Genomic DNA, 225,025 nt, shown 5'->3' on the forward strand with positions numbered 1-225,025 from the left:
GGGGGCGGCGCAGCCGTTTGGTCTCCAGCCAGGCCAGGCCGATGGCGAGTGCCAGGGCGACCACCAGGCCGATGCCCAGCGACCTGACGCCGGCGTCGAGGAACGCCTGCTCCACATGTCCCATCTCGGCGGTGCCGTCAGAGTGCCCGAGTTGCTGCAGATGTTCGTGGAACAGGGAGGGGCCGACCACCATGGCGACAAGGGCGGCGGTGATGACGCCGACCGCGACCACCAGCGCCTGGGTGAGGAAGGTGCGGGTGCCCCACCGCATCCGGCCGACGTAGCCTCTGAGCCGCATCATCCTCCTGCTCCCATCCGGTATCCGACGCCGCGGACTGTGAGTATGTAGCGCGGTTCCGCGGGGGGATCGTCGAGCTTCTTGCGCAGGTTCGCCACATGGACATCGACGACATGATCGTCGCCGACCCAGCCTGGGCCCCACACCTCGTCGATGATCTGGCGACGACTCAACGCCACGTTGGATCGAGCTGACAGTGCGTCGAGGATGTCGAACTCGGTGCGGGTCAGCCCCACCTGCTGGTCGTCGACCCACACGTCGCGGCCCTCCGCGTCCACCCGCAACCGCCCGAACTCCCTCGGGGGGAGGGCCACCTGCGGCCGGCCTGCTGGCCGGCGGGGCCGGCGCAGCACGGTGTTGACGCGGGCGACCAGTTCGCGGGGGCTGAACGGCTTGGTCAGGTAGTCGTCGGCGCCCACCGACAAACCGATCAGCTTGTCGACCTCGTCGGCCCGGGCGGTCAACATCAGGATGTAGCAGTCTGAGAACAACCGGATCTGGCGGCACACCTCGATCCCGTCAATGCCAGGCAGACCAAGATCAAGAATGATCACGTCGGGATCCAGCTCCTGCGCCGAACGGACCCCGTCCGGGCCGGTGTAGGCCAATGCGGTCTCGAAGCCTGCCTTGTTCAGGTAGGACGCGACGATCCCCGCCAGCGGGCGCTCGTCATCGACCACCAACACACTCGACCTGCCGGGCTCAGCCATACAGCCATTATTGCCACACGCCCACCCGCCAACCCGCCTCGATCGACCTCTCCGGGAGTGTTCTTGGCCGAACCTTGACCCCGCCTGAACCGTTCCCTGATCTACAGGGTTGAGGCTGGAAGGGTGAACGAGATCCCGGCACCTGCCTTGGCGGCCGCCCCCACCGATGTGGTGGACGTCACCCTGGTCACCACCCCGGCCTGCCACTTCTGCGACGACGCCCACCAGCGCCTCCACTCCCTGGACCGCGCAGGACTGCTGCGGCTCACGACGGTGGAGGCGGAGTCCCCGCGAGGTCAGGCACTGATCGCCGAGCACCGGCCTGGGAGCTTCCCGCTGACGCTGGTGGCGGGCAGCTATTTCCACGCCGGCCGCATTCCGCGCGGCAAACTCGCTCGGCTCGTCGACCACCTGGGTGCCCGCTGATGGGCGCCGACCTGCTCAGCGCCGGCGGGATCCTGGCGGCATTCCTCGCCGGCGGCGTCGCGCTGTTCGCCCCGTGCTGCATCGTCTTCCTCGCCCCCAGCTACCTGGCCGCGGCCGCGAAGAACCGCCGCTGGAGACTGATCCCGCTGACCTTCGTGTTCGCCGCCGGCCTCGCGCTCGTTCTGGTCCCCATCACGATGGGCGTCAGCCTGATCGCCGGCGCCATCGCCAAGTACCACGTCGTTCTCTACTGGACCGGCGGCCTGTTGATGATCGGACTCGGCCTGCTCGCGTTGTCGGGGGCGATGTGGTCCATGCCGTCGTTCCTCCGCGCCCCCGATACCGCCCGCGGTGACACCGCCACCTTCTTCAGCCTCGGCGTGTTCTCCGGCATCGCCTCCAGCTGCTGCGCACCCGTCCTCGCCGGGGTGATGACCCTGTCGGCGCTGTCGGGCTCGCCCGTGGGTGGGCTGGTGCTCGGTCTGGCCTACGTGTTCGGGATGGTGATCCCGCTGTTCGTGATGGCGCTGCTGTGGGACAAACGGCCCGAAAGGATGCGCCGCCTCCGCGCCAAGCCCATCCGGATCAGCCTGGGGCGCTTCACGCTGGCCACCAACACCGTCAACCTGCTGGTCGCCGTCGGGTTCGTGATCATGGGCATCCTCGTGATCGGCCAAGCCGGCGCCACCGAGATGACCGGCGCCGACGCCCCTCTCGTGGGCATGGGCGCCTGGCTCTCCGACGTCTTCGCCTGGCTGATCGCGATCACCGCCCCCATCCCCGAAACCGTCCTCGGCCTCGCGCTGCTCGCCCTGGTGGCCGTGTTCGTCGTAGCCACCCTCCGCGACCGCCGACACGCCCAACCAGTGGCCTCGGCCCACGAATGCTGCGACACCGAAACCTCACAGACCCCTGCGCCTGAGGAGACCGGCGCACCGACCATCCCCTCCCAGGAGCCCCGATGACCCCCACCACCACACCGGCACCCTCCCGCCGCGAGCAACTCAAAGCCCGCCAACAGGCCGAGACTCAGCGCGACAAGAGGCGCCGCACCTGGACCCGGATCATCGGCGCACTGGTCACTGTGATCGTCGTGGCCGTCGTCGGCTACGGACTGTGGACCGCCATCCCCGAGCAGGGCGACACCCAGCGCCTCGCACCCGACTTCACCCTCACCACCACAGCCGGCACCTCAGTGACCCTCAGCGACCAGCGCCCCAACCCGGTGCTGATCTACTTCAACGAAGGCGCCGGGTGCGCCTCCTGCACCATGCAGATGGCCGAGATCGAGAAGAACCCCGGATTCGCCGAGGCGGGCATCGAGGTGCTGCCCATCGTCATGAACAGCGCCGACCAGATCCTGCCCGACCTGCAGCAGTTCGGCGTCACCACCCCCTATCTCCTCGACGACGGGACCGTGTCGAAGGCGTACGACGTCCTCGACAAGGGCATGCACCCCGGGATGCCCGGTCACGGCTTCGTCCTCATCGACGGCGACGGCGTCCAACGCTGGAATGGCAACTACCCCTCCATGTGGCTCGACCCCCAAGAGCTCCTCGACGAGGTCACCACCCGCCTCCAGTGATGCCTTGGGGGTCCACCGGATCAGCCCTGCGGGCGTGGTGCGCTCCAGTTTTCGCGAGCACCACTACGTGAGTTCGCCCGCTGGCTGATCGAGAGGCAGCCGTTGGTGTCCCGGTCAGGGCTCTATGCCAGGCCGGCATCAGCCTGGCAGTCCCAGCCCTGTGTGGCGGCGCAAGTGCCTGTAGGTGTCATAGCTGGGTTGACGGGCAAGTCGGTCCCCTTCCTGCCGTCAGGGCTGCGAGTTCCTAGTAGCAGGGCCCAGCGGTCGTCGGACGCGTCAGCGCACTGGTAGCACTTGAGGAACTCTTTCATTTGGGCGATTCCTTTTCCAGCGCTTCGATGAGGTCCGTGCAGACGCGATGTTCACCTCCTCCTGGCGGAGCTACGCGGGGTAACATCGATCCCTGGGCCGAGGCAGCAAGCTGGAACATCGCTGGATTCGCGGTCTTCGGTGTGGTGGCCTGGTGGCTGGGGCGCCGTCTTCGCATCGCCACGGTCGCCCCCTGACCACGGTGAGCACCGTCCTGGCCATGTGGGTTGGGGTATCACCAACCCGTGGCTCCGGAGGTGAGCCGGCGCCCGAAGCATGGGATCGGAGGTGCTGGCCAACGTGATGAGGGTTTCCTTCGGGTGCCCCATGTTCACAGGATGGTCCCGAATGTTGAGGCCCACTGTCGCAGGTAGGCAACGAGGATGGCCCACAGGCCGGTGACCATGGATATCCCAACCACAATGAGCAGCCCACCACCGGCACGCTGCAGGGCGCGTTGGTGGCGCTTGAGCCACTCGAAATGGGGAACGAATGTGGTGAACGAAGCCGCGAAGGCGAGGAAGGGCAGGCCAAGGCCGATTGCGTAGCAGAAGGCCAGCAGCCCGCCACGGGCGGCCGAGCCCTCGTTGAGGGCGAGGGTGAGAACCACAGACAGGGTGGGGCCGATGCAAGGGGTCCAGCCGAGGCCGAAGGCTATCCCGAGTAGGGGGGAGGCGAGGGCTCCGGCGCGGGCGGTTTGCGGGCGTCGCTGCGCGGGCAGGGGGATCCAGCCGAGGAAGCCCAGCCCCATCAGGATGATCAGGATTCCGGCAGTGATCGTGATGATGCGCTCGTAGGTGAGTAGGACGGCTCCGAGGCCACCCAGGAGGGCCCCTGTGAGGACGAAAACGACGGCGAACCCGAGCACGAATCCCAGGGTTCCCAGGAGCAGGAGTCGTCGGTTGCCGGTTCCTTGAGTGATCTCGTGGGCCCCAAGACCAGAGGCAAACGACAGGTAGCCCGGGAGCAGGGGCAAGACGCAGGGCGAGGCGAAAGAGATGACACCGGCGAGCATGGCGACAGGGATCCCCAGGAGCAGTGACGATGACATCGCTTGGCTTACCCAGGACTCGAGAGGGATCATTCCGCCGCCGTGACGTCTTCGATGATGCCGACCAACGTCGAGGCGGTGGTCTCACCGAGTATCCGTGCAGCGACCCGCCCTTCAGAATCGATGACCAAAGTACTGGGGATAGCCTTGGGTGGAAGCTGCCCGAACTCGAGCAGGAGCGCACCGTCGGGGTCGTAGATGTTGGGGTAGGGGATGTCGAAGGCCCGAACGAACGCCTGCGCCGGGGCCGGGTTGAGGTCGCGGGTGTTTATGCCGATGAACTGCACCCCCGGCAGTTGGGCGGCCGCTTCGACGAGGGCGGGTGCTTCAGACCGGCAGGGGGCGCACCATGATCCCCAAACGTTGAGCACCAGGAGTTGGCCCGGGAAGTCTGCAGTGGTCAGCGGTGCACCGTCCAAGGTTTCCCCGGCCAGCTCTGGGGCCGATCGCCGCTGCTCGGCAGGGACAATGGTCACTGAACCGTCACCTCCTTGAAAACCTGCTGAGTCAAACACTCCCGCCTGGCCCGATCCACTTGAGCAACCGGTCAGGATCATCACGGTGAGGACCAAGGCGAGGTGACTCACCCACCGGGCTGAGGGGTGGCGCCCTGACTGTCTCATGTCTGACCTTCCTTGATTCTCGGCGGTGGATGGGCGCCCTCGGGGAGGTGTGCGATGCCCGATCCTACGTCCTTCCGCCGTGTTCACGGCGTCGACTGCCAGCCTTCGTCGGGGCCAACCGGATTCCCATGAGCGTTGTTTCAGTGGTGTGAGTGGCGTTCCAGTGCGCTATGGGAGGGGGCTTCGATCTGGAAGGTGGAGTGTTCGACGCTGACGTCGAAGTGTTCGGCGACGCAGGTTTGGAGGTCCCGAAGCTTCTGGGAGACGTGCCCCTGCGTGAAGCAGGATTCGTCGACGACGACATGGGCGGTGAGGACCGGTAGCCCGGTGGCGATGGTGGAGGCGTGCAGGTCGTGCACCCCGATCACGTGCGGGACCTGAAGGATGTGCCGGCGGACGTCGTCGAGCTTCAGGCCTCTGGGGGTGGATTCGAGCAGGATCCCCCCGGCTTCCTTGAGGATCGTGATCGCGCGGGGGACGATCAGGGCGGCGATCAGCATCCCGGCGATGGCGTCGATCCGGGTCCATCCGGTGAGCGAGATGACGATCGCGCTGATAATGACCGCCACGGATCCGAGGGCGTCGTTGACCACTTCGAGGAACGCGGCACGCATGTTGAGATTCGCGGCGCGGCCCGCGCCCAGGACGAGCATGGCGACGATGTTGCCGACGAGTCCGACGATCCCGAACACGAGCAACCCGCCAGCGGTGACCTCTGCCGGGTCGAAGAGCCGACGGACGCCCTCGATGAATGCGTAGATCCCGACGGCGAGGAGGATCGCGGACTGGGCGCCGGCAGCAAGCACCTCTGCTCGTCGGTAACCCCAGGTCCGCTCTGGTGTGGGTGGCCGCAGGGCCAGGGAGGCGGCGATCAGTGCCATCAGCAGGCCGGAGGCGTCGGTGAGCATATGCCCGGCGTCGACGAGGAGGGCGAGGCTGTTGGTCCACCATGCGCCGATGACCTCGGCGATCAGGATGGTGGCGGTGATCCCGAACGCGATCGCCAGCCTGGTCCGGTTGGTCCCCGGATTCGCGTGGGTGTGGTCGTGGGTGTCGCTCATGCTGGGACCATCGCGGGTTCTGACCGACGGATAGGTGCGGTGATCGGGGGCAGGGCGGTGCTGCGTCCTGCCCGGATGCCGTTGCCGATCACGAATACCTCCGCGACTTCGTGGACGAGGACGACGGCTGCCAACCCGAGTACTCCGAAGAGCCCGACTGGGATGAGGATCGTGATGAGTGCGATCGAGAGGATCACGTTCTGGAGCATGATGCGACGGGTACGTCGGGCGTGGTCCAGCGCGTGGGGGAGCAGCCGTAGGTCGTCGCCCATCAGCGCCACGTCGGCGGTCTCGATGGCCACGTCGGTGCCCATCGCCCCCATCGCGATGCCGAGGTCGGCGGTGGCGAGCGCGGGGGCGTCGTTGACGCCGTCGCCGACCATCGCTGTCGAGTGGCCTTCCCGGCGGAGCCGCTCGATGATCGCGGACTTGTCCTCGGGGCGCAGGTCGGCGTACACCTCGCTGATCCCGGCCTCCCGTGCGATGGCGCGCGCGGTTGCGCCGTTGTCGCCGGTGAGCATGACGATGGTGTAGCCGTCCGCGCGGAGTTGCGCGATGACTTCGGGGGCTTCGGGGCGTAGTTCGTCGCGGACGGCGATCGCTCCTACGGGGATGCCGTCGACTTCCACGATGACTGCGGTGGCGCCGGCGTCCTGCATGCGGGTCACGTGCGCGGTCAGTGGGCCGGGGTCGATCCAACCGGGGCGTCCCAGCCGGAGGCTGCGCCCGTCCATGCGGCCGGTGAGCCCGGATCCGACCTCGGCGGTCACCTCATCGGCTGCGCGCACGTCGTCGGCGGCTGCCAGGATTGCGCGGGCGAGCGGGTGTTCGCTTCGCGCCTCGAGCGCGGCGGCCAGGCCGAGTACTTCGGCTGGGCAGTAGCCGTCGGCGGGTGCGACGTCGGCGACGGCCGGCTGGTTGCGGGTCAGGGTGCCGGTCTTGTCCAGGGCGATGGTGCGGACCTTGCCGAGGCTCTCCAGTGCGGCGCCCCCCTTGATCAGGATCCCGCGACGGCTGGCCGCGCCGATGGACGCCACCGCGGTCACGGGAACGGAGATCGCCAGCGCACACGGGGAGGCGGCCACCACCATCACCAGGGCCCGCTGCAGCCACACCGCCGGTTCCCCGAGCAGGAAGCCCGCCATGACGGTCAGGGTGGCGGCGATCAGGATGCCCGGCACCAGGGGCGTGGCGATCCGGTCGGCCAGCCGCTGCGTGTCGCCCTTCCGGGACTGCTCGGCCTCCACGATGTGCACGATCCGGGCAAGAGAGTTGTCCCTGGCCGCGGCCGTGACCTCGACCTCGAGGACGCCGGAGCCGTTGACGGAACCGGCGAACACGGGGTCCCCTGGGCCCACCTCGACGGGCATCGATTCGCCGGTGATGGCGGAGGTGTCCACCGCCGTCCTGCCGGCCCGGATGTCACCGTCGGTGGCCACCCGCTCGCCCGGCTTCACGATCATCAGATCCCCGACCACCAGATCGTCGGGGCTCAGCACCACATCCCGACCGTTGCGCCTGATCGTCGCCTCACGCGGAACCAGACCCAGCAGCGCCCGCAACCCGCGTCTGGTCTTGGCCAGCGAGTAGTCCTCCAAACCTTCGGCCAGGGAGAACAGGAAGGCCAGCATCGCGGCCTCCTCGACCTGGCCCAGGGCGGTGGCGCCGACGGCGCCGATCGTCATCAGCAGCCCAACCCCGAGCTTGCCGCGGGCCAGCCTCCTCAGGGCTCCCGGCACGAACGTCGACGCCCCCACCAGCAGCGCCGCGACGCTCAGCACGAGCTCCGCGACCTCCCAGCCAAGCAGGCCGGAGATGAATCCCGCCAGCAGCAAAACGCCGGAGACCAGACCGAACTGGATGTCACGGACCTGCCACAGATGCTCCACCGCGTCGTCATCATCTCTGATGGCGCCTGCGGGTGCCTCGCACCCGCAGGCGCTCTCGCTGTTTGCGGTGTTCCCGTGTTCGCGTCCGCTGATCGCTGGCCTGTTCATCGCTGGGCCTCCGCCCCGTGGGCCTTCAACAGATCGGGGGAGGGGTTCGTGGTGGTGCCGACCCCATAGTTCGGACACAGCGCCACAGCCTGCCCGCTCGACTCAAGCAGGCGCTCCGCGGCCGACAACATGGCCAGCAGTTCCGGGGCCGCCACCAGCGAGAAGACCGACGCGCGTCCCTCCGGCCGCGACGACACGAGGCCGCACTCTCGCAGACACGCCAGGTGGGCGCTCACCGTCGACTGCGCCAACCCGAGATGGGCAGTCAGATCCCGCACCCGATGCTCGCCCAACGTCAGGTGTTGAAGAATCGCCAGCCGCGAAGGATCGGACAAGCCGTGGAAGAAGGCAGCCGCCACCGACAGATCCCCGACTTCAGACACATCCTCGATCGTCGTTGTTATCGTCATGTGACGATGCTAACAGACGAGGATCGTGTCACTTTCGCCCCGCCACCTCGGGATCTTCTTGATCTAATCTTGACTAAGCGTGTGACTAGCGCACTCAGCGTTGCGGCATTCTGGTTGGACGACAAGTCCGAAACGGTGCCGCGGTACATCGCGGAACCACGACTTCCTTGAAGACACATAGCTCCTGGAGACCCATGCGCCGCCATCATCTGACCATTCGTATCGCTGTGCCGCTCGCCGCCGTCTTGGCGCTGTCGGCTTGCTCAACCCCGGAGGTTGCCGAGACCCCGCGAGATTCCGTGTCGACGGCGGCGCCGAGCGTCGCGGCGGGGGACGCGGGGGCGTTGCTTGCGGCGCACGGGTTGGTGGGGAAGAGCGGCGCCGAGGTCGTGGAGGCGCTCGACCGGCTCGACGCTCAGCGCCCGCTGCCGCTGGCCGCGTCGGTGCGCTACGACGAGGTACTGCTCAGCGACGGCACCATCGAGGCCTCGATGCCCCTCGACGGTGATGAGTTCTACCTGTCGATCGCGCCGTACGAGACCACCACTCATGAGTGCTACTTCCACAACCTCGGCACCTGCCGAGGGGAATTGGCTGAGGCGGACGTGAAGGTGACGATCACCACCGATTCAGGTGAGGTGCTCGTCGACGAGGACGCGACCACCTACGCCAACGGCTTCGTCGGTTTCTGGATCCCCAAGGACCTCGCGGGCGTCGTCGTCGTCACCAAGGACGGGAAGCGCGCCGAGAGCCGCTTCTCCTCCGACGCTGAGGGCCCCACCTGCCTGACCACCTTGCAGCTTCTATAGTCCTGGGGGTGAGCCCGCCGTGGACGCGCCTGGGGCCATCCCTGACCGTTGGTGAGGTGGTGACAGTGAGGGTTGGTTTCATCGCTCGTCGCGTCCTGATGCGGCGTTGCGGGCCTCGAGTCAGCGGGATCCCCGCCCGGGCTGGGTGCCTGGCGGGGATCGCGTGACGAGCCGACCGATCTGGTCAGGAGGAGTGGTGAGCCTCCATGCCGGAGAATCCCTGATGCATGCCGGGGTTGCGCGTGCCGTCGAAGCCCATGTCTGACTGGGCCATCATGCGGACGTGGCTGGCGAACTCGCGTCCGGTGGTGGGCTCGGCCGCTCCGGCGGTGGCGGCGGTCATCGCGACCACCGCCGCGGCGGCGGTAACGAGGGCAGCGATCTTGCGCGTGGTGATCATGTGGTCTCCTTCATGTCGGTGCCGGTCGATCCGGCCGATAAGACCACTGTCCCGCGACAATGTATAGATCCGTTCAACTATCCCCTCCGCTTTTGATCAAGAAGTCTGAGGGCCTGAGTCCCACGATTCAGAGTGGGGCTTGGGCAGGCGATCGGCGGCGACATCCTGGTGCTTGGCTCAACGCTCGTCGGTGTCTTGTTGCATCTGGGTGAGGAAGTGCTCGCCGCGTGCGGGGTAGGTGCGTGGACTCGGGTGAGCCTACTCTTCGCCAGGGCCAACTCCCGGACGGGCCTGGCCTGAGCTTTCTGGTCGTAGCCACCTGTATCCCAAGCCAGAAGCAGGCGCCTCCTGTCCCTCCACCATGCTGAGCCACTCCACGGGTGGATCAAGGCTCAGGGAGTTGGTGTTGCTAGTTCCGCCTGCCTTCAGTGGCGGGTTCGCCGGGAACCGCTGGCAGGGAGGGTGATCGTGAATCGGGCGCCGGTGCCGGGGCCGGCACTGTCCGCGGTGAGGGTCCCGTGGTGGGCCTCGACGATGGCGCGGGCGATGGTCAGCCCAAGGCCGGAGCCAGGGCTGTCCGCAGCCTTCGCGAAGCGGCGAAAGATCTGCCCCGCTTCGGCCGGGGTGAGGCCGATGCCGGTGTCGGTCACTGTGATGACCGCCGCGTCCCCGGACGGGCTGGGCCGACCGGCCATGGTGACGGTGCCGCCGGCCGGGGTGCAGCGGAGCGCGTTGTCGAGCAGGCTGCCGAGGACTTCCTGGATTCGTTCGGGGTCGACCAGCACGCGAGGAGTGCTGTCAGCGACGGAGGCGTCAAGCCGGACGCCGGCGGACCGGTAGCACTCCGAATGCGCCCCAACGGCCGCGTCGATCAAGCTGGGGACAGGAACGGGTTCGGCGCTGAGGAGCAGTTGACGTTCCTCGGCGCGGGAGACGACCTCGAGGTCGGCGACGAGGCGGCGGAGCCGGGTGCTCTGGGCGGCGAGGGTGTCCCAGGTTTGGTGGTCGGCGGGCAGCACGTCGTCGCGGACGGCCTCGATGGTGGCTTCGATGGAGGCGATGGGCGTGCGGAGCTGGTGGGCCAGGTCGGCGGTGAGTGCGCGGCGGGTGTCCTCGGTGGCCTGGAGTCGCTCGGCCAGCTCGTTGACCGACGCGGCCAGGGTGGCGAACTCGGGGCCCATACCGGGATCGAGCACGCGGGCGTCCAGGTCTCCGTCCGCCAGTCGACGGCTGGTGTCAGCCGCGTCCCACACAGGAGCGGCGAGCCGGCGGGCCACCACCCAGCTGATTGTTGCGGCCGTGAACGCCGCGGCAGCGATGCCGATCCCCACGGCCACGAGGACGGCGTCCTGAACCGCCATGAGAATGTGTTGGAGGGCGTCTGAGTCGGTCGCGACGCCCGCCCTGTCCAGGTGGAGCTGGAACACCGACGGGGTGACCAGGAGCACCACTACGAGCACTGTGCCGGCGCCGGCCAGGATGACGAGCACGTTGTTGAGGAGGAGTCGGGGGGCCAGGGCGAGTCGTGCCAGTCGCGGCTCCTTTCGGTGGGCGGTCATCCCGGGCCCATCCGATAGCCGACCCCACGGACGGTGAGCACGTAGCGGGCGTCGCGGGGGTCGTCACCGAGCTTGCGACGCAGGTGGCCGACGTGGATGTCGACAAGGTGCTCGTCGCTCGCGGCCGAGCCCGTCGTGTCCTTCCAGACGCGGTCGAGCAACTGTTGGCGGGTGAACACGATGCGGGGACTCCCGCTCAACGCCTCCAGCAGGTCGTACTCGGTGCGCGTCAACGCCACCAGTGAGCCGGCAACCCGCACTTCGCGCGCCGGAACGTCCACCGTCAGGTCCCCGAAGACGCGTGCCTCCGGGGCTTCCTGTGCCGTGGCGCCGGCTGGGGTCCGCGGTCGCCGTAGCAGCGTCCTGACCCGCGCGACCAGTGCTCGGGCGGAGAAGGGTTTGGTGACGTAGTCGTCGGCTCCCACCGCGAGCCCGATGAGCATGTCCACCTCGTCGGCGCGCGCGGTCAACATCAGGACGTAGCAGCTGCTGAACGTCCGCAGCTGCCGGCACACCTCGACGCCGTCCATGCCGGGCAGCCCCAGGTCGAGCACAACCACGTCAGGCTCTGATTCCCGCGCGAGGGTGAGCGCCGTCTCGCCGTCGCCGGCGGTGCGCACGGTGAACCCATCCGTGGTCAGGTAGCCCTCCACCACCCTGACCAGGCTGGGTTCGTCGTCGACCACCAGGACGCTCGGCTGCTTGTCAGAACCCACGCTCAAGAGTCCTCCTCCGCGACGAACTCGCCGTGCCACGTGTGGTACCAGACTGCCCCGGTGGTGGCGTTGACCGACAGCATGCCCACTGTCTTACCGCCCGAGGCGGAGTCGAGGGTGTAGTACCCCGGATACTCCATGGCCATCCCCGCCGCCGTCTCGCCGGCGGCATTGGCCTGCAGCCATCGGTCGGCGATCGCGACGGCCTCATCCGCGGACAGGGCCGCGGTCCGGCTGCCGGTGTTCCACATCATGGCCGGCCCGTACTCGGTGGACACCGCGCCGGTGGCCGGGTCCACGAGCACCTCGGTGGTGGCCTCACCGGAGGCGTTCCTCAACTCGACGTAGAAGTTGTTGGTGAACTGCATCACCTCGCCCGGTATGAGCCCACTGACCGCCGCGGCCTGCGTGGCACGAGCCCTGGCCTGGGTCATGGTGTCGACCCGGACCCCGTCGCCGGCCAGCCACACCCCGCCGCCCATCATGGAGCCGCTCATCATGGAGCCGCCCCCAGCGCCCATCATTCCGCCCGACGGTCCGCCCCACCCGCGACCGTTGGCTCGCATCATCGGACCATGCCCGTCCCAGTTCGGCGTGATACCGGCAGCGCCAGGGTAAGGGCGAGCACCTCCCCAAGCGGCAAAGACGACCGAGGCTACGAACAGCACGCTCGCGACCACCAACACCAGCCACGCCAGCCAGCGTGGGCCGGCCTGAGTCAGGCCCCGCCCAGTCATCGGCGTTCACCCCGGGCCGAGGCCAGCGCAGCCCGCTGCACCTGATACGTCTCGACGTCAATCTCGCCGCGGGCGAACCGACGGTCCAGGATCTCCTCCGGCGTCTCCGGCCCGGGCTGCATGCCGCCACCGTAGGGGCGCGTCGGCAAGAGCCTAGTCACCGCCCACACCACCAGACCAATCAGCACCGCCCACAGCAGCACCATGCCGAGCATGCCGCCCCACCCCATCCCGCCAAAACCGCCGTAACCCATCATGTCTATCCTCCAGGACCGAGTGGGTGGTCCCGTGACCACCCGATGGAACCAGCTTGACGGTCACATGTAAGGATCATCGCGCCGGTGAAGTAAAGATTTCCTCAACACCCATGCCCTAGTCGTTGTGCTCATCAGGAGTTCCTCCGGGAAGGTCGGGTAGGGGAGATGGTGTCAGGCGTGGGTGCGGGTCCAGACGGCGGCCCCTTACATGCGGTGCGCCATGGGCAGCAGGAAGAGGCCGATGTTGACCGCACCGAGGAACGCGATCAGTACGCCCATCGGCACGAAGGTGCTTGTCCGGCGCTTCTGCGTCTGGTAGCGGCGGCGGGTGATGCGCCGCGCGGTGTAGAGGGATCCGGCGATGCCCAACGCCAGCAGGGCGAACTGCAGGATCTGGATGGTGAAGGTGCTGGCCAGCGCCGGCGACCCGGCGCCGTAGCTGATGCCGAACAGCGCAGCGACGGTGGCGATCACCGATCCGCCCTCGGCCAGCAGGTGGAACAGGTTGTGGGCGATGTGGCCGGCGACGTCGAGTGGGATGAGGGCGTAGCCGAATCGGGCGAAGTTCCTCATCGTTGTCTCGAGGTTGCGGCCCGCCGCCAGACGCGACGCGCCGGCGAGGAGACCGACCGGGAGGCTGACCGCGACGGCGAACGCGACGGTGAAGATCAGGGCGTAGTTCGTGATGCCGGTGGTGGCCTCCAGCCACGCCAGCGCCACGTTCCACACCTCCAGCATGGTGACGTTCTGCACGATCACGATGCCCATGATCGCCATCGCGAGGAACGACTCCTCCATTGATGGCTTGTTGACGAACCACAGCTCGCTGGTCGGCTTCCGCAGGCGAACCTGGATCGCATCATTGGGGCAGGCCTTGATGCAGTTGGCGCACAGGTTGCAGTTGGCGTTGGTGTCCATGGTGCGGGGGAACGTGAACAGTGGGCAGCCCGCGACCTTCTCGTTGCCGTTGTAGCACGCGGCCCGCGCCTTGCAGGTGCGGCAGATGCCCTCGTCGGCGCGAAGCTCGACCATGCCGGTCCGGGCGTAGTTGCCCGACAGGCCGCCCAGGAAGCACAGGTAGCGGCAGAACGTGCGCCGTTGGAACAGGGCACCGGAGACGATCACGGCACTGGTGAGCAGGAGGAGCAGCACACCCGAGCCCCACGGCGACTCCACGATGCCCCACACATGATCAGCCCAGGTGATCAGCAGGAAGGAGGCGTCGATGATCCAGATGCCATACCTCTTCAGGAATGCCGGGACGGGCTGGTTCACGCCCACCAGCTTCTGGACCTGGTCGGACAGCCATCCGAACGGGCACACCGCGCACCAGAACCTGCCGAGCAGGACGAACACGATCGGGATCAGCGGCCACCACAGCACCCACATCAACGCGGTGCCGGCGTTGTCGTGGGCGGAGTCCGGACCCACCAGCAACTGGTAGGCCACCAGCCCGAACACCATTGCCACCGGGACCTGAATGATGCCGGGGTAGAGCCTGCTCCGCAGCACCCGCGCCACCCACGGGATACTCATCAGGTTCCGACCCACAGGCGGGGGAGTGAGGTCCGGCTTCTCGTCCAGGTCGATGAACACCGGACCAGGCCCGTCCCCGGGTTTCTCGCCAGGGCCGTCGAGTTTCGGCAAAGTGGGGGCGCTCATCAGGATTCCTTCGCGGCGGTGCGGGTGTTGGTGGTCAGTGCGGCGGCGCACGCGTCACGGCGGCGCTTGTGGTCGGGGGCCTTCTTCCGGCGCAACAGGGCCGCGTACAGCATGACCGCGCCGTTGAACACGGCGAACCCGCCCAACACCAGAGCCCGAGGCCGCTCCACCGGAGGAGCCTCGCTGTGCTCCTCGGCGGCGCCGCCGCCATGCTCCTCAGCCGCGGCCTCATCGCCGGCCGCCGACGTCTGCTCCCCGGACGCAGCATTGTGGCCCTCGCCATGCTCAGAGTGCTCATCGGGAGCCGGGACGGGCAGCGCTGAGGACGTCACGGGTGCCGGGGTCGAGCCGGGTGCGCTCCCCTCCACTGCCGCCTCGTGTCCATGCCCAGAGGGCTGGTCACCGACCACGCCGGGTTGGCTGCTGGTCGTCGGGGTCGCGGTGGGAGGTTCGGTCGCCTCGTTCGCCACAGCCTGCGGGGAGAGACTGATCATCGCCCACACGACCACGGCGACGGCTGCGGCGGTGCTCAACAACCGGCGCATTCAGAAACTCCTCGGGATGGATGACCGCCCCATCCTCACCGACCGCCACCGACCCGATTCGCCAGAATCCCGGTTCTGAAGAGCATCTTGAGAAGACCTTGACCAAGACTGTACCTAGCCGTCGACAAGCCCCGCAGAAGTAACCAGATCCGTCGGCTCTCGGAGGGTCTCCTCGGCAATCACGGCGTACCGATGACACTGCCGCGGCGCTGGGTTCATTCCCGAGCTGCGGAAGGCAGGCAGCGCAGCCGACCAGGCTCAGAGGTATCGGCAGATCGTTTCGGGTGCGCAGGCCTCCGAAGTTGTCTGTGCCGCATGCGCTCGAAGCCCGGAGATGGTGGCACGCAGAAGATTGAGCCGCGCGAGCTGCTTTTCGATGTCGACCAGCTGGCGGTCAAGCAAGTCCCGAACATGCGCGCAGGGCGAGCCCCCCGCATCTCGAACATCGAGGATCTTCGCGATTTGCGCGAGGGTCAGACCCGCCGCGCGGGCCCGGTCGATGAACTGGAGCCGTTGCACCGCGCCATCGTCGTAGCTGCGGTACCCAGAGGCCGTCCTCACGGCGGGCGGCAACAGCCCACGCTCCTCGTAATATCGCAGCGTCGACGGCCTCGTCCCCGCCTTCTCTGCCAGCTCGCCGATCAGCATCCCGCACCTCCACGCCGGCTTGACCTTCAAGCATGCTTGAAGGTCCATTCTGACCGAATGTGGCCGCAGGGGCGGCCGACCCGGAGGAGACATTCATGACGCTGCACAACGAGTTCGATCTTGCGGTGATCGGCACAGGCGGGGCGGCGATGTCAGCCGCCATCCATGCTCGACTTGAAGGGGCCAGCGTGGTCGCGATCGAGTCGGGAACACTCGGCGGGACCTGCGTGAACGTGGGCTGTGTACCCTCGAAAACCCTCCTTGCGGCCGCGCACACCCGCCACGCGGCCCTCTCGAACCCGTTCCCCGCCGTCCCCACGTCCTCCGGCACTGTCGACCTCGTCGCGCTCATGCGGCAGAAGGAAGACCTGGTCGGCATGCTCCGCCAGACCAAATACGCAGACGTCGCCGCCGCGTACGGGTTCGACATCCTCGCCGGGATCGCGTCGTTCACCGACCCGGCAACCCTCCTCGTCGGCAGGCGACCGGTCCACGCCGGGGCGTATCTCGTGGCCACCGGCGCCGAACCTCACGTGCCGGCGATCCCCGGCCTCGAGCACGTCGACTACCTCACGTCGACCACCGCAATGGCACTCACCGCACTGCCCGCCTCGCTGGTGGTGATCGGCGGCGGCTTCGTCGGGCTCGAACAAGCCCAACTCTTCTCCCGCCTCGGTGTCCAGGTCACCATCGTCGGCCGGCTCGCCCCGCATGCCGAGCCTGAATCGTCCTCCGCGCTCCGCAAAGCCTTTGAGGCCGAGGGGATCACCGTCATCGACGACCGCGCCGTCGCGGTCACCCAAGACCAAGCCCGGGTGCGGGTGCGCACCCGCACAGCGAGAGAGGCCGCCGGTGAACGCGTCCTCATCGCCACGGGCCGCACCCCGCGTACCCACGGACTCAACCTCGCAAGCGCGGGCATCGCAACCGACGACCGCGGCTTCGTCAGCGTCGACGAACACCAGCGGACCACAAACCCGGCCGTGTTCGCCGCCGGTGACGTCACCGACGCGCCCCAGTACGTGTACGTCGCCGCCATGGCCGGGAAGAGCGCAGCACGCAACGCTCTGGGCCACCATGAGCACCTCGATTACGCCGGGATGCCCACCGTACTGTTCACCTCACCACAGCTCGCCTCCGCCGGGATGACCGAAGCCGACGCCATCGCCACCGGCTACCGGTGCGCCTGCCGCTACCTGCCACTGTCCGACGTTCCCCGGGCCATCACCAACCACAACACCCGCGGCGGCATCAAGATCGTCGCCGACGCCGACACCGACAAAGTCCTCGGCATCCACGCCCTCGCCGACACCGCCGGCGAAATGATGCTCGCCGCCACCTACGCCATCAAAGCCGGATTCACCGTCACCCAACTCGCCGACACCTGGGCCCCTTACCTCACCATGGCCGAAGGCATCCGCCTCACAGCGAACCTCTTCCGCAACGAACTCCCCACTTCGTGCTGCGCCTGAAACACGCGACAGTCCAGCCCAGCAAACCGCGGACATTTGGGCCCATCGCCGGTCCCCGCCACCTCCAAGCAGTAGTGACTCGGCCCTCTTCGTCCAGCTGATACCGGGCGACCCTCCGGGAACGGATCCGCTCGAAAGTCGTGCGGGGACATGGACACCGGTCGAGCGCTCGCCGATCAGCGTAGATGTCGGGGGATTGCACGGCTGATCAGCACTTCCTGGGGTGAGGACGCACCGCCGATCAGGATGGGGCCCAACAGCTGGGGTGGTCAGTGCTCCGCGTGGTTGCCCTCGGCACCGGTGGCGTAGTCGGGGACGCTGACGCTGATAGTGGCGGGTCCGGGCGTCGGCGGTTGCGGGCTGTAGCTGATGCCATTTGGCTTGTCGCCCACAGCCACAGTCGAGACGGTCTGGTTGGTCGACAGGTCGATCACGGACACGGTGTCGTCATAGAGGTTGGTCACCCAGGCCCGCTGCCCGGTCGGTTCGATAACCACCCCGTGCGGGCCAGCCCCGGCAGGGATGGTGGCCTCGATGGTCATGGAGGCCGGGTCGATCACGGACACGGTACTGCCAGGGGCGCCCTCGGTTCCCTGGTCGGCCGACAGCAGGCGGGTCCCGTCCGCGGTCAGGTACAGCTGGACCGGTGGCGACGGAACCGACACCGATCCCGTGACCTTCCGCTCCACCAGGTCGACCTTCACCACGGAACTGGACCCGACCAGGCTCACGTAGGCGTACCGCCCGTCCGGTGCGACAGCGACCTGCGGAGGGGAGTCCCCGACCGGAATCGTCGCGGTGACTTCATAGGTGTCAGTGTCGATCACGTCGACAGTGCCGGCCGTGGTGTTGGCCACGACCACCGCCGCACCGTCCGGGGTGGGACGCAGGCCGTGCGGCCCGGCACTGAGGTCAACGGTGGCCCGGAGCTCCAGCGACTCGGCGTCGTAGACGCTCAGCGTGTCATCCCCCGAGTTCGTGACAAGGACCTGCTCACCATCAGGACTGACGACCACATGCGCAGGGCTCACACCGGTCGGAGCGGTGCCCAGAAGCTCGTAGGTCGCGGCATCCAGCGCCACCACAGCGTTGGCATGACCACTGACAGCCCAGACCGTGCCCCCATCAGGGCTCACCTGAACATTGTGAGGACTCTCGATCCCGCTCACCGTGGTCACCACGACACCTGTGTCCGCGTCGATAGCCGACAAGGAATCACCGTCCTCGTTGGCAACCCACACCGTGCCCCGGATCGCCATCGGTTCTTGGGATCCGGCGCCTCCCTCACCGGCAGCGCCCTCATCGCTCTGCGTAGCGGCGGCACTGCTCAACGGCGCAGCCGAACCAGCAGCCGGTGCATCCTGCCCACAGGCAGTCAGCGTCAAGGCGGCCATCACAAGAACGGTGAGGAACAGGGGGCGGCGCAGACCGCCATGGCGAACGAACACGGATTTCTCCTAAGAACATGTAGAAATGTAGGACCACTATGACGCCCCAGTCGTCTGCCTTCGATGCTCATCCGGTCAAGGTTCCGTCAAGGACACATCGCCTACCCGGGGAAGTCGGGGAAGTCCCGCGAAGCATTGGTTCTCGCGCTGGGCGGTGGCAAGCCGCTCTACCTCTGACGCCGCAGATCGACCCGCGTATTACATCGGATCACCCAGAGAATCCGGTGAGCGTCGGCTGCCGACGGCGACAGCAGCTCGTCTCCTGCGACGACGTGCCGCTGCCGCCGCGCGAGTGGAGTCACGACCGCCGCGGCCTGAGTTCCGCGCGTGGTGTGAACCTGCCGACCTCTGAAACCACGATCTGCAGCTGATGGCCCAGTGTGGCCACGCAGGTCGCTGGACCCCAGGACGGTCACAGTCACACCCAGGCCGGTTGGCGCGTCGGGGTTCGCGCCCCACTCCCTGCGGGCGGCATTCGTCACGTAGGCCGGGAAACGTGACGCCACCTCACCGCAAGATCGCCGCCAGACCCGCCTGGGTTCCATCGGCATCAACACCCGAGGACGCCTGGGAGGAACACACCGCCACCCAACTCCCTGATGTGCAAGGTCGTGCCCTGCGGTGCTCAAGCCGTCGAATGTCAACCCGGGTCGGGCTCCGAGGCTCGGCCACGGACACTCGCCGACCTCACTCTCATGCTTGATATGTGGGTGATCTTCTGATTGACCGGCGCCTCTGTGGTGGGGGTGTCAGGATCGGGTGGAGGTGCCCTCAATGTCGCTGTTGCCGTGTTTGCTCCCTGCTGCTGATCGGGTGACGGGGGCGCCGCCGGGCAGCTTCGGTGACCCGTTGCTGGATGCCTATCTGGAGTTCCTGGTGGCTCGGGTGCGCCCGAACTCTGTGCTTGCTGCCTGGTATGACCTGAAGGTCTTCTTCGGCGTCGTGGGGAAGCCGGTGGTTGCGGTGACCCCGGCGGACGTGTTCGGGAGAGGAGAGTTGCTGGCCGATCCGATCCCCGACACCGTCGCCGCCTTACTCGCCGCCGCCGGCGGCACCATCAGAATGGCGACCATCGCACCGGAACTCCCGGGCGCCATGGATGCGATTCAGGTGATGCTCGCCAACGGCTGCCTTCCGGCCATCGGTCATACCGCCGCCAGCTACAACATCACCAAGGCCGCCATCGAGGTGGGCGCTACAGGGGTCACCCACATCTTCAACGCGATGTCACCGCTGGGCCACCGCGACCCTGGGCCGATCCTGGCGTTCCTGGACGACTCGCGGACCACGGTCGAGTTGATCTTCGATGGCATCCACGTGAGTCCCGCACTGGCGGCCTACATGATGCGCCTGCTGCCGAACCGGGTCGTCCTGATCACCGATGCCATGGCGGCCGCCGGGGCCCCGGACGGCGATTACCAGCTGGGCGCTCTGCCGGTCGAGGTCAGCGATCGGGTGGCTCGACTGACCGGACTCGACACCATCGCCGGCAGCACCCTCACCCTCGACAGGGCGGTACGCAACGCCGTCGCCTACGGAATCCCGCTTGCCCAAGCGGTCCGCAGCGCCACCATCCTTCCCGCCGAGTACCCTCAACCTCCACAACGTCGGAAGAGTCGCAGCAGGAGCCAGAGCCGACCTGGTCGCCCTCGACGACGACGCGAACGTCACCAGGGTCATGTACGGCGGAACCTGGCAGTAGCGCCCACCGGCATGGCACCCCCGCCAGATTGACTTCCATCGATTCGACTAGGCTAGAGTTCACATCGACGGTCTTCGATGTGTCTTCGAGAGGAAATCATGGTCAATATCCGAGTTTTCGAGCCAGCGTTGTGCTGCAACACCGGGGTGTGTGGTGAGGACGTGGACCAGGCGTTGGTGAACTTCTCCGCCGACCTGGACTACGTGAAGCAACAGGGCGTCGACATCACCCGGCACAACCTGGCCAACGACCCGACGGCGTTCGTGGAGAGCCCAGCGGTGATGAGCTTCCTTCAGGCGGCCGGATCGGAGGGGCTTCCCCTGGTCCTGGTTGACGACGTGACCGTGCTGACCGGCAGTTACCCCACGCGTGAGATGCTCGCCCGCTACGCGGGCCTTGGCACACCCACTCTTCGTCCGCGTTTCAGCTTGGCCACCGTGGGTGGCGGCTCCTGCTGCGGCGGCGGCGGTTGCTGAGGCTGTGGACATGAAATTCCTCAGCAGTCCCACGCGCTTCCTCTTCTTCACCGGCAAGGGCGGCGTGGGCAAGACCTCGATCGCGTGCGCCTCGGCGGTGCAGCTCGCCGAAGCCGGACGTCGCGTGCTTCTGGTGAGCACCGACCCGGCGTCCAACGTCGGTCAGGTTTTCGGCCAGACGATCGGCAACACCATCACGGCAGTGACGTCGGTCCCCGGCCTGGACGCCCTGGAGATCGACCCCGAACAGGCCGCCGCCGACTACCGTGAGCGAATCATCGGCCCCGTTCGAGCCTTCCTGCCCGCACGTGAGATCGCCGAGATGACCGAACAGCTGTCCGGATCATGCACCACCGAGATCGCATCGTTCAACGAGTTCACCGGACTGCTGTCCGACCCGACGCTGGTCGCCGACTACGACCACGTCCTGTTCGACACCGCCCCCACCGGTCACACCATCCGGCTCCTGAAGCTGCCCGGCGACTGGACCGGCTTCCTCGACACAGGCAAGGGTGACGCCTCCTGCCTGGGCCCCCTGTCCGGACTGGAGAAGCAACGCACCCTCTACGGCGGAGCGGTGACGGCACTGGCCGATCCTTCGGTCACCCGCCTGGTGCTGGTCGCCAGGGCGCAGGCCTCCAGCCTTGCCGAGCTCGCCCGGACCGCCGAGGAACTGAGCGAGACCGGCATCAAGCCCAGCAACGTGGTGATCAACGGGGTGCTCCCCGATACCGCTGGAGCCGACGACAGCCTGGTCGTCGCCATCCGGGAACGGGAGCAGGCCGCCGTCGCCGACATGCCGGCCTCGTTGGCGGGGGTCCCTCGCGATGTCATCGAACTCAAGCCCGACAACATGGTCGGCCTCGCCGCGCTCCGGTCATTGTTCGACGGCTCAACGACGCTTCCGATGGACTCAGTCAGCTACTTGCGTGAGGACATCGCCCCCTCGTTGAACGACATGGTCGACGACCTTGCCGCCCCCGGGCATGGGCTCATCATGTGCATGGGCAAGGGCGGCGTCGGGAAGACCACCATCGCCGCGGCGGTCGCCACCCGCCTCGCCGAGTTGGGCCACGAGGTCCACCTCACCACCACCGATCCTGCCGGGCACCTGGCACACACCATGGGGGAAGGTGACGCGCTACCCACCCTCACCATGTCGCAGGTCAATCCCGCTCAGGCAGTCCAGGAGTACCGCGATCACGTCATGGCCACCAAGGGCAAAGACCTTGATGAGGCTGGCCGGGCCCTCTTGGCCGAGGACCTGCTGTCCCCCTGCACCGAGGAGGTCGCGGTCTTCAAGCAGTTCTCCCGACTGGTCAACCAAGCGCGTCGCACGTTCGTCGTGATGGACACCGCGCCCACCGGCCACACCCTGCTGCTCATGGACGCCGCCGGCTCCTATCACCGCGAGATCGCCCGCAACATGCCCGAAGGCGCCCACTACGCCACCCCCATGATGCGACTCCAGGACCCCGACTACACCAGGATCCTGCTCGTCACGCTGCCGGAGACCACGCCCGTCCTCGAGGCGGGCATCCTCGAGGACGACCTGAAGCGGGCCGGCATCCAGCCCTGGGCCTGGGTGATCAACCAGTCGCTTGCCGCCGCCACCACCACATCACCCCTGCTCCGTCACCGGGCAATCCAGGAACAAGGACCTGTCGACTCCGTACGGGCCCGCGCCAAGCGGCTCGCCATCGTCCCCCTGCTGCACGAGGAACCCATCGGACCCAAGCGGCTCGCCCGCCTGGCCTCCTAGGAAACCACGGCGCACGGCCCAGTCTTCGACCGCATCACACCTACCCACCACGAGGAGCCCTGACCACATGCTGAATCCAACCCTCCAGGCGCCGGCTGACGCCGAAGCCGAGGTGCACGCCGCCGCTAGAGCGTTCGGTGCGGCGCTGAAGTCCAGCAACGAGTTCACCGCCCTGCTGGCCGCCGACGAGGCCGTCTCCACCGACGCCGAGGCGAACGCCGCAATTGCCGCGTTCGAACAACTCCAGCAGGAGTTTCGGGCGGAGATCACGGTGGGAGTCCTGACCGACGCCCACCGCGCGGACCTGGAGCGCAGCCAGGAAGCGATGCTCAGCGTCCCGACGGTTGCCGCCTACGCGGCGGCCATGTCAGCGTTCCAGGATGTGTGTCGCGACACGGCATCCGTCGTGACCGCTGAGGTCGGCATCGACTTTGCCGCCAACAGCCGCTCCGGCGGCTGCTGCGGCTGACAGGAGAAGACAATCATGCTGACCCCCGGTCTCCACGACGCTGCCCTGACGTTCGGCCGCGCACTCCGCCAAGCCCCCGCCGTAGCCGCCTACCGGGCCGCAACCGACGCCTTGGCCGACGACCTTGAGGCGCAACAGACCATGATGGCCCTCCGTGGCCCGCAGGCCAGTCTCGTACGGACGCAACAGGCCGGACTGCCACCGAGCCAGGAACAGGTCAACCAGCTGCGCCGCAGCCAGGAGAAGGTCCGGGCCAACGAGGTCATCATGAACCACCTGCGGGCCACCAACGCCGTCAAGGCCTACCTGCCCACGGTGGCTCGTGAGGTGAGTGGTGCACTCGGCGCGGACTACCCGAGCCTGATCGCACCAGCCTCCGGCTGCTGAACTCGCCAACCGCTGCCCTCGTGGTTCACGAACGGCCATGTCGTCGAGGGCGAGGAGCGGCGCCGCAAGGGTGTCCACGCCAACGCGGCGATGTGGACGGACCCGACCCTGAAGAACACCTGCCTGATCGGCCCCTGTGGGGGGAAGCGTCAGCTTCTACGACACCAGCGTGACACTGAAGCCGGCCTAGAAGGCTGTCCCAGGGCTGCGGGCATTCTTTGGTCGGTTGCGAATGGGGGTATGGTTCGTATCGATAGCCGTCGATGTGCAAGGGGAGGACCTGATGGATCTCGCGGCCGCTGACACCTCGGTGAAGCCTTCCCCCATTGAGCGGGCTAGGCCTACCGTCCTCTTCGTGTGCGTCCACAACGCCGGCAAATCGCAGATCGCCGCCGCAATCATGCGGCAGGGCGCAGGTGAGCGCGTCAACGTCAGATCAGCAGGAACTGCACCGGACGCGCAGGTGCACGACCTGTCCGCGTCTGCGGTCGCGGAACTCGGCGCGGACATGTCCGACCAGGTTCCGACCCGGCTCGAACCAGAGATGCTGACCGACGCAGACCGCATCATCGTGCTTGGAAGCGAGGCCCGTGTGGAGGCCGTCGAGGGCATGCGCGCAACGATCGACACCTGGGTCATCCCGGACCCCGCAGATCAGGGTATCGAGGGGCTAGATCGCGTCCGGCTGATGCGAGACGACATCGCGGAGCGGGTCCACGACCTCCTTGATGAGATGGGCATGACCGGAGGGAACCCGCTCCAGGGCCAGGTGGCGAACTCCTCCAGCCGCAACGAACCAGCACGCAGTACGAGAAAGCTCTCGACATGATCCGTACCCTGCCCCTCCTCGAGTGCGCTCCCGCCAGCAATGACGCACTCATGTCGGCTACCGACGCGGAGCGGCTGGCCGCCGTGCTCAAAGTGCTCGCAGATCCAGTCAGGCTCAGGTTGCTCCGATTGGTTGCAGACTCCCCAGATACCACGGCCTGCGCCTGCCACCTGCCCGACGCACTCGGCATCTCTCAGCCAACCCTGTCCCACCACCTCAAGAAGCTGGTCGAATCCGGACTTCTCGAACGAGACCAGCGTGGCCGCTGGGTGCACTACCAACTCCGCGCAGGAGCGCTCGGGCCTGTAGCGGAGTTCGTGTCGAGCTGCGAGCAATGAGCAAGCCCGCCGTCTCCAGTCACCTTCTTGGCCCGAATGGGAGCCGACGGGTGGCTTGATCGATCAGGAAGGGCTGATCAGCGGCAGGGAAGCTGACGCAAACCATCGGCCCGGCAATTTCGGGAGGCGTCCCTCCTGATGGGCGAGGACTCGGCGGCGGCTCGGGCCGGCCAGCCGGTCGGGTCCGGATACTGCCGACCTGTTCGCATGCTCGGGCACGGGGAGTTAGATGTTTCATGAGCCCCACGGCTGCTGATCCTCTGCGCGGACTCCCCGCGCGGCCTCATCCTGTCCGTCGCGAGCGTGTTCATGGCATCCGCACATCTGATGACTGTCGCCCCCGCAGCGACGCGAGAGCCCCCGCCTGCGGCAGCCAGGGTTCATGCCTCGGCAGCCGGGGCAGGATCACTGGTCCTGCTTCTCCTGAAGCAGGCTGAGCCTCTCGAGATACCCCTCGCGCGGGATGTAGCCATCGGCGAGACTGTCAGCCAGCACCGATTCGGTCGGTTGTTGGCGCTTGAGCGTCCCCGTGCCTGGGCCCGACAGAGGAACGGGCGACACGGCCCCGACTCCTGAGGACGAACAGGAAGACGGTGATGGCTATCAGGATGCGCGGGTCAGACCCTCGCAGTTGTCGGCGGGCTCTCAGGATGCGTGGGCCCTGACGAGGGCATCTCCGACGGGGATGGGCCGGAACAAGCGATCGAGGTCTTCAACACGCACCCTGATCAGCCGCACTCCAAACCGGGCTGCTGGCAGACGGCCAGCGGAGATACGACGACGTAGAGTGTCAACACACTCCGTAGTAGAGAGCAGCCTGTTGAAGGGATAGCCACTCGGCGCTGGGATACTTGCTGGCTTCGGGATGCGTAGCGACGGCCATTACGACAACTCCTTTGATGGCAGGGCGCGAGATTCGGTGGTGCCCCCCTCGCCGTGTTCTCTTGCTAGTAAGAACCCGGCCCGGAGCTGGACACAGCGTGAGCAACGGCGCCCTACTCCGGGCCTTGGTGCCCACTCGGTGCCCAAGCAGGCCACCGAGGCGCGAGGCGGAGGACCATCACCAGGCACCAACCGGACATGTGTCGACAGCTGACCCCGCCTCCCGTGGGAGCTGCCTGACCGGAGACGTCCGTCCACGCAAGCACCATCCTGACCACCGACCTGTCAACGATGCCCGGCGCGCCCAGGCATGTAGCGCTGTGCGGCCGCAGGGTCCTGGCGCCTGAATGCGGGACTCCCCTGTCCATCGCACCCAGGAAAATGATACGAGTGCCCCCACGAAGCGCACGCACTCCCAAAAAACTCGGGGCACATTCGGGGCACGAATCGCGTCTGGCACCCCGCTGTGCCCCAGAAATAGCGATTCCCGCCCTAGTCAGAGCGGGAATCGTGGTGGCGGAGGATACGAGATTCGAACTCGTGAGGGCGTTAACCCAACCCGCTTTCCAAGCGAGCGCCATAGGCCTCTAGGCGAATCCTCCACGCGAGACCCTACCGGAGGCGACGACGGCGACTCAAGTCGGACCGGGTGAAGGGTCAGAGCACCATCGCCGCGACCCACCCAGCGGCCAGCAGCGGCAGGTTGAAGTGCAGGAAAGTGGGGATGACGGTGTCTCGGATGTGGTCGTGCTGCCCGTCGGCATTCAGGCCCGCCGTGGGTCCGAGCGTCGAGTCCGAGGCGGGCGAACCGGCGTCGCCCAGGGCGCCTGCGGTGCCGATGATGGCCACGGTCGCCACGGGCGAGAATCCGAGCGAGACACACAGCGGCACGTAGATCGCCGCGATGATCGGCAGCGTCGAGAACGAGCTGCCGATGCCCATCGTCACGAGCAGGCCCACCAGCAGCATGACGAAGGCTGCCATGCCCCGGTTGTCCCCGAAGATCGCTGCTGACCCCTCGACCAGCGGGGCGATCTGCTCGGTCGCGCGCATCACGGACGCGAATCCCTGGGCCGCGATCATGATGAGCCCGATGAGCGCCATCATGCGCATGCCGCCGGTGAAGACCTCGTCGGCGTCCTGCCACTTCACAGCGCCGGTGATGATGAACAGGCACAGGCCGAGCAGCGCGCCCACCAGCAGCGGATCGGCAGCGGATCCCGCGAGCGTCAGCCAGGTCTGGATCCCGAATGAGACCACGATGGCAGCCAGGGCGATGACGATGCGGAACGGCTTGATCTCGGTGGGCGCGTCGTGGTCGACGACGGCGTCCCGGTCGTAGTCGCGGGGGCGCCGGTAGGTGACGAACACGGCCACCAGGAGGCCGATCACCATGCCGAGGGCGGGGATGCCCATCGCGGACATGACGTTGACGTCGCTCACGTCCAGTCCGGAGGAGATGATGTTGCCGTAGAGGATGTCGCTCAGGAAGATCTTCCCGAAGCCGATCGGCAGGAACATGTAGGTGGTGACGAGGCCGAACGTCAGCACGCTCGCCACGGCGCGGCGGTCCAGTTGCAGGCGGTTCATCACGATCAGCAGCGGCGGGATGAGCAGCGGGATGAACGCGATGTGGACCGGGATGAGGTTCTGGCTCATGATCGCCATGGCCAGGGTTCCGGTCAGAAGGCCCGCGGTGGTCCAGCGGGTGACCTTCTGGGACGTCGTGAGGTCGTCCGAATCGAGCTTGCGGATCAGCCAGTTGGCGAGCAGTTGCGGCAGCCCCGAGTGGGCCACCGCCATCGCGAAAGCACCGAGCAGCGCGTAGCTCAGCGCGATCTTCGCGCCGCCGGCCAGGCCGTCCTGGAACGCCACCATGGTTGCCTCCAGGCCGAGGCCTGCGGCGAGGCCGCCGATCAGGGCGCCGAGAAACAGCGCCAGGACCACGTGCACGCGTGCCACCGACAGCACCAGCATCACGACAACGGACAGCACAACGGCGTTCATACAGACCTCTGGGGGAGACGGCGGGGCGGGCGCAGACTATCGGACCGCCCCGCGACATTCGACGGCGGGACCCGTCAGCCGAGACCGGCGCGCAACGCGGCGTCGAGGCCCGGATCGACGGTTATCCGGCCCACGGGCCGGCCGTGGCCGAGCACGGGCTCCGGCTGCAGCTCCCGCAGCGTTGCCGTGTCGTGGCCCAGCGCTGCCAGCACGGCCACGAGTGCTGCGACGGCTGCCCTGTGGTGCCCGTCGCCCGCCTTCACCGCGACACCCGTGCCGTCCGCCAGACCCGCCGCGAAGCAGCCCTCCGCGCCCACTTTCGTCACCAGGCCCGGCACCTCGCGGTGGAGGACCAGCTCGTCGCGCCGCGTCCCCGACGCGTACTCGGGGTGGGCGCGGAAGGCCTCGGCCACCCGCAGCTCAGGCCCTGAGCGCGCACTCGCGAGTCGCCCGAACGCCCGCGACAGTCCAGCCAGGCTGAGGGGGAACGCCGGCGTGCCGCAGCCGTCGACCACCGGAACCCCGACGGGCTCGTCGGCCAGCTCGGAGATGGTGTCGCGGCAGGCGTGCTGCAGAGGATGGTCGGCCTCAAGGTAGGACTCGATGCTCCAGCCGGCCCGCGTGCAGGTCCGCAGCATGCCGGCGTGCTTCCCAGAGCAGTTGTGCGCCAGCGGCTCCCTCCTGTTCCCGCCCGCCAGCCAGTCGGCCTGCGTGACGGCGTCCGACGGCAGCCCGGGTGTGGTCTGCAGGTCCGCCGGCGAGAGGCCCGCGCCGTCGAGGATGCGGCGGACTCCGTCGAGGTGGAACGGCTCGCCCGAGTGCGAGGCGCCGACGAGGGCGAGCTCCGCGCCTTCGACGTCGAGCCCGTGGCGGAGCATCGCGACGGCCTGGAGCGGCTTGAGGGACGAGCGGGGCAGGAGGGGGATTGACGCGTCGCCGGCCGCGAAGCGGAGCGCCCCGCCTGGAGCGGTGACGACGACCGATCCGTGATGCAGGCACTCGACGTACCCACCCCTCCACACCTGCGCGATCACCGGATCCTGACTGCTCACCATGGCCGCCAGACTAGGGCAGCACCCCGCCTCCAGCGTGAGGCCTCATCGGCTCCCGGGAGCCTCAGGGGATGGGGTAGAGTTGACGGAGGTTCCTCGCGCGGCGGTATCTCGCCCAACCCCCCCAGGGTCGGAAGGCAGCAAGGGTAAGTGAGCTCTGCTGGGTGCGCGAGGGACCCCTTTCTTTGCCGCTGGAATTGTCGGGCCTCTGGAATAGGGTGGGTCGCGTGGACGACTACGACGAGGACGAGTACGCCCCCATCGCCGACGAGGGGGTCGCGGCAGCTGATCTGCCCGGCTTCGAGCCGATGGACGGCCCCGGCCTGTTCGATGACCTGGAGCCTGAGGCCACCGTCGATGCGCCCGCGCTGCACGTGCCGCCGTCGAAGCTGAGCGCCGGCCCCCGCCGCGAGTCTCCCGCGTCACCCCTGGCCCTCTACCGTCGCTACCGGCCGGACGCCTTCTCGGAGGTGATCGGTCAGGACCACGTGACCGTGCCCCTGCAGCGGGCGCTGGCCAGCAACCGGGTCAACCACGCCTACCTGTTCTCCGGGCCGCGCGGCTGCGGCAAGACCACCTCGGCCCGCATCCTGGCGCGCTGCCTCAACTGTGAGCAGGGCCCCACGGACACGCCGTGCGGCACGTGTGACTCCTGCAAGGACCTGGCGCGAGGCGGGCCGGGCTCCATCGACGTGATCGAGATCGACGCCGCCTCCCACGGTGGCGTGGACGACGCCAGAGACCTGAGGGAGCGCGCCTACTTCGCCCCCGTCGCCAGCCGCTACAAGATCTACATCATCGACGAGGCCCACATGGTCACCACGCAGGGCTTCAACGCCCTGCTCAAGCTCGTCGAGGAGCCGCCCCCGCACACCAAGTTCATCTTCGCCACCACGGAGCCCGAGAAGGTCATCGGCACCATCCGTTCGCGCACGCACCACTACCCCTTCCGGCTGGTGCCTCCGCGGATGCTGGTGGACTACCTGGCGGACATCTGCCAGAGCGAGGGTGTCGCGGTGGATCAGGCCGCCATCCCGCTGGTGGTGCGCGCCGGAGGCGGATCGGTGCGCGATTCCCTCTCTGTGCTGGATCAGCTGCTCGGCGGCTCGGGCGAGGAGGGCGTCAGCTACACGCAGGCCGCCGCCCTCCTCGGCTACACCCCGGACGCGCTGCTGGACGAGATCATGGACGCCTTCGCGGCGGGGGATTCGGCCGGCGTGTTCCGGACGGTGGACAAGGTGATCGAGGTGGGGCAGGATCCGCGCCGGTTCGCCGAAGACCTGTTGCGCCGCCTTCGTGACCTGATCATCCTCGCCGCCGTGCCGGAGGCCGCCACCAACGGACTGCTGGATGTGGCCGCGGATCAGGCGCAGCGCCTCCAGACCCAGGTGGCGGGCCTGGGGGCCGGCGAGCTCACCAGGGCCGCCGAGGTGATCGCCACCGGCCTCACGGACATGCGAGGCACCACCGCGCCGCGGCTCCACCTGGAGCTGATGTGCGCCCGGGTGCTGCTGCCCGGCGCGGACGCGGACGAGCGCGGGCTGCACGCGCGGATGGACCGGCTCGAGAGGCGGGTCGGCATGATGGGCGACGGCGAGTCGGCCGCGAAGGTCGCGGATTGGGAGGACGTCGGGGAACCCACCCAACGCATCGAGACGCCCCGCGCCGCGGCCAGGTCGCCTCGGCCCACCCCTAGCCCCACTCCCGAGGCCGCGCCCGAACCTGCGCCGCCGTCGGCGCCGGCTGAGCGCAGGCCCGCAGGCGAGCCGCCGCGTCAGCGTTCCGCCGGGTCGCCGCCCGCCCAGGCCTCGGCAGCCAACCCCGGAGAGGCCCCTGCGCGGACGCCAGAGCCCACCCGGCCGCAGGCGCCGTCGGCCACCCCGGCCCAGCGGGCCGGCCTGAACGCTGCTGAGCTGCGCCGGGTCTGGCCCAACGTGCTGGAGGAGGTCAAGCGTCGCCGCCGCTTCACGTTCATGCTGCTCAGCCAGCACGCCCAGGTGCTGGACGTGACCGACGGCGTGTTGCACCTCGGGTTCACCCAGAGCGGACCCAAGGACAACTTCGGCAGTGGCGGAAGCCAGGACGTGCTGGCGGACGCGCTCATCCAGGTGATCGGCGTGGAGCTGCGGATCCAGGCCGTCATGGTCTCCGGCGAGGACGCCCCGTCGCAGCCCGTCCAGCGCCCCTCCGGTGCGCCGGTGGCGCCGTCCGCCCCGCCCGAGCCGGCGGCCGTCGTCGCCCCTCCGGATCCGAGCCCGGAGCCGGAGGTCTCCACCGACGACGAGGTGCTGGACTCGGCCCACAACGCGGAGGAGCTGCTGAGCAACGCCTTCGGCGCCGAGGTCATCTCGGTGCGCGATCTCAACGAGCCGTGACGCCCACCTAAGCTTTCCCCAACCCACCCAGGAGTAGACGAACCATGTTTGGTGACTTCGACATCAATGCCCTGATGCAGCAGGCCCAGCAGCTGCAGGAAGACCTTGCGCGCGCCCAGGCCGAGCTCGCCGAGAAGACCTTCACCGCTTCGGCTGGCGGGGGCGTGGTGACCGTCGCCCTCACCGGCGCCGGAGACATCGAGAGGCTCGACATCACGCCCGAGGCGTGGGACCCGGAGGACCCGGAGACGCTGTCAGCCCTCATCATCGCGGCGTTCCGTGCAGCCAAGTCCGAAGCGGACGCAGCCACCGCGGCGGCCATGCCGGACCTGCCGTCGATGCCGCCCATGCCCGGCCTCGGGGGCTGACCGCCGCCGTGTACGAAGGGCCCATTCAGGACCTCATCGACGAGCTGAGCCGGCTGCCGGGCATCGGCCCGCGGGGGGCGCAGCGCATCGCCTTCTATCTCCTCGACGCCCCGGAGGAGGAGGTCTACCTGCTCGCGGACACCCTGCGGCGCGTGAAGGAGTCCTCCCGATTCTGCGAGGTCTGCTTCAACATCTCGCAGGAGGAGCGCTGCCGCGTCTGCCGGGATCCCCGCCGCGACCGCAGCCAGCTGTGCGTCGTCGAGGAGTCCAAGGACGTCGTGGCCATCGAACGCACCAACGAGTTCCGCGGCCTCTACCACGTCCTCGGCGGCTCGATCTCGCCCATCGACGGTCGCGGCCCGGCGGACCTGCACACACGCGAGCTGTTCCAGCGCCTCGCCGACGGTGTGGTCAGCGAGGTGATCATCGCCACGGACCCGGACACGCAGGGGGAGGCCACCGCGTCCTACCTGAGCCGCATGCTCCGAGACTTCGGTGTGCGCGTCACCAGGCCGGCCAGCGGTCTGCCGGTCGGCGGTGACCTCGAGTACGCGGACCAGGTGACGCTCGGGCGGGCCTTCGAGGGTCGGCGCTCGATGTTCGGACCGGAGGATTATCCGGCGCAGCCCGCCGTCGTGACGGCGTCGGGTGAGGCTCCCGCTTAGGTTCGCCGGCTACCCCTGTCGCTTGGCCACGATGGCCGGTGACCAGGGGGTGCGGTTCCAGATCATCCAGACGTGAGGTCTGCGCCCGGCGCGCCCACCGCGTCGGCCAGGACGGCCACGGCCCGGCGGACGTCGCCCGGCTCGTGGCCCCCGTAGCTGAGCAGGAGCCCGGTGAGCCCTGGGTTCCCGGCCCACCCGTCGGCGAGGTCCGCGATGAGGAGCCCGCGCCGGCTGCAGTCCACGCGCACCGCGGTGGCTGCCTCGGCGGACATGTGAAGGACCAGTAGGTGTCCGGTGTCGGTCACGGAATCGACGACGGGGCCGAGACGGAGGTCGTCGACGCGCCGCGTCACCTCAGCCTGGGCGGCGTCCGCCCGGCGACGGGCCCTTGCCAGGCGCCTGCGCAGGCCGCCGGTCTGCAGGTAGCGCGCCAAGGCCCGCTGCACGATGGGCGCCACTCCGCCACCGAGTGCGGCCCGCGCCTCCAGAAGCTCGTCCTGCCACGACGGCGGGGCCACCAGGTATCCCGTCCCGACGTCGCGGCCGAGTACTGCGGCGAAGGTGCCCAGGTGGGCCACCACGTCGGGCGCCAGGCTCCAGAGCGGGGGTAGGGGCGGCCCGAGGTGGCGGTACTCGGAGTCGTAGTCGTCCTCCACCAGCAGGACCCCCGTGCGCATCGACCAGCCGATGAGCGCCTGCCTGCCGGTGGCGTGCAGCGCCGTGCCGGCGGGGAACTGATGGTTGGGCGTGACCAGGACCAGGTCCAGGGGCAGCGCGCGGTCCAGCGCACCCACATCCACGCCGTCGCTCCCGACGGGTACCGGGATCACCTCCACACCCAACACCTCCAGCACCCGACGCAGGCCGGGGAAGCCGGGACTTTCCACGGCCACACGTGGCCGCACGCCCGTGCGCCTGGCCACCGCCCCGAGGAGGAGCGCCAGTCCGGAGCGGGCGCCTGCGGTCACGATCACGGCCGAGGGGTCCACCGCCATGGCACGCATGAGGCGCAGGTGCTGAGCGATGGCGTCGGTCAGCTGTGGTCCGCCCGGCGAGACCGCGGCCCGCAGGGCGGAGCGCCAGAGGGCGTCATCCAGGGGGCGGGAGGATTCGTGCCCGGACGATAAGTCGAGCGGGGGGCGGTGCGGCGACGAGGGGGTGCGCCGGGCTGGAGCCGGGGTGCGAGGGGCGGCCGAGGACAGGTTGGGGGCCACACGCACTCCTGAGCGGTCCCTCGTGACCAGGTATCCCTCGGCTGCCAGCTGGTCGTAGGCTGCGCTCACCGTTCCCCTGGCCACTCCGAGGGTCTCGGCTGCGGACCGGCTGGAGGCCAACACATCGCCGCTCGCGAGAGCTCCTGAGGCGATGAGTCCGCGGACACCCGCTGCGATCTGCGCCGGGAGCGGGGCGGCGCCCGGAGTGCGATCCAGCGCAAGCGTGGAGAGCGCGTCCGACTCCATGACCCTCACCCTACAACTGGCCCAACAAACTGGGAAGGGTCTGGCCCTTGTCTGGTCCAGAAACGGCGGCGAAGATCGTCTCCATGACTGCTACCGATACACCCGTGTCCCCACGCGCCCTCGTCAACACCGGTCTCGCCGAGATGCTGAAGGGCGGAGTGATCATGGACGTCGTCACCCCCGAGCAGGCCCGGATCGCGGAGGAGGCGGGCGCCGTCGCGGTGATGGCGCTGGAACGGGTGCCGGCCGACATCCGCGCGCAGGGGGGCGTGGCCCGGATGAGCGACCCGGATCTCATCGACCGCATCATCGAGACGGTGTCGATCCCGGTGATGGCCAAGGCCCGCATCGGCCACTTCGTCGAGGCTCAGGTCCTGCAGGCGCTGGGGGTGGACTACATCGACGAGTCCGAGGTGCTCTCGCCCGCGGACTTCGTCAACCACATCGACAAGACCCGCTTCGACGTTCCGTTCGTGTGCGGCGCCACCAACCTGGGTGAGGCGCTGCGGCGGATCACCGAGGGCGCGTCGATGATCCGCAGCAAGGGCGAGGCCGGCACCGGCGACGTCTCCGAGGCGATGAAGCACCTGCGCACCATCAAGGGCGAGATCCGCGCGCTCGGCGCCAAGTCCGAGGACGAGCTGTTCGTGGCCGCCAAGGAGCTGGCCGCCCCTTACGAGCTGGTGCGGCGCGTGGCGCGCGACGGCGCGCTCCCCGTCGTGCTGTTCGTGGCCGGCGGCATCGCCACCCCGGCAGACGCTGCCATGATGATGCAGCTCGGCGCCGACGGCGTGTTCGTGGGCTCCGGCATCTTCAAGTCCGGCAACCCCGAGCGGCGCGCCAAGGCCATCGTGGCCGCGACCGCCCACTTCGCCGATCCGTCGGCGATCGCGGAGGCGTCGCGGGGTCTGGGCGAGGCCATGGTGGGCATCAACGTGGCCGACGTGCCTGCCCCGCACCGGCTGTCCGAGCGCGGCTGGTGATTGTCGGCATCCTGGCGCTCCAGGGCGCTGTCCGGGAGCACGCGGCCGTGCTGCGGCTGCTGGGTCACAACGTGAGCCTGGTTCGAATCCCCGCCGATCTCGCCGGGGTGGACGGCCTCGTGCTGCCAGGGGGAGAGTCGACGGCGATCGCGAGGCTGGCCCGCCCGTCGGGGCTGCTCACGGACATCCGGAACCGGATCGACGGTGGGCTGCCCGTGTTCGGCACCTGCGCGGGGCTGATCCTGCTCGCCGACGATGTCGCGGACCCGGCCGCGCTCGCGGGGCTGCCCACCATCGGCGGGTTGAATGTGACGGTGCGGCGCAACGCGTTCGGGGCCCAGCTCGCGTCGGGCGAGGCCGACGTTGAGCTGACCCCGGCAGCTGCGCGAGCACGGTCGAGCGTCGCGATGGGGCATGCCCGGCCCGACCCGCCGTCGGGCCTGCCCGCAGGCGCAGGAGCGCCCCACCGGATGAGGGGCGTGTTCATCCGGGCACCCAGGATCGAGCGGGTGGGTGCAGGCGTCGAGGTGATGGCCACCAGGGGGGACGAGCCGGTCGCGGTCCGTCAGGGCGCCGTCGTGGCCTGTACCTTCCACCCCGAACTGGTCCCCGACCCCACTCTGCATCGCCTGTGGCTGGGTGGAGTTTGAGCAAATGGAACGGGTCGCGGTGAATGTGATCGATCAAATGGGCCGCTTCGGGGTTTGACCCGTTCCATTTGCTCAAACCCCCAGCGCGGCAGGGGCGGGGTCACCGAGTGTTCACCGAACGGTCACCTGAGGGTGGGGGAAGTCGTCGCCACTGTCGCGTTGGATGGTCGGGACCCCCCGACCACCAAGAGGAGACCCTCCATGAAGCGCCTGCTTCCCATGCTCGGCCACACCCGCGGTAACCGCTCGCCCGTCACCTGCGAGCTCAAGTGCGGCAGCGCCTGCGCGCACCCCGCCCCGAACACCTCAGCCAACGAGTCCTTCCGCGACATCGTCAGCGGTGTGTTCTCCCGCCGCGCCGCGCTCGGCGCGGGCGCCGGAGTGACCGGCGCACTGGTGGTGGGCGGGTGGGCCCAGCCCGCTGCGGCCGACTTCGGCAACCCGCCCAAGGGCGGCGGCAAGCTCCCCTTCACCGCGATCGAGCCGACGGCGCGCACCGTCGACACCATCACCGTGCCTGAGGGCTACCGGTGGGATCCGATCATCCGGTGGGGCGACCCGCTGTTCGTTGACTCGCCCGACTTCGACATCGCCAACCAGACCGGAGACTCCCAGGCGAAGCAGTTCGGCTACAACTGCGACTACCTCAACATCGTCTCCGACGGCCGTAACGACCGCTCCGGCTACCTCGTGACCAGCCACGAGTACACCAACGAGAACATCATGTTCCCGCCCGGGACCGACAAGCGCGACATCGTCGACGCCGCCCTGGCCGCCCACGGTCTGTCGGTCGTCGAGCTGACCCGAGCCAAGCAGGGCGACGTGTGGACCTACGTGCGCGGCGGCCGCCGCAACCGCCGCATCACGGGGTTCACCGAGTTCTCGGTGAGCGGCCCGGCCGCGGGCTCGAAGCTCTTGAAGACCGACGACGACCCCTCCGGCACGAAGGTGATCGGCACCCTCAACAACTGCGCCGGCGGCACCACGCCCTGGGGCACCGTGCTCTCCGGCGAGGAGAACTTCAACCAGTACTTCGTCGGCACCGGCTCCATCGAAGAGCGCCGCTACGGCATCGGTACGGGGCGCACCTTCCGCCGTTGGGAGGATCACTACGACCGGTTCAACCTCACCAAGCCCGGCTACGCCAACGAGGCCAACAGATTCGGCTGGATCGTCGAGGTGGACCCCGAGGACCCGACGTCGACGCCCGTCAAGCACACGGCGCTGGGACGCTTCAAGCATGAGGCCGGCACCGTCGCGATCTCGAAGTCCGGGCACGCGGTGGTCTACATGGGCGATGACGAGGTCAACGACTACGTCTACAAGTTCGTCTCCTCGGCCATGTACCGCAAGGGCGACAAGGCGCACAACATGCGCCTCCTCGAGGACGGCACCCTGTACGTGGCCAGGTACTCGGGCAATTCCCCGCAGTCCGAGATCAACGGGACCGGCGCGCTGCCCTCCGACGGTGCCTTCGACGGGACCGGGGAATGGATCGCGCTGGTCCGAGGCACGCAGTCGCTGGTGCCGGGCATGAGCGTCGACGAGGTGCTGGTGTGGACCCGCCTGGCGGCGGACAAGATGGGCGCCACCAGGATGGACCGCCCCGAGGACATGGAGCCCAACCCTCTCACGGGCAAGGTGTACCTGGCGCTCACCAACAACAGCCGACGTGGCTCCGTCAGCGCCCTCGACGAGGCCAACCCCGTCACTGGCAACCGCGACGGCCACGTCATCGAGATGACCGAGGCAGGGAATGACGCCGCCGCGGAGTCCTTCGCCTGGAACATCCTTCTCCTGTGCGGCGATCCGGCCGCCTCGACGTCGGCCTACTTCTCCGGCTTCCCGAAGAACAAGGTCTCCCCAATCAGCTGCCCGGACAACCTGGCGTTCGACTCCGAGGGCAACCTCTGGATCTCGACCGACGGCGCCCCCGGCAAGATCGGCCTCAGCGATGCGCTGCACAAGGTCACGCTCACCGGCCCGGAGCGCGGACGCGTGCAGCAGTTCCTGGCAGTGCCTCGCGACGCTGAGACCTGCGGCCCAGTCATCCACGACAAGGACCAGTCCGTGTTCGTCGCCGTGCAGCACCCGGGGGAGGACGGCAGCTGGGGCGCCCACACGTCGTACTTCCCGGACCAGCTGCCCGCCAGCGGCCCGGTCCAGGTGGGCGACAAGGTCGCGGTGCCCCGCCCGACCATCGTCCAGGTGACCCGCACGTCGGGCAACCGCTCGCGCAAGTGACACCTCGGCAGGGGTGAGGTGCCGACCCCTGCTGGCTGAGGTATGAGGAGCGAAGCGACGAGCCTCGAGGCCTGAGGAGAGTGACCTTGTCAACTCGCGTTTCCTAGGCTTCGAGGCCGCTTCGCGGCTCCTCAGCCAGCGGGATGGCCGCGGCTCAGTCGGCGGGCGTCGCCCTGCGTCGTGTCGAAGCCTGGTGGGCCCTGCGCAGCGGCCGTGTGAATCGTCGGTGGGGTGTCGTAGTGTGTCGCGGGTGACTGAGCCAGTGATCACCGCCCGCGCGCTGACCAAGCGCTACGGCACCCTCACCGCCGTCGACGGGATCGACTTCGAGATCGCGCCGGGGGAGTCGTTCGGCTTCCTCGGGCCCAACGGCGCGGGCAAGTCCACCACCATGCGGATGATCGCCGCCACCTCCACCCGCACCGACGGCGAACTCACCGTGCTCGGCCTCGACACCAACCACCACGGACCGCAGATCCGGGCCCAGCTCGGCATCGTCCCCCAAGGAGACCTCCTCGACGAGGAGTTGCGCGTCATCGACAACCTCACCGTCTACGGCCGATACTTCGGCCTTCCCCGCGCCTACGTCAAGCAGCGGGCCGAGGAGCTGCTGGACTTCGCCCAGCTGAAAGACAAGCGCCTGGCCCGCGTCGACGGCCTCTCGGGCGGCATGAAGCGCCGCCTCACCATCGCGCGCGGCCTGATCAACAACCCGAAGATCATGCTGCTCGACGAGCCCACCACCGGCCTCGATCCCCAAGCCCGCCACGTCCTGTGGGACCGGCTGTTCCGCCTCAAAGAGGAGGGAGTGACGCTGGTGGTCACCACCCACTTCATGGACGAGGCCGAGCAGCTCTGCGACAGGCTCGTGGTGATCGACAAGGGCCGGATCGTCGCGGAGGGGAGCCCGCCGTCGCTGATCCGCCAGTACTCCACCCGCGAGGTGCTGGAGGTGCGCTTCGGGTCCGCGCGCAACGAGGAGGCCGCCCGCGTGCTGGCCGGCATCGGCGAGCGGCAGGAGGTGCTCCCGGACCGCGTCCTCATCTATGCGGACAACGGCGAACACGCCCTTCAGGCGGTGATCGAGCGCGGGATGGAGCCGGTCACGTCTCTGGTGCGGCGATCCTCCCTGGAGGACGTGTTCCTCCGCCTCACGGGGCGGAGCCTCATCGAATGAGCGCAGACGTCACCCCCCGCGCCCCCGTCATCGACCGCGGCATGGCCGCGGACCACCGCGTCGTCGCCCAATGGGGGTGGTGGGCCGTCGTCGAGCACCACCTCCACCGGATGCGCCGCTACCTGGGCACGCTGCTGGTCACCGGCATCGGCTCGCCGATCGTCTACCTGCTCGGGCTCGGCGCCGGCCTCGGCGCGCTCGTCGACGCAGGCGCGGGCATCGAGGGCGTGCCGTACCTCACCTTCATCGCCCCCGCCCTGGTGATGTCGACGGCGATGCTGACGTCAGCACAGGAGAACACCTACGGGGTGTTCGGCGGGTTCAAGTGGTTCAACACCTTCCCCGCCATGCGGCTGACACCGATCAGTCCGGCCCAGATGGCGGTGGGCGTGCAGGTGGCGGCGCTGCTGCGGGTGCTTCCGGTGCTGGGGTTCTACCTCGCCGCGCTGGTGCTGTTCGGGATCGCAGGGCCGCTGCGGGCCCTGGCGCTGCTCCCCGTCGGACTGCTCCTGTCGGTGGCCGTGGGGTTCGCGGTCATGGCATGGGTGGCCACGCAGAAGGACGACCGCGGCCAACTGTCCTTCATCGAGCGGTTCGTCGTCGTGCCGCTCACGCTCTTCTCCGGCACCTACTTCCCTCTCGAGACGCTGCCCGGATACCTCCAGCCCATCGGGTGGGTCTCCCCGCTGTGGCACGCGGCCGAGCTGGGCCGCTGGGCCATGTACGGGCAGCCGCTGACCGTCCTCATGGTGTCCGTGCACATCGGATTCCTCGCCCTGCTCGCGGTGGTCTGCGGATGGCTGTCCATCCGGACGTTCAGGCGGAGGCTCGACGAATGACGTCCCCCGTTCAGGCTCCCGCTCCCCGTGTGCCGGCGTTCCTCGCCGGCCTCTACGGCGGCAACACCCGCTCGGTCGTCGCCCGCGGGATGAGGGTGGTCGCCCGCAACAACTGGCTGATCATCCTGACCGGCTTCTTCGAGCCCGTGTTCTACCTGCTCTCGATGGGGCTCGGCCTCGGCGCGCTGATCGGCTCGGTGGAGTTCTACGGGCGCGACGTGCCCTACGCCGCCTACATCGCGCCCGCGCTCATGGCGGTCTCGGCCATGAACGGTGCCATCTACGACTCGACGATGAACGTCTTCTTCCGGATGCGCTACGGCAAGATCTACGACCAGATGCTCTCCACGTCGCTCGGCCCCATGGATGTGGCGCTGGGCGAGATCATCATGGCGCTGTTCCGCGGGCTGCTCTACGCGTGCGGGTTCATGGTGGTGACCACCGCGCTCGGGCTGAACCTGTCCTGGACGGCTGTGCTCGCCATCCCCGCCGCCCTGATGGTGGCGTTCGGGTTCGCGGCCATCGGGCTCGCGGCCACCAGCTTCATGAAGTCGTTCCAGCACCTGGACATCGTCTACTTCGTCATGTTGCCGATGTTCCTGCTGTCGGCCACCTTCTTCCCCATCGACGTGTACCCGCAGTCCGTGCAGTGGGTGATCATGGCGATGCCGTTGTGGCACGCCGTGGACATGGTGCGCCAGCTCACCACCGGCCTGATCCAGCCGTCGATCTGGGGGCACCTGGCGTACTTCGCGGTGATGATCGTCCTGGGCACGACGGCGGCCACGCTGCGGCTGAAGGCGCTCTTCCTGCGCTGAGCCGGGGGCGGCGCCTGACCCCGATGAGCGGCGCCTCGTGGATCGGGCGTACCCTGACCTCTCGGAGAGGGTGAGCGTGGGCAACAGGGATTTCAGGATCGAAGCGAAACGGCTGACACCCCGGGAGAAGCTCGAACGCTACCGAACCCTCGCCGGCAGCCACCTGGTGAGCTTCGCCGGGCTATGGCCCACCCCGAAGGACTACGCCGGGCTCGGCTCCTCATGGGGTAAGGATCTGATCGCGGGCGTGACCGTCGGCGTCGTCGCCCTCCCGTTGGCACTCGGGTTCGGCGTCGCCTCGGGGGTGGGAGCGGCAGCGGGGCTCGTCACCGCGATCATCGCGGGCGTCGTCGCAGCCATCTTCGGAGGCAGCCACCTCCAGGTGTCCGGCCCCACCGGGGCCATGACGGTGGTGCTGCTTCCCGTCATCGCGAAACACGGGGTCGAGACCGTGCCCCTGCTCGCCATCCTGGCGGGCATCCTCGTCGTGGCCATGGCCTTGACGGCGGTGGGGCGCGCAGTGGACTTCATCCCGCTGTCCGTGGTGGAGGGGTTCACCATCGGCATCGGGGTCATCATTGCCCTTCAGCAGATACCGCTGGTGTTGGGGACCGAGCGCGGGGAGGCGGAGTCGACGCTGGTGTCGTCGTGGCTCACCCTGTCCGCCACCGACTGGTCACGGGCATGGCAGCCGATCCTGGTCGCGGTGGGCGTGATCGCGGTGCACCTCATCGGGCACCGCTTCTTCCGGCACCTCCCCCTCTCCCTGATCGCCATCGTCGTGGCCACGCTGGCCGTGGAGCTGACCGGGGCGGACGTGGACCGGATCGGAGCGCTGCCCACCGGGCTACCGATGCCGGCCATGCCTCAGTTCAGCCTCGCCCTGCTGCAGGATCTGGCGATGCCGGCTCTGGCCGTGGCGGCGTTGGCCGCGCTCGAGTCGCTCCTGTCCGCCCGGGTGGCCGACGGTATGCGACCAGACGTCACCCCGACCACCCCGGACCGCGAGCTCATGGGCCAAGGGCTCGCCAACGTCGCGTCAGGCTTCTTCGGCGGGCTTCCCGCCACCGGCGCCATCGCCCGCACCGCGGTGAGCGTGCGCTCCGGCGCGAAGACCCGGCTGGCGTCCGTCTCCCATGCGGTGGTCCTTCTGCTGGTCATGCTGCTCCTGGCGCCGCTCGTGTCGCTGATCCCCATGGCGGCGCTGGGTGGCGTGCTGCTTGTCACCGCCGGCCGCATGATCAACCTGGGCCTTGTGCGGACCCTCAGCAGCGTCACGCGGGCGGACCGCAACACGTTCTGGCTGACGCTGGGCGCCACCATCCTCCTGGACCTCGTGGCAGCCGTGCTGCTGGGCATCGGAATGGCGGCGCTGATGAGCCTGCGGCACATGGCGTCCTACTCCGTTGTCGCCCGCCAGCGACTGCCCACCAACACCCGCGAGGGCGACGTGGACCTGAGCCCCGAGCACGAGCACCTGCGCCCGAAGGTCGCGGTGTTCCGCGTGGACGGGGCCCTGTTCTACGGCAACGCGCGCCGTTTCGTCGACGAGGTCACGGCCGTCGAGGACGAGGTCAGCGCCGTGATCCTGCGATGCCACCGGATGACCATCCTCGATGCCTCCGGCGCCGACGCGATCAAGGCCGTGGGGCGGCAGTTCAAGGGACGCGGGGTGTCTTTCGTGGTGCAGGGGATGACCGAGTCCCAGCAACGGACGTGTCGCCTGATGAACGTGTTCGACGACGATCAGCACGTGCGCGAGCTGTCGGAGGCCGTGGAGTGGGCCGTACGGAGCCTGGCCGGGACCGGCCGCTGATCCCTGCGACCTACGGCGGGCTGCCCGCTCGCGGTAGGTTTGGAGGCGTGCCTGAACAACGTCGTTACGAGGTCCTCCCCGGCAACCACGGCTCACGAGTCAAGGTGAATGTCCGAGGCAGAGCCATCCTGAGAACGCCCCGCCTCAACCGGGGCACCGCGTTCACCCCGGAGGAGCGCCGGAACCTCGGCCTGGTCGGCCTCCTGCCGACCGGTGTCACACCCATCGATGCACAGGTCCACCGCGCTTACGAGCAGTTCCTGGAGGCGCGGCTGCCGATGGCGAAATTCCGTCGCCTCGCCGCGCTCAAGGACCGCAACACCGTGCTGTTCTACCGCCTGCTCAGCGAACACCTCGACGAGATGATGCCCATCGTCTACACCCCTACCATCGGCGACGCCATCGAGCAGTTCAGCCGGCAGTTCACCCGCCTCGACGGGGTGTTTCTGTCCATCGACTCACCGGAGGACATCGAGGAGTCGCTGCGCGCCAGCGGCCGCACCGCCGACGACATCGACATCGTGGTGGTGACCGACTCGGAGGGGATCCTGGGCATCGGCGACCAGGGCGTGGGTGGCATCCTCATCTGCCACGGCAAGATGAGCCTCTACACGGCGGCGGCCGGCGTGGACCCGGACCGGATGATCGCCGTCGGGCTGGATGTGGGCACCGACAACCTGGGCCTGCTCAACGACGACCTGTATCCGGGGCTGCGGCACGCCCGGGTGCGCGGGGAGCGCTACGACGAGTTCGTGGAGGCCTTCGTCGCCGCAGCCCAGCGCGTGTTCCCGCGGGCGATGATCCATTGGGAGGACTTCGGCGCGGCCAACGCCCACCGCATCCTCACCCGGTACCGCGGCGAGGTGTGCACCTTCAACGACGACGTGCAGGGCACCGCCGCCGTCGTGGGGGCCGCCGCGCTGGCGGCCGTCCGGGCCAAGGGGGAGCGGCTGAGCGATCAGCGCATCGTCATCCACGGGGCGGGCACCGCCGGCGTGGGGATCGCGGACCTCATGCGCGACATGATGGCGGGTGAAGGCCTCGACGACGAGGACGCACACCAGCGCTTCTGGTGCCTCAACAGTCGAGGCCTCATCACGGACTCGTCGTCGGGTGTACGCGACTTCCAGCGCCCCTACGCCCGCGCGGCGGCGGAAGTGGCGGACTGGGATGTGGACCGGAGGGGCGCGATGTCGCTGACCGATGTGGTGCGCAACGTGCACCCCACCCTCCTCATCGGCACCTCCGGCCAGCCGGGATCGTTCACCGAGCACATGGTGCGCGACATGGCCGCCCACGTGCACCAGCCCATCATCATGCCGTTGTCCAACCCCACGGCGCTGGCGGAGGCCACCCCGGCCGATCTGCTCGAGTGGACCGACGGCAGGGCCCTCCTCGCCACGGGTTCCCCGTTCGACCCGGTGCTGCGCGACGACGTCGAGTACAGCATCGCCCAGGCCAACAACGCCCTGGTCTTCCCGGGGTTGGGCCTGGGGGTGGCCGTCTGCGGCGCCACCCGGGTCACCGACCGGATGATCGCGGCGGCAGCCCAGGCCGTCGCCTCGATGGTGGGGATCCGGGGCGCGGGGGCCCCGCTGCTGCCGAGGATCAGCGACCTTCGCCGCGTGTCGGCCACCGTCGCGATCGCCGTCGCGAAGGCGGCCGCGGACGACGGCGTGGCCGCGATCGAGCTGGAGAATCCGGTCCAGGACGTGTTCGACCGCATGTGGCAGCCGAACTACCCGGACCTCATCCTCGCCTGACCACAGGCTCGGTGAGCCAGCGGGCGCGGCGGGGTGGCCCGTGCTTTCGCGACCCTCCCCGCTGGCTGAGGTGCCGCGCAGCGGCCTCGAAGCCTATGAAACGCGAGCTGACAACGTCACCTTTCTTAGGCTTCGAGGCTCGTCGCTGCGCTCCTCGCACCTCAGCCAACGGTCGTGGGGTCGTCGGTGCGCTCCTCGCAGCTCAGCCAACGGTTGTGGGGTCGTCGCTGCGCTCCTCGCACCTCCGCCGACGTCATTGGGCGAGGCGCTGCGCGACAGGCAGGTTGACGGCGTCTCAACCAGGAGCGGGTCGTCACGGCCTGACTGACTCGCGCGGACGATCAGGAGGGCAGGAGGTGGTCGATCCGGTTCACGATGTAGGTGGGGCGGTGGTCCTCCGGCAGCGCCGCGACATCCTCGAGCGTCGATTCCCCAGTCAGAACCAGCGCGGATGCCATCCCCGTGTCAACGGCCATCTGGATGTCGGTGTGCAGCCGGTCGCCCACCATCAGACACCGCGACACTTCCAGCCCGAGTCCCCCCAGCGCAGCCTCCAGCATCACCGGCGACGGCTTGCCCAGGCTGACGCTGCATGTCACGCCCGTGCACGCCTCGATCGCGGCGGTGATCGCGGCGCAGTCGGGTTCACCGCGACCGCCGGGGAACGGGCAGAACCGGTCCGGGTTGGTCTGGATGAGGATCGCCCGCTTGTGGAACCACAGCGCGTCGAAGGCGATCTGCAGCTTGCGGTAGTCGAAGGTGCGGTCGTAGGACGCGACGACGACGTCGATCTCGGCCGGATCCTCCGTCAGGCGGAACCCGGCCTCGGTCAGGGCACGCTTCAGCGGCTCCTCGCCCACGACGAACAGCGCCGCCTCGGGGTGGTGGTCGAGCAGCCAGCGGGTGGTGGTGACGACTGTGTTGGCGATGTCCTCCAGCGGCGTCGGCAGCCCCAGCGCCTCCAGCTTGTCCTGGTACTGCTGGGGGTCCTTGGTGGGGTTGTTCGACAGGAACTTCACCACCTTGCCCTCCGCGCGCAGCCCCTCGATCAGCCGCTTGGCGCCCGGCAGCAGCTCGTTGCCGAGGTAGATGGTGCCGTCGAGGTCGAAGACGTAGGCGTCGTACCACTGGCTGGGGCTGTTGATCATTGGCTTCTCCTGGGGTCAGCGTCGACGGTGCGCGCGGATGAGTCAAGCGTGCCCCAGCCGTCGTCCCCGCCGGTCGCGGATTAGGTCGCGGCTCTGCATCGACGGAGGAAATGCTCCGCACCGTTGGCTATCGCGCCGGCATGCCGCTGCGGCGTAGCGTCAGTCCTACCGAACAAGAGGTCGGCGACACACTCAACGCAGAGGTAGGAAGACACACAATGGCGATCATCGCAGTCCTGGGAGCCGGCATCATGGCCAGCGCGCTGGCCACGCCCCTGGCCGACAACGGACATCAGGTGCGTCTGGTCGGCACCCACCTCGACCGCGACATCGTCGACGCGATCCAGACCACGGGGGTCCACCCCAACCTCGGGCTCCAGCTGCCGTCGGGCACCACCGCCTACCAGCTCGAGGACGCCGCCGAGGCCTTCGACGGGGTCGACCTCGTCATGAGCGGAGTCAACTCCTTCGGCGTGCGCTGGGCCGGCCGCCAGCTGGCCTCTCTGCTGAGGCCGGGCATGCACGTGATCGCACTGGCCAAGGGGATGGAGGCCGACGCCGAGGGCAACCTCACCATCCTTCCGCGCGTCCTGGCCGACGAGATCCCCGCCGATCTGCGCGGCCGGCTCACGTTCTCGGCCATCGCCGGCCCGTCCATCGCCGGCGAGGTGGCCATCCGCCGCCACACCTCCGTGGTGTTCACCGGCGACGACGAGGCGGCCGTCGCCATGTGGCGGGACCTGTTCGCCACAGACCACTACCACGTGTGGACCAGCACGGACTTCGTCGGCGTCGAGGTCTGCGCCGCTACCAAGAACTGCTACGCCTTCGGCGCGGGGTTCATGTCCGGCATCCTCGACGCGATGGGGGAGGAGGCGAGCAGCCGCTACGTCAACTTCAACTACGGCGCCGCGATCTTCGGCCAGGCCTCGATCGAGATGGTCGACTTCATGGACCTGCTCGGAGGACGCCCGAGCACCCCACTGGGCCTCGCCGGCATCGGCGACTGCTTCGTCACCTCGATGGGGGGACGCAACGTCAAGTGCGGCCGGCTCGTCGGTGCCGGGCTCACGTTCAGCGAGGCCCGCGCCCAGATGCCCGGGGTGACGCTTGAGGGGGCCGCGGCCATCGTCGTCATCGGCTCGGCGCTCGTCCTCCTCACGCAACGCGGGCTGGTCTCGCCCGAGCGCTTTCCGCTGCTTCGGCATCTGCACGACGTGGTCGCCTTGGACCGGCCAGTGGACGTGCCCTGGGACTCGTTCTTCGGCGCCGACGGCGCCGGCGGCTCCTGACCATCCCCCAGTCCCAACCGACACAACGAAGTGAGGTGACCACCATGAGCCGAGCCGCACGCATCCTCGCGGAGCTGGAGTCCGAGCGCTCCGTCTCCGCCGACGACCTGGCCGACAGCATCGTCGTCAGCCGCCGCACGATCGCCAACGAGATCGCCACGCTGCAGTACCTGATGGGCACCGCCGCATCGATTACCCTCACCGACGGGCGCTACCGGCTGCTGATCGCCGACCCGCCGCGCTACCGGGCGGTGCGGGCGAGCGTCGCGGGGGAGCCGTCGTTCAACGACCCGGTGGTCCGGGCGTCCTACATCGTGGCCAAGCTCTTCCACGCGCTGGTGCCGGTCCGCATCGACGACCTGGCCGCCGGCATGTCGGTCAGCCGCACCACCGTCGTGGGCGACATCGCCAGGGTCCGGGACCTGGTGGCCGAATCCGAGCTCACCATCGACGGACGCCCTAACGCGGGCCTGACCCTGAGCGGCCCCGAGCTCCAGCAGCGCCTCCACGTCCTGCGGTGGCACTTCCCGATGGCCTACCCGGCCGACTCCGCGTCGGCGCGGGTCGAGTTGATCGTCCACCAGCTGGCCTCCGAGGTCCGCCTGGACAGCTCGGTGGTGCCGGAGCTGTCACGCTGGGCCATCGTGGCCGTGGACCGCGCCCGCACCGAACGCCGCATCGACGACCTCTCCGATCGTTACGCCGGCCTCGCCGCGACACCCGCGCACGAGCTAGCCACAACCCTCTCCGAGCGCATCTCCGCAAGCCTCAACGTCCGCCTCGACGGCGGCGACCGCGTGTTCCTCGCCCTCCCTGTGGCGGGGATGCGAGCTCCGGAGAACCATGAGGCCGCGGAGCGGTTCGCGGTCAGCGACACGGCGGTCCTCGTCAATGACGTCCTGGCGGCGGTGCAGGCCGAGATGGAGATCGACCTGACCGACAGCGGCTTCCTCTCCGAGTTCGGCCGACACCTCGCCTACATGGTCAACCGGATGCGCTACCGGATCTGGGTCGACGACGCGGGCGTGAAGAACATCCGCCACGAGTTCCCGGTGGCGTATCGCATGGCGACCGTGGCCGCCGATGTGGTGGCCGAACAGGTGGGCATGCCCGTCGACGAGGCGGAGGTCAGCTTCCTGGCCGCCTACTTCCAGGTGTTCCTCGAGAGCCGCAAGCGCTCCGGTGCATCGCCGCTGAGCATCGTGATCGTGGCCAGCACCGGACGCGTGACCGCAGAGCTCGTCCGCCTCCAGCTGAGCAAGCTGCTGCCTACCTCGGCGCACTTCGTCATCGTGGCACTGGCCGACGCCACGCCCGACCGGTTCGAGGGCGCGGACCTCGTCGTCGTCACGGGAGACGACGAACTCGCCTGCACGGCACCCGTCCTTCATATCACGCGGGTCCTGGACAGCTCGGCCCTTGAGCGCCAGCTCGAGCGGCTGAAGCTGCGGCTCCCCGTTGCCGCCACGGGCAGGCCCAGCTCGGTGATCGCCGCCTCGCTCGACGACCAGCACTTCTTCGCGTTGCCCAGCGGCACCGATTACGCCGACGCCGTCGACTTCATGACCGGCCACCTGGAGGCCCGCGGCAACGTCGAGCCCGGCTTCGGCGACCGGATCAGGGCCCGCGAGGAGGTGGCGCGGATGCAGCTGGACCCGTGGCTCGGCTTCCCCCACGCCACCCTCGAGACGCAGACCGACGTCATGCTCGCCGTCGGCGTCGTGGCCAGGGAACCCGGCGAGGAGGGGGTCCGTCTAGTCGTCCTGCTGGGCGTCCCCGCCGACGCCGGCCAGAGCCACGGGATCCTCGTCCAGGTCTACGACGAGGTGCTCCGCCTCGGCGCCCGCCGCGACCTGCTCACCGAGCTCTCGCAGGCCACCACCTTCGAAGACTTCTACTACTCCATGCACACCCACACCCTCGGGGAAAGGCTCCACTGATGTTCTGGATCTTCATCATCGCCATCGGATTGTCGTGGGTGGCCCAGTCCGCCCTCTCGTTCAAGCAGGCCAAGGCGTTCTCCACGCTGTTCGTGGACATGCGCCGCCGCGGCCGCGTGGCCATGGGCAAGTTCCGCGGCGGCATCGTTCAGGGCGCCATCGTGATGTTCGGCCTGGACGACGACGGCGTCATCCTCGAAGGCCAGCGCCTGCACGGCGTGAGCGTGGTCGCCCGGTTCCGCCCCTTCGAGGACTTCACCGGTCAGCACATCTCCGATGTGGACCCGGCCGTCGCGGCCCGCTTCGGGAAGTCGGTGGTCAAGGCCGTCGCCAACGCGAAGGACAACTACCGCATCATCCTGAGCGGCGAGAAGGCCCCTGAGCCCCCCACCGCTCTCGCCCGCACGATCGACGCCGTCTCGGGCGTTGTCCGACGAAGGCGCCCAGCCCCCATTGCCGGCTGACCCGGCCCGCTCGCCACCCACCCCTTCTCCATCCGCAGGCCCACCCGTGGGTCAGCGCGCCCTCGAGGCGGCGCCCGCCGCCTCGTCCACACCCCCCTGAAAGGAGTTGAGAATGAACATTCTCGACTATCTCGTCGCGGGAGCTGAATGGTTCATCGGACTCTTCCAGACAGGCGCAGATGTGTTCCTGTCCTGGATGTCCGGGATCGTTCCGCTCGTCCTGGTGCTCCTCATCGCGATGAACGCCCTCATCGCACTCATCGGCGAGGACCGCATCAACAAGGTCGCGGCCAAGGCCGGCAACAACCCGCTCAGCCGCTACCTCTTCCTCCCGTTCATCGGCTCGTTCTTCCTGACGAACCCGGCCGGGTTCACGCTGGGCCGCTTCCTCCCGGAGCGCTACAAGCCCAGCTACTACGCGAGCTTCGCGCAGTTCTGCCACACCAGCAACGGCGTGTTCCCGCACATCAACCCCGCTGAGCTCTTCATCTGGCTCGGCATCGCCCAGGGCATCACCGCCCTCGGACTCGGCACCGGCGAACTCGCCATCCGCTACCTCCTGGTCGGCATGGTCATGAACTTCGTCGGCGGATGGGTCACCGACTACACCACCAAGTACGTCAGCAAGCAACAGGGCATCGTCCTGTCCGATCAGGTAAAGGCTCTCCATGTCTGAGTACCGCACCATCACCGTCAGCAAGGGCCCGGGCGGCTACGGCGGCCCCCTCACTCTCACGCCCACCGAGCAGAAGAACAAGATCGTCTACATCGTCGGCGGCGGCATGAAGCCCGACGTGGTGGACCGGATCGCTGAGCTCAGCGGCGCCGAGCCCGTCAACGGCTTCACCGGCTCCGTCCCCGACGACGAGACCTTCCTCGTTGTCATCGACTGCGGCGGATCGCTGCGGTGCGGGCTCTACCCGAAGAAGCAGATCCCCACCGTCAACATCGTGCCCACCGGCAAGACCGGCCCGCTGGCGCAGTTCATCAACGAGGGCATCTACGTCTCTGCCGTCAGCTCCTCCCAGGTGAAGCTCGCCGACGACGAAGAGGCCGCACTGGTGGGTGCCGGAGTTGCCGCCGCCGGCGCCTCCGCCTCGGGCACCCCGAAGGTGGCCGCGCCGCCGAAGCGCGAGGACGGCCGCAACATGAAGCTCACCGAGCAGATGGCCGCCAAGCAGAAGAAGAGCCTGCTGGAGAGCATCGGTCTCGGCGCCGGCCGCGTCATCTCGGTCTTCTACCAGGCGGCCCGCGAGGCCGTACAGACCATGCTCACCACGATCATCCCGTTCATGGGCTTCGTGGCCATGCTCATCGGCATCATCCAGGCCTCCGGGCTCGGGGCGTGGCTGTCGCAGCTGATGACCCCGCTCGCCGGCTCCGGCTGGGGGCTGCTGGTCCTCGGCTTCATCTGCTCCGTGCCGTTCCTGTCCCCGCTGCTCGGCCCCGGCGCCGTCATCGGCCAGCTCATCGGCACCCTCATCGGCGTGGAGATCGGCAAGGGCAACGTCCCGCCGCACCTCGCGCTACCGGCCCTCTTCGCCATCAACACCCAGAACGCCGCCGACTTCATCCCCGTCGGCCTGGGCCTCGAAGAGGCCGAGCCCGAGACCATCTCCGTCGGCGTACCGTCGGTGCTGTACTCGCGCTTCATCAACGGCGTCCCCCGCGTCGCCGTCGCCTGGCTGGCCAGCATCGGCCTCTACTCGGCCTCCTGACAAGAAAAGGATCAGACCCATGTCGTACACCACCACCGTCGTCGAAGTCGGCCCGGACGCACCCGAGTTCCTGGCCGAGAAGATGGCCATCACCTTCGCGGGCGACGCCCCCGAGTCGCTGCGCTCCTACTGCTTCATCATCGAGAAGGCCGAGCTCACCGGGACGCTGGCCGTCGGACAGACGGTGCGCATCGGCCCCCAGGTCTGGACCATCACCGCGCTGGGCGAGGTCGCTGAGAAGAATCTCGCCAACCTCGGGCACGTCACCCTCGTCTTCGACGGGGAGGCCGAGCCCCGCATGCCGGGCGCCGTCCACCTCACCGGCGTCGACGAGGTGCCCGCCCTGGTGCAGGGCGCGCCGCTGGTGTTCGAATGACCAGCCAGACGCTCACCGACGCCCTCGCACGGGCCGTCGACACCCGTGGCGCCGCAGTGGGGCGAGGGGTGTTGGCCGAGTCCGGCCGGCACCTCGCCGCCCACCTGGGCACCGGCCCCTACATCGTGGTGGCTGACGAGAACACCTGGGCGGCCGCCGGGGAGCAGCTCACCTCCTCGCTGGAGGAGGCCGGCTGCGCCACCGTGGCGCCGCTGATCTTCCCCGGCACGCCCACCCTGTATGCCTCGTACGAGAACTGCGAGACCATCAAGGCCGGCATGGGGGAGGCCCTTCCCGTCGCGCTCGGGTCTGGCACCCTCAACGACCTGGTCAAGCTGGCCGCGTTCGAGATGGGCCGCGACTACGCCGTCGTCGGCACCGCAGCATCGATGGACGGCTACACCGGCGCCGGCGCGCCGATGAGCGAGAACGGCGTCAAGGTCACCCGCAACTGCAAGGCCCCGGTCGTGGTCATCATGGACCTCGACGTGGTGGCCGCGGCCCCCGGCTTCCTCACCGCCTCCGGGTACGGCGACCTCGCCGCGAAGATCCCCGGCGGCGCTGACTGGATCCTCGCAGATGTCACCGGCATCGAGCCGATCGACGAGGACGTCTGGGCGATGGTGCAGTCCGGCGTTGCGACGGCACTGTCGCGGCCGGCCGCCCTGGCCGCCGGCGACGCCGACGCCTTCGAGGGCCTGGTCGAGGGCCTGTGCCTCTCCGGTCTGGCCATGCAGGCCTACGGCGGCACCCGCCCGGCCTCCGGCGCCGAGCACTACTTCTCCCACCTGTGGGAGCTGGCCCACCTGGGCGCGGACCTGGACCCTCCGCTGTCGCACGGCGACAAGGTGGCCATCGGGTCGCTGGCCATGTGCGCCTTCTACGAGGCCCTGTTGGCCCGCGACCTCACCAATCTCGACCTGCGCGCCGCCGTCGACGCGCGGCAGCCGTGGGACGAGATCGAGGCCGACATCCGGTCCACCTTCGACGGCGCGCTGGCGGACCACGCGGTCCGCGAGACGAAGGCCAAGTACGCCTCGGGCGACGACCTGTACGACCGGCTGAAGCCGCTCGTCGACCGGTGGCCCGCCGTCGCGGACCGCCTGCGCGCGCAACTGGTCACCACCGCCCAGCTGAGCGACCAGCTCCGCCAGGCCGGGGCGCCCTCGCGCCCGCAGGACATCGGCCTCACGCCGGAGGACGTGCGTGCCGCGTTCCCGCGCGCCATGTATTACCGCTCCCGCTACACCGCGCTCGACGTCGCGTGGGAGCTCGGCATCTTCGATGATCTCGTCGCCGAGGTCTTCGACCACATCTGGATCCCGAAGGAGAACACCCATGCCCAGCCGTGACGTCGCCATCGCCTCGGCGGTAGGCCTGCACGCCCGCCCAGCCAACCTGTTCGTCACCGAGGTCTCCTCCCTCGGTATCCCGGTCACCATCGCCAAGCAGGGCGGCCGCGCCGTCGACGCCCGCAGCATGCTCGGCGTGATGACGATGGGCGTCAAGCACGGCGAGGTGGTCACCCTCACCGCCGACGGCGACGGGGCGGAGGCGGCGCTGGACCGTCTCGTCGCGTTCCTCGAAGTCGACCACGACGCGCCGGCATGAGGATCCACGGCATCGGGGTGAGCCCCGGATCGGTCAGCGGCCCGGCCGTCGTCGTCTCCACCGTCCTCATCACGCCCCCGGGTGAGCGCACCGACGATCCGGCCGCGGCCGAGGCAGCCGTCGCGGAGGCGCTCGAGGCGGTCGCGGCGGACATGGAAGCCCGTGCCCAACGCGCCGACGACCACGCCCGGCCGGTCCTCGAGGCCACGGCGATGATGGCCCGCGACCCGGGTCTCCAGTTCGCGGTGGCCTCGTTCACCGGCGAGGGCCACGGCCCCGTCGACGCGCTGTACCTGGCCGTCGAGCAGTACTGCGAGCTCCTTGCGGGGCTCGACGCCTACATGGCCGAGAGGCAGAGCGACCTCCGCGACGTCTTCCAGCGTGCGGCCGCCCGGCTGCTGGGCCGCCCGGCCCCGGGGGTGCCGGAGTTCGACGAGCCGAGCATCATCGTGGCGCTGGACCTGGCGCCCGCGGACACCGCGACCCTCGATCCCGCCCGCGTGCTCGGCATCGTGACCGAGGCCGGAGGCGTCACCTCCCACACCGCGATCCTGGCGGCGCAGCTCGGCATCCCCGCCGTCGTCCAGGCCGCCGGCGTGTTGACGGCCTCCCCGGACACGCTGGGTCTTGACGGGGCCACAGGCGAGGTCATCGTCAACCCCGACGCGGGGATGGCCGAGGTTCTCGTCGCGCGCAACGAGCACCGACTCGCGCTGCAGGCCTTGTCACAGGGGCCGGGCGCCACGCGCGACGGGCACCGCGTGCAGATCCTGGCCAACATCGGCACCGCCGACGATGCGCAGCGCGCGGCGAAGGCCGACGTGGAGGGCTCCGGGCTGTTCCGCACCGAGTTCCTGTTCCTCGACCGCTCCGACGCGCCGACTGTCGACGAGCAGACGGCCACCTATACGGCCGTGTTCGAGGCGTTCACCGGTCGCAAGGTGGTGGTCCGTACCCTCGACGCGGGCGCCGACAAGCCACTGGCCTTCGCTGACCTGGGGGCCGAGGAGAACCCGGCGCTCGGAGTCCGCGGGCTCCGCCTGCAGCGTGAGCGCGACGACCTGCTCACGGACCAGCTGACCGCCCTCGCGAGGGCGCGGGAGGCCACCGGCGCCGAGGTCTGGGTGATGGCTCCGATGGTGGCCACGGCTGAGGAGGCCGGCTGGTTCGCGGCCCGCTGTCGTGACGCCGGACTCCCGACGGCGGGCACCATGGTGGAGGTCCCGGCCGCCGCCATCAGGTCCGCGCAGGTCCTGGACGCGTGCGACTTCGCCTCCATCGGCACCAACGACCTGTCCCAGTACCTGTTCGCCGCCGACCGCATGAACGGGGCCCTGGCGCACCTGCTCAGCGGCTGGCAGCCGGCTTTGTGGGACCTCATCGTCGCCACCGTCCGCGGCGCCGACGGCAAGCCGGTTGGCATCTGCGGCGAGGTGGGCGGAGACCCGCTGCTCGCCCTGGTGGCGGCCGGCGCAGGAATCTCGTCGCTGTCCATGGCCGTCGGCAAGGTGGGTTCGGTGAAGGCCTCGCTGGCCCGCCACGACCTGGACACCTGCCGGGCGATGCTCGACGCGGTGCTCGCCAGCGCCAGCCCGGAGGCGGCCCGCGCCGCCGTCGTCGAGCTGCTCGATCCGGAGGTGGCCGACGTCCTGGCCGGTCTGCGGTAGGTGATCCGCTCCACGGCGATGGCGAAGCTCAGTCTGAGCAGGCGACCGCGGTGGCAAGGGCGGCGCAAATCTCGCGCATGCGGGCATCGGAGACGCGGCCGAGACGTTGGACGAGGATCGCTAGCGAGGCGCTCTCGATAGAGTCCAGGTTGACCGCCGAGCGCAGCGGCACCGGGTCTCTCCCGGCTCGAGGAGGACTTCGCTCGGTAGATTCCTGATGGTGGTGGTGCATGGCGCGATGAGTGCCCGGCGATGGCGTGGGATCACGGCGTCGCGAGACAGGATGACGACCGGCCTGCGCCCGATCTCCGGCATCTCACACCACCACACGTCCCCGCGTGCGGGGAACTGCGTCATGAGGCCGCAACCGCCCGTCGAAAGGAGGCCAGGTCCCCCCACTCGTCTGGTTCATCGAGCGGGTGCGCGTCGTAGGCGGCATAGCTGGCGTCCACCTCTGCAGTGCGACGGCTGGCCAGCAACGCAGCGAGGGCCTCGTCGACCAGCGCCGAGTCCGGCTTTCCTGATGCCCTGCGGGCGCGCTCGAGAAGGCCGGCGTCCACGGTCGTGCTCAGTCGTGTGCGACTCATGCCACCATCATGCCACGCAGGGCAGAGAGATCACTCACGATTCGCCGGGCAGGCTGACGCCCACCTGGCGGCGCAGCTCGTCCATGGTCGCCATCACGGCGAGCGTCTCCTCCAGCGGCAGCAGGTGAGACTCGGGCCGGCCCTCAGCGATCACCGTGGCGAGGTGCGCGGCCTGGTAACTCAGCCCCGCGTGCTCATGGATCGCCGGCTCCTCGGAGGCGGCGATCCCGCCGTCACGCCGGCGGACGGTGACCACCTGCGGGCCGTAGAAGGGGCCGGGGATCTCGAGGCGCGCGTCGTCGCCGGCGATGAACGCGCTCGTGGGGGTCAGCGCCGCGAGTGTCGTGGTGATGATCCCGTGGGCCATCGGATGCCCGGCGAAGCCGGTCAGCACCGCGGAGATCTGGCGGTCCACCCCGGTGAAGGCCTTGGTGCCGGTCGCCAGAGCGGCGCCGGGGGTGCCCAGGGCGAAGTGGGTGAAGCTGACGGGGTACACGCCGAGGTCCAGCATGGCACCGCCGGCCTTGTTCGGGTCGAAGAGGCGGAAGTCCGGGTCTCGTGGGAACCACTGCCCGTGATCGGCGAACGCCGTCTCGATCTCTCCCAGGACCCCGTCGGCCAGCACCTGGCGCACCACGTCCATGTGGGGGAGGAAGCGCGTCCACATGGCCTCCATCGCGACGACGCCGGCCGCGCGGGCCGCGTCGACCACCTCGGTGGCCTCGGCGAGGTTACGGGTGAAGGCCTTCTCGACGAGCACGTGCTTGCCGGCTGCGATCGCCAGGAGTGCGTTGTCGCGGTGCTCGCTGTGGGGTGTGGCCACGTAGACGATGTCCACCTGCCCGTCGGCCACCACCGCCTCGTAGCCCACCAGGCTCCGCTCGATGCCGTGCCTGGAGGCGAAATCCGCGCCCTTCCCGGCGGTGCGGGAGCCCACCACCACCACCCGCTGCCGGGTGTGGGCGTGCAGCGCCTCGACGAAACGCTCGGCGATCCAGCCGGTGCCGAGCACTCCCCACCGCATCGGCGGCGCGTCCATCGGATCTGGTGTGCGGGGGGAGGGCAGCGTGAAGGTCATGCGCCCCAGTCAACCACCTTCAGAGGACGGTGGGGCGCGCGTCCCGGGGCGGGGTGAGGGCCGGGGTGAGCAGCAGCGCCAGCAGCGCGGCGATGGGCACCACGATCAGGGCCCAGCGGAGGCTGACGGTGTCGCCGACGATGCCGATCAACGGTGGGCCGGCGAAAAAGCCGAGCCGCATCAGCCAGGTGACGAAGGTGAGCCCGGAGCCGTGCGCCATGCCCGGGAGCTCGTCGGCGGCGTGCATCGCCGAGGGGATCGCGGTGGCGATGCCCCAGCCCGCGCAGGCGAAGCCCAGGATGGTGGTGACCGGGTGCGGGAACGCCACCGCGACACCCATGCCGACGGCGGCGATGCTCACCCCGAGCGTCACGGCCGGGCGGGCGCCGATGCGGTTGACCAGTGCGTCGCCCGTGAACCGGCCGATCATCTGCGCGCCCTGCAGGGCCACGAAGGCGAGGCCGGCCACGAAGGGGATCACCGAGAACATGCCGTCCATGTAGATGGCGCCCCACGACGCTGCGCTCTCCTCCACCAGCCCCACGGATGCCCCCAGCAGGCCGAGCGCGATGAGGCGCACCCACAGGCTCGCCGGGAGGCGGCGCTGGGGACGCACCTCGGCGGCGGCCTCCTCGTCGACGGGGGCCTGATCCTTGCCGGGCAGCAGCAGCGTGCGGGCGAAGACCGCCATCGCGCCGAAGACCACCGTCGCGATGAGGGCCTGCAGCCACAACGCCATCCCGATCTGGGCTGCGATGGAGCCCAGGATGCCGCCGCACACGGCGCCGATCGACCACCAGCCGTGGAACGAGTTGAGGATGGTGCGGCCGTACAACTTCTGCACACGCAGACCGTGCCCATTCATCGAGATGTCGGTGATGGCGTCCATCGCCGCCATGGTGGCGAGCGCTACGGAGAACAGCAGCAGTGTCGGCGCGTTGGCCACCGCGTTGAGCATGGCGATGCCGGCGATCAGCGTCACCCCGGCCACTGAGGCCGACGAGAATCGGCGGACCAGCCGGGCGGTGAACAGCCCCGCGATCAGGCCGCCCACGGGCCCCAGGCCGACGGCGACACCGAACGCCGTGTTCGACGCCTCCAGCGCCACTTTGATCTCCGGGTACCTCGGCAGGATGGAGGACCACGCCACCCCGTTGAGCCAGAACAGCAGGATGACGCCCCAACGGGCGCGCAGGACTTCCTTGGACATGGTGACTTCCGGGGAACAGGAGGGACCCGTCTCGCGCTGGACGCGCGGGGGAGGGGTGGGAGCGCTTCGATCCTGCCAGATCCCCGGCCCGTGCACCAAAGTCCGGTCCGGGCCCGGCCCAGGGTAGCTGCCGGCTACGAGGGGCGGTCCCGACGGCGTGTCGTGCACGGCGTCGATAGCCTGAGCCCATGATCATGGACGTCGTTGACCTCATCCGCACCAAGCGCGACGGCGGCACGCTCACCCCGGACGAGATCGACTGGGTGATCGACGCCTACACCACGGGCGCCGTCGCCGATTACCAGATGTCGGCGCTGGCGATGGCCATCCTCATCCGCGGCATGGACCGCGACGAGATCGCCCGCTGGACCGCCGCCATGATCGCGTCCGGGGAGCGGATGGACTTCTCCACGCTCAGCCGGCCCACCGCGGACAAGCACTCGACGGGGGGCGTGGGGGACAAGATCACCCTGCCGCTCGCGCCGTTGGTCGCGGTGTTCGACGTGGCGGTCCCGCAGCTCTCGGGTCGCGGGCTGGGCCACACCGGCGGCACGCTGGACAAGCTCGAGGCCATCCCCGGGTGGCGCGCCCAGCTGACCAACGACGAGATCTTCGCCCAACTGGAGAGCGTGGGCGCGGTGATCAGCGCGGCCGGCTCCGGCCTGGCGCCTGCGGACAAGAAGCTCTACGCCCTCCGCGACACCACGGGCACCGTCGAGGCCATCCCGCTGATCGCGAGCTCCATCATGAGCAAGAAGATCGCCGAGGGCACCGGCGCGCTGGTGCTTGACGTGAAGGTGGGCTCCGGCGCGTTCATGAAGTCGTTGGACCAGGCCCAGGAGTTGGCCCGCACCATGGTGGACCTCGGCAAGGACGCCGGAGTCAACACCGTCGCACTGCTCACCGGCATGGACACGCCATTGGGACTCACCGCGGGCAACGCGCTCGAGGTGCGCGAATCGGTCGAGGTCCTGGCCGGCGGCGGGCCCGCGGACGTCGTCGAGCTGACGCTCGCCCTGGCCCGCGAGATGCTCGCGGCCGCGGGCAAACCCGACGTCGACCCGGCGCCCGCGCTCCGCGACGGCAGGGCGATGGACGTGTGGCGCCGCATGATCGCGGCCCAGGGGGGCGACCCCGACGCCCCGCTGCCCGTGGCCGAACACCAGCACACGGTGACCGCCGGGCGCGGCGGCTACCTCACCAGGATGGACGCCCATGCTGTCGGCGTCGCTGCGTGGCGCCTCGGCGCGGGTCGCGCACGGAAGGAGGACGACGTCCAGGCCGTGGCCGGCATCGAGATGCACGCCAAGCCCGGAGACACCGTCGCCGCAGGTCAGCCGCTGTTCACCCTGCACACCGCAACCCCGGAGCGCTTCGACCGGGCGCTCGAGGCCCTCGACGGCGCCGTCGGCTATGCGGAAGCCGCGCCCGAGCTGCCTGCCCTCATCCTCGGGCGGCTGGACTGATCCCAGACAGTGAGAATCCGGGGAGATGGCGCCCATAGCGGGCCATCTCCCCGGATTCTCACCGTTTGAGCCAGGTCAGACCTCCGTCGGCGTCCTCCCGAACGCCGTCTCCAACGTCCGCAGCTCGTCGACGAGCTCGCGCGGCAGCCGCCAGCCGAAGGTATCGAACCAGCGCCCGATGCGCGGCACCTCGTCGCGCCACTCGTTCTCCTTGTAGGACACCACCTCACGCAGGTCGGCCTCGTCGATCGTCAGGCCCTCGACGTCGAGGCTGCCTGCCGCGGGGAGGAAGCCGATCGGCGTCTCCACCGCCTCGGTCAGGCCGTCGACGCGCTGCGCGATCCACTTCAGCACCCGGGAGTTCTCCCCGAAGCCCGGCCACATGAAGCGGCCGTCGGTGTCGCGGCGGAACCAGTTGACGTAGAAGACCTTGGGCAGCTTGTCCGCGTCGGCGTGGCGTCCGATGCTGATCCAGTGCTGCACGTAGTCGGCGACGTGGTAGCCGATGAAGGGCAGCATCGCCATCGGGTCGCGGCGGAGCACCCCCACCGCTCCCGAGGCCGCGGCGGTGGTCTCCGAGGAGCAGGTGGCCCCCATGAAGACGCCGTGCTGCCAGGTCCGTGACTGCATCACCAGCGGGATGGTGTTCTCGCGCCGGCCACCGAAGACGATCGCATCCAGCGGAACCCCCTGGGGGGAGTGGTAGTCCTCCGACAGGATCGGGCACTGGTCGATCGGTGTGCAGAAGCGGCTGTTGGGGTGGGCCGCCTTCTCGTTGGGTCGCCCGCCGACGGGGCCCGTGCCGGCGCGCCACTCGCGGCCCTTCCAGTCCGTCAACACCGCGGGCGGCTCCTTCGTCATGCCCTCCCACCACACGTCGCCCTCGGGCGTCAGCGCCACGTTGGTGAAGATGGTGTTGCCGCCCTCCAGGGAGAGCATCGCGTTGGGGTTGGTGTCATGGCTGGTGCCCGGCGCCACCCCGAAGAAGCCCGTCTCGGGGTTGGTGGCGTAGAGGCGGCCGTCTGCCCCGAAGCGCAGCCACGCGATGTCGTCGCCGAGGGTCTCGACGGTCCAGCCGGGGATGGTGGGGTCCAGCATCGCGAGGTTGGTCTTCCCGCACGCCGACGGGAAGGCCGCCGCGATGTGATAGGCCCGGCCCTCCGGCGAGATCAGCTTGAGGATCAGCATGTGCTCGGCGAGCCAGCCCTCGTCGCGCGCCATCGCCGAGGCGATCCGCAACGCGTAGCACTTCTTGCCCAGCAGGGAGTTGCCGCCGTAGCCGGAGCCGTAGGACCAGATGACGCGTTCGTCGGTGAAGTGGACGATGTACTTGATCTCGTTGCACGGCCACGGCACGTCCTCCTGCCCGTCCACCAGCGGCATCCCGACCGAATGCAGGGCGGGCACGAAGTCCGCGTTCGTCTCCTCCATGCGAGCGAGCGTCTCGGCGCCCATCCGCGTCATGATCTTCATCGAGATGGCCACATAGGCCGAATCCGAGATCTCCACGCCGTACTTCGGGTCCTCGGCGTCCAAGGAGCCCATGCAGAACGGCATCACGTACATGGTGCGCCCGGCCATGCAGCCGTCGAACAGAGGCGTCATGATCCGCTTCATCTGGTCAGGGTCCATCCAGTTGTTGGTGGGGCCGGCGTTGCGCTCGTCCTTCGAGCAGATGAACGTCTGATCTTCCACGCGGGCGACGTCGTCGGGGTCCGTGCGCGCCAGGACGGAGTTGGGCTTCAGCGTCGCGTTGAGCCGAACGACGGTGCCCTTGGCTTCCAGTTCGCGTACCAGGGCGTCGTACTCGGCGTCCGAGCCGTCGCAGTAGTGGATCGCCTCCGGCTTGCAGAGCCGAACGACCTCGTCGAGCCAGGCCAGGAGCTTGGGGTGGGTGGGTGCCACGCCGGTGGCGGGAAGATCGGTCCGGGTCCTCTGGCGGGTTTCGGTGGGGGTTGACATGGGTCTCCTCGTTGCGGCACTGCGTCGGAAGCGCTCGTCGTTGAGCGCTTCCAACCCAACCGTAGCCCTGGGACCGTGCGGACGTGCTGTCAGAGGGCCATCCCGATGTACTTGATCTCCAGGAACTCCTCAATGCCTTCAGGGCCGCCTTCGCGCCCCAGTCCCGAGCTCTTGACGCCGCCGAAGGGGGCCGCCGGGTTCGAGACGAGGCCGGAGTTCAGCCCCACCATGCCGGACTCGAGGCGCTCGGCCGTCGTGATCGCCTCCGTGAGGTCCTCGGCGAAGACGTAGCTCATCAGGCCGAAGTCGGTGTCGTTGGCCAGGGCAACCGCCTCGTCGACGGAGTCCACCGCGACGATCGGCGCCACCGGGCCGAAGATCTCCTCCCGGAAGCACCGCGACGAGGGGGCCACGTCGGCCAGCACCGTCGGCTGCATGAAGTGGCCCGGCCCGTCGACGCGCGCCCCGCCCACGACCACCCGGGCGCCGTCCTCGACGGCCTCCCGGACCATCGCCTCCACGTCGTCCAACGCAGACGCGGAGACCAGCGGCCCCACCTCGACCCCGTCGGCCAATCCGTCACCCACGCGCATGGCGCCCACCCGGGCGGCGAGCTTGACCGTGAACTCCTCCACCAGGCCGCGGTGCACGATCATCCGGTTGGCCGCCGTGCAGGCCTGGCCGATGTTGCGCATCTTCGCCACCAGCGCACCCTCGACGGCGCGGTCCACGTCCGCGCTCGGCAGCACCAGGAACGGCGCGTTGCCTCCGAGCTCCATGGACGTCTTCAGGACGTTCGCCGACGCCTGCTCCAGCAGCTTCACGCCCACGCTGGTGGACCCGGTGAAGGTCAGCTTCCGCAGCCGGCGGTCGGCGATCAGGGGGCCGGTGGTGGCCGAGGCCGACGACGACACGAAGCAGTTCACCACCCCGGCCGGCACTCCCACCTCGTCGAACACGTCCATGAGCAGCAGCGACGTCAGGGGTGTCAGCTGGGCGGGCTTCAGCACCGCGGTGCAGCCGGCCGCCAGCGCCGGCCCGAGCTTGCGGGTGGCCATCGCCAGCGGGAAGTTCCAGGGCGTGATCGCCAGGACCGGGCCCACCGGCTGCTTGGTGGTCAGCAGGCGCTGCCCGCCGACGGGGGCGACGGTGTAGCGCCCGTGGATGCGCGGGGTCTCCTCGGCGAACCACCGGAGGAACTCGGCCCCGTAGGTCACCTCGCCGCGCGCCTCAGCCAGAGGCTTGCCCATCTCCCGCGTCATCGTCTCGGCGAACTCGTCTGCCCGCTCCATGATCCGTGCCCAGGCGGCCCGCAGCAGCTCGCCCCGGAACCGGGGCTCGGTGGCCGCCCACCCGGCGGCGGCGTCGGCGGCGGCGTCCAGGCATGCCATCGCGGTCGCGGCATCCGCGTCGGCCACCTTGGTGAGCTCCTCGCCGGTGGCGGGGTTCTCGACGCTCAGCGTGGCCTCGTCGTCGGTGAACCGGCCGTTGATGTAGTGGGTGGTGCGTAGCGCTGTCCAGGTCATCTCCGAGTCCCTCCGTAGCCCGTCACCCAGCTTAGAGCGGGGTGACGGGCCACGGGTGAGCGGGGGTACCAGGCGGCCGAGGCGGTTCAGCTGACGATCGTGTTCCTCGTCGCGGTGGTGGCGGCGCTGAACAGGGCTGCGGTCTTGTCGTTGAACATCGGCCCGTGCATCGCCTCGATCCCCGAGTAGCCGTAGGAGTTCACCGACATCGTGATTCCACTGCCTCGGCCCTCGTTGAAGGGGGCGTACCAGGGGCCGCCGGAGGAGCCGCCGGTCATGTCACTGACCACCCGGTAGGTCCGATCGTTGTTGAGCGGATCGGTGTCCAACGGGCCCTGCGAGTAGATGAGTTCCTTGCCGGCGTAGGGTGTTCCGGCGGGGTGGCCGAACAGGAACGTATCCGCGCCAACGGAAACCTCGTCGAAGGCGATCTCCTGGGCCCCGACGGTCTTGTCCAGTTGCGCCAAGGTCTTTCCGTTGCCGCCGAGGCCGACGACGGCGAACGCGAAGTCGTGCAGGGTGGCCTGGGTGTTGAACTTGCGCTGCGAGGTGAAGCCCTCGTGAGCCACGAGGGCCGTGGCCGTCCAGCAGCCGTAGGTGGTCTCGGCGCAGAACGACCCGCTGGTGGTGAGCGCGACGGCGTTCGAGTCGTAGTCCGGGATGAACACCCAGTTCGTCGCGAACTTGGACTTCTGGTTGTCGAAGACGCAGTGGGCCGCGGTCACGATGATCGACCTGGTGCTGTCGCCGTCCTCGATCACGGAAGCGGAGCACACGTAGTAGGACCTGCCCATCGCGAACAGCACCTTGCCGGTGGTCTTCTGGACGAGACCACCACCAGGCCAGGGTTCGCCGAGCGTGGCGGTGGCGGCCAGCGCAGCCTCCGAGAAGGTGCCGGTGGCCGGATCGCGCACGAAGTCGCGGGGCTTGGCCTGGGCAACCTTGTCCTTGGTCCAGAAGTCGACGATGCGCTGATGCTCAGCGCGGGCGCCACTGTCGGCCGAGGCCTGCGCGGCGGGGATCAGACCGAAGGCGAGCAGCAGGCTCGCCATCAGCGCGACCGGTCGGAGGATTTTCGCGATCATCGTGCTCGCTCCTTGTGTCCTGAGTGCGTCGACAGGTTCACCCCGGCCGACGATGCGACCGATCGCATGCCCGCGCCCGGTCCACGCGAGGGCATTGGATCAGGATTCGGGGCGGACCTTCGCGTCCTGTCGCGGGATGTAGATCTCCTTGATGATCATCAGCAGCGACGCCGTGACGGGCACCGCAACCAGGGCGCCGAGCAGTCCGAGCAGGGTGGCGCCCACCATGGCGCCGATCAGCACCAGCGATCCCGGAATATCGACGGCCTTGGTCATCACGCGCGGGGTGAGCACGTAGGCCTCGATCTGCATGTAGGCGAACATCACGACGGCGAAGATCAGCGCCGTCACGGGGGAGGCGAAGAGCGTGACGGTGGTGATCAGGATCCAGGACAGGACCGGGCCGATCATCGGAATGAAGGTGATGAACAGGGCCAGGAAGGACAGCAGGGCCGCGAAGGGGGCGCCGAGGATGGTCATGAGGACGAAGGTGAAGGCGGCGTTGGCGGCGGCCAGGATGGCCATGCCTGACACGTAACCGCCCACCGATTCGACGATCCGGTCGGTCATCGTGCCCAACCGGGGGCGGGCGTGCGCCGGTGCGAGCTGCTGGAGGGCCCTCTTCATGGGGTCAAGCGAGGCCAGGAAATAGAGGGTGAGGACCAGCACGATCAGGCTCGTGGAGACGAAGTCCACCAACCCCGTGCTCACGGCCAGCGCGCCTCCACCGATCGCGAGGAGGTTCTCCGGGTTCGACAGCCAGGCCTGCGCCCGGGCGAACAGCGCCTCGTAGAGGTCGCTCTGCCCGGTCGCGGCGGTCAGCGCCTTGAACCAGTCGGTGTTCTGGACGTTGGAAAGGTACCCGGGCACCGCTGCCGCCAGCTGCGTCACCTGCCCCACCGCTGCCGGCGCGATGAGGGCGATCACCCCGCCGAGGATGAGTGCGAATCCGGCGAACACGACGGCGATGGCCAGCCCACGCGACATTCGATGGTTGCCCAGCCACAGCACGACGGGTTCCAGCGCCATGGCGATGAACAGCGCCGCTCCGATGGAGACGAGCACCGTCGACAGGGCGGACAACGACCCTCCCAGCGAGATCGCCACGAGGGCGCCCGCGGTCGCGGTGAAGCCCCACATGAAGGGGTGGCCCAGGTCGACGGCGAACCGGGACCGGCGACGCGTGTCTCGCCTCGCTACCGGCGGCGTCGGCTCCAGCTCGGATACAGCTGTGGCGGCAGGTGGTGTAGCGGGTGGCGTGGCGGGGACACTGGGTTCCGTCTCGGACATGCGAGCAGCGTACGGTCCCGCCCGGGTCCCGCGCGACACGCGGCGCGTCGGGTTGGTGTTCCGGGACTGCGTCCCTCCAACCCCTTCCTCGTCCTCGGAAGTGAACAAGCTCCGAGTCCCAGAAACGCAACGAGTCCGAGGAAGGGAGCTTGCTCACTTCTCTCGGACTTCGTCGGGGTGTTCCGGGACTACGTCCCTCCAACCCCTTCCTCGTCCTCGGAAGTGAACAAGCTCCGAGTCCCAGAAACGCAACGGGTCCGAGGAAGGGAGCTTGCTCACTTCTCTCGGACTTCGTCGGGGTGTTCCGGGACTACGTCCCTCCCAACCCCTTCCTTGGCCTCGGAAATGGACAAGCGCCAAGTCCCTGAAAAGCAATAAAGTCGAGAGGTATGGGCGCTAGCCCATTTCTCTCGACCTGCGTCGGGGTGTTCCGGGACTACGTCCCTCCAACCCCTTCCTCGTCCTCGGAAGTGAACAAGCTCCGAGTCCCAGAAACGCAACGGGTCCGAGGAAGGGAGCTTGCTCACTTCTCTCGGACTTCGTCGGGGTGACAGGATTTGAACCTGCGGCCTCGTCGTCCCGAACGACGCGCGCTACCAAGCTGCGCCACACCCCGATTGGCCCAAGGACCAACCGAGATACTAGCCCATCGGCCCCGTCAGCGCGAAACCGGACGAAGGGTCAGCAGTGTGACCTCGGGACGGCAGGCGAACCGGTACGGGGCGAAGGGGGAGGTGCCCACGCCCGCCGAGACGTGCAGGTGGGCGGTGTGTCCGCCAGCGGTGTGTGTGGAGAGGCCCTTGACCCGGGCGGGGTCCAGATCGCAGTTGGTGATGAGTGCGCCGTAGCCAGGGACGCAGACCTGCCCGCCATGGGTGTGGCCGGCGAAGATCAGGTCCATCCCATCCGCGGTCATGGCATCCAGCAGCCGCAGATAGGGGGCGTGGGTCACGCCGATGTTGAGGTCCGCGGAGGCATCGGCCGGGCCCTCCACCATCGCGTAGCGGTCGCGGCCCAGGTGCGCGTCGTCGACTCCGCGGAACGCCAAGCGGTACCCGTTGACCTCCAGAGCAGCCCGACGGTGGGTCAGGTCTACCCAGCCGTGCTTGGACATGCCGTCGCGGAGCTTCTCCCAGGGAAGGTCGGGGGCCGAAGGTCCCTTCGCCTCCGACTTGCCGTGCGCGAGGTACAGCAGCGGATTGCGGAAGTGCGGCTTGAAGTAGTCGTTGGAGCCGAACACGAACACCCCGGGCACGAACCGCAGCTTGTTCCACGCCGCCAGCAGCGGGAAGACGGCCTCGGCCTGCGCGATGTTGTCACCCGTATTGATCACCAGATCGGGCTCCAAGGCCGCCATCGAGCGGATGAAGTCCAGCTTGAAGTGCTGGCTGGTGGTGAGGTGGATGTCGGACATGTGGAGAATCCGGATCGACCGCCCGCCGGCAGGGAGAATCGGCAGCTCCACCCGCCGGACAGTGAACTGCGCCGCCTCTATCAGCCCCCAGCCGAAGCAGGCCGCGCCGACGGCTGCAGTGGCGCCGACGGCGCGGAGAACCGGCCGCGTCATTCGTTGGGGTTGCCCGGCTCGGCGTTGCCGGGCGCCTCCTCGGCGGGAGGAGCCGGCTCGGCGGGAGCAGCGGGCGCGGGCGCAACAGGCTCAGGCCTGGGGGCGGGCTTCGGGCCCTGAGAGACCTTCAGCGACACCGTCGAGAACTTGACGGCCGAGCCCGTCGGCGAGATGCCCAGGAAGGTGCCCGCCGAGCGGTTGCTGTAGACGCTCCATCGCTGGGTCTGGAAGCCGGCGGCCTCGAGGGTGCGCTTGGCCTCGTTGTAGCCCATACCTGACACGTCGGGAAGCGGCACCTTGACGCCCTCCAGCACCTCCGTGGTGGGGGCGTTGAAGGCAGTCTTAGGCTTGTCCGCCAGCGCGGAGGCCATGGCGGCCTTCCAGATCAGGCCGGCGTCCCCACCGCCGGAGCCGCGCAGATACGTGCCGCTGGGGAGCCTCACGTTCTTGAGCGTCTTCCGCTTGGATTCGTACCAGGGGTTGGTCTTGTCGATGGCGATCCAGGCGGCCCCGGCCATCTCCGGGGTGTAGCCCGCGAACCAGACGGCCTGGTTCTCGCTGATCGTGCCGGTCTTGCCGGCCTGGGGGCGGCCGTCGCTCAGGCGGGCAGGACGCCCGGTGCCGTTGTCGATGACGCTCTTGAGGATGAAGTTGACGCCGTCGGCGATCTCGGGCCGGATCACCTGCTTGCAGTCGGCCGGCGGAACAGCCAGGGAGCTGCCGTCCTTGGTGGTGACCGTCTCCAGGATGATCGGGGTGCAGTGGATGCCGCGGTTGGCGAAGGTTGCGTAGGCCTCGGCCATGGACAGCGGCGTGACCTCTGAGGTGCCCAGCACGAAGGTGGGGTAGTTCTGGTTGACGCGCAGGTCCTGCCCTGTGGACATCTTGACGCCGGCGGCCTTGGCCATGTCGATCGAGGCGCAGATGCCGGCGTCCGCCTCCAACTGCATGAAGTACGTGTTCACCGAGTCCTCGGCGCCCCGGATCATGTTGATCAGCCCGTAGCCGCGGTTGTAGTTGCGGACGGTGTGGTCCTGCTTGAACACGAAGGGCCCGGTGCAGTTCTTGAACGTCATGCCCTCAAGCGGCAGCGCCTCGGGGGCGTTGTACTGGCGCTGCGGCGTCATGCCTAGATCCAGTGCCGCGGCGATCGTGAACGTCTTGAAGGTGGACCCGGCCTGGTAGCCCTCCGCACCGCCCATCGACTCTTCGACGTTGTAGTTGTAGTAGGTCTCGCCCGCGTCGGTGCCCATGTCCGGCCGCGACTGCGCCATGGCCACGATGAGCCCGGTGCTCGGCTGGATCAGCGCCGCACCGGCCAGCACCGGATCAGTGGGGGCGATCAGGTCTGCGACGGCGGCCTCGGCAGCGGCCTGGGCGGTGGGGTTGATCAGGGTCTGGATGGTGAGCCCGCCCCGGTTGAGCAGGTTCTCGCGCTCCTCGGTGGTCTCGCCCATGGAGGGCATCTGATCGCTGAGCAGGGTTCGCCGCACGTAGTCGCACAGGAAGGGGTAGGGCGAGGCGGTGCAGCCGTTGGGGGTGCGCCTGACGGTGGCGGGATCGAACGCGACGGCCTTGGCCTCGGTGGCGCGCTCCTCGCTGATGATGCCCAGCTCGGCCATCCGGCTGAGCACGAAGTTACGGCGCTCGATGGCCTTCACCGGGTTCTTCACCGGGTTCAGCGCCACCGGGTTCTGCACGAGCCCGGCCAGCATCGCCGCCTGCTCCAGTGTCAGATCCTTGGCGGTGGTGCCCCAGTAGTGCTGGGCGGCCGCTTCGACGCCGTAGGCGCCCTCGCCGTAGTAGGCGATGTTGAGGTAGCGCTCCAGGATCTCGTCCTTGGTGAGCCGCTCCTCCAAGGCCATCGCGTAGCGGGCCTCGATGATCTTCCGGTCGATGGTCACCTCGGTGGCCTTGCGTGCGGCATCCTTGTCGCCTGCGGCCACGGCCGATTCAACCCGCACGAGCTTGACGTACTGCTGCGTCAGCGTCGAGGCGCCCTGCGTGTCTCCCGTCATCGTCTTGACGAACGCGCGGCCGAAGCCCTGGAAGTCGATGGCGCCGTGCTCGTAGAAGCGGTGGTCCTCAATCGCGATCTGAGCGTCCTGCATGGCCGGGGCGATCTCGGAGAGGGGGACGTAGATGCGGTTCTCGTTGAAGAAGGTGGCCAGCACCTGCCCGTCGGCCATCAGGATCCGCGAGCGCTCGGACTGGGGAGGCGTCTCGAGGTCCGCAGGGAGGTACTCCAGTGACTCGGCGGCCAGCTTGGCGCTTCCTCCGGCGAGCGCTGCGAAGGGCACCGCGAGGCCCGACAGGAGCAGGCCGGCGAGCACGCTCACCGCGAGAAACATGAGGACGGAGTACGCCTTCTGGCTGAGGGAGGCAGACTTCATTGCCTCAGTTTACGTGACGGGCCCCAGTAGGCCGTGCTCCGCCGCTTGGCTTGCGTTTTTACTGGTCGGATACCCCTGTTGCGGAGTGCCGCCGATGCGCTAGCGTGCATGTCATCTGACAGTGACTGCGCAAGGGAGGGCAGCTGATGTCCCTGGCTGAAGTGAGCGAATGGACGCTCCATGCCAAGTGCCGCGAAATGGCTGACGCACTATTTCCGGAAGGCAAGGACCAGAAGCGCGCGAGATCGGTATGCGTCGGGTGTCCGGTCCGATCCGAGTGCCTGGCCGAGGCGCTGGACAACCGCATCGAGTGGGGCGTGTGGGGCGGGATGACGGAGCGGGAGCGACGCGCTCTCCTCCGCTCGCGCCCTGACATCGACTCGTGGCACGACGTGCTCGTCGAGCACCATGACACCCCGGGGGCACACATCTCAGTGTTACCCACCCGCCAGATCTGAAGTTCTGGCGACGGCGCACGGCCCTGCCGTGCGCCGTCGGCGTCTCTCAATCGCGCATGTAGCGGGCCGGGATGTCGGCGACCCGGCCACGGTTCCAGGGTTTGGCCCAGCCGCCCAACTCAAGCACCCAGTCCACCAGGTGCGCGGTCAGGCCCCAGATGAACTGATCGCCGAGCACGAACGCCGGCCCCTCGAAGCCGCTCGGGTGATGACCCGTCAACCGGACCTCCGCCGATGACAGGGCGGAGACGCCGAAGGCGTGCACGGCGCCGGTCTCGGCCGGGTCGCGGGGCGCCAACCGGTGCCCGCCGGGCCATACCGCCACCACCGTCGTCACGTCATAGCCGGAGGCAGGGACCCACAGCGGTGGCAATTCGCCCAGCACGGTGACGTGTTCTGCGGCCAGGCCGATCTCCTCGTTGGCCTCCCTCAACGCCGTGTGGCGCCGGTCCCGGTCCGTCGCGTCGACGGCGCCCCCTGGCAGGGCGATCTGGCCGGCGTGACGGCGCATCGTCTCGGCCCGGGTCACGAAGGTGAGCGACGGGTCCTGCTCATCGGTGAACAGCATCAGCACCGCGGCAGCGCGCTCGCCTCGTGGGGTGCGGTGCACGTCTATCTCACGCGCAGCAGGCCCCCGGACCAGGGCGTGGCAGAGGGCCTCGAACGTCTCTGGATGCCTCACCGCACCCCCAGGTAGTCGTCGGCCATCGTGAGAAGTTGCTCGGTGGATTCGAAGGGCCCCGCGTGGACGCCGACGATCCTGCCGTCGGCGTCGACAAAGTACGTGGTGGGCAGGCCCGGCACCCGCAGGGGCACCTGAAGGGACTTGTCGGCGTCGATCACATGCGGATATCTCCACCCGACAAGCCCAGCGAACTCGATGGCCCACTCCGGCCTGGGGTCGTTGTAGTTGACGCCGACGAAGGCCACCCCGTCGAGCTCGGCGAGGCCCGCCCTCAGGTAGGGCGATTCCTCGCGGCAGGGCCCGCACCACTGGGCCCACAGGTTCACGACGGTGGGCTTCCGCTCAAGTCCGGCCAGATTGACGACGGCGTCGCTGCCCAGGCAGGTCAGCTGGGTCTGCGGTAGTCCGTCGGCCACCTGGAGTGTCGCGGGGTCGGTCACCGGGCAGTCCGGGAGGCCGTACTCCACCCTGAGCGACGCGAGGTCCGCCGGTGCCGAGGTGGGCGGCTGCGAGGGCTCGGCCGTCGGGGAGCACGCAGCCAGCGCGAGCGTCGCGGCGACGAGGGCGAGAAGGCGTGCGATCACGATGCTGAGATTACCCGCGCGGCTCGCGGATCAGCTGGGCGGCGACGGCGGGATCCTGCTCGCCGATCCCGTTGCTGGGGCATAGCCCGCGAACGGGGCACGCGCCGCACGCGGGCCGCCGGGCGTGGCAGCAGCGCCGCCCGTGCCAGATCACCCGGTGGCACAGCATCACCCAGTCCTCCGGCGCGAAGAGGGCGGCGACATCACGCTCCACCGCGTCCGGCTTGGTGCTCCCGGTCCACCCCAGGCGCCCCGAGACGCGGATCAGGTGGGTGTCCGGAGTGACCCCGGGGATCCCGAAGGCGTTGCCCAGCACCACGTTCGCGGTCTTCCTGCCGACGCCGGGCAGCGTGATCAGCTCGGCAAGAGTGTTCGGGACGCGGCCGTCGAACTCGTCGACGATGCGGCGCGCCAGAGCGATGATGGCCGCGCTCTTGGCGCGGAAGAAGCCCACGCTGAGGATGATCTCCTCGACATCAGCGGCGTCCGCCTCGGCCAGGGCGAGCGGGGTGGGGAAGCGTGCGAAGAGGCGCGGGGTCACGGTGTTGACGCGTCTGTCCGTGGACTGCGCGGAGAGCACGGTGGCGACGAGGAGCTCGAACGGTGTGGCGTAGTCCAGCTCGCACCGGGCATCCGGATAGGCCTGCGCCAACGCGCTGTGGACGGCCGAGGCCAGGTCCATCAGACCTCGACGATCAGCTCGACCTCGACGGGGGCGTCCAACGGCAGCACGGAGACACCGACCGCCGATCGGACGTGTGCGCCCGCCTCGCCGAACACCTCACCGAACAGGGCCGAGGCGCCGTTGGCCACCGCCGGTTGGGCGGTGAAGCCCGGCTCGCTGGAGACGAACACCACCACCTTGAGCACGCGGCGGATGTGGTCCACCCCGCCGGCCACCTCGGCTGCCGCTGCCAGGGCGTTGAGCGCGGCCAGCCGGGCGGCCTGCACGCCTGTCTCCTGGTCCACCTCGCCTCCGAGCTTGCCGGTGGCGATCAGCCGCCCGTCGACGCTGGGCAGCTGGCCAGAGGTCCACACCTGGTTGCCCACCAGCGTGGCAGGCACGTAGGCGGCCACGGGTGCTGCAACCGGCGGGAGGTCGATGCCCAGCTCGGTCAGCCGCTGCGTCGCAGAGGTCCCGCTCACTGCTGGGGGCGCTTGAAGTATCCGACGAGCGTGTCCGGGTTGGGCCCGGGGGCGAGCTGGATGAGCTCCCAGCCGTCCGCCCCGAAGTTGTTGAGCAGCTGCTGCGCCACGTGCGAGAGGATTGGCGCCACGAAGTATTCCCACTTGGTCATGAGGCCCAGCCTGCCATGTCTGCAGGCTGGGCGACACTCGGCGCTAGGCGTCCATATCCAGATGGAGGGGTGCCGGATCGCCCGATCCGGTGCGCCGCAGCCGAGCCACGATTGTTCAGCAGGCTCCTAGGGACGCCCGAACGTGCTGTCGAGATCCGCGTCGCGGAAGCGAGGGAGATCGTCGGGCTTGATCACCACGTCAGCGCTCTTCGTGCGCGACGCGATGGTCGCAACCACCGCGTCGAGTGTGGCCTTGGCCTCGGCGATGGTGGCGTCAGGCTTCTTCACCTGGCGGAACTTGTTGCGGCCGAGGATCACCAGCACCAGGGCGACGACCAGCGAGAAGAGCACGCTGGCCAGGAACCCCAGGGTGAAGGACGACCACGGTCCCAGCGGCGTCACCGCGTGCAGCAGGAGGCCGAGCGCGAGCGCGATCAGGATCACCAGCATCCAGACGGCGTGGAACGCGAATACAGCGGCCCCGGCGAAGAGCCCGGCGCCGATCCCGGCAGCCTTGGCGGCGGGCTTGAGCTCGGCTGCCGCCAACTCGGATTCACGGGCGACGAAGTCTGAGACGGCATCCTTGATGTCCACCAGGGGGTGGCTGGGCTCAATAGGCATGTTGCTCCTTCCGGCAGTGGCCAGCCTAGTGGTTGTCACCGTCGGTGCGTCGGGGGGAGGGCCGGTTCAGGCGCGTCGTCGGGTCACAGCTGAATGGCCAGGGCGTGGTCGGGAAGCACAACAGGGGCGGTCAGCTCCTCGTGATCCACCCAGGCGCGCCAGCACAGAAGCTGGAAGGGCAGCCGCAGGCTCTCGCCCGGGCGAACCGCACCGTCGTAGAGCTCAGAGACCTGGTCGAGAAGGTGGCCGAGCTGCGCGGCATCCAGGTTGGCCGCGAGGGGTTGGGCCCTCACCAGGCCCACGAGGTCGTCGCGGCTGACGCTCTGCCAGACCCGGAATGCCCGCTGCTCAACCTCGGGGAAGTACTTGCTGGAGCTCAGGAAGTCGAGGCTGTGGTGGCCATAGTCGCCCTTCATCGCCATGGGGTCGAATCGTCGCAGGAGTGCGGCGAGGCGGCGGACCCAGGGCACCGAGTCGTCGCGCACCAGGTACGAGGCGCTCAGACACCCACCCGGGCGGAGCACCCGGGCGAGCTGCGGGAGCGCCTGCGTGAGGTCGTAGCGGTGGAGCCCCTGGTGGATCAGCACCACCTCGAACGTGAACGGGTCCGTCGGGATCGCTTCGGGCCGAGCCATGATGGGCGTGACCGAACGCACCCGGCGCAGCCCCTCGATGCGCTGCGCGTCCTCCGACGTGGCGAACAGCGAATGCCCCGCGTCGGTCAGCCGCCTGGCCAGGTGTGGCTCGGGGTCCACAGCCAGGGCCCGCACACCGTGCCACACCGCCAGCCAGTCGAGGGCTTCGGTGGGAAGGGTGGCGCGGGTCATGGGTTCCTCTCGTACAGCGATCGCACCAAGGGTAACGGGAGGGAGATGGAGACCGCGCCGCACCAGTTGTCCACAGCCCCGGGATGGGGCGGGACGCGGGGGCCGGAGTTTGCGAACAAGGGGCTATGGACACCACTGCGTCGACGTTGCTGTGCTCCCGGGACCCTGCCGTCATCGAGGCGGTTGAAGTGGCCGCCGCGGCCATGGATGTCGGGCTCCGCGTGGCGCGGGACGCCCAGGAGGCCAGAGCGCTGTGGCCGGCCGCCAGGCTCCGGTTCCTCTCCACCGAGGTGGCGGCCCGCTGGACGTCGGCGCCGCCGGGGCGGGCGTTCCTGGTGGGCACCTCTCCTGCTGAGCTGACCCGCTGCTCCGCCCAGCTGGAACTGCCGGTGATCCCCCTGCCAGACGTCGGGGGTCGCCTCGTGGATGCATTGAAGCGCAACTCGGGCGAGGCGCTCCACCGCGGTACGACGGTGGCGCTGGTGGGCGCCGCGGGGGGCCTGGGGGTCAGCACCCTGGCGGTGTCGCTGGCCATCACAGCGGGGCGCCGTGGCACGCCGTCGGCCGTGGTGGATCTGGCCTCCTGCAGCGGGGGGCTGGATCTGGCCGCTGGAGGCGAGACGGTGGAAGGGATGAGGTGGTCGGACCTGGGCCATGCCCGCGGCGAGTTGGGTGACCTCGCGGGCAGCCTGCCCTCGCTGGGCGGAGTGGTGCTGCTGGCGCACTCGAGGGAGGCGCCGTCCGTCCCGTCGGGAGAGACGGTCGCAGCGGTGATGGGCGCCCTGGCGCGGTCCCACCGGATGGTCGTGGTGGACTGCGGGCGCGACCCGTCGCCAACTCCGGCAGATCACACGGTGTTGGTGGTGGGGGCGGATGTCAGGTCGGTGGCAGCAGCGCGCATGCTGGCGGAGGTGAAGGCGCTTCGCCCCACGTCTATCGTCGTGCGCCGTGGCCCCGGGCGCTCCCTCCCCGAGCAGGTGGTGGCGCGGGCGCTCGGCGCGCCCAGCCTGGGCCGGATGGACCACCACCGAGCGCTGCCTCGGCTGGCTGAACTCGGACTGCTGCCCGTGTCCGGGCCGGCCCGGCGGTACGCCCGGCAGGTGGGCGCCATCCTCGAGGGCCTCCCCGATGCCTGACATCGAACTGGACCGCCTTCAGGCGTCGTTGGCGTCGCTGGGGCGGCCCTTCACGCCGCTGGATGTGGTGGTGTCGCTCCGAGCCATGGGGGTGGCTGTGACGGACGCGGGGGTCCATGACGTCCTCGCAGACCTCAGACGCCACAGCGTGGGGGCGGGCCCGCTGGAGGATCTCCTGGGCAGGCCGGGGGTCTCGGACGTGGTGGTCAACGGCCCCCGGGACGTGTTCGTGGATACGGGTCAAGGGCTGGAACGCGCCCCGGTCACGTTCGTCGACGACGAGCAGGTGCGCCGCCTCGCCATCCGGCTTGCGGCCGCGGCCGGCCGTCGGCTGGACGACGCCACCCCCTTCGTGGACGGACGCCTCCCCAGCGGGGTGCGGCTGCACGCCGTGCTGGCGCCCGTGGCAGCTCCCGGCACCTGCATCTCGTTGCGTGTCCCGGCAGCCCGCAGCTTCTCGCTCCAGGATCTGGTGCAGGCGGGATCGCTCCCGGATGCCGGGGCCACGCTGCTCCGGGCTGTGGTGGATCGACGCGTCCCGTTTCTGGTCTCAGGAGGAACAGGTTCCGGCAAGACCACGCTGCTGGCCGCCATGGTGGGGCTGATCCCACACACCGAGCGCGTGGTCCTGGTGGAGGACGCGCGCGAGCTCGTCCCAGACCACCCCCACTGCGTGCGCCTGGAGGCCAGGCCCGCCAACGCTGAGGGGACCGGCGCCATCACATTGACCACGTTGGTCCGGCAGGCGTTGCGCATGAGGCCGGACAGGGTGGTGCTCGGCGAGGTGCGCGGGGCTGAGCTGACGGACCTGCTCACGGCTCTCAACACGGGGCACGAGGGCGGCTGTGGCACTATCCACGCGAACTCGATCCAGGATGTCCCGGCGCGGCTTGAGGCCTTGGCGGCCCTCGGTGGCATGGGGCGGGAGGCCTGCCACGCTCAGGTGGCGGCGGCGTTGAAGTTGGTCATCCACGTCGTCAGGGACCCGGGCGGGCGGCGACGGGTGGCGCAGATCGGGGTCTTCCGGCGCAGGGAGGACGGGCGGGTGGACGTGCTGCCCGCCGCCACCCTGTCCTCCTCCGGTGTGAGCCACGGCGAGGGTGCCCATCTCCTGCGGTTGGCGGTGGGTCCGTGCTGACAGCGGCCCTCATGGCCGGGCTGGCGGCCGCCCTTGTTGTCGGACCGCCGCCCACCGCGGTGGCCGGCAGGCTCCGGCCGCCCAGGGTGGCGCGCGGCAACGGACATCTCGCCGTCGGTGCACTGGGGGGTGCGGCGGCTCTGGGAGCCGGATGGCTGGTGCTCGGCACCAGACCTGTGGTGTGGATGGTGGCCGTGGCTGTGGCGGTATCCACGCTCGGGTGGCTGGAGTACGGTCGCCAGGCACGGCGCGAGGAGGTCAGGGCTGCCGATGAGTGTGCCCAGGCGGCTCGGGCCCTGTCGTCGATGATGCGTTCGGGCAACATTCCCCGCGTTGCCCTGGCGGAAGCCGCCAGAGACTTCTCCGTCCTGGCTTCGGCCGCTGCCGCAGCCCGCCTGGGCTCAGATGTGGGGCGCGAGCTGGATCGGGCGGCCGATGGTCCTGGGCGGGCCGGATTACGTGCCGTGGCCGCAGCCTGGCAGCTGAGCGAGCGCACGGGAGCCCCCATCGCGGAGGTGTTGGGGCGGGTCGCGGAGACCTTGCGGCGGCAGCGTCAGCTCGACGCGGTGGTGGCGACGGAGTTGTCCGCCGCACGCACCAGTGGCCACATCATGGCCACGCTGCCGTTCCTGGCGATGGGCTTGGGGCTGGTCTCAGGCGTCAACACGCTGGACTACCTGTTGACCGAGCCACTCGGGCAGTGGCTGGTCCTGGCAGGTGTGGCGCTCACTTCCGCCGGCGTGATCTGGGTGGAGAGCCTGGCCAGGACGGGCGCCCGGCATGGGCGGGGGCGTCGGTGAGCAGCATCGCGCTGGCCGCAGCCATGGCCGCAATCGCCGCGTGGGTGGTGGTGCCCTTCCCTGCGGGCCGCCTGATCAGCCTGCGGGGCGGCCGTGCCGAGCGGCTCCTCGTTCTCCCGGGGCGGGTTGGGGCGCCACCCGGGGGGCAGCGTGTCGCCGTCGGGGCGGCGGCGGGGCTCCTGGCTGCGGTGGTGGTGGAGGGATGGGGTGGGGTGGTCCTCGGTGGCGGCGTGGCTCTTGTGGCAACGCTTGGCCTTGGGTTCGCCGCGCCGCGGCCGGACTGGTCCATGCTCGCCCGTGAGATGCCGGACGCGCTCGACTTCCTGGCGGTGTGCATGGACGCCGGTCTCCCCACCGCTCACGCGGTCGGCGAGGTGGCCAGGGTGTCGCCGTCGGCCACCCAACACCTGCTGCAGGAGGTCGCCGCTCAGCTCGCCCTGGGACGAGCCGGCCCCGCCGCGTGGGAGAGCCTGAGATCTCACCCGGTGTGGGGACGCGTGGCTGTGGACGTGATCAGGGCAGAGCACGCCGGCACCGCACTGGCAGGAGTCCTCCGAGACCATGCGGAGGACGCCCGACAAGAGCACAGGGACGCCGCTGCACGGCGCGCCCGGACCGTCGGCGTGAGGTCGGTGGTGCCGCTCATGGCCTGCTTCCTCCCGGCGTTCATGGCTGTGGGTGTGGTGCCGATCATCGCCAGCCTGATGCAGAGCTTCTTCGGGTGAGTTCAGCGGCCGTCGTCCAACAGGTCCGGCACCGTGGTGAAGCTGTAGCCACGGGCCCGGAGGTCGTCGATGATCCCGGGCAGCGCGTCCGCGTCCAGGGTCGAGCTGTCGGACGGGTTTGCCCCCACGTGCATCAGAACGATCTGCCCGGGGCGCAGGCGATCCAGGATCCGCTGGCGGATGATGGCCGTGGTGATCCCTTCGCTGGTTCCCTTCCAGCCGAGGGTGTCCACCGTCCAGCGAATCGGGATGTAGCCCGCCTCGTTGACCACACGGATGTCGAGGGGCGCCACGTCGCCGAACGGGAACCGGAACAGGGGCTTCGTCGTGGTGCCGGTCAGCGCGGAGATGTCCCGCTCCGCGGCTGCCAACTCCGCCCGGATGGCCTCGTTGGTGATCTGCGTGAAGTAGGGGTGGGTGTTGCTGTGGTTTCCCACAGGATGCCCGGCACGGTCCATCGCGGTCACCTGCTGCGGGTAGGCGCGGGCGAAGGCGCCGGTGACGAAGAACGTGGCGGCCACGTCGCGGGTGGCGAGCGTGTCCAGGATGGACGCGACCCCCTGGGCCGAGGCGCCCCCGTCGAAGGTCAGTGCCACCACCTTCCGCTCAGTGGGGAACGCCTCGATGTCCATCCCTGCCCACAGCTGGACGAGCCCAGCGGCGGGTGCGGTGGTGCTACTGGTCGTTGTCGGTGGCGGCGCCGTGGCCGGAGCGGGGGTGGAGGTCCTCGGCGCTGGGGGGATCGTGGACGCCGCCGGTGTCGGTGTCGAGGTGCTCACAGGCGCGCTGGTGTCCGGTGGGTCGGGCGTCGTCGGCAGGCTCTCGGCCGGGGGTGCGGTCGGAGACTCAACCGGCGCTGACGGCTTCATGGTTGGGGTGCGTGACGCGGGTGAGGCCGTGCTGATCCGGCTGGAGGGGGTGGGGGTTGGATCGGCAGGGGTGCCAGGCGGGACCCCGCAGCCGACGAGCGCAAGGGCGACAATCAGCAGCCCGGCCGCCCCGGGCCGTGCCCGGTGGTGGACGGGCCCGCACAGGTCCAGTGACCGGCGCATCGTCCCCGCCTCCTTGCTGTTTCCACTGTACTCCCGCCCGGTGGGCAGGAGCCATGATCCGGCCTTGCGGAAATGAGGGATTGTCGGGGGGCGCTGGCACAGTGGGGGTGTGAAGTACGACTGGGTGCTCGGCAGGGACGAGGCGGTGGCGGTCCGGCACCGAGACCCCATGCCCGGCTGCACGGCGCCCTGGCCCGAGTGGATCTCAGCGTCGGCCGTCTCCCGGATCGAGGAGGCCGGCATTCCGGCTCCATGGCGCCACCAGAGCCAGTTCGCCGAGGCGCTGTTCGCCGGCAGGCACGCCATCGTGTGCACCCCGACAGGGTCAGGCAAGACGCTCGGGTACCTGCTGCCCATCGTCGCCGCCACCGCGGAAGGCAGGCTCGGCGTCGCGGTGGACTCCACCCGGGCGCGGCTCACCGGATCGCGCCACACGGCCCTGTATCTGGCCCCCACCAAGGCGCTGGCACACGATCAAGCCCGGGCGGCAACCGCGCTGGGGCCGGCCCGCTGGCGAATCAGCACCCTGGACGGGGACTCTGACGTGGCCGAGCGCCGGTTCGCCCGTGACCACGCTGATTTCGTCCTGACCAACCCTGACATGCTGCACTTCTCCGTGCTGCCCAACCATCAGCGGTGGGCCTCGTTCCTCGGGTCGCTGCGCTACATCGTCGTGGACGAGGCGCACCGTTATCAGGGTGTCTTCGGTGCCCACGTCGCGCAGGTGATCAGGCGGCTCCGGCGGTTGGCGGCCCAGTACGGCGCTGACCCGGTGGTGGCGCTGTCCTCAGCCACCGCCCCCAGCGCGGGCGTGTTCGCGGAGACTCTCATCGGCGCCGAATGCGTTGAGGTCATCGGGCAGGACTCCTCCCCGAGCGGCCGCAGGACCGCGGTGTTGTGGCGTCCAGGGTCGTCGCTGCGAGCGGACACCGCGGAGCTCCTGGCCCAGCTCACGGACCACGAAGCGCAGACCATCGCGTTCGTCGCCTCCCGGCAGGGAGCGGAGCTGGTGTCGCTGGCCGCCCAGGAGCTATCGCGGGAGCCCGCCAGGATCGCGTCCTACCGGGGCGGCTACCTCGCCGCGGATCGCCGCACCTTGGAGGCGGACCTTCAATCGGGCGAGCTGCGAGGCCTCGCCAGCACCAACGCCCTGGAGCTCGGGGTCGATGTCGCGGGCATGGACGCGGTGCTGGTGTCGGGCTACCCAGGGAAACTGTCGTCGTTCTGGCAACAGGCGGGTCGGGCGGGCAGGCGCGGTCAGGATGCCCTCGTCGTGCTTCTGGCCCGCGAGGATCCGCTCGACGCCTACCTCGTGGAGCACCCGGAGCTCGTGTTCGACGCCCCGGTGGAGCGGGCTGTGCTTCACCCGGAGAACCCTCGGGTGCTGGGACCCCACCTGGCGGCGGCAGCACAGGAGCTCCCCCTCTCGGACGCAGACGAGCAGTGGTTCGGGCCCACCGTCCCGGCGCTTGCCCGCGCCCTCGCGGACCAGGGCGTGCTGCGGCACAGGAGGGACCGCTTCTACTGGACTCGCCCCGACAGGGCCGTGGATTTCATCAACCTGCGCGCCACGGCACAGCGTCCAGTGGACATCATCGAACGTCACACCGGCCGGGTACTGGGCGTCATCGACGTGGCGGCCGCCGATCGCACGGTGCATCCGGGGGCCGTGTACCTGCACCAGGGTGAGGCGTTCACCGTCGAGGAACTGGACCTGGAGGAGCATCAGGCGCTGGTCGTCCAGGCCAGACCCACCTATTACACCCAGGCCCAGGCGTCGTTCGACATCCAGATCGTCGCCGAAGTGGAGCGCCGCGCCCTGGGCGCCACCCAGGTGTCCCGCGGAGACGTGCGGTTGGATTCCCAGGTGATCGGCTACCTTCGGCGCGACGAGATCACCCACGAGGTGTGGGACTCGACACCGCTGGACCTTCCCCGGCACAGAATGACCACCCAGGCCGTGTGGTGGACCGTGCCGCAGTCCCTGGCCAGACGGCTCGGCTGGGCGGAGCTGCAGACGGGCGCCGCCGTGCATGCCATGGAACACACGGCCATCGGGCTCCTGCCCGCCTTCGCGCCCTGCGACCGGTGGGACATCGGAGGGGTCAGCACGGCCCTCCACCCGGACACGGGCCTGGCCACGGTGTTCGTGCACGACGGGATGGCCGGTGGGGCCGGTTTCGCGCATCGGGGGTTCGACGTCGCGGAGGACTGGCTGCGCGCCACCCTGGACCGGCTGGAGCGGTGCACCTGCGAGTCCGGCTGCCCCGCCTGCGTCGTTTCCCCCAAGTGCGGAAACGCCAACCAGGTCCTCAACAAGTCCGACGCCGCCGAGCTCCTTCGTCTCATCCTCGACTGAGGCCCGCCTTCCGTTGTGCACAGGCATTGGTGTTGTCCGTTGCCGTCGTCCACACCCCTTGCCCGTGCCCGGGAAACGCCGGAGGCTGCTTCCGAACAAGGGGGTGACCGGCTGACAGGCAGCCGGCGCACCGAAAGGACGCCTCCCATGGCTCACCTCGTTCCCACGCGCTCGGCCCGGGCCCGAACCCTGGCCCAGCGCGGACTCACCACCGTCGAGTACGCGCTCGGGCTGCTGGCCGCGGCCACCGTCGCCCTGGTGCTGCTGCGCATCTTCGGCGACAACCAGTTCTACAAGACGCTCTTCGACTGGGTGGTCAACGTCTTCACCCACATGGCCAAGGGCTGAGCCCGGCTCCCATGACCAGCATGCGAAGATCCCGGCGGGGTGAGCGCGCCATGGTCACAGTCGAGCTCGCCATCGGCCTTCTCACGGTGGCCGTCCTGGCCACCTGCCTCGCGGGGCTCTCGCTGCTGGGCGTGGCGCAGGCCACGGTCTCCGAGTCCAGCGCGCAGCTCGCCCGCCAAGCGGCGAGGTCCGATGAGGCGGCCCTCCGCGAAGCGCGCACGCGGGCACCCGAGGGAGCGGTGATCGACGTGCGGCGGGGAAGCGACGGCGTGACCGCCACCGTCACGATGGCCGTGGCGGTGCCCGGTATCGGGCCTGTCGAGGTCGCTGCCACCTCCTGGGCGGCCTACGAACCCGGGTCGGGTCCGTGATGCGCCGCCGCGACGATCGGGGGGCTGCCGGGTCGGTGCTGGTGGCCGGCCTCTGCCTCGTCCTGGTCAGCGCCTTCATGGCCGCGGCGGTCCTCATCCAGTGGTTCTTCATCGCACGGAGAGCGGAGCAGTCGGCTGAGCTGGCTGCGCTCGCGGCCGTCAGCGCGGCGGTCTCAGGCCGGCTGCCGTGCCCTGCGGCGGAGGAGGCGGCCGCGCGCAACGAGGCGGACCTCGCCGAGTGCCACGTGCGAGGCGGGGGCCGCTCCATCGTGGTGGAAGTGGGGATCCGGGCCCGCCTGGAGCCGCCGCTGCCGGGGCTTCCCGGCGAGCTTGTGAGGTCCGCCACCGCGGGCACCTGAGGGCGGTGGGTGCGGCTGAGGCGAGGCGTAGCAGGAGCAGATCCGCGACACCCTCGGGCCCACCCGCGCGGCGATACAGTGCGAGGCATGACCTACATCGCCGCGGATGACCGCTACACGTCCATGCCGTACCGCCGCCTCGGGACTTCGGGGCTCAAGCTCCCGGCCATTTCGTTGGGGCTCTGGCACAACTTCGGCGACGACAAACCGGTCCAGACTCAACGCGACATTCTGCGCCGGGCCTTCGACCGCGGGGTGACGCACTTCGATCTCGCCAACAACTACGGTCCTCCCTACGGCGCTTCAGAGACCAACTTCGGTCGGATCATGACGGAGGACTTCACCCCGTACCGGCACGAGCTCGTGATCTCGTCCAAGGCCGGATGGGACATGTGGCCCGGCCCCTACGGCTTCGGGGGGTCCCGGAAGTACCTGCTGAGCTCGCTGGACGACTCGCTGCGGCGCATGCGCCTGGAGTACGTGGACATCTTCTATCACCACCGCCCGGATCCGGAGACGCCGCTGGAGGAGACGATGGCCGCGCTGGACCAGGCCGTGCGCTCCGGCAAGGCGCTGTACGCGGGGATCTCGTCCTACTCGGCGGCGCTCACTGCGAAGGCCCAGGAGATCGCCCGCGCCCTCGGCACGCCGCTGGTGATCCATCAGCCGTCGTACTCCGTGCTCAACCGGTGGGTCGAGGAGGGAGAGCCTTCCCTGTTGGAGGCCTGTCGCGACGCGGGCATGGGCGTCATCGCCTTCTCGCCGCTGGCGCAGGGCATGCTGACCGACCGCTACCTCGACGGCATCCCCGCAGACTCGCGGGCCGCGCAAGGCAAGTCGCTTGGCTCAGACCTGCTCACCGAGGACAACATCGCCCATCTCCGGTCGCTCAATCACATTGCTCAGGGCCGCGGGCAGAGCCTGGCGCAGATGGCCATCGCCTGGGCGCTGCGAGACCAGGGTGACGCGTCGGTCACCTCCGTAGTCCTCGGCGCATCGTCGGTACGGCAACTGGACGACAATCTCTCGGCCCTGGCGAAGATGGACTTCACCGCCGAGGAGCTCGCGGCCATCGACCGGCACGCAGGCGTCGAGGGCGTCAACCTCTGGCAGGGGGCCACCGACTCGGTCTCGTGACCTTCCGGGCCTCCGGGTCCAGGTCAACTGGACGGTCGGAGGGCTGGAACTGGCCGACGGGGTGGCCGCGGCTGACCGTACGGGTGGCTGGTCGGCCGGGTGAGAGTGGCGCCCCGACGTCGTTGGCCAGACTTTGGAGGGCTGTGGGGAGTACGGGTAGGCGGGGATCCTGCGTTGGGGTGAATCGACCCCCGCTGGCCCCTACCCCCCACGGAGGTCAACATTGGCTGCCCAACCCGATTCGCCGCGCCCGGATGCACGCGGCGAGGTCCTCCTCACCGTGGCCATGATGGTCCTCACCGCGGTGGCCGCGGTCATGCTCAGCCTCGACCTGCTCGTGGTCGCGCGCGCCGACGATTGGCGGGTACTCACGGTTCTGAGGCTCGGCGCACTGGTGGTGGTCCTGACCGTGCTGGTGTCCGGCAATGTGGTCTACCAGGTCTCACGACTCGGCTACCTGCTGCGGACGCAGGCACACGAGGCCCCGTCGTTCGGTGCGCTCATCGAGGAGAGCTGGGAGGACGCGGAGCCCATCGTCGTGCTGGTCCCCTCGTTCAAGGAGGATCAGCGGACCATCCGTCAGACCCTCACCTCGGCCGTGTTCCAGCATCACCCCAAACTCCGGGTGGCGCTGCTCCTCGATGACCCGCCCCAGCCGGCCGACGACGAGAGCAGAGAGCTGCTCGCCGCCGGGCTGCGCGTCCCGGAGGAGGTCACTGCCACTCTGGCAGAGGCGAGAGGGATAGTTGAGGTCGGGTACACCGGCTTCCTCGCCTCGGAGGGGGAGGAGCCGCACGGGCCCGGGGCCCTGCTGCGCACCCTGGACTCGCTCGCCAGCTGGGCGCGCCACCGGGCCGCGCTCGAGGTGATCGCGGACCACACCGACGCCCACTTCGTGGAGGTGACCTGGCGGCGGCAGGCCCAGCTCCTGGAGGAGCGCCTGAGGATGCTGGCCGACCGGGATCCCCGCGGCTGGTCCAGGGCCGGGATCCTGCGCGAGTTCGGCCGGCTTCTGGCGGCCTACACGTGCGAGGTGTCCGCCTTCCAGCGAAAGCGCTACGCCAACCTCACCCACGAGCCCAACAAGGCGGCCAACCTCAACGCCTACATCGACCTCCTCGGCTCCAACGTCAGGGAGGTCGAGGGGGCACAGGGCCTGTGGCTGGAACGCGTCGAGGCAGGTCGTGGCCTGCCGGTCCCGGACGCTTCCTTCGTCCTCACGCTGGACGCGGACAGTCTGCTCGACCCGGAGTATGCGCTGCGCCTATCGGCCACGTTCGCCGCGCCCGGCAACGAGCGTCTGGCCGTGGTCCAGACCCCCTACACCGCCATCCCCGGGGCAACCGGACTGCTGGAGCGGATCGCCGGCGCCACCACCGACATCCAATACATCGTGCACCAGGGATTCACGTGGTGCGGGGCGACGTTCTGGGTGGGGGCCAACGCGCTGCTGCGCAAGGAGGCGCTGATGGACATCCGGGCCGAGGACACCGAGCGCGGCCATACCATCGCGCGCTACATCCAGGACCGGACCGTGATCGAGGACACGGAGTCCACCTTGGACCTCGCCGAGCGTGGATGGGACCTGCACAACGTCCCCCAGAGGCTCGCCTGGAGCGCCACCCCACCGGACTTCGGCTCATTGGCCATCCAGCGCAGCCGATGGGCGAACGGGGGGCTGCTCATCGCCCCCAAGGCGCTCCGGCGGCTGCTCGCGAGACCCCTCGACCGGCTGGCGGTGCCCGCGTTCCTGATCAGGATGCACTACCTCACCTCCATCGCCACGGGAAGCCTTGGGCTCCTGGCCCTCCTGTTCCTCCCGCTGGGCGGCGACGAGCTGCGCAGCCTCTGGCTTCCGCTGATCTCTGCACCGTACTTCGTCCTCTACGCACGCGACCTCGTGCTGAGCGGGTACCGGACCACCGACATGGGACGGGTGTTCGCGCTGAACCTGATGCTGGTCCCGGTGCACCTGGCCGGGGTGTTCAAGTCCATCCACCAGGGTCTCACCGGCAAACGGATCCCCTTCGGCCGAACCCCCAAGGTGAGCGGCCGCACGGCGGCCCCGGCCTGGGCGGTCCTCTCCATCTGGGTGATGACGCTCTGGTGCGTCGTCTCGGTCGGGGTGGCTGTGGCCACTGGCCGGTGGATCAACGCCACCGGGGCGGCTGTCACCGGGGCGGCACTCGCGTACGCGGCGGTGGCCTTCATCGGCCTCCGGGAGGGGGTTGAGGACATCAGCCGGATGAGGCCGGGGCTGCGGCCCCGGGCCAGCGGGCCTCGACGCCGGCTCCAGCCGATGGCGTAAGCGGTTCCCTAGGATGGCGGCATGCCTCTCGACGCCACCGCGCTCCGTTCCAGCCTGCGGGCGGCCCGATTCACCGTCGACGCCGTCCTGGACAGGATCGGCGAGGAGGGGCAGGCCGGCCTCGGCCGCAACTGCACGGTTCCGGCCGACGTGGCCCTGGGCGAGGCCACGGATCCGCTGGCGACGCTGATCAGACTGTTCATCCTCCAGCAGGTGCTCCCGGAGCCGCAGGTGCGCGCCGCGTTGGACCTGACACCGCTCCTCGACGCCGGGTACCTGGCGCGCGATGCGGACGGCATCAGGGCCGGGGTCGACATCCGGCCCTACGGTTCTCCCGACGACGGTGCGACGGGGTGGATCGTGGCCGATCCGACGCCCGGAATGGACGGGCGGACCGAGCCCACCCGGCCGGACTATGTGCTCGGCGTCTCGCCGGCGTCGACCACGCTGGCCCAGCTCACGATGCGCCGCACCGTCGGCTCCGTCCTTGACCTGGGGACGGGGTGCGCGGTCCAGTCCCTCCATCTCGCCCGGCACGCCCCGCGCGTGGTGGCCACCGACGTGAACCCCCGGGCCCTTGAGCTGGCCCGCCTCACCGCCGCTCTCAACGAGGTTGTGGTGGACATCCGTGAGGGGTCGCTGTACGAGCCGGTGTCCGGCGAGCGCTTCGACCTGATCGTGTCCAATCCGCCGTTCGTGATGAGCCCACCCAGCGAGGAGGCCAGCACCCTGGCCTACCGGGAGACCAACTTCGAGGGTGACTCGCTGGTGGAGCAGCTGGTCCGTGGGGCTGCTGCGCACCTCAACCCCGGAGGGAGCCTCCAGCTGCTGACCAACTGGGCCATCCTCGAGGATCCCTGGGAGGAACGGCTGGCCGGGTGGGTGCCGGAAGGGTGCGACGCCTGGGTGATCGAGCGCGAGCGCCTCGACATCTTCTCCTACATCGAGATGTGGCTGACCGACGCAGGGCTGTCCGGCTCGCCCCGGTGGCGCGCGGCCTACAACGAGTGGCTGGACTACTTCGAGAGGCTCGGCATCAGGGCCGTCGGCATGGGCTGGATCCTGGTGACCCGCGCGGAGCGTGCCGAGCCGCACGTCCGGTGCGAGAGCTGGCCCCACGCCGTCGCCCAGCCGGTCGGGGACGTGTTCGCCCGGCACGCCGAGGCGGTCACCGCCGCGACACTCCCGCTCGGCGAGCTCCTCGAGACCTCTCCCCGGCTGGTGGGCGTCGACGAGGAGACCATCGGTTCCCCGGGGGCGGAGCACCCCGAGCACATCGTCTTCCGGCAGCGTGGGGGGCTCCGCAGGGCGATCAAGACGGACACGGCTCTGTCCGCCGTCCTGGGATCCCTCGACGGCGACCTGACGCTGGGTCAGGTGATCAGCGCCGTGGCGCAGGTGCTGGATCTGGACGCCGCCGAACTGGCCGCGGCCGTCGTGCCCGAGGTGCGCGTCGCGCTGCTGGACCAGCTGCTGCGTCCCGACGGCGGGCAGGCCCCGCGCGGCTGACGGGCCCCCGCCGCGACACCCGAGGCTCGGGCCACGTTGACAGCACAGGCTATTGTTCGGAGAGTTTCCCGACCGGAGGGCTGAATCACCCATGGCTGCCAAGCGTCTCGTGATCGTCGAGTCGCCGACGAAGGCGACAAAGATCGCCGGTTTCCTCGGCTCCGACTACATCGTCGAGTCCAGCCGAGGCCACGTCCGCGACCTCCCCACGTCGGCCGCCGAGGTGCCCGCCAAGTACAAGGGCGAGAAGTGGGCGCGCACCGGCGTGGACGTGGACAACGACTTCCGTGCCATCTACGTGGTCTCGCCGGACAAACGCTCCACCATGAAGGACCTGAAGGCCAAGCTCGCCGGAGTCGATGAACTCCTGCTGGCTACCGACGGTGACCGCGAGGGCGAGGCCATCGCGTGGCACCTCATGGACGAGCTGAAGCCGAAGGTGCCGGTCAAGCGGATGGTGTTCCACGAGATCACCAGGTCCGCCATCGAGGAGGCGGTCACCAATCCCCGGGAGCTCGACGTCGACCTGGTCGACGCGCAGGAAACCCGACGCATCCTGGACCGGCTCTACGGCTACGAGGTCTCTCCCGTGCTGTGGAAGAAGGTCATGCCGAGGCTCTCGGCGGGCCGCGTGCAGTCTGTGGCCACGAGGCTCGTCGTCGATCGGGAGCGTGAGCGCATCGCCTTTGTTCCCGCGTCCTACTGGGATCTCGACACCCACCTCGACGCCGGACCGGACGCGGACCCCCGCAACTTTCCGGCCCGGCTCGCCACCGTCGGGGGAGTGCGGGTGGCACAGGGCCGCGACTTCGACGCGGAGGGCCGGCTGACGGCCCAGGACGTCCTCGTCCTCGACGAGGCGTCCGCCCGGGCCCTCGCGGACGCTCTCCGCGCCTCATCCGTCACGGTGGGGGCGGTCGAGGCGAAGCCCTACACGCGCAAGCCGTACGAGCCGTTCCGTACCACCACGCTGCAGCAGGAGGCCGGCCGCAAGCTCGGGTTCACGGCCCAGCGCGCCATGTCGGTGGCCCAGGAGCTCTACGAGAAGGGCTTTATCACCTACATGCGAACGGACTCCGTGACGCTGGCAGGGCAGGCCATCGCGGCCGCGCGCGCCCAGGTCAAGGAGCTCTTCGGCGAGAGGTACCTCCCCGCGCAGCCCCGGGTCTACACCTCGAAGGTCAAGAACGCCCAGGAGGCCCACGAGGCTATCCGTCCCGCGGGCGACACATTCCGCCACCCGGACCAGACCGGCCTCGTCGGGGACACCTTCCGCCTCTATCAGCTCATCTGGCGCCGCACCCTGGCCTCCCAGATGGCCGATGCCAAGGGCGAGTCGCTCACCATCCGCATTGACGCGTCCTTCGCCCCCACCGTCGTGGGGGGCTCGGAGGTGACCACCGGTGGTCTGGTCGCGTCGGGGCGCACCATCACCTTCCCGGGCTTCCTCAAGGCCTACGTGCAGGGGGTCGACGACGAGTCCGCCTCTGATGATCAGCAGACGCGCCTCCCCATCCTGACGCAGGGCCAGGGGCTGGAGGTCGCCAGGGTGGAGGCGGCGGGCCACGAGACCCGTCCGCCCGCGCGCTACACCGAGCCGTCGCTGGTGGCGAAGCTGGAGGAGCTGGAGATCGGCCGCCCCTCCACTTACGCCTCCATCATCCGCACCATCACGGCCCGCGATTACGTCTTCAAGAAGGGCTCCGCCCTGGTGCCGACGTGGCTGGCGTTCGCCGTCACCAGGCTTCTGGAGGAGCATTTCTCCGAGCTGGTGGACTACGCCTTCACCGCGCAGCTGGAGGATCAGCTCGACGAGATCGCCTCTGGGAAGGCCAAGCGGCTCACGGTGCTCTCGGAGTTCTACCGCGGGCCTGAGGGCAGCGCGCACCACGGCCTGGAGACGCTGGTGACCGAGCTGGGGGAGATCGACGCCCGTGCGCTCTCCACGTTCCCGTTGCGTGACTCGGGTATCGACGTGCGGGTGGGCCGCTACGGGACCTACGTTGAGTCGTCGGACGGCCGCCGGGCCAACGTCCCCGACGACCTGGCCCCGGACGGTCTGACCGTCGAGGTGGCGGAGGAACTGCTGAGTAAGCCACTCGACGAGGAGCGCGAGCTGGGCGTGGACGAGGCCTCCGGAAACCTGATCGTGGCCAAGAACGGGCGCTACGGCCCGTACGTCACCGAGGTCCTCCCGGAGGACGCCCCCAAGTCCGCCAAGCCCCGCACTGGCTCGCTGTTCCAGTCCATGTCGCTGGACTCCATGGACCTCCCCACGGCCTTGAAGCTGATGAGCCTGCCCCGCGTGGTGGGTGCGGACGCCGACGGGGTGGAGATCACCGCCCAGAACGGCCGCTACGGCCCCTACCTGAAGCGCGGCACGGACTCCCGCTCGCTGGCCAGCGAGGATCAGATCTTCGGCATCACGCTGGAGGAGGCCCTCGCCATCTACGCGCAGCCCAAGACCCGCGGACGTGCCGCGGCGGCGGCGCCCCTGAAGGAGTTCGGGGCGGATCCGGTCTCCGGCAAGCCCGTGGTGCTCAAGTCGGGCCGGTTCGGCCCCTACGTCACCGACGGGGAGACCAACGCCACCCTGCGCCGCGACGACGACCCGGAGGCGATCACGCCCGAGCGCGCGTTCGAGATGATCGCCGAGAAGCGTGCGAAGGGACCCGCGAAGAAGCCTGCCCCGAAGCGGGCCCCGGCGGCCAGGAAGCCCGCCGCGAAGACCGCGGCCAGGAAGCCCGCCGCCCGCACCGCGAAGAAGGCGTGACCGCTTCGCCGCCACTAGTGTCCTGCGCCAGAAGTTCGTTGATGGGTGGCGGTGTCCCAGGGGATGGATCGCAAGGCCGACGAGCGAAGTAGCACTTGGTTGTTCGTCGAGCGAGGAGAACGCGGCGAGGCGCCGCTGGGGCGCCGTCAATCGCAGCGAGTTTCTGGCGCAGGACACTAGGGTTGGCGCATGGCTAAGAAGCGTCGCTCCGTGCTCAGGCTGGAGGCCCCCTTCAGTTCGGATCCGCCGCGGCTAACCTCAGAGGCGGTGGGCATGCCGAGGATCCTGCGCCGGCCGGCCGCGTCCTACACCATGGACGTCACCATCCTCGACGTCGACGACGCCCGTCTGCTGCGGGCGGGGGTGATCGTGGCGCACCGGGTGATCGAGGGCACCGGGGAGTGGTACCTCGCGGCTCAGGGCTGGGCGCCACACCTCCCCGCTGAACAGGTGGAGCCGCTGGGCGCCTCCGGGGACCTGCCGGAGCACTACGCGCGCCTGATCCGGCCCCTCACGCGGAGGGGGGTCCTGGGCCCTTTGGCCGCGTTGCACTGCGAGCGCGACGAATGGGCGCTGCGCACCAGCGAGGGCCAGGTCGCCGCCGTCGTCCGGGACGAGCGGGTGAGGATCCGTCGCAGCGGCATCACCACCGCCCGCTACCGCGAGATCACCATCACCCCGACTGAGCATCTGACCGGTCAGCAGCGCGAGTTCCTCGTCAGTGCGGCGATGGCGGTCAACGCCACCGTCGTGGACCAGTACCCCACCGTCGCGCAGCGGCTGGGTGCGCCCGCAACGGGACTGACGAGCTTCCCGCGGCCGCGGGAGACGCGCCCGGACCCGTCCCTGGAGGAGTACGTCAGCTCGCTCTTCGCCGAGCATCTTCAGGGCATCGTGCGGGCGGATCTGGCGCGCAGAGCCACCTCGTTGGAAGACCTGGGCGATGTCAACGCCCGCCTCTGGGCGTTCGGACGCGACCTCCGCGGGCTGGCACCGGTGCTCGAGCCCTCGTGGCGCGAGGCCACGGAGCGCTCGCTCGCCGGACTGCCGTACTCATCGCCGGCAGAGGCGGAGAGCCCGCTGCTGGATGTCATCGACGCCCTGGTGGGGGCCGCCCGGGCACCCAGGCTGGGAGACCTGGCGCACAAGCAGGCGGGTGAGCAGCTGTACCACCGCGCTGAGCAGGCCACCCTCATCCTGGCCGACCGGTGCCGCTCCCTCACAGCGGACTCTCCGGATGACCAGTGGCAGGGAGCGCTGCGCGCCGCCGAGCAGCTCGAGGTGGTGGTGGGGGTGGCTGCCCCCCTGTTCCCGAAGGTGGTGACCCGCATTCTGCGCCGGCTCGCGGACGTGACGCAGGAGCTGCGCGGGTGCGCGCTGGGCACGTTCGCTGGAGATCCCGCCCTCGACGGGTTGAGCGCGGCTCAGGCGTTCGCCCTCGGCCGGGACGCCGAACGCAAACGCGCCCTGGTCAAGGCGCGACGCGAGGCGTTCATCGAGCGCTGGCCGGCGCGCGTCTTAGAGGCCCGGAAGCTGATGCTGCGAGCCAAGAAGAAGCAGGCGAAGAAGCGGTGACGGGCGCGTTCATCGTCTTCGAGGGCGGCGACGCGGTGGGCAAGACCACCCAGGTGGAACGCCTGTCGGCCTGGCTGACACAGCGGGAGGCGCCGCACCTGACGACCCGCCAACCCGGCGGGACCCAGGTGGGCAACGAGCTCCGCCGACTGGTGCTGGACCCGGCGATGGGCCATGTGGACGCCCGCGCGGAGGCACTGATCTACGCGGCGGACAAGGCCCAACACGTGCACGAGCTGATCGCACCCGCGCTGGAGCGGGGAGAGACGGTGGTCTGCGACCGCTACGTGGACTCGATGATCGCCTACCAGGGGGCTGGTCGGGCCCTGGACATCGAGGATGTGGCGCGGATCGCATGGTGGGCCGTCGACGGGCTGAGGCCGCATCTGACCGTCCTGCTGGACGCGGATCCCTCGGATGCCGTGGAAGGGCTCTCCGAGAAGGACCGCCTCGAGGGGGCGGGGATCGCCCTCCACCGCCGCGCCCGCCACTTCTTCCTCGATCTGGCCGCTCAGGATCCGGAGCGCTACCTCGTGCTCGACGCCAGGGCCACGCGCGACGAGCTGGCCGGCGCCATCGCGGCACGCGTCGGGGCGCTGCTCGGGTTCGCCTGAGCGAACCGTCTGCGGGCCATGGCAGGATGGCGCCATGGGCGATGTGTTCTCCGAACTGATCGGGCAGCAGCGCGCCGTCGCCACCCTCCGTCGCGCCGTCGAAGGGCGTAGCCACGCCATGAGCCACGCGTGGCTCTTCGTGGGGCCCCCCGGTTCCGGCAGATCCAACGCCGCGAAGGCGTTCGCAGCGGCCCTGCAGTGCCCCGACGGCGGCTGCGGGCACTGCCAGGAGTGCCGCACCACGCTGGCGGGAGCGCACCCGGACGTCACCCTGTTGCGGACCGAGCAACTCTCCATCGGGGTCGACGAGGTGCGCGCACTCGTGGGCCGCTCCAGCATGGCCCCGGTGAAGAACCGATACCAGATCGTCGTGGTGGAGGACGCGGACCGGATCACCGAGCGAGGCGCGGACGCCCTCCTCAAGGGGCTGGAGGAGCCGGCACCCAGGACGGTGTGGCTCTTGTGCGCGCCCAGCGCGGACGACGTCATCATCACCATTCGGTCGCGGTGCAGAGGCATCAAGTTGGTGACCCCCAGCGACGACGCGGTGGCGGAGCTCCTTGTGTCCCGCGACGCTATCTCCCCGGCGCTGGCGGCGCACGCGGCCCGGGCCGCGCAGGGGCACGTCGGCCGCGCGCGAGTGCTGGCGCGTTCGGAATCGGCGCGGATCAGGCGCCGCGAGATCCTCTCCCTCCCCGGCAAGCTCAACTCCGTCACCGCGTGCCTCACCGCGGCCGAAAACCTGGTCTCCTCCAGCGCGGAAGAGGCGGCCGCGGTCACCGGTGAGCTGGACGCGAAGGAGTTGGCCTCCCTGCAGGAGATGCTGGGCCTCGGCGGACGCGGCGCCAAGCCGCGCAACGCGCAGGCCGCGGTGCGGGACCTTGAGGACCAGCAGAAGGCGCGCGGGAAGCGGCTGCAGCGTGACGCCCTGGATCGTGTGCTCACCGAGCTGACCGGCTACTACCGAGACGTCCTGGTGAGTCAGACGGCCCCTGAGGTGCCACTGGTCAACGCGGACCTGGCGGACGAGATCGAGCCGGTGGCGCGCCGCTCCACCCCGGAACAGACGGTCCGAGCCCTGGACGCCATCCTGCAGGCGCGCACGGCATTGGAGGGTAACGTGGCGCCCCTGCTCGCGCTGGAGGCGCTCCTGATCAGCCTCTCGCTCGCTGCCCGGACCTGACGTCGCGGGCGTGTCACCCGGACTGGGCCGCGGTAGTGGTGCCAAGATGAACAGCACGACTGCCCACGGATAGGGGAACTCATGTCCAACAACGATTGGGTCCAGGAAGGCACGCCTCGCGACGAGGAATGGACGGCCGAGCAGGACGAATACGGCGTGCCGGTGGAACCAGCCGAGTGGGATGACTACGCCTCGGAGCAGACCGTGCCCGTCCCCCCCGCCCCGGTCCAGCCGGCCGCGGAGGTCGAGCAGGGCGAGCCGCCGGTGACCGGTGAGGACGGGGACGGCGAGGCCGTTGAGCCCGCCCAGGAGGAGCCCCCTGCGGCCGAGGCGAACCAGCAGCCGGACGAGGAATGGCAGGCGGAGGTGCTGGCGTCGCAGGATATTTCCGCGGGTGAGGGTGCAGACCAGCGTGTCGACGACGAGTGGGCGGCCGACGAAGCCGTCGCGGACTCCCAGGGGCATCAGGTGGTCGATGACAGGGGGGCCGACGAGGAGCCGGTTGTCGAGGAGGGTGTTGCAGAGGAGTCCGTGGTCGAGGATGAGCCGGTTGTCGAGGACGAGGCCGCAGCCGAGGAACCCGTAGCTGAGGAAGCCTTCGCAGATGGGCCCGTTGTCGAGGATGAGCCCGTTGTCGAGGAGCCGACCGTCGAGGAGGCGCCCGTCATCGAGGAGGCGCCCGTCATCGAGGAGGCGCCCGCACCTGTGGGGGCGTTCGGGCGCCCGGCGGATCGCGAACCTCTGAGCGAGGACGATGCCGAGTCGACGAGGGCCATGCCCATGCTCGCCAGCGGGGCTGCCGGAGCCGCCGGGACGGCCAGCGCCGCTCCTGGAGCTGCAGCCGTGGCGGGCGCCGCCACGCTCGCAGGGCTGTATCGCGCAGACCGCGATCGTGCCGAGGAGACTCGCGTGATCGACGGCGCGCAGCGTCAGACCTATGACGATGAGCTCGCGGAGGAGGAGCGCCAGGCTCACCAGTTGAGGGCGGACAAGGAGGCCCGCAACCAACGCCTGGGGCTGGTCCAGACCTCGGACGCCAATGCTGTCCGTGACCCGAGCCCGGTCCGCCGCCGCGGCGTCGGGCACTTCGGTAGCTTCGGTCTCTTCGTGCTTCGGCTCGTCACCGCCGCGATCATCGGTGTGGTGGGTTATCAGGTGCTCAGCGACATCGATGCCACCGCCGAGTTCCTCGGCGCAACCCTCCTCCCAGAGCCGCGGCTGGTGGCGTGGATCGTCGGATTCGGGCTTGCCGTGCTCGCTGTGCTCCTTGTCATCGGGCTCGCCGTGCGGGTGGCGGGCCTCCTGTTGGCCGTGGTGGCCGTCGGGTCGCTGGTCTTCATCCGTTGGGGCCAGTTCAGCCCCTTCGTCGCCGGCATGGAAGGGTTCCTGGGGGACCACGACCTCCTCCTGGCCGCCGTCGGCATCCTCTTCTTCTCCCTGGGGGGCGGGCGTTGGGGTATCGACGGTGCCTTCGTCAAGGCGAGGGAGACCGCCCGGGAGGCGAAGCACTGACCGCCGGGCACGGAGCCGGAGGCCACCGCCCGAGCGCTTGGGCCGGTCACTAGGCTGTGGGCATGGCACGGGTGATGGCCGTCGCCTTCGAGCGGTACGGCCAACTGCACTACCTCGACCCAGGGGACCGTCACTACGCGGTGGGAGACTGGGTCCGGTTCCCCACGCCCGACGGCGAGGAGGTGGCCCAGTGCGTCTGGGCGCCGGAATCCGTGGCCGAAGGCTTCGAAGGGCTCCCCGTCTGCCCCGGTCCCGCCACCGCGTCGGACCTTGATCGTGACCGGGCGAACCGGCGGATCCGCACAGAGGCGGCAGACACCGCCAAGTCGCTGATCGCGAAGCACCGGCTGCCGATGAAGGTGGTGGGTGTCGACTTCCTGGACCGGTCGGCGGATTTCGACCGCATTGTCGCGGTGTACTACACGGCACCCCACCGGGTGGATTTCCGCAACCTTCTGGGGGATCTGGCGCGGGCCCTGGATGCGCGGATCGATCTGCGGCAGGTGGGTGCCCGCGATGCCGCCCGGCTGATCGGTGGAGTGGGCAGTTGTGGTCGTGAATTCTGCTGCACCACCTTTCTCACGGACTTCGAGCCGGTGTCGATGCGTCTTGCCCGCGTGCAGGGCCTGCCGCCCAACCCCCTGCAGATCTCGGGCGCGTGCGGGCGGCTGATGTGCTGCCTGAAATACGAACACCCGCTGTATGTGGACTTCATCCAGCGCGCACCTGCCGTCGGGGAGCAGGTGAGCGTCGACGGGAACCCCGGAGTTGTCACAGGTCACAGCGTGACCGAGCAGATGGTCACGGTGCGCCACGGCGGCGGTGAGATCGTGCGTTGCCCGCTGGAGTCGGTCTGTTCGACGGCGCGTGGCCGCAGCGCCTTCGCTCAGGGGTCGGCCGGGAAGGGTGCGGATGAGTAGGAGAGTCAACCTCGTTCAGGCGGTGCTCGGGATGATCGCCCTGGCCCTGGTGGCCACTCTGTTCATGGGCGGCTTCGTGGGGGGCACCAACAGGGACGAGCCTGCCTCGCCCAACACGCCAGGGCCCGCCACGCCGTCGGCGATGGATCCCGGTGCACGGATGCCGGGTGTGCCGGAGCGGCCCATCGCGGAGCATGAGACATTCCCGCCCAAGCCCGGGCAGAACGAGGACAGGCTCCTGGACTACCAGCCGTCGGCAGAACCGGCGGTGGATCTACTCCCCTCGGCCGGGGACCTCGAGGCGTACGCCAGCCAGGTGGTGGACTGGGCCGTGTGCGACGACGGCTCCGGCGGGCAGTGCGCCACCGTGAAGGTGCCCCTGGACTGGGAGAACCCGGCCGGGAAGGCCATCGAGATCGCGGTGCGCCGGGTGGTCGACGGTGACTCCTCCCGGGGCCCCCTCTTCGTCAACCCCGGCGGCCCCGGCTTCGGCGGACAGGACTTTGCGCAGCGCCTCGCCGGGAGGTGGACCAACTTCGACGCCATCGGATGGGATCCCCGCGGCACGGGGGAGTCGACCTCCGTGGTCTGCGGCACCCTGGAGCAGACCGACGAGATCATGGAACTCGACGCGAGCCCCGACGACGAGGCCGAGGATCTCGCGCTGCAGCAGGGCGCCGTGGACTTTGCCCAGCAGTGCAGGGACAGCTCGGGGGAGTTGCTGGACCACATCACCACCATCGACGTCGTGCGGGATCTGGACCTCCTGCGTCACATCCTGGGCGCCGAGAAGCTCAACTACGTCGGGGTCTCCTACGGCACGTATGTGGGCGCGATGTACGCGCAGTTGTTCCCGGGGTCGGTCGGCCGGCTCGTGTTGGACGCGGCTGTGGACATCACCGGCGAGGGGGACATTCCTCAGACGCAGGGCTTTGAGCGGGCGATGGGCAACTTCACGCAGTGGTGTGCCGGATCGGAGCTCTGCAGCCTCGGGGACGACCAGGCCGAGATCACCGACGGCATCGACGACTTCCTCACGGGCCTGGACTCGGCGCCCCTGCAGGTGGAAGGGCGCCTCCTCACCCAGACGATGGCGGCCACCGGCATCGCCTTGTACCTCTACGAGGACGAGGAGGCGTACCGAAGCCTGGACCAGGTGATCGCCAATGCCATGGCGGGAGACGGGGAGGCTCTGCTGTACTCCGCGGACCTCCTCAACGGGCGTGGGCCCGCCGGCTACGACACGATCGCCTACGCGTTCCCCGCCATGGTGTGCGCGGACGCCGCGGACGAGGGCGTCGCTCCCGTGCCGCAGGAGTGGCGCGACACCTTCGACGAGGCGCCCCTCATGGCGCCCCACATGGGGATGGGTTACACCTGCCAGCTGTGGACGGCCGAGCCGGCGCCACAGATCAGGATCACCGCCCCAGGAGCGCCGCCCATCCTCGTGGTGGGCACCACAGGGGACTCGGCCACTCCCTACGAGCAGGCCCAGTCCATGGCGGGGCAGCTGGAATCCGGCACGCTGCTGACCCTCGACGGGGCCGGCCACGGGGCCGTCACTGGAGACAACGGATGCATCGCCGAAGCCGTCGACGCCTACCTGTATGACGGTGTGGCCCCCGAGGAGGGCACAACCTGCTCCTGAATGGGAGGGTCTGCACGCTTTGCCGCGGGGAAGCGTCGCCGGTATAGTTCCAGCTTGCCGCCGCCCTAGCTCAGTTGGTAGAGCGACGCTCTCGTAAAGCGTAGGTCACGGGTTCGATTCCCGTGGGCGGCTCCAGCGCCAGGCCCTGATCCCCGGATCGGGGCCTTCGTGCTTCCTGACGCGGGCTCCCCGGGTCTGAGGGCAGCACGGCGGTGGGAATCGCTAGAGTTCCGCCCATGGCCCAGTTCGATCTCCCCCTCGACTCCCTGCGCACCTACCAGCCCGACGTGCCCGAATCGCCGCGCTTCGACGAGTTCTGGTCATCCACGCTCGCTCACGACGAGCCCGTGGCGCTGCTCGAGGAGGCGCTGATCGACAACCGGCAGTCGCTGATCGACACCTACGACCTGACGTTCACCGGCTTCGGGGGCGCACCCGTCAGGGCGTGGCTGCACGTTCCCGCCGGCGCCAGCGGCCCGCTGCCCACCGTCGTGCGCTACCACGGGTACTCGGTCTCGCGCGGCATGCCGCTGGCTCCGGTGTTCGCCGCCGCCGGGTACGCGCAGTTCGACCTCGACAATCGGGGGCAGGGCTGGCACTCCGCGAGCGTGTTCGAGCGGACCCCGGATCTGGACGTGGCGGCGGGGGAGTTCGGCCCGGCCGGCCCTATGACGAAGGGCATCTCATCTCCGGAGACGTACTACTACCGCCGGCTCATCACCGACGGGGTGCGGATGCTTCAGCTGGCCGCCGGCCACCGGCTCGTGGACGCGTCCCGGCTGTTCGTCGCCGGAGGATCGCAGGGCGGCTACCTGACGCTCACCGCCGCGGGGTTGGCACCGTCGGTGGGGATCAGCCTGGCCGGCGCCATGCCGGACGTGGCGTTCATGTGTCACATCCGTAGGGCGGTGGGGCTCACCGACGACGCCCCGTTCTCCGACATCGCCCGCTTCATCAGGGCGGCCCCGCACCTGGAGGACGCGGTGTGGGAGACGCTTGGCCACTTCGACGGGGTGTCGTTCGCGCGGCGGGCCGAATGCCCGGCGCTGTTCTCGGTGGCGCTGGCAGACACCATCTGCCCCCCGTCGACGGTCTTCGCGGCGCACAACGCCTACGCGGGGCCGCGCGAGATGGTCGTGTATCCGCACAGCGGCCACGAGGGTGGTCAGGACGTCCAGGTGTGGCGCCAGCTCGGCTGGCTGCGCGAGAGCCTGAGAGAGGCCGGCGTGCCCGATCTCTTCGGCGACCATCCGGACCGCTTCGCGGACCCGACGCACCGTCGCTTCCTCGTCGACCACCGCCGGGCCCTGCTCGACTTCTACCAGCCGGAGGTCTGCCTGCCCTCCGGTGGATTCGCCTGGATCGGCAGCGACGGACGCGCGATGCCGGAGATGGGGGCGCAGCTGTTCATCGGTGCCCGGATGATGCACGTCTTCTCGCTGGCCGCCCTGGAGGGTCGCCAGGGCGCCCGTGAGGTGGTCGAGCACGGGCTGGACTTCTACCTCGACGGCCCGGGCCGCGATCCTGAGTTCGACGGATGGGTTCCCGTCCTGGGCGGCGACCAGCCTCAGGACCGCAAGGAGCTCTACGGCACCGCCCAGCTCCTGCTCGCCGCCAGTACGGCCACCGCCGCCGGCTTCAGCAGAGGGCGTGCGCTGCTGGACGCTGTCTCGGCCGTCATCGACCGCCACTTCTGGCGCGAGGAGGACGGGATCTGCGTGGAGGGCTACGACCGCACGTTCACCCAGCTCGACGAGTACCGGGGCCAGAACGCCAACATGCATCTCACCGAGGCATATCTGGCCGCCTACGAGGCCACCGGGGAGGCCACCTACCTCACCCGGGCGACGTCCATCGCGCGGCGCATCGCCGCCCAGGCGGCCGGCCAGGAGGAGGGCGCGTGGCGGCTGCCCGAGCACTTCACCGCAGACTGGGAACCCGACAACCAGTACAACGCCGACGATCCGCGGCACGCCTTCAGGCCCTATGGCTCCCAGCCCGGCCACTGGCTGGAGTGGACCAAGCTGCTGCTCCAGCTCAGGGGCCTCGGCGTGGACGAATCGTGGTTGCTGCCCGCCGCGGCCGCGTTGTTCGACGGGGCGGTGCGGGACGCGTGGAGCGAAGGCTTCGTCTACACGGTGGACTGGGACGGCTCCACCGTGGTGGAGGAGCGGTTCTTCTGGGAGGTGGCCGAGGCGATGGGCGCGGCACGGTACCTGTGGCTCGCCACCGGGGACGTCTCCTACCAGGAATGGTACGAGCGGCTCTGGCGCTTCGCCGACCGGCACTTCGTGGATCATGAGCTGGGCAGCTGGCACTCGGAGCTCGACCGCAGCCTCGTGCCGGTGACCCACACCTGGGAAGGCAAGCCGGACCTCTACCACGTCTACCAGGCCACCCTGTACGCTTCACTGCCGGCAGATCAGGGCTTCGCCGCGTGGCTCACTTCAGCCGAATCGACCGCCCTGGCTTAGGAGACTCCCGGCATCACCGCTGGAGGGGGCCTTGTAGGCTGGTCATCGCTTCCCCGATCCGGGGTACGTCAAGGAGGAACACCGTGTTCGACTGCGCCATCATCGGGGCCGGCCTGGCAGGGCTGGTCGCCGCGCAATACCTCACGGACCGCGGGCTGAACGTCACCGTCCTCGAGGGGCGAAACCGTGTGGGCGGCCGCGTCGAGAACAAGGTGCTGAGTGACGGCTCCTACGTGGAGCTTGGCGGCCAGTGGATCGGCCCCGGCTTCGACGAGCTCGCCGAGATCATCGACTCCCTGGGCCTCGAGACCATCGGCCTCCCCGCCCGAGGCAACCTGGTGGTCCGCCTGCGCGGACAGGCCCTGCAGGTGCCGTCGAAGGAGGACACCCCGGCGCTGACCCCGTTCGAGGTCTCTGATCTCGGGCAGGGCCTGCTGCGGCTGCGTCGCCTGGCCGAGCGGCTCCGCGACGACCCGGCCTGGCGCAAGGCCAACGACGTCTGGCTCAAGCAGGATCTCCGCCGGTGGGTCACCACCAACCTGCGGACCCATGGCGCGCAGCGGCGCTTCGGAGAGGTGTACGCCGCGGCGTTCGGGCCCATGCCGAAGGACGCCACGCTCGTTGAGGGTCTGCATCAGGTCAACTCCGGGCCGGATCTGGAATCCATGCTGGCCAGCAATGGCGGGCTCCATCAGCAGCGCGTGCAGGGGGGCATGGCCGCCGTGGCAGAGGCGCTGGCCGCCCGGCTGGGCGATGTGGTGCGGCTCGATGCCGAGGTGACCATGGTGGAGCACGCTGAGCGTTCTGCCAGGCTCAGGCTCGCCAACGGTCAGCAGGTGGAGGCCCGGCAGGTGATCTCCACCCTGCCGCCGAGGCTCGCCGTCGCGCTGCCGCACCAGCCGGCGCTGGCGGCGTGGCGCGCGGAGGCCGCGGACAAGGTGGCTCCCGGCAACGTGATCAAGGCCTTCCTCATCTACTCGCGCCCCTTCTGGCGCGAGTTGGGCTACTCCGGTCAGTCCAGTGCCGACGAGGGCGCGGTGCGGGTCACCTTCGACACCACGTCGGACAACTCCGAGCGCGGGCACCTGATGGGCTTCTTCGAGGGCGCGGACGCAGACAGCCTGTCGCGCCGCTCCGTCACGTTGCGTGAGCGGGCCTTCGTGGATTCTGTCGTGCGCACGTTTGGTGACGTGGCCGCGTTCCCACTGTCCTACATCGAGCGTGACTGGTCCGCGGAGAGGTTCACCGGCGGCTGCCACGGCGCGCACTTCGCGCCCGGCGTCTGGACCACCAACGGACCCGTCCTCGCCGAACCCGAAGGGGTTCTGCACTGGGCGGGGGCCGAATACGCCACCCGCTTCAACGGGTACCTGGAGGGTGCGGTGCGCTCGGGCCGCGAGGTGGCAGCCGTTGTCGCCCGGAACCTCGCCTGACGCACGGCTCGGCCGGCTGCGCCTGGTGGCGCAGGGTCTGATCACGCGGCCGTTCGGCACGCCCGCCGACGCGGTGGCCGCGCTCGGTGCCATGCAGGGCCAGGACCTGCCCGGGGTGCTGGCCTCGGCCGCTCTGCGGACGCCGCTGGGCATCGAGGCCGTGCTGTCGGACGTCGCTGAGGGACGGCTGGTGCGGGGATACCCCATGCGGGGCACCGTCTTTCTCCTCCCCGCTGCCGACGCTGCCTGGATCACCGAGCTCTGCGCCCGTCCAGCGATGCGCGCGGCCTCCGCCCGCAGCCACCAGTTGGAACTCGACGAGGCGCAGATACTCCACGCCCGCGACCTCGCGATCGAGGCGCTGGACGCCGGCCCGATGCCAAGGGCCGCGCTCTTCGACCACTGGGAGGCCCACGGGCTGAGGCCCAAGGGCGGCCGCGGCTACCACCTGCTGTTCCACCTCATTGCCGGCGGGACGCTCTGCTACGGGCCGTGGAACGGCGCGGATCAGGATGTCGTGCTGGCCTCCCGCTGGCTGCCCGCGGGGTCGTCGCTGGAGTCGCGGTTCAACGGGGATCGGGTCGCCGCAGTCGCCGAGCTGCTGCGCCGGTACCTGACCAGCCACGGTCCCGCCACCATCCGGGACTTCGCGTGGTGGACGAAGTTGGGGCTGGGGGAGATCCGCTCGGCACTGCCGCTGGTGCTGGGTGACCTGGAGGGCGCGGCAGGGGGGCAGGAGGCCAGCCACTGGCGCCCAGGCCTGGTGGAGGAGGCCGCGGCGCTGGGGCGCCGGGCGTCGGCGCCGCTCCTGCTGCCGGGCTTCGACGAGTTCGTGCTCGGGTATCAGGACCGCCTGTTCGCGCTGACCACTGAGGAGCACCACCAGCTGGTGCCCGGCAACAACGGGGTGTTCAAGAAGTCGATCGTGGCCGGCGGTCTGGTCCGCGGCATCTGGACCCGCGCAGGCCGACCTGGGGCTCGCAGGCTCGAGACCGTGGAGTTCACCGCTCTCAGCCCCACGGTGCGCAGGCAGCTGGCGGTCCGCTTCGCGGCCTTCCCCTTCGTCGCCCCCTGACCCCCCGGACACAGCGGGAGGGCGACGCGTGATGCGTCGCCCTCCCTCTGACAGTGCCGCTCGATCAGATGGCGGCCGACCCCTTCTCGCCGGTGCGGATCCGGACGATCTCGTCCACCGGGGTGGACCAGACCTTGCCATCGCCGACGGCTCCGGTGCGGGCGGCCTTGGAGATCACGTCGATGACCTCCTGCGCCTCGTCATCCTCCACGACGACCTCGATCTTGGCCTTCGTGATGAAGTCGATGGTGTACTCGGCTCCGCGGTAGAACTCCTTGTGGCCGCGCTGGCGGGCGTAGCCGGAGCATTCGGTGACGGTCATGCCGGCCACGCCGTGCTGCGCGAGGGCGATCTGAACCTGGGTCAACATGGTGGGCTGAACGATTGCCGTGACGAGCCTCATGCCTGCACGTCCTCTCGGGGGATGGGAACGATCAGCGTCTGCCGAACGCCGTAGGTGGAGTAGCCGACAGCGCTGAGGTCGTAGCCGGTTTCAGCGTGCTCGACGGTGTCGATGCCCTGGGTCTCGGCTGCCTCGGGCACCCGCAGGCCCATGGTCTTGTCCATCACCTTGGCGATGGCGAAGGTGACCACGAAGGAGTAGATCATGACAACCACCGCACCGAGCGCCTGGCGCCACAGCTGGTCGACCCCACCGCCGTACAGGAGGCCGGCCACACCGGCGGGGGAGTCCGGGTCGGCCAGGAAGCCGATGGCCAGAGTGCCGACCAGGCCACCCACGAGGTGGACGCCCACGACGTCGAGCGAGTCGTCGTAGCCGAACTTGCTCTTCAGGCCGATGGCGTAGGCGCAGGCCGCGCCGGCAAGCAGACCGATGACGAGGGCGCCCAGGGGGCTGACGGAGTGGGCGGCGGGGGTGACACCGACGAGGCCCGCCACGATGCCGGATGCGGCGCCGAGGCTGGTGGCGTGTCCGTCACGCAGGCGCTCCACCAGGAGCCAGGCGAGCATCGCCGCGGCGGCGCCTGCCAGGGTGTTGATCCAGGCCACACCGGCCATCGCGTTGGCGCCCAGCGCCGAGCCCGCGTTGAACCCGAACCAGCCGAACCACAGCAGGCCGGCGCCGAGCATGACGAGGGTCAGGTTGTGGGGGCGCATGGGGGTGCGTCCGAAGCCCATCCGCGGGCCGATCGCGATGGCCAGGGCCAGCGCCGCGGCGCCCGCGTTGATGTGGATGGCGGTACCGCCGGCGAAGTCGATGGCCTGGATGCTGTTCGCGATGAAGCCGCCCTTCTCAGCGGTTCCGCCGTCGAAGCTGAACACCCAGTGGGCTGCGGGGAAGTACACCAGCAGCGCCCACACGGCGGCGAAGACCGCCCAGGCGGAGAACTTCATGCGGTCCGCGACCGCGCCGGAGATGAGGGCCACCGCGATGATGGCGAAGGCCGCCTGGAAGCCGGCGAAGACCATGGCCGGCACCGTGAAGGTGGCGAGCTCGGGATCCATCATCCCTTGGAGGAAGAGGAACTCCAACGGGTTTCCGATGAAGCCGCCGATGGAATTGCCGAAGGCCATGGAGTAGCCGACGATCACCCAGAGGACGCCGACGATGCCCATCGTCGTGACCGACATCATGAGCATGTTGAGCACGCTCTTGGCGCGGACCATGCCGCCGTAGAAGAACGCGAGACCGGGGGTCATGAGGAGCACCATGGCGGCGCTCACCAGGACCCAAGCGGTGTCGCCTGCACTGATTTCGAGAACTGTCATGCCGCAAAGCTTGCAGGGCGCCTATTTCGGCGGGTTCGTCGCAGCGTAACGGTTGAGTTAGGGAAATCCCGGCCGACGTATCGATCGGGTGTCGGCGAGTTACCGTCGCGTTAAGGAAGCACTGATCAATGCTGTTCTCGGCGAGGACGTGCCGGGCGGGATGAGGTGGCGCCACTCCATCTGGTGCGTGTACTTGACGTCCATATCCAGATGGAGAGGGGTCAGATCGCCCGATCCGGTGCGCCGCAGCCAGGACATGATTGATCAGTGGTTCCTCAACCCCGTCGTCGCACGTTGTCCAGGTGCACTGCGGAGAAGTCACCTTCGGCCAGATCTGCCCACTCGCCGTCGAGGGTGAAGGTGCTGAAGGCCGAGGTGGGGAACCAGCACTGCGCCTGGTCCGCCTCAGCCCGGTTGCTGGCGAAGGCCAGCTCAGCGACGAGGCTGGGGATGGTGGGTGCGTGCCCCACGACGAGCAGACCGGTGACGTCGGGGTCCGTTTCGCCGATCCGCTGCAGCATCGTCTCGGTCCCCTGGTAGTACAGGGCGTCCTGGAACTCGGCGGGGACGTCCAGCCCCAGGGCCGCGAACGTCTCACGCGTGCGCTGTGAGGTCGACACGAGGGCGTACTGCAGGCCGAGCTCCCGCAGCTCCCGGCCCGCCTCCTGGGCGTCCTGAACCCCGCGCGGCATGAGGCGGCGGGCCTTGTCGCCGCCAGCATTGTTGGATTCCGTCTTCGCGTGGCGCATCAGCACGAGTCGCATGCGCCGAGCCTACGCCGCCGCGCAACGGCGGGCGCGCCCCTCCGTCAGGGTTTCACCGCGACAATCAGGTCGCGCTTGATGGACGAGTCGACGCGATGGCCGAACCGCTCCCAGGCGCCGCCGGTGCGCACCACGAGGCCGGCCTCTGACAGCATCGCAGCGAGGTCGTCGCGGGACAGACCGAAGGTGTTCCAGCTGAGCCCCAGCGCGCCGCCGTGCATCAGCTGCCCTGCCCAGACCGGGAGGGCCTCGCGGAGCAGGCCGGCGGGGGAGCGGTCCCGCTTGCCGGAGACGCCGCGGACGTCCGTCGTGGAGCCATGGGCGATGCCGTAGGGGGCGTCGGTGACGATGGCGTCGAACTTCTTCCTGCCGAAGAGGGTGGCGGACTCGCGGGTGTCGCCGACGAACGAGGTGACATGCAGCGTTGCCCCGGCGGTCCTGATCTCGGCGTCGAAGCGCCTGCTGACAGCCTTGCCATCGCGGCGCACGGGGGTGGTCTCAGTGGTGTGCTTGAGGCGCTTCCGGCGAAGGTAGGTGGTGTAGAAGGAGGCCATCTGCTCAAACGCCTTGGCATCACCTTCGACGCCGTAGGCGTCGTGGCCGAACAGCAGCGCCGTGGACAGCGTGGTGCCGCGCCCGGCGAGGGGATCAAGGATCTGGCGGGGCCCGGTGGGCTGGCGGGTGACCGCTGCAAGGGTGACCCCCAGCAGGAGGTGCGTGAACTGCTCGTTGGTCTTGCCCTGATACTTCGGGATGGTGACCAGGTCGTCGTCGAGGGCGAAGGTCCGGGGGAGCGCGATGGGCCGCAGCAGATCACCCGAGGACTCGAACAGGGCGAAGCACGCCGACTGCCTGGCGACGGTCTCCAGTTGGGCCTCGCCGAGGTCCGGGGCCTCGAAAGACAGGTAGCCGACCCCCGCCACCTCGGTGTCTGCGATGTCCTCAGCGAACGGGGCCGTCAGCTCGAGCTCGGCCGCCGTCAGCGGCCCGGACTCGCCGCCGTAGACACGATTGGCCGAGGGCATGCGCAACATGAGGTGACGAGGCATTGGCACATTCTCCCACGCCCACCAGGGGTCGCCGCCACCGCGCAGAAAAGCCCCGCCGTGGCGGGGCTTCTCGAGGTTCTGGTCAGGCCAGGTTCACGTGGTGATGCTCGTACGGAGTGCCCTTGGCGCGCTCGAACGACGCCGCGACCTCGGCCTCCGCGTCCTCGCGGTTGGTCCACGTGGCGCCCTCGACCGACTTGCCCGGCTCCAGGTCCTTGTAGACCGAGAAGAAGTGCTCGATCTCCAGCAGCATGTGCTCGGGGACGGAGGACAGGTCAGTGATGTGCTTGCTTCGGGTGTCCGCCGTGGCCACGCACAGGACCTTGTCGTCGCCGCCCATCTCGTCGGTCATGCGGAACATCGCCACGGCGTAGCACTCGATGAGACAACCCGGGAACGTAGGCTCCGCGCCGATCACCATGGCGTCCAGCGGATCCCCGTCCTGGCCGAGGGTGGCCTCGACGAAGCCGTAGTCGTAGGGGTACTGGGTGGAGGTGAAGAGGGTCCGGTCCAAGCGGATCCGGCCCGTGTTGTGGTCCATCTCGTACTTGTTCTTGGTGCCCTTGGGGATCTCCACAGTCACGTCAAACAGGATCCGGCGTCCAGGGTCCACCGGGATGAGGCCGACGGGTGCGTCTTCGCTCACTGGGGCACTCCTATAGTTGAAGGTGATGCCCGCAGGTCACTGGGGCAGCTACCCCTGCAGGATACAGGCTCGGAGGACACCTTGCGGACACGCACGAGGACGGTTCAGGCGGTGCTCGCCTGGCTTCTCGTCGGCCTGTTGCTGGCCGGGGGGTTCTCGGTCGCGGTGGTGCATCAGCCGTTGCTGACGGCCATCGGCGTACTGCGCAGTGGCGCCCCCAGCTCCGTCCCCCCCGCCCTGTTCTCCCCGTCGCCGACTCCCAGCCCGGAGGTGGACGCCGCGGGCACGGGGCTGGCCGACGCGGCCGACCTTCCACCGGTGGGGGTGCTGCCGGACCGCGCCACCCTCGACGCCCGCCTCGCGGGGCTGGATCGTTCACGACTCGTCGGGGTCGACGGGGGAGCCGTCCAGATCGCCTGGGAGGTGGTCGACGTGGCCACCGGCGAGGTGGTGGGCGCCGCCACCGAGACCACACCCCTGATCCCCGCGTCCAACACCAAGACGCTTACCACCCTGGCCGTGATGAACGCCTTCGCAGGCGACGAGCGCTTCGCCACCACCGTCGTCCAGCCTGCGCCGGGGCAGATCGTGCTCGTCGGAGGTGGGGATCCGATGCTGCTGAGCGAGCCGGCCGATCCGGGCAGCTACCCCCAGCCGCCCACCACGCAGCAGTTGGCAGCCGACACGGCCGCCGCGCTCAAGGCGGCAGGCCAGACCAGCGTCACCCTCGGCTTCGACGCCTCGCTCTTCGAGGACTCCGGCTGGAACGAAACCTGGCCGGCAGGCTACCGCGACCAGGTCACGCAGCTCTCGGCCCTCTGGGTCGACGAGGGGCGAACCGGCGGACCGCGCAGCCGAACCCCCGCCGTCGACGCCGCGACACTGTTCGCCGCGCAGCTCACAGCCGCCGGCGTCACCGTCACCGGCACGCCCACCCAGGCCACGGCCACCGGCACTGAGCTGGCAAGGGTGGAATCGCTTCCCGTCCACGTCCTCGTCGAGACCGCGATGAACCGCTCCAACAACTCCTTCACCGAGGTGCTCGGCTTCCAGCTCGCGCTCGCCACCGGCCACCCGTCCACCTTCGCCGGGTCGGTGGCGGCCATCGAGGAACAGCTCACCGCACTGGGGCTGTGGGACGACGGGTCCGTCCTGCGTGACGCCTCAGGGCTGTCGCGGAGCAACCTGGTCACGGCCCACATGCTGGCCGCGGCCCTCCGCGCGATGAGCACTGACGCCAGGCTGTCGGTGATCCTCGACGGGCTCCCGACGGCCGGCGTCACCGGCACCCTGGCTGACCGCTTCACCGACGAGGTCTCGCGCCCAGCGCGTGGGGTGGCCCGGGCGAAGACCGGCACCCTCTCCTTCGTCTCCACCCTCGCCGGCACCACACTGACCTCGGACGGCCGCCAGGTCACCTTCGCCTTTCTCATCAACGGCCCCCCGGACGGCTTTTCGGCCAAGCTGTGGGCGGACCAGGCGACGGGCGTCGTTGCGGCCTGCGGCTGCTGATGGAGCACGCCCCGATCGTGAACTGGGCCCTGGCGCAGCGCGCCGCGACGGTGACAGCGGGCACGCTGCCGCGGGTGACCCGTCCGGAGGCCGAGCAGCTGGTGGCCGATCTCCGGGTGACCGCCCACCGGGCAGGGCGGCTCGCCGCGCGCTATCTCGGGCTGGACAGCGCCGGCGCCGAGGTGGTCACGGTGGTGGACTGGGCCGGGTGGGCTCGGGCCGTCCGGTCGATGACCGACGGCGCCGTGGCAGAGCTCGGTCTGCCTGCGCGGCCCCCGCATCCGCTCAACGCCCTGAGGGGGCTGGGCAACGGGCTGGCCGCCGGGTTGGCGCTGGGCGCCGTGAGCCGCCGCATGCTGGGCCAGTACGACGCCTTCACGGGCACCCGGGCCCTCTATCTCGTCGCCCCCACCGTCGTGGCACATGAGCGGAGCCACTCGTTCGTACCCCGGGACTTCCGCCTGTGGATCGCCCTGCACGAACAGACCCACGCACTCCAGTTCCAGGCCGCGCCATGGCTGCGCGATCACCTGAGGTCGTTGATGGCACGGCTGGCCGCCGACGACGCGCACCTGCTCGAGGCCTTGGCCGGGTGGCGCTCGACAGGTGAGGCCGCAGCCCTGCTGACGTCGACGACGGGTCGCGCGGACCTGGCCGCCCTGACCGCGGCGATGACGTTCCTGGAGGGCCACGCCGATCACGTCTCGGACCGGGCGGGCCGGGGCCAGGTGAAGACGGTGGCGGCCCTGCGGCGGGCGTTCCACCGGCCGAAGAGCACCACCGTCCTCAGCCGCCTCGTCGGGTCGCTCAGCAAGAACGCCCAGTACCGCGACGGCCTGGCGTTCTGCACCGCGGTGTACCGGTCGCGGGGAAAGCAGGCGCTGGCCCGGGCGTTCGAGTCCGCGGAGGCGCTGCCCACCCCGTCCGAGATCGCAGATCCGGGCGCCTGGGTGCGCCGGGTCCATGGCTAGGCGCGAGCTCGGGCGGGCCGCGCTGCGGGTGGCCCACGCGGTCGCCGATGCCCTCCCTGACTCGCCGGTGATCGTCGGCTGCTCGGGTGGCGCGGACTCGACGGCGCTCGCGCTCGGAGCGCACTGGGCCGCACGCCGGGCGGGCACCTCCGTTCGTGTCATGGTGGTGGACCACGGCCTGCAGCCCGGCTCGAGTCAGGTCGCCGACGCGGTGGTGGGCCGATTGGCTGAGCGGGGCCTCGAGGCAACCGTCGAGCGCCTCCACCTCGGCCGCCCGCACACCGGTGGTGTGGAGGCGGCCGCCCGCGAGGCACGGCTGCAGGCGCTGGCGTCGCCCGGCCTGCCCGTCCTGCTGGGGCACACCCTCGACGACCAGGCCGAGACCGTGCTCCTGGGGCTCCTGCGCGGCTCGGGCACCCGGTCTCTGGCCGGCATGGCCGAGGAGCGTGGCCCGTTCCTGCGCCCGCTCCTGGGGCTCCGCAGGACCGACACCCAGCAGGCCTGCGCCCAGTGGGGTGTCGAGGTGTGGGAGGACCCCATGAACGACGACGCGCGGTTCGCCCGGGTCGCCGCCCGCGGGGTGCTCCGGGACCTGTCCGAGGCGTGGGGCCGCGACCTTGCTCCCGCGCTGGCGCGCACGGCCACCCTGGCCAGGGCGGACGCGGACCTCCTCGACGAGCTCGCCAGGGACGCCGTCGCGGATGCCGACGAGTTGGACGTCACGGATCTCGGCGGCCTGCCAGACGCGCTGCGGTGGCGCGCCATCCATCACTGGCTCGCGGCGTGGTCCCCCGAGGTGGGCATGGTGCACGTGCTGGCGGTGGCGGCACTCGTCGACCGGTGGCGCGGGCAGGGGCCGGTGGCCGTCCCGGGCGGCGCAGTGGCCAGGCGCTCCGGACGGCTTGCGTTCCAGCCGGGTGCTCCGACACCGGGTGCGGACTCCGCGCCGGGACGATAGGCTGACCAATCGTGGATGCCGCTGACGTTGCAGATGACCTGGAGAAGGTGCTTTTCACCTCCGAGCAGATCCAGGCCCGGGTGGCCGAGATCGCCGGACAGATCGACGCCGACTATCAGGGCCGCAACGTACTGCTCGTCGGCGTCCTCAACGGCGCCGTCATGGTGATGAGCGACCTGCAGCGCGCCATGCACAGCCACGTCGAGATGGACTGGATGGCCGTGTCATCCTACGGCTCCGGCACCCAGTCCAGCGGAGTGGTCCGCATCCTCAAGGATCTCAGCGTGGACCTGGAGGGCCGAGACGTCATCGTCGTGGAGGACATCATCGACACCGGCCTCACGCTGTCCTACCTGATGAGCAACCTCGCCTCCCGCAGCCCCTCGTCCCTGGAGATCATGGCCATGTTCCGCAAGCCGGACGCCGCCCAGATCACGGTGCCGGTCAAGTACGTCGGCTTCGAGATCCCCAATGAGTTCGTGGTCGGCTACGGACTGGACTACTCAGGCCGGTACCGCAACCTGCGCGATGTGGGAACGCTCGCCCCACGCGTCTACAGCTGACGCCCGATCGCCCCGACTGAACGCCCGAGGGGCCGGTTGAGGGCCGCTGGTAGTGTTTCGGTGCGCCACACTGTCGCCCTACTAGATCGGCTTTGACTGTGCAGAAGTTCTTCAAGAGCCCGATGGCCTGGATCGTGCTCAGTCTGCTCTTCCTCCTGCTCGGCATGCAGGTCCTCAGCAGCGTCACCGGGTATCAGACGGTGCCCACCTCCGAGACGCTCGCGCTGCTCGAGGGGGACCAGCAGCTGCAGGAGGTCGTGCTGGTCGACGGCGAGCAGATGATTCAGATCATCGACGAGACCGGCATCAAGACCCAGTCGGCGTGGGTGGGCAACCAGGTCGACGACGTGGTCCCTCTCCTGAAGGCGCGCGAGGAGGCCGGCACCCTGGAGCGGTGGACCGCCAGCAACCCGAGTCCTGGTCTGCTGTCGATGCTGCTGTACACCGGGTTGCCCTTCATCATCCTGCTGCTGGTGTTCTTCTGGATCATGCGTTCGGTCTCCGGTGGCGGTCAGGGAGGCCCGCTGTCGTTCGGGAAGTCGAAGGCCAAGCTGGTCAGCAAGGACACCCCCAAGACCACCTTCAAGGACGTGGCCGGCGCCACTGAGGCGGTGGAGGAGCTTGAGGAGATCAAGGAGTTCCTCGCCGAGCCCGCGAAGTTCCAGAAGCTGGGCGCCAAGATCCCCAAGGGTGTCCTGCTCTATGGTCCGCCCGGCACCGGTAAAACCCTGCTGGCGCGCGCTGTCGCGGGTGAGGCCAACGTCCCCTTCTTCTCCATCTCCGGCTCGGACTTCGTCGAGATGTTCGTCGGCGTGGGCGCCTCACGCGTGCGTGACCTGTTCAACCAGGCCAAGGAGAACGCCCCGGCCATCATCTTCATCGACGAGATCGACGCAGTGGGTCGGCATCGTGGCGCCGGCATGGGCGGCGGGCACGACGAGCGCGAACAGACCCTCAACCAGCTGCTGGTCGAGATGGACGGGTTCGACGTGCGCGGCGGCGTCATCCTCATCGCGGCCACCAACCGGCCTGACGTCCTGGACCCGGCGCTCCTGCGCCCCGGCCGGTTCGACCGTCAGATCGGCGTCGAGGCGCCGGACTTCGAGGGCCGCCACATGATCCTGCAGGTGCACGCCAAGGGCAAGCCGCTCGCCAGCGACGTGGACCTCGCCTCCATCGCCAGGCGCACGCCCGGCTTCTCGGGCGCAGACCTCGCCAACGTGCTCAACGAGGCGGCGCTGCTGTCGGCGCGCCAGAACATGGAGATGATCCGGCAGCCGCAGCTCGACGAGGCCATCGACCGCGTGATCGCGGGGCCGCAGAAGCGCACCCGTCTCATGAACGACAGGGAGCGCCTCATCACGGCCTACCACGAGGGCGGCCATGCTCTCGTCGCCGCAGCCCTGCCGGGCAACGACCCGGTGCAGAAGGTCACCATCCTGCCCCGTGGCCGTGCGCTGGGCTACACGATGGTGATGCCGGATTCGGACAAGTACTCGCAGACGCGGGGCGAGCTGCTGGACCAGATGGCCTACATGATGGGCGGCCGTGCCGCCGAGGAGCTCGTGTTCCACGACCCCACCACCGGCGCGTCCAACGACATCGAGAAGGCCACCAAGGTGGCACGTGCCATGGTCATGCAGTTCGGCATGAGCGAGCGCGTCGGCGCGGTGAAGCTCGGAGGAGGGGACTCGGAGCCCTTCATGGGCATGCGGGGCACCGACTCCAGCCAGGAGTTCTCCCAGGCCATGGCCGCGGTCGTCGACGACGAGGTGGCCAAGCTCATCCACACCGCTCACCAGGAGGCGTTCGACGTCCTCCACGAGAACCGCGACGTCCTCGACGAGTTGGTCCGTCAACTGTTCGCGCGCGAGACGCTCAACAAGGCCGACGTGGCGGAGGTCTTCAAGCCGCTGCGCCGCCGGGACAAGCGGCCGGCCTGGACAGGCTCGGACCTGCGGCAACCCTCCGACGTGCCCCCCGTCGACGTTCCGCCGGCGCCCGAGGCCCCACCCGACAGGCCACCGGTCCTCACCTCGCCGCCCTCACCGCCGGCGATCGGCCCGGACTTTCAGCCCGGGGGCTCGACGCCGCAGCCGCCCGAGACGGGGCCCTCGCCCTGGGGCCCGCCCACCCCGCCGGCAGGGCACTGATATGGCCGTGGATCATGGCCGCGCCGCGGCCGCGGTGCGAGAGCTGCTCATCGCAATCGGAGAAGACCCTGAACGTGACGGGCTGCTGGAGACCCCGGACCGGGTGGCGCGGGCCTGGGGGGAGCTGCTGGCCGGCCACGGCGTGGACGCCTCCGGCGTCCTGGGCAAGACCTTTGACATCGCCCACGACGAGATGGTGCTGGTCAAGGACATCGAACTGGTCAGCACCTGCGAGCACCACCTCCTGCCCTTCACCGGTGTGGCCCACGTGGGCTACATCCCCTCGGAGAACGGCCGCGTGACCGGGCTGTCGAAGCTCGCCCGGCTGGTGGACATCTACGCGCGGCGCCTGCAGGTGCAGGAGCGGCTCACCACCCAGATCGCGGACGCGCTGGTCGAGCACCTGGATGCCCGGGGGGTCATCGTCGTGGTGGAGGCCGAGCACACCTGCATGACCATGCGCGGGGTGCGTAAGCCCGGCAGCCGGACCGTGACCTCGGCCGTGCGCGGGCTTCTGCGTCATCCCGCCACGCGGGCGGAGGCGATGAGCCTCATCATCGGCAGGTGACCCGATGACGCTGGTGATGGGGATCGTCAACGTCACCCCTGATTCGTTCTCCGACGGCGGGCGCTACCTGGATCCCGAGCAGGCGGTCGTGCACGCGAGGCGGCTGCTTGCCGAGGGTGCCTCGCTGATCGACGTGGGCGGCGAGTCCACCAGGCCGGGCGCACAACGGGTGACCGAGGATGCGGAGCGGGCCAGAGTGGTGCCGGTGGTGCAGGCGCTGGCCGCCGACGGGATCCGGGTCTCAGTGGACACCATGCGCGCCAGCGTGGCCCTGGCCGCCATCTCGGCCGGAGCCGCCATCGTCAACGACGTCTCGGGCGGGCAGGCGGACCCGGACATGGTGGCCGTGGTGGCCGATTCCGGGGCCGACTTCGTCGTGATGCACTGGCGCGAGCATTCCGTCGGCATGCAGCAGCACGCCGTCTACGCCGATGTGGTCAGTGACGTGATCGCCGAGCTGCTCGTCCAGCGGGACGCCGCGCTCGCCGCGGGCATCCCTGCCGAGCGCATCATCCTCGATCCCGGGCTGGGGTTCTCGAAGTCCTGGGACCACAACTGGACGCTGCTGAGGCACCTCGACCGTTTCCAGGACCTGGGGCACAGGCTGCTCATCGGCGCCTCCCGCAAGGCCTTCCTCGGAGAGCTGCTGGGCGGAAGAGAGCCCCAGGGGAGGGACGGCGCCACCGCGGCTGTCTCGTTCTGGTCAGCCCTGCACGATGTGTGGGCGGTGCGCACCCACGACGTCCTCACGCAGAGCGACGCGGTCGCGGTGGCCCGCAGGCTCCGGCATGAGGCGCCGCTCAGGATCAGCTGAACGACGGGCCCGGGCCGTCGGCCGAGGGAGCCCGTGCGGTAGGGTCGGCACAACCGGAGGGAGCACGACAATCGACCGCATCACGCTCACAGGAGTGACCGCGATAGGCTTCCATGGGGTCTTTCCCCATGAGCGCCGCGAAGGTCAGCCCTTCGTCGTCGACGTCATTCTGGAGCTTCCCCTCGAGACGTCCTCGGATGAGTTGGACGACACCGTGAGCTACGCGGACGTCGCGACCATGGTGGAGTCGGTGATCACCGGGGAGCCACGCAATCTTATTGAGACGGTGGCTGGGGAGATTGCGACGAGGTGCCTGGAGCATGGCAGAGTGGTGGGCGTCACGGTCACCGTGCACAAGCCGCGTGCGCCCCTCAGCCAGCACTTTGCGGATGTTGCCGTCACGATCAGCAGGAGTAAAGATGTCTAACGGCCCTTTCGATATCGATGTCGACACGCTGGGTAACCTTCGCCCCATCGCGAAGGTGGTACTGAGCCTCGGATCCAACATGGGGGATTCGGCCGCCATCCTGCAGGAGGCCGTCGATTACCTCGCCGAGACCCCGGACCTCATCCTGGTCGATGTCTCGCCGGTCTATGAGACCAAGCCGCAGGGCGATGTTCAGGACCAGGACGATTTCCTCAACCTGGTCGTCGTGGCGGAATCCACCTTGGAGCCGCTCACCATCCTGGACCGGGCACAGGCCATCGAGGAGAACTTCGGCCGCACCCGCGAGCTTCGTCACGGCCCGCGGACGCTGGACATCGACATCATCATGGTGGGCAAGCGGATCTCGGAGGACAGCATCGAGTTGCCCCATCCCCGCGCGCACGAGCGAGCCTTCGTGCTGGTGCCGTGGCTGGACATCGACCCGAACGCGGAGATCGCGGGGCACGGGCCCATCGCGGACCTCGTCGAGGAACTTGACACGTCGACGGTGACCCGCCGCGACGATGTCGTGGTCACGGCCGTCACAGGATTTTGAGCCAGGGGCCGCGCCTCGGCCTGACCACCGCCCGTCAGGCCGTCATCTCGGTGCTTTCTGGCGCCGCCGTGTCCGGACTGCTGTTGCTCGCCTTCGAGGCCGCGGGCACGTTTCCTCCCGTCGTTCCGTGGTCAGTGCCCATCCTGACGGTGGTGCTGGCAGTGGGTGTCGCGGTCTACGCGCGACTTCTGCCGAAGCGCATCGAGGAGCACCGCGTGCAGTCGCAGGAGTCGGTTGCGGCTCTGGCCATCGGCAAGTCCATGATCATGACCGGCGCCCTCCTTGCCGGGGGGCACGTGGTCTATGTGGCGCGCTTCGTGCAGCTCTTCGACGCACCCCTTCCGTCGGCGCGCGTGATTCAGGGCGTCGCCACGATCGTGGCTGCCCTGCTGTTGGCCGCTGCGGGGGCGCTGCTGGAGCGTGCCTGTGTGGTGCAGGACAAGGATGACGACGACGATCCTTCGCCGGGGGTTGCCTCGCCGGCGTGATCCCGACACGCCCACCAGCCTGCCCGGAAGCGGACAGGCTGGGCAATACTGTGGCCGCATGTCTGGTCGACGCGCTTCTCGAAAGTCCACCGAGCGCACCCTTGCGCTCACGATCCTCGGCGTCGGTACCGCCGCCTCCCTGGCCTCCCTGGCGGGGGACCTGTGGGTCGTCCGTGCGGGTGTGCTGGTCGCCGTCGTGATGGCGTTCGCCGCGGTCTGGACCGCCTGGCGGGAGCTGAGTGCGGAGCGGGAGCGGCACGCTGTGGAGATGAAGCATGAGGTGGGCCTCCGCTCGCAGCAGGCGGCACGCTTCCACGAGGAGTCTGTGGCCATGATCGGCCGCTTCAACGCCCGGGCGGAGAACCTGCAACTCGTGATCGCCAAGCTGCGCAGCCAGCTGGGTGCCGCGAAGGCCGAGCTGAGCTCCATGCGCGGCAACGCCGTCTGGCTGAGGGCGGAGGTGGCTGAGCGCCAGGCCCGCATCGAGGCGTTGGAGTCGCGGATCGCGGAACTCGAGGCTGAGGACACGGCCAACATCGTCGACCTGCCCCGCCGGGTCTCACCCAGCATCTACGACGTGTGGGGCCAGGACGAGCACCCCACCATGGTGGACCTGGCCAAGCTCAACCTCGACGGCCTGCCGGAGCTGCGCCGCCACGCCTGAGGTTGACGCCTTCACTTGTCCGCATCGCCGACGGTGTAGCCCAGTGTGGCTACGACGTCGGCGATGCTGTCTGTTGGCACCCCTTCGAGTGCCCGCCCCAGCGCGGAGAGGTTGCTGAACGACGGGGTGCGCAGGGCAACCCGCCACGGCGTCTGACCACCTCGCGAGACCATCAGGCACGATGCGACTCCCCATGGCGCCTCAAGGTCCGTCGAATGCTCCCCCTCCGGCACCTTCAGCCTACGTGACAGCTTGATCCCCACGGTGCCGGGGGTCTGATCGGCCAGCGACCGCGCGCTCCGGATCATGGCGACGCCGGTGTCCAGCTCATCGATGAGCACCGCGAGACGCGCCTGGCCGTCGCCGGCGTGCCCTGTGGGCGCTGGGACGAAGAGGGTGCCGTAGGCAAGGTAGCCCGACCGGCGGCGGTCGAGATCCACTCCGGCGGCCCTCGCCACCGGCCCCGACAGCCCGTACCCGAGGCACGCGTTCCGGTCCAGGACCGCCAGGCCGGAGAACCGCGTGGTGCGCGACAGCGCGGCGGCGAGGTCGCCGGCCAGGCGGGCCACGTCGTCGAGCAGTGGCGTGAGGCCGGCCAGCCAGCCGGGCGGGGCGTCGGCGGCCAGCCCGCCCACTCTGCAGAGCATCGGATGGACGCGGTTTCCGGTCCAGCTGAGCATGTGGTCACGCAATGCGTCCACCACCGTCCACAGTCGTGAGCCGAGTTCCCCGTCGGCGAGATAGCTGAGGAAGGACAGGTGACTGTGCAGGCGGGCGCATTCAGCCAGCAGCGTGCGGAGGATGGTGGCGCGCGCCGGGGGAGTCAACCGCATGGAATTCTCGATGGTGAGCACCAGGCTCAATTCGCCGCTGAAGGCCGCCAGCCAATCGTGCCGGTCCGCGAGCATGATCATGGCGCGATAATCGCGGACCTCAAATAGTTTCTCGGCAGCCCGATGCCCGAATCCTGAGGTCACGTCAGCATGTACAATGACGCCGGCCTCGATATCTGCGGCCAGGGTGATCAGTCCCACGGAGGTGGGATGCCTCAGCCCCAACGATAGGGGAGTGTGCCCGGCCAGGGAAAGTCCGCCAATGGTGAATGAGTTCATCGGCGGCATTCTATTCCCTCCTTCCGTCACGGGCCCTGAGGCGGTAATCTCTTTGAGGACTCTTCACCCCCCCGAAATAGGAGTAATCATGGCAAAGCAGGTTCACGTCATCCTCGTTGACGACATCGACGGGTCGAGCGACGCCCGCACGGTCGAGTTCTCTCTGGGGAGGGACGCTTACACGATCGATCTCTCCGAGAAGAATGCCAGCAAGTTGGAGGCGGCGCTCGCCCCCTACATCGAGAAGGCGACCAGGACGGGTCGCAAGGCCGCCCGGAAGCAGGCCGCGCGGCCCGGAAGCCGCGACACCAACGCCATCCGGGAATGGGCGCGGGCCAACGACGTCCAGGTCTCGGACCGCGGCCGCATCCCGGCTCAGGTGCTCGCGGCCTACGAAGCGGCGCACTGACCGTCCACGTTCGCGGCCGGTGAACCGTGGAGCATTGGTTCCCTCGGGTACGTCAGTAAGCTAGAGGTGGTTGCTCGGCGCACGTCGCCGGGCCGCAGGAGGGAAATCACATGTTCGAACGGTTCACGGACCGCGCCCGGCGCGTCATCGTCCTGGCGCAGGACGAGGCGAAGCTGCTCAACCACAACTTCATTGGCACCGAGCACATCCTGCTCGGCCTCATCCACGAGGGTGAGGGCGTGGCCGCGAAGGCGCTCGAATCGCTCGGGATCGCATTGGAAGCGGTGCGCGAGCAGGTCGAGGAGATCATCGGCCAGGGGCAGCAGGTTCCGACGGGGCACATCCCCTTCACGCCGCGCGCCAAGAAGGTGCTGGAGCTCTCGCTGCGCGAGGCGCTCCAGATGAACCACAACTACATCGGCACCGAGCACATCCTGCTCGGCCTCATCCGCGAGGGCGAGGGTGTCGCGGCTCAGGTGCTGATCAAGTTGGGCGCGGATCTCAACCGCGTCCGCAATACCGTGCTTCAGCTCATCACCGGCTATCAGGGCCGCGAGGCTTCGATGTCTGGCGCCCCGGAGACCGGCCCCGAGAAGGGCACCTCGCAGGTTCTGGACCAGTTCGGCCGCAACCTCACGCAGGCCGCGCGCGAGAACCAGCTGGATCCGGTCATCGGCCGCGCGCACGAGATCGAGCGCGTCATGACGGTGCTCAGCCGTCGCACCAAGAACAACCCGGTGCTGATCGGTGAGCCCGGCGTCGGAAAGACAGCCGTGGTGGAGGGCCTCGCCCAGGCCATCGTCCGGGGCGACGTGCCCGAGACGCTCCGCGACAAGCAGATCTACACCCTGGACCTGGGCGCCCTCGTTGCGGGCTCCCGGTACCGCGGCGACTTCGAGGAACGCCTGAAGAAGGTGCTCAAGGAGATCAAGACCCGCGGTGACATCATGCTGTTCATCGACGAGATCCACACCCTCGTCGGGGCCGGCGCCGCCGAGGGCGCCATCGATGCCGCGAGCATCCTCAAGCCCATGCTGGCCCGAGGCGAGCTGCAGACCATCGGTGCCACCACCCTGGACGAGTACCGCAAGCACATCGAGAAGGACGCCGCGCTGGAGCGTCGCTTCCAGCCCATCCAGGTGGCCGAACCGTCAGTCGCGCTCACGGTGGACATCCTCAAGGGCCTCCGGGACCGGTACGAGGCCCACCACCGCATCACCATCACGGACGAGGCGCTCGTCGCGGCGGCCACCATGGCGGACCGCTACATCCAGGACCGCTTCCTGCCGGACAAGGCCATCGACCTGATCGACGAGGCAGGCGCACGCCTGCGGATCCAGCGCATGACCGCGCCGCCGGACCTGCGCGAGTTCGACGACATGATCGCCGCCAACAAGCTCGAGAAGGATGCGGCCATCGACGCGCAGGACTTCGAGCGGGCCGCGCGCCTCCGCGACGAGGAGCAGAAGCTCCGAGCCCAGAGGGCAGAGAAGGAGGAGGCCTGGAAGCAGGGCGATTCCGACATTCCTGCCGTTGTGGGCGAGGAGGAGATCGCCATCGTGTTGTCCGGCTCCACCGGCATCCCCGTCTTCAAGCTCACGGAGGAGGAGTCCCAGCGGCTGCTCCGCATGGAGGAGGAACTGGGGAAGCGGTACATCGGTCAGCACGATGCGGTCAAGGCGCTCTCCCGCTCCATCCGCCGCACCCGCGCCGGGTTGAAGGATCCCAAGCGTCCAAGCGGCTCGTTCATCTTCGCCGGCCCTTCCGGGGTCGGAAAGACCGAGCTGACCAAGGCGCTCACCGAGTTTCTGTTCGGCGACGAGAATGCCCTGATCACCCTGGACATGAGCGAATACTCGGAGAAGCACACCGCGTCGCGGATGTTCGGCTCCCCCCCGGGATACATCGGCTACGAAGAGGGCGGTCAGCTCACGGAGAAGGTGCGGCGCAAGCCGTTCTCGGTGGTCCTGTTCGACGAAATCGAAAAGGCTCACCCGGACATCTTCAACTCGCTGTTGCAGATTCTGGATGAAGGCCGGCTGACGGACGCCCAGGGTCGAGTGGTGGACTTCAAGAACACCGTCATCGTGATGACCACCAACCTGGGTTCGCGTGACATCTCGAAGAGCGTCAATCTCGGATTCACCCGTTCGGGGGATGCCGAGTCGAGCTACGAGAAGATGAAGGCGAAGGTCTCGGACGAGTTGAAGCAGCATTTCCGTCCGGAGTTCCTCAACCGCGTGGACGAGATCGTGGTGTTCCACCAACTCTCGCAGGCCGACATCGAACGGATTGTTGACCTCATGGTTGCGCAGATCGAGTCCAGGCTGAAGGACAAGGACATGGGCATCGAGCTCACGCCCGCGGCCAAGACACTGATCGCCAAGCGCGGATTCGATCCGGTGTTGGGTGCGCGCCCGCTGCGTCGGGCGCTTCAGCGTGACATCGAGGATCTCCTCGCCGAGAAGATTCTCTTCGGTGAGCTGCAGGCGGGCCAGATCGTCCAGGTCGACGTCACTGAGGAGGGCGCGGAGCTGCCGTTCAAGTTCACCGGCGTGGCGAAGGCGGATCTGCCTGAGCTGGCTGTGGCACCGGGGACCGACGGCGCGGCCACGGCCTGACGCCACCCACGACGAACGGGGCCGACCAACGGGTCGGCCCCGTTCGCTTCCTCCCGACCTCGGGCTGGGCGCCCCACCGCAGAGTTGCCTCACGCCGCACGCGCCTGCTGACAATGGCGGACCTGGTCGTCACTCACAGACGCGGAGCGTCGCTGACAAGGGACAGGATGAGGGCGACGGTTCCCGCCGCCGCGACCGACACTGCGACGACGGCGGGCAGAAGGCCGTCGGCGAGTTGCCGGCCACCGCCGACCAGCGTCCGGTGGGTGTAGGAGTACCTCCGCCTGGACCAGACACCGATGAGGGCAGCCAGAGCCAACCCAGCGGCGGCGAACGCCCACGACCACAGCCCCAGGGCAGTGGCCTCGATGCGGGCGAAGACCAGGGCTCCTGCGCCGATGGAGAGTGCCGTGCGCTGCCAACTCAGGATCGTGCGCTCGGCTGCCAGACCGGGGTCTGAGGGCCGTTCGTTCATCGCACCAGGAAGCCGACGAACACGAGCATTCCGCTGACCGTCACGGCCACCGCGACAGGCAGGGCGAACAGCGACGACGGCAGGGGGGTGCCGCTGCGCAGCGCCCGCTCGTAGCGCGCCCATCCCCACCAGGCGAAGGGGGCGGCGGCGATGCCGGTGACCATCAGCAGCACCGATGCGGCGATCCGGAACGACTCCTGAATTCCCAGCCCCAGCACCTCGAGGGCGATGCCGCCGGCCAGCAGGGCCAGCGAGGTCCGGATCCACGCGAGGTAGGTGCGCTCGTTGGCGAGCGTGAACCGGGGGTCCGGCTCGTCGCCGGCCGCGTAGACGGATCGGGGGAATCGTTCTCGGGCCACGGGACCACCGTAGCGCCGTCGACCACGCCGGCATCAGTCGGCGCGGGGCCGCTCAGTGGGTGCCGCGGGTTCGGGTGGTGCGGACCTCACTAGTCTGGTGGGGTGCTGTCCTTCCTCCGCGGTGCCTACGGGCGCGCCCTGACCCCACTGGCCCGGCTGCTCCTCAGGCTCGGCGTCTCGCCGACGGCGGTCACCGTCGGCGGCACCGTAGGGGTCTGCGCGGCCGCGCTCTGGTTCCTCCCCAAGGGCGACCTGGTGCTCGGGGTGATCGTCGTCGGAGTGCTGCTGCTCGCCGATGGCCTCGATGGAACCATGGCTCGCCAGGGAGGCAGGGTCACCCGCTTCGGGGCGTTCCTGGACTCCACGGCGGACCGCGTGGCAGACGGCGCGGTCTTCGCCGGGCTCGTGATCTGGGCGGCGGCCAACGCCGAGCCGACTATCCTCTGGCTGGCGTTGGCCTGCCTCGTCTTCGGCTTCGCGGTGTCCTACTCCCGGGCCCGTGGAGAGGCGGAGGGCTGGGAGATGGCGGTGGGCATCTTCGAGCGCAGCGACAGGCTCGTGGTGGCGGGCGCCGCGACCCTGGCAGTCGGGCTCGGCGCGCCGTCGTGGGTGTTGGCGGCGGGGCTCGCGGCCGTGGCGGCGGGCAGCGCCGTCACGGTGGGGCAGCGCGTCCGGGCGGCGTGGGTGGCCTCGGCCGGCAGCTGAGGCCGTGGCGGCGGTCAGGCCGGGGTGACGGCGCCGCCGATGAGGCGAACCCGCACCGTCGGCTCGTGAATGCGCTCGGGCGAGGACACGGTGGCCCGCTGACCGTCGGGGAGCCGCACCCCGATCTCGACGTCGTCGACGGTGTACCCCTGATCCACGACCTCCACGTCCACGCCCGAGTCGTCCAGCGCCAACGAGCTCGGCCCCACGCCGAGCACGAAACCCACCGGCAGCGAGCCGTGCCATCCCAACTCCCGCGCCTGGTGCTCGGTCACGAACGCGCGGTAGCCCAGGAACGCCGCCACCTGTTTGGAGGAGGGCGCGCTGCGCAGCGCCTCGGGGTCGGCCATCTGCAGGAGCCTGCCCTCGTGCAGCACCGCCACCGAATCGGCGATGGTGTAGGCCTCCTGATGGTCGTGGGTCACGTAGACCGCGGTGGTGTGGGTTTCGCGCAGAATCCTGGCCAGATCGTCGGCCAGGCGACGGCGCAGCCCGGTATCCAGCGCAGAGAGCGGCTCGTCAAGTAGTAAGGCGCGCGGCGACGGCGCCAAGGAGCGGGCCAGCGCCACCCGCTGGGCCTGGCCCCCGGACAGCTCGGTGGGGCGGCGCTGCTCGTAACCGGGCAACCCCACCAGCTCCAGCATCTCCGCCACCCTCGCGCGCTGTTCCTCGCGTGCCAGCCGCCCCAGCCCGTAGGCGATGTTCCTACCCACCGTCATGGTGGGGAACAGCTGCGCGTCCTGGAAGACGAGCCCGAAGTTGCGCTGGTGCACCTTGGTGCCGGCGAGATCCTGCCCCTCCCAGGACACCGAACCGGCCACGAGCGGCTCGAGCCCCGCGATGGCGCGCAGGAGGGTCGACTTCCCGGACCCCGACGGCCCCAGGAGGCCGACCACGCTTCCCCGCGGCACGGCCACGGATACGCCGTCGACCGCGACCGTGTCGCCGTAGCGCACGACGGCGTCTCGAACCTCGAGTGCTACCACGTGGCTACCTCCTTCGGCCGCACGCGTTCCGCGAGCGCCATGGTGATTCCCGCCAATACTGCCAGCAGCACCGAGGCGGCCAGGGCGAGCCCGTAGTTCTCGACGCCTGGGCGGCCGAAGGCCCTGAAGATCAGCACGGGCAGGGTGGGGTTGTCGGGACGCGCCAGGAAGGAGGTGGCCCCGAACTCGCCCAGCGACGTGGCGAACGCGAACCCGGTGGCCAGCCCGAGCCCGCGCGCCAGGTGGGGCAGCTCGATCCGTCGCAGCACCTGGAGCGGCGTGGAGCCGAGTGTCGCGGCGGCCTCCAGCTGCCGGGGATCGATGGCGCGCAGGGTCGGCAGCAGCGTCCGCACCACCAGCGGGAGGGCCACCACAGCCTGGGCGATGGGGATCAGCACGATGCTCGAACGCAGGTCCAGCGGCGGCCGGTTCAGCGTGATCAGGTAGCCGAAGCCGACTGTGACCGCCGAGACCCCCAAGGGCAGCAGGAACAGCCCCTCCAGGGCGGCCAGGGCGTGCCGACCGCGTCGGCGGCGCGGGCGCCTGGATGCCACCAACGCCACGAGCATGCCGAGCGTCAGGGCGATGGCCGTGGCGGTGAGCGCGGTCATGACGGTGGTGCGCAGCGCACCCCACACCCCGGCCCCGGGCCCGCCGACGTCGCCCAGGAGTGCGAAGTTGCCGAGGCTGAGCTGCCCGCCGACATGCAGGGAGCGCCACAGCAGGTTGGCCAGCGGGAGGCCCAGCAGCACGACGGCGACGGCCAGCGTGAGGCCGGCCGCCGGCCAGTCTGTGCGCAGCGCGAGCGGGCGGGCGGTCACCACGTCGGGCTGCAGGCGTAGCGCGCGCGTCATGCGGGCCTGGGCACGGGCGCTGAGCCAGAGTGTCGCGGTGACGATCACGAGCTGCGCCACGGACAGGGCCGCCGCCGCCGGCAGGTCCAGCAGTTGAGTGGTGAGGAACCAGATCTCCGTTTCGATCGTGCGGAACCGGGTCTCGCCCAGCACCATCACGATCCCGTAGGAGGAGGCGCTGAACAGGAACACCAGCGAGGCCGACGACAGCAGCGCGGGCGCCAGGGTGGGGAGGGTCACCGTCACCAGCACCCGCGCCGGGGACGCGCCGAGGGTGGCAGCGGCCTGCGTGAGCCGGGGGTCGACGCGGGCCCAGAAGGTGCCGACGGTGCGCACCACCACCGAGTAGTTGAAGAAGACCATCGCGGCGAGGATCGCGGAGGCGGTCCCGCCGAGGCCCAGCCAGCCGAGCAGCCCGTCGGGGCGCAACAGCGACCCGAACGCCACGCCCACCACCACCGTCGGCAACACGAAGGGGATGGTCACCAGCGCGCGGAGCGTGTCTCGGCCGCGGAAGCGGCGACGGTACAGCAGCTGCGCGCCGGGAAGACCGAGCGCGAGGCAGAGCACCGTCGACAGGGACGCCGAGCCGAGCGTGAAGCCCACTGCCCCCCACGTGCGGGGGGAGCCGAAGACCGACGCGAAGCCCTCAAGCGTCCAGGCCGAGCCGTCGTGGAGGCCGCGGGCGACGAGGCTGGCGGCCGGCCACGCGAAGAAGACGGCCAGGAAGGCGGCCGGCACCCCCGCCGCGACCGTCCAGCCCGCCCACCAGAGCCCGCGGCTCAACTGGTGGCGTCGGTCCACGCCCTGATCCACTCGTCGCGGTTGGCACCGATCTCGGACTGCGGGACGTCGATGGGCTCGTCGGGGAGCACCGCGAACTTCTCCCACTGCTCGGGGAGGGGAGTGTCGGGGACGACGGGGAACATGTAGAGGTTCTCGGGGATCGCGGCCTGCACCTCGGGGGTGAGCAGGAAGTCGATGAACTTCCCGGCCCCCACCGCGTTCTCAGCCCCGGCGATCACGCCCGCGTACTCGACCTGCCGGAAGCAGGTCTCCAGGAGCGCGACGGTGGTGGACTCGTCCCCCGCGACAGTGAAGGCCGGTGAGGTGGCGTAGGACAGCACGAGGGGCCGTGGCCCCTTGCCGTCGGCGCCGGAGAAGTCCGTGTAGTAGGCCTCCGTCCAACCCGAGGCCACCTTGGCGCCGTTGTCCATCAGCGCCCGCCAGTAATCCAGGTAGCCGTCGCCCTTGGCGCCGACCGTGGCGATGAGGAAGGCCAGGCCCGGCGACGACGAGGCCGGGTTCGTGACCGTCAGCAGGTCCTTGTAGGCGGGCTCGGCCAGGTCGTCGAGGGTCACCGGTAGGAGGAGGTCGTTGGCCTCGAACCAGACGGTGTCCGCGTTGATGCAGACGTCGCCGTAGTCGAAGGGGGTGAGGTCCGTGGCGAGGAACTCCTCGGGCAGCGACGCGGATGCCGGGGAGGTGTAGGGGGCGAGGACCCCCGCCTCGGAGGCCCGCGACGCGAACGTGTTGTCCACGCCCACCACCACGTCCCCGAGCGGGGAGTCCTTGGTGAGGATCAGCTGGTTGACCAGGGCGCCAGCGTCGCCCGGGGTGGTGTAGGTGACCTCGTAGCCGGTCTCCTCGGCGAAGCGGGCCTTCAGCTCGTCGGGCAGGGTGAAGGCGTCGTGGGTGAACACGGTCAGTGAGCTGGTCTCGGTGGTGGTGGCCGTCGGCGCTCCGGTGGTGGCGGGCTCGCCGCCTGCGCAGGCGCTGAGCGCCAGGACGGCTGCCCCGGCTGCGAGGGCGCGGCTGGTGCTGATCATGGTGGTTGTCTCCTTTCGGAGGCTCGGCCGGGCCGAGGAGATCTCACTCCCTACGCCGGTGCTAACCGGATCAGGTTTGAGGGTCTGCGGACTTCCCGCACTCTCAGCGCCCCGTGGCGCTCCCCTGTGTTGCCCCCAGCCTATACCGGCGGCAGGGGGCTCCTCCACTGGTCCGCGGCCGTGTGCAGTCAGTTGATCTCGGCGATCCTCGACATCGCGTCGCGGACCTGGCGTGCCCGCAGCTGCCCGATGCCCTCCACCTCGAGCAGCGCGCTCAGCGGGGCGGCGAACAGTTCCTGGATGGTGAAGCGGTCCACGAGCCTGGTCACCAGGGGCGCCGGCAGGCGCCCCACCTTGGTCAACAGGCGGACACCTCGTGTGGCGACCGCCTGCTCCATGTTGGGGTTGGGCCCGAAGCCGAGTCGCTGCGCGACCAGCGCCCCACTGAACAGCTCCTCGGTGGAGAAGTTGTGCAGGCGGGCCAGATCGAACTCGGCGGGATCCTCCAGGTTGTGCGCGTAGTCCTCCGTGAGCAACTCCGCGACGCCGTCGAACGCGGAGGCGAGCTCGGCGTGCTGCATCGCCACCATCCGGCCCTCGACCCCCAGGACGTCGGCGTGGAACTGCATCTCCGAGGACAGCCGGCGGGTCAGCTCCAGGCGGTGGACCACGTGGGCGAGATCGCGCAGGGTCACCTGCTCCCCGATCTCCAGGGCCGTGAACTGATCCATCAGGTCACCCAGCCGGGCGACCACCCGAGACAACGTGGCCAGCGTCTGGTTCGCCCTGCTGATCACCTGGGAGACGGTTTCGACGACGTGGCGCCGGCCGTCGAGGAAGAGCGACACGGTCGACATCGAGGCCGACACCGTCACCACCGGCACCCCGGCGGCCTGCGCGGTGCGGTCCGCCGAGCGGTGCCGGGTTCCGGTCTCCGCGGTGGGCAGGTCACCCGCCGGCACCAGGTGCACCCCGGCCGCGATGATCCGGGTGAGGTCCGTGGAGAGGATGATGGCGCCGTCGAGCTTGGCCAGCTCCCGCAGCGCCTGCTCGGTGCATTCCACACCGATCTGGAACCCGCCCGAGCACACCTGCGTCACCTTGGAGTTGTTGCCCAGCACGATCAGTGCGCCCGTGCGACCCAGCAGGATGCGGTCCAGTCCGGCGCGCAGTGGAGTGCCGGGCGCGAGGAGCTTCAGGTAGCGGCGAACGGTGGACTTGGCCAACACACCTCCTTGTGGATCAGCCCAGTCTAGGTGCGTGAGGGGCCACCCGCGTCGTCGGAGAGGCGAGCCCTCCGGTCGGTCCGCTTGACCGTGCGGCGGAAGGGCCGATCGTGCCACAGGATGGTGGCCACCATCACGAGGCCACCGACGGCGGCGAGCAGGAAGAAGACCATCCCGAGCGCCGGGTATCCGAGGAGCCGCGGGCCGACGTCGGCGAACATCAGGAGGGCGGCCGCGATCGTGATGGCCGCCAGGATGAGGGCCGTGGACAGCCGGTTGGCCACCTGCTGCAGCACCATCAGGACGCGGTTCTCGTCGAAGGCGTTGACGGTGAACGCCAGCTCCCCCTCCGTCAGGGAATCCAGCAGGCGGTTGGCGCGGCGGGGGAGCCGCTCCAGGAACTCCTTGCCCTCGATGGTGCCGAGCAGGGTCTGCCCGGCGCTGGGCTTCAGGCCGGCGGTGAGGATGGTGGGGAGGTTTGCCTGGATGGCCTCGATGGGGGTGAAGCGCGGGTCCAGGTGCTGCGTGGCCTGGTCCAGGTTGAGCAGTGCCTTGGCCACCAGGGTCATCTCCGCGGGTGGGCGGAGGCCGTGCACGCCGGAGACGCGGGCCAGCTGCATCAGCACGCTGCCCGCCTGGAGGTCCGCTCCCATGGACAGCGTCGCCGACACCAGGTGCGAGACGTCGTCGCGGAAGGCCGCCGCGTCGTACTCGTCGGTGGGGTGACCCATGTCGGCCAGGATGGTCGCGGCGCCCTCGCCGTCGCCTTCACCGATGGAGACCAGCAGCTTGACCAAGGCGCTCCGGAGCCGCCGTGGAAGCCGCACCACCATGCCGACATCGAGGATCGCCACCCGATGATCCGGCGTGAGGAACAGGTTGCCCGGGTGAGGGTCGGCGTGCAGGATGCCGTCGATCAGCATGGCGCTGAGCATGAAGCGGAACAGGGAGGCGGCCAGCCGGGCGCCGTCGACATCGAGCATCGCCAGCGGGCCGACGTCCGTGATCTTCTTGCCTGGGACGAACTCCATGGTCAGGACGTCGTCGGTGGAGTAATCCGCGATGTAGGCGGGCACCACGAGGTCCGGTTCGTCCTCGACGAGCTCCAGGAAGGTGTCGAGGTTGGCGGCCTCCTTGCGGTAGTCCAACTCGTCGGCCATGGACCGGCGGAACTGAGCGAGCATCTTGGCCGCCCCCAGGCGGGGGCCGATGGCGGTGTTGGCGTCGGCGAAGTCCGCCAGCTCGGCCAGCGAGGCCAGATCGCTGCGCACGCGTTCCCGGACGCCCGGACGCAGCACCTTGACCACCACGTCGCGGCCGGTGCGGGTGACGGCCCGATGGGCCTGGGCGAGCGAGGCTGAGGCGAGCGGGACGTCGTCGAACTCCGCGAACAGCGTCGAGACGGGGGCGCCCAGGGAGTCCTCGATGCGCTGCCGGATCTCCTCGACGGGGACGGCATCGACGTTGTCCTGCAGCCGGGTGAGCGCCTCGGTGTAGGAGGTGGGCAGCAGGTCCTGGCGGGTGGACAGCAGCTGGCCGAACTTGATGAAGGTTGGTCCGAGCTTCTCCAGCCCCTCGGTGAACTTCACGGCGTCCTCGGCCTGTGTGGCGTCGGGGGACTCGCCGGGTAGCGGAGAAGCGTCGGTGTTGAACGCCTTGAGGTGCCGGATGAGCAGTCCGCCGAGCTGGGTCATCATGGCGAGGTCTGGCATTTTTCTCCTGAGAGCGGCGGTCTGGCTCCACGCTACTGCTGACTGGCCCCCCGGTCGGGGTGAACCGGCTACGGAATCCTCCGTCAGCGAACCGTTTTGACCTTCACGCAGCGTCAAGGATTAGCGTCGAGCCATGACCGATGTTCAGACACTTATCCAGACCCTCGCCAGCACCGATGGCACCGCCCGGCGCCACGCCGCCCTCGCCCTGGGTGCCACGCGGGACGCCGCGGCCGCGCCGGCCCTCCTGGATCGGCTGCGGATCGAACGCGACCCCCGCGTCCGCGAGGACCTCACCTGGGCCCTTGTCCAGCACGCCGACGAGGCGGAGGCGGACCTGCTGGCCATGCTGACCAGCCCGGAGGCGGACCAGCGACGCGCCGGTGCGCACGTGCTCAGCAAGATCGGCGACCCTGCCCACTTCGAGAGCCTCCGTCCGCTCGTCGGCGACGAGCACGCCGACGTGGCGATCAAGGCCTACCGCGCTGTGGCCAACACCGGGCGCCACGAGGCGGCCGGTGCGCTGGCCGAGCGTCTGGGCGATGGTGATGCGCTGCAACGCGACGCCCTCACCACCGCGATGCACCGCCTGGGGGAGAAGGCCGTTCCCGCGCTGACGGCCGCCCTCGGTGATCCCGACGCCGAGGTGCGGGCCCACGCCGCGGAGGCGCTCGGCCACCTCGGCGGACCGCATGCCGACCCAGCGGTGGACGCCTTGGAGGCCTCCGCCGACGACGGCGACACCACCGTCGCGCTGCATGCGGTGTCTGCACTGGGGCAGCTCAGCGAGGTGTCCGACGGCGCCCTGGCGCGTATCGCCGACGGCGGTGACGCACTGCTCGCTCAGGTGGCTGGTCGCTTCCTGGCCGCCCGTTCCGAGTCCGCCAAGGCGAAGGCCTGACGGTCCGCCATGAGGCGCCGAGCGAGGAGCCGGGCGCGCTGATCCGGTGAGTCCAACTCACCCGCGACGGCGCGCCCGGCCTCCTGACCGTCGATTTGACCGAGCGCCAGCAGGGCCGCGAAGCGCACCTCCCGGTCCGGGTCCGAGAGGAGGGCCGCCAGCGCCCCGACGCTCGCGGGCGCCCGGATCAGGCCCAGCGTCTCGGCCGCCAGCGCCCTGACCAATGGTGCGGGATCCGACGTGGCTGCCAGAAGCGGCTCCACCGCGCCCGCGAGGCGGGCCAGCGAGGCCGCGACCTCATCCCTGACGGCGGCTCTGGGGTCGGCGAGGGCCCTGGTCAGCGCGTCCACCGCGCCAGGCCCGGCCACCTGTCCCAGGCTGAACGCGGCCTTGGCCGCCACGGTGGCGTCCTCGTCTTCCAGCAGCCCGGCCAGCATCGACACCGCCCCCGGGTCCCGGAGCTTGCCCAGGACGTGCGCCAGGGACAGGCGGGCGTCCCGGTCTCCGGTGGCCAGGGCCTCGCTCAGCTTGGCCGACGAGCCCTGCCCGCGTTGGGTGATCGCCCAGGTGGCGGCCTCACGGACGCCGGGCTCCGGATCGCTGCGCAGGATCTCGACGAGGTCCTCCAGGGGGGCGGCCTCGTGGCTGGACAGCGCCGCTCGGAAGCGGACCGCCGCATCCGGATGCCGTAACCGTTCGCTCAATGCGATGGCATCCAGCACCTCGTCCCAGCCGGCCTCGGCCGCCGTCGTCAGCCCCCTCAGCCTGGCGAGCAGCTCCTGCTCGGCCACGATCCTGCGCTCGAGAGCCTCGATGTGCTGCTGGAGGAGGGTCGCGGCGTCGAAGGCCGGATCGTCCAGGGCGCTGCGCACCTCGGTGAGTGAGAGCCCGAGCGACTTGAGGTGCGCGATGGCCAGGAGCCGCACGAGGTCCTCATGGGAGTACAGCCGGTAGTCACCCGTCGACCGTTGGCTGGGGACCAGCAGGCCGAGCTGGTCGTAGTGGCGCAGCGTCCGGGGCGACAACCCCGTGCGCCGGGCAATCTCCCCGATCCGCAGCGCCTCCACCTCGGCCTCAACCCTGCCCGGAGACGTGAAGGGCCAGCGTCTCGATCGCCTCCGCCAGAGAGCCCACCTCGGTCACCTTCAACCCGCCTAGCCGGGGGACCTTGACCGTCACGTCCCGTGAGCCCCTCGGTACCAGGGCGAGCTCGAAGCCCAGCCTGGCCGCCTCGGCGAGCCGCCGCTCCACGCCCGGCACCCTCCGCAGGTCACCCGCGAGTCCCACCTCGCCCAGCGCGATCAGCCTGCGTGGGTATTGCCAGTCCACGGCGGCCGAGGCGATCGCGATCGCGGCTGCGAGGTCCAGAGAGGGGTCCGTGACCCGCGCCCCGCCGACGGTGGAGACGTAGACGTCGTGCTGGGACAGCGGGAGGCGAACCTTCCGCTCCAGCACCGCCAGCACCATGGCGATCCTCGAGCTGTCCAGGCCGTGGGTGGTGCGCCGCGGGGAGGACTGGTAGGGCGACGGCGCCACCAGCGCCTGGATCTCGGCGAGCAGCGGCCTCCTGCCTTCCATGGTCACCGTGACGCAGGTGCCCGGCGTCGGCTCGTTGTGCTCGGTGGTGAACAGCCCGGACGGGTCCGGTACCTCGACGATGCCCCTCTCGCTCATCTCGAAGCACCCCACCTCGTCCGCGGGGCCGAAGCGGTTCTTCGTGGCCCGCACCATCCGGAACCCCGAATGCCTGTCCCCGTCGAAGGTGAGGACCACGTCCACCAGGTGCTCGAGGGTGCGCGGGCCGGCGATGGCGCCGTCCTTGGTGACGTGTCCCACCAGGATCACGGCCATGTCCTCGCGCTTGGCCACCCTGCCCAGCGCGCCCGTGACCTCCCGCACCTGCGCGGGGCCGCCGGGCGCTCCCTCGGCCTCAGCCGTGGCGATGGTCTGGACCGAGTCCACCACGAGCAGGCTGGGACGGACGCTCTCCACGTGGCCGAGCACCGTGCCCAGATCCGTCTCGGAGGCCAGGTAGAGCTCGTCCGCGACGGATCCCGTGCGCTCGGCCCGCAGCCGCACCTGGGAGGCCGACTCCTCACCCGAGATGTACAGAGTGCGCTGTCCGGACCTTGCCCACTTGGCCGCCACGTCCAGCAGCAGCGTGGACTTGCCGACCCCGGGTTCGCCTGCCAGCAGAATCACCGATCCCGGCACGATGCCGTCGCCGAGCACCCGGTCCAGCTCGGCGATAGTGGTGAGGCGTCTCTGGGCCGTGTCCGTGGGTACCTGCGAAATGGGCACGGCCGCGTCCATGGGAACGGAGGACGACACCTGCTTCAGCTTGGGTGCCCCGCGCTCGGCCACCGTGCCCCAGGCCTGGCATTCACCACACTTGCCGACCCAGCGCACGCTCGTCCATCCGCACTCGGTGCAGTGATAGGTGTCCTGCTTTTTTGCCACGCTGAGAGCTTAGGTGCCCCCTCCGACACATCGGGTCAGATGGTGACGGTGCCCTGGGGAGTTTCGAACGTCACGTTGGAGATTCCGGGCGTGCCGTGCGGGGCCACGAGGTCCAGGCTGATGCCGTCGATCTCGTCGGCCACCGGCATCGCCAGCCACTCCGAGAGGCGATCCGCGGAGCCCGAGATCTGCAGCGACGTCAGGCGCACCTCGCCGCGGAGCGCGGCAGGGCGGAGCGAGTCGTCGCTCTTCCACTCAAGGAAGTACGGCAGCTGCGGATCCGCGATGAGACCGCGGATCCCGATCTGGACCCACTCCAGACGGCGTCCGTCCGGGAAGTGGCGCAGACCTGGCACGGCGGAGCGGTTGAGGCGCTGCTCGTAGGGCGCGATGTCCGGAACGCTGATCACCCAGCCCATCCATCCGCCGCCCATCTCTGAGCGGGCCCGCACGGCCTGCCCGAAGGCGGCCTTGTCTGCGGCCGGGTGATCCAGGACCTCGACCACCTCGATGTAGCGGGCGTCAGCCAGCGGGATGATGTGGTTGCGGGTACCGAAACGCGGATGGAAACCGCCGTCCTTGTACTCCGTACCCAGTGCATCGGCGAGCCGCGATGCCTCAGCCTTGAGGCCGTCGGGGCCTGTCGCAAAGATCAGATGGTCGACGTGCATGGGCCCATTCTTGCCCTGACCAGTGCTAAACAACTAATCGGGCTCAGCCGGTCCGGGGCTCCGGCGGGTAGTGTTGCGGTGTGTCCACGTCGAAGGTCCTGCTCTCGACCACCTCCGTCTTTCCGGAGGCTTCTGCCAGCGCGTTCGAGCTGGCCGCGTCGCTCGGCTACGACGGCGTCGAGCTCATGGTCGGCGTCGATGCCCTCTCCACCGATGTCGACGCCGTCGAGAAACTCTCCGCCTACCACGGGGTGCCCGTGCTGTCCGTGCATGCCCCCACCCTCCTGGTCACCCAGAGCACCTGGGGCTCGGACCCGTGGGACAAGCTGAGGCGCTCCGGTGAGGCGGTGCAGCGTCTCGGCGGAGACACCGTCGTGGTCCACCCGCCGTTCCGCTGGCAGCGCGAGTACGGCGCCGAGTTCGTGACCGGCATCAAGCGCCTCAACGCGGAGTCCCCGGTGAAGTTCGCCGTCGAGAACATGTACCCGTGGCGGACGCCCGCCGGCCACTTCCAGGCCTATCTCCCCGGCTGGGACCCAACTGTCTATGACTACGACCACCTGACGCTGGACCTCAGCCACGCGTCCACGTCGCAGCGCCAGTCGCTGGACCTCATGCACGCGTGGGGGGATCGGCTGGCCCACGTGCATCTCACCGACGGTCGAGGCTCCCTCAAGGACGAGCACCTCCTGCCGGGGGAGGGCGATCAGAACGCGTGGACCCTCGTGGAGGAACTCGGGGCGCAGGGGTTCCCGGGCCACATCGTGCTGGAGATCTCCAGCCGCCGGGCGCGGTCGCGGCACGAACGGGAGGAGATGTTGGCGGATTCGCTGGCCTCCATCCGGAAGGTGCTGGCGAAGGGCTCTGCCAGGAGGGTCGATGTCGCGTCTTAACAGCGCGGTACGGGGTGTGATCAGGTCTCGGCGGGTGCAGGAGTCCGCCATGGCCTCCGGGGCGGCGCTGGATTTCGCCAGCTCCTACGTGGCGGGTGAGGGCATCGACGACGCGGTGGCCGTGACGCGGCGGCTCCAGGGGCAGGGGCTGCTGGTATCGCTGGCCTACCTTCCCAGCTCCGACGACGAGGCGGAGACCACGGACATGCTCTGCCGGGCCCTGGACGCGCTGGGGGAGGGCGCCGAAGGCGTCGAGATCTCCGTGAAGCCGTCCTCGCTCGGACTCCGCGACAGTCCAGCCAGCGCCCGCGCCCGCCTCGAGGATCTCTGCCGCGTCACCACGGCCAGCGGTGCCGTCGTCACCCTGGAGATGCAGGGCACCGTGGGATACGACGAGACCCTGCGGCTGTGGAGCGCCGCCCGCGCCGGCTGCGACCGGATCGGGCTGACCCTGCCCGCCGACATCCGGCGTTCCGAACGTGACCTGGAGCGGATCGGCGCCGACGGGGCACGGGTGCGGCTCTGCGTCGGGTCCTATCCGGTGCCGAAGGCCGAGGGCTACCGCCATGAGCACGAGAAGTCGTTGGCACTGGTGAGGTGCGTTCGCCGCGCCATGGAGGACCACGCCTACGCCATGGTGGCGTCCCACGACCCGACGATGATCGCCATCACGCAGGACCTGGCCCGACGCAACGCCGTCGGCCGGGACGGCTTCGAGTTCCAGATGTTCTACGGCGTCCGCCCGCTCGAGCAGCGGCGGCTCACGGACATTGGCTACCGCTCCCGCACCTACGTGCCGTTCGGGCCGGCCTGGTTCGAGTACCTCACCACGCGGATCGCCGCCCGGCCGAGGACGCTGTACAGCTACCTGCGGGCCATCTCGGACAAGCGGTGACGGCGCCCTCGGCGCTCGCGGTCGAGCCGTCCACCCGCCGCCTCCTGCGCACCGAGATGGTCATCGTGCTGCTGCTCTCGCTGGGGCAGTCGGCGATCTACGCCCTGCTCTCGATCATCGAGAAGCTCACCAGGCCCATCCCGCTCAACCAGCAGACCACCTCCATCAACAACAGCGCGACTCCGGACAGGCCCTGGCTGGACCTCGCCTACCAGCTCGCGTGGATGACGTTCCCGCTGGTGCCGGTGGCGTTGGCGCTGTACCTGCTCGCCACGCAGCACCGCCCGGAGGAGGGGCCCTGGCGCGTGATGGGCTTCGACCTGCGGCGCCCCGGCTTCGACCTGGCCTGGGGGTTCGGCGTGTTCGCCGTGATCGGGGTCGCGGGGCTGGCGTTCTACGTGTTCGCCGTCGAGATTGGCATCAACACCCAGGTGAGCACGGCCAACCTGGCCGCGAACTGGTGGACCGTTCCCGTGCTTGTGCTCCGGGCTGTGATGAACGGCGTGCTGGAGGAGGTGCTGATGATCGGCTACCTCTTCACCAGGTGGGCCCAGACGGGCGGCCGGATGTGGGTCATCGTCGTGGTCAGCGCCTTCATCCGCGGCGGCTACCACCTCTACCAGGGCTTCGGCGGCTTCGTGGGCAACCTGGTGATGGGCCTGGCCTTCGGATGGCTGTACCTGAAGATCAGGCGCGTGATGCCGCTGGTGATCACGCACTCGCTGCTGGACATCGTCGCCTTCGTCGGCGCCCCCCTGCTGCCCGTACTGCTCGCCTGGATCGGCCGCTGACCCTCTGGCGCTCAGCGGATGGCCGCGCCGACGGCCAGGCCGATCAGGGCGGCCGCGACGCTGAACAGGAGCATCGCGACCCCCAGCGCCACCGCTGCGGGGGCGCGGCCCACGCGCACCACGCGCACCAGCTCGACGCTGGCGGTGGAGAAGGTGGTGAAGCCGCCCAGGAAGCCGATCCCCGCGACGGCGCGCACGGCCTCGGCCCCACCGGCGGCCCACCCCGTCACGACGCCCAGCAGGAACGAGCCGGTCACGTTGATGATGAGCGTGGCGGTGGGTAGCGAGCGGCTCAGCCTTGCCGTGATGACCCCGTCGAGCATGAAGCGTGCCGCCGCGCCCAGGCCGCCGACCAGGGCCACCCAGAGCGGAATCATGCCCGCCGCCCAGCCGCGACCGCCCGGCGCACGAGCGCCATCGACGCGCTGGCGGCCAGGAACCCGGCGGCGACGCTGGCACCGGCATAGGCCATGGCCAGGGGCAGGTCTCCACCGCGCCCCAGCGCGACCGCCTCCAGGATGAAGGTGCTGTAGGTGGTGTAACCGCCGAGGAGCCCGGTGCCCAGCGCGAGCTGCAGCGCCCTCCTTCGCCCGCTGTCAGCCGTCACCAGGGCAAGCGCCTCGAGGAGGGCGCCGAGGATCAGCGCGCCCGAGACGTTGATGGCGAACGTGGCCCACGGGAACTCGCCGGCGCCCGCCCCGAAGGCGGACTCCAGGGCGGAGCGTAGCGTCGTGCCGGCCGCGCCGCCGAGGGTGACCAGACCGAGGAGGGAGGGCCGCAGGTAGGCGGGCAGCGACGAGGAGGGTGGGGTCACCGCCACTCCAGCGGTGTCTTCCAGTCCACCACCGAAGTGGGCACCGTGAGCACCGGGCGGTGCTGGTGGTGGACGAGGTGCGTGCCGACGGCGGCGTCGAGCAGGCCATGGAAACGCCCGCTCCGCCCGGGACGCCCGGTGCCGACGACGATCACCGCTGCGTCGACCGCCCTGGCGAGATGGGTCAGCGCCCGATCCGCGCGGCCGGCCAGGTACCGGAACTCCCAGCGCACATCGCTGCCGGCCATCGATTCCCCGACCGCGGCCAGCAGCGTCTCCTGGCGCCGCCGCCACTCCTCGTCGTCGGACATGTCCGGGTCCATGTCGCTGTGCTCCACGGTGCCATCGGGGAACTCGCGTTCGACGACCCGGCCGGGGTCCGCATAGGCGCAGTACAGGACACCTCCCTGCGCCCGGGCCAGCTCAGCGGCGGTCAACAGCACCACCGCCGGCTGCTCCGGCGTCACTCCGACGACGACGCAATGGTTGCTGAAGGGCGTGATGCGCGACGGATGTGGTTGGGGAACCTGCTTCATCGTCGACCTCTTCTCTCAGACCCGACGAGGCGAACACTACCCAGTGGACAGGCGGGAATGGCGAGGCACTGGACACGACATGTCGCGCTCAGGCGGTGTCGTCGTAGACTTCCGCCCATGCGTGTTGGAGTCTTCGGCGCGACCGGGCAGGTGGGCGGCGTCATGCGTCGCCTCCTGGCGGAGCGCAATGTCCCGGTTGAGCAGATCCGTTACTTCGCCTCGGCGAGGTCGGCGGGCAGGGCGCTGCCCTGGGGTGCGGGAGAGGTGGTCGTCGAGGACATCGAGACGGCGGACTTCGCCGGCCTGGACGTGGCCCTGTTCTCGGCCGGTGGGTCGACCTCGAAGCTGTGGGCGCCGCGCGTGGCCGAGGCCGGCGCCACCGTCGTGGACAACTCGTCGGCCTGGCGGATGGATCCGCGGGTCCCGCTTGTGGTCTCCGAGGTCAACCCGGAGGACGTCGGGCAGGCGGAGCTCGGCATCATCGCCAACCCCAACTGCACCACGATGGCCGCCATGCCGGTCCTCAAGGCACTCCACGACGCAGCGGGCCTCGAGTCGCTGCAGGTGACCACCTTCCAGGCCGTCTCCGGGTCGGGAGTGAAGGGCGTCGAGGCGCTCGCCTCGCAGCTGGGCCAGATCGAGGACCCCCGCGTCCTCGCCCACGACGGCGCGGCATTCCACCCATCAGATGTGGCCCCCTATGTCGCCCCCATCGCCTACAACGTGGTGCCGCTGGCCGGCAGCCTCGTCGACGACGGCGAGGGTGAGACGGACGAGGAGAAGAAGCTGCGCAACGAGTCCCGGAAGATCCTGCACCTGCCGCAGCTGCGGGTTGCCGGCACCTGCGTGCGCGTCCCCGTCTTCTCTGGCCACTCGCTGTCGGTGCACGCCCGTTTCGCCGCGGACATCACCCCCGAGGAGGCCCGCGCGGCGCTGGTGAAGGCGCCGGGAGTGACGCTCGTGGATGTGCCCACCCCGCTGCAGGCCGCGGGCGCTGACGCCTCGTTCGTCGGCCGGATCCGTCAGGACCAGAGCGTGGAGAGCAGGCGCGGTCTGGTGCTGTTCATCAGCAACGACAACCTGCGCAAGGGCGCTGCCCTCAACGCCATCCAGATCGCTGAGCTGCTGATCCGATGAAGCTGACTCTGATCGGCGCAGGGGCGATGGGCGAGGCGCTGCTCGCGGGATGGCTCGCCGCAGGGCATCGGCCGGCGGACCTCTCCGTCGTCGAGCCCTCCGCGGAGCGGGCCGCCGCGGTCACCGCCGCACACGGGGTCCGGGCGGTCCCGCTGTCCGAGGCCGCCGTCGCCGATGTGGTGGTGCTGGCGGTCAAGCCGCACCAGATCGACGGGGTGCTGGAGGAGCTGTCGAGCCGCATCGAGGTGCGGGGGAACGTGCCACTGGTGGTCTCGATCGCCGCCGGCACGCCGATCGCGCAGCTCGAGGCCGGCCTGCCCGAGGGGGCCGCCGTCGTCCGCGTGATGCCCAACACGCCCGCGCTCGTGGGGCAGGGGATGGCCGGGGTGGTGCCCGGGCACCACGCCTCGGCGGAGCAGGTTGAGGCGGTCTCCGCGCTGATGGACGCGGTTGGACGCAGCATCGTCATTCCGGAGACCCAGATCGACGCGCTCACCGCCGTCTCAGGCTCCGGCCCGGCCTACCTCTTCTACGTGGCGGACGCGATGATCGAGGCGGGGGTCCACCAGGGCCTCACGCGCCAGCAGTCAAGTGAGCTGGTGGTGCAGACCTTCGTCGGATCGGCGGCCCTGCTCGCCACAGGGTCGCGGGCCGTCGAGCTGCGCGAACAGGTCACCTCGCCCGCCGGTACCACCGCCGCCGCGCTCCGAGTGCTGGATGATCGCGGGGTCCGCGCGGCGTTCCTGGCGGCGATGGAGGCCTGCGCCGAGCGCGGCCGCGCCATGGCCCGCTGAGAGGGATTGGTCGATACTCCCCAAGAGCGGTTAAGATTCAGAGTCTGGCCCAACGTGGCCAGGCACATCGAAGGCACCCGGATCATCCGGTAATGAAAGGCACACAGTGGGCTCTGTCATCAAGAAGCGTCGCAAGCGCATGGCCAAGAAGAAGCACCGCAAGCTCCTGAAGAAGACCCGCATCCAGCGTCGTCGCGCCGGCAAGTAGTGGCAGCACCCTCACGGGTTCTGCTGCTGACCCGCTCCGGATGCCACCTCTGCGTGGATGCCGAAGCGGTCGTGCGCAGCGCCTGCGAGGACCTCGGGGTGGCCTGGCGTGCCGTGGACATAGATTCCATCGGCTCACTCCAAGCCAGATTCACAGACCATGTGCCCGTCACATTCGTGGACCGGGAGCTACTCAGCTACTGGTTCGTCGACGACGACGCACTGCGTGTGGCTCTCGCCTCGCGTACTCCCCGGGACACGCCAGTCGATTGGATCTCGTCGCTCGCCGACCAGCCCTGAACGGAAATGATCGAAGTGACCGATTCCCTGGAACCGACCTCGCCGGCAAGTCCGCCGGAGTTCGAACCGACCGGTGGGTCGGTCACGTTCGTCGGCTCGGGCCCCGCTGACCTTGGTCTACTCACGCTGTCCGGGTCGCGGGCGATGCGTTTCGCGGACCTCCTCATCGTGGACCCCGCCGCGGACGTTGAGCAGATCAAGGCCATGGTTCCGGCGCACGCCGAAGTGCGGCTGGCAGGGGGAGACGACGAGGTTGCCGAGATCCTCGGCGCCGTCGCGCGGGGGCGTCGCGTGGTGCGGCTGCACGCCGGGGACTACTTCACCGATGCCGACGCCGGTGGCGTCCTTCCGGAGGTCCTTGCCACGGCCGGCATCCGCGCGAACGTGGTGCCTGGCGTCAACCGCTGGAGCGCCGCGCTGTCGTTCGGCGGCGTCACCGCCACCGCCGCGTTCGCCGCCCTGGACGCCAGGGTGGAAGTCCCACACATCGATGACTGGCCCTCGGCCAAGACGCTGATCGTGCGCGCCGCCGGTTCCCTGGCGCGCGCCGTGGCCGAGCAGGCCGCCACGCGGTACGGGCGCGACGGGCAGTGCCTCAGCCTCGTGGGTGTCGGCACGACGGCGCAGGTCAGCGAGGTGCTCACCTGGGGTGAGGTGGACCACGTCGACGCCGCCGAGTGCTATTTCATCGTCGGGCCCGGGATCGAGGAGGCGCGCCGCCAGCGCTACGCCTGGTTCGAGGGCAAGCCCCTGTTCGACTGGCGGGTCATCGCCCCCCGAACCAAGGACGATCTGTCCTCGCTCACCGAGGAACTGGCGCACTACGGTGCCGCCACCGAGCTGGTGGCCACCATGTCCATCGAGCCGCCCCGCGCCGAGCAGGGCATGGAGAAGGCCGTTCGCGGGCTGGTGGACGGCCGCTACCTGTGGCTGGTGCTCACTTCGCCGCACGCCGTCGCCGCCATCGCCGAGCGGCTGACTGAGTACGGCCTGGACTCCCGCGCCCTGTCCGGGATCAGCCTCGCCGCCGTCGGCAGGGGCACGGTGGAGGCGCTCGGCCGGCTGGGCCTGGTGGCGGACCTCACCCCGGTCGTCGAGAACACCACCGGCGCGCTGGCCAACGAGTTCCCCGCCTACGACGATCTCATCGACCCACTCAACCGGGTCCTGGTGCCTTCGGCCGACGTCTCGGTGGAGCCCCTCCTCGTCGGTCTGAGCCGCCTGGGCTGGGAGGTGGAGGAGGTCACCGCCTATCGCACGGTCCGGGCCGCCCCGCCGCCGCCTGAGGTCCGCGACGACATCAAGACGGGCATGTACGACGCCGTCGTCTTCACCTCCGCCACGGCCGTGCGCAACATGATCGGCATCGCCGGCAAGCCGCACCCAGCCACGGTGGTGGCAGCGATCGGCCCCGCCACCGCCGCGGCCTGCGAGATGCACGGGCTCCGCGTGGACGTGATCGCAGACGCGCCCACCTTCGAATCACTGGCTGAGGCGCTTGCCCGCTTCGCGGACCGCAGGCGCGCGGATCAGCTGGCGGCCGGTCTCCCGGTCAGCAAGCCCTCGCAGCGCAAGCGCCGCAAGCGGCGCAAGGTAGTTGCCCCGGCAGACTAGGGTGATGGGCGTGGCAGACGCAACGATCGTGCACGTCATGCGGCACGGACAGGTGGAGAATCCCGGCGCCGTCCTCTACGGGCGCCTCCCTGGCTTCGGGCTCTCAGAGCTCGGGCAACGGATGGCGGCCCGGATGGCGCAACACTGGCGAGACGTGCCCTTGACCCATCTGCGCTGTTCGCCCCTCCAGCGTGCGCAGGAGACCATGGCTCCCACCGCCGCACTCTTTCCCGCGCTGGACGTCACCACAGACGAGCGGGTGATCGAGGCAGACAACAAGTTCGAGGGCATGGTGTTCGGCAAGGGGAACCGCGCACTTCGGGACCCCAGGATGTTCTGGCACATGCGCAACCCGCTGCAGCCCAGCTGGGGCGAGCCGTACACGCAGGTCGTCGCCCGGATGAGGGCCGCCATCTCCGATGCCGCCCTCGCCGCCGGCCCCGGTGGGCAGGCGCTCGTGGTGAGCCACCAGCTGCCCATCTGGATCGCCCGCAGCGACGCGGAGGGCCGGCCGTTGGTCCACGACCCGCGCCGCCGGCAGTGCACCCTGTGCTCCGTGACCAGCTTCACGCTCCGCGACGGCGTCGTGACGGCGGTGGACTACGCCGAGCCTGTCGCGCACCTCCTGCCCGCCGTGCGTGGTCGGCGGTTCAAGGTCGGCACGTGAGGCTTCTCCTCGTCGCAGGGGCCGCCACCGTGCTCCTGGCGGGCTGTGGTGCGCAGGGGTCCTCTGACGGAGTCGGCTTCGAGGGCGGCGACGGCACGGTCACGATCGTGCCCGCAGAGGCGCGCCAACCGGCGCCCACGCTCGCCGGGACGGCCCTCGACGGGACTGAGGTCTCGACGGCGGACCACACCGGGAAGATCATCGTGGTCAACGTGTGGGGGTCCTGGTGCGCCCCGTGCCGGGCCGAGGCGCCCGAGCTGGTGGAGGCCGCACGGGAGTTGGGCGAGGACGTCTCCTTCATCGGCCTCAACACCCGTGACCTCGATGTGGCCCCGGCGCAGGCCTTCGAACGGGCTTTCGGCCTCACCTACCCCAGCATCTTCGATCCGGACGGTGAACTGCTGCTCGGATTCGGGCAGCTGCCTCCCAAGGCCATCCCCAGCACCGTGGTCATCGACTCCGAGGGGCGTGTCGCGGCCCGGGTGCTGGGTGAGGTGGACGCCACCACGCTCACGGGTATCGTCGCCGATGTGGAGGCCGGCGGGTGATCCTCCTCGAGTCCTGGGCGGGGACGGCTCTGACGTCGTCCATGCTGGTGGCCATCCCGGTGGCGATGTTGGCCGGGCTGGTGTCGTTCGCGTCCCCCTGCGTGCTGCCGCTGCTCCCCGGCTACCTGTCCTACGCCTCCGGCCTGGGCTCGGCCCAGATCACGGGAGGAACCGCATCCAGGCGGCTCCTCGTGGGTGGAACACTCGGCTTCATTCTGGGTTTCTCAATTGTCTTCGTCCTCACCGGTGCTCTCATCGGGGGCGTCGGGGCCGCCCTGCTGACCAACGCCAGGGCCATCACGGTGGCGCTCGGCGTGATCATCATGGTGCTCGGCGCGGGGTTCGCGGGCTGGCTACCGGTCCCCAGCGGATGGCGCCCGAGCGTGGCGCCCAGGTTCGGGGTGTGGGCATCGCCCCTCCTGGGGATGGTCTTCGGGTTGGGCTGGACGCCGTGCATCGGCCCCGCGCTCTCGGTGGTGTTGACCCTGGCCCTCAACGAGGGGTCTGCGGCCAGAGGCGGGATCCTGGCCTTCGCGTATGCGCTTGGCCTGGGCATCCCCTTCCTCGCCTTCGCCGTCGCGTTCACCGCGCTGGCGCCCCGCTTCGAGTGGATGAAGCGCCACGGGCAGCTGCTCCAGCGGCTGGGCGGCGTCGCGATGATGGTGGTGGGTCTCGCCATGGTGGTGGGTTGGTGGGACGCGCTCATCGCGGTGCTGCGCCAATGGGCTTCGAGCTTCGGGACCATTCTGTGACGGAGGGATCGCGCAAGGCGCTGGGCCCGGTGGAGCTGGTGAGATGGGCTTGGGGGCAGTTGACCTCGATGCGGACCGCCCTCATGATGCTCTTCCTGCTGGCCCTGGCCGCCATCCCGGGCTCCATGATCCCCCAACAGAGCGCCTCCCCTATCTCAGTGCTGGACTTCAAGCGCGCCAACCCGTTCTGGGACTCGATCTTCGAGCCATTGGGGTTCTACGACGTCTACACCTCGCCTGCCTTCTCGGCCGTCTATCTGCTTCTCTTCGTCTCGCTGATCGGATGCATCCTCCCGCGGATCAGCAAGTACCTGGACGCTGTGCGCAAGCCGCCGCCGTCGCTGCCCGCGCGGATCGAGAGGCTTCCCGCCACCGGCCGTGGCACCCTCGAGGCGCCCACCGCTCAGGCGCTCGACGCCGGGGAACAGTGGTTGCGGTCCAAGCGGTACCGGGTCCGGCGCTTCGATGACGGGCTGTCGGCCGAACGCGGCTACATCCGCGAGGCCGGCAACCTCATCTTCCACATCTCCCTGGTGGCGATGCTGATCGGCATGGCCTGGTCCAACCTGTGGGGATTCCACGGCACCGTCGTCGTGGTCGAAGGCCGCGCCTTCGCCAACGTCATCACCCAGTACGACGACTTCACCTCCGGCTCCCTGGTGGACACCGACGGGCTGGAGCCCTTCTCGGTCGGCATCGAGCAGTTCCGCGTCGCCTTCGAGACCGGTGAGGTGCAGCGGGGGGCGGCCCGTCAGTTCGACGCGGACGTGGTGCTGGAGGATTCCTCCGGCGCCCGCGACGCGCTGCTGACAGTCAACGAGCCGCTCATCACCAGCGGTGGGACGCAGGTCAACCTGATCGGACACGGCTACGCACCCGCCTTCACGGTCACCGACGGCAACGGTGACGTGGCCTTCAGCGGCCCGGTGGTCTTCCTGCCCCAGGACGGCAACTTCGCGTCGGTCGGCGTAATCAAGGTGCCCGACGCCCGCCCTCAGCGGTTGGCGTTCGAGGCCTTCTTCTTCCCGACGGCCGTGCTGGACGAGACCGGCCCCCACTCGGTCTTCCCCGACGCGCTCAGCCCGGAGGTCTACCTCAACGCCTGGTCCGGGCCCCCCGCGGAGGAGACCGGTGTTCCCGAGAGCGTCTACACATTGACCACCACCGGCCTCGCCCCCGTGCCGGGAGACGACGGAGAGGTGCTGCGGGCCAGGATGCTGCCGGGCGCCGGATTCGCGCTGCCGGACGGGCTGGGATCCATCAGTTTCGACGGCTGGGACCGCTGGGTGAAGCTGCAGGTCAGCCAGACACCAGGCAACACCATGACGCTCATCTCGCTGATCGTGGGGGTGGCAGGCCTGTCGGTGTCGCTCATCGTCCGGCCCCGTCGCCTGTTCGTCAGAATCGTCGACGGCGAGGCGCTCGCAGGTGGCCTGGACCGCGCGGACGCGGCCAGCGGACTCGACGACGAGGTGGCCGGCGTGTTGGCCTCCGTGACAGATCGTGTGCACAATGGGGGCGCGCCCAGCCAGCAGATGAAGGAGGGACCCGAGACGTGACGTTGTCCGAATGGTCCTACACCGCGATGGTCTACGCGGCCGTCGGGTACCTCCTCGCCTTCGCCCTCCACGCGCTGGAGTGGGCGTCGGCCCGAGGGCTCGCACCCGTCAGGCCAGCCGATGGTTCCGAGGACACCCAACGCACGAGGGTGGACCTGTGGGGGCGGTTGGCGGTAGCAGCCACAGTGATCTCAGCCCTGCTGCACGTGGGCGCGGTGGTCCTGCGCGGTGTCGCCGCGGAGCGCCCACCGTGGGGCAACATGTACGAGTTCGTCACCTCCGCCCTCGCGTTCGCGGTGATCATCTACCTGTTCTGCGTCGCCCGTTTCGGCATGCGCTGGCTCGGGCTCGGGCTCACCCTGCTCTTCACGGTCGGCCTCGGCCTGGCCGTGACCCAGTTCTACGTCGAGGTGTCGCCGCTGGTGCCCGCGCTGCACAGCGTGTGGTTCGTCATCCACATCGTGGCGGCAGCCATCTCCGGCGCGGCGTTCAACGTGGGAGCCGTCGCGTCCGCGCTCTTCCTCGTCCGAGACGCAGCGGAGCGGCGGGCCGCCGCCCGGGGGACCGTGATCAGCGGCTACCTCGCCAAGGTGCCCACCGCCCAGAAGCTGGACCTGATCTCCTACCGCCTGCACGCCTTCGCCGTGCCGTTGTGGACGTTCACCATCGCCGCGGGCGCCATCTGGGCGCAGTACGCGTGGGGACGGTTCTGGAACTGGGACCCCAAGGAGACGTGGTCCTTCATCACCTGGATCGTCTACGTCGCCTACCTGCATGCGCGCGCGACGGCCGGGTGGCGAGGCCGCCCCGTCGCCATCATCGCGCTCCTCGGGCTGGTCACCTTCTGGTTCAACTTCATCGGGGTCAACCTCCTGTTCAGCGGCCTCCACTCGTACGCGGGCATCTGAGCCGTGGCGTCTGAGGAGGACCTGGACTGGCTCGTCCGGGTGTACGAGGAGCAGGGTGCCACCCTGCACCGTCTCGTCGTGCTCCTCGACGCCGAAGAACAGTCCGGGCGGATCGTGCGCAGCGCTCTGCTGGCCCTCCACCGGCGGGGTCACCGGCTCATCGATCCGGTGGAGCGCGTCGAGTTCCTGCACGAGCACGTGGTCCACCTTGCCCACGCCGTCCGGCCCGCGCAGGCGCCCATCCAGCTTCCAGACGTCGCGGAGGCCAGGCAACAGGAGGTCCTCCGCGCCATCTCGGCGATGCCCCCGCGGATGGCCGAGCTCCTCATCGTCAGCCACTACCTGTCCGTCTTCGGCCCCGAGCTGGCCGGAATCATGCGGATGTCGGTGCGTGGGTGCAACCAGCGGCTTGAGGTGGCGTTGGAGACGCTGCGGGCCCGCGTGGGCGACCCTGCGCCGGGAACCTTCCCCGGAGTGCTCGAGTCGCTGTCCCAGGAGGTCACGGCCGCACTCCGGTCAGCCGCCCGCCTCGTCCAGGCGCCTGGAACCGACACCCTCGAGGGTGAGCTGCTGAACCTGACCTCGCTGCGCACCTCGGGCCTCGGCCCGAAGGTGGTGGCGCTGATCACGATGGTGGCCGTGCTGTCGGGCCTGGGGCTGGCGGCGCTGACGCGCCCCACCGCAGCCACCACCGAGGCCGGCTCCCCGGCCCCCACAGTGTCCCCGACGGCGGCGGCCGCCGCGTCGCTGCCGGCGCAGGTCCGAGGCGTTCCGCTCTACTACGTGGACCGCCAGGACGGGAAGCTGTTCCAGGAGCTCCGGGATCTTCCAGCCAGCCCCAACCTGGTGGAGGGTGCGCTCACGGCGCTCCTGACCCTCGCGCCGCTTGATCCCGACTACGAGTCCGCCTGGGGTCCCGGCCAGCTCATCGGCACCGAGATGTCCGGGGAGACGCTCATCGTGGATCTCTCCGGCGATGCGTTCGCGGACCTGACCTCCCCGGAACTCACGGCCAGGGCCCGCAACCAGGTCGTGTACACGGCCTCGGAGATCATGGGGGACCCCGAGCTGAGGGTCCAGTTCCTCTCTGACGGCGGACCGCCCCCCGCGGAGCTCATCAGCGAGGCCGGCTTCACCCGCACGGGACTCGGCCCGATGCCGTCGCTGTGGATCACCTCACCGAAGAACGCCGCCCGGCTCGCGCCCGGACCGGTGGTGATCGTCGGCACCGTCAAGCCCGGCTGGGGAGTCCCGGTGGTCCGCATCACGGACATCGACACCGACCGGGTCGTGGCCGAGACCTCCGCTCAGACCTCGACCGGCGTGAACTCCGACGGCTGGCGGGTGTGGTCGGTCAGCCTTCAGCTGCAGCCGGGCGACTACGATCTGAGCGCCAGCGTGCGCGGCGGTACCCCTCCGACGGTTTCCTCGGAGAACAAGTCCATCCGCGTTCGCTAGCGCGGCCCGAGCCCATCGTCCCCTGAGGAGGGCCGCCCCCGTAGCGGTGGCCTCCCTCCTGCTCCCTGAGGAGGGCCGCCCGCGTAGAGTGGCCCGTCTGTTTCGCTCCCTGAGGAGGGCCGCCCGCGGAGCGGCGTGCCCTGTCTGTTTCGCTCCCTGAGGAGGGCCGCCCGCGGAGCGGCGAGGACCGTCCCCTTTCGCTCCCTGAGGAGGGCCGCCCGCGGAGCGGCGTGGACCGTCTCGAAGGGTCGTGACTGCCACCTTGACGCAGTTCTTGTGGTCGGGTGCGGTGAGGCGTGAGTCGATGCCCGGGCGGCCGTTGTCCATGCTCTGGAGGTCGTCGCGGCCGGGGTCTGTGGTCGGGTTGCTAGGCCGCCCGGGCATCGCCCCCGTCTCCCCGCACTCGGTCCTCCTGTGGCGTTGCCTTGTCCCGGGTGCGGGCCGGCAGGGCGGCGTTGGGGCCGGGTCTGCTTGGGCGGGATGCCGGTTGGGTGGTCGTCGGGTTGGGCACCGCTGCGCAGTGCCGCCCTGCCGTCCCCCACCCTTGCTGTCTCGACTGGATCACTTGGCTCGGACAGGCAGCCCTCAGTTAGGGCTCAGCGATGACCAGTCGTTCAGCTGGTGGCCACCATCCGCGCGAACCGCGCCTGGAGATGCACCGGGACCAGACGGGTGGCCAACGCCATCGCCGCGTTCTGTGGCCCGTCGACCACCAAAGGCCGATGCGCACGCAACCCAGCAAAGGTGGTCTCCACCACCTGGGAGATGGTCCGGCGACGCCGCATGACCCCGTCGTCGCCGGCGTTGGCGAAGAACTCGGTGTCCGTGGGGCCGGGGCAGATCACGATGGCGCGGACCCCCGTCGAGTACAGCTCCTCCCAGAGCGCGATCGTGAACCGCATCACGTAGGCCTTCGAGGCGGCGTACACAGCCATGGTGGGGATGGGCTGGAAGGCCGCGGTGGAGGCCACATTGATGATCGCCCCGGCGCCGCGCGCCACCATGTGGGGGAGAACGGATCTGGTCAGCTCAGTCAGAGCCACCATGTTGAGTTCCATCTCGTCGCTGACCCGATCCGGGGAGGCGTCCTTGAAGTGGCCCATGGTCCCGAAGCCTGCGTTGTTGACCAGATGGCTCACGTCCAGCTCTGCCATCCGCGCCGCGAGCTTTGCGCGCTCATCCCGATCCGTCAGATCCGCCGGCCAGATCTCCGCCGCCACCCCCGAAGTGGCCCGGATGGAGGAGGCCACGGATTCGAGCAGGTCACGTCGGCGTGCCACCAGAAGGACGTTGTTGCCTTCGGCCGCCAACCTCTCGGCGTACCCCACCCCGAGACCGCTCGACGCACCGGTGACCACTGCCCAGGATCTGCTCATGGCCCCCAGCTTACGGGCCGGGATCGACCCCCACCCCGGCGCGCGGTGGCACCCACTGCTCCACGGCCCGTCCATGGAACAATGGCGCCATGCAGCATTTTGATCTGGTGGTCATCGGTTCAGGCTCAGGGAACTCGCTGATCGACGAGCGCTTCGCCACCTGGAACGTGGCATTGATCGAGCGTGATGAGACCTTTGGGGGCACCTGCCTGAATCGCGGCTGCATCCCCACCAAGATGTTCGTGCTGCCGGCGGACCATGCAGCCGCGCCCTCCGACGCACGGCGCCTCGGCGTTGATCTCCAGTACCGCGGCTCGGACTGGAAGGCCATCCGCGACCGCATCTTCGGCCGTATCGACCCCATCTCGGCCGGTGGGCTCCAGTGGCGTGAGCGCTCTGGCAACGTCACGGTCTTCCACGGCGAGGCGCGGTTCGTCGGACCGCAGACCCTGCAGGTGGGAGACGACCGGATCAGCGCGGACCACATCGTCATCGCCACCGGATCACGACCGCGAACCGTCGACGTGCCTGGCCTCGAGGACGTCGCGGGGCTGGTCCACACGTCGGACACCATCATGCGGATCGACGAACGGCCACGTCGCCTCGTGATCGTGGGCGGCGGCTACATCGCGGCAGAATTCGCGCACATCTTCTCAGCGCTCGGCACAGACGTCACCCTCATCAACCGCTCGGACGTCCTGCTGCGCCATCACGACAGGGAAGTGGCGGAACACTTCGCCGCCCAGCTGTCGCGGCGGGTGCATGTGCGCCTCAACCAGCAGCTCAGCTCCCTGGAGGCCGCCGGTCACGGGGCCATGACTGTGATCACCAAGGACCGCAACGGCGTCGAGTACGAGTACTTCGCAGACGCACTCCTGCTGGCCGTCGGGCGGGTGCGCAATGCGGACGCGCTGGACCTGGCCGCGGCCGGCATCAACGTCAGGGCGGATGGACAGATTCAGGTCGACGCCCAGCAGCGCACCAACGTGCGAGGCGTCTGGGCGATGGGTGACGCATCGTCGGACTACCTGCTCAAGCACGTCGCCAACGCCGAGATGCGCACCGTCCAGCACAACCTCCTGCACCCCGACAACCTGGTCGAGACCGACCACCGCTACGTGCCGCACGCCGTGTTCAGCGACCCCCAGATCGCTAGCGTGGGCGCCACGGAGGAGCAGCTGAAGGCATGGGGCGTGCCCTTCGTGGTGGCGCGCCAGCGATACGCGGACGTGGCCTACGGCTGGGCCATGGAGGACGAGGGCCACTTCGTGAAGCTTCTTGCGGACCCCCACACCTGGCACCTCCTCGGCGCGCACATCCTCGGCCCCCAGGCGCCGACACTGCTCCAGCCCCTCATCCAGGCCATGAGCTTCGGGCTACCGGTGACCCAGATGTCGCGGGGACAGTACTGGATCCATCCTGCGCTGCCCGAGGTGGTTGAGAACGCGCTGCTGGGTCTGGTGGACTCGCACCACCCCATCTACCTGGACCGCTGAATGCCGGCCCCATCTGTGCGGCTGTCGCTGGTCTGCGCGGCGGCTCTCGCCGCCGCCGGTTGCGCCCCCGGCCCCACGCTGCCGCCGTCGATGACAACCACCCAGGCCTCCCCGGCGCCCGCATCCCAGGCCACTGAGGCGTCGCCCCCGCCCCTCACTTCTGAACCCACACCCACGCTCACCAGCTGCCGCAGCATCGCCGAGGGGCTCGACGGGCCCGTCAGGGTGGGCCAACTCTTCATGGTGGGCGTCTCGACCGGCGGCCTGGACCAGACCACCCGCTCCGCCATTTCGCTGGGCCGGGTTGGGTCAGTGGTGCTCCTGGGGAACACCACTTCTGGTGTCGACGGGATCCGCGCCTTGACCGCAGAGCTGGGCAGCCTCGGCACCGCCGAGCTCCCGCTGATGATCGCCGTCGACCAGGAGGGCGGACAGGTGCAACGGCTCCGGGGCCAAGGGTTCGATGCGATACCGGCCGCCACGGATCAGGGCGAGCTCAGCGAGGGCGAGCTGAGGGCCGCCAGCAGCCTGTGGGGGGATCAGCTGAGCATCGCAGGCGTCCACTACAACCTCGCGCCCGTGGCAGACGTCGTCCCGGCGGACAAGCAGCGCAGTAACGAGCCGATCGGGCTCCTGTCTCGCAACTACGGCAACGATGCACCGACGGTCTCGCGCTCCGTCGTCGAGTTCGTCGAGGGGATGGGGGAGGCTGGAATCGCCACCTCCCTCAAACACTTCCCCGGTTTGGGTGAGGTGGTCACCAACACGGACTTCGGCGCCGCCACGGACGACGACATCACCGCCGACCACCCCTCCTTGGAGCCGTTCCGTGCGGGCATCGAGGCGGGCGCGAGCTCCGTGATGATCTCCTCCGCGGTGTTCACCCAGCTCGACCCCGGCGTGGAGGGCGTCTTCAGCCAGGTGATCATCTCGGAGCTGTTGCGCTCCGACCTGGGCTTCGACGGCGTGGTCATCGCCGATGATCTCGGCGCCGCCCGATCCGTGGCGGGGGTCAGGCCGGCAGACCGGGCGGTGCGCTTCCTCGACGCCGGCGGTGACCTCGTCATCAACGCCGATCCCACCCTGATGAGCGCCATGATCGACGCCACCGCGGCCAGGGAGGCCACAGACGAGGACTTCAGTGAACGCGTGCTGGACTCCGCCGAACGGGTCCTGCGGCTCAAGGCCTCAGTGGGGCTCGTCGACTGCGGCTGACCGTCCCGCCCGTCGTCGACGGCTAGGCTGACGGTCATGTCGCGCTGCTCCGTGCTGTGGTCCGCCGCCGGTCTCCCCGCCTGGGGCACCGCGGCCCGCGCGGACTTCTGGGTCTGCCTCGAGGCACCCGGCCCCTGGGGCGCCAAGGCCGCCACCAGCGCCCGAGCGCTTGACCCGGCGGTGGGGGCGCGGCTCGAGCGGCTGATCGAAGAGATGGGCGGCCGCCTGCTGCTGATCCGCCAGGCAGCGCGCAACACCGTCGGCGACGACCCCCTCACGGTCCTCGTCTCCGGAGGATTCGACGAGGAGGGCTGGCTCACGCGGTTCGAGGTGGGCGATGCCAAGGGACTCGTCGAGTGGCTGGACAGCTGGCGGCAGGCGGGCATGCCATCGCCACAGGACACCGTCGCTGAGCCGGTGCTGCTCGTGTGCACGCACGCCAAGCGGGACCGGTGCTGCGCGCTGGAGGGCCGCCCCATCCTCGAGGAACTCGAAGGGGAGCTGGGAGTGGAGTCGTTGTGGGAGTGCTCCCACCTGGGGGGTCACCGGTTCGCGCCCACCGCACTCCTCCTGCCGACGGGGCAGGTGCTCGGGAGGATGGTCGCGGGGGAGGCCCTCGCGGCGTATCGGGACGCGGGCGTCGGGCTGCTCTGGCCCGGCGGTGAGCGCCGCGACAGGGGACGCAGCCACCTGCCCCCGGAACGGCAGGCGGCGGAGGCGTGGGCGCTGGCCCGGTTCGGAGCGTCTCGCTCTCAGGACCTGGGCAGCCGGATTGAGGGAGACACGGTGGAGGTGCGCCACGGTGAGCGTCGCGTCATCGTGCGGGTGTCGCGGATCGACACGGGCGACGAGGCGCCGCTGAGCTGCGGCAAGGAGTCGGAGCCGATGACGTACTGGTCCGTCGAGCCGGTCCAGGAGTAGCCCCTGGTTTGCCCCGTCTGGGGTGTTGTGGTCGGGTTCGGCGGCTGTGCCCCGGTTCGGCGGCCGTGCCTCGGTTCGGCGGGCTGTGGTAAGGCCGGGTTGGCCGGTGGTCGGGTTCGGCGGCGTGTGGTGGGGGGCGGGCCGCCCATGATGCCGGCGGCGGCGCTTCGCGCGCGGCGCCGTCATCAACGCCCACCCAACCTGCCCCGCCCCCCACCTCCCGCCGCCTTGGCGGACGCCAGAGGCCGCGTTGGCGGACACCTCGCGTGCCCGCGGGGTGAGCCGGTCGGGCGCGGAGCGCCGCCGACCGCGTCGAAGCCTTCGTCGGCGCTTCGCGTGGCCAGCCCTTCGCTGGATCTCAAATCGGCGATCGGCGCCATCGACCCCACGATGAAGCGCGGAAGCTCAGCGAGCGCGCGTTGCCCTCTGCGTCAGGGGGACGGTGGTCGGGGCGGCACTGCGCAGCGGTGCCCAACTCGAGGATCACCCAGCTGGCATGCCGCCCAGGACCATCCCGACCCAAGGCCGCCCCGACCAGTGGCGCCCGGACCCGGCCACGCCACAGAAGGAGTCTGCGGGGAACCGGGATCCGATGCCCGGGCGGCCCTCAGAAGCGCCGCAGGCCCCGACCACCACGTCAGTCGCGGAGAACCTGCTCACTCAACCACCGCGGGCCGTCCGGGCATCGGATCACGGATCCCCGCACACACGGCACCCCCCTGACCACGAGGGCTAGGACAGCGGAACGTCACGACGCTCACACCTGTGGGCGGAGCGGTAGGGGATCAGCCGAAGCGGCCGGTGATGTAATCCTCAGTGGACTTCTGATCCGGGTTGTGGAAGATCTTCTCGGTGGGCCCGTACTCGATCAGCTCGCCCGGCTGCCCGTGCGCCTTGAGGTTGAAGAACGCCGTCTGGTCCGAGACACGCGCAGCCTGCTGCATGTTGTGGGTGACGATCACGACGGTGTACGTCTCCTTCAACTCCTTGATCAGGTCCTCGATGGCCAGCGTCGAGATGGGGTCGAGGGCGGAGCAGGGCTCGTCCATCAGCAGCACATCCGGCGACACCGCGATCGCGCGGGCGATGCAGAGGCGCTGCTGCTGCCCCCCGGAGAGGCCGGATCCCGGCTTGTCCAGACGGTCCTTCACCTCGTTCCAGAGGTTGGCCCCCTTCAGGGACTGCTCCACCAGGTCATCGGACTCCGACTTGCTCATTCTGTCGTTGTTGAGCCGCACGCCGGCCAGGATGTTTTCCTTGATCGACATGGTGGGGAAGGGGTTCGGGCGCTGGAACACCATGCCGATGTGGCGGCGCACGCGCACCGGATCCACCGACTTGTCGTACAGGTCCACCCCGTCGAGCAGCACCTGGCCGTCGACGTAGGCGCCGTCGATCACCTCGTGCATGCGGTTGATGGACCGCAGCACCGTGGACTTGCCACACCCGGACGAGCCGATGAAGGCCGTCACGGCGCGCGGCTCGATGGTCATGCTGACCGACTTCACGGCGTGGAACTTGCCGTAGTAGATGTCGAGATCCTTGAGCTCAATTCGCTTGGACATTTTCCTGCGTCTTCCTGATCAGCGGCCGGACTTGGGGGCGAATTTCCACGCGATGAGTCGACCGATCGCGTTGAGGCCCATGACGATGAGAATGAGGGTGAGGGCCCCTGCCCAGGCGCGGGCGTAGAAGGGATCCTGGGGGATGCCGGGGGTCACGTACTGGTAGTACACGAACACGGGCAGCGTGGCCATCGGGTTGGAGAACGGGTTGACGTTCATCGACGCCGTGATGCCTGCGGTGACCAGCAGCGGGGCGGTCTCGCCGATGACGCGCGCGACGGACAGCACCACGCCCGTGACGATGCCGGCCAAGGCGGTGGGAAGCACCACCTTGGCGATGGTGCGCCACTTCGGCACACCCAGTGCGTACGAGGCCTCGCGCAGCTCGTTGGGCACCAACCTCAGCATCTCCTCCGTGGAGCGCACCACGGTCGGGATCATCAACACCGACAGGGCCACCGCTCCGGAGACGCCGTTGTTGGTGCCAGGCCCGAAGATCAGGCTGAAGACGGTGTAGGCGAACAGCCCCGCGACGATCGACGGAATGCCGGTCATCACGTCGACGAAGAAGCGGATCGCCGAGGCCAGCTTGCTGCCTGCGCTGTACTCGACGAGGTAGATGGCTGTGAACAGCCCGATCGGAACGGAGATCAGGCTGGCGATGCCGGTGACGATCAGCGTGCCCCAGATGGCGTGCACAGCCCCGCCGCCTTCACCGATGACGCTGCGCATCGAGTAGGTGAAGAAGTTGATGTCCATCCGCTCGAGGCCCTTGGCCACTGTCTGCCAGATCAGGGAGACCAGGGGGAACAGAGCGATCAGGAAGGCGCCGGTGACGATGTGGCGCGCGTTGCGGTCCTTGGCCTTGCGCATGCCCTCGACCGACCAGGACAGCGCGAACATGGCGGCCAGGAAGACGAGTACGCCGATGATCAGGACGCTGCCGATGCCCGCGGCGCTGAAGAGGGCCAGGACCGCCGACGTGACCGCGAAGGCGATGACGAGCATCGCGGGCGTGGTGAAGCGGGGCAGCTGGCCGGCGGTCAACTCGCTGGTGCGCGTGGTCAATGTGGTGGCGCTCATCAGTTGGCTCCCGAGAATTCCTTGCGCAGGGACAGGACCCAGCGCGCCGTCATGTTCACGGCCAGGGTGATGACGAACAGCACGAGGCCTGTCGCGATCAGCTGGTTGATGCCCAGGCCGAAGGCCTCTGGGAAGGCGAGCGCGATGTTGCCCGCGATGGTGTTGGGGTTGCTGGAGGTCAGCATCTGGAAGTGGATGATCGCCGCGGGCGAGAGCACCATGGCGATAGCCATCGTCTCGCCGAGGGCGCGACCGAGTCCGAGCATGCACGCAGAGACAATTCCGGGGGTCCCGAACGGGATCACCGCCTGGCGGATCATCTCCCAGCGGGTGGCGCCCAGGGCGAGTGACGCCTCCTCGTGAAGCCGCGGGGTCTGCAGGAACACCTCGCGTGAGATGGCCGTGATGATGGGCAGCACCATGACTGCCAGCACGACGGCAGCCGTCAGAACGGTGCGACCCGTGCCGGAGACCGGACCGGAGAAGAACCAGCCGAAGACGGGAAGCGGTCCCAAATTGTCCGCCAGCCATACGTACATGGGGCGCATCAGCGGGGCCAGGGTGTTGATGCCCCACAGGCCGAAGACCACCGACGGCACTGCTGCCAACAGGTCGATGATGTAGCCGAGACCGGCTGCGAGCCTCCGTGGGGCGTAGTGGCTGATGAACAGCGCGATCCCGATCGCCACGGGAACAGCGAACACCATCGCCAGCGAGGCGGCCCAGACGGTGCCGAAAGCGAAGGGGAGCGCGTAGCTCCAGAACTCGCCGTACTGCAGGTCCTCGGCGTCTGCGGTCAGCGCCGGGATCGACAACCCGACGAGGAACGTGGCGACGGCGGCGAGGATCACGAGGATCAGGGTGCCGGATCCGGTGGAGATCGCCTTGTAGAGCTTGTCCCCGAATCGCTTGCTGCTGTGGTGGAGGGCGTGACTCTCGTCCTCCCGGTGGGGGAGCGAGTCCTTCTGCGGCGTGGTGGGCGCCTCCGCGTCCGTCGTCGACATGGTTCTCCTGCTGTTGACCGATGGGGCTGGGCGGCTGCCCTGAGCCCTAAGAGTCGCGCCTCCCGCAAACGAGAGGCGCGACTCCTGGGATTACTGGGATCCTACGATCACTTGATCGAGTCGATGGCGGCAATCACCTTGTCGCGCAGGGCGGGGGCCAGGGGAGCGGAGCCCGCACCCTCGGCCGCGTCGAGCTGGCCCTGCTCGGAGGCGACGTACCCGAGGTACGCCTTCACCAGTTCGGCCTTGGCCGGATCCGCGTACTCCGCGCAGGCCATGCCGTAGGCGACCAGCACGATGCCGTAGCCCTCGGCGCTGCGGTCGAGGTTGATCGCGAGGTCGTTGGCCTCGCGACCCTCCTCCATCGGGGAGACGTCCACCGCGGCGGCGGCGTCCTCAGCGGTGGGGCCGTAGAAGTTGTCGTCACCGATCTTGGCGACGGAGAGCTCCCCGGCCTGCGAAGCGTCGGCGTAGCCGATGGTGCCGGTGCCGCCGGTGACGGCTGCGACGACGCCGGAGGTGCCCTTGGCGGCCTCGCCGCCCTCGTAGGTCCACTCGCCGTCGGCCTCGTTGGTCCACACGGAGGGGGCGGTCTTGTTGAGGTAGTCGGTGAAGTTCTCGGTGGTGCCCGAGTCATCCGAGCGGTGCACGGGGGTGATGTCCATGTCCGGGAGCTCGACGCCCTCGTTGGTGGCGACGATGGCCGGGTCATTCCACTTGGTGATGGAGCCGTTGAAGATGCCGGCCAGCGTGTCGGGGTTGAGGTTGAGCTCAGTGACACCCTCGAGGTTGAAGATCACAGCGATGGGTGAGACGTAGATCGGGAGGTTGTAGGCGATGGAGTCATCGGCGCACAGCGACGAGGCGCCGGCCACGTTCTCCTCAAGGGTGAAGGCGCGGTCAGAGCCGGCGAAGTCCACGCCTGCGCCCATGAAGGCCTCGCGGCCGGCGCCGGAACCGTCGGGCGCGTAGTTGACCGTCATGCCCGGGTTGGCGTCCTGGAACTTCGCGATCCAGGTGGTCTGCGCGGAGTTCATGGCGGAGGAGCCCTTGCCGGCGAGGGTGCCCTCGAGGGTGGAGACGGCCGAGGAATCGGCGGTGGCGGCGGAATCAGTGGTGTCCGGCGTGGTGGTGCCCTCGTTGGCCGCGCAGGCCGACAGGAGGAGCGCGGCAGAGAGGCCGAGAGCAGCGGTCAGACGAATCTTCATTCGGGGAGTGCCTTCCGAGAGGGGGGTGGGGCTTGCGTGCGGCCCCGGAACTCGATGTGTTTCGGTTCGTTCCTGCATCGGACGGTAAAGAATCGAAGTAACGCGATGAGTCCAGTTCGGTTAACAGAAGATGAACGGTGGTCGAGTTCTCACGCGGCGAACCCTACGATCGGGTAATTGGGGGTTCGCGGGATGCCGTCAAGCGGTGGGCTTGTGGATCTCGACGGCCACCTTGTCGCCGGCGTCGTCGCGGTGCACCACGACCACCTCCGCGACCACCATCGGCCGCGGCGAGAGATCCACGCCGCTGAACATCGCCGGGAGGACCGGCCGGTGCCCGCACAGCGCGGTGGGCACCTCAAAGGTCCGGAACAGCTCACGAGTGTAGGAGGTGACCTCGTCCGGGTGCACGGTGCCCTTCTCCTCGGTCAGCACATCGAGGGTCTCGATGGTGAGGCCACGCTGATCCGCGTAGGGCCTCAACGTGTCCACGCAGCGCGTCGAGGACGACGACACCAGGCTCTCGATGCCGTACGCCGAGAACAGCTGGGCGAGTTCCTTCGCCTGGCGCCTGCCGCGACCGGCCAACCGTCGCTCCTGGTCCGGGCCTGTCCAATCCTTGCGAAGCATGGCCTTGGCGTGCCTGACCAGGAGGAGCGGGGTGGTGCGCTGCGTGAGGAGGGCGGCCGAGAGGACCCTGCGCTCGTCGGCGTAGGTGAGCCGCCGCATCGCCTTGTCGATCCGGAACCAACGCACCCTGTCCACCTCGGCATCGGGTTCGCGTGGCATCTCCTCCAGCGCCTCGGCGCGCCAGTACTCGACGGACTTGGGCCCCTTCTGGAGCTGGTATCGGATCGTCGGCAGCCGTAGGCCCAGCCGGATCACCACTCCGGTCTCCTCGAAGACCTCCCGCACTGCCGTCTGCGGCGCCAACTCGTCGGCCTCGCCCTTGCCCTTCGGCAGCGACCAGTCGTCGTAGCGGGGGCGGTGGATCAGCAGGACTTCGGAGTCATCGCCGGAGCCGCGCAGGACGACGGCTCCGGCAGCCCGGATCTTGGCTCTCTTGGTCATCGCGAGGAGCGTCGGGCCGCTGTCTGCTGGATGAGCCACTCCTGGAGGTCCAGGAGCGGGGTACCCGCGTCGTCAGTGGTGTGCGCCGTCCAGGTGGCGTCGGTCAGCTCCCAGTGGACGGTGCTGTCCGCGAACGCCATCTCGAAGAGGTCCTCCACCTGCTTCACGTGGGCCGGGTTGCTGATGCCGACGATCGCCTCCACCCGGCGGTCCAGGTTGCGGTGCATCATGTCCGCGGACCCGATGCCGACGATCGGTCTGCCACCCCCCGCAAACCACAGCACCCGCGAGTGCTCCAGGAACCGGCCGAGGATGGAGCGGACGCGGATGTTGTCGCTCAGGCCGGGGACACCCGGGCGAATGGTGCAGATGCCCCGCACCCAGATATCCACGGGAACGCCGATCTGAGAGGCGCGGTACAGAGCGTCGATGAGAGCCTCGTCGACCAACGAGTTGACCTTGATCTTGATGCCGGAGACCTTGCCGGCGAGGTGGTTGGCGATCTCCCCGTCGACGTAGGCGAGCAGCCCCTGGCGGATGCCGTGGGGCGCCACCAGCAGACGGCGGTAGTTGGTCTCCTGCGTCATGCCGGAGAGGTGGTTGAAGAGCCGGGCCACGTCGTCGCTGATGACGGGGTTGGACGTCAGCAGTCCCATGTCCTCGTACTGTCGCGCGGTCTTCGGGTTGTAGTTCCCGGTGCCGATGTGGGCATACCGGCGCAGCCCGTCGGACTCCTCGCGCACCACCAGGGAGAGCTTGCAATGTGTCTTCAGGCCCAGCATGCCGTAGACGACATGCACCCCCGACTTCTCGAGCTTGCGGGCCCAGCCGATATTGGCCTGCTCGTCGAAGCGGGCCTTGATCTCGACGACGGCGAGCACCTGCTTCCCGGCCTGGGCGGCCTCGATGAGGGCGTCGACGATGGGAGAGTCGCCTGAGGTCCGGTACAGGGTCTGCTTGATGGCCAGCACGGCAGGATCCGCCGCCGACTGCTCGATGAAGCGCTGCACAGACGTGGCGAACGAGTCGTAGGGGTGCTGGACCAGCACGTCGCGCAGTTTGAGCGACTTGAACATGTCCGCGGGGCTGGCGCTCTCCACCTCCGCGAGATCAGGGTGCGTGATGGGCAGGAAATTGGGGTACTTCAGGTCCTCGCGCTGCGAGTCCGCCAGCGAGAACAGGCCAGTGAGGTCCAGCGGGGCCGAGAGCCGGAACACCTCGTTGTCGTGGACGTCCAGCTCGGCCATCAGCATCGCCAGCATGTGCTCGTCGATGCCCTCTTCCACCTCGAGGCGCACAGGCGGGCGGCCCACCTTGCTGCGGAGGAGTTCCTTCTCCAGCGCGAAGAGGAGATTCTCCGCATCATCCTCCTCCACCTCGATGTCCTCGTTGCGGGTCACCCGGAATGTGGTGTGCGAGATCACCTGCATGCCGGTGAACAGCTGCCCCAGGTGACGGGAGATGATCTCCTCCAGCGGCAGGAAGCGGCCCTCGGCCAACTTGACCAGCCTCGACAGCACCGGCGGCACCTTGACCCGCGCGAACTGCCGCCCACCGGTCTGTGGGTTCTTCAGCAGGACCGCCAGGTTGATCGACAGCCCCGAGATGTAGGGGAACGGATGCGACGGATCCACGGCCAGCGGGGTGAGGACCGGAAAGATGCGCTCCGCGAACAGGGCGCGCATCTTGTCCTTCTCGGAGGCCGTCAGCTGATCCCACCGGAGGATCTGGATGCCCTCGGCGGCCAACTCGGGCCGGATCACCTCCTGGAAGACGCGCGACTGCTCCACCACCAGGTCGGCCACCTTGCCCAGCAGCTCGGAGTGCAACTCGCCCGGCATCTTGCCGGTGACGGTGGGGACGGCGACGCCGGCGGCGATGCGACGCTTCAGGCCCGCGATGCGGACCATGAAGAACTCATCCAGGTTGGAGGAGAAGATGGCCAGGAACTTGGCCCGCTCGATCAGCGGGATGCGGTCCCGGTCCCGGGCGAGATCCAGGACGCGGTCGTTGAACTGAAGCCAGGAGATCTCGCGATCCAGGTAGCGGTCCGTGGGTAGCGGGGTCTCACTCAATGTCCCTCACCTCTCGAGGCGGTAGCTGGTGTCGGTCTGGGCGATCCGGAAGCCAGCATTCTGGTACATCCGGACCACCCTGTCCTGATCGCCCTCAACGTAGAGCTGGACGGTGCGGTCACCCGCTGCGGCCAGGTGCGCGAGGCCGTGTGCCAGCAGGGCGCGCCCCAACCCCTTGCCTTCGTGGGCCTTGTCGACGGCGATGAGGTAGACCTCACCCAAGGCGTCGCCGTGCCGCTTGGTCCAGTGCAGGCCCACCACGTCGTCGCCGTGCAACAGGACGAAGAATCCAGCGGCGTCGAACCAGGGCTGGCGGGTCAGGTCGTCGAACTCCTTCGCCGTGAGCCGGCCCTGCTCCGGATGGTGCGCGAAAGCCCGTGCGTTGAGCGCCAGCAGCGCTGCGGCCCGATCCGGGGTGTAGGTGACGATGCGGTAGCCCTCGGGGAGTTGCCCCCCCGGTTCGTCGCTGCGGAGGGGGCGCTCCATGCGCAGCAGCGTGCGAACCGGTGTCAACCCGAGGCGCCTCGCCAGTGCGTCACCGCCGGGCAGAGTGCCGAACGCCCACACGGCGGAGTCCGGGTGGGCCCGGAGCGCCTCCGTCAACAGCGCGGCGCCCACCCCCTCCGAGCGGTGGGCGGGATGCACGCCCAGGAGCAGCGTGCCGTCGCGCTCGTCACACACCACGAACCCGTGGGGGTCCGAGCGCGATCCCATGAAGAAGAAGTCTGCCTCGCGGGTGCCGTCGATGCCCATCGAGCCGGACTCGTTGAGGGGTGAGATGCCGTCGTGCTCGGTGATGGCGGCGACGAGGCGCCTCAGCGCGTCCTGCATCGTCGGCGTCAACGTGTTGAGGCTAATCAGCACGGTGTCCCTCCCTCGAGCTGGCGAACCGGTAGCCCACGTTGCGTACGGTGCCGATGTAGTAGTCGTATTGGCCGAGCTTGGCCCGGAGACGGCGCACGTGGACGTCCACCGTACGGGTCCCGCCGTAGTAGTCGTAGCCCCAGACCTGGCTGACCAGGGTTTCCCGCGACAGTACCCGCCCGGGGTGCTGCATCAGGTAGCGCAGCAGCTCGAACTCGGTGTAGGTGAGGTCCAGGGGGGCGCCGTCGAGGCTGGCCGAATAGGCCGCGCCATCGACGCGGATGGGGCCGGCGGTCAGCACATCGGGATCGACGTTGGCCTTGGCCAGGATGCGGAGGCGGGCGTCCAGCTCCGCGGGCTCGCCGCCCGCCGCGACGAAGTCGCTGAAGCCCCAGTCCGGAGACAGGACCGCCAACCCGGAGGTGGCCACGAGCAGGAGGACCGGCGTGCCGCCGCTCTTGGCCAGGGTCTGGCACGCCGAGCGCGCCCCCGCGAGATCGGTGCGGCCGTCGACCATCACCACTGCCACCGCCTCCGCCTCCACCAACGCCTGGGCCGCAGAGGTGACCTGGGTCACGTGATGGCTCAGCAGGGTCAGCTCCACCGGGGGTTCCCCCTCAGAGACGAAGAGAATGTTGCTCACGCGGGAGGCCTCCTTCCAGTCGAGTGACTGGCTCATCGTAACGCCGCCGGACTCCCGGCGTTATCCGCGCCGACTTGTAGCATGGCCGCCATGGAGCAGCGGGTTCCTGACGAGTACTTCCGGCCGGCCGCTGAATCCGACGACGTGCGCGCTGAGGACAGCGGCCGCCCGCTGCCGGACAGGGCCGCCGCGAAGGCCGTCGCGCCCGCAGACATCCGAGACGGCTGGACCGCCCGGGCCGTCGCCAGCCTGGCGGTGGTGGTGGTGGGCGCCTCCTTCACCGTCGGGCGGCTCTGGGTCTTCCCCCCGGAAGAGCAGCCGCGTCCGGAACCCGCCCCTTCGCTCTCCGTCTCCGCGATGCCCTCTCCCTCCGCGTCGCCGGATGTTCTCGCCCCGTACGACGGCGCCGTCACGGCGGTCCAGGCCATCGCGGCCGAAGGGCGCTGCGTCGAGGGCGGCAGCCGCGACGCCCCGCTGGCGCTGGTGGACAACAACGGCGAGACGATCTGGCGGTGTCGCGGCGACGGCGCCGAGCAGAGCGTCACGGTGCGCTTTCCCGGGGTCCGCACCCTCGTCGGGCTACGGGTCGTCAATGGGAACACCGTCTGGACGGACCGTTACCTGGCCGAACGCCGGATCCTCACCATCCGGTGGACATTCGCCGACGGCTCGTTCTTCGAGCAGGGGCTGGCGGCCAACGATCGAACCCCGCAGGAGGTGCGCTTTCCGGAGACGGACACAGACAGGGTGACGCTGACCATCCTCGAGTCCACCGCCCCCGGAGGCACCAGCGTGTCCATGGACGCTGTGTCCATCAGCGCCTTGGACTTCCTCGGCCCAGCCTGACCCTCAGGCCGAGTCGTGCGTGTCGATCAGGATCGTCACCGGGCCGTCGTTGACCGACGAGACGCGCATGTGGGCGCCGAAGCGTCCCCGCGACACCGTCGCCCCCAGCAGCTCCAGCTGCCGGCACAACTCCTCGACGAGGGGCTCGCTCACCTGGCCGGGCGCGGCCCCGCTCCAGGAGGGACGGCGCCCCTTACGGGTGGAGGCGTAGAGGGTGAACTGGCTGACCACGAGGAAGGGCGCCCCGGTGTCGCTGGCTGAGGCCTCATCGTCGAGGATCCGCAGGCCCCATAGTTTGCGCGCGAGGGCCGCGGCGTCGGCATCGGCATCGCCATGCCCGACACCGGCCAGCACCAGCAGGCCGGGCCGGTCCAGCCGCGCGACCACCTCGTCGCCTACCTCGACGGACGCCTCGAGTACCTTCGTCACCACCACGCGCATGGCCCCATTGTGGCCGGTTCGTATACTGGCCCGCATGGCCGCGGTCCTGGTGTGGGTGCTGATTGTCGCCACCGTCGCGCTGGGCGTCGGTGCGCTCATCGCGCTGGGCGTGACCCTGCGAGGGCTGTGGAGACAGCTGCGAGGAGATGAGTCGTGAACATTGACATCGAGGTGCCTGAGGGCCTCAACCCCGCCCTGACGGCGCTGGGCTGGCTGGTGGGCCGGTGGGAGGGCACCGGCAACGGTACGGACCACGACGGGAACGGGTTCGAGTTCGAGCAGCGCATCGAGTTCAACCACAACGGTGGCGAGTACCTGTACTACGCCTCCCAGACCTTCCTGCTCGGCAGCGAGGGGGCAGATCAGGTGCCGATGAGCATGGAGACCGGCTTCTGGCGCCCGAAGAAGGACGCCTCCCTGGAGGTGGTGCTGACCAGCGCCGACGGCTGGACCGAGGTGCTCGTCGGCAAGATCCAGGTCACCCGCATCGACCTGATGACCGACGCCGTGGTGCGCACGGAGTCGGCCACCGTTTCGCATTCCGCGGGCCAGCGTCTCTACGGCAAGGTGGAGGGTGACCTGATGTACGTGCTGGATCGAGCCACCACCGAGCACGAGTTGCGTCCCCACATGTGGGCCAGACTGAAGCGGACCTGAGATGCCCGTGATGCTCGAGTCCGGTGTGGACGCCGGCCTCGCCTGGCACTTCGGCAACCCGGTCGCCGAGGCGCGGGCCCTGGAGGCTGGGGAGGGGGTCGTGGACCTCCATAACCGCGAGATCCTGGAGATCAGCGGGCCGGACAGGCTCGGGTGGCTGCATTCCCTGACCACCCAACACCTGAGTGCGCTGGCTCCCGGCGAGGCCACGACGGCGCTGATCCTGTCACCCACAGGGCACATCGAGCACGTCCTGCACGGCGTCGACGACGGGGCCTCGTTCCTCGCCTGGACCGAACCGGGGCGGGCCGCCGAGTTGATCGCCTTCCTGGAGAAGATGCGCTTCTCGATGCGCGTGGAGGTGGCCTCCCGCCCGGACCTGCGCCTGGCCTGGGTGGGGCATCGCGTGCCCCTGGACGGGGCGTGGCGGAGGCGCGATTCCGAGTTGGGCGGGCTCGAGGTGTTCCTCCCTGCGGAGGCTGAGCTCGCCGGCACCGTCGGCACCTGGGCGCTCGAGGCCATGCGCATCGCCGCCGGCGTCCCCCGGATCTTCATCGACACCGACTACAAGACCATCCCCAACGAGATCGGGCTGGTGGGTACGCACCTGAACAAGGGGTGCTATCGAGGCCAGGAGACCGTGGCCCGGGTTCACACCCTGGGCAGGCCCCCTCGACGCCTGGTGCTGCTGCACCTCGACGGGACGATGTCCGCGCTGCCGGAGTGGGGCGCACCTGTCGAGCTGGCCGGCAGGGTGGTCGGTGTGGTGGGCTCCTCGGCCCGCCATCACCAGCTCGGCCCCATCGCGCTCGCCTTGGTGAAACGGTCGCTCGCCGTTGACGCGGAGCTGCTGGCGGACGGGATCCCGGCCGCGCAGGAGGCACTGGTGGACCCCGACGTGGGCCTGCACGTGCGCCCCGTCCTGGGATAAGGGAGAGTCGCTCGCCGGCTGGCATCATTCTCCTGTGCACAACGAGCCGGCGCGTAACACCACGATCGACGTCGCGCGCGCTCTCTCCGTGTTCGTCGTCGTCGTTTTCCACGGACTCATCTTCCAGGCCTCAGTGGGGCCCGACGGCGCTCTGCAGGCGGAGCTGTGGGCGCCGCCCATCTGGGTGTGGGGGCTGTCGTGGCTGCTGATGTCCATGCCGCTCTTCTTCGCCTGCGGCGGCTTCGCCAACGCGATCATCGTGGACAAGATGCGACGGCGGGGCACCGGGTTCTCGCACTATCTCGCCAACCGGGGCCGTCGGCTCACCGGAGGGCTGACTGTCTTCGTGACGGTGTTTGCGGTGATCGCCACCGGGGCCGCCTGGGTGGGCTATCCGGCGCTGGCCGCGGAGCTCAGCCGCTCCCTGATGTTCCTCCTGTGGTTCATCTCCGTCTACCTCGTGATCGTCCTGTTCGCGCCGTTCATGGTGATGCTCCACGACCGGTTCGGGGCGTGGGTGATCGTCGCGATGCTGCTGGGCATCATCGTGGTGGACCGCGCATGGATCGGGTTCGGCCGCAACGACATCGGTCAGATCAATATGTTCCTCGTGTGGCCGCTCTGCCATCAGCTGGGCATCGGGTACCAGCGTGGCTGGTTCAGGGAGGGCCCGGCGCGCCGCACCTGGGCACTCCTGCTGGCCGCGGCCGGCGCGATCGTGCTCCTGATCGCCTTCTTCGGCTACCCGGCCTCGGCGGTCGGCTTCGGCAACGCCCCCCGGGCCAACCACCTTCCCCCCACGTTGGCGATGGCGCTGTTGGGAGTTGCCCAGGTGGCAGGTCTCGGGCTCGTGGAGCGGTCACGGGTGTTCGCCGACCTCGCACCGCGGGCCGAGGCGCGGCTCGCCAGGCTGAGTGCGCTCATGATGACGGTCTACCTGTGGCACGTGCCGTGTCTGCTCATCGGTGCAGCCGCGCTACTGCTGCTGGCCACGGCACTGCCGATGGCGGCGCCGGTGCTCCTGGCCCAGACCACAGTGCTGGCGGTCGGCGTGGTCCTGATCCTGGTCCTGGTGCCGCTCATCGGGCTCGTGGAGTACCGGCTGATCCCGCCGCTCGGCACCTCACAGGACCGCTACCTCGCGCTGCTGAGCTACGTGCTGATGATCGCCGGCGCGATGCTGGTGTGGCGCCACGGCACGGTCCTCCACCCGGCCTACCCGGGGTCGATCCTCGGGGTGGTGTCGATCTGGGCCGGGACCTGGACCATGGTGCGGGCGTCCCGGCCGGTGGGGGTGGCGCGCAGCCCAGACGACCTCCTCAAGCCGCGGCGCGGACTCGGGGTCCGACGGGCGGACAACTCCCCGGAGGCGGAGGTCCCCGGGGAGTTGGTGGACCGGATCAGTTGAGGGCGGCCAGGGCGGCGTCATAGTCTCGCTCGTGTGAGGTCTCGGACACCTGCTCGGTGTAGATCACCGTTCCCTCGCCGTCGATGACGACGACGGCGCGCGCCAGGAGGCCGCGGATGGGACCGTCGGTGTAGGTGACCCCGTAGGCGCCTCCGAAGTCCGAGCGGAAGTCCGAGGCCACCACGCTGATCGCGCAGGTGCCGGTGTCCAGGGAGTGGAAGATGACGACAAATCCGGCCATGCCCGGGCCGCCATCCGCAGTGCTGTTCGCCACGAGCGTGCTCCTCGGGTGTGGGTGAGCGCGACACGGCTCGTCGCGGTTTGAGCCCGTTCAACTCGCGTTCACCCGAAGGTGGTGAACTACTCCCATGAGCCAACAGAATCTCCGCGAATACATCGACCATCTGCGCTCCGAGGGCTACGCAGTCGCCGATGTCCACGGCGAGGACCCGTACCTGATCGACCCGCTCGGCAACGCGGTGGAGACATGGCGGGACCGCCACCCCTACGACGAGCTCCTGGACCGGGACTCGTACGAAGCGGAGAAGCGGGAGCTGCAGATCGAACTGCTCAAGTTCCAGTACGCCGCCCAGGATGCGGGCACCAAGCACATCATCATCTTCGAGGGGCGCGACGCTGCAGGCAAGGGAGGTGCCATCAAGCGCTTCACCGAGCACCTCAATCCTCGTAGCGCGCGCGTCGTCGCGCTCGCCGCGCCCACGGAGCGGGAGAAGGGCCAGTGGTACTTCCAGCGCTACGTGCAGCACCTCCCGACGGCGGGCGAGATCGTCCTCTTCGACCGCTCCTGGTACAACCGGGCGGGGGTCGAGCGGGTGATGGGATTCTGCACCGATGAGGAGTACGAGAGCTTCATCCGGCAGGCCCCCCTGTTCGAGCAGATGCTGATCGAGTCCGGTATCACCGTGACGAAGCTGTGGTTCTCGGTGACGCAACGCGAACAGCGCACGCGGTTCGCGATCCGCCAGATCGACCCCGTCCGGCAGTGGAAACTCTCACCGATGGACCTGGAGTCGCTGGGCCGCTGGGAGGACTACACCGCTGCGAAGACGGCGATGCTCAAGCACACCGATACCGAGATCGCCCCCTGGTACCGGATCAAGTCCAACGACAAGAAGCGCGCCCGGCTCAACGCGATGCGCCTCTTCCTGGACCTGCACGACTATGAGGGCAAGGACCCCTCGGCGATCAAGCCCACGGACCCGCTGATCGTGCAGCGGGGCCGCAAGAAGTGGATGAAGGCGGATGAGGAGTCCGCCGAGGACGCCGCAGTCCGCCTCGATGCGACCCGCGGATCCACCACGGACCCTGAGCAGGCCTCCACCAAGCCGAGCGTCCTGTTCGTCTGCGTGAAGAACGGCGGCAAGAGCCAGATGGCTGCCGCCCTCGCCAGGCTGCACGCGGGTGACGCCGTCGACGTGTACTCGGCCGGCACGAAGCCCGCCGCATCGCTCAACGAGGAGTCGCGCGCCAGCGTCGAGCAGCTGGGCGCCACGTTCGAGGGGGAGCAGCCGAAGGCGATCGACCCCGAGATCTTGCGCAGCGTCGACAGGGTGGTGCTGGTCGGCGGCGAGGCGGCGGTGGAGCCCGTCGAAGGCATGCGCGGCACTATCGAGACGTGGCTGACGGACGAGCCGTCCCTGCGCGGCATCGAGGGCGAGGAACGCATGACTTTGGTCCGCGACGACATCGACGCCCGCGTGCGTGCCCTCCTCTCCGAGCTGGTGCCGCCCTCCGCGGACTGACGGTCGGTCCCTGAGCCGAGCTGGACCGCCCGCAGCGCGGGGGGAAGGTCGCCCTTTCGCTCCCTGAGGAGGGCCGCCCGCGAAGCGGCGTGGCCGGTCTACTTCCGCTCCCTGAGGAGGGCCGCCCGCGAAGCGGCGTGGCCGGTCTACTTCCGCTCCCTGAGGAGGGCCGCCCGCGAAGCGGCGTGGCCCGTCTCGAAGGGTTGTGACTACCACCTTGACGCAGTTCTTGTGGGCGGGTGCGGTGAGCCGTGAGTCGATGCCCGGGCGGCCGTTGTCCAGGGTCTCGATGTTTCGTCCAGCCGGGTCGGTGGTCGGGTTGTTGAGGCCGCCCGGGCATCGTCTCCCGTCTCCCCGCACTCGTCCTGTCTGCGGCGTTGCCTGGTCCAGGGTGTGGGCCGGCAGGGCGGCGTTGGGGTCGGGTCTGCCTGAGCGGGATGCCAGTTGGGTGATCGTCGGGTTGGGCACCGCTGCGCAGTGCCGCCCTGCCGTCCCGACCCTCGCGCTCAGGCACGTGACCCTCAGGGGGTGGGTGAAGGTCAGGGGAGCTGGCCGAGGGCGACGATGGCATCCATCAGCGGGCGCAGGTCGTTGTTGCGCACGCGTTGCGAGTTGGCCGACTCGCTGATCCCTTCGCGCCCGGCGATCTCGGCGTTGTCCAGGCCGTCGAGCATGCCCCGGAGGGTGGAGAGGGCCCCCGGCCGCAGCCGGCCGAGATGGGCGTCGATCAGCCGCGACACGGCGTCGGCGGAGGGGGTTGCCGTGGCCCGCTCGTCACGCACCGCCGTGCGCACCGCCTCGTATCCCGGTTTGGCCGCCTGTCCCTTGACCCAGTCGATCGCCTCGCGTGCCTGCCACCAGGCGGAGCCGTCCTGGATCCCGCGAGCCTCGTCGACGACGACCACCTGGCCACCCCCGAGTCCGCAGCGTGCGTCCCACCGGGGGGCGAGCGCGAGCCTGAGCGAGAAGCCGGCAGTCAAGGCGGCGCCGAGGGAGGGGTATACCCCCTGGAGTTCATCGCCGACGGTGGGGCGAAGTTCGTGCAGCGGTTCGACGGCGGCGTTGACGCCCGCGACCGCCCGGAGCACGTCCGCATGCAGGGCGTCTCTCTGCGCGGTGCGCGACGCCACGATGTCGACGAGCAGAGCCACAACGGGCAGCACCTTCGTAGTCTTCATATGTAGAGAATAACTTCATAGCTTCCGGGTGAAGGACAAACCTTATCCCGCGAGAGTGTCGGGGCGGCCGTGTAGCGTTTCCGGCATGGACTGGGGGCTGGTATTGAAGGCCGCGATCGTGCTGCTCGCGGGCCTCGTCGCCGCCCTCGGCAACCCCGTCGTGCGTGCCCTACTGAGGCGGATCGACAAGGCGTCCCTCCCGTCGTCGGAGGTGGAGGTGGCGCAGACCCGGGCCAGCCTCGGCCTGGAGGCGGCCCAGAAGGAGCTTCCGGGCGGCCGGTGGATCGGCATGCTGGAGCGGGTGGCGGTGTACGCGTGCATCGTGGCGGGCTTTCCTGCCGGGATCGCCATGGTGCTGGCGGTCAAGGGTCTGGGGCGGTACGCGGACCTGGCCACGGCGTCGGACTCGGGGACCTCGCGCAAGGGCGAGTTGTTCATCATCGGGACCTTCGCCAGCATGCTGTGGGCAGGGCTCTGGGCCGGCGTCGCCTACTTCGCCGTCCGGGCGTGGTGAGCGCCGGGGGCCTGCTCCCGGAACATGTGGTGGCAGAGCTCCTCGACAGGTGGGCAGAGCCGCATCGTCGCTATCACTCCCAGGCCCACCTGTGCGACGGGCTGGCCGCGCTGGATCTGCTGCAGGCGGGCAGGCTGGAGAGAGTCGCCTTCTGGTTCCACGACGCGGTCCACCACAACGCGAGCCCGGACGACGAACTCGCCTCCGTCGCGCTGGCGCGGGGCCTCCTCCGAGGTCTGCCGGCCGCGGAGGTCGACGAGGTGTGCGGGTTGATCCTGGTCACCGTCGATCACGCGCCTCACCCCGACGACGAGGCCGGTGGACGGATGGCCGACGCAGACCTGCACGGACTGGGGCTCCCGTGGGAGCGGTACTGCATCAATGTCGCGGCGATCCGGGCCGAGCTCCCCGACCTGGGGCCGGCCGAATGGGTCGAGCGTCGGCGACGCTTCGTCGAGCGGATGCTGAGCCGCGGATCGGTCTTCCACACGCCGAAGGGCCTGGCGCTCTGGGAGCGCCAGGCCCGGTACAACCTCCGGCGAGAGCTGGATCAGCTCTCGGCGAGCAGCTGGTAGAGACGCCTCTTCAGGTCCTCGACCTCGGCCGTCGCCTGACCGATGAGGTCCTCGTTGCCGCTCTGGGCGATCGTCCCGACGGCGGACCAGGCCTGACCATAGGCCTGTGCCAGCCCGGCCGCGGGATGTGCGGCCGCGTCGTCGTCCTGCTCCCACGGGGTGGGCCGTTCTGTGGCCTCGGCCTCGGCGCGGCCGGCGTCGGTGATCTCGTAGGCCTTCCCCGCCTCGGAGGCGATGAGGCGGATGAGCCCCTCGTCCTCCAGTTGGTTGAGCGCCGGATAGATGGCGCCGGGGCTCGGCTTCCAGCGCCCGCCGCTGCGGTTGTCGAGCTCCTGGATGATCTGGTAGCCGTTGCGCGGCTGTTCGGCGATCAGCAGCAGGGCGGCGTTGCGGACGTCGCCGCGACGGGCGCGGCCTCCACGTCGGCCACCGAACGGGCCGGTGCCGAAGCCGCCGGGGCCGAAGGGTGTGGGTCCGAAGCCGCCGGGGCCGAACGGGCCGCCGCCGGACGGGCCGTGCCCGCCCATCCTGCCGCGGCTAGGGCCTCCGTGGCGGTGACCGCGACCGCGGCGCTCGCCGCGCCGATCGTCGGTGGGTTCCTCGGGCGTGCTGCTTTCGTTGAGCAGGGCGCCGAAGATCTGGTGCAGGGCGGCGCCTCGGCCGCCCCAGGGGTGATGCATCGCGTAGTCCATCGCGAACTCCTTCTGGACAGTGGGGGCTGAATGCCCCGTACGTGTTCCAGGATGCACGATAGCTCGCGATATGTCAAAGATATATCGCGAACTATCGTGAAAGAGTCAGGGCTTCTTGTGCCCCTTGCGCTCCTTGGCCCGATCGTTGGCGTTGAGCGACACCTTGCGGATGCGCACCATCGCCGGGGTGACCTCGAGACACTCGTCGCCCGCGCAGAATTCCAGCGCCTGCTCCATGGACATGTTCTTGGCCGGGATCAGCCGCTCCAGCTCGTCGCCCGTGGAGGAGCGCACGTTGGTGAGCTTCTTCTCCTTCGTGGGGTTGACGTCCATGTCCTCGGCCCGGGGGTTCTCGCCGACGATCATGCCCTCGTACACCTCGGCGCCCGGAGGGACGAACAAGGTGCCGCGCTCCTGCAGGTTGAACAGGGCGTAGGACGTGGTCACGCCCGTCCGGTCCGCCACCAGCGAGCCGGTGGGGCGGGTGCGGAAGTCGCCGGCCCAGGGCTCGAAGCCCTCGCCCACGTGGTTCATGATGCCGGTGCCGCGCGTCTCGGTGAGGAACTCCGTGCGGAAGCCGATGAGGCCGCGGGCAGGGACGATGAACTCCAGCCGGACCCAGCCGGTGCCGTGGTTGACCATCATCTCCATGCGGCCGCGGCGGAGCCCCATGAGCTGCGTGACCACCCCGACGAAGTCCTCGGGGATGTCGACGGTGAGGCGCTCGATGGGCTCATGGACCTTGCCGTCGACCAGCTTGGTGACCACCTGGGGCTTGCCGACGGTGAGCTCGAAGCTCTCCCGGCGCATCATCTCCACCAGGATGGCCAGCTGCAGCTCGCCGCGACCCTGCACCTCCCAGGTGTCCGGGCGCTCGGTGGTGTTGACCTTGATCGACACGTTGCCGACCAGCTCCTGCTCCAGGCGCGCCTTCAGCAGGCGGGCGGTGAGGTTCTTGCCGGACTGGCCCGCCAGCGGTGAGGTGTTGATGCCGATGGTCATGGAGATCGACGGCTCGTCGACGTGGATGAGCGGCAGGGGCTTCGGGTTCTCGGGGTCCGAGAGTGTCTCGCCGATCATGATCTGCGGGATGCCCGCGATGGCGACGATGTCGCCGGGGCCCGCCAGATCCGCCTGCACGCGATCCAGTGCCTGCGTCATGAACATCTCGGTGAGCTTCACCGTGGAGATGGTCCCGTCGGTCTTGCACCACGACACCAGCTGCCCGCGCTTCATTTCGCCGGCGATGATGCGGCACAGGGCAAGGCGGCCGAGGTAGGGGGAGGCGTCGAGGTTGGTGACGTGCGCCTGGAGGACCGCGCCCTCCTCGTAGACGGGGGCGGGGATGTGCTCCATCAGGGTGTCGAACAGCGGCTCGAGGTTGGGGCTGTCCGGCATGCCGCCGTCCTCGGGCTGCGTCAGCGAGGCGCGGCCGGCCTTCGCGGAGGCGTAGACGATGGGGAAGTCGAGCACGTGGGCCGCGTCGTCGTCGATGAGGTCCATGAAGAGGTCGTAGGTCTCCTCGACGACGGCGGAGATGCGCGCGTCGCTACGGTCCACCTTGTTGACCACCACGACGATCGGCAGGTTCTTGGCCAGCGCCTTGCGCAGCACGAAGCGGGTCTGGGGGAGCGGACCCTCGGACGCGTCGATCAGCAGGACCACGCCGTCGACCATCTCAAGCCCGCGCTCCACCTCGCCGCCGAAGTCGGCGTGGCCGGGGGTGTCGATGATGTTGATCGTGACCCCGGAGCCGTCGGGGCGGATGTGCCGCACGCCGGTGTTCTTCGCGAGGATGGTGATGCCCTTCTCGCGCTCCAGGTCCATCGAGTCCATGACGCGGTTGTTGACATCGGATCCCTCGCGGAAGGCTCCGGACTGCCACAACATGGCGTCGACAAGCGTCGTCTTACCGTGGTCGACGTGGGCGACGATGGCGACGTTGCGCAGGTCTTCGCGTGTGGGCATGTGGCATCTCCGGGGGATCGACGGTGGGGGCCGCGGGAGAGTCTACGCGGCGGGAGCCTGGCGCCACGAACCGTGAACCTCGGCTAGACGCCGGATCGAGTGCCGATGGGGTCGGCGGAGCGCGGGAGGCTCAGTCAATCGGATTGCTCGGGCTGAGCGAGGACCTGGTAGGCGGTCTCGGAGGAGTCCCGGAGGAACTGCGCGCAGCGCTCCTGCTCCTCGTGCTCGCCGATCCGCCCCGCCGCGACACTCAGCGCCCACAGCGCCCGCAGGAAGCCGCGGTTGGCTTCGTGCTCCCACGGCACCTGGCCTGAGCCCTTCCAGCCGTTGCGCCGCAGCGTGTCAAGCCCGCGGTGGTAGCCGGTGCGGGCGTAGGCGTAGGCGGCCAGGGAGCTTCCCAGTCCCTCCTCGGCGAGGCAGGTCTCGGCGAGGAGCGCCCAGCACAACGAGGAGGTGGGGTGCTGCGCCACGACCTCCAGGAAGCGCTCCTTGCCGTGCTCGGAGATCGCCGCGAGAGCAGGGTCGTCCGGCAGCAACACGACGACGTTCGAGGCCATCAGGTTGGGGTGCGTCTCGCTCATGGCGTCAGCCTAGCGAGCGGGCCTCAGTTCTCGCCGAACCCGGCCGAGATGAACGCCACCAGCGCGTCGACGGCGTCCTGCGCCTGCGGGCCTGTGGCCGTGAGGCTCAGGGTGTCTCCCTTGCGGGCGTTGAGGGTGGCCAGGCCGATGCTGCTGCCCGCCTTCACGGGGCCGACGTCCCCGTTGCAGATGCGGACATCTGCGTCGAACTTCCTTGCCTCGGCCACGAAGAGCGCCGCAGGCCTCGCGTGCAGGCCGGTCTCGTTGACCAGGACAGCCGTCCCGGTGGCGTCGCCGTCCGCCGCGACCACGGGTGGCACGGATGGTGCCGCAGGAGCGTTCCCCAGCGCGGACAGCTTCGGGGCGAGCGCCGACTCGGCCTCAGCCGCGACATCGTCGATCGACGCTCCACCCACGGCGCGCACCACACCAGCCGTGAGACCCTCCACGAAGGGGGCGGAGAGGACGCGCACGTTCTCGACGCCCGCGAACTCCACGCCCATCTCGGCGCTCATGATCGCTGAGCCCATGTCGACGAAGATCACCACGCCGTCGCCCCGGTCCACCTCCGCGATCGCCTCCGCGACCGCCGCGGCGTCCGTACCCAGCCCGCCGTCGGGCATGCCGGCCGCGATGGCCACGGGAGGGGGCTCCTCGTGGACCATCTGCATGGCCAGCTCGACGGCGGCCTCGGCCAGCGCGCGGCTGTGCGAGACCACCACGATGCCCACCGCCATCAGGCGCCGATCACGTCCGCCAAGGCGTCGAACAGGTACGCCGACGAGGTGGCCCCCGGATCCTGGTGACCCGCGGACCGCTCGCCGAGGTAGCTCGCGCGTCCCTTCTTCGCCACCATGGGGGTGGTGGCGTCACGGCCCACGGCGGCGGACTGCGCGGCCGCCGCGACGGCGTCGTGCAGATCCGCTCCGTCGGCCAGGGCCGCGTCGAAGGCGTCGATGGCCGGGGCCAGCGAATCCACCATCGTCTTGTCGCCCAGCTCCGTCTTGCCGCGGGCGATCAGCCCCTCGAGCCCGGCTCGGAAGGCCTTCGCGAACTCCTGTGGCGAGAGCTCCATCACCGACCCGGTGGCCATCCCCATCTTCATCAGCAGGGTGCCGTACAGCGGGCCGGCGGTGCCGCCGACCGTGCTGACCAGCGTCATGCCCGCCTTCTTGAGCAGGCCGTCGACAGTGGTGGCCGCATCGAGGTGGGTCACCACCGCCGCGGTACCCCGGGCCATGTTGGCGCCGTGGTCCGCGTCACCGATGGCCGAATCGAGGTCCGTGAGGAAGGTCTTGTTCTCGTCGACGATCTGCGCGTAGCGGCGCAGCCAGTCGGCGAGCAGGTCCAGGGTCAGGTGTTGTGCGCTCACATGCCCCACCGTAGCCCCGTGGACTTCACGGGGGCATCCCACAGGCGAATCATGTCGTCGTCCGCCTTGACGAGCGTGAGCGAGCAGCCGGCCATGTCCAGGCTCGTGATGTAGTTGCCCACCAGGTTGCGCTCGACGGTGACCCCCGCGTCCTTCAGCAGCGCCACCACCTCGCCATACATGAGGTACAGCTCGATCAGCGGGGTGCCGCCCATGCCGTTGAGCATGGCGATGACGGGGGCGCCGGTGAAGTCGAGGTCGTGGAGGATGGGATCCACCAGCTGCTTGGCGATGGACTTCGCGTCCGCGATGGGCTCGCGGTGGCGGCCGGGCTCGCCGTGGATGCCGATGCCGATCTCCACTTCGTCCTCGGGCAGGTCGAAGGTGGGCTTGCCGGCCGAGGGGACGGTGCACGAGGTGAGCGCCATGCCCATCGAGCGGCCGTTGTCCGCCACCCGCTGCGCCAGAGTCTTGACGGCGGCCAGGTCCTGGCCCTCCTCGGCGGCTGCGCCGACGATCTTCTCCAGCAGAACGGTGGTGCCCACGCCGCGGCGGCCCGCGGTGTACAGCGAATCCTGCACCGCGACGTCGTCGGCCACGATGACCGTGTCCACCGTGATACCTGCGTCGGTGGCCATCTCCGCGGCCATCTCGAAGTTCATGATGTCGCCGGTGTAGTTCTTCACGATGTGCAGCACGCCCCCGCCGTTGTCCACGACGGTGGTGGCCTCGAACATCTGGTCCGGGGTGGGGGAGGTGAACACCTGGCCGGCGCACGCGGCGTCGAGCATGCCCACGCCGACGAAACCGCCGTGCATCGGCTCGTGACCGGAGCCACCGCCGGAGATGATGGCGACCTTCCCGGCCTCCTTCGGTGTGACGCGGTAGATCACCCGGTTCTCGTGATCTACGCGGACATTCGCGTCTGATGCCTCCACGCCCTTGAGGGCGTCGGCGATCACGTCGTCGGCGGAATTGATGAGCTTCTTCACGGTCCTACCTCCTGCGTCGTTGCGGGTATCCATCGATCCTGATTCCCACAGCGATCGTAGGCAAGGGCCCTGACCTTTCGTGCAGTTTCCTCCAAGCCCGGGGCCACCGATGTGCGCCGATCTCATGCCCTGTCATCCCACATTTCGGGGGAGGGGGGACCATGGAGTCATGAGCATCTCCACCTGCGTCTCGTGCGGCGCACGCAACAGGGTCCCCGCCGCCGCCACCGGCCTGCCGCGATGCGCCAAGTGCAAGGCCGACCTGCCGTGGCTCGTCGACGCCACCGACGCGGATTTCGATGGAGTGGTGGCCACCCGGGTCCCCGTCGTGGTGGACCTGTGGGCGCCCTGGTGCGGGCCGTGCCGCATGGTATCGCCCGTCCTTGAGCGCCTCGCGAAGGCCAAGGCCGGACGGCTCAAGGTGGTCAAGATCAATGTGGATCACAACCGCGCTCTGCAGGCCCGGTTCGAGGCGATGAGCATCCCCACGCTGGTGCTGATGCGCGACGGGAAGGAAGTGGCGCGGCAGGTGGGCGCATTGCCCGCGCAGCAGCTCGAGCGCTGGGTGGAGCAGCACTCCGCCTGAGGGTTCAGGAAGGAGGCCGCCTCCGGTGGCCGGGCCTCGGCTCCGTTAGACTGCCCCGGTAGGGCCCCCGCGAAGAGCTGGGGCTTCATCCATGTGTGTGGAGGTGGCAAGATGCCAAGCGTTGTCGTGGTCGGGGCTCAATGGGGAGACGAAGGCAAGGGCAAGGCGACTGACCAGCTGGGGGACCGCGTCGACGTCTGCGTCCGCTACTCCGGCGGCAACAACGCGGGCCATACGCTGGTGGTCGGCGGCGAGAAGTTCGTGCTGCACCTGCTGCCCTCCGGCATCCTCAACCCCGGGACCACCACCGTGATCGGCAACGGCGTCGTCGTGGATCTGGACGTCCTCGCCGAGGAGTTGGACGTGCTGGCGTCGCGGGGCGTGAACGTGGCTCACCCGCTGATCTCCGCCAACGCCCACATCATCACCGAGTACCACAAGGTGCTGGACAAGGTCACCGAGCGATTCCTCGGCAAGCGGCGGATCGGCACCACGGGCCGTGGCGTGGGGCCGTGCTACTCGGACAAGGTCAACCGCCTCGGCATCCGGATCCAGGACATCCTCGACGAGTCCATCCTGCGGCAGAAGGTCGAGGCCGCGCTGGATCAGAAGAACCAGCTGCTGGTGAAGGTCTACAACCGCCGGGAGATCATCGCCGAGGAGGTCGTGCAGGCCCTCCTCAAGCACGCCGACACCATCCGCCCCCACATCGTGGACTCCGGCCGCTACGTCAACGACGCGCTGGATGCCGGCAAGGTGGTGCTCTTCGAGGGCGCCCAGGCGCACCACCTCGACGTGGACCAGGGCACCTACCCCTACGTCACCTCGTCGAACCCGACGGCGGCCGGCGCCACCACGGGCGGCGGCGTGGGCCCCACCCGGATCGACCGCACCATCGGCATCGCGAAGGCCTACACCACCCGCGTCGGCGAGGGACCGTTCCCCACCGAGCTGTTCGACCACGACGGCGAGGAGCTGCGCCGCATCGGCTCCGAGTTCGGCGCCACCACCGGGCGCCCCCGTCGCTGCGGCTGGTTCGATGCGCTGCTGGTGGAGCAGGCCGTCAAGATCAACGGCTTCACCGACATCTTCCTCACGAAGCTGGACATCCTCAGCGGCTGGGAGAAGATTCCGGTGTGCGTGGCCTACGAGGTCGACGGCGTCCGCCACGACGTGATGCCCATGACGCAGTCGGACTTCCACCACGCCAAGCCCATCTACGAGGAGCTCGACGGCTGGGCCGAGGACATCAGCGGCTGCCGGAGCTTCGACGAGCTGCCGCCCACCTGCCAGGCGTACGTGCACCGGCTCGAGGAGCTGATCGGCTGCCGGATCAGCGGCATCGGGGTGGGCCCCGGGCGCGAGCAGTCGGTGGCCATCAACGACCTGATCTGATGTCGCGGCGAGGCCTGTCCACCGGGCGGCTCGCGTGGGCGCTGGTGGCCATGATCGCGGTGTTCATGACCGGCACCGTGGTGGTGGCCCTGGGCCAGGAGGACATCGGCTGGGGATGGTGGTGGGCGGTCCCCGTCGGCGGGCTGTTCCTGCTGGCGGTCATCGGCTTCAGGGTCCTCGTGCAGCGTTCACAGGAGGCCGCCGAGCGCGAGGATCAATCGTCGGGCCACTAGGCTGACGCGGGTGAAGATCCTTCTCCTTGGCTCCGGGGGGCGCGAGCATGCCCTTGCCCGCGCGCTCGTCGCAGATCCGTCCGTCACCGAGCTGCACGCTGCCCCGGGGAACCCGGGGATCGGGCGCCTCGCCACGCTGCACTCCTTGGACCCGTCCTCGCCCGTCGCCGTGGTGGAGGCGGCACGGTCGCTCGGGGTCGACCTCGTGGTCATCGGCCCGGAGGCGCCGCTGGTGGCGGGGGTGGCCGACGCCCTCCGCGAGGCCGGCATCGACGCGTTCGGACCCGGCCGCGAGGCCGCCGTGCTCGAGGGGTCCAAGGCGTTCGCCAAGGAGGTGATGCGGGCCGCCGGGGTGCCCACCGCGGATTCACGCCTCTGTGAGACGCCGGAGCAGGCGGCGGCGGCGCTGGACGAGTTCGGCGCCCCCTACGTGGTCAAGAACGACGCCCTCGCCGCCGGCAAGGGCGTGGTGGTCACCGACGACCGCGAGGCCGCCCTTGCGCACGCCGCGACCTGCGGCCGCGTGGTGATCGAGGACTACCTGGACGGTCCGGAGGTGAGCCTGTTCGCGATCTGCGACGGCGAGCGCGCGCTCCCGCTGCTGCCCGCGCAGGACTACAAGCGGGTCGGCGACGGCGACGCCGGCCCCAACACCGGCGGCATGGGCGCCTACAGCCCGCTGGCCTGGGCCGACGCAGGGCTGACCGACCAGATCATGGCCGAGGTGATCGCCCCCACGTTGGCGGAGATGAGGCGTCGCGGCACCCCGTTCATCGGGCTCCTCTACGCCGGGCTGGCGCTCACGTCGAGGGGCCTGCGGGTGGTGGAGTTCAACGTCCGCTTCGGAGACCCGGAGACCCAGGCCGTCCTCGCGCTGCTCGACACCCCGCTGGCAGGGGTGCTCCGCGCGGCGGCCCGCGGGGAGCTGGACACCGTCGGTGGGCTGGCGTGGCACGAGGGCGCGGCTGTCGTGGTGGTGTCGGCGGCCGCGGGCTACCCCGGCACCCCCGCCACGGGTGGGGCGATTGGGTTGCCGGAGGACGAGGACGACGCCTACGTGCTGCATGCCGGGACCCGCCTGGACGGCGGGAGGCTCGTCTCCGCCGGCGGTCGCGTGCTGGGCACCGTCGGTCGCGGCGCGGACGTGGGTGAGGCACGCGAGCGCGCGTACGCACTCCTCTCGCGCGTGGACTACGCCGACGGCTTCCACCGCACAGACATCGGAGTTCCGCACTGAGGCCACCAGTGCCGGGATTTCGGGGTCGCGGCGCGAGATGGCAGGCTTTTGGGATGATCACTCGCCGAATTGCCCTCCTCGGACTCGCCGCGACAGCGGTGGCCGCCGCCTCCGGCTGCAGCGGTTCGCCAAGCGACGGATCGGGCTCCAGCTCCTCCGGAGGCACGCAGGGCCCGTCGGCTGAAGCATCGCCGTCGACGATCGGCCACCGCGTTGCGGTCAACACCGGCCTCGCGTCGGGGGTGCTGCCCTCAGACGACGAGGGCGCCCTGGCCGTGAGCCGGCTGGTGCTGGCCGAGGCAACCGCCGTGGTCGTCGTTCAGCCGGCCCCGCCAACGCCGAGCGCTCCGGCCTCGCCGTCGGCTGGCGCCTCGCCGTCGAACAGCGCCTCTCCCAGCGCGGCCACGTCTCCGACGCCCGCTGCCGGTGGGGACGTCGCGGCGGCCTCCGCCACCGCGGCCGCGCTCGGCCTCCCCCTGCTGATCGCCGGGCCCGAGCTCGCTGCCGAGCTCAACCGCCTCCAGACCCGCACCGTGATCGCCTACCCGGCCGCAGGGCTGGACCTCGGGGACCGCGAGGTCGTCGACGGCCCGGCCGATCCCGCCGAGCTGCAGGTGGAGGGACTCCCCGCCGAGACCGCCCCCGCGACCGCCGCCGCGCTGCGACCCAGGGGCGAGTCCGTCTCCGCCGCCACGGCCGCGATCCTGGCGGCAGCCGGCATCGCCCTCACCGAGGTGCCCTTCACGGATCCGCGCGCCACGGCCGAGTCGGTGGCGCTGGTCAAGGGGGCCACCGGAGCCGTCCTCGGCGTCGGCGCGTTCGGCGACTCCGCCCGTTTCGCCGCGCGGGTGGAGGCCGCCCGCACGCTTCCGGAACTGCCGGGCGGTGGAGTCGCGCCGTTCCCGGGACGGATGATGGTGGCCCTCTATGGGCACCCGTCCGGCGGCACCCTCGGGGTGCTGGGCGAGCAGGGGCCGGAACAGTCCGTCGCCCGGGTGAAGGAGTTTGCCGCCCAGTATCAGGCCTTCAGTGACGTCCCGGTCATCGGCGCGTTCGAGATCATCACGACCGTGGCCAGCGCGTCGGCCGGCCCCGACGGTGACTATTCCTACGAGACCCCGGCCGAGCAGCTACTGCCCTACATCGAGGCGGCCGAGGCGGCGGGCATCTACTGCGTGCTGGACCTCCAGCCCGGGCACACCGACTTCCTGACCCAGGCCAAGCGCTACGAGGAGCTGTTGAAGCGGCCCACCGTCGGTCTCGCGATCGATCCCGAGTGGCGGCTGAAGCCCGGCCAGCGCCACATGACCATCATCGGCCAGGTGGAGGTGGACGAGGTCAACGCCACCGGAGCCTGGTTGGCGGACCTGGTGGCGGCCAACAACCTGCCCCCGAAGGTGGTGATCCTGCACCAGTTCCAGCAGCGGATGATCGTCGGCCGCGAGCGGCTCGACACCACCCGCGACGAGCTGCAGTACCTCGTCCACGCCGACGGGCACGGCAACCCGCCGCTCAAGCAGGCGACCTGGCGCAACCTCAAGGAGGGCCTGCCGGCCAACGTCTGGCTGGGGTGGAAGAACTTCATCGACGAGGACTCCCCGACGATGACGCCCCAGGAGACGATGGAGGACGTGGAGCCGCGACCCAACTTCGTGTCGTACCAGTAGCGGGAGGAGCGGTCAGGGGAGCAGCGGCGGCACCGCCTCCCGCGGGTGCTTCAGCCACGACTCCGGCACGCCCAGGCCCTCGGCCAACTCACGCGCCCTCGGCCTCAGCTCGCCGCACAGGTCGTCGACGGTGGCCGTGATCGCCTTGCTGCGGCGCGGGTCGAAGGCCTCGTGCTCCAGGTACCAGGCGCGGTTGGACTCGATGGTGGCCAGCGCGTAGAGGTCGCAGACCTTCACCAGCATCGCCGTGACGTAGTCGTCGTCGCACTGCTCGATCCCCTCGATGAAGGCCTCGAGCACAATGCGGTCCACGTGCGCCTTCGCGGCTTCGAGCATGTGCGTCTGGCACGCGTTCAGCGCGGCCGGCTGCTGCGCGTCCGGCAGCTTGCTCGCGGCCCGCATCCGCCGGGCGAGGCCCTCGACGGTGTGCTTCTCGCGGAACTCGAACATCTGCACGTGCCACCCGCGGGCGCGCATCCGTTCCGAGTCCGGCTTGCGGTCGGCGATGGCCACGAGTCGGTCGATGAGGGAGCGCGCCGTCGTGCGCTCCAGGACGGTCTGCCCGATCATGGCCGCCGTCTTCTGCGCGGTGCCGCGCAGGTCCATGTCGCCCCACGTGGACTTGTACTCCAGCAGCAGCGCCTTGGCGACCAGCTGGAGCAGCACGGTGTTGTCGCCCTCGAAGGTGGCGAACACGTCGGCGTCCTGGCGGGCCATCGTGATGCCGTTGTCCGACATGTAGCCGGCGCCCCCGCAGGCCTCGCGGGCCTCCTGCATGGAGTCCAACGCCCACCTGGTGAGCAGCGCCTTCATGCCGGCGGCCCGAGTCTCCAGCTCGCGCGAGGCCTGCTGGTCCGAACTTCCGGCATCCATCACGCGCTGCAGCTGCAGCGCGAGCTCGTTCTGTGCGAATCCGTAGGCGTAGGCCCGTGCCACATGGGGCAGGAGCCGGCGTTGGTGGGTGAGGTAGTCCAGCAGCAGGATCTCCTCCCCGAGACCCGGGCGGCGGAACTGCCGGCGCTCGTCCCCGTAGCGCACCGCGATGCTCAGTGCCTTGCGGGCAGCCGAGGCGGCCCCACCGCCGACGCAGATCCGGCCGCGGACCAGCGTGCCGAGCATGGTGAAGAACCGCGCGTTCTTGCTCTCGATGGGCGACTGGTAGTGGCCCTCGTCGTCGACGCCCCCGTAGCGGTCCAGCAGCATCAGCCGCGGCACGCGGACGTGATCGAAGGCGATGGTGCCGTTGTCGATGCCCAGGAGGCCGCCCTTGTGGCCGTGGTCCCCGGTGGTGACGCCCGGCAGGTCGTTGCCCGCCTCGTCGCGGATGGGCACCAGCACCACATGCACGCCCTGGTGCTCGCCGTCGACCATCAACTGCCCGAAGACGGCGGCCATCCGTCCGTCCCGGGCTGCGTTGCCGATGTAGGCCTTGGTGGCCGATGGCGTGGGCGAATGGACCTCGAACTCGGCCGTCTCGGGCAGCCACGTGATGGTGGTCTCGATGGACTGCACATCTGACCCGTGGCCCAACTCCGTCATGGCGAAGCAGCCGAGCAGCTCGGTGCTGATGGCGCCGGGCAGGAACGTCTCGTGGTGGTACTGCGTGCCGAGGTTGGTGATGGCGCCGCCGAACAGGCCGTGCTGCACGCCGGTCTTGATGGTGAGCGACAGGTCGCCCATGGCCACCATCTCGAAGTTGGCCACGGACTCGGCCGCGGTGCCCGTGCCGCCCTGGGCGATGGGGAAGCCCGCGGTGACGAAGTTGCGCTGGGCGAGCTTCACCACGCGGTCCAGCGTCCAGTCCCGGGCCTCGTCGACGGTGAGGGCGGTGTCGCGGACCACGTCGTCGGGGCTCACCTCGTCGCGCCATCGCTGCTTCAGCGCGTGGAAGGGCCCGTCGAGGGCGCGGCGCAGGGCCTCGCCGGTTGGGGAGATGGTGGTGCCGTGGGCGGCCGGGCCGGCGGAGGTGGTGGGTCGGGTGTCTCGGGTGGCGGTCAGTGTCATGGGGTCAGCTCCTTGGTTTGAGCGGCGAACGCCGGGGCGAACAGTTGGTCGATGTAGTCGACGACCTCTGCGCGGGGCCGTCGGAGATTGGTGATGATCCAGCGGTCGGCGACCGCCCAGATGAAGCCCACCGCGCCGTGGCCCCACGTGTTGGCGGGCTCCTCGTCGAGGCCCTGGCGCCTCAGCCAGGAGCGGAAGGCGGCGGCCACCTCGTTACCGATGCGTGTGGTGATGCCGAGGACCGGATCGTCGACCGGCGACTCCCCGGCGGGCCTGGTGGAGACGAACAGATACAGGTTGCGGTCCCGCTCGACGACGGCGAGGTAGGCGTCGGCGAGGGTACGCACGAGGTCGCGGGGTTCGAAGGTCGCGGCGTCCTCAAGCGGCAGCTTGCGCAGGATGAACTCGTGCACGGACTCGACGACGGCGCGGTACAGGCCCGCCTTGTCGCCGAAGTGACGGTAGAGGACCGTCTTGGACGTCCTGCTGAGCGCGGCGATCTCGTCCATGCCCACCAAGGGCCCGTGCTCGCGGATGGCGCGCACGGCGTCCTCGACCAGCGCCCGACGGCGGAGGCTGTTGTGCTCGTCCCAGCGTGAGGCGCGGCCGTCCGGTTGGGGGGGCGCGGCCACCGTCGGGGGATCGTCGGCGATCTTCATGCAACTCAGAGTACCTGAAACTCTGCGTATCTGCTACTGTGGGTATCGAATACCCCAGCGAGAGGATCAACGTCGATGACACGCACCGCAGTGGTGGTGGGCGGCAACCGCACCCCCTTCGTCAAGGCCGGCGGCAAGTACGCCGAGGCCTCAGCCCAGGACCTGTTGACCGCGGCCCTCGACGGGCTGGTCGCCAGGTTCGGCCTGGCCGGCCAGGAGGTGGGTGAGGTCGTCGCCGGCGCGGTGCTCAAGCACACGCGCGACTTCAACCTCACCCGGGAGGCGGTGCTCGGCTCCGCGCTCTCCCCGCACACCCCCGCATGCGACCTGCAGCAGGCCTGCGGCACCGGCCTGGAGGCCGTGGTCTACGCCTCGAACAAGATCCGGCTGGGCCAGGTGGACGTGGCCATCGCGGGCGGCGTGGACTCGGCCTCCGACGCTCCGCTGGTCACCTCCGAGGGGATGCGCAAGGCGATGCTGGCGCTGTCGCGGGCCAGGTCCCTGCCGGACAAGCTCGCCGCGCTGGCGCGGATCCGTCCCGCGGACCTGGCTCCCGTGCCGCCCGCCGTCGTCGAGCCGCGCACCGGCCTGAGCATGGGCGAGTCCCAGGCGCTGACCACCGCGAAGTGGGGCGTGACGCGCGAGGACCAGGACGACCTCGCCCTGGCCTCGCACCGGAACCTGGCCGCCGCGTGGGACGAGGGGTTCTTCGACGACCTGGTAACGCCGTACCTGAAGGTGTCGCGCGACGGCATCCTTCGACCCGACACCACTCAAGAGGCGCTCGGGAAGCTGCGCACCGTCTTCGGCAAGGGTGACGAGGCGACTATGACCGCCGGCAACTCCACGGCCCTCACCGACGGCGCCGCCCTGGTGCTCGTTGCGGAGGAGGAGTTCGCGCGCGGCCGCGGCTGGCCCGTCTGGGCCAGGGTGGTGGACGCGCAGGTGGCCGCCGCGGACTACACGACGGGCAAGGAGGACCTCCTCCTGGCGCCGACGCGCGCCATCCCGAAGCTCCTCGAGCGCAACGGCCTGACCCTGGCGGACTTCGACTTCCTGGAGATCCACGAGGCGTTCGCCTCCACGGTCCTGGCCACGATCAAGGCGCTGGAGGCCAACGGCGTGGGCACCGTCGACCGCTCGAAGCTCAACGTGAAGGGGTCGTCGCTGGCTGCGGGTCACCCCTTCGCGGCCACCGGCGGCAGAATCGTCGCGTCGTTGGCGAAGATGTTGCACGAGCGGGGCCCGGGCTCCCGTGGACTGGTGTCGATCTGCGCGGCCGGCGGCCAGGGCGTCGTCGCGATCCTGGAGGCGTGAGATGGACGTGCTGGAGAAGTTGTATGCAACCCCCGCTGGGAAGTTCGTGGCCCGGAAGGCCGGCCTGGCCGACCCGCCGGTGCTCCGCCGCGGGCGCGTGATGCCGTCGGGGCCGGTGGTGCTGGGCGCGCTCGACGGTGGGGGCCTGGCCGCGTCGACGCTGGCCCAGCTGGGTGTCGTCCCCGGCGAGGCGATGCTCGACGTCCCGGAGACGCGGACGAAGGACGAGAAGGGTCGCGACGTTCCGCCGCGCTACCCGGTGCGCCCCGGGGCCGTCGTGGTGGACGCCACCGGCGTGCGTGAGATCGCTCAGCTGGAGGGGCTGCGGCAGGTGCTGCGCCCGGCGATGCGCTCCCTGGAGGGCTCCGGCCGCGTGATCATCCTGGCCACCGACGCCCGCGACGTGACCGGCCTGGAGGCCAAGGCCGTGGCCCAGGGCATCGACGGGATCAACCGCACGGTGGCCAAGGAGTTGCGGGGCGGCGCCACGTCGAACTTGGTGTTCGTCCGCACCGGCACCTCCGCCGCGGACCTCGCCTCCACGCTGTCCTTCCTGCTGGAGGGCCGCTCGGCCTTCGTGAGCGGGCAGACGTGGCGGGTGGGGCCGTCGAAGGACCCGCATGAGCTGACGGCGCGCCCGTTCGAGGGGCGGATCGTGGTGGTCACGGGGGCGGCCCGGGGGATCGGTGCCGCCATCGCGCGGACCTTCGCCCGTGATGGGGCGACGGTGGTCGCCGTCGACATCCCCGCGGCCGGGGACGCGCTCGCCAAGGTCGCCAACGGGATCGGCGGCTCGGCGCTGCAGCTCGACATCACCCTGGCGGATGCCGGGGCCAGGATCGCGGCCCACGTGGCTCACGTGCACGGGGAGTCCGCCCGGATCTGGGCCATCGTGCACAACGCGGGCATCACCCGCGACAAGCTGCTCGCCAACCTCGACGAGCAGCGGTGGTCCTCGGTGCTCGACGTGAACCTCGCCGCGGAGATGCGGATCAACGACTACCTGCTCACCCACGACGTGCCCGGTGGGCTGGACGAGGCGGCCCGGATCGTCGGCATCGCGTCCACCTCGGGCGTGGCGGGCAACAAGGGACAGACCAACTACGCCGCCTCCAAGGCCGGCGTCATGGGCCTGGTCTGGGCGATGCGCGACGAGCTGGCGGACCGGCCGATCACCGTCAACGCCGTCGCGCCCGGGTTCATCGAGACCGAGATGACGGCCGCCATCCCGTTCGTGCAGCGCGAGATCTTCCGGCGCTCGAACTCGCTCACGCAGGGTGGCAACCCCGTCGACGTGGCCGAGACGCTGGCCTACCTGTGCGGGCCGGCCTCCGGCGGGGTCGACGGGCAGGTCATCCGGGTGTGCGGGCAGAACCTGGTGGGCGCCTGATGGCGCGCGACGTGCGGGTGCTTCCGGCGCTGCCGGAGCCGTCGGGCGTGCTGGCGAAGGCCGCGCTGGGGATGCTGAAGAAGCCGGGGGAGGTGTCGTCCCTGCCGGATCGCAGCTACCTGGTGTTGGAGCACCGGGTTGAGGTGTCGCGGCTGGCGGCCTACTGCGCCGAGACCGGCTTCGCTTTGCGCGACGCGATGCCCGCCACCTGGCTGCACGTGCTGACGTTCCCGCTGCAGATGGAGGTGATGGCGGCAGACGACTTCCCCTTCCCTCTGGCCGGGCTGGTGCACGTGACCAACGAGATGACGCTGCACCGTCGGGTCACCGTCGACGAGCCGCTGAGGATCCTGGTGCGGGCGGAGAATCTCCAGCCCCACGCCAAGGGAGCCACCTTCGACATGGTGGGCGAGATCCACGCCGCAGATGAGCTGGTGTGGCGGGGAGTTTCGGTGTACCTGGCGTCGGGGGCCAAGGTGGCGGGGGAGGCGCCGTCGCCGGTGCGGCTGCAGGCGCCGTCGGTGGCGCCGTCGCAGGAATGGCGGCTCGGCGCTGACCAGGGCCGTCGCTACGCGGCGGTCTCGGGCGACTCGAACCCCATCCACCTCAACCCGTTGACCGCCCGGCTGTTCGGCTTCCCGAGGCCGATCATCCACGGGATGTGGACCCACGCCCGCGCTGTCGCGGCGTTGGGCGGCGGGCTGCCGGAGGCGTACACGGTGCGGGTCCAGTTCGCCAAGCCCATCCTGTTGCCGGGAAAGGTGCGGTTCGCCGCGGCGCGCGACGAGGCGGGCTGGAGGTTCGCCGTCGTCAACCGGGAAGGCAAGCCCCACCTCGTGGGTGAGCTGACGTGAGCGCGTGCCTCTGCGGTGGGGCTTCCTGGGGGACGTGCTGCGGGCCGCTTCTGGCAGGCGAGCGCCAGGCGGCGACCGCTGAGGAGCTGATGCGGTCGCGGTACAGCGCGTTCGTGGTCGGCGACGGCGACTACCTGTGGCGCACCTGGCACCCGAGCACGCGCCCGGAATCGGTTCGTGCGCACGGCGTCGAGTGGACGGGGCTGACGGTCCTGGACGTGGTCGACGGTGGGCCGGGCGACGAGGTGGGCGTGGTGGAGTTCGAGGCAGCGCATCGCGACGGTGCGCTGCGGGAACGCTCCCGGTTCGCGCGCCGGGCGGGGCGGTGGATGTACGTCGACGGTGCCTTCCCCGACCCCTGACACGAGGCAGTTCCGTTGGGTGAGCCTCGTCGGGATTCGCAAACGGTGAGGATCAGGGGAGATAGCTCCCATAGAGAGCTATCTCCCCGGATCCTCACTATTCAGGTACCGGCGACGGAGGGGTGAGGTGCCCGCCCGTCCGCAGGATGCGCAGCAACTTGGCGCTGGTCTTGCTCCAGGTCCTATGGATCTGGCTGTAGCTCAGCCGCAACGTCGAGTATCCGAGTTCGCGCGCCGCCAGGTCCCGTCGTCGGTCCTCCCTGTGATCGGTGTGGTGGGCGGCGCTGTCGCACTCGATGATCAGGGATCTCCCGACGAGCAGATCCACCGCTCCCACTCCTGAGATCTGCTGCTGGGAACGGACGGAGAAACGGTGCTGCTGGAGGAACAGTCGGACCCGCGTTTCCGAGCCGGACCCCGCGTCGCCGTCGAAGAACTGCAAGGTGCGCTGCTTGTGGACAGGGGCTTCGCGGATCAGGATGTCTGCGACATCGGTGGACAGCAGTTCCTTGTTGACGGCTGACTCAAGGACCATCAGGGCCTTCTCGGGATTGTGATGGCGGATCACCTGGGCGAGGCAGTCGCTCAGCGGATAGAGCGCGATCCTCGGCAAGTCCCCGCGCGATCGATGCCAGGTCGAGCTCAGGGAGGCGGATCCCATGCCGACGATGAAGTGCGCCTCCGCTACCTGGGGCGTCCAGAGGCCATGCAGTTGGCACCCGCTCAAGCAGCCAACCCGGGCGCGAGCGGCGAGCGCCTCCAACTCCCACGCATGTGCCTGGGGAGTCGCGTACCAGCCCCGCGACACCTTCCTCAGACGTCCGTCATCCAGCTCGCCCCTGATCCGGGCCGAGTCGTAGCCCAGGGTCCTGAGGTGGGCCAGGGACATGACCCCGGGGAGGCTTGGGAGTGAGGAATCGGGGAGATGGCCCTCTCTGGGCTCTATCTCCCCGGAATCGCACTGGTTGTGTGATGGCTGGCTGGGCACGTCGCCATGGTGGGGCGCTGGGCACCGACTTTTCCGGTATCCACAGGGGGAGTCCTAGGCTGTGGTGCCATGAGCGTCCCCAACGTGCTGGCCAACCGCTACGCCTCGCAGCAGATGCGCGACATCTGGGCCCCCGAGGCCAAGATCGTCTCCGAGCGAAAGCTATGGCTCGCCGTGCTGCGCGCACAACGCGACCTCGGCGTCGACTTCGGCGGGGCGAACGCCGACGAGGTGATCGCGGCCTACGAGCGGGTGATCGACCAGGTGGACCTCGACTCCATCAACGCCCTCGAACGCATCACCCGCCACGACGTGAAGGCCCGGATCGAGGAGTTCAACGACCTTGCCGGGTTCGAACACATCCACAAGGGCATGACGTCTCGCGACCTCACCGAGAACATCGAACAGCTGCAGGTGCTCGACTCGCTGCGGGCAGTCCGGATCCGCGTGGTGGCGGCGCTGGCGCAACTCGCCCGGCTGGCGAGCGAGTACGCCGATCAGCCGCTGACGGGCCGCTCCCACAACGTGGCCGCGCAGCTGACCACCCTGGGCAAGCGGTTCGCCACGGCGGCCGACGAGCTGCTCACGGGCCTCGCCCGCCTCGACGACCTCATCGCCCGTTACCCCGCTCGCGGGATCAAGGGCCCCGTCGGCACCGCCCAGGACATGCTCGATCTCCTCGGCGGCGACGCCGGCAAGCTGGCCGAGCTTGAGCAGCGGATCGCCGACGAACTCGGCTTCGGGGCCGTCCTCACCTCGACGGGGCAGGTGTACCCGCGCTCGCTTGACTACGACGCGGTCACCGCGCTGGCGCAGATCTCCGCGGCGCCGTCGAACGTGGCCACCACCATCCGCCTGATGGCGGGCCTCGAGCTGGTGACCGAGGGGTTCAAGGAGGGGCAGGTGGGCTCGTCGGCGATGCCCCACAAGATGAACACCCGCTCCTGCGAGCGCGTCAACGGCCTCGCCGTCGTCATCCGCGGCTACGTGTCCATGGTGGGCGAGCTCGCCGGCGACCAGTGGAACGAGGGCGACGTCTCCTGCTCCGTGGTGCGCAGGATCGCGCTGCCGGACGCGTTCTTCGCCCTCGACGGCCTGTTCGAGACGTTCCTCACGGTGCTGGCGGACTTCGGCGCCTTCCCCGCCGTCATCGAGGCCGAGCTCGACCGCTACCTGCCGTTCCTCACCACCACGAAGGTGCTGATGGCCGCCGTCCGCAAGGGCGTGGGCCGGGAGGTCGCGCACGAGGCGATCAAGGAGCACGCCGTCGCGGTGGCGCTGGACCTGCGCAAGGGAGCGCGGGTCAACGACCTCCTCGACCGACTCGCCGGCGACGAGCGCCTCGGGCTCACCCGCGACGAGCTCGGCGCGCTGGTGGTCAGCCCGCTGGAGTTGGCGGGAACGGCGCAGGCGCAGGTGTCGCGGGTGGCGGCGCGCGTGGCTGAGGTCGTCGCGGCGGATCCGGAGGCGGCCGCGTACCGCCCGGGCGCCGTGCTCTGACCGGAGTTATCCACAGCTGACGGACCGGATGCGGAGATGACCCGGTTGCTTGGTTGAATAGGCCCCGACCTGTTCGATCGGAGAGCCCATGCGTCACCTTCTCGTGCCCCTCGCTGTCGTGGCGCTCGCCGTGGGCTGCACCCCGGACGTCGCCCCGACGGCGTCGCCGTCGGTGTTCGTGTCGCCGACGGCGTCCGCGAGTCCCTCGGTGTCGCCGAGTCCGTCCCCGACGGCAGTGGAGTCGTTTCCGCCGGCCCCCGCGACGGAGTCGGCTGAGCAGGCTGCGATTCGGGCGGCCTGGATGGAGTACTGGCGGGTTTATGAGAAGTTCGCGGCCGACCCGTCCCTGACTGACTGGACCGAGACGCAGTATGTGACCACTGAAGAGGAGGCGGCGCTGATCATTCAGGCTCTTGGCGAGCTGCGGGATAACGGGTGGAAGTCCCTCGGTGGACGAGTGTTCCGGGGCGTTGCGATCACGGAAGTTCCAAATCAGCAGGAGGCTGGCACTGCCGAGATCAGTTACTGCCTGGACCGCAGCGGCGTGAGCCTTGTCGACGCTGAGACCGGGACAGCCGTGACAGTTGACGTACCACCTACCTTCCTCGAGACTGCAACTCTCCGGGTCGGTCTGGACGGCAAGTGGCGAGTCGCGATGATCAGAAACGAGCCTGCCGCATGTTGAGGGCTCTCCGGCTCTTGCTAGCGATCATCTGTCTTGTCACCCTTCAGACACTCACCGCTGCGGCAGAGCAGCAGTGTGTCCGTGTCTCGTCCGACACTGGCATTTGCTATGCATGGATCGAGCTACCAACCTCTCCCGAAGGATCGTCGAAGGGGGATGGATCGGGAGGCGGTGGCACCAGTAGCGGCGGTGAACGGACCTGCTCCTTCGCTGGCGAGGAGATCGCCTGCCGGACGGCCTACGGGACGTGGAGCGGCGCGGCCCAAGGTTGGTGCCGAATCAAGGAGCCGCAGCCACCGCTGACTGACGCGTCATGGGAGGCCAACAGCGAGGGCGCCATCTATACCTGTATTCGTCCGAACGGCTCCCTGGTGCGCGACCCCGGGATGGTCTTCACGCGCTGGCTGCCCGCGCCCCCAGACCCAGTGACTCAAGCCGATGCCGAGGCCGCCGCCCGACGGGTCCTGGCATCCATCGGCCTCGAGGCCATCGACCTCGGCATGCAGCCCCGCGGCGACACCACCGAACGGATCGGCTTCGTCGGATGGGAGACCTGGCTGTGGGCCGACACCCCGTCGGACAAGCAGTGGGGCCCGGTCACCGCCTCCGCGACCGACTCCGGCATCGCGGTGACCCTGACCGCAGGCGCCAGCCGCGTCCAGTGGGACATGGGCGACGGTGAAACGGTCTCCTGCGGCCGCGGCACCGCGTGGTCCTCCGCGCGTACCCAGGGCGGGAAGAACGTCGCCTCGCCCGACTGCGGGTACGTGTACCTCGAGGACGGCCGCTACACCGTCACCGCGACCTCCACCTGGTCGGTGGACTGGTCCGCGGCCGGCTTCACCGGCACCCTCCCACTGCAGCTGAGTCGCTCCGCGGACGTCATCGTCGGTGAGTTGCAGTCGGTGTCGGTGCGATGACCACCCGCGACCAACGAGGGCTCGCGCTGTCGGTGTGGACCTCGGTGTCGCTGCCCGCCTTCATCCTCATGGTGGGCCTCGGGGTGGACTTCGCCGGGCATGCCGCCGCCGAGCAGGAGGCGAGGGCGGTGGCGTCCCAGGCGGCCAGAGCCGCGACACACGAGCTCCGCATCACCCCGGACGGCGCCACCCTCGACGTGGCCGCGGCCAAGAGGGAGGCGGTCAGCTTCGCCCGCGTGGCGGGGCTGTCCGCCGAGGCCAGGGTCGAGGGCGGCAACCGCGCCCATGTGACGGTGCGCGGCTCGTACGAGACTTTGTTTCTCGGCATCATCGCCATCAACACCATCCCCATCGAGGTGGAGGGCAGCGCTCAGGCCGTGACAACGCTCGACGGCGCCGAGGCCTGAAAAATCCTGTTCGCCCATGGCGATCACGGCTGGCCGTCGGGAATGACCGGCCCCATCGTCGGGTTGGGGGATTCAGCAAGGCCCCCGACGAAGGACCGACGATGACCGAAGCGGTAACCCGCCCCAAGCGCAACCAGGCCACCGGCGCCTGGGCCGACGGCGACAAGACGCCGCTGAACCCCAACGAGGTGTTCAAGCAGGCCGACGACGGGCTCAACGTCCGCGCCCGCATCGAGGAGGTCTACTCCAAGGAGGGCTTCTCCAGCATCGCGCCAGAGGATCTGCGCGGCAGGATGCGCTGGTGGGGTCTCTACACGCAGCGCAAGCCCGGAATCGACGGCGGGAAGACCGCCACGCTTCCCCCCGAGGCCCTCGACGACGAGTTCTTCATGATGCGCGTGCGTTCCGACGGCGGGTCCCTGACCAACGAGCAGCTGCGGGTCGTCGCCACCATCTCCACCGAGTTCGCCCGCGACACCGCGGACATCTCGGACCGCGAGAACATCCAGCTGCACTGGATCCGCGTGGAGGACGTGCCGGAAATCTGGCGCCGCCTCGAGGCGGTGGGCCTGACCACCGCTGAGGCCTGCGGCGACACCCCCCGCGTCATCCTCGGCTCGCCCGTGGCGGGCATCGCCGCCAACGAGATCGTCGATGGCACCCCCGCCGTGCGCGCCATCCTGGACAACTACATCGGCACCCCCGAGTTCTCCAACCTGCCCCGCAAGTTCAAGACCGCCATCTCCGGCAGCCCCAACCTCGACGTGGCGCACGAGGCCAACGACGTCTCCTTCGTCGGCGTCATCCACCCCGAGCACGGCCCCGGCTTCGACGTATGGGCGGCCGGCGGGCTCTCCACCAACCCGATGTTCGCGCAGCGGCTCGGCGCGTGGGTGCCGCTGGAGGAGGTCCCAGAGGTGTGGAAGGGCGTGGTCTCGATCTTCCGCGACTACGGCTACCGCCGCCTCCGCAACCGCGCCCGCCTCAAGTTCCTCATGGCGGACTGGGGGCCGGAGAAGTTCCGCCACGTCCTCGAGACCGAGTACCTGGGGCGCAAGCTTCTCGACGGCCCACCCCAGGACGCCACCCACCTCCGCCGCGACCATGTGGGCGTCAACGCCCAGGCCGACGGCACGTTCTGGGTGGGCGTCGCGCCCATCGCCGGCCGCGTCTCGGGCACCCGGCTCACCCGCATCGCGGACCTCGCCGCCCAGCACGGCTCCGGCCGCGTTCGGCTCACCCCCCACCAGAAGCTGCTCGTCCTCGACGTGCCCGGCGACGCCGTCGAGGCTCTCGTCGAGGCGCTCGACGCCGAGGACCTGCCCGCGCGGCCGTCGGAGTTCCGCCGCGGCGTGATGGCCTGCACCGGCATCGAGTACTGCAAGCTGGCGCTCGTGGAGACGAAGGCGCGCGCCCGCCTCATCGTCGAGGAGCTCGAGGCCCGGCTCCCGGAATTCGACGTGCCGTTCAGCATCCACGTCAACGGCTGCCCCAACGCCTGCGCCCGCACCCAGGTGGCGGACGTGGGCCTCAAGGGCATGGTGCAGTCCGACGCGGACGGCAACCTCGTCGAGCTCTTCCAGGTGCACCTCGGCGGCGGACTCGGCGCCACCCCGCAGTTGGCCCGCAAGACCAGGGCACTGAAGGTGGCGGCCGCGGACCTGCCGGACTACATCGAGCGCCTGGCACGCACGTTCCTCGCCCACCGCGACGCCGACGAGCCCTTCGCGCAGTGGGCCCACCGGGCCGACGAGGACCTCCTGCGATGAGCGCGGTGATCTTCCACTGCCCGTTCTGCGCGGAGGAGGACCTGCGCCCCGTCGAGGAGCCCATCGGGGCCTGGCACTGCCTGGCCTGCGCCCGAGTGTTCTCCGTCACCCAGCACCGGGTGGCAGCCGAGCACATCCCAGCCCGGATCGCCGAAGAGGAGGCCAAGCACCATGGATGACCTGCACGCCATCGCCGACGAGGCCAACGAGCGGTTCACCGCCCTCGAGTCGGACCCCGCCTACGCGGGCCACCTCGGCAAGGTGAAGCTCAGCCGCGAGGTCCTGCAGTGGGCCGAGGAAACCTTCGGCGCGGACATCACTGTCGCGTCGTCGATGGGCGACGAGGTGCTGGTGGAGCTGATCGCCCAGTCGGCGCCCAGCCTTGACGTGTTCTTCCTCGACACCGGCTACCACTTCGCCGAGACCCTCGAAACCCGCGACCACTACGCCGAACGCGTCAAGATCCGCACCATCCTGCCCGTGCTGAGCGTCAACCAGCAGGACGCCGAATACGGAGCCCGGCTCCACGACCGCGACCCAGACCTCTGCTGCGCCATGCGCAAGGTGGAGCCCCTCAACCGCGCCATCGCCGGTCACAAGGCCTGGGTCACGGGGATGCGGCGGGTTGACGCGCCCACCCGCACCGACATCACGCTGGTGGGCTTCGACGAGAAGCGGCGGATCGTCAAGCTCAACCCGATCGCGGCCTGGGACGACGACGACGTGGACCGGTTCGCCTTCGAGGAGGACGTCCACCTCAACCCGCTGCGGGAGCGCGGCTACGCGTCGATCGGCTGCGCGCCCTGCACGCGCCCCGTCGCCCCCGGAGAAGACCCCCGAGCCGGCCGCTGGGCCGGGAAGAACAAGACCGAATGCGGATTGCACACATGACACTTCCCCCCGAATACACCCTGGACCACCTGGACCACCTGGAGTCCGAGGCCATCCACATCTTCCGGGAGGTGGAGGGCGAGTTCGAGCGCCCCGTCATCCTGTTCAGCGGCGGCAAGGACTCCGTCGTCATGCTGCACCTGGCGCTCAAGGCGTTCGCCCCGGCGCCGCTGCCGTTCGCGCTCCTCCACGTGGACACCGGCCACAACTTCCCCGAGGTGCTGACCTACCGCGACGACACCGTCGCGCGGATCGGCGCCCGGCTCCACGTGGCCTCCGTGCAGGACTACATCGACGACGGACGCCTCCGCGAGCGCCCCGACGGCACCCGCAACCCGCTTCAGACCGTCCCGCTGCTCGACGCCATCGAGGCCGGCCGATTCGACGCCGTGTTCGGCGGCGGGCGGCGCGACGAGGAGAAGGCCCGCGCCAAGGAGCGGGTGTTCTCGCTGCGCGACTCTTTCGGCGCCTGGGATCCCCGCAGGCAGCGCCCCGAGCTGTGGGAGCTGTACAACGGCAAGCACTCGCCCGGCGAGCACGTGCGCGTCTTCCCGCTGTCCAACTGGACCGAACTCGACGTGTGGCGCTACATCGAGCGTGAGCGCATCGAGCTGCCCGGCCTGTACTACGCGCACGAGCGTGAGGTGTTCAATCGCGACGGCATGTGGCTGACCGCGGGGGAGTGGGGCGGCCCGAAGCCGGGCGAGCCCACCCAGACCCGCATCGTGCGCTACCGCACCGTCGGCGACATGAGCTGCACGGGCGCCGTCGAGTCCGACGCGGCCGACGTGGCGGGCGTGATCCTCGAGGTCGCTGCCTCGCGTATTACCGAGCGCGGCGCAACCCGCGCCGACGACCGGCTCTCCGAGGCCGCCATGGAAGACCGCAAGAAGCAGGGATATTTCTGATGACGCACGACCTCCTCCGGCTCGCGACGGCGGGTTCCGTCGACGACGGCAAGTCCACCCTGGTGGGGCGCCTCCTCTACGACACCAAGTCTGTGCTGGCCGATCAGCTCGACGCGGTGGAGAGGGTGTCGAAGGAGCGCGGCCTCGAGGGCGCGGACCTGGCGCTCCTCACCGACGGGCTGCGCGCCGAGCGTGAACAGGGCATCACCATCGACGTGGCCTACCGCTACTTCTCCACCGCCAACCGCTCCTACGTGCTGGCGGACACCCCCGGCCACGTGCAGTACACGCGCAACATGGTCACCGGCGCCTCCACCGCCGAGCTGGCGCTGATCCTCGTCGACGCCCGCTACGGCGTCGTCGAGCAGACCCGGCGACACCTCGCCGTCACCGGGCTTCTGGGCGTGCGGCACGTGGCTCTGGCGGTGAACAAGATGGACCTGGTGGAGTGGAGCCGGGAGCGCTACGACGAGATCGTGGCCGACGCGCGGGCACTGGCCGCCCGCTTCGACATCGAGGACGTGGTGGCGGTGCCCCTCTCGGCGCTGCTGGGTGACAACGTCGTGGACCGCTCGGCCCACACCGCCTGGTACGACGGGCCCACGCTCCTGGAACACCTGGAGTCGGTCCCCGTCGGCACCGATCCCTCGGAACAGCCGCTTCGGTTCCCCGTCCAGGTGGTCATCCGCCCCCAATCGGGGGAGCACCGCGACTACCGCGGCTACGCGGGGCGGATCACCGCCGGCGTGGTCAAGGTGGGCGACGAGGTGGCCGTGCTGCCCGGCGGACGGACCACCACCGTCGTCGGCATCGACCTGGGGCAGGCCGACGGCTCGGTGCGGGAGTTGGAGGTGGCGTACGCGCCGCAGTCCGTGACCCTGCGGTTGGCCGACGACATCGACATCTCGCGGGGCGATCTCATCGCGGAGCCCGAGCGTCGCGGGTATGTGACGCGCTCGGTCGGTGGCACGGTGTGCGTGCTGTCGGAGCGCCCGATCCGCCCGCGGGACCGCGTGCTGCTGCGCGCCGGCACGCGCACGGTGCGGGCCATGGTGGAGGAGATCATCGACCAGCTCGACATCGATTCGGTCGAGTACCGTCGCGCCCCGCAGGAGTTGCGGCTCAACGACATCGGCCGCGTGCGGGTCCGGCTCGCCGACGACCTCCCCATCGACGATTACCACGAGTTGCGCAGGAGCGGCGCGTTCCTGTTGATCGACGACGCCGACGGCGCCACCCTGGCCGCCGGTATGGCGGACGCCCCGGACCGCTACGCGGGCGCCGACATCTGACGTTTCGCCGCCCGTTGTGGTTGGGTGTGGTGGGGGCCGGGCCGCTGCGCGGGCGCCGACATCTGCCGGTCCGCCGCCCGTTATGGTCGGGGTTGGCGGCGTGTGGTGGGGGCCGGGCCGCCCATGATGCCGGCGGCGGCGCTTCGCGCTGCGACGCCGTCATCAACGCCCACCCAACCTGCCCCGGCCCCCACCACCCACCGCCCTGCTGTCCCCGTCGGTGGCTTCGTGGCTCATGTCTCGTTGGCTGAGGTGCCGCGCAGCGGCCTCGAAGCCTATGGAAGGTGACCTTGTCAGCGCACGTTTCTTAGGCTTCGAGGCTCGTCGCTGCGCTCCTCGCGCCTCAGCCAGCGGTGGGGTCGTCGTCGCTGCGCTCCTCGCGCCTCAGCCAGCGGTGGGGTCGTCGCTGCGCTCCTCGCGCCTCAGCCAGCGGTGGGGTCGTCGCTGCGCTCCTCGCGCCTCAGCCAGCCGAGCGGGCCGGCGCGCGACGCGGGTTGTGCGCGAGGGTGGGGGACGGCAGGGCGTTCTGCGTCGGGGTGCCCAGCTTGAGGGTCACCGAACTGGCGTCCCGCCTGGACAGACCTTCACCAGGCCGCCCTGTCGGCACCAGCCCGGGGCCGGCCACGCCACCTCCGGACCAGTGCAGGGAGACATGAGACGAGGCCCGTGCGGCCTCGACTACCCTGCCCCTGACCGGCTTGCGGTCGAGAAGCAGAGTGTGGTCAAGGGCCGCACGGGCCTCGTGTCATGTCTCCCGGCACCGGGAGCGGGAGGCGATATCAGCTCACGCGGTCGCGATGCGGAACATCGCCCAGCTGACCGCAGGGAGCTCCGCCTTCAGGATGCCGTCGACGATCGCGGCGCCGTCGATCGACTGGGGCTCGACCGACGTCGAGTCCTGCATCGACGCCGCCCAGGTGTGATCCGGGTTGGACAGCTGGACCGCCTCGACCAGGCGCGCCTCGCCGAACGCCTTGAGGTTGACCTCGATGGGTGCCGTCCCCGCCATCCCTCGGTTGACCACGAACACCGCGACCTCTCCAGCCTCGGCGTCGTGCGTGGCCACCGCGTCGATCTGGGCGACCTCGCCATACTTGGCCGTCTCGTAGGTCTCGCTCCGGACGGGAACGTTGAGCACAGATCCCTTTGCGTACCTCGAGGTGAGCGCGAACGGGTGGAAGGTGGTCTGCTTCCATGCAGGGCCGCCGGGCTCGGTCATGATCGGGGCGATCACGTTGACCAGCTGCGCCAGCGACGCGGAGTGCACCCGGTCCGTGTGGCGCAGCAGCGAGATGAGCAGGTTGCCCACCACGACTGCGTCGGCCACGTTGTAGAGGTCCTCGAGGAGCCGGGGTGCCACCGGCCAGTCGTCGCCCTCGGACACCTTGGACTCGACCCGCTGCTGGTACCAGACGTTCCACTCGTCGAACGAGATGTTGATCCGCTTGGTGCGCTTGGTCGCTGTTCGCACCGCGTCCGCCGTCGCGACCACGCCGTCGATGAAGCTGTCCATGTTGACGGCGGAGGCCAGGAACGAACCGAGGTCGCCCTCGTCCTCGTAGTAGTAGACGTGGGCAGAGACCATATCCACCACGTCATAGGTCTCCGTCAGGACCACCCGCTCCCACTCGCCGAAGGTGGGCATCTCGGTGTTGGAGGAGCCGCAGGCCACCAGCTCCAGGCCAGGATCGATCATCCGCATGGCGCGCGCGGTCTCGGCGGCGAGGCGACCGTATTCCTGGGGGGTCTTGTGGCCGATCTGCCACGGGCCGTCCATTTCGTTGCCGAGGCACCACATCTTGACGCGGTAGGGGTCCTCGGCGCCGTTGCCGCGGCGCTGATCAGCGAAGTGCGAACCGCCGGGAACGTTGCAGTATTCGAGAATGTCCAGCGACTCCTGGATGCCGCGGGTGCCGAGGTTGACGGCCATCATCGGCTCGACGTCGGCCTTGACGCACCACGACATGAACTCGTCGGTGCCGAAGGTGTTGGGCTCGGTGGAGTGCCAGGCCAGGTCCAGACGGGCGGGGCGCTGGTCGACGGGGCCGACGCCGTCCTCCCAGCGGTAGCCGGAGACGAAGTTGCCGCCGGGGTAGCGCACGGTGGAGACGCCGAGCTCGCGGACCAGCTCGAGGACGTCCTGGCGGAAGCCCTGCTCGTCGGCGGTGGGGTGGCCGGGTTCGTAGATGCCGGTGTAGACGCAGCGCCCGAGGTGCTCCACGAAGGAGCCGAAGGTCCTGGGGCGGACCGGGCCGACGACGAAGTCCGGGTCCACGCTGATGCGATGAGATGTCATGAAAGTGTCTTCCTCAGACGAGTGTGGTTCGGGGTGCCCTGCACGCGGCGGGGCACAGCGAAACGGGGCGATCCGGTAGCCCGCGGGCTAAGCCCGATCGCCCCGTTTCAGAGGGATGGGAGAGCGACGATTACTCGCCGAGCTCGTTCTGCAGGTCAGACTGCGCCTGGTTCAGCGCGTCCTCGATCGGCACATCGTTTTCGAAGATGTCGTTGAGGGTCTGGGTGTTGAGCAGGTTGTTCACAGAAGGCATGGAGCCGTTGGTGAAGGACTCCAGGTGGCCGATGCTGTCCTGGATCTCCAGGAGCGGCTCGAACGGGTTGTTCTGGAAGTACTTGACGAACTTGTTCTCCGGGTTGTGGGTGATCTCCTGATCCGCCCACACCTCGGTGTTGAGCGGGTCGAAGCCCAGCAGCTCCCAGGTGGAGATGTTGCCCTCGGTGCCCAGCTTGGCCCAGGAGATGAACTCGGCGGCCAGTTCGGCGTTCTCGCCGTCCTTGATCACCGCGGTGCCGGTGCCGCCGCCGCCGACGGAGATGTTGACGGGGTTCTCGACGGTGGGCGGGGGAGCGATGGCGATCTTCTCGGCGAAGTCGGGCATGTAGGCCAGGTAGCGCGAGGTGAACCAGAAGGGCATCACGGCAGCGGCGAAGTCGCCGTTGTTGTAGGCGCCGAAGGCTTCTTCGGTGTCCGGCTGGCCGCCCGGGGGGACGGCGGCGGCGTTGGCGTCCTGAAGACCCTTGAGGATGGTGATCGCTTCGATCATCTCGGGGCTGTTGACGTTGACCTTGCCGTCGTCGGTGAAGTACTCGCCGCCGAGCTGGGCCAGCAGGAGGCCCTCCTGCCAGGCCGCGGAGGTGTCGACGGTGCCCAGGTACTTGCCGGTCTTCTCGAAGTACTCGACGCCGGCCTCCTTGTAGTCGTCCCACGTCACGATCGTCGTGTAGTCGATCCCGGCGGCCTCGAGCAGCTCGGTGTTGTAGAACGCGACGGTGGCGCCCACGTGGAAGTCCAGGCCGTAGAGGGCGTCGTCCTTGGAGAACAGGTCGAGGCGGGCCTCGACGATGTTGTCGCGGTACGGTGCGGCGGCCTCGGTGAGGTCCATGAGCGCGGGGGTGCCCTGCGTGAACTGCGGGAACTTGCCGGCCTCGATGTCGGAGATGTCCGGGGCGCCCTGGCCCGAGGTGAGCGCGATCTGCAGCTTGTTGTGCATGTCGTCGTAGGGCAGGACGTTGACGGCGATCTGGACGAGCTTGTCGGGGTTCTGCTCGTTCCAGATCTCAGCCATCTCGGTGTAGAACTGCGCGTGCAGCTCCACGAACGTCCACAGCTCCAGTTCGGTGGCGCCCTCGACGGCCTCCTGGGTGATGACGGAGCCCTCGGCGGTCGACTCGGCCGACGTGTCGGGCGTAGCGGTGTTGCACGCGGTGAGGGCCATGGTGGCCATGCCCGCTGCAAGAGCCGCTGTGGCGAACTTCTTGAGTTTCATCGACAGATACCTTTCTTGTCCTCCAGCACCTGCGCTGGGGAGTCGGATGTTGAGTTGTGGTGGACGGGGGGAGTGGGCGTCAGCCCTTGATGGCGCCGGCGGTCATGCCTTCAATGAAGAACCGCTGGAACAGGATGAACAGGATGAAGATCGGGATCATGGAGAAGAACGATCCGACGATGAGGAGTTCGTAGTTGTTGCCGTACGGCGTCAACAAGGTGTTGAGGCCGATGGGCAACGTGTACTTGTCCGGGCTGCGCAGAGCGAGCAGCGGCCAGAGGAAGTTGTTCCAGCTACCCATGCCGTTCAAGATGGCCATGGCGGCGAAGGCCGGCTTGGTCAGCGGCAGCACGAGCCGGAAGAAGATGCCCATCTCGGTGACGCCGTCGATCCGGCCCGCCTCGACGATCTCCTTGGGGATGCCCCGCAGGTACTGCCGGAAGAACATGATGGTCACGGCATGCGCCAGGAACGGCAGGATCACGGCGGTGTAGGTGTCCTGGAGCTGCATGTCGTTGATCTGGATGTAGAGCGGGAGCATGAGCATCTCGAACGGCACCGACATGAGCAGGATCACGGAGATGAACAGAGCGCTCTTGAACCGGAACTCGTACATGGCGAACCCGTAGGCCACGAACGAGCTGATGGCCAGCGTCAGGCCCACCTGGAGAAGCGTGACCAGTGTGCTGTTGAAGAACCACCGGAAGTAGCTTCCGGAGTCCGTGAACAGGGCCACCCAGTTGTCGAAGCTGGCCGTGGAGAAGTCGATCCCGAGGTTGAGTCCGTAGCGGACGATCATGTTGCCGTCCTGGAAGGTGGCGACGAAGATCGCCCAGAACGGGAGGAGCACCAGCAGCCCCAGGCCCACGAAGAACAGGACCATCAGCGCCGTGGCGCCGCGGGAACGGCGGCGGAACGCCTTGCCTTCGTCGCTCATCTGGCGGTCGTTCTTGCCGATGCGCGAAGCCTTCTCTTTGGTGAGCCTGGCGTCGATCGGCTTCACCTGTGACGACGAGGTGCTCATCGCTCCTCCTTCTTGAAGGTCCCGGTGGCGATCAGCTGCGGGATGTTGATGGCGAGCACGATGATGAGCAGCACCACGCCCACGGCCGAGGCGTAACCGAGGTCGTTCTTCTCGATGCCCTGCCGGTACAGGTAGCCGACGATGGTGAGGCCGATGTTCTGCGGGGAGTTGTTGCCACCCCAGAGCATGAAGCTCTCCAGGAACATGGCCAGGCCGCCGTAGACGCTGATGGTGATCACGAAGACGATGGTGGGCTTCATCTGGGGAACGGTGACGTGCCAGAACTTCTGCCATGCCGACGCGCCGTCCAGTGAGGCGGCCTCGTAGTAGTCGGTGGGGATGGCCTGCAGGCCGGCGAGGAAGTACAGGATGTTGACGCCAGTCCAGCGCCAGCTCGCCACGGTGAGGAGTGCCAGGAAGCCGGTTTCGCTGCCCTTGAGCCACTTCACCGGATCGACGCCGAAGGCTCCGACCACCTGGTTCATCAGCGCGGTGGGGGACTCGGAGAAGATCAGGCGGAAGACGATGCCCGCGATCACGACGGAGGTGAGCGCCGGGATGAACATCACCGACTTGAAGATGGCCTTCATCTTGTCCGTGCCGAGCTTGGAATTGATGAGCACGGCCAGCAGCAGCGGGATGGGGATGAGCAGGAACAGCGTGAAGATCATGTACTTCATGGAGTTGCCGAGGGCCACGTAGAAGAGGCGATCGCCGATCAGCCGCTCGAAGTTGGCCAGGCCGACGTTGGTCACCGAGCCCGGGATGATGTCCTGCGTGCTCATGATGAACGACTTGATCAGCGGGCTCACCCAGAAGATCGCCAGCGTCAGGACGAACGGCAACACGAAGATGTAAGGGGCCACCTTGGGCGAGTAGAGCCATCTCTTCACTGAGCTGACCCCCGTCCTGACCTGTATGTGCGCTGGATCACAGCGAGCCTCCGCCTCTTGCACGCCGACATGGGCGTGCCACCTGTTATAGCGTTGAAAACGAGCTCGGCGTCCGTGCCGACCCGCTCCGATGAGCCTGTTTGACCAACTTCGGCCACGTCCGGTTTACATCGATGAGATAAAGCTAAACCGCGACCGTCACCCGCGTCAAGGGGGGTCCGGGATTGTGTCCGTATCGTGATCTTTCGCCGGCGTCGAGGCAGCCACTAGGCTCAGCCGCGTGAGTCAGTTCGGGGACGTCCTCAACCTTCCGCTGCGGCACGCCGGCAAGGTGCGCGAGTTGTACACCGTCGACGACGGCGGCACCGAGCGCATCCTGATGGTGGCCACAGACAACATCTCGGCCTTCGATCACGTGCTGGCCACCCCCATCCCGGACAAGGGGGCCATCCTCACCCAGCTCAGCCTCTGGTGGTTCGCGCAGCTGGCGGACCTCGTCGACAACCACGTGGTGAGCACCGACGTGCCGGCTGCTGTCGCGGGGCGGGCCACGCTCGTCGAGGCGCTGGACATGGTGGAGGTCGAGTGCGTCGCCCGCGGCTACCTCACCGGATCCGGGTGGGCCGAATACCAGGTGTCGCGGACGGTGTGCGGCGTGCCGCTGCCCGAGGGGCTGCGCGACGGCGACAAGCTGCCGGAGCCGATCTTCACCCCGGCCATCAAGGCGCCTCTGGGTGCGCACGACGAGAATGTGGACTTCGCCACGATCGCCTCCCTCCACGGTGAGGAGCTGGCCGGTGAGCTTAGGGACCTGACGCTGAGGATCTACGCGCGCGCCCAGGAGATCGCGGCGGCGCGAGGGATCATCCTGGCCGACACCAAGTTCGAGTTCGGCCGCCGCGCCGACGGCACCCTGGTGTTGGCCGACGAGGTGCTGACGCCGGACTCCTCGCGGTTCTGGGACGCCGAGACGTGGAAGCCGGGGGAGTCGCTGCCGAGCTTCGACAAGCAGTACGTGCGCGACTGGCTGGCGAAGGACTCCGGCTGGGACAGGGCGACGGACACCCCGCCCCCGCCGTTGCCTGACGAGGTGGTCGCGGCCACGCGCGAGCGCTACCTCGAGGCCTACCGTCGCCTGACCGGCCACGGCTTCGCCCCCGTCGGGCCCCCTGAGGCGTAATCTCGGCCGCATGACCATCCGCATGCTCGCCCTGCTCGACGGCACCCTCGTGGACCCCGCGACACCCATCGTCCGCGCAGACGATCAGGGCGTGGTCCGAGGCGACGGCGTGTTCGACGCGATGCTGGCCAGCTTCGGCCGCGCGCACCACCTCGACGAGCACCTCGACAGGCTGGCCACCTCCGCCCGCATCCTCCAGTTGCCCGCCCCCGACGAGGCCGGCTACCGCCGCGCCGTCGCCGCGATCCTCGCGGCGTGGGACTGGGACGAGGAGCCCGAGGCGGTCCTGCGGACGATCATGACCCGCGGCCCTGAGGGCCTCGACGAGCCCAACGGCTGGGTGATGGCCGCGCCGCTCGACGCCACCACGAAACGCGAACGCACCGACGGCGTCCGGGTGCTGATCCTGGACCGCGGTTTCGAGGGCGCCGACGTGGCCCCGCTGCCCTGGCTCCTGCCGGGTGCGAAGTCGCTGTCCTACGGCATCAACATGGCCGCGAAGCGCTACGCGAAGGCCAACGGCGCCGACGACGTCATCTTCGTCACCCCGTCGGGCTCACTCCTGGAGGGCCCCACGTCGAGCGTGGTGCTGGACATCGACGGGATCCTCGTCACGCCCCCGCTCCACGGCATCCTGCGCTCCATCACCATCGCCGAGCTCCTCGACAAGGCGGAGGGTGCGGGACTGACCGTCGAGGTCGCCGCCCTCACCCGCTCGGACCTGGAGCGCTGCCGCGGTGCCTGGCTGCTGTCCAGCGGCCGCATTGTCGCGCCGGTCACGCACGTCGACGGTGAGCCCATGCCGCACTCTCCCCTCGGCGCCCGGCTGGCAGAGGTGCTGACCCCCCGCGGCGAGTGATGCTGGTTCCACCGTCGATCTCCTACGCGGAGCTGCCCGCCGAGGCCGTCGCGTTGCTCTACGAGGTGGCGGCCAAGGCCAGGGCGCTCCTGAACGGCACCCTCACCGTCGACCGCGACGGCGCGCGCGTCACGCTGCGGATCACCGAGGTGGAGGCCTACGGCGGAGGATTCGACCCCGCGTCGCACGCCTTCCGCGGCCCCTCCGCACGCAACGCCGCCATGTTCGGGCCCGGGCAGCACGCCTACGTGTACCGGCACATGGGCCTGCACACCTGCTTCAACGTGGTGGTGGCCGTGGACGGCACCCCCACCGGGGTCCTGATCCGGGCCGGCGAGGTGATCGAGGGCCTCGAGACCGCCCGGGCGCGGCGTTCGGCCAGGGGCGTCACCCGCCGCGACACCGACCTCGCAGCCGGGCCCGCCCGGCTCACCGTCGCCATGGGCATCACCCTCCCAGACGCCGGCGCTCCGCTCGACGGCAGCACCGGCCTCACGCTCACCCCGCGGGTGGGGGAGGAGCCGCGGGTCGCCGTCGGTCCGCGCATCGGCGTGGGCAAGGCCGCGGACTTCCCGCTCCGGTTCTGGATCGACGGCGACCCCACCGTCTCCCGCTGACGCTCACGCCTGGAAGGCGACGATCCGCTCCACGGCCTCCGCGATCGCGGCGCTGCCGGCGGCGAAGCTGATCCGCACGGTGCGGTCGCCCAGCCGGGAGTCGAAGTCGCGCCCCGGAGTCACCGCGACCCCGGTGGCCTCCAACAGCGCCGAGGCGTAGGCAGCCGACGTGCCCCACCGGTCCAGCTGGTCCCCGAGGTCGGCGTAGTAGTAGAAGGCCCCGTCCGCCGGCGCCGCGACACCCCACCCCAGGCGCCCCGCGGATGACAGCAACACCGAGCGCGCGGCGGCGAAGTCGGCCACAGCCTCGTCGCACTCGGCGTAGGACGCGTCGTCGAACGCCCGAAGCGCTGCGTACTGCGCCGGCGCGGGCGGGCAGAGCGCCAGGTTTCCAGCCAACGCGTCGACGGCGCCCACCAGCGCCTCCGGGAGGACCAGCCACCCGAGCCGCCACCCCGTCATGCCCCAGTACTTGCTGAACGACGACACCACGACGGCGTCGCCGCTGAGCTCGAGGACGGAGGTCCCGCGATCAGCTCCGACGGGGTAGGTGACACCGTGGTAGATCTCATCGCTGACGAGCCGCACCCCGTTGTCCTCGCACCACGCCACCAGTGCGGCCAGCTCGGACCGGCTCACCATGGTGCCCGTGGGGTTGGCCGGGGAGGCGAGGATCAGCCCGGCCAGGGGCGCCTCCGAGTGGGCCGCCGCCAGCAGCTCGACGGTGGGCTGGAACCGCACCTCAGGTCCGCAGTCGATGTCGACCACCTCGCAGCCGAGCGAGCTGAGGATGTTGCGGTAGGCGGGGTAGCCGGGCCGGGCCAGCGCCACCCTGTCGCCCGCCTCGAACGCGGCCAGGAACGCGAGCAGGAATCCGCCGGAGGATCCGGTGGTGAGCGCGATGCGCTCAGCGCTCAGCTCCACCCCGTACCACCGTCGATAGTGTCCGGCCAACGCCTCCCGGAGCGGCCGGATGCCGAGCGCCGGGGTGTATCCGAACGGGCTTCCGACGGCGTGGAGCCGGGCAGCCTCGGCGCTGACGGCCGTCGGCGCGCCCCCTGCCGGCTCGCCCGCGCACAGCGAGATGACGTCGCGCCCGGCGGCCCGCAACGTGGCCACCCTGTCGAGGACGGTCATCACCTCGAACGGCGGGACGGCGGAGCGTGACGACGGCATGGGCGTCAGGGTACCGGCCGGCCCAGGAGTCTCTTGTGTCAGTGGCTTGACACAAGAGAACCGGGTCGTTACGTTTGTATCACTTATCTGACACAAGGAGAAGCAATGGTCATCTCGGGATTGGTCTCGCTGGTGTTCCTGCCGCTGGCCATCATCATCGTCGGCGCCGCAGCGCTCCTGGCCGGTGGGCGTCGGGCGCGCTCCCTCGCCTTCGACGAGACGATCTACCCAGGCCTGCGATCGCTCCGGCGTGCCACGATCCGCTACCGGGGCATCGGGCTGGCCGTCGGCGGGGTGGCCGGGGTGGCCGCCCTGGCTTGGGGGCACCTCCGGCCGCTCACCTTCGCCGCACCCCTGCTGGCCGCGGTCGTCGTGGTCGCGGCCATCGTCGTCGGTCAGCAGAGCGCCTACCGGGCGGCGCGGGTCACCGGCAGCGCCGGTCTCGAGCGCCGGCAACTGCGCAGCTACCTGCCGCCGGCCCTGACCAGGTGGACGGTGTGCCTGCTGGCCCTGCTCCTCACGGCCGTCCTGTTCTCGACCCTCGCCGCGTCTCCCGACGACATGGGTCGCGCCGGGCGCGCCGTGTCGGTGTGGTGGATCGAGGGGGAGGGCGCGCAGTCAGGGACCTACGGAGCAGCCCGCACCCCGTTCCCCGGGAGCTTCTACACCTCATGGGTCGGTCTCGCCCTCGCGCTCCTCCTCGCGCTGGCGGTCCTCGGGCTCGTCCTGACGGTGCGCCGGCCGCGCAACGGTGCGGACCCAGAACTGGTCCGGGTGGACGACGCCCTGCGTCGGATCACCGTGGAGGGGATCGTGGCCGCCGTCGGGGTCGGCGTGAGCGGATCGGCCCTTGCCGTCACGCTGGTCTCGGGGATGGATCTGCTGGAGCTGGGTCCGGTGCCGCTCGCGACCGCGTCCGGTGCGGTCAGCCTCATTGTGGCCGTGGGTGCCCTGGTCGGACTCCTCGGGTCAGCCGTCGTGCTCCTGGTTCCCCGCGACGGGGGCGGGCGATGACGGTCGCGTTGCGCGTCGACTCGGCGGATCCCACCCCGCCCTACGAACAGCTGCGCCGGCAGCTGGCGGTGCTCATCCGCGCTGGGGCCGTGAGCGTGGGCACGAGGCTGCCCACCGTGCGGCAGCTGGCCAAGGACCTGGGCCTGGCCCCCGGCACGGTGATGCGCACGTACCGGGAGCTGGAGGGCGAGGGCCTGATAGCCAGCCGCCGAGGCCAGGGCACCGTCGTGGTCGGCGCGCCACAGCCCTCGGGCGAGGCGCTGGCCTCGCTCGCGGCCCGGTTCGTGACAGATGCGCAGCGATTGGGGGCGGCCGCGGGCGACATCCGGGCCTGCGTGGAGGCCGCCCTCGCCGGATCCTGATCAGTCCGAGGGTGGCCGGAGTCACGGCCGGCTGGGGCAGGTCCGCTAGGATCCGTGCCATGCCACGCGTCGTCGTCAACGTCATGCCGAAGCCCGAGATCCTGGATCCGCAGGGGAAGGCCGTCACGGGCGCCCTCAAGCGGCTGGGCTTCGACGGGCTCACCGTCCGCCAGGGCAAGCGGTTCGAGATCCAGGTCGACGGCGAGGTCACGCCCGAGGTGCTGGCCCAGATCGGCGAGGCGGCGGAGAAGCTGCTGGCCAACACCGTCATCGAGTCCTTCGATGTGGTGGCCGACTGATGCCGCGCATCGGCGTCGTCACGTTCCCGGGGTCGCTGGACGACCATGATGCGCTGCGCGCCGTCCGGCTGACGGGGAGCGAGGCCGTGCCGCTGTGGCACGGGTCGGACTCCATCGACGGCGTGGACGCCATCATCCTTCCCGGCGGCTTCTCCTACGGCGACTACCTGCGCTGCGGCGCCATCGCCAGGTTCAGCCCTGTCATGGGCACGGTCATCGACGCCGCCAACGCCGGCATGCCGGTGCTCGGCATCTGCAACGGCTTCCAGCTCCTGTGCGAGGCGCACCTGCTTGAAGGGGCGATGATCCGCAACGAGGGCCAGCACTTCATCTGCCGCGATGTCCGGCTGCGGGTGGAGACCATCGACACCACGTGGACCTGCGCGTTCACCAAGGGCGAGGAGATCACCATCGCCCTGAAGAACGGCGAGGGCAACTACCAGGCCTCGCCGGAGACGCTGCGCAAGCTCGAGGACAACGACCAGGTGGTCTTCCGCTACCTGGACAACCCCAACGGGTCGGCCAACGACATCGCGGGCATCACCAACGAGCGGGGCAACGTCGTCGGCCTGATGCCGCACCCGGAGCACAACGTCGAGGAGCTGACCAGCCCCACCCTCGACGGGGTCAAGTTCTTCGAGTCCGTCCTGCAGTTCCTCTCCGCCCGCGTCTGACTACGTCCGCCTTCCTCGCGGGGGCGGGTCTCGTGCTTGGATGGGGCCCATGCCGTCCGCGAACCTCACCCAGGCCGAGACCGCCAACCGCGCGCGCCATGTGCGCGTCCATGACTACCGCGTCGACGTCGACGTCCGCGACGCCGCGGACCCCTCCGTGCACACCTTCCCGGTCACGTCGTCGATCACGCTCACGAGCCGATCCCGCGAGACCTGGCTGGACTTCATCGGCGAGGTCGACACACTCCTGATCGACGGGGTGGAGCGGCCCGTGGAGTACGACGGTGCCCGGATCCGGCTCGCCGGCCTACCCCGTCGCCGCTGCACGGTCACCGTGCACGCGCGCGGCCGGTACTCGCGCACGGGTGAGGGGCTGCACCGCTTCGTCGACCCGGCCGACGGCCAGACCTACCTCTACACCCAGTACGAGCCGGCCGATGCGCGGCGAGTGTTCCCCAACCTCGACCAGCCCGACATCCGGGCGCCCTTCTCGTTCTCTCTGACGGGTCAGGAGGGCTGGTGGCTGGGCTCCAACCAGCCGGAGGCCCGCCGGGAGACTGTGACCGACGGCGTGGTGCGGGTCGAGTTCGCGCCTACCCACACCCTGTCGACCTACATCACATGCCTGGCCGCCGGGCCCTACCACCGCGTCGTCGACACGTGGCAGGGCATAGAGCTGGGGCTCATGTGCCGGCAGAGCCTGGCCCGGTACCTGGATTCGGAGGAGCTGTTCCGGCTGACCAGGGCGGGCCTGGACTGGCTGACCGCCAACTTCGGCGACTATCCCTGGGGCAGGAAGTACGACCAGATCTTCGTGCCCGAATACAACCTCGGGGCCATGGAGAACCCCGGCCTGGTCACCTTCACCGAGCAGTACCTCTTCCGCTCGTCCGCGACACCCGCGCAGCTGCAGGGCCGCGCCAACACCCTGGTGCACGAGATGAGCCACATGTGGTTCGGCGATCTGGTCACCCCCCGCTGGTGGGGCGACCTGTGGTTGAAGGAGAGCTTCGCCGAGTTCATGGGCACCCACATCTCCGTCGAGGCGTGCGGTTTCGCCGACGGCTGGGTGAACTTCGCCACGTCGCGGAAGGTGGGCGGCTACCTGGCCGATTCGATGCCGACCACGCACCCGGTCGTCGCCGACATCCCCGACCTCGAAGCGGCCAAGACGAACTTCGACCGGATCACCTACTCCAAGGGCGCCTCCGCTCTGACCCAGCTCGTGCACTACGTGGGGATCGAGGCGTTCCTGGCGGGGTGCCGTCGATACTTCCGCGCCCACGCCTTCGACTCCGCGACGCTGCCGGACTTCATCGCCGCCCTCGACGCTGAGACCGACCGCGACCTGCGCGGCTGGGTTGAGGCCTGGCTAGAGTCGGCCGGCCACGACCGGTTGAGCGCGCACTGGGACGTTCACGGCGGCTACCTGACCGGGCTGCGGGTGCGGCGCGACTTCTACGGGGCCGGCGACCCGAAGGCCGAGCGCCGCCACGCCACCACCGTCGGCCTCTACCGGCTGCACGGGGATCGCCTGCGGCTGGAACACGCCTTCGACGTGCGGATCGAGGCCGCGGAGGTGCGCATCCCCGAGGCCGACGGGCTGCCCGTGCCCGACGCCGTGCTGATCAACCACACGGACCAGACGTTCGCCCGCGTCGAGCTGGACGCCCGGAGTCGTGACGTGCTGCTGGCGCACGTGGCGGACCTGGAGCCGCTGGCGCGCGCGGTGGTGTGGACGGCGCTGTGGGGTGATGTGCGGGCGGGCCTGCTGGCTCCCGCGGACTTCGTCGACTCGGTGCTGCGCGCCAAGGAGCCGCAGTCCGGGGTGCTGGCCTCGCTGCAGGGGAGGGCCCTCACAGCGGTGGACCGGTACGCGGCCGACGGCGTCGCGGCAGGGTTGTGGCGCGACGGGTGTCGCGGGGCGGCGCTGGCGGCGGTCCCGGGTTCCGCCGAGCAGCTGTTGTGGACGAAGGCCTACCTGAGGGCCGCCGCGCTGGCACCCCAGGACGTCCGCTGGGTGCTCGACGGCGGGATGCCCGGCCTTGAGGTGTCCGTCGACGTGGCGTGGCTGGGATGGCAGTCACTGGCCGCGCAGGGGAGCGCCTCGGACGCGGAGCTGGCGGCAGCGCTGGCCGCCGACGACACGGCCACCGGGCAGATGGCCCATCTGAAGGCGACGATGTCGCGGCCGGACCCGGCCGTGAAAGAGGCGGCCTGGCGGCGCGCCCACACCGTCGACGGGGAGACCAACGACGCAGTCGACGCCCTCATGGACGGTTTCGGCGCACCCGGGCAGGACGCGCTGCGCGCGAGGTTCGCGGGGCGATACTTCGAGCACCTGACCGAGGTGTGGCGCGACCACCCGATCGAGATCGCGATGCGGCTGGTGCAGGGCGGATTCCCCGTCGACGGCGTCGAGGCGGGCCATCGCTGGCTGCGCGAGCACCCGGACGCCCCGGATGCGCTGCGGCGGCTGGTCCGGGAGGAGGTCTACGAGGCTGAGGTCGCGGCCCATGTGCGGTCCGCCAACGCCCGAGCGGTCCCCGCGCCGCGCGTCGCGGCGGTAGATTGACCCCGTGGCAGACACCGTTGAGCACGCAGCCCAGACCCCCGACGTCGAGCAGCCCTACGCCGCGCTCGGCGTGAAGGACGACGAATACGCGCAGATCCGCGAGATCCTGGGCCGTCGGCCCACGTCCGCCGAGCTGGCCATGTACTCGGTGATGTGGTCCGAGCACTGCTCCTACAAGTCCTCCAAGGTGCACCTGCGCAGGTTCGGCGAGCTCAGCCAGGAGACCCCCCGCGGCCCGCTGCTCGCGGGCATCGGTGACAACGCCGGCGTCGTGGACATCGGTCAGGGCTACGCGGTCACGTTCAAGGCCGAGTCTCACAACCACCCGTCGTTCGTCGAGCCCTACCAGGGCGCGGCCACCGGGGTGGGCGGCATCGTCCGCGACATCCTCGCCATGGGCGCCCGCCCCATCGCCGTGATGGACTCGCTGCGGTTCGGTCCGCTCGACGAGGCCGACACCCGCCGGGTCCTTCCCGGTGTGGTCGCCGGCGTCGGCGGATACGGCAACTGCCTCGGGCTGCCCAACATCGGCGGCGAGGTGCAGTTCCACGAGAGCTACCTCGGCAACCCGCTCGTCAACGCGCTGTGCGTCGGCGTGCTCCGTCACGAGGACCTGCACTTCGCCAAGGCCACCGGCGTCGGCAACCAGGTGATTCTGTTCGGCGCGGCCACCGGCGGCGACGGCATCGGCGGCGCCTCCATCCTCGCCTCGGAGACATTCGACGAGGACGGTCCCGCCAAGCGGCCCAGCGTCCAGGTGGGCGACCCGTTCATGGAGAAGCTCCTCATCGAGTGCACCCTGGAGCTCTTCCAGGCCGACATCATCAACGGCATCCAGGACTTCGGCGCGGCCGGCATCTCCTGCGCCACCTCCGAGCTCGCCTCGGCCGGCGACGGCGGCATGTTCGTCAACCTGGACCTCGTCCCCCTCCGCGACCCGAACCTCGCGCCGGAGGAGATCCTCATGAGCGAGTCCCAGGAGCGCATGATGGCGGTGGTCGAGCCCGCCAACGTCGAGCGTTTCATGGAGATCTGCGCCAAGTGGGACGTCCAGGCCACCATCGTCGGCGAGGTCATCGAGGGCGACCGCCTGATCATCCAGTGGCACGGCGAGACCATCGTCGACGTGGACCCCAAGACGGTCGCGCACGAGGGCCCCGTCTACAACCGGCCCTACCACCGCCCCGAGTGGCTCGATGAGGTCAACGCCAACCGCGCCGAGGACCTGCCCCGAGACAACTCGCCCGAGGCGCTGAAGGCCGCGCTGATCACGGTCCTGGGTCACGGCAACATCGCGGACAAGACCTGGGTCACCGAGCAGTACGACCGCTACGTCCGCGGCAACTCCGTCCTCGCGCAGCCGGAGGACTCCGGCATGCTGCGGATCGACGAGGAGACCGGGCTCGGCATCGCGCTCGCGCTGGACGCCAACTCGCGCTTCTCCTACCTCAACCCGTACCTGGGCGCGCAGCTGTCGCTGGCCGAGTCCTACCGCAACGTGGCCGTCACCGGCGCCGAGCCGGTGGCCATCACCGACTGCCTCAACTTCGGCTCACCCGAGGACCCGGAGGTGATGTGGCAGTTCGCCGAGGCCGTGTTGGGCCTGGTCGACGGCTGCCGTGAGCTCGGGGTGCCCGTGACCGGCGGCAACGTGTCGTTGTACAACCAGACCGCCACCGCGCCGATCCTGCCGACGCCCACCGTCGGCGTGCTTGGCGTGATCGACGACGTGGCCACGAGGATCCGATCCGGCTTCACCCATCCGGGGGATTCGATCCTGCTGCTGGGCGAGACGCGGGAGGAGCTGTCGGGCTCCATCTGGGCGTCGGCCCTCCATGACGGACACCTGGGCGGGCTGCCGCCGGCCGTGGTGCTCGCGGCCGAGAAGGCGTTGGCGGAGGTGATGGGGGAGTCGGCCAGGCGCGGGTTGTTGTCCTCCGCGCACGACGTAAGCGAGGGCGGCCTCGGCGTCGCGCTGGCCGAATCGGCCTTCCGCAACGGGCTCGGCTTCGCGGTGACGCTGCCCGAGGGTGACCCCACCGTCGCGCTGTTCTCCGAATCTGCCGCCCGGGCGGTGGTGTCGCTGCCGGGCTCGAGTGTCGCGGAGTTCGAGGCGCTGTGTGCGGAGCGCGGGGTGGTGGTGTCGCGGTTGGGTGAGGTCACCGGTGAGCCGGAGATGGAATTCGTGGGGCAATTCACCGTGGATCTGGGCGAGGCGGAATCCGTGTGGATGGCGCCGATCCCAGCCGCGATGGCGTAGCCGCAAGGAGCTGAGCCAGCCCGTCGGCGAACCTCCAGGCCCGCTCAAGGTCTGCGGGTGTCGCCGTACCGCGGTTGTCGGTGCCGTACTCGGTGGCGATCCGCACCGTCCGCAACCACTCGAAGCCGTCGGCGTCGAACTTGGGCAGCAGGATGGCCGCAGCCTGGCCTGTGGCCGTGTGGCTTCCCGCGCTTCTGGCCCGGAAGCCGTGGTCCAGCAGCAGGGCGGTGAGTTCCTTGCGGATGGCGTCGTAGGCGAGCGAGAACGCGCCCGCCGGATCCGTCTCGCTGATCGTCCGGGAACTGGCCAGGTGCCGGACGGCCTGCTCCCGCAGGATGGCCACCTGGGCCGGCTCCGGCGGGACGGACTCGATGCGGCCTTCCCTGATCAGGTCTGCGAGGTCGCGGCGCACCATGCGTCAACACTAGTCCCGATCAGAGGACCGGTGCGGTCTGTGTTCCTCCAGATCGCACTCCGGCCTCTGCGGGGGGTCGAGATGCGGACTGGAGGAACACAGACCGCGCACCCAGTTGTGCACACCCTCAATGTCGTCCGGGAAACTCCTGCTGAGGGTTCCGATCAAGAGTGCATGAGAGACGCACTCCAGGAGATCCTCAAGCACGAGGCCATCATCGTACGTTCCCGCCATAGCGCCCTTGAAGACGCCATCGATCGTGCCCACAGAAACGGAGAGCTGGCGCGCGTCATCCCGGGAGTCTTCGCGTCAGCGGAACACGCCGCGACCTTCAAGGTGAGAACAGCCGCCATCGCCGCGGTGGAGCCGAACCTCACCTTCGTCCGCCACACCGCGGCGCGGCTCACCTGGTGGCCGGAGCTTGAGGTGGATTCCGTTCAGGTCGCCACGACGAAGCGCCGACCCGTCAAGGGCTTCAGTTTCGAGGCGCGCAAGGTCCCCAGCGATCTGCGCAAGTGGATTGATGGCGCGTTCATCAGCATCCCCGAGCACAGCGTCCTGGAACTCACGGATTCCTTGGGCGGCGCCGTCATCGATGAGGCGTTGCGGCGTGGCGTGGTGACAGCAGAGTCCCTCTCCAACGCGCTTGACGCGATGCCTGCCCGGGCAGGAAACATCGGCCGGGCCCATCTGGTGCGTGAATCGCGTGACGAACCCTGGTCCGAACTTGAACGAGATGCCCACGTGCGACTGCGGTCAGCGCGGATCACGGGGTGGCGGACCAATGTCGAGGTGGTGATCAAGAGGGAGAAGTTCTACATCGACGTGGCCTTCCCCCGCCTCCGGCTAGCCGTGGAATTGGACGGCTGGCAGTTCCACAAGGGGCACGAGTCCTTCGTCAGTGACCGCCGGCGAGACGTCCTCCTCACCCTGGCGGGGTGGACGGTCCTCCACTTCACGGCTGAGAGCATCGACGAGATGGCAGGCCAGGTCCGTGAGGCTCTCTCGATGCTGGCCTGCGGCTGATGTTCCTCCAGACCGGAACTCGGGACCCTCAGGGCCCCGAGGGCGGTTCTGGAGGAACATCAGCCGCGCAACCCCCTCGGTAGGGTGGAGCCATGAGCCTCAACGATCGTGTCACAGACGTCCTGCCCTCCGTCCTCACCGACCTCAAGCGACTCATCATGATTCCCTCGATCTCGTCGATGCCTGAGCATGACGACAACGTCCTGTCCGCGGCCGACGCCGTGGCCGACCTCCTGCGCGAGGCCGGCTGCCCAGACGTCCGGATGCTCCATGTCCCGGCCGGCAAGCCCGCCGTCTTCGGCCACTACCCGGCCCCCGCCGGCGCCCCGACGGTGCTGCTCTACGCCCACTACGACGTGCAGCCCGCCGGCGACGAGACGGCCTGGACCTCGGCGCCCTTCGCGCCCGTCGAACGCGACGGCCGGCTCTACGCCCGCGGATCCGCCGACGACAAGGGCGGCATCGCGGTCCACCTTGCCGCGCTCCGGGCGTTCGAGGGTAAGCCGCCGGTGGGGGTGAAGGTCTTCATTGAGGGCGAGGAGGAGATCGGGTCGCCCTCGATGGGCGAGATCCTCGACACCTACGGCGATGACCTCGCCGCGGACATCTTCGTCATCGCGGACTCGGTCAACTGGAAGGTCGGCGAGCCCTCCTTCACCACCACCCTGCGTGGAATGGTGGACGCCGAGGTCACGGTCTCCACACTGACCACCGGCCTGCACTCGGGCCAGTTCGGCGGCGTGGTGCCCGACGCCCTCACCGCGCTCTGCCGCCTGCTGGCCACCCTGCACGACGATCGCGGCAACGTGGCCATCGCCGGCCTGACCAGCAACCCGGATCCCGCCGTCGACTACGACGAGGACCGCCTCCGTGACGAGACCGGGATCCTCGAGGGCGTGCGGTGGATCGGCGACGGCCCCGCTTCCGCCAGGATGTGGACCAGGCCCGCCGCCTCCGTGCTGGCCATCGATGCCACGCCCGTCAAGGACGCCTCCAACACGCTCATCCCCACCGCCCGCGCCAAGGTCAGCGTCCGCCTCGCCCCCGGCCAGGCCGCCGACGCCGCCGAGGCCGCCCTCCGCCACCACCTCCTGACCAATGCCCCGTGGGGCGCCCAGGTGACGGTCGCCGCAGGCCAGAACGGGACGGGCAGCGTCATCTCCCTCGTCGACGACCGCGCCCGCGCCGCCGTCGACGCGTTCACCGAGGCGTTCAGGGTTGCCCCGGTGGAGATCGGGGTCGGGGGCTCGATTCCCATCGTGGCGGAGTTCGCGGGCCGCAACCCCGGCGCGCTCGTCCTCGTCACGGCGGTCACGGACCCGACGTCGCGGATGCACGGCATCGACGAGTCGCTGGACCTCGGCGACCTCGCCAGGGCCGCGCTCGCCGAGACCCTGTTCCTCCAGCGCCTGGCGTGACGGGCGAACGGGCCGACGAGGCGGCGCGCTCGGTCCTGGCTCTCTTCGGCCGGCGTCTGTTCGGCCTGCCAGGCACCCACCTGGCGGTCACCGCGCGCCCCGGCCCCCCGCCGCGACCCTGGCACTACTGGTGGCAGGCACACCTCCTCGACTGCATGGTTGATGCGCACGCCCGCGGCTCCGCCACGGTGCCCGGTCGCCTGATCGGGCGCCACCTCCGCGGGATCCGGCTGCGGAACTGGGGACGCCTCCCCAACCGGTTCTACGACGACATGGCGTGGCTCGCGCTCGCGGCTCACCGGGCCGGCCGACGCACCCCGTCGTTGGATCGCGCGCTGCGCGAGGCGCTTACCGACGACCTCGGTGGCGGCGCGTTCTGGAGCCTGGACCGCGACTTCAAGAACACGGCCGCCACCGGCCCCATCGCCCTGCACCTGGCACGCACCGGCAACATCCTCGAGGCCTCCCGTCTCCACGACTGGCTCCGGGCCAACCTCGCCGATCCCCGGACCGGGCTCTTCCAGGACGGCCTGCGCCTGACGCCCGACGGTCCGGCGATGGTGCCCCACGTGTTCACCTACAACCAGGGCCCCGTGCTCGGCACGATGCTCGAACTGGGCAGGCTCGACGAGGCGGCCAGTCACATCGAGGCCGTGGCCACACATCTGACCCACCCCGGGTCGCGGATCCTGAGAACCCACGGCGACGGCGACGGTGGCCTGTTCACCGGCATCCTCACGCGCTACCTGGCGCTCGCGGCAGGCGACACCCGCCTCCCCGCGGAGAGCAGGAGGAAGGCATCCGGCCTTGTCAACGGCTTCGCAGACGCGCTGTGGCAGGGCCGCGACACTCGTGGATGGCGGGGGACAGCGGTGACGCTCTTCCCCGCCGACACCGCGCCTGATGGCACGGGCCCGGTCGCCCACACCGTCGAGCTGGCCACCCAGCTCCAGGCGTGGATGGCGCTCGAGGCCGCGGCCTCCGTGGGCCGCGTCTAGCCCACCGACTCCACCCAGAACCGACCCTCCACCAGGTGCGCAGCGAGCGCCGCGGGCAGCCACGGCAGGATGTCGGACGGCAGGTCATCGAGGGGGAACCAGCCCAGCTCGGAGGTCAGTTCACCCGGAGCCAGCTCGCCCAGCCAGACGTGTGACTCGAAGAAGAAGTTGAACCCCCGCGCCCGCCCGCTGGGGTACGGGAGGTCGAACCGCTGCACGCCGACGTGACGCAGCGCCAGCCGATCAATCAGCGCCCCCACCTCCTCGGAGGCCTCGCGTGCCGCCGCGACGGCGATCGGCTCGCCGTCGTTCACGTGGCCGCCCGGAAGGTTCCACAGCCCGTCGCCGCGGTCCGTCCCGTCGCGCCGTGCCAGGAGCACGCGGCCGGCGGGATCGCGGAGTGCAACCCAGGCGATCAACTCGAAACCCATGCCCCTATCTAACCGCGCCGGTAGCGTGAACCTCAGCCGACAGAACGGACATCGAGGTGCGGATCGAGCGGGATTCACTGGGAGAGATGGAGATCCCCGACGACGCCTACTGGGGGATCAACACGGCCCGGGCAGTGCACAACTTCAGGATCAGCCGCCGCGAGATCAGCGTCTACCCGGATCTTATTGTCGCCTACGCCCAGGTGAAGCAGGCCGCGGCCCGCGCCAACCGCGAGATCGGCGTGCTCGAGGACGAGCGCGCGGAGCTCATCGACCGTGCGGCCCAGGACCTCATCGACGGCCGGCTGCACGAACAGTTCGTCGTCGGCGTGATCCAGGGCGGGGCAGGGACCTCCACCAACATGAACGTCAACGAGGTGATCGCCAACAGGGCGCTCGAACTCGCCGGCCGCCCCTTCGGCGACTACGGGTTCCTCTCGCCCAACGACCACGTCAACAGGTCCCAGTCCACCAACGACACCTACCCCACCGCAGTCAAACTCAGCCTCATCATGGCGCTCACCAAGCTCGCCGACGAGCTGCGCCTCCTCAGACATTCCTTTGCGACGAAGGGCCGCGAGTTCCGGGAGGTGCTCAAGGTGGGCCGCACCCAGCTTCAGGACGCCGTGCCCATGACGCTGGGCCAGGAGTTCCGCGGCTTCTCCACCACGCTGGGTGAGGACATCGACCGCATGGAGGACGTCCGGCCGCTGCTGATGGAGCTCAACCTCGGCGCCACGGCCATCGGCACGGGCATCACCGCCCCGCCCGGCTACGGGCCGGCGGTGATCCGGCATCTGCGCGAGATCAGCGGTTTCCCGGAGCTCGTCCTGGCAGACGACCTCATCGAGGCCACCAGCGACACCGGCGTGTTCATGTCCACCTCATCGGTGATGAAGCGCACGGCGATGAAACTCTCGAAGATCTGCAACGACCTCCGGCTGCTCAGCTCCGGCCCCCAGGCAGGGCTCGGCGAGATCGTGCTGCCCCCGGTGCAGGCCGGCAGCTCGATCATGCCCGGCAAGGTCAACCCTGTCATCCCGGAGGCCGTCAACCAGGTGGCGTTCGTCATCGCCGGCTCCGACGTCACGATCGCCATGGCCTCCGAGGCGGGCCAGTTGCAGCTCAACGCGTTCGAGCCGGTGATGGCGCACGTACTGCTGCAGAACTCGACGTGGCTGCGGCGCGCCGCGCGGACGCTGCGGATCAACTGCATCGACGGCATCACCGCCAACGCCGAGCGCACCAGGGCGCAGGTGGGCCAGTCGGTGGGTGTGGTCACGGCGCTGATGCCGGTGTTGGGCTACGCGCGCGCCACGCGGCTGGCGAAGGAGGCCCTCGGCAGCGGCAGCTCAGTCCGCGACCTGGTGCTGCGGGAGGGCCTGATCAGCGCGGAGGTGCTCGACGAGCTGCTGGCCCCCGCGGCGCTGTCCGGGCTGCAGGACACCGGTCCGCTGCCCCCGATGACCGCCGAGCTGATCTCGCGCATCGAGCGTGAGCTCGACGAGGCGGACCGCCATGACGAGGCGTGAGGCGCCTCAGCCAGCGGGCGGGAAGACGTGGCCGAAGCCCTCGGGGGCTGGCTGAGCGAAGCGCGGCTCCCGCTTGCCGAGGAACGCCAGCCCACCCTCGCGGCCATCGCCGTGGGCCGAGTGCCTGAGGGCCAGGGACTCCGCCAGGTGCGCGTCCAGCACGCTCGCCCCGGCGAGGTGGCGGAACACCAGCTGCCTGGTCAGCGCGACAGCGTGCGCGGAGCGCCCCCTCGTCATCCGATCCGCGACGGCGTGGGCCGCCTCCAGCAGATCCCCGGGCTCGTGGACGGCGTCCACCAGCCCGATCTCGAGCGCTCGGGAGGCCTGGATGATGTCGCCGCTGTAGAGCAGGTCGAGGGCCTTGGACTGCCCCACGATGCGCGGCAGGAACCACGTCGAGCAGGCCTCCGGTGTGATGCCGAGGCGGGCAAACACGAACCCCATCCGCGCGTCCGTCGAGGCCAGGCGCGCATCCATCGGCAACGTCATCGTCGAGCCGATGCCCACGCCTGCACCGTTGATGGCGGCGATCACGGGCTTGCGGCACTCGAGGATGGCCAGCGTGAGCTTCCCGCCGGGCTCGCGGGCGCCGTCGGCGACCTCCGGCTCGGTCCAGTGGTCGCGCAGCTCGGCTGGACTGAGGTCCATCCGTGGGTCGAAGCCGAACACGTTGTCGCCGTCGCTGAGCTCCATGCCTGCACAGAAGGCGCGACCTGAGCCGGTGACGATGATGGCGCGGACGGTGTCGTCGCGGTCGGCCTCCCCGAGCGCGGCCACGAACTCGCGGCCCATCTCGAGGGTGAAGGCGTTGAGCTTGTCGGGCCGGTTGAGGGTGAGCGTGGCGACGCCGTCTTCGCGGGTCAGCAGGACGGTGCTCATGGATGGTCTCCTTGCAGGCGCCGGCAGGCGGCGCGGTAGTCGGTCTCGAGACGGTCAACGAGCTCTGCGACGGTGGGGACGTCCGTGATCCCGGCCACGCCGTGCCCGGCGGACCACACGTCGCGCCACGCCTTGACGTCCTCGTGTTCGGCGGGTGGCCCGGCAGGATCTATCCCGGCGGCGGACAGGCTGCCCGCCAGGAAGTTGGCAGGAATCCCGCTGACGGCGGGCGTGTACACCACGTCCGCGGCGCCCGCGGCCATCACCATCGCCCGGTAGGCGTCGCCCGCCAGCGACTCCTGCGTGGCGAGGAAGCGGGTGCCGAGATAGGCGAGGTCTGCCCCCATCGCTATGGCTGCCGCCACATCGTCGCCGCTGGTGAGGCCCCCTGCGAGCAGCAGGGCCCCGTCGAACCACGGCCGCACGGAGGCGACGAAAGCGAACGGGTTGAGCGCCCCGGCGTGCCCGCCGGCCCCGGCCGCCACCAGCACCAGCCCATCGACCCCGGCCCCGGCCGCCTTGCGCGCATGCCTGAGCGTGGTGACGTCGTGGAACACGAGCCCCCCGTAGCCGTGCACGGCCTCGACCACCTCCGGGACCGCGCCCAGGGACGTGATCACCACCGGCACGCGGTGCTCGACGACGACGGCGAGGTCCGCCTCGAGGCGGGTGTTGGTGGGATGCACGATGAGGTTCACCCCGAACGGAGCGTCCGCTGGCCTGAGCGACTCCCGGATCTCTTCGAGCCAGGAGCTGAAGGCCCCCGTGGTCCGGCGGTTCAGCGCCGGGAACGTGCCCAGCACACCTGCCCGGCAGCACTCGACGACGAGCTCGGGTCCGGAGACCAGGAACATGGGCGCCGCGACGACGGGAATCCGCAGCCGGTCGGCCAACTGCGCCGGCAACGTCATCGGGCCTCCCATCGGCGGCTGGGTTCGAGGGTCAGGGCTCAACCTATCGGCGATGCTGCCGGCCGGACATCAGCCGAGCAGAACCGGTACGTGGGCCCAGCCGCCCACCGGTGCCACCTCACGCTCGGCACACCGGCCCGGCCCCCAATCGACCCATGTGGTGGCCGCCAACGCCTCCTGAACCCCGATCCGCAGCTCCAGAGTGGCCAACGGTCTTCCCGGGCACACATGTGGGCCGGTCCCGTAGACCAGGTTATGGGCCGCATTGCCCTCGGGGTCGAAGCGGTCGGGGTCACCGAAGACGGCCTGATCCCGGTTGGCGGAGGTCCAGTGCAATTTCACGACGGCGCCCTCAGGGATGGAGGAGCCGGCGATCTCGACGGGGCAGGTGGTCCTGCGCCGGTTCGAGATGAACGGGTCGTCGATGCGGAGGATCTCGTCGACGATCGCGTCGATCTCAGCGTCGCTGACGCCCGAGCGTAGATGACGCTGCAGCTCCGGCTGGTCTGCCAGGAAGGCGAAGACAACCCCCACGCACAGCGCGATCGAGCCGAGGTCGCCCCCGGTCCAGTTCCGCAGCACGGAGACCAGCTCCTCGTCGGTGAACGGCCGGCCGGCCACCTCGTCGCGGAGGAGGGCGGTGGTGATGTCGTCGGGGGCGTCGTCGCCGAGGGCCCGGCGGGGGGAGAGGACCGAGCGGATGATCGCGTCGAACTGCGCCGCCACCTCCGCCGTCCTGGCCCGGTCCCCTGAGCGGGTGGCGGCGTGGTTGGCGGCCATCCAGTCCAGCAGCTGGGCCTCCAACGAGGCCGGCCACCCCAGCCACGCGCTCTGGGCGCGAACGGCGAACGGGAAGCCGATGTCACGCACCGCGTCCACCGTCACACCTCGGGGCAGTGCGGCGAACAGGCCGCGTGCCACCTCGCGGAACGCCGGCTCGTAGCCAGCCAGGGCTTCGGGCTCGAAGTATCGGTCCAGCGTCTTGCGGGCCGCGCGGTGGGCGTCGCCGTCGAGCCCGTTGGGGACGTGCACGTGAGCCGAGACCGCACTGGAGAACGTCACTGGATCGTTGGCTGCCCGGACCACCTCCGCGTGCCGAAGGAGCACCCACTCGCCGCGGACGTTGCGGACGATCGCGTGACCGGTGCGCAGCTGGTCCGTGTAGTGCCGCAGGTCGCGGCCCGCCGGATCCACATCGTCGGGGACGTGATCGGACATCACCAGGCTCCTCGTGATTAGTCAGTTTCAACCGACGGTGACCTCAGGCGTCGAGGTCCTGCTCCACCATGCCCGCGATCCGCTCCACGGCCTCGGCGTTGTCCGACTCGACGGTGACGACGGCCCCCCGCTCAGCACCCAGCGTCATGATCAGCAGGGACGAGCCGGCATCGACCGTCGACCCGTTGAGGGAGATGGTGATGTCGTCGTCGTATTCGCTCGCTGCAGCGGCGATCAACGCGGCTGGGCGGGCGTGAAGCCCCACGACGGACCCGACGGTCACGGACTTGCTGGCCATCAGAGGCTCCTTATCTGCCGCCGCACCGTTGCGGTCGGACACGCGAGTAATCATAGCCACCAGGGGAGCCCGTCTCCGACGCGGGTCCTGGTGGGGAAGGTGCCCGCGACAAGGCACGAGATCCTCCCGGGCATGCCGCCACCGAGGCGGGCTCAGAGTCGGGTGAGCCACACCGTCGTGTCCGTGGGCAGCACGTGGCCGCGCAGGCTCACGCTGGAGAGCAGCACCTCGTAACCCTCTGGCAGCTCCACCGGGGCGCCGAGCACGTTCGTCATCACCCGGACCGGGCCGTTGTCGAAGGCCACCACCGAGTCCCCGGCAGGAACCCACTCGAGCTCTCCGCCACCCAGCCTCCTGTCCCGTCTGAGTGCGAGGGCGGCCCGGTACATCGTCAGGGTGCTGCCGGGCGCGTCCTCCTGCCGGTCCACGGCGAGCGCCCGATAGGACTCGGGCTGCGGCAGCCACGTCTTCCCCGTGGGCGAGAACCCCAGACCCGGTTCCTCGGCCGCCCAGGGCATCGGAACCCGGCATCCGTCGCGGCCCGGTTTCGTGAAGTCGGAGCGGAACCACGCGGGATCCTGACGCAGGTCGTCCGGCAGCGTGGTGTGGTCCGGGAGTCCGAGTTCCTCGCCCTGGTAGAGGTAGGCAGAGCCGGGAAGCGCCAGCATCATGAGGGTCGCGGCGCGTGCCCTGCGCAGGCCAAGGATGTTGTCGGGCTGCTCATCGTCGGCCCCCAGGCCCTCGTGGCTGGAGCCCGGCTCCTTGAGCCCGAGACGGCTGACGTGCCGCAGTACGTCGTGATTGCTCAGCACCCAGGTCGTGGGCGCGCCCACGGCTTCGTCTTCGGCCATCGTCGAGGTGATCACCTCGCGGTATGACGCGGCATCCCATGGGCTGTCCAGGAACTGGAAGTTGAAGGCGGTGTGCATCTCATCCGGGCGCAGGTACAGCGCCAGGCGCTTCGGGTCGGCCACCCAGGCCTCGGCCACCAGCGAGCGGTCGCCCTGGTAGGAGTCCAGGACCGTGCGCCAGCGGCGGTACACGTCGTGGACGCCGTCCTGGTCCCACATCGGGCCGGCGGGTCCGTCGAGGTCCAGCATCGACTGCTCGGCGTCGAAGTCCGGCAGCCCGTCGGCCTTGATCAGGCCGTGGGCCACGTCCACCCGGAAGCCGTCGACGCCCCGGTCCAGCCAGAAGCGCAGCACGCCGTCGAACGCCTCGCGCACCCGCTCGGTGGACCAGTCCAGGTCCGGCTGTTTCACGTCGAAGAGGTGGAGATACCACTGCTCCGGCGTGCCGTCCGGCCGGGTGAGGCGCGTCCAGCCGGCCCCGCCGAAGACGGACTTCCAGTTGTTGGGCGGCAGTTCGCCGTGCTCGCCGAGCCCGTCGTGGAAGTGGTACATGTCGCGCTCGGGCGAGCCCGGCCCGGCCGCGACCGCCGCCTTGAACCACCGGTGCTCATCGGAGGTGTGATTGGGCACCAGATCGACGACGACGCGCAACCCCGCCGCGTGGGCGGTCTCGATCAGGCGGTCGGCGTCCGACAGGTCACCGAAGAGCGGGTCGATCTCCTCGTAGTCGGCCACGTCGTAGCCGGCGTCGGCCATGGGGGACCTATAGAACGGGGACATCCAGATGGCGTCCACCCCGAGGCGGGCCAGGTATGGGATCTTCTCGATGATCCCGGGGAGGTCGCCGTAGCCGTCGCCGGTGGAGTCGGCGAACGAGCGGGGGTAGATCTGGTAAATGACGGCGTCTCGCCACCATTCAGCGGTCATGGAGCGGTCCTGTCGATTGTCTGATGATGAGATCCGGGTGGAACAGCATCTCGGTGCGGTCGGTGGGAAGCCCCCGGATCGCGGTCAGCAGGGACCCGACGGCGGCCCTCGTCATGGCCGGCACCGGCTGGCGGACTGTGGTGAGCGCGGGGCTGGTGAAGGCCATCAGCGGGGTGTCGTCGTAGCCGACCACGGAGACGTCGCCGGGGACGTCCAGGCCCCGGGCGCGCGCTTCGCGGATGGCGCCCAACGCCATCACATCGGATCCGCACACGATGGCCGTGTGCCCCGCGTCGAACAGCCGCGAGGCGGCCGCCTGGCCCCCCTCGACGCTGAAGATCGTCGACACAGTCGAGCTGCTCGGCAGGCCCAACCCGATGAACGCCTCCCGCTTGCGACGGCTCGGCATGTAGCGCAGCTGCCCCACCGCCAGGCCGATGCGCTCGTGCCCGTAGGAGCGCAGGTGCGCCACCGAGATGGACACCGCCTCGGCGTCGGAGCACGAGAAGAACGCGCCATCGACGGCGGAGCTGTAGCCGTTGATGAAGACCGCTGGCACGCCGGCGTCGATGAGGCGCTGGTAGTGCTCGGGGGAGGCTTCGGCGTCCGCCGGGGTGCCAGAGACGGAGATGATGCCCGCGATCTCGACGCCAAGCAGCGCGTCGAGGTACTGCTCCTCGCTGGTCCCACCGGGCCCTGCCGTGCAGATGATCATGTGGCGGCCCGCCGCCGTGAGCACCAGGGCCAGCTCGTTGGCGAACAGGGCGAAGGACGGGTTGGCGAGCTCCGGCACCATCACGGCGATGAGGCCCTCGCCGGAGGGCTGGTCCGGCTCCGCCGCGAAGCCGAGCCGCTCAAGGGTGGCCAGGACGGAGGTTCTGGTGGCGTCGGCCACGCCTGGCTTGCCGTTGAGGACCCTGGAGACTGTGGCGGTCGACACGCCTGCCGCGACGGCTAGGTCCGCCAGCTTGGCCCGTGGGGGAATCATGGGCCTCCTCTCCTTCGAGTCCGTGCACATCAACAGTGCTCGCAGGCTAGTGTGCAGGTATTCGGAGGACTTAGCAATGATCTTGCAAATCGTTGCAGGGCGGGGGTACTGGCAGACCTAGTCCAGGGCATCACGTGCGTCGCGAAGCTCTGGAGACGTTTCCCGACGCAGATTGTTATCGAACCGTTATTGCAACGACTTTGCAAACGTTGCAAAGACGGTTACGCTACTCATCAGTCGGGTCGGCACCGGAGCGTCCCGAGACAACGAAGGAGTTACACACATGCGCAAGAGCCTTCTCGCCGCCGCAGCGGCCGGGCTTTCTCTGACGCTGGTCGCCTGTGGTGGCGGCACGTCAACCACCTCCCCCTCCGCCACCGACGGGGCCTCGAGCAGCGCCCCCGCCGAGAGCTCGGCCCCCGCGGCCGCCGGCACCCTCACCGTGTGGGTGGACGAGACCCGCATCGACGCGTTCAAGACGATCGGCGAGTCCTTCCTGGCCGCCACCGGCGTCACCCTGGACGTCGTGCAGAAGCCGTCCGGCGACGTCAAGACGGACTTCATCGCCCAGGCCCCCACCGGCCAGGGCCCGGACCTCATCGTCGGCGCACACGACTGGACCGGCGACCTGGTCAAGAACGGCGTCATCGCCCCCGTCGAGCTGGGCGACAAGGTCTCGGGCTTCAACCCGGTGGCCACCCGCGGCTTCACCCAGGCCGGCCAGCTCTACGGCGTCCCGTACGCCATCGAGAACATCGGCCTGGTCCGCAACAATGCCATGGTTCAGGACACCCCGGCCACGTTCGACGAGCTGATCGCCCAGGGCAAGGCCGCCGCCGGCGCCGAGTTCCCCGCAGTGATCCAGCAGGGCCCCAACGGCGACGCGTACCACCTGTACCCGATCCAGACCTCGTTCGGTGCACCGGTGTTCAAGACCGACGCCAACGGCGACTACACCGCCGAGCTCGGCATGGGTGGCCCGGAGGGTCTCGCCTTCGCCGAGTACCTGAAGACGCTCGCCGCAGAGAAGGTCGTCTCCTCCTCGCTCGAGGGTGAGACCGCCAAGCAGGCCTTCCTCGACGGCAAGACGCCGTACATCATCACCGGCCCCTGGTACGTCGCCGACTTCGTGGCGGCCGACATGGACATCACGGTGCTGCCCGTCCCGTCCGCCGGTGGCCAGCCGTCCGCGCCGTTCGTCGGCGTGCAGGGCGTCTTCCTGTCCTCGAAGTCCGAGAACACCCTGCTGGCTTCGCAATTCCTCGACTGGATGGCGAGCAAGGAGGCCCAGGATCAGATGCTCGAGCTGGGCGGCCGCATGCCCGCGCTCACCGAGTCTGCTGACGCCGTCACCGACGAGGTCCTGGCCGGGTTCGGCGAGGCCGGCAAGGATGGCCAGCCGATGCCGTCCATCCCCGAGATGGGCGCTGTCTGGGAGTTCTGGGGCGGCGCGCAGGTGAGCATCATCACCGGCACCGCCGAGCCCGCCGCCGCGTGGGACGCTATGATCAAGAACATCGAAGCCAAGTTCTGACGCCTCTCGACCACACGGTCGCATCCGGGGGTTGGGAAGCCAAGGCGGCCCAACCCCCGGCCCATACCCGCAACGAAGCGAAGGTTGAACTCCCTTGAGCAACTCCCCGACATCGCAGTCGCCGAGGCTCTCCCACGCGCGGGACCTCTCGCGCCCGGGCTTCATCGCGAAGCTCGTCCTCATGATGCTTGTCAACGCTTTCGGCGTCTACGGCATCCTGGCCAGCTACGGCCA

The 225,025-nt window shown here is 69.5% G+C and carries 219 protein-coding genes, 3 tRNA genes, 1 other RNA gene, 2 pseudogenes and 1 riboswitch (2 of these 226 running past the window's edge); of the genes and pseudogenes, 131 read left to right on the forward strand and 94 right to left on the reverse strand.

Annotated features, from left to right (window positions below):
• Both H5399_RS05590 and H5399_RS05595 read right to left on the reverse strand, forming a co-directional pair.
• Positions 1-301 carry the start of a cell wall metabolism sensor histidine kinase WalK gene (locus H5399_RS05590; protein WP_220490866.1) on the reverse strand. 839 nt of this gene lie to the left of the window's left edge, so 301 of the gene's 1,140 nt are visible here — the first part of the coding sequence; the start codon lies at positions 299-301; the stop codon falls past the left edge of the window.
• Complete coding sequence (locus H5399_RS05595) at positions 298-1,008, reverse strand: response regulator transcription factor (RefSeq protein ID WP_182782058.1); 711 nt, start codon at positions 1,006-1,008, stop codon at positions 298-300. Before H5399_RS05595 ends, H5399_RS05590 begins: the two co-directional genes overlap by 4 nt.
• A gap of 123 nt (positions 1,009-1,131) precedes the next feature.
• On the opposite strand from H5399_RS05595, the gene H5399_RS05600 reads away from it, so the two are divergent.
• From H5399_RS05600 to H5399_RS05610, 3 genes are read left to right on the forward strand one after another with little or no spacing between them, the layout of a single operon-like run.
• Complete coding sequence (locus H5399_RS05600) at positions 1,132-1,434, forward strand: glutaredoxin (protein ID WP_220489127.1); 303 nt, start codon at positions 1,132-1,134, stop codon at positions 1,432-1,434.
• The gene (locus H5399_RS05605) at positions 1,434-2,399 is read left to right on the forward strand and encodes a cytochrome c biogenesis CcdA family protein (protein ID WP_182782059.1); all 966 of its coding nucleotides are present in this window, start codon (positions 1,434-1,436) and stop codon (positions 2,397-2,399) included. Before H5399_RS05600 ends, H5399_RS05605 begins: the two co-directional genes overlap by 1 nt.
• Positions 2,396-3,019 (forward strand): peroxiredoxin, encoded by a 624-nt coding sequence (locus H5399_RS05610; protein WP_073186931.1) that lies wholly within the window; start codon positions 2,396-2,398, stop codon positions 3,017-3,019. The genes H5399_RS05605 and H5399_RS05610 overlap by 4 nt, the downstream gene beginning before the upstream one ends.
• Before the next feature lie 640 nt (positions 3,020-3,659).
• Here the strand turns inward: H5399_RS05610 and H5399_RS05615 are convergent.
• From H5399_RS05615 to H5399_RS05635, 5 genes are all read right to left on the reverse strand, one after another.
• Complete coding sequence (locus tag H5399_RS05615) at positions 3,660-4,379, reverse strand: cytochrome c biogenesis CcdA family protein (protein WP_255422079.1); 720 nt, start codon at positions 4,377-4,379, stop codon at positions 3,660-3,662.
• 29 nt (positions 4,380-4,408) lie between these two features.
• Positions 4,409-5,002 carry a TlpA disulfide reductase family protein gene (locus tag H5399_RS05620; RefSeq protein ID WP_073186929.1) on the reverse strand — a complete coding sequence of 198 codons (594 nt, stop codon included), beginning with the start codon at positions 5,000-5,002 and terminating at the stop codon, positions 4,409-4,411.
• A gap of 140 nt (positions 5,003-5,142) precedes the next feature.
• Positions 5,143-6,063: a cation diffusion facilitator family transporter gene (locus tag H5399_RS05625; protein ID WP_182782060.1), complete on the reverse strand. Its 921-nt coding sequence runs from the start codon at positions 6,061-6,063 to the stop codon at positions 5,143-5,145.
• On the reverse strand, positions 6,060-8,060 hold the full coding sequence (locus H5399_RS05630) for a cation-translocating P-type ATPase (RefSeq protein ID WP_182782061.1): 2,001 nt from the start codon (positions 8,058-8,060) through the stop codon (positions 6,060-6,062). The genes H5399_RS05625 and H5399_RS05630 overlap by 4 nt, the downstream gene beginning before the upstream one ends.
• A complete protein-coding gene (locus tag H5399_RS05635; RefSeq protein WP_182782062.1) occupies positions 8,057-8,470 on the reverse strand; it encodes a helix-turn-helix transcriptional regulator in 414 nt (137 codons plus the stop codon). The genes H5399_RS05630 and H5399_RS05635 overlap by 4 nt, the downstream gene beginning before the upstream one ends.
• Positions 8,471-8,664: 194 nt before the next feature.
• On the opposite strand from H5399_RS05635, the gene H5399_RS05640 reads away from it, so the two are divergent.
• Positions 8,665-9,279 carry a CueP family metal-binding protein gene (locus H5399_RS05640; RefSeq protein ID WP_182782063.1) on the forward strand — a complete coding sequence of 205 codons (615 nt, stop codon included), beginning with the start codon at positions 8,665-8,667 and terminating at the stop codon, positions 9,277-9,279.
• Positions 9,280-9,463: 184 nt separating this feature from the next.
• Here the strand turns inward: H5399_RS05640 and H5399_RS05645 are convergent, their stop codons facing one another.
• The 8 genes from H5399_RS05645 to H5399_RS05680 form a co-directional block, all read right to left on the reverse strand.
• Positions 9,464-9,679: a hypothetical protein gene (locus H5399_RS05645; protein WP_068752804.1), complete on the reverse strand. Its 216-nt coding sequence runs from the start codon at positions 9,677-9,679 to the stop codon at positions 9,464-9,466.
• A 425-nt stretch (positions 9,680-10,104) separates the two neighbouring features.
• Positions 10,105-11,238 carry a HAMP domain-containing sensor histidine kinase gene (locus H5399_RS05650; RefSeq protein ID WP_068752803.1) on the reverse strand — a complete coding sequence of 378 codons (1,134 nt, stop codon included), beginning with the start codon at positions 11,236-11,238 and terminating at the stop codon, positions 10,105-10,107.
• A complete protein-coding gene (locus tag H5399_RS05655) occupies positions 11,235-11,954 on the reverse strand; it encodes a response regulator (protein WP_370585716.1) in 720 nt (239 codons plus the stop codon). Before H5399_RS05655 ends, H5399_RS05650 begins: the two co-directional genes overlap by 4 nt.
• Positions 11,955-11,956: 2 nt before the next feature.
• Positions 11,957-12,523, reverse strand: a complete 567-nt coding sequence (locus tag H5399_RS05660) for a hypothetical protein (protein ID WP_220490868.1) — start codon at positions 12,521-12,523, stop codon at positions 11,957-11,959.
• 164 nt (positions 12,524-12,687) lie between these two features.
• Positions 12,688-12,948, reverse strand: a complete 261-nt coding sequence (locus tag H5399_RS05665; protein WP_182782064.1) for an SHOCT domain-containing protein — start codon at positions 12,946-12,948, stop codon at positions 12,688-12,690.
• Positions 12,949-13,152: 204 nt separating this feature from the next.
• Positions 13,153-14,610, reverse strand: coding sequence for a 4Fe-4S binding protein (locus H5399_RS05670; protein ID WP_182782065.1), 1,458 nt, complete (start codon positions 14,608-14,610; stop codon positions 13,153-13,155).
• Positions 14,610-15,155, reverse strand: a complete 546-nt coding sequence (locus H5399_RS05675; RefSeq protein WP_182782066.1) for a hypothetical protein — start codon at positions 15,153-15,155, stop codon at positions 14,610-14,612. Before H5399_RS05675 ends, H5399_RS05670 begins: the two co-directional genes overlap by 1 nt.
• 258 nt (positions 15,156-15,413) lie before the next feature.
• Positions 15,414-15,803 (reverse strand): heavy metal-responsive transcriptional regulator, encoded by a 390-nt coding sequence (locus H5399_RS05680; RefSeq protein ID WP_182782067.1) that lies wholly within the window; start codon positions 15,801-15,803, stop codon positions 15,414-15,416.
• A gap of 101 nt (positions 15,804-15,904) precedes the next feature.
• Between H5399_RS05680 and merA the strand changes: the two genes are divergently transcribed.
• Positions 15,905-17,275: a mercury(II) reductase gene (gene merA / locus H5399_RS05685; protein ID WP_220490887.1), complete on the forward strand. Its 1,371-nt coding sequence runs from the start codon at positions 15,905-15,907 to the stop codon at positions 17,273-17,275.
• Between the two features lie 269 nt (positions 17,276-17,544).
• Here merA and H5399_RS05690 read toward each other — a convergent pair whose 3' ends face one another.
• Positions 17,545-18,669, reverse strand: a complete 1,125-nt coding sequence (locus H5399_RS05690; RefSeq protein WP_182782069.1) for a beta-propeller fold lactonase family protein — start codon at positions 18,667-18,669, stop codon at positions 17,545-17,547.
• A gap of 828 nt (positions 18,670-19,497) precedes the next feature.
• Here H5399_RS05690 and H5399_RS05695 point away from each other — a divergent pair.
• The 7 genes from H5399_RS05695 to H5399_RS05725 all read left to right on the forward strand — a co-directional run bounded on the left by H5399_RS05695 (position 19,498) and on the right by H5399_RS05725 (position 24,686).
• A complete protein-coding gene (locus H5399_RS05695; RefSeq protein WP_182782070.1) occupies positions 19,498-20,457 on the forward strand; it encodes a hypothetical protein in 960 nt (319 codons plus the stop codon).
• Between the two features lie 66 nt (positions 20,458-20,523).
• On the forward strand, positions 20,524-20,901 hold the full coding sequence (gene arsD / locus H5399_RS05700) for an arsenite efflux transporter metallochaperone ArsD (protein ID WP_182782071.1): 378 nt from the start codon (positions 20,524-20,526) through the stop codon (positions 20,899-20,901).
• 10 nt (positions 20,902-20,911) lie between these two features.
• Positions 20,912-22,663: an arsenical pump-driving ATPase gene (gene arsA / locus H5399_RS05705; RefSeq protein ID WP_182782072.1), complete on the forward strand. Its 1,752-nt coding sequence runs from the start codon at positions 20,912-20,914 to the stop codon at positions 22,661-22,663.
• A 67-nt stretch (positions 22,664-22,730) separates the two neighbouring features.
• On the forward strand, positions 22,731-23,132 hold the full coding sequence (locus tag H5399_RS05710) for a YlbF family regulator (RefSeq protein WP_182782073.1): 402 nt from the start codon (positions 22,731-22,733) through the stop codon (positions 23,130-23,132).
• 15 nt (positions 23,133-23,147) lie between these two features.
• The gene (locus tag H5399_RS05715; protein ID WP_182782074.1) at positions 23,148-23,519 is read left to right on the forward strand and encodes a YlbF family regulator; all 372 of its coding nucleotides are present in this window, start codon (positions 23,148-23,150) and stop codon (positions 23,517-23,519) included.
• Between the two features lie 355 nt (positions 23,520-23,874).
• Entirely contained in the window at positions 23,875-24,348 is a 474-nt protein-coding gene (locus H5399_RS05720) for a hypothetical protein (protein WP_220489125.1), read from the forward strand.
• A complete protein-coding gene (locus tag H5399_RS05725) occupies positions 24,345-24,686 on the forward strand; it encodes a helix-turn-helix transcriptional regulator (protein ID WP_182782076.1) in 342 nt (113 codons plus the stop codon). The genes H5399_RS05720 and H5399_RS05725 overlap by 4 nt, the downstream gene beginning before the upstream one ends.
• Before the next feature lie 405 nt (positions 24,687-25,091).
• Here H5399_RS05725 and H5399_RS05730 read toward each other — a convergent pair whose 3' ends face one another.
• The 4 genes from H5399_RS05730 to H5399_RS05745 form a co-directional block, all read right to left on the reverse strand.
• The gene (locus H5399_RS05730) at positions 25,092-25,247 is read right to left on the reverse strand and encodes a hypothetical protein (RefSeq protein WP_182782077.1); all 156 of its coding nucleotides are present in this window, start codon (positions 25,245-25,247) and stop codon (positions 25,092-25,094) included.
• A gap of 835 nt (positions 25,248-26,082) precedes the next feature.
• Positions 26,083-26,170: transfer RNA gene (locus H5399_RS05735), tRNA-Ser, on the reverse strand.
• Positions 26,171-26,225: 55 nt separating this feature from the next.
• The gene (locus tag H5399_RS05740) at positions 26,226-27,575 is read right to left on the reverse strand and encodes a Na+/H+ antiporter family protein (RefSeq protein ID WP_182782078.1); all 1,350 of its coding nucleotides are present in this window, start codon (positions 27,573-27,575) and stop codon (positions 26,226-26,228) included.
• A 74-nt stretch (positions 27,576-27,649) separates the two neighbouring features.
• A complete protein-coding gene (locus H5399_RS05745) occupies positions 27,650-28,630 on the reverse strand; it encodes an asparaginase (RefSeq protein WP_182782079.1) in 981 nt (326 codons plus the stop codon).
• An 84-nt stretch (positions 28,631-28,714) separates the two neighbouring features.
• On the opposite strand from H5399_RS05745, the gene ffs reads away from it, so the two are divergent.
• The 4 genes from ffs (at position 28,715) to recR (ending at position 32,035) form a co-directional block, all read left to right on the forward strand.
• Positions 28,715-28,811: signal recognition particle sRNA small type (gene ffs, locus H5399_RS05750), an RNA gene on the forward strand.
• 43 nt (positions 28,812-28,854) lie between these two features.
• Positions 28,855-31,002 (forward strand): DNA polymerase III subunit gamma and tau, encoded by a 2,148-nt coding sequence (locus H5399_RS05755; RefSeq protein ID WP_370585689.1) that lies wholly within the window; start codon positions 28,855-28,857, stop codon positions 31,000-31,002.
• A 44-nt stretch (positions 31,003-31,046) separates the two neighbouring features.
• Complete coding sequence (locus H5399_RS05760) at positions 31,047-31,370, forward strand: YbaB/EbfC family nucleoid-associated protein (protein WP_182782080.1); 324 nt, start codon at positions 31,047-31,049, stop codon at positions 31,368-31,370.
• An 8-nt stretch (positions 31,371-31,378) separates the two neighbouring features.
• The gene (gene recR / locus H5399_RS05765) at positions 31,379-32,035 is read left to right on the forward strand and encodes a recombination mediator RecR (protein WP_182782081.1); all 657 of its coding nucleotides are present in this window, start codon (positions 31,379-31,381) and stop codon (positions 32,033-32,035) included.
• Positions 32,036-32,097: 62 nt separating this feature from the next.
• Here recR and H5399_RS05770 read toward each other — a convergent pair whose 3' ends face one another.
• A complete protein-coding gene (locus tag H5399_RS05770; RefSeq protein ID WP_182782082.1) occupies positions 32,098-33,495 on the reverse strand; it encodes a PLP-dependent aminotransferase family protein in 1,398 nt (465 codons plus the stop codon).
• 83 nt (positions 33,496-33,578) lie between these two features.
• Between H5399_RS05770 and pdxS the strand changes: the two genes are divergently transcribed.
• From pdxS to H5399_RS05810, 8 genes are all read left to right on the forward strand, one after another.
• The gene (gene pdxS / locus H5399_RS05775) at positions 33,579-34,478 is read left to right on the forward strand and encodes a pyridoxal 5'-phosphate synthase lyase subunit PdxS (RefSeq protein ID WP_182782083.1); all 900 of its coding nucleotides are present in this window, start codon (positions 33,579-33,581) and stop codon (positions 34,476-34,478) included.
• Entirely contained in the window at positions 34,475-35,128 is a 654-nt protein-coding gene (gene pdxT / locus H5399_RS05780) for a pyridoxal 5'-phosphate synthase glutaminase subunit PdxT (protein WP_370585690.1), read from the forward strand. Before pdxS ends, pdxT begins: the two co-directional genes overlap by 4 nt.
• Before the next feature lie 201 nt (positions 35,129-35,329).
• The gene (locus tag H5399_RS05785; RefSeq protein WP_182782084.1) at positions 35,330-37,372 is read left to right on the forward strand and encodes a PhoX family phosphatase; all 2,043 of its coding nucleotides are present in this window, start codon (positions 35,330-35,332) and stop codon (positions 37,370-37,372) included.
• A 241-nt stretch (positions 37,373-37,613) separates the two neighbouring features.
• The gene (locus tag H5399_RS05790; protein ID WP_370585691.1) at positions 37,614-38,549 is read left to right on the forward strand and encodes an ABC transporter ATP-binding protein; all 936 of its coding nucleotides are present in this window, start codon (positions 37,614-37,616) and stop codon (positions 38,547-38,549) included.
• Positions 38,546-39,388 carry an ABC transporter permease gene (locus tag H5399_RS05795; protein ID WP_182782086.1) on the forward strand — a complete coding sequence of 281 codons (843 nt, stop codon included), beginning with the start codon at positions 38,546-38,548 and terminating at the stop codon, positions 39,386-39,388. Before H5399_RS05790 ends, H5399_RS05795 begins: the two co-directional genes overlap by 4 nt.
• Positions 39,385-40,206, forward strand: coding sequence for an ABC transporter permease (locus H5399_RS05800; protein WP_182782087.1), 822 nt, complete (start codon positions 39,385-39,387; stop codon positions 40,204-40,206). Before H5399_RS05795 ends, H5399_RS05800 begins: the two co-directional genes overlap by 4 nt.
• 76 nt (positions 40,207-40,282) lie before the next feature.
• Complete coding sequence (locus H5399_RS05805; protein WP_182782088.1) at positions 40,283-42,022, forward strand: SulP family inorganic anion transporter; 1,740 nt, start codon at positions 40,283-40,285, stop codon at positions 42,020-42,022.
• A 47-nt stretch (positions 42,023-42,069) separates the two neighbouring features.
• Positions 42,070-43,785, forward strand: coding sequence for an NAD-dependent malic enzyme (locus tag H5399_RS05810; RefSeq protein ID WP_182782089.1), 1,716 nt, complete (start codon positions 42,070-42,072; stop codon positions 43,783-43,785).
• A 341-nt stretch (positions 43,786-44,126) separates the two neighbouring features.
• Here the strand turns inward: H5399_RS05810 and H5399_RS05815 are convergent, their stop codons facing one another.
• A complete protein-coding gene (locus tag H5399_RS05815; protein WP_182782090.1) occupies positions 44,127-44,933 on the reverse strand; it encodes an HAD-IIA family hydrolase in 807 nt (268 codons plus the stop codon).
• Positions 44,934-45,151: 218 nt separating this feature from the next.
• Between H5399_RS05815 and H5399_RS05820 the strand changes: the two genes are divergently transcribed.
• The 9 genes from H5399_RS05820 (at position 45,152) to ptsP (ending at position 54,001) form a co-directional block, all read left to right on the forward strand.
• Positions 45,152-46,225 (forward strand): 2-dehydropantoate 2-reductase N-terminal domain-containing protein, encoded by a 1,074-nt coding sequence (locus H5399_RS05820; RefSeq protein WP_182782091.1) that lies wholly within the window; start codon positions 45,152-45,154, stop codon positions 46,223-46,225.
• 44 nt (positions 46,226-46,269) lie between these two features.
• Positions 46,270-48,165 carry an HTH domain-containing protein gene (locus H5399_RS05825; RefSeq protein WP_182782092.1) on the forward strand — a complete coding sequence of 632 codons (1,896 nt, stop codon included), beginning with the start codon at positions 46,270-46,272 and terminating at the stop codon, positions 48,163-48,165.
• Positions 48,165-48,629: a transcriptional regulator GutM gene (locus H5399_RS05830; protein ID WP_182782093.1), complete on the forward strand. Its 465-nt coding sequence runs from the start codon at positions 48,165-48,167 to the stop codon at positions 48,627-48,629. The genes H5399_RS05825 and H5399_RS05830 overlap by 1 nt, the downstream gene beginning before the upstream one ends.
• Positions 48,630-48,741: 112 nt before the next feature.
• Positions 48,742-49,305, forward strand: coding sequence for a PTS glucitol/sorbitol transporter subunit IIC (locus H5399_RS05835; protein ID WP_182782094.1), 564 nt, complete (start codon positions 48,742-48,744; stop codon positions 49,303-49,305).
• On the forward strand, positions 49,298-50,347 hold the full coding sequence (locus H5399_RS05840) for a PTS glucitol/sorbitol transporter subunit IIB (RefSeq protein ID WP_182782095.1): 1,050 nt from the start codon (positions 49,298-49,300) through the stop codon (positions 50,345-50,347). Before H5399_RS05835 ends, H5399_RS05840 begins: the two co-directional genes overlap by 8 nt.
• Before the next feature lie 19 nt (positions 50,348-50,366).
• Positions 50,367-50,723, forward strand: coding sequence for a PTS glucitol/sorbitol transporter subunit IIA (locus H5399_RS05845; RefSeq protein ID WP_182782096.1), 357 nt, complete (start codon positions 50,367-50,369; stop codon positions 50,721-50,723).
• Entirely contained in the window at positions 50,720-52,075 is a 1,356-nt protein-coding gene (locus tag H5399_RS05850; protein WP_182782097.1) for a sn-glycerol-1-phosphate dehydrogenase, read from the forward strand. The genes H5399_RS05845 and H5399_RS05850 overlap by 4 nt, the downstream gene beginning before the upstream one ends.
• A complete protein-coding gene (locus H5399_RS05855; protein WP_182782098.1) occupies positions 52,062-52,334 on the forward strand; it encodes an HPr family phosphocarrier protein in 273 nt (90 codons plus the stop codon). Before H5399_RS05850 ends, H5399_RS05855 begins: the two co-directional genes overlap by 14 nt.
• Positions 52,331-54,001, forward strand: coding sequence for a phosphoenolpyruvate--protein phosphotransferase (gene ptsP, locus H5399_RS05860; protein ID WP_182782099.1), 1,671 nt, complete (start codon positions 52,331-52,333; stop codon positions 53,999-54,001). The genes H5399_RS05855 and ptsP overlap by 4 nt, the downstream gene beginning before the upstream one ends.
• Positions 54,002-54,121: 120 nt before the next feature.
• Here the strand turns inward: ptsP and H5399_RS18465 are convergent, their stop codons facing one another.
• Genes H5399_RS18465 through H5399_RS05880 form a run of 4 tightly spaced genes read right to left on the reverse strand, consistent with a single transcriptional unit; the run spans position 54,122 to position 56,876 of the window.
• Positions 54,122-54,358 (reverse strand): type II toxin-antitoxin system PemK/MazF family toxin, encoded by a 237-nt coding sequence (locus tag H5399_RS18465; protein ID WP_220490869.1) that lies wholly within the window; start codon positions 54,356-54,358, stop codon positions 54,122-54,124.
• Positions 54,355-54,588 carry a DUF2191 domain-containing protein gene (locus H5399_RS05870; protein ID WP_182782100.1) on the reverse strand — a complete coding sequence of 78 codons (234 nt, stop codon included), beginning with the start codon at positions 54,586-54,588 and terminating at the stop codon, positions 54,355-54,357. The genes H5399_RS18465 and H5399_RS05870 overlap by 4 nt, the downstream gene beginning before the upstream one ends.
• Before the next feature lie 34 nt (positions 54,589-54,622).
• Complete coding sequence (locus tag H5399_RS05875; RefSeq protein ID WP_182782101.1) at positions 54,623-55,666, reverse strand: Gfo/Idh/MocA family protein; 1,044 nt, start codon at positions 55,664-55,666, stop codon at positions 54,623-54,625.
• A gap of 19 nt (positions 55,667-55,685) precedes the next feature.
• Complete coding sequence (locus tag H5399_RS05880) at positions 55,686-56,876, reverse strand: MFS transporter (RefSeq protein ID WP_182782102.1); 1,191 nt, start codon at positions 56,874-56,876, stop codon at positions 55,686-55,688.
• 188 nt (positions 56,877-57,064) lie between these two features.
• On the opposite strand from H5399_RS05880, the gene H5399_RS05885 reads away from it, so the two are divergent.
• The gene (locus H5399_RS05885; RefSeq protein ID WP_220490870.1) at positions 57,065-58,342 is read left to right on the forward strand and encodes a thymidine phosphorylase; all 1,278 of its coding nucleotides are present in this window, start codon (positions 57,065-57,067) and stop codon (positions 58,340-58,342) included.
• A gap of 75 nt (positions 58,343-58,417) precedes the next feature.
• Here the strand turns inward: H5399_RS05885 and H5399_RS05890 are convergent, their stop codons facing one another.
• From H5399_RS05890 to H5399_RS05920, 7 genes are all read right to left on the reverse strand, one after another.
• Positions 58,418-60,304 carry a phosphoenolpyruvate carboxykinase (GTP) gene (locus H5399_RS05890; protein ID WP_182782103.1) on the reverse strand — a complete coding sequence of 629 codons (1,887 nt, stop codon included), beginning with the start codon at positions 60,302-60,304 and terminating at the stop codon, positions 58,418-58,420.
• 89 nt (positions 60,305-60,393) lie between these two features.
• Complete coding sequence (locus H5399_RS05895) at positions 60,394-61,830, reverse strand: NAD-dependent succinate-semialdehyde dehydrogenase (RefSeq protein ID WP_182782104.1); 1,437 nt, start codon at positions 61,828-61,830, stop codon at positions 60,394-60,396.
• Between the two features lie 86 nt (positions 61,831-61,916).
• Positions 61,917-62,915 (reverse strand): serine protease, encoded by a 999-nt coding sequence (locus H5399_RS05900; protein WP_182782105.1) that lies wholly within the window; start codon positions 62,913-62,915, stop codon positions 61,917-61,919.
• Positions 62,916-63,014: 99 nt separating this feature from the next.
• Positions 63,015-64,205: an AI-2E family transporter gene (locus H5399_RS05905; RefSeq protein WP_182782106.1), complete on the reverse strand. Its 1,191-nt coding sequence runs from the start codon at positions 64,203-64,205 to the stop codon at positions 63,015-63,017.
• Between the two features lie 542 nt (positions 64,206-64,747).
• Positions 64,748-64,821 (reverse strand) — tRNA-Pro (locus tag H5399_RS05910).
• Between the two features lie 42 nt (positions 64,822-64,863).
• The gene (locus H5399_RS05915; RefSeq protein WP_182782107.1) at positions 64,864-65,772 is read right to left on the reverse strand and encodes a metallophosphoesterase; all 909 of its coding nucleotides are present in this window, start codon (positions 65,770-65,772) and stop codon (positions 64,864-64,866) included.
• The gene (locus H5399_RS05920; RefSeq protein WP_255422082.1) at positions 65,769-68,165 is read right to left on the reverse strand and encodes a transglycosylase domain-containing protein; all 2,397 of its coding nucleotides are present in this window, start codon (positions 68,163-68,165) and stop codon (positions 65,769-65,771) included. Before H5399_RS05920 ends, H5399_RS05915 begins: the two co-directional genes overlap by 4 nt.
• A 146-nt stretch (positions 68,166-68,311) precedes the next feature.
• Between H5399_RS05920 and H5399_RS05925 the strand changes: the two genes are divergently transcribed.
• A complete protein-coding gene (locus H5399_RS05925; protein WP_182782108.1) occupies positions 68,312-68,623 on the forward strand; it encodes a WhiB family transcriptional regulator in 312 nt (103 codons plus the stop codon).
• Between the two features lie 46 nt (positions 68,624-68,669).
• Here the strand turns inward: H5399_RS05925 and H5399_RS05930 are convergent, their stop codons facing one another.
• The 7 genes from H5399_RS05930 to H5399_RS05960 all read right to left on the reverse strand — a co-directional run bounded on the left by H5399_RS05930 (position 68,670) and on the right by H5399_RS05960 (position 72,638).
• Entirely contained in the window at positions 68,670-69,305 is a 636-nt protein-coding gene (locus H5399_RS05930; RefSeq protein WP_182782109.1) for a CoA pyrophosphatase, read from the reverse strand.
• Entirely contained in the window at positions 69,302-69,892 is a 591-nt protein-coding gene (locus tag H5399_RS05935) for a TlpA disulfide reductase family protein (RefSeq protein WP_182782110.1), read from the reverse strand. The genes H5399_RS05930 and H5399_RS05935 overlap by 4 nt, the downstream gene beginning before the upstream one ends.
• 10 nt (positions 69,893-69,902) lie before the next feature.
• Positions 69,903-70,574 carry an endonuclease III gene (gene nth, locus H5399_RS05940; protein ID WP_182782111.1) on the reverse strand — a complete coding sequence of 224 codons (672 nt, stop codon included), beginning with the start codon at positions 70,572-70,574 and terminating at the stop codon, positions 69,903-69,905.
• Positions 70,574-71,038, reverse strand: coding sequence for a RidA family protein (locus tag H5399_RS05945; protein WP_182782112.1), 465 nt, complete (start codon positions 71,036-71,038; stop codon positions 70,574-70,576). Before H5399_RS05945 ends, nth begins: the two co-directional genes overlap by 1 nt.
• A complete protein-coding gene (locus tag H5399_RS05950) occupies positions 71,035-71,190 on the reverse strand; it encodes a hypothetical protein (RefSeq protein ID WP_182782113.1) in 156 nt (51 codons plus the stop codon). Before H5399_RS05950 ends, H5399_RS05945 begins: the two co-directional genes overlap by 4 nt.
• Before the next feature lie 126 nt (positions 71,191-71,316).
• Positions 71,317-71,811, reverse strand: coding sequence for a phage holin family protein (locus tag H5399_RS05955; protein WP_182782114.1), 495 nt, complete (start codon positions 71,809-71,811; stop codon positions 71,317-71,319).
• Between the two features lie 83 nt (positions 71,812-71,894).
• On the reverse strand, positions 71,895-72,638 hold the full coding sequence (locus H5399_RS05960; protein WP_182782115.1) for a class I SAM-dependent methyltransferase: 744 nt from the start codon (positions 72,636-72,638) through the stop codon (positions 71,895-71,897).
• A 125-nt stretch (positions 72,639-72,763) separates the two neighbouring features.
• Here H5399_RS05960 and ssd point away from each other — a divergent pair, with 125 nt between their 5' ends.
• Genes ssd through H5399_RS18470 form a run of 4 tightly spaced genes read left to right on the forward strand, consistent with a single transcriptional unit; the run spans position 72,764 to position 76,437 of the window.
• Positions 72,764-73,774, forward strand: a complete 1,011-nt coding sequence (ssd, locus tag H5399_RS05965) for a septum site-determining protein Ssd (RefSeq protein ID WP_182782116.1) — start codon at positions 72,764-72,766, stop codon at positions 73,772-73,774.
• Positions 73,767-74,912: a TadA family conjugal transfer-associated ATPase gene (locus tag H5399_RS05970; protein WP_182782117.1), complete on the forward strand. Its 1,146-nt coding sequence runs from the start codon at positions 73,767-73,769 to the stop codon at positions 74,910-74,912. Before ssd ends, H5399_RS05970 begins: the two co-directional genes overlap by 8 nt.
• Positions 74,906-75,712, forward strand: a complete 807-nt coding sequence (locus H5399_RS05975) for a type II secretion system F family protein (protein ID WP_182782118.1) — start codon at positions 74,906-74,908, stop codon at positions 75,710-75,712. Before H5399_RS05970 ends, H5399_RS05975 begins: the two co-directional genes overlap by 7 nt.
• Positions 75,709-76,437 carry a type II secretion system F family protein gene (locus tag H5399_RS18470; protein ID WP_182782119.1) on the forward strand — a complete coding sequence of 243 codons (729 nt, stop codon included), beginning with the start codon at positions 75,709-75,711 and terminating at the stop codon, positions 76,435-76,437. Before H5399_RS05975 ends, H5399_RS18470 begins: the two co-directional genes overlap by 4 nt.
• Positions 76,438-76,439: 2 nt before the next feature.
• On the opposite strand, the gene H5399_RS05985 is transcribed toward H5399_RS18470, so the two are convergent.
• The gene (locus tag H5399_RS05985; protein ID WP_182782121.1) at positions 76,440-77,069 is read right to left on the reverse strand and encodes a polysaccharide deacetylase family protein; all 630 of its coding nucleotides are present in this window, start codon (positions 77,067-77,069) and stop codon (positions 76,440-76,442) included.
• Positions 77,070-77,598: 529 nt separating this feature from the next.
• Between H5399_RS05985 and H5399_RS05990 the strand changes: the two genes are divergently transcribed.
• The 18 genes from H5399_RS05990 to H5399_RS06075 all read left to right on the forward strand — a co-directional run bounded on the left by H5399_RS05990 (position 77,599) and on the right by H5399_RS06075 (position 101,087).
• A complete protein-coding gene (locus H5399_RS05990; protein WP_182782124.1) occupies positions 77,599-79,848 on the forward strand; it encodes a DEAD/DEAH box helicase in 2,250 nt (749 codons plus the stop codon).
• Between the two features lie 147 nt (positions 79,849-79,995).
• Positions 79,996-80,196, forward strand: a complete 201-nt coding sequence (locus H5399_RS05995) for a DUF4244 domain-containing protein (RefSeq protein WP_182782125.1) — start codon at positions 79,996-79,998, stop codon at positions 80,194-80,196.
• Between the two features lie 20 nt (positions 80,197-80,216).
• Positions 80,217-80,567: a TadE family type IV pilus minor pilin gene (locus tag H5399_RS06000; protein WP_182782126.1), complete on the forward strand. Its 351-nt coding sequence runs from the start codon at positions 80,217-80,219 to the stop codon at positions 80,565-80,567.
• Positions 80,567-80,926 carry an Rv3654c family TadE-like protein gene (locus tag H5399_RS06005; protein WP_182782127.1) on the forward strand — a complete coding sequence of 120 codons (360 nt, stop codon included), beginning with the start codon at positions 80,567-80,569 and terminating at the stop codon, positions 80,924-80,926. The genes H5399_RS06000 and H5399_RS06005 overlap by 1 nt, the downstream gene beginning before the upstream one ends.
• A gap of 87 nt (positions 80,927-81,013) precedes the next feature.
• Positions 81,014-82,063 (forward strand): L-glyceraldehyde 3-phosphate reductase, encoded by a 1,050-nt coding sequence (gene mgrA, locus H5399_RS06010; RefSeq protein WP_182782128.1) that lies wholly within the window; start codon positions 81,014-81,016, stop codon positions 82,061-82,063.
• A 223-nt stretch (positions 82,064-82,286) separates the two neighbouring features.
• A complete protein-coding gene (locus H5399_RS06015; RefSeq protein WP_182782129.1) occupies positions 82,287-84,371 on the forward strand; it encodes a glycosyltransferase family 2 protein in 2,085 nt (694 codons plus the stop codon).
• A gap of 21 nt (positions 84,372-84,392) precedes the next feature.
• Positions 84,393-85,880, forward strand: coding sequence for a methyltransferase (locus H5399_RS06020; RefSeq protein WP_182782130.1), 1,488 nt, complete (start codon positions 84,393-84,395; stop codon positions 85,878-85,880).
• 91 nt (positions 85,881-85,971) lie between these two features.
• The gene (gene topA, locus H5399_RS06025; protein WP_182782131.1) at positions 85,972-88,653 is read left to right on the forward strand and encodes a type I DNA topoisomerase; all 2,682 of its coding nucleotides are present in this window, start codon (positions 85,972-85,974) and stop codon (positions 88,651-88,653) included.
• 189 nt (positions 88,654-88,842) lie between these two features.
• Entirely contained in the window at positions 88,843-90,228 is a 1,386-nt protein-coding gene (locus H5399_RS06030; RefSeq protein ID WP_182782132.1) for a hypothetical protein, read from the forward strand.
• Positions 90,225-90,842 (forward strand): dTMP kinase, encoded by a 618-nt coding sequence (gene tmk, locus H5399_RS06035; RefSeq protein WP_370585692.1) that lies wholly within the window; start codon positions 90,225-90,227, stop codon positions 90,840-90,842. Before H5399_RS06030 ends, tmk begins: the two co-directional genes overlap by 4 nt.
• Before the next feature lie 34 nt (positions 90,843-90,876).
• A complete protein-coding gene (locus H5399_RS06040) occupies positions 90,877-92,025 on the forward strand; it encodes a DNA polymerase III subunit delta' (RefSeq protein WP_182782133.1) in 1,149 nt (382 codons plus the stop codon).
• Positions 92,026-92,106: 81 nt separating this feature from the next.
• Positions 92,107-93,537 carry a DoxX family protein gene (locus H5399_RS06045; protein WP_182782134.1) on the forward strand — a complete coding sequence of 477 codons (1,431 nt, stop codon included), beginning with the start codon at positions 92,107-92,109 and terminating at the stop codon, positions 93,535-93,537.
• Positions 93,538-93,599: 62 nt separating this feature from the next.
• A complete protein-coding gene (locus H5399_RS06050; protein ID WP_182782135.1) occupies positions 93,600-94,457 on the forward strand; it encodes a regulatory iron-sulfur-containing complex subunit RicT in 858 nt (285 codons plus the stop codon).
• The gene (locus H5399_RS06055; RefSeq protein WP_182782136.1) at positions 94,450-96,105 is read left to right on the forward strand and encodes an alpha/beta hydrolase; all 1,656 of its coding nucleotides are present in this window, start codon (positions 94,450-94,452) and stop codon (positions 96,103-96,105) included. Before H5399_RS06050 ends, H5399_RS06055 begins: the two co-directional genes overlap by 8 nt.
• 59 nt (positions 96,106-96,164) lie before the next feature.
• Positions 96,165-96,240 (forward strand) — tRNA-Thr (locus tag H5399_RS06060).
• A gap of 101 nt (positions 96,241-96,341) precedes the next feature.
• A complete protein-coding gene (locus H5399_RS17930; RefSeq protein ID WP_255422083.1) occupies positions 96,342-98,579 on the forward strand; it encodes an AGE family epimerase/isomerase in 2,238 nt (745 codons plus the stop codon).
• Between the two features lie 83 nt (positions 98,580-98,662).
• A complete protein-coding gene (locus H5399_RS06070) occupies positions 98,663-100,012 on the forward strand; it encodes an FAD-dependent oxidoreductase (RefSeq protein WP_182782137.1) in 1,350 nt (449 codons plus the stop codon).
• Positions 99,990-101,087 carry a winged helix DNA-binding domain-containing protein gene (locus H5399_RS06075; RefSeq protein WP_220490871.1) on the forward strand — a complete coding sequence of 366 codons (1,098 nt, stop codon included), beginning with the start codon at positions 99,990-99,992 and terminating at the stop codon, positions 101,085-101,087. Before H5399_RS06070 ends, H5399_RS06075 begins: the two co-directional genes overlap by 23 nt.
• A 64-nt stretch (positions 101,088-101,151) precedes the next feature.
• On the opposite strand, the gene H5399_RS06080 is transcribed toward H5399_RS06075, so the two are convergent.
• From H5399_RS06080 to H5399_RS06100, 5 genes are all read right to left on the reverse strand, one after another.
• On the reverse strand, positions 101,152-101,490 hold the full coding sequence (locus H5399_RS06080; RefSeq protein ID WP_182782138.1) for a P-II family nitrogen regulator: 339 nt from the start codon (positions 101,488-101,490) through the stop codon (positions 101,152-101,154).
• On the reverse strand, positions 101,487-102,818 hold the full coding sequence (locus H5399_RS06085) for an ammonium transporter (RefSeq protein ID WP_182782139.1): 1,332 nt from the start codon (positions 102,816-102,818) through the stop codon (positions 101,487-101,489). Before H5399_RS06085 ends, H5399_RS06080 begins: the two co-directional genes overlap by 4 nt.
• A 275-nt stretch (positions 102,819-103,093) precedes the next feature.
• A complete protein-coding gene (locus tag H5399_RS06090; RefSeq protein WP_182782140.1) occupies positions 103,094-103,582 on the reverse strand; it encodes a histidine phosphatase family protein in 489 nt (162 codons plus the stop codon).
• A gap of 44 nt (positions 103,583-103,626) precedes the next feature.
• The gene (locus tag H5399_RS06095) at positions 103,627-104,631 is read right to left on the reverse strand and encodes a TRM11 family methyltransferase (RefSeq protein ID WP_182782141.1); all 1,005 of its coding nucleotides are present in this window, start codon (positions 104,629-104,631) and stop codon (positions 103,627-103,629) included.
• Positions 104,632-104,713: 82 nt separating this feature from the next.
• Complete coding sequence (locus tag H5399_RS06100; protein WP_370585717.1) at positions 104,714-105,250, reverse strand: inorganic diphosphatase; 537 nt, start codon at positions 105,248-105,250, stop codon at positions 104,714-104,716.
• 108 nt (positions 105,251-105,358) lie between these two features.
• Between H5399_RS06100 and dacB the strand changes: the two genes are divergently transcribed.
• The 11 genes from dacB (at position 105,359) to H5399_RS06155 (ending at position 114,951) form a co-directional block, all read left to right on the forward strand.
• Positions 105,359-106,789 carry a D-alanyl-D-alanine carboxypeptidase/D-alanyl-D-alanine-endopeptidase gene (gene dacB / locus H5399_RS06105; protein ID WP_182782142.1) on the forward strand — a complete coding sequence of 477 codons (1,431 nt, stop codon included), beginning with the start codon at positions 105,359-105,361 and terminating at the stop codon, positions 106,787-106,789.
• On the forward strand, positions 106,789-107,760 hold the full coding sequence (locus H5399_RS06110; RefSeq protein WP_182782143.1) for a zinc-dependent metalloprotease: 972 nt from the start codon (positions 106,789-106,791) through the stop codon (positions 107,758-107,760). Before dacB ends, H5399_RS06110 begins: the two co-directional genes overlap by 1 nt.
• On the forward strand, positions 107,753-108,718 hold the full coding sequence (tilS, locus tag H5399_RS06115; protein ID WP_182782144.1) for a tRNA lysidine(34) synthetase TilS: 966 nt from the start codon (positions 107,753-107,755) through the stop codon (positions 108,716-108,718). Before H5399_RS06110 ends, tilS begins: the two co-directional genes overlap by 8 nt.
• An 11-nt stretch (positions 108,719-108,729) precedes the next feature.
• Positions 108,730-109,281: a hypoxanthine phosphoribosyltransferase gene (gene hpt / locus H5399_RS06120; protein ID WP_182782145.1), complete on the forward strand. Its 552-nt coding sequence runs from the start codon at positions 108,730-108,732 to the stop codon at positions 109,279-109,281.
• 122 nt (positions 109,282-109,403) lie between these two features.
• Positions 109,404-111,434, forward strand: a complete 2,031-nt coding sequence (gene ftsH, locus H5399_RS06125; protein ID WP_182782481.1) for an ATP-dependent zinc metalloprotease FtsH — start codon at positions 109,404-109,406, stop codon at positions 111,432-111,434.
• A gap of 1 nt (position 111,435) precedes the next feature.
• Entirely contained in the window at positions 111,436-112,002 is a 567-nt protein-coding gene (gene folE / locus H5399_RS06130; RefSeq protein WP_182782146.1) for a GTP cyclohydrolase I FolE, read from the forward strand.
• Between the two features lie 4 nt (positions 112,003-112,006).
• Positions 112,007-112,816, forward strand: a complete 810-nt coding sequence (gene folP / locus H5399_RS06135) for a dihydropteroate synthase (RefSeq protein ID WP_182782147.1) — start codon at positions 112,007-112,009, stop codon at positions 112,814-112,816.
• Positions 112,791-113,243 (forward strand): dihydroneopterin aldolase, encoded by a 453-nt coding sequence (folB, locus tag H5399_RS06140; protein ID WP_182782148.1) that lies wholly within the window; start codon positions 112,791-112,793, stop codon positions 113,241-113,243. Before folP ends, folB begins: the two co-directional genes overlap by 26 nt.
• A complete protein-coding gene (folK, locus tag H5399_RS06145; protein WP_182782149.1) occupies positions 113,236-113,799 on the forward strand; it encodes a 2-amino-4-hydroxy-6-hydroxymethyldihydropteridine diphosphokinase in 564 nt (187 codons plus the stop codon). Before folB ends, folK begins: the two co-directional genes overlap by 8 nt.
• A complete protein-coding gene (locus tag H5399_RS06150; RefSeq protein WP_182782150.1) occupies positions 113,796-114,287 on the forward strand; it encodes a DUF3180 domain-containing protein in 492 nt (163 codons plus the stop codon). Before folK ends, H5399_RS06150 begins: the two co-directional genes overlap by 4 nt.
• Positions 114,288-114,345: 58 nt before the next feature.
• Positions 114,346-114,951, forward strand: a complete 606-nt coding sequence (locus tag H5399_RS06155) for a hypothetical protein (protein WP_182782151.1) — start codon at positions 114,346-114,348, stop codon at positions 114,949-114,951.
• 11 nt (positions 114,952-114,962) lie between these two features.
• Here H5399_RS06155 and H5399_RS06160 read toward each other — a convergent pair whose 3' ends face one another.
• A complete protein-coding gene (locus tag H5399_RS06160; protein WP_182782152.1) occupies positions 114,963-116,063 on the reverse strand; it encodes an NADH-quinone oxidoreductase subunit D in 1,101 nt (366 codons plus the stop codon).
• Between the two features lie 88 nt (positions 116,064-116,151).
• On the opposite strand from H5399_RS06160, the gene H5399_RS06165 reads away from it, so the two are divergent.
• Both H5399_RS06165 and H5399_RS06170 read left to right on the forward strand, forming a co-directional pair.
• Entirely contained in the window at positions 116,152-116,472 is a 321-nt protein-coding gene (locus H5399_RS06165; RefSeq protein WP_182782153.1) for an Lsr2 family protein, read from the forward strand.
• Positions 116,473-116,582: 110 nt separating this feature from the next.
• A complete protein-coding gene (locus tag H5399_RS06170) occupies positions 116,583-119,093 on the forward strand; it encodes an ATP-dependent Clp protease ATP-binding subunit (RefSeq protein ID WP_182782154.1) in 2,511 nt (836 codons plus the stop codon).
• Between the two features lie 133 nt (positions 119,094-119,226).
• On the opposite strand, the gene H5399_RS06175 is transcribed toward H5399_RS06170, so the two are convergent.
• Positions 119,227-119,568, reverse strand: coding sequence for a DUF202 domain-containing protein (locus H5399_RS06175; RefSeq protein ID WP_182782155.1), 342 nt, complete (start codon positions 119,566-119,568; stop codon positions 119,227-119,229).
• Positions 119,565-119,927, reverse strand: coding sequence for a DUF202 domain-containing protein (locus H5399_RS06180; protein ID WP_182782156.1), 363 nt, complete (start codon positions 119,925-119,927; stop codon positions 119,565-119,567). Before H5399_RS06180 ends, H5399_RS06175 begins: the two co-directional genes overlap by 4 nt.
• Positions 119,928-120,029: 102 nt before the next feature.
• Here H5399_RS06180 and pgsA point away from each other — a divergent pair, with 102 nt between their 5' ends.
• Positions 120,030-120,632 (forward strand): phosphatidylinositol phosphate synthase, encoded by a 603-nt coding sequence (pgsA, locus tag H5399_RS06185; RefSeq protein WP_182782157.1) that lies wholly within the window; start codon positions 120,030-120,032, stop codon positions 120,630-120,632.
• 14 nt (positions 120,633-120,646) lie between these two features.
• Here the strand turns inward: pgsA and H5399_RS06190 are convergent, their stop codons facing one another.
• From H5399_RS06190 to H5399_RS06210, 5 genes are all read right to left on the reverse strand, one after another.
• The gene (locus tag H5399_RS06190) at positions 120,647-121,618 is read right to left on the reverse strand and encodes an ABC transporter ATP-binding protein (protein ID WP_182782158.1); all 972 of its coding nucleotides are present in this window, start codon (positions 121,616-121,618) and stop codon (positions 120,647-120,649) included.
• On the reverse strand, positions 121,612-123,276 hold the full coding sequence (locus tag H5399_RS06195; RefSeq protein WP_182782159.1) for an iron ABC transporter permease: 1,665 nt from the start codon (positions 123,274-123,276) through the stop codon (positions 121,612-121,614). The genes H5399_RS06190 and H5399_RS06195 overlap by 7 nt, the downstream gene beginning before the upstream one ends.
• Positions 123,255-124,301, reverse strand: a complete 1,047-nt coding sequence (locus H5399_RS06200) for a thiamine ABC transporter substrate binding subunit (protein ID WP_182782160.1) — start codon at positions 124,299-124,301, stop codon at positions 123,255-123,257. The genes H5399_RS06195 and H5399_RS06200 overlap by 22 nt, the downstream gene beginning before the upstream one ends.
• A gap of 30 nt (positions 124,302-124,331) precedes the next feature.
• A riboswitch (TPP riboswitch) is annotated at positions 124,332-124,437 on the reverse strand.
• Positions 124,438-124,489: 52 nt separating this feature from the next.
• Positions 124,490-125,527, reverse strand: coding sequence for a DNA integrity scanning diadenylate cyclase DisA (gene disA, locus H5399_RS06205; protein WP_182782161.1), 1,038 nt, complete (start codon positions 125,525-125,527; stop codon positions 124,490-124,492).
• A 26-nt stretch (positions 125,528-125,553) separates the two neighbouring features.
• Positions 125,554-127,239: an AarF/ABC1/UbiB kinase family protein gene (locus H5399_RS06210; RefSeq protein ID WP_182782162.1), complete on the reverse strand. Its 1,686-nt coding sequence runs from the start codon at positions 127,237-127,239 to the stop codon at positions 125,554-125,556.
• A gap of 133 nt (positions 127,240-127,372) precedes the next feature.
• Here H5399_RS06210 and H5399_RS06215 point away from each other — a divergent pair, with 133 nt between their 5' ends.
• The gene (locus H5399_RS06215) at positions 127,373-128,140 is read left to right on the forward strand and encodes a HEAT repeat domain-containing protein (protein ID WP_182782163.1); all 768 of its coding nucleotides are present in this window, start codon (positions 127,373-127,375) and stop codon (positions 128,138-128,140) included.
• Here H5399_RS06215 and H5399_RS06220 read toward each other — a convergent pair.
• From H5399_RS06220 to H5399_RS06230, 3 genes are read right to left on the reverse strand one after another with little or no spacing between them, the layout of a single operon-like run.
• Positions 128,083-129,207 (reverse strand): HEAT repeat domain-containing protein, encoded by a 1,125-nt coding sequence (locus tag H5399_RS06220; protein WP_182782164.1) that lies wholly within the window; start codon positions 129,205-129,207, stop codon positions 128,083-128,085. The genes H5399_RS06215 and H5399_RS06220 overlap by 58 nt on opposite strands.
• Positions 129,208-129,214: 7 nt before the next feature.
• Positions 129,215-130,600 (reverse strand): DNA repair protein RadA, encoded by a 1,386-nt coding sequence (gene radA, locus H5399_RS06225; RefSeq protein ID WP_182782165.1) that lies wholly within the window; start codon positions 130,598-130,600, stop codon positions 129,215-129,217.
• Between the two features lie 35 nt (positions 130,601-130,635).
• Positions 130,636-131,271 carry a VOC family protein gene (locus tag H5399_RS06230; protein ID WP_182782166.1) on the reverse strand — a complete coding sequence of 212 codons (636 nt, stop codon included), beginning with the start codon at positions 131,269-131,271 and terminating at the stop codon, positions 130,636-130,638.
• A gap of 80 nt (positions 131,272-131,351) precedes the next feature.
• Between H5399_RS06230 and H5399_RS06235 the strand changes: the two genes are divergently transcribed.
• Genes H5399_RS06235 through H5399_RS06245 form a run of 3 tightly spaced genes read left to right on the forward strand, consistent with a single transcriptional unit; the run spans position 131,352 to position 133,850 of the window.
• The gene (locus H5399_RS06235; RefSeq protein WP_182782167.1) at positions 131,352-132,164 is read left to right on the forward strand and encodes a sugar phosphate isomerase/epimerase family protein; all 813 of its coding nucleotides are present in this window, start codon (positions 131,352-131,354) and stop codon (positions 132,162-132,164) included.
• Positions 132,151-133,059, forward strand: a complete 909-nt coding sequence (locus H5399_RS06240; protein WP_182782168.1) for a proline dehydrogenase family protein — start codon at positions 132,151-132,153, stop codon at positions 133,057-133,059. Before H5399_RS06235 ends, H5399_RS06240 begins: the two co-directional genes overlap by 14 nt.
• Positions 133,056-133,850 carry a CPBP family intramembrane glutamic endopeptidase gene (locus tag H5399_RS06245; protein ID WP_370585693.1) on the forward strand — a complete coding sequence of 265 codons (795 nt, stop codon included), beginning with the start codon at positions 133,056-133,058 and terminating at the stop codon, positions 133,848-133,850. The genes H5399_RS06240 and H5399_RS06245 overlap by 4 nt, the downstream gene beginning before the upstream one ends.
• A gap of 11 nt (positions 133,851-133,861) precedes the next feature.
• On the opposite strand, the gene H5399_RS06250 is transcribed toward H5399_RS06245, so the two are convergent.
• From H5399_RS06250 to H5399_RS06260, 3 genes are read right to left on the reverse strand one after another with little or no spacing between them, the layout of a single operon-like run.
• Positions 133,862-134,227, reverse strand: coding sequence for a CrcB family protein (locus H5399_RS06250; RefSeq protein WP_182782169.1), 366 nt, complete (start codon positions 134,225-134,227; stop codon positions 133,862-133,864).
• The gene (locus H5399_RS06255; protein ID WP_220489120.1) at positions 134,224-134,664 is read right to left on the reverse strand and encodes a CrcB family protein; all 441 of its coding nucleotides are present in this window, start codon (positions 134,662-134,664) and stop codon (positions 134,224-134,226) included. Before H5399_RS06255 ends, H5399_RS06250 begins: the two co-directional genes overlap by 4 nt.
• Entirely contained in the window at positions 134,661-135,200 is a 540-nt protein-coding gene (locus tag H5399_RS06260) for a universal stress protein (protein ID WP_182782171.1), read from the reverse strand. Before H5399_RS06260 ends, H5399_RS06255 begins: the two co-directional genes overlap by 4 nt.
• Before the next feature lie 117 nt (positions 135,201-135,317).
• Between H5399_RS06260 and H5399_RS06265 the strand changes: the two genes are divergently transcribed.
• The 11 genes from H5399_RS06265 (at position 135,318) to H5399_RS06315 (ending at position 145,144) form a co-directional block, all read left to right on the forward strand.
• Positions 135,318-136,337 carry an aspartate-semialdehyde dehydrogenase gene (locus tag H5399_RS06265; protein ID WP_182782172.1) on the forward strand — a complete coding sequence of 340 codons (1,020 nt, stop codon included), beginning with the start codon at positions 135,318-135,320 and terminating at the stop codon, positions 136,335-136,337.
• Positions 136,334-137,131: a pyrroline-5-carboxylate reductase gene (proC, locus tag H5399_RS06270; protein ID WP_182782173.1), complete on the forward strand. Its 798-nt coding sequence runs from the start codon at positions 136,334-136,336 to the stop codon at positions 137,129-137,131. The genes H5399_RS06265 and proC overlap by 4 nt, the downstream gene beginning before the upstream one ends.
• A gap of 106 nt (positions 137,132-137,237) precedes the next feature.
• Entirely contained in the window at positions 137,238-137,339 is a 102-nt protein-coding gene (locus tag H5399_RS06275) for a 30S ribosomal protein bS22 (protein WP_002550589.1), read from the forward strand.
• The gene (locus H5399_RS06280; protein ID WP_182782174.1) at positions 137,339-137,638 is read left to right on the forward strand and encodes a glutaredoxin family protein; all 300 of its coding nucleotides are present in this window, start codon (positions 137,339-137,341) and stop codon (positions 137,636-137,638) included. The genes H5399_RS06275 and H5399_RS06280 overlap by 1 nt, the downstream gene beginning before the upstream one ends.
• Positions 137,639-137,653: 15 nt before the next feature.
• Positions 137,654-139,252, forward strand: coding sequence for a uroporphyrinogen-III synthase (locus H5399_RS06285; RefSeq protein ID WP_182782175.1), 1,599 nt, complete (start codon positions 137,654-137,656; stop codon positions 139,250-139,252).
• A 4-nt stretch (positions 139,253-139,256) separates the two neighbouring features.
• Positions 139,257-139,919: a histidine phosphatase family protein gene (locus H5399_RS06290; protein WP_182782176.1), complete on the forward strand. Its 663-nt coding sequence runs from the start codon at positions 139,257-139,259 to the stop codon at positions 139,917-139,919.
• Positions 139,916-140,467 carry a TlpA disulfide reductase family protein gene (locus H5399_RS06295; RefSeq protein WP_182782177.1) on the forward strand — a complete coding sequence of 184 codons (552 nt, stop codon included), beginning with the start codon at positions 139,916-139,918 and terminating at the stop codon, positions 140,465-140,467. Before H5399_RS06290 ends, H5399_RS06295 begins: the two co-directional genes overlap by 4 nt.
• 41 nt (positions 140,468-140,508) lie before the next feature.
• Entirely contained in the window at positions 140,509-141,219 is a 711-nt protein-coding gene (locus H5399_RS06300; protein WP_182782483.1) for a cytochrome c biogenesis CcdA family protein, read from the forward strand.
• Positions 141,189-142,778, forward strand: a complete 1,590-nt coding sequence (locus H5399_RS06305; RefSeq protein WP_182782178.1) for a cytochrome c biogenesis protein ResB — start codon at positions 141,189-141,191, stop codon at positions 142,776-142,778. Before H5399_RS06300 ends, H5399_RS06305 begins: the two co-directional genes overlap by 31 nt.
• Positions 142,775-143,686 (forward strand): c-type cytochrome biogenesis protein CcsB, encoded by a 912-nt coding sequence (gene ccsB, locus H5399_RS06310; protein ID WP_370585694.1) that lies wholly within the window; start codon positions 142,775-142,777, stop codon positions 143,684-143,686. The genes H5399_RS06305 and ccsB overlap by 4 nt, the downstream gene beginning before the upstream one ends.
• A gap of 3 nt (positions 143,687-143,689) precedes the next feature.
• The gene (locus H5399_RS06315; RefSeq protein ID WP_182782179.1) at positions 143,690-145,144 is read left to right on the forward strand and encodes a hypothetical protein; all 1,455 of its coding nucleotides are present in this window, start codon (positions 143,690-143,692) and stop codon (positions 145,142-145,144) included.
• A gap of 614 nt (positions 145,145-145,758) precedes the next feature.
• Here H5399_RS06315 and H5399_RS06320 read toward each other — a convergent pair.
• Positions 145,759-146,520 carry an SDR family oxidoreductase gene (locus H5399_RS06320; protein ID WP_220489119.1) on the reverse strand — a complete coding sequence of 254 codons (762 nt, stop codon included), beginning with the start codon at positions 146,518-146,520 and terminating at the stop codon, positions 145,759-145,761.
• Positions 146,521-146,609: 89 nt separating this feature from the next.
• Between H5399_RS06320 and H5399_RS06325 the strand changes: the two genes are divergently transcribed.
• The 3 genes from H5399_RS06325 to H5399_RS06335 are packed head-to-tail and all read left to right on the forward strand — an operon-like array spanning position 146,610 to position 150,152.
• Positions 146,610-148,016, forward strand: coding sequence for a mycothione reductase (locus tag H5399_RS06325; RefSeq protein ID WP_182782180.1), 1,407 nt, complete (start codon positions 146,610-146,612; stop codon positions 148,014-148,016).
• Positions 148,017-149,231 (forward strand): glycoside hydrolase family 3 protein, encoded by a 1,215-nt coding sequence (locus tag H5399_RS06330; protein ID WP_182782181.1) that lies wholly within the window; start codon positions 148,017-148,019, stop codon positions 149,229-149,231. It abuts the gene before it with no gap.
• Positions 149,232-149,267: 36 nt separating this feature from the next.
• Positions 149,268-150,152 carry a sucrase ferredoxin gene (locus H5399_RS06335; RefSeq protein ID WP_182782182.1) on the forward strand — a complete coding sequence of 295 codons (885 nt, stop codon included), beginning with the start codon at positions 149,268-149,270 and terminating at the stop codon, positions 150,150-150,152.
• 785 nt (positions 150,153-150,937) lie between these two features.
• On the opposite strand, the gene pstB is transcribed toward H5399_RS06335, so the two are convergent.
• The 8 genes from pstB to H5399_RS06375 all read right to left on the reverse strand — a co-directional run bounded on the left by pstB (position 150,938) and on the right by H5399_RS06375 (position 159,665).
• The gene (gene pstB / locus H5399_RS06340; protein ID WP_182782183.1) at positions 150,938-151,717 is read right to left on the reverse strand and encodes a phosphate ABC transporter ATP-binding protein PstB; all 780 of its coding nucleotides are present in this window, start codon (positions 151,715-151,717) and stop codon (positions 150,938-150,940) included.
• An 18-nt stretch (positions 151,718-151,735) separates the two neighbouring features.
• Entirely contained in the window at positions 151,736-152,800 is a 1,065-nt protein-coding gene (gene pstA / locus H5399_RS06345; protein WP_182782184.1) for a phosphate ABC transporter permease PstA, read from the reverse strand.
• Positions 152,800-153,804 carry a phosphate ABC transporter permease subunit PstC gene (gene pstC, locus H5399_RS06350; RefSeq protein WP_182782185.1) on the reverse strand — a complete coding sequence of 335 codons (1,005 nt, stop codon included), beginning with the start codon at positions 153,802-153,804 and terminating at the stop codon, positions 152,800-152,802. Before pstC ends, pstA begins: the two co-directional genes overlap by 1 nt.
• A 107-nt stretch (positions 153,805-153,911) precedes the next feature.
• Positions 153,912-155,012, reverse strand: coding sequence for a phosphate ABC transporter substrate-binding protein PstS (pstS, locus tag H5399_RS06355; protein WP_182782186.1), 1,101 nt, complete (start codon positions 155,010-155,012; stop codon positions 153,912-153,914).
• A 198-nt stretch (positions 155,013-155,210) separates the two neighbouring features.
• A complete protein-coding gene (locus tag H5399_RS06360) occupies positions 155,211-156,083 on the reverse strand; it encodes an NUDIX hydrolase (protein ID WP_182782187.1) in 873 nt (290 codons plus the stop codon).
• Positions 156,080-158,158: an RNA degradosome polyphosphate kinase gene (locus H5399_RS06365; RefSeq protein WP_182782188.1), complete on the reverse strand. Its 2,079-nt coding sequence runs from the start codon at positions 158,156-158,158 to the stop codon at positions 156,080-156,082. The genes H5399_RS06360 and H5399_RS06365 overlap by 4 nt, the downstream gene beginning before the upstream one ends.
• 6 nt (positions 158,159-158,164) lie before the next feature.
• Entirely contained in the window at positions 158,165-159,022 is an 858-nt protein-coding gene (mshD, locus tag H5399_RS06370; RefSeq protein ID WP_182782189.1) for a mycothiol synthase, read from the reverse strand.
• Positions 159,012-159,665, reverse strand: a complete 654-nt coding sequence (locus tag H5399_RS06375) for a winged-helix domain-containing protein (protein WP_370585695.1) — start codon at positions 159,663-159,665, stop codon at positions 159,012-159,014. Before H5399_RS06375 ends, mshD begins: the two co-directional genes overlap by 11 nt.
• 90 nt (positions 159,666-159,755) lie before the next feature.
• Between H5399_RS06375 and H5399_RS06380 the strand changes: the two genes are divergently transcribed.
• Positions 159,756-160,511 carry a hypothetical protein gene (locus H5399_RS06380; protein ID WP_182782191.1) on the forward strand — a complete coding sequence of 252 codons (756 nt, stop codon included), beginning with the start codon at positions 159,756-159,758 and terminating at the stop codon, positions 160,509-160,511.
• Between the two features lie 3 nt (positions 160,512-160,514).
• Here H5399_RS06380 and dtd read toward each other — a convergent pair whose 3' ends face one another.
• A complete protein-coding gene (gene dtd / locus H5399_RS06385) occupies positions 160,515-160,952 on the reverse strand; it encodes a D-aminoacyl-tRNA deacylase (protein ID WP_182782192.1) in 438 nt (145 codons plus the stop codon).
• A 34-nt stretch (positions 160,953-160,986) separates the two neighbouring features.
• On the opposite strand from dtd, the gene H5399_RS17935 reads away from it, so the two are divergent.
• The 4 genes from H5399_RS17935 to H5399_RS06400 are packed head-to-tail and all read left to right on the forward strand — an operon-like array spanning position 160,987 to position 163,948.
• Complete coding sequence (locus tag H5399_RS17935) at positions 160,987-161,109, forward strand: hypothetical protein (RefSeq protein WP_255422085.1); 123 nt, start codon at positions 160,987-160,989, stop codon at positions 161,107-161,109.
• Positions 161,106-161,609: an FABP family protein gene (locus H5399_RS06390; protein WP_370585696.1), complete on the forward strand. Its 504-nt coding sequence runs from the start codon at positions 161,106-161,108 to the stop codon at positions 161,607-161,609. Before H5399_RS17935 ends, H5399_RS06390 begins: the two co-directional genes overlap by 4 nt.
• Position 161,610: 1 nt before the next feature.
• Complete coding sequence (locus tag H5399_RS06395; protein WP_182782193.1) at positions 161,611-162,540, forward strand: folate-binding protein YgfZ; 930 nt, start codon at positions 161,611-161,613, stop codon at positions 162,538-162,540.
• Positions 162,541-162,574: 34 nt separating this feature from the next.
• A complete protein-coding gene (locus H5399_RS06400; RefSeq protein ID WP_182782194.1) occupies positions 162,575-163,948 on the forward strand; it encodes an acyltransferase in 1,374 nt (457 codons plus the stop codon).
• Here the strand turns inward: H5399_RS06400 and H5399_RS06405 are convergent.
• The gene (locus H5399_RS06405) at positions 163,941-164,222 is read right to left on the reverse strand and encodes a redoxin family protein (RefSeq protein WP_370585697.1); all 282 of its coding nucleotides are present in this window, start codon (positions 164,220-164,222) and stop codon (positions 163,941-163,943) included. The two genes, H5399_RS06400 and H5399_RS06405, sit on opposite strands and share 8 nt — an antisense overlap.
• A 94-nt stretch (positions 164,223-164,316) precedes the next feature.
• On the opposite strand from H5399_RS06405, the pseudogene ppk2 reads away from it, so the two are divergent.
• A pseudogene (gene ppk2 / locus H5399_RS17940) lies at positions 164,317-165,192 on the forward strand (polyphosphate kinase 2); the annotation flags it as partial.
• A gap of 147 nt (positions 165,193-165,339) precedes the next feature.
• Entirely contained in the window at positions 165,340-165,711 is a 372-nt protein-coding gene (locus H5399_RS17945; RefSeq protein ID WP_370585718.1) for a low molecular weight phosphatase family protein, read from the forward strand.
• Between the two features lie 539 nt (positions 165,712-166,250).
• On the opposite strand, the gene H5399_RS06415 is transcribed toward H5399_RS17945, so the two are convergent.
• On the reverse strand, positions 166,251-166,889 hold the full coding sequence (locus tag H5399_RS06415) for a SatD family protein (protein WP_182782196.1): 639 nt from the start codon (positions 166,887-166,889) through the stop codon (positions 166,251-166,253).
• An 85-nt stretch (positions 166,890-166,974) separates the two neighbouring features.
• On the opposite strand from H5399_RS06415, the gene H5399_RS06420 reads away from it, so the two are divergent.
• Positions 166,975-167,403, forward strand: coding sequence for a hypothetical protein (locus H5399_RS06420; RefSeq protein ID WP_182782197.1), 429 nt, complete (start codon positions 166,975-166,977; stop codon positions 167,401-167,403).
• 29 nt (positions 167,404-167,432) lie between these two features.
• Positions 167,433-167,978 carry a metal-dependent phosphohydrolase gene (locus tag H5399_RS06425; RefSeq protein WP_182782198.1) on the forward strand — a complete coding sequence of 182 codons (546 nt, stop codon included), beginning with the start codon at positions 167,433-167,435 and terminating at the stop codon, positions 167,976-167,978.
• Here H5399_RS06425 and H5399_RS06430 read toward each other — a convergent pair.
• From H5399_RS06430 to dhaK, 6 genes are all read right to left on the reverse strand, one after another.
• Complete coding sequence (locus tag H5399_RS06430) at positions 167,954-168,670, reverse strand: PadR family transcriptional regulator (protein ID WP_255422087.1); 717 nt, start codon at positions 168,668-168,670, stop codon at positions 167,954-167,956. The two genes, H5399_RS06425 and H5399_RS06430, sit on opposite strands and share 25 nt — an antisense overlap.
• Before the next feature lie 105 nt (positions 168,671-168,775).
• Positions 168,776-170,638 carry a translational GTPase TypA gene (gene typA / locus H5399_RS06435; protein ID WP_182782199.1) on the reverse strand — a complete coding sequence of 621 codons (1,863 nt, stop codon included), beginning with the start codon at positions 170,636-170,638 and terminating at the stop codon, positions 168,776-168,778.
• Positions 170,639-170,772: 134 nt separating this feature from the next.
• Positions 170,773-171,219, reverse strand: a complete 447-nt coding sequence (locus H5399_RS06440) for a DUF3151 domain-containing protein (protein ID WP_255422088.1) — start codon at positions 171,217-171,219, stop codon at positions 170,773-170,775.
• A 23-nt stretch (positions 171,220-171,242) separates the two neighbouring features.
• Positions 171,243-171,956, reverse strand: a complete 714-nt coding sequence (dhaM, locus tag H5399_RS18475; RefSeq protein ID WP_182782200.1) for a dihydroxyacetone kinase phosphoryl donor subunit DhaM — start codon at positions 171,954-171,956, stop codon at positions 171,243-171,245.
• Positions 171,956-172,591 (reverse strand): dihydroxyacetone kinase subunit DhaL, encoded by a 636-nt coding sequence (gene dhaL / locus H5399_RS06450; protein ID WP_182782201.1) that lies wholly within the window; start codon positions 172,589-172,591, stop codon positions 171,956-171,958. The genes dhaM and dhaL overlap by 1 nt, the downstream gene beginning before the upstream one ends.
• Entirely contained in the window at positions 172,588-173,583 is a 996-nt protein-coding gene (dhaK, locus tag H5399_RS06455; protein ID WP_182782202.1) for a dihydroxyacetone kinase subunit DhaK, read from the reverse strand. Before dhaK ends, dhaL begins: the two co-directional genes overlap by 4 nt.
• 169 nt (positions 173,584-173,752) lie before the next feature.
• Between dhaK and trxA the strand changes: the two genes are divergently transcribed.
• The 5 genes from trxA to H5399_RS17950 all read left to right on the forward strand — a co-directional run bounded on the left by trxA (position 173,753) and on the right by H5399_RS17950 (position 178,701).
• Positions 173,753-174,169, forward strand: a complete 417-nt coding sequence (trxA, locus tag H5399_RS06460; RefSeq protein WP_182782203.1) for a thioredoxin — start codon at positions 173,753-173,755, stop codon at positions 174,167-174,169.
• A gap of 111 nt (positions 174,170-174,280) precedes the next feature.
• Positions 174,281-175,564: an adenylosuccinate synthase gene (locus H5399_RS06465; protein WP_182782204.1), complete on the forward strand. Its 1,284-nt coding sequence runs from the start codon at positions 174,281-174,283 to the stop codon at positions 175,562-175,564.
• Complete coding sequence (locus H5399_RS06470; protein WP_182782205.1) at positions 175,564-175,797, forward strand: hypothetical protein; 234 nt, start codon at positions 175,564-175,566, stop codon at positions 175,795-175,797. Before H5399_RS06465 ends, H5399_RS06470 begins: the two co-directional genes overlap by 1 nt.
• Position 175,798: 1 nt before the next feature.
• The gene (gene purD, locus H5399_RS06475) at positions 175,799-177,034 is read left to right on the forward strand and encodes a phosphoribosylamine--glycine ligase (RefSeq protein ID WP_220490896.1); all 1,236 of its coding nucleotides are present in this window, start codon (positions 175,799-175,801) and stop codon (positions 177,032-177,034) included.
• Between the two features lie 53 nt (positions 177,035-177,087).
• Positions 177,088-178,701 carry a hypothetical protein gene (locus H5399_RS17950; protein WP_182782207.1) on the forward strand — a complete coding sequence of 538 codons (1,614 nt, stop codon included), beginning with the start codon at positions 177,088-177,090 and terminating at the stop codon, positions 178,699-178,701.
• 12 nt (positions 178,702-178,713) lie between these two features.
• On the opposite strand, the gene H5399_RS06485 is transcribed toward H5399_RS17950, so the two are convergent.
• Positions 178,714-180,705, reverse strand: coding sequence for an acyl-CoA dehydrogenase (locus H5399_RS06485; RefSeq protein WP_182782208.1), 1,992 nt, complete (start codon positions 180,703-180,705; stop codon positions 178,714-178,716).
• On the reverse strand, positions 180,702-181,364 hold the full coding sequence (locus tag H5399_RS06490) for a TetR/AcrR family transcriptional regulator (RefSeq protein ID WP_182782209.1): 663 nt from the start codon (positions 181,362-181,364) through the stop codon (positions 180,702-180,704). The genes H5399_RS06485 and H5399_RS06490 overlap by 4 nt, the downstream gene beginning before the upstream one ends.
• Before the next feature lie 75 nt (positions 181,365-181,439).
• On the opposite strand from H5399_RS06490, the gene H5399_RS06495 reads away from it, so the two are divergent.
• From H5399_RS06495 to H5399_RS06510, 4 genes are read left to right on the forward strand one after another with little or no spacing between them, the layout of a single operon-like run.
• Complete coding sequence (locus H5399_RS06495; RefSeq protein ID WP_182782210.1) at positions 181,440-182,681, forward strand: acetyl-CoA C-acetyltransferase; 1,242 nt, start codon at positions 181,440-181,442, stop codon at positions 182,679-182,681.
• A 1-nt stretch (position 182,682) separates the two neighbouring features.
• The gene (locus tag H5399_RS06500) at positions 182,683-184,071 is read left to right on the forward strand and encodes a 3-oxoacyl-ACP reductase (RefSeq protein WP_182782211.1); all 1,389 of its coding nucleotides are present in this window, start codon (positions 182,683-182,685) and stop codon (positions 184,069-184,071) included.
• A complete protein-coding gene (locus H5399_RS06505; RefSeq protein WP_182782212.1) occupies positions 184,071-184,925 on the forward strand; it encodes a MaoC/PaaZ C-terminal domain-containing protein in 855 nt (284 codons plus the stop codon). The genes H5399_RS06500 and H5399_RS06505 overlap by 1 nt, the downstream gene beginning before the upstream one ends.
• The gene (locus tag H5399_RS06510; protein ID WP_370585698.1) at positions 184,922-185,287 is read left to right on the forward strand and encodes a YchJ family protein; all 366 of its coding nucleotides are present in this window, start codon (positions 184,922-184,924) and stop codon (positions 185,285-185,287) included. The genes H5399_RS06505 and H5399_RS06510 overlap by 4 nt, the downstream gene beginning before the upstream one ends.
• A 97-nt stretch (positions 185,288-185,384) precedes the next feature.
• Here H5399_RS06510 and H5399_RS06515 read toward each other — a convergent pair whose 3' ends face one another.
• The gene (locus H5399_RS06515) at positions 185,385-186,176 is read right to left on the reverse strand and encodes a DUF559 domain-containing protein (RefSeq protein ID WP_182782214.1); all 792 of its coding nucleotides are present in this window, start codon (positions 186,174-186,176) and stop codon (positions 185,385-185,387) included.
• A 168-nt stretch (positions 186,177-186,344) separates the two neighbouring features.
• Here H5399_RS06515 and purB point away from each other — a divergent pair, with 168 nt between their 5' ends.
• The 9 genes from purB to H5399_RS06560 all read left to right on the forward strand — a co-directional run bounded on the left by purB (position 186,345) and on the right by H5399_RS06560 (position 194,647).
• The gene (purB, locus tag H5399_RS06520; RefSeq protein ID WP_182782215.1) at positions 186,345-187,775 is read left to right on the forward strand and encodes an adenylosuccinate lyase; all 1,431 of its coding nucleotides are present in this window, start codon (positions 186,345-186,347) and stop codon (positions 187,773-187,775) included.
• Between the two features lie 88 nt (positions 187,776-187,863).
• Positions 187,864-188,460 (forward strand): hypothetical protein, encoded by a 597-nt coding sequence (locus H5399_RS06525; RefSeq protein ID WP_182782216.1) that lies wholly within the window; start codon positions 187,864-187,866, stop codon positions 188,458-188,460.
• A gap of 371 nt (positions 188,461-188,831) precedes the next feature.
• Positions 188,832-189,380 (forward strand): hypothetical protein, encoded by a 549-nt coding sequence (locus H5399_RS06530; RefSeq protein WP_182782217.1) that lies wholly within the window; start codon positions 188,832-188,834, stop codon positions 189,378-189,380.
• The gene (locus H5399_RS06535) at positions 189,377-189,787 is read left to right on the forward strand and encodes a hypothetical protein (protein WP_182782218.1); all 411 of its coding nucleotides are present in this window, start codon (positions 189,377-189,379) and stop codon (positions 189,785-189,787) included. The genes H5399_RS06530 and H5399_RS06535 overlap by 4 nt, the downstream gene beginning before the upstream one ends.
• A gap of 101 nt (positions 189,788-189,888) precedes the next feature.
• A complete protein-coding gene (locus H5399_RS06540) occupies positions 189,889-191,556 on the forward strand; it encodes a nitrite/sulfite reductase (protein WP_182782219.1) in 1,668 nt (555 codons plus the stop codon).
• Positions 191,553-191,735 carry a hypothetical protein gene (locus H5399_RS06545; RefSeq protein WP_182782220.1) on the forward strand — a complete coding sequence of 61 codons (183 nt, stop codon included), beginning with the start codon at positions 191,553-191,555 and terminating at the stop codon, positions 191,733-191,735. Before H5399_RS06540 ends, H5399_RS06545 begins: the two co-directional genes overlap by 4 nt.
• A complete protein-coding gene (locus H5399_RS06550; RefSeq protein ID WP_182782221.1) occupies positions 191,728-192,447 on the forward strand; it encodes a phosphoadenylyl-sulfate reductase in 720 nt (239 codons plus the stop codon). Before H5399_RS06545 ends, H5399_RS06550 begins: the two co-directional genes overlap by 8 nt.
• Positions 192,444-193,355, forward strand: a complete 912-nt coding sequence (gene cysD / locus H5399_RS06555) for a sulfate adenylyltransferase subunit CysD (protein ID WP_255422089.1) — start codon at positions 192,444-192,446, stop codon at positions 193,353-193,355. The genes H5399_RS06550 and cysD overlap by 4 nt, the downstream gene beginning before the upstream one ends.
• Entirely contained in the window at positions 193,355-194,647 is a 1,293-nt protein-coding gene (locus H5399_RS06560; RefSeq protein ID WP_182782223.1) for a sulfate adenylyltransferase subunit 1, read from the forward strand. The genes cysD and H5399_RS06560 overlap by 1 nt, the downstream gene beginning before the upstream one ends.
• 784 nt (positions 194,648-195,431) lie before the next feature.
• Here H5399_RS06560 and H5399_RS06565 read toward each other — a convergent pair.
• The 4 genes from H5399_RS06565 to H5399_RS06580 form a co-directional block, all read right to left on the reverse strand.
• Positions 195,432-196,943 carry an alpha-N-arabinofuranosidase gene (locus tag H5399_RS06565; RefSeq protein WP_182782224.1) on the reverse strand — a complete coding sequence of 504 codons (1,512 nt, stop codon included), beginning with the start codon at positions 196,941-196,943 and terminating at the stop codon, positions 195,432-195,434.
• A 130-nt stretch (positions 196,944-197,073) separates the two neighbouring features.
• Positions 197,074-198,432, reverse strand: coding sequence for an ABC transporter substrate-binding protein (locus H5399_RS06570; protein ID WP_182782225.1), 1,359 nt, complete (start codon positions 198,430-198,432; stop codon positions 197,074-197,076).
• A gap of 79 nt (positions 198,433-198,511) precedes the next feature.
• A complete protein-coding gene (locus tag H5399_RS06575) occupies positions 198,512-199,456 on the reverse strand; it encodes a carbohydrate ABC transporter permease (RefSeq protein ID WP_255422093.1) in 945 nt (314 codons plus the stop codon).
• Complete coding sequence (locus tag H5399_RS06580; RefSeq protein ID WP_182782226.1) at positions 199,453-200,349, reverse strand: carbohydrate ABC transporter permease; 897 nt, start codon at positions 200,347-200,349, stop codon at positions 199,453-199,455. The genes H5399_RS06575 and H5399_RS06580 overlap by 4 nt, the downstream gene beginning before the upstream one ends.
• A gap of 280 nt (positions 200,350-200,629) precedes the next feature.
• Between H5399_RS06580 and H5399_RS06585 the strand changes: the two are divergent.
• From H5399_RS06585 to H5399_RS06595, 3 genes and pseudogenes are all read left to right on the forward strand, one after another.
• A pseudogene (locus H5399_RS06585) lies at positions 200,630-201,493 on the forward strand (phosphoribosylaminoimidazolesuccinocarboxamide synthase); the annotation flags it as partial.
• A gap of 46 nt (positions 201,494-201,539) precedes the next feature.
• Positions 201,540-202,388, forward strand: a complete 849-nt coding sequence (locus tag H5399_RS06590; protein WP_182782228.1) for an aminotransferase class IV — start codon at positions 201,540-201,542, stop codon at positions 202,386-202,388.
• Positions 202,388-203,005, forward strand: coding sequence for a DNA-3-methyladenine glycosylase (locus H5399_RS06595; protein WP_182782229.1), 618 nt, complete (start codon positions 202,388-202,390; stop codon positions 203,003-203,005). The genes H5399_RS06590 and H5399_RS06595 overlap by 1 nt, the downstream gene beginning before the upstream one ends.
• 3 nt (positions 203,006-203,008) lie before the next feature.
• Here the strand turns inward: H5399_RS06595 and H5399_RS06600 are convergent, their stop codons facing one another.
• On the reverse strand, positions 203,009-204,181 hold the full coding sequence (locus H5399_RS06600) for a pyridoxal phosphate-dependent aminotransferase (RefSeq protein ID WP_182782230.1): 1,173 nt from the start codon (positions 204,179-204,181) through the stop codon (positions 203,009-203,011).
• A gap of 105 nt (positions 204,182-204,286) precedes the next feature.
• On the opposite strand from H5399_RS06600, the gene H5399_RS06605 reads away from it, so the two are divergent.
• From H5399_RS06605 to purL, 6 genes are read left to right on the forward strand one after another with little or no spacing between them, the layout of a single operon-like run.
• Positions 204,287-205,195, forward strand: coding sequence for a hypothetical protein (locus H5399_RS06605; protein ID WP_182782231.1), 909 nt, complete (start codon positions 204,287-204,289; stop codon positions 205,193-205,195).
• The gene (locus tag H5399_RS06610) at positions 205,192-205,557 is read left to right on the forward strand and encodes a GntR family transcriptional regulator (protein ID WP_182782232.1); all 366 of its coding nucleotides are present in this window, start codon (positions 205,192-205,194) and stop codon (positions 205,555-205,557) included. Before H5399_RS06605 ends, H5399_RS06610 begins: the two co-directional genes overlap by 4 nt.
• Positions 205,558-205,616: 59 nt before the next feature.
• The gene (gene purS, locus H5399_RS06615) at positions 205,617-205,856 is read left to right on the forward strand and encodes a phosphoribosylformylglycinamidine synthase subunit PurS (protein ID WP_182782233.1); all 240 of its coding nucleotides are present in this window, start codon (positions 205,617-205,619) and stop codon (positions 205,854-205,856) included.
• Positions 205,856-206,530, forward strand: a complete 675-nt coding sequence (gene purQ, locus H5399_RS06620) for a phosphoribosylformylglycinamidine synthase subunit PurQ (protein ID WP_182782234.1) — start codon at positions 205,856-205,858, stop codon at positions 206,528-206,530. The genes purS and purQ overlap by 1 nt, the downstream gene beginning before the upstream one ends.
• A 49-nt stretch (positions 206,531-206,579) precedes the next feature.
• On the forward strand, positions 206,580-209,105 hold the full coding sequence (pepN, locus tag H5399_RS06625) for an aminopeptidase N (RefSeq protein ID WP_182782235.1): 2,526 nt from the start codon (positions 206,580-206,582) through the stop codon (positions 209,103-209,105).
• A gap of 4 nt (positions 209,106-209,109) precedes the next feature.
• Positions 209,110-211,365, forward strand: a complete 2,256-nt coding sequence (purL, locus tag H5399_RS06630; RefSeq protein ID WP_182782236.1) for a phosphoribosylformylglycinamidine synthase subunit PurL — start codon at positions 209,110-209,112, stop codon at positions 211,363-211,365.
• Here purL and H5399_RS06635 read toward each other — a convergent pair.
• Positions 211,301-211,780, reverse strand: coding sequence for a hypothetical protein (locus H5399_RS06635; RefSeq protein WP_182782237.1), 480 nt, complete (start codon positions 211,778-211,780; stop codon positions 211,301-211,303). The two genes, purL and H5399_RS06635, sit on opposite strands and share 65 nt — an antisense overlap.
• Positions 211,781-211,954: 174 nt before the next feature.
• Here H5399_RS06635 and H5399_RS06640 point away from each other — a divergent pair, with 174 nt between their 5' ends.
• The 3 genes from H5399_RS06640 to H5399_RS06650 all read left to right on the forward strand — a co-directional run bounded on the left by H5399_RS06640 (position 211,955) and on the right by H5399_RS06650 (position 215,222).
• A complete protein-coding gene (locus H5399_RS06640; protein WP_182782238.1) occupies positions 211,955-212,806 on the forward strand; it encodes a DUF559 domain-containing protein in 852 nt (283 codons plus the stop codon).
• 92 nt (positions 212,807-212,898) lie between these two features.
• Complete coding sequence (locus H5399_RS06645) at positions 212,899-214,224, forward strand: dipeptidase (protein WP_182782239.1); 1,326 nt, start codon at positions 212,899-212,901, stop codon at positions 214,222-214,224.
• On the forward strand, positions 214,221-215,222 hold the full coding sequence (locus H5399_RS06650) for a glycoside hydrolase family 76 protein (protein WP_182782240.1): 1,002 nt from the start codon (positions 214,221-214,223) through the stop codon (positions 215,220-215,222). Before H5399_RS06645 ends, H5399_RS06650 begins: the two co-directional genes overlap by 4 nt.
• On the opposite strand, the gene H5399_RS06655 is transcribed toward H5399_RS06650, so the two are convergent.
• Positions 215,219-215,653: an NUDIX domain-containing protein gene (locus H5399_RS06655; RefSeq protein WP_182782241.1), complete on the reverse strand. Its 435-nt coding sequence runs from the start codon at positions 215,651-215,653 to the stop codon at positions 215,219-215,221. The two genes, H5399_RS06650 and H5399_RS06655, sit on opposite strands and share 4 nt — an antisense overlap.
• A gap of 56 nt (positions 215,654-215,709) precedes the next feature.
• Between H5399_RS06655 and H5399_RS06660 the strand changes: the two genes are divergently transcribed.
• The gene (locus H5399_RS06660; RefSeq protein ID WP_370585699.1) at positions 215,710-217,185 is read left to right on the forward strand and encodes an aspartate ammonia-lyase; all 1,476 of its coding nucleotides are present in this window, start codon (positions 215,710-215,712) and stop codon (positions 217,183-217,185) included.
• Positions 217,186-217,191: 6 nt separating this feature from the next.
• Here H5399_RS06660 and H5399_RS06665 read toward each other — a convergent pair whose 3' ends face one another.
• From H5399_RS06665 to H5399_RS06690, 6 genes are all read right to left on the reverse strand, one after another.
• Positions 217,192-218,064 carry an enoyl-CoA hydratase-related protein gene (locus H5399_RS06665; RefSeq protein WP_182782243.1) on the reverse strand — a complete coding sequence of 291 codons (873 nt, stop codon included), beginning with the start codon at positions 218,062-218,064 and terminating at the stop codon, positions 217,192-217,194.
• Positions 218,061-218,975 carry a nitronate monooxygenase family protein gene (locus H5399_RS06670; RefSeq protein ID WP_182782244.1) on the reverse strand — a complete coding sequence of 305 codons (915 nt, stop codon included), beginning with the start codon at positions 218,973-218,975 and terminating at the stop codon, positions 218,061-218,063. The genes H5399_RS06665 and H5399_RS06670 overlap by 4 nt, the downstream gene beginning before the upstream one ends.
• 69 nt (positions 218,976-219,044) lie before the next feature.
• Positions 219,045-220,193 (reverse strand): cytochrome P450, encoded by a 1,149-nt coding sequence (locus H5399_RS06675; protein WP_182782245.1) that lies wholly within the window; start codon positions 220,191-220,193, stop codon positions 219,045-219,047.
• 43 nt (positions 220,194-220,236) lie between these two features.
• On the reverse strand, positions 220,237-220,491 hold the full coding sequence (locus H5399_RS06680; RefSeq protein WP_182782246.1) for an HPr family phosphocarrier protein: 255 nt from the start codon (positions 220,489-220,491) through the stop codon (positions 220,237-220,239).
• Between the two features lie 152 nt (positions 220,492-220,643).
• A complete protein-coding gene (locus H5399_RS06685; RefSeq protein ID WP_182782247.1) occupies positions 220,644-222,269 on the reverse strand; it encodes a glycoside hydrolase family 13 protein in 1,626 nt (541 codons plus the stop codon).
• The gene (locus tag H5399_RS06690) at positions 222,259-223,257 is read right to left on the reverse strand and encodes a LacI family DNA-binding transcriptional regulator (RefSeq protein ID WP_182782248.1); all 999 of its coding nucleotides are present in this window, start codon (positions 223,255-223,257) and stop codon (positions 222,259-222,261) included. Before H5399_RS06690 ends, H5399_RS06685 begins: the two co-directional genes overlap by 11 nt.
• Positions 223,258-223,540: 283 nt before the next feature.
• Between H5399_RS06690 and H5399_RS06695 the strand changes: the two genes are divergently transcribed.
• Both H5399_RS06695 and H5399_RS06700 read left to right on the forward strand, forming a co-directional pair.
• Positions 223,541-224,791, forward strand: coding sequence for a maltose ABC transporter substrate-binding protein (locus tag H5399_RS06695; RefSeq protein WP_182782249.1), 1,251 nt, complete (start codon positions 223,541-223,543; stop codon positions 224,789-224,791).
• A gap of 94 nt (positions 224,792-224,885) precedes the next feature.
• Positions 224,886-225,025, forward strand: partial view of an ABC transporter permease subunit gene (locus H5399_RS06700; protein WP_255422094.1) — the start only. Its footprint extends 1,435 nt past the window's final position; only the first 140 of its 1,575 coding nucleotides appear in the window; the start codon lies at positions 224,886-224,888; its stop codon lies off the right edge, out of view.

Origin of the sequence: Tessaracoccus sp. MC1627 (assembly GCF_014164725.1) — a bacterium.
In the GTDB taxonomy this organism is placed as follows: domain Bacteria; phylum Actinomycetota; class Actinomycetes; order Propionibacteriales; family Propionibacteriaceae; genus Arachnia.

Bases quoted from the DNA above. Each gene is read 5' to 3' on its own strand.
- H5399_RS05595 (WP_182782058.1), bottom strand. From the start codon at position 1,008: ATGGCTGAGCCCGGCAGGTCGAGTGTGTTGGTGGTCGATGACGAGCGC.
- H5399_RS05605 (WP_182782059.1), top strand. From the start codon at position 1,434: ATGGGCGCCGACCTGCTCAGCGCCGGCGGGATCCTGGCGGCATTCCTC.
- H5399_RS05610 (WP_073186931.1), top strand. From the start codon at position 2,396: ATGACCCCCACCACCACACCGGCACCCTCCCGCCGCGAGCAACTCAAA.
- H5399_RS05615 (WP_255422079.1), bottom strand. From the start codon at position 4,379: ATGTCATCGTCACTGCTCCTGGGGATCCCTGTCGCCATGCTCGCCGGT.
- H5399_RS05620 (WP_073186929.1), bottom strand. From the start codon at position 5,002: ATGAGACAGTCAGGGCGCCACCCCTCAGCCCGGTGGGTGAGTCACCTC.
- H5399_RS05625 (WP_182782060.1), bottom strand. From the start codon at position 6,063: ATGAGCGACACCCACGACCACACCCACGCGAATCCGGGGACCAACCGG.
- H5399_RS05630 (WP_182782061.1), bottom strand. From the start codon at position 8,060: ATGAACAGGCCAGCGATCAGCGGACGCGAACACGGGAACACCGCAAAC.
- H5399_RS05635 (WP_182782062.1), bottom strand. From the start codon at position 8,470: ATGACGATAACAACGACGATCGAGGATGTGTCTGAAGTCGGGGATCTG.
- H5399_RS05640 (WP_182782063.1), top strand. From the start codon at position 8,665: ATGCGCCGCCATCATCTGACCATTCGTATCGCTGTGCCGCTCGCCGCC.
- H5399_RS05645 (WP_068752804.1), bottom strand. From the start codon at position 9,679: ATGATCACCACGCGCAAGATCGCTGCCCTCGTTACCGCCGCCGCGGCG.
- H5399_RS05650 (WP_068752803.1), bottom strand. From the start codon at position 11,238: ATGACCGCCCACCGAAAGGAGCCGCGACTGGCACGACTCGCCCTGGCC.
- H5399_RS05660 (WP_220490868.1), bottom strand. From the start codon at position 12,523: ATGATGCGAGCCAACGGTCGCGGGTGGGGCGGACCGTCGGGCGGAATG.
- H5399_RS05665 (WP_182782064.1), bottom strand. From the start codon at position 12,948: ATGATGGGTTACGGCGGTTTTGGCGGGATGGGGTGGGGCGGCATGCTC.
- H5399_RS05670 (WP_182782065.1), bottom strand. From the start codon at position 14,610: ATGAGCGCCCCCACTTTGCCGAAACTCGACGGCCCTGGCGAGAAACCC.
- H5399_RS05675 (WP_182782066.1), bottom strand. From the start codon at position 15,155: ATGCGCCGGTTGTTGAGCACCGCCGCAGCCGTCGCCGTGGTCGTGTGG.
- H5399_RS05680 (WP_182782067.1), bottom strand. From the start codon at position 15,803: ATGCTGATCGGCGAGCTGGCAGAGAAGGCGGGGACGAGGCCGTCGACG.
- H5399_RS05690 (WP_182782069.1), bottom strand. From the start codon at position 18,669: ATGGCCGCCTTGACGCTGACTGCCTGTGGGCAGGATGCACCGGCTGCT.
- H5399_RS05695 (WP_182782070.1), top strand. From the start codon at position 19,498: ATGTCGCTGTTGCCGTGTTTGCTCCCTGCTGCTGATCGGGTGACGGGG.
- arsD (WP_182782071.1), top strand. From the start codon at position 20,524: ATGGTCAATATCCGAGTTTTCGAGCCAGCGTTGTGCTGCAACACCGGG.
- arsA (WP_182782072.1), top strand. From the start codon at position 20,912: ATGAAATTCCTCAGCAGTCCCACGCGCTTCCTCTTCTTCACCGGCAAG.
- H5399_RS05710 (WP_182782073.1), top strand. From the start codon at position 22,731: ATGCTGAATCCAACCCTCCAGGCGCCGGCTGACGCCGAAGCCGAGGTG.
- H5399_RS05715 (WP_182782074.1), top strand. From the start codon at position 23,148: ATGCTGACCCCCGGTCTCCACGACGCTGCCCTGACGTTCGGCCGCGCA.
- H5399_RS05725 (WP_182782076.1), top strand. From the start codon at position 24,345: ATGATCCGTACCCTGCCCCTCCTCGAGTGCGCTCCCGCCAGCAATGAC.
- H5399_RS05740 (WP_182782078.1), bottom strand. From the start codon at position 27,575: ATGAACGCCGTTGTGCTGTCCGTTGTCGTGATGCTGGTGCTGTCGGTG.
- H5399_RS05745 (WP_182782079.1), bottom strand. From the start codon at position 28,630: ATGGTGAGCAGTCAGGATCCGGTGATCGCGCAGGTGTGGAGGGGTGGG.
- H5399_RS05760 (WP_182782080.1), top strand. From the start codon at position 31,047: ATGTTTGGTGACTTCGACATCAATGCCCTGATGCAGCAGGCCCAGCAG.
- H5399_RS05770 (WP_182782082.1), bottom strand. From the start codon at position 33,495: ATGGAGTCGGACGCGCTCTCCACGCTTGCGCTGGATCGCACTCCGGGC.
- pdxS (WP_182782083.1), top strand. From the start codon at position 33,579: ATGACTGCTACCGATACACCCGTGTCCCCACGCGCCCTCGTCAACACC.
- H5399_RS05785 (WP_182782084.1), top strand. From the start codon at position 35,330: ATGAAGCGCCTGCTTCCCATGCTCGGCCACACCCGCGGTAACCGCTCG.
- H5399_RS05795 (WP_182782086.1), top strand. From the start codon at position 38,546: ATGAGCGCAGACGTCACCCCCCGCGCCCCCGTCATCGACCGCGGCATG.
- H5399_RS05800 (WP_182782087.1), top strand. From the start codon at position 39,385: ATGACGTCCCCCGTTCAGGCTCCCGCTCCCCGTGTGCCGGCGTTCCTC.
- H5399_RS05815 (WP_182782090.1), bottom strand. From the start codon at position 44,933: ATGATCAACAGCCCCAGCCAGTGGTACGACGCCTACGTCTTCGACCTC.
- H5399_RS05820 (WP_182782091.1), top strand. From the start codon at position 45,152: ATGGCGATCATCGCAGTCCTGGGAGCCGGCATCATGGCCAGCGCGCTG.
- H5399_RS05825 (WP_182782092.1), top strand. From the start codon at position 46,270: ATGAGCCGAGCCGCACGCATCCTCGCGGAGCTGGAGTCCGAGCGCTCC.
- H5399_RS05830 (WP_182782093.1), top strand. From the start codon at position 48,165: ATGTTCTGGATCTTCATCATCGCCATCGGATTGTCGTGGGTGGCCCAG.
- H5399_RS05835 (WP_182782094.1), top strand. From the start codon at position 48,742: ATGAACATTCTCGACTATCTCGTCGCGGGAGCTGAATGGTTCATCGGA.
- H5399_RS05840 (WP_182782095.1), top strand. From the start codon at position 49,298: ATGTCTGAGTACCGCACCATCACCGTCAGCAAGGGCCCGGGCGGCTAC.
- H5399_RS05845 (WP_182782096.1), top strand. From the start codon at position 50,367: ATGTCGTACACCACCACCGTCGTCGAAGTCGGCCCGGACGCACCCGAG.
- H5399_RS05850 (WP_182782097.1), top strand. From the start codon at position 50,720: ATGACCAGCCAGACGCTCACCGACGCCCTCGCACGGGCCGTCGACACC.
- H5399_RS05855 (WP_182782098.1), top strand. From the start codon at position 52,062: ATGCCCAGCCGTGACGTCGCCATCGCCTCGGCGGTAGGCCTGCACGCC.
- ptsP (WP_182782099.1), top strand. From the start codon at position 52,331: ATGAGGATCCACGGCATCGGGGTGAGCCCCGGATCGGTCAGCGGCCCG.
- H5399_RS18465 (WP_220490869.1), bottom strand. From the start codon at position 54,358: ATGACGCAGTTCCCCGCACGCGGGGACGTGTGGTGGTGTGAGATGCCG.
- H5399_RS05870 (WP_182782100.1), bottom strand. From the start codon at position 54,588: ATGAGTCGCACACGACTGAGCACGACCGTGGACGCCGGCCTTCTCGAG.
- H5399_RS05875 (WP_182782101.1), bottom strand. From the start codon at position 55,666: ATGACCTTCACGCTGCCCTCCCCCCGCACACCAGATCCGATGGACGCG.
- H5399_RS05880 (WP_182782102.1), bottom strand. From the start codon at position 56,876: ATGTCCAAGGAAGTCCTGCGCGCCCGTTGGGGCGTCATCCTGCTGTTC.
- H5399_RS05885 (WP_220490870.1), top strand. From the start codon at position 57,065: ATGATCATGGACGTCGTTGACCTCATCCGCACCAAGCGCGACGGCGGC.
- H5399_RS05890 (WP_182782103.1), bottom strand. From the start codon at position 60,304: ATGTCAACCCCCACCGAAACCCGCCAGAGGACCCGGACCGATCTTCCC.
- H5399_RS05895 (WP_182782104.1), bottom strand. From the start codon at position 61,830: ATGACCTGGACAGCGCTACGCACCACCCACTACATCAACGGCCGGTTC.
- H5399_RS05900 (WP_182782105.1), bottom strand. From the start codon at position 62,915: ATGATCGCGAAAATCCTCCGACCGGTCGCGCTGATGGCGAGCCTGCTG.
- H5399_RS05905 (WP_182782106.1), bottom strand. From the start codon at position 64,205: ATGTCCGAGACGGAACCCAGTGTCCCCGCCACGCCACCCGCTACACCA.
- H5399_RS05915 (WP_182782107.1), bottom strand. From the start codon at position 65,772: ATGACGCGGCCGGTTCTCCGCGCCGTCGGCGCCACTGCAGCCGTCGGC.
- H5399_RS05920 (WP_255422082.1), bottom strand. From the start codon at position 68,165: ATGAAGTCTGCCTCCCTCAGCCAGAAGGCGTACTCCGTCCTCATGTTT.
- H5399_RS05925 (WP_182782108.1), top strand. From the start codon at position 68,312: ATGTCCCTGGCTGAAGTGAGCGAATGGACGCTCCATGCCAAGTGCCGC.
- nth (WP_182782111.1), bottom strand. From the start codon at position 70,574: ATGGACCTGGCCTCGGCCGTCCACAGCGCGTTGGCGCAGGCCTATCCG.
- H5399_RS05950 (WP_182782113.1), bottom strand. From the start codon at position 71,190: ATGACCAAGTGGGAATACTTCGTGGCGCCAATCCTCTCGCACGTGGCG.
- H5399_RS05955 (WP_182782114.1), bottom strand. From the start codon at position 71,811: ATGCCTATTGAGCCCAGCCACCCCCTGGTGGACATCAAGGATGCCGTC.
- H5399_RS05960 (WP_182782115.1), bottom strand. From the start codon at position 72,638: ATGACCCGCGCCACCCTTCCCACCGAAGCCCTCGACTGGCTGGCGGTG.
- ssd (WP_182782116.1), top strand. From the start codon at position 72,764: ATGGACACCACTGCGTCGACGTTGCTGTGCTCCCGGGACCCTGCCGTC.
- H5399_RS05970 (WP_182782117.1), top strand. From the start codon at position 73,767: ATGCCTGACATCGAACTGGACCGCCTTCAGGCGTCGTTGGCGTCGCTG.
- H5399_RS05985 (WP_182782121.1), bottom strand. From the start codon at position 77,069: ATGGACATCGAGGCGTTCCCCACTGAGCGGAAGGTGGTGGCACTGACC.
- H5399_RS05995 (WP_182782125.1), top strand. From the start codon at position 79,996: ATGGCTCACCTCGTTCCCACGCGCTCGGCCCGGGCCCGAACCCTGGCC.
- H5399_RS06000 (WP_182782126.1), top strand. From the start codon at position 80,217: ATGCGAAGATCCCGGCGGGGTGAGCGCGCCATGGTCACAGTCGAGCTC.
- H5399_RS06005 (WP_182782127.1), top strand. From the start codon at position 80,567: ATGCGCCGCCGCGACGATCGGGGGGCTGCCGGGTCGGTGCTGGTGGCC.
- mgrA (WP_182782128.1), top strand. From the start codon at position 81,014: ATGACCTACATCGCCGCGGATGACCGCTACACGTCCATGCCGTACCGC.
- H5399_RS06020 (WP_182782130.1), top strand. From the start codon at position 84,393: ATGCCTCTCGACGCCACCGCGCTCCGTTCCAGCCTGCGGGCGGCCCGA.
- topA (WP_182782131.1), top strand. From the start codon at position 85,972: ATGGCTGCCAAGCGTCTCGTGATCGTCGAGTCGCCGACGAAGGCGACA.
- H5399_RS06030 (WP_182782132.1), top strand. From the start codon at position 88,843: ATGGCTAAGAAGCGTCGCTCCGTGCTCAGGCTGGAGGCCCCCTTCAGT.
- H5399_RS06040 (WP_182782133.1), top strand. From the start codon at position 90,877: ATGGGCGATGTGTTCTCCGAACTGATCGGGCAGCAGCGCGCCGTCGCC.
- H5399_RS06045 (WP_182782134.1), top strand. From the start codon at position 92,107: ATGTCCAACAACGATTGGGTCCAGGAAGGCACGCCTCGCGACGAGGAA.
- H5399_RS06050 (WP_182782135.1), top strand. From the start codon at position 93,600: ATGGCACGGGTGATGGCCGTCGCCTTCGAGCGGTACGGCCAACTGCAC.
- H5399_RS06055 (WP_182782136.1), top strand. From the start codon at position 94,450: ATGAGTAGGAGAGTCAACCTCGTTCAGGCGGTGCTCGGGATGATCGCC.
- H5399_RS17930 (WP_255422083.1), top strand. From the start codon at position 96,342: ATGGCCCAGTTCGATCTCCCCCTCGACTCCCTGCGCACCTACCAGCCC.
- H5399_RS06080 (WP_182782138.1), bottom strand. From the start codon at position 101,490: ATGAGGCTCGTCACGGCAATCGTTCAGCCCACCATGTTGACCCAGGTT.
- H5399_RS06085 (WP_182782139.1), bottom strand. From the start codon at position 102,818: ATGACAGTTCTCGAAATCAGTGCAGGCGACACCGCTTGGGTCCTGGTG.
- H5399_RS06090 (WP_182782140.1), bottom strand. From the start codon at position 103,582: ATGCGACTCGTGCTGATGCGCCACGCGAAGACGGAATCCAACAATGCT.
- H5399_RS06095 (WP_182782141.1), bottom strand. From the start codon at position 104,631: ATGCCTCGTCACCTCATGTTGCGCATGCCCTCGGCCAATCGTGTCTAC.
- H5399_RS06110 (WP_182782143.1), top strand. From the start codon at position 106,789: ATGGAGCACGCCCCGATCGTGAACTGGGCCCTGGCGCAGCGCGCCGCG.
- tilS (WP_182782144.1), top strand. From the start codon at position 107,753: ATGGCTAGGCGCGAGCTCGGGCGGGCCGCGCTGCGGGTGGCCCACGCG.
- ftsH (WP_182782481.1), top strand. From the start codon at position 109,404: ATGGCCTGGATCGTGCTCAGTCTGCTCTTCCTCCTGCTCGGCATGCAG.
- folE (WP_182782146.1), top strand. From the start codon at position 111,436: ATGGCCGTGGATCATGGCCGCGCCGCGGCCGCGGTGCGAGAGCTGCTC.
- folP (WP_182782147.1), top strand. From the start codon at position 112,007: ATGACGCTGGTGATGGGGATCGTCAACGTCACCCCTGATTCGTTCTCC.
- folB (WP_182782148.1), top strand. From the start codon at position 112,791: ATGAGGCGCCGCTCAGGATCAGCTGAACGACGGGCCCGGGCCGTCGGC.
- folK (WP_182782149.1), top strand. From the start codon at position 113,236: ATGTCTAACGGCCCTTTCGATATCGATGTCGACACGCTGGGTAACCTT.
- H5399_RS06155 (WP_182782151.1), top strand. From the start codon at position 114,346: ATGTCTGGTCGACGCGCTTCTCGAAAGTCCACCGAGCGCACCCTTGCG.
- H5399_RS06160 (WP_182782152.1), bottom strand. From the start codon at position 116,063: ATGAACTCATTCACCATTGGCGGACTTTCCCTGGCCGGGCACACTCCC.
- H5399_RS06165 (WP_182782153.1), top strand. From the start codon at position 116,152: ATGGCAAAGCAGGTTCACGTCATCCTCGTTGACGACATCGACGGGTCG.
- H5399_RS06170 (WP_182782154.1), top strand. From the start codon at position 116,583: ATGTTCGAACGGTTCACGGACCGCGCCCGGCGCGTCATCGTCCTGGCG.
- H5399_RS06175 (WP_182782155.1), bottom strand. From the start codon at position 119,568: ATGAACGAACGGCCCTCAGACCCCGGTCTGGCAGCCGAGCGCACGATC.
- H5399_RS06200 (WP_182782160.1), bottom strand. From the start codon at position 124,301: ATGATCAGCACCAGCCGCGCCCTCGCAGCCGGGGCAGCCGTCCTGGCG.
- H5399_RS06210 (WP_182782162.1), bottom strand. From the start codon at position 127,239: ATGCCAGACCTCGCCATGATGACCCAGCTCGGCGGACTGCTCATCCGG.
- H5399_RS06215 (WP_182782163.1), top strand. From the start codon at position 127,373: ATGACCGATGTTCAGACACTTATCCAGACCCTCGCCAGCACCGATGGC.
- H5399_RS06230 (WP_182782166.1), bottom strand. From the start codon at position 131,271: ATGCACGTCGACCATCTGATCTTTGCGACAGGCCCCGACGGCCTCAAG.
- H5399_RS06240 (WP_182782168.1), top strand. From the start codon at position 132,151: ATGTCGCGTCTTAACAGCGCGGTACGGGGTGTGATCAGGTCTCGGCGG.
- H5399_RS06250 (WP_182782169.1), bottom strand. From the start codon at position 134,227: ATGATTCCGCTCTGGGTGGCCCTGGTCGGCGGCCTGGGCGCGGCGGCA.
- H5399_RS06260 (WP_182782171.1), bottom strand. From the start codon at position 135,200: ATGAAGCAGGTTCCCCAACCACATCCGTCGCGCATCACGCCCTTCAGC.
- H5399_RS06265 (WP_182782172.1), top strand. From the start codon at position 135,318: ATGCGTGTTGGAGTCTTCGGCGCGACCGGGCAGGTGGGCGGCGTCATG.
- proC (WP_182782173.1), top strand. From the start codon at position 136,334: ATGAAGCTGACTCTGATCGGCGCAGGGGCGATGGGCGAGGCGCTGCTC.
- H5399_RS06290 (WP_182782176.1), top strand. From the start codon at position 139,257: ATGGGCGTGGCAGACGCAACGATCGTGCACGTCATGCGGCACGGACAG.
- H5399_RS06300 (WP_182782483.1), top strand. From the start codon at position 140,509: ATGCTGGTGGCCATCCCGGTGGCGATGTTGGCCGGGCTGGTGTCGTTC.
- H5399_RS06305 (WP_182782178.1), top strand. From the start codon at position 141,189: ATGGGCTTCGAGCTTCGGGACCATTCTGTGACGGAGGGATCGCGCAAG.
- H5399_RS06320 (WP_220489119.1), bottom strand. From the start codon at position 146,520: ATGAGCAGATCCTGGGCAGTGGTCACCGGTGCGTCGAGCGGTCTCGGG.
- H5399_RS06325 (WP_182782180.1), top strand. From the start codon at position 146,610: ATGCAGCATTTTGATCTGGTGGTCATCGGTTCAGGCTCAGGGAACTCG.
- H5399_RS06330 (WP_182782181.1), top strand. From the start codon at position 148,017: ATGCCGGCCCCATCTGTGCGGCTGTCGCTGGTCTGCGCGGCGGCTCTC.
- H5399_RS06335 (WP_182782182.1), top strand. From the start codon at position 149,268: ATGTCGCGCTGCTCCGTGCTGTGGTCCGCCGCCGGTCTCCCCGCCTGG.
- pstB (WP_182782183.1), bottom strand. From the start codon at position 151,717: ATGTCCAAGCGAATTGAGCTCAAGGATCTCGACATCTACTACGGCAAG.
- pstA (WP_182782184.1), bottom strand. From the start codon at position 152,800: ATGAGCGCCACCACATTGACCACGCGCACCAGCGAGTTGACCGCCGGC.
- pstC (WP_182782185.1), bottom strand. From the start codon at position 153,804: ATGTCGACGACGGACGCGGAGGCGCCCACCACGCCGCAGAAGGACTCG.
- pstS (WP_182782186.1), bottom strand. From the start codon at position 155,012: ATGAAGATTCGTCTGACCGCTGCTCTCGGCCTCTCTGCCGCGCTCCTC.
- H5399_RS06360 (WP_182782187.1), bottom strand. From the start codon at position 156,083: ATGACCAAGAGAGCCAAGATCCGGGCTGCCGGAGCCGTCGTCCTGCGC.
- H5399_RS06380 (WP_182782191.1), top strand. From the start codon at position 159,756: ATGGAGCAGCGGGTTCCTGACGAGTACTTCCGGCCGGCCGCTGAATCC.
- dtd (WP_182782192.1), bottom strand. From the start codon at position 160,952: ATGCGCGTGGTGGTGACGAAGGTACTCGAGGCGTCCGTCGAGGTAGGC.
- H5399_RS17935 (WP_255422085.1), top strand. From the start codon at position 160,987: ATGGCCGCGGTCCTGGTGTGGGTGCTGATTGTCGCCACCGTCGCGCTG.
- H5399_RS06395 (WP_182782193.1), top strand. From the start codon at position 161,611: ATGCCCGTGATGCTCGAGTCCGGTGTGGACGCCGGCCTCGCCTGGCAC.
- H5399_RS17945 (WP_370585718.1), top strand. From the start codon at position 165,340: ATGGCTGCCGCCCTCGCCAGGCTGCACGCGGGTGACGCCGTCGACGTG.
- H5399_RS06415 (WP_182782196.1), bottom strand. From the start codon at position 166,889: ATGAAGACTACGAAGGTGCTGCCCGTTGTGGCTCTGCTCGTCGACATC.
- H5399_RS06420 (WP_182782197.1), top strand. From the start codon at position 166,975: ATGGACTGGGGGCTGGTATTGAAGGCCGCGATCGTGCTGCTCGCGGGC.
- H5399_RS06430 (WP_255422087.1), bottom strand. From the start codon at position 168,670: ATGGACTACGCGATGCATCACCCCTGGGGCGGCCGAGGCGCCGCCCTG.
- typA (WP_182782199.1), bottom strand. From the start codon at position 170,638: ATGCCCACACGCGAAGACCTGCGCAACGTCGCCATCGTCGCCCACGTC.
- H5399_RS06440 (WP_255422088.1), bottom strand. From the start codon at position 171,219: ATGAGCGAGACGCACCCCAACCTGATGGCCTCGAACGTCGTCGTGTTG.
- dhaM (WP_182782200.1), bottom strand. From the start codon at position 171,956: ATGGCGGTGGGCATCGTGGTGGTCTCGCACAGCCGCGCGCTGGCCGAG.
- trxA (WP_182782203.1), top strand. From the start codon at position 173,753: ATGAGCATCTCCACCTGCGTCTCGTGCGGCGCACGCAACAGGGTCCCC.
- H5399_RS06465 (WP_182782204.1), top strand. From the start codon at position 174,281: ATGCCAAGCGTTGTCGTGGTCGGGGCTCAATGGGGAGACGAAGGCAAG.
- H5399_RS06470 (WP_182782205.1), top strand. From the start codon at position 175,564: ATGTCGCGGCGAGGCCTGTCCACCGGGCGGCTCGCGTGGGCGCTGGTG.
- H5399_RS17950 (WP_182782207.1), top strand. From the start codon at position 177,088: ATGATCACTCGCCGAATTGCCCTCCTCGGACTCGCCGCGACAGCGGTG.
- H5399_RS06485 (WP_182782208.1), bottom strand. From the start codon at position 180,705: ATGACACTGACCGCCACCCGAGACACCCGACCCACCACCTCCGCCGGC.
- H5399_RS06490 (WP_182782209.1), bottom strand. From the start codon at position 181,364: ATGAAGATCGCCGACGATCCCCCGACGGTGGCCGCGCCCCCCCAACCG.
- H5399_RS06495 (WP_182782210.1), top strand. From the start codon at position 181,440: ATGACACGCACCGCAGTGGTGGTGGGCGGCAACCGCACCCCCTTCGTC.
- H5399_RS06500 (WP_182782211.1), top strand. From the start codon at position 182,683: ATGGACGTGCTGGAGAAGTTGTATGCAACCCCCGCTGGGAAGTTCGTG.
- H5399_RS06505 (WP_182782212.1), top strand. From the start codon at position 184,071: ATGGCGCGCGACGTGCGGGTGCTTCCGGCGCTGCCGGAGCCGTCGGGC.
- H5399_RS06515 (WP_182782214.1), bottom strand. From the start codon at position 186,176: ATGTCCCTGGCCCACCTCAGGACCCTGGGCTACGACTCGGCCCGGATC.
- purB (WP_182782215.1), top strand. From the start codon at position 186,345: ATGAGCGTCCCCAACGTGCTGGCCAACCGCTACGCCTCGCAGCAGATG.
- H5399_RS06525 (WP_182782216.1), top strand. From the start codon at position 187,864: ATGCGTCACCTTCTCGTGCCCCTCGCTGTCGTGGCGCTCGCCGTGGGC.
- H5399_RS06535 (WP_182782218.1), top strand. From the start codon at position 189,377: ATGACCACCCGCGACCAACGAGGGCTCGCGCTGTCGGTGTGGACCTCG.
- H5399_RS06540 (WP_182782219.1), top strand. From the start codon at position 189,889: ATGACCGAAGCGGTAACCCGCCCCAAGCGCAACCAGGCCACCGGCGCC.
- H5399_RS06545 (WP_182782220.1), top strand. From the start codon at position 191,553: ATGAGCGCGGTGATCTTCCACTGCCCGTTCTGCGCGGAGGAGGACCTG.
- H5399_RS06550 (WP_182782221.1), top strand. From the start codon at position 191,728: ATGGATGACCTGCACGCCATCGCCGACGAGGCCAACGAGCGGTTCACC.
- cysD (WP_255422089.1), top strand. From the start codon at position 192,444: ATGACACTTCCCCCCGAATACACCCTGGACCACCTGGACCACCTGGAG.
- H5399_RS06560 (WP_182782223.1), top strand. From the start codon at position 193,355: ATGACGCACGACCTCCTCCGGCTCGCGACGGCGGGTTCCGTCGACGAC.
- H5399_RS06565 (WP_182782224.1), bottom strand. From the start codon at position 196,943: ATGACATCTCATCGCATCAGCGTGGACCCGGACTTCGTCGTCGGCCCG.
- H5399_RS06570 (WP_182782225.1), bottom strand. From the start codon at position 198,432: ATGAAACTCAAGAAGTTCGCCACAGCGGCTCTTGCAGCGGGCATGGCC.
- H5399_RS06575 (WP_255422093.1), bottom strand. From the start codon at position 199,456: ATGAGCACCTCGTCGTCACAGGTGAAGCCGATCGACGCCAGGCTCACC.
- H5399_RS06590 (WP_182782228.1), top strand. From the start codon at position 201,540: ATGACCATCCGCATGCTCGCCCTGCTCGACGGCACCCTCGTGGACCCC.
- H5399_RS06595 (WP_182782229.1), top strand. From the start codon at position 202,388: ATGCTGGTTCCACCGTCGATCTCCTACGCGGAGCTGCCCGCCGAGGCC.
- H5399_RS06600 (WP_182782230.1), bottom strand. From the start codon at position 204,181: ATGCCGTCGTCACGCTCCGCCGTCCCGCCGTTCGAGGTGATGACCGTC.
- H5399_RS06605 (WP_182782231.1), top strand. From the start codon at position 204,287: ATGGTCATCTCGGGATTGGTCTCGCTGGTGTTCCTGCCGCTGGCCATC.
- H5399_RS06610 (WP_182782232.1), top strand. From the start codon at position 205,192: ATGACGGTCGCGTTGCGCGTCGACTCGGCGGATCCCACCCCGCCCTAC.
- purS (WP_182782233.1), top strand. From the start codon at position 205,617: ATGCCACGCGTCGTCGTCAACGTCATGCCGAAGCCCGAGATCCTGGAT.
- purQ (WP_182782234.1), top strand. From the start codon at position 205,856: ATGCCGCGCATCGGCGTCGTCACGTTCCCGGGGTCGCTGGACGACCAT.
- pepN (WP_182782235.1), top strand. From the start codon at position 206,580: ATGCCGTCCGCGAACCTCACCCAGGCCGAGACCGCCAACCGCGCGCGC.
- H5399_RS06635 (WP_182782237.1), bottom strand. From the start codon at position 211,780: ATGGTGCGCCGCGACCTCGCAGACCTGATCAGGGAAGGCCGCATCGAG.
- H5399_RS06640 (WP_182782238.1), top strand. From the start codon at position 211,955: ATGAGAGACGCACTCCAGGAGATCCTCAAGCACGAGGCCATCATCGTA.
- H5399_RS06645 (WP_182782239.1), top strand. From the start codon at position 212,899: ATGAGCCTCAACGATCGTGTCACAGACGTCCTGCCCTCCGTCCTCACC.
- H5399_RS06655 (WP_182782241.1), bottom strand. From the start codon at position 215,653: ATGGGTTTCGAGTTGATCGCCTGGGTTGCACTCCGCGATCCCGCCGGC.
- H5399_RS06665 (WP_182782243.1), bottom strand. From the start codon at position 218,064: ATGAGCACCGTCCTGCTGACCCGCGAAGACGGCGTCGCCACGCTCACC.
- H5399_RS06670 (WP_182782244.1), bottom strand. From the start codon at position 218,975: ATGACGTTGCCGGCGCAGTTGGCCGACCGGCTGCGGATTCCCGTCGTC.
- H5399_RS06675 (WP_182782245.1), bottom strand. From the start codon at position 220,193: ATGTCCGATCACGTCCCCGACGATGTGGATCCGGCGGGCCGCGACCTG.
- H5399_RS06680 (WP_182782246.1), bottom strand. From the start codon at position 220,491: ATGGCCAGCAAGTCCGTGACCGTCGGGTCCGTCGTGGGGCTTCACGCC.
- H5399_RS06685 (WP_182782247.1), bottom strand. From the start codon at position 222,269: ATGACCGCTGAATGGTGGCGAGACGCCGTCATTTACCAGATCTACCCC.
- H5399_RS06690 (WP_182782248.1), bottom strand. From the start codon at position 223,257: ATGATTCCCCCACGGGCCAAGCTGGCGGACCTAGCCGTCGCGGCAGGC.
- H5399_RS06695 (WP_182782249.1), top strand. From the start codon at position 223,541: ATGCGCAAGAGCCTTCTCGCCGCCGCAGCGGCCGGGCTTTCTCTGACG.